General features: G+C 60.3%; 210 protein-coding genes, 1 tRNA gene, 1 other RNA gene, 6 pseudogenes and 1 riboswitch (1 of these 219 running past the window's edge). Of the genes and pseudogenes, 100 read left to right on the forward strand and 118 right to left on the reverse strand.

What is annotated here, in order from left to right; genetic code table 11:
• From PO860_RS12070 to PO860_RS12125, 12 genes are all read left to right on the forward strand, one after another.
• On the forward strand, positions 1-704 hold the 3' portion of the coding sequence (locus PO860_RS12070) for an LLM class flavin-dependent oxidoreductase (protein WP_272782215.1). It extends 388 nt beyond the left edge of the window; only the last 704 of its 1,092 coding nucleotides appear in the window; its start codon lies beyond the left edge, outside the window; it ends in the stop codon at positions 702-704.
• Between the two features lie 138 nt (positions 705-842).
• Positions 843-1,946, forward strand: coding sequence for an LLM class flavin-dependent oxidoreductase (locus tag PO860_RS12075; protein ID WP_272782214.1), 1,104 nt, complete (start codon positions 843-845; stop codon positions 1,944-1,946).
• Positions 1,947-2,060: 114 nt separating this feature from the next.
• Positions 2,061-3,242 (forward strand): acyl-CoA dehydrogenase family protein, encoded by a 1,182-nt coding sequence (locus PO860_RS12080; RefSeq protein ID WP_272782213.1) that lies wholly within the window; start codon positions 2,061-2,063, stop codon positions 3,240-3,242.
• A 39-nt stretch (positions 3,243-3,281) separates the two neighbouring features.
• Positions 3,282-4,259 (forward strand): ketopantoate reductase family protein, encoded by a 978-nt coding sequence (locus PO860_RS12085; RefSeq protein WP_183606833.1) that lies wholly within the window; start codon positions 3,282-3,284, stop codon positions 4,257-4,259.
• 37 nt (positions 4,260-4,296) lie between these two features.
• Positions 4,297-5,301 (forward strand): C-terminal binding protein, encoded by a 1,005-nt coding sequence (locus PO860_RS12090; RefSeq protein WP_272782212.1) that lies wholly within the window; start codon positions 4,297-4,299, stop codon positions 5,299-5,301.
• A gap of 205 nt (positions 5,302-5,506) precedes the next feature.
• Positions 5,507-7,159, forward strand: coding sequence for a putative bifunctional diguanylate cyclase/phosphodiesterase (locus tag PO860_RS12095; protein ID WP_183606831.1), 1,653 nt, complete (start codon positions 5,507-5,509; stop codon positions 7,157-7,159).
• Positions 7,160-7,239: 80 nt separating this feature from the next.
• Entirely contained in the window at positions 7,240-7,713 is a 474-nt protein-coding gene (locus tag PO860_RS12100) for a hypothetical protein (RefSeq protein ID WP_183606830.1), read from the forward strand.
• Positions 7,710-8,882, forward strand: a complete 1,173-nt coding sequence (locus tag PO860_RS12105) for a class I SAM-dependent methyltransferase (protein ID WP_097621990.1) — start codon at positions 7,710-7,712, stop codon at positions 8,880-8,882. The genes PO860_RS12100 and PO860_RS12105 overlap by 4 nt, the downstream gene beginning before the upstream one ends.
• On the forward strand, positions 8,882-11,248 hold the full coding sequence (locus PO860_RS12110; protein ID WP_183606829.1) for a SpoIIE family protein phosphatase: 2,367 nt from the start codon (positions 8,882-8,884) through the stop codon (positions 11,246-11,248). Before PO860_RS12105 ends, PO860_RS12110 begins: the two co-directional genes overlap by 1 nt.
• 4 nt (positions 11,249-11,252) lie before the next feature.
• Positions 11,253-11,813, forward strand: a complete 561-nt coding sequence (locus PO860_RS12115; RefSeq protein WP_275031410.1) for a slr1658 superfamily regulator — start codon at positions 11,253-11,255, stop codon at positions 11,811-11,813.
• Positions 11,814-11,820: 7 nt separating this feature from the next.
• Positions 11,821-12,159, forward strand: a complete 339-nt coding sequence (locus tag PO860_RS12120) for a slr1659 superfamily regulator (protein ID WP_183606827.1) — start codon at positions 11,821-11,823, stop codon at positions 12,157-12,159.
• A 247-nt stretch (positions 12,160-12,406) separates the two neighbouring features.
• A complete protein-coding gene (locus PO860_RS12125) occupies positions 12,407-13,075 on the forward strand; it encodes a hypothetical protein (protein WP_273883990.1) in 669 nt (222 codons plus the stop codon).
• Between the two features lie 268 nt (positions 13,076-13,343).
• On the opposite strand, the gene PO860_RS12130 is transcribed toward PO860_RS12125, so the two are convergent.
• Complete coding sequence (locus PO860_RS12130; protein WP_275031412.1) at positions 13,344-16,127, reverse strand: bifunctional diguanylate cyclase/phosphodiesterase; 2,784 nt, start codon at positions 16,125-16,127, stop codon at positions 13,344-13,346.
• A 253-nt stretch (positions 16,128-16,380) separates the two neighbouring features.
• Between PO860_RS12130 and PO860_RS12135 the strand changes: the two genes are divergently transcribed.
• From PO860_RS12135 to PO860_RS12145, 3 genes are all read left to right on the forward strand, one after another.
• Complete coding sequence (locus tag PO860_RS12135) at positions 16,381-16,983, forward strand: hypothetical protein (RefSeq protein WP_275031414.1); 603 nt, start codon at positions 16,381-16,383, stop codon at positions 16,981-16,983.
• 305 nt (positions 16,984-17,288) lie between these two features.
• Positions 17,289-21,191 carry an AAA family ATPase gene (locus PO860_RS12140; RefSeq protein WP_275031417.1) on the forward strand — a complete coding sequence of 1,301 codons (3,903 nt, stop codon included), beginning with the start codon at positions 17,289-17,291 and terminating at the stop codon, positions 21,189-21,191.
• A gap of 156 nt (positions 21,192-21,347) precedes the next feature.
• Positions 21,348-21,707, forward strand: coding sequence for an SIR2 family protein (locus PO860_RS12145; protein ID WP_275037834.1), 360 nt, complete (start codon positions 21,348-21,350; stop codon positions 21,705-21,707).
• 250 nt (positions 21,708-21,957) lie between these two features.
• Here the strand turns inward: PO860_RS12145 and PO860_RS12150 are convergent.
• Positions 21,958-22,254: pseudogene (locus PO860_RS12150) on the reverse strand (Beta-galactosidase C-terminal domain); the annotation flags it as partial.
• Positions 22,255-22,504: 250 nt separating this feature from the next.
• Between PO860_RS12150 and PO860_RS12155 the strand changes: the two are divergent.
• Positions 22,505-22,771, forward strand: coding sequence for a DUF2277 domain-containing protein (locus tag PO860_RS12155; RefSeq protein ID WP_183607669.1), 267 nt, complete (start codon positions 22,505-22,507; stop codon positions 22,769-22,771).
• 150 nt (positions 22,772-22,921) lie between these two features.
• Positions 22,922-23,308 carry a cupin domain-containing protein gene (locus PO860_RS12160; RefSeq protein ID WP_183606820.1) on the forward strand — a complete coding sequence of 129 codons (387 nt, stop codon included), beginning with the start codon at positions 22,922-22,924 and terminating at the stop codon, positions 23,306-23,308.
• Positions 23,309-23,436: 128 nt separating this feature from the next.
• On the opposite strand, the gene PO860_RS12165 is transcribed toward PO860_RS12160, so the two are convergent.
• Positions 23,437-23,598, reverse strand: a complete 162-nt coding sequence (locus PO860_RS12165) for a hypothetical protein (protein WP_275031421.1) — start codon at positions 23,596-23,598, stop codon at positions 23,437-23,439.
• Here PO860_RS12165 and PO860_RS12170 point away from each other — a divergent pair.
• On the forward strand, positions 23,597-24,211 hold the full coding sequence (locus PO860_RS12170) for a 3'-5' exonuclease (RefSeq protein WP_183606819.1): 615 nt from the start codon (positions 23,597-23,599) through the stop codon (positions 24,209-24,211). The genes PO860_RS12165 and PO860_RS12170 overlap by 2 nt on opposite strands.
• A gap of 72 nt (positions 24,212-24,283) precedes the next feature.
• Here the strand turns inward: PO860_RS12170 and PO860_RS12175 are convergent, their stop codons facing one another.
• Entirely contained in the window at positions 24,284-24,739 is a 456-nt protein-coding gene (locus PO860_RS12175; protein ID WP_183606818.1) for a DUF4168 domain-containing protein, read from the reverse strand.
• Between the two features lie 227 nt (positions 24,740-24,966).
• A complete protein-coding gene (locus tag PO860_RS12180) occupies positions 24,967-25,830 on the reverse strand; it encodes a DMT family transporter (RefSeq protein ID WP_273883966.1) in 864 nt (287 codons plus the stop codon).
• Between the two features lie 90 nt (positions 25,831-25,920).
• Between PO860_RS12180 and PO860_RS12185 the strand changes: the two genes are divergently transcribed.
• The gene (locus tag PO860_RS12185; RefSeq protein WP_273883967.1) at positions 25,921-27,333 is read left to right on the forward strand and encodes an aminotransferase-like domain-containing protein; all 1,413 of its coding nucleotides are present in this window, start codon (positions 25,921-25,923) and stop codon (positions 27,331-27,333) included.
• 276 nt (positions 27,334-27,609) lie between these two features.
• On the opposite strand, the gene PO860_RS12190 is transcribed toward PO860_RS12185, so the two are convergent.
• Positions 27,610-28,011 carry a response regulator gene (locus PO860_RS12190; RefSeq protein WP_183606815.1) on the reverse strand — a complete coding sequence of 134 codons (402 nt, stop codon included), beginning with the start codon at positions 28,009-28,011 and terminating at the stop codon, positions 27,610-27,612.
• Between the two features lie 10 nt (positions 28,012-28,021).
• Positions 28,022-29,767, reverse strand: a complete 1,746-nt coding sequence (locus tag PO860_RS12195; protein WP_273883968.1) for a sensor histidine kinase — start codon at positions 29,765-29,767, stop codon at positions 28,022-28,024.
• Between the two features lie 91 nt (positions 29,768-29,858).
• Between PO860_RS12195 and PO860_RS12200 the strand changes: the two genes are divergently transcribed.
• Entirely contained in the window at positions 29,859-30,401 is a 543-nt protein-coding gene (locus PO860_RS12200) for a GNAT family N-acetyltransferase (RefSeq protein WP_273883969.1), read from the forward strand.
• A 68-nt stretch (positions 30,402-30,469) separates the two neighbouring features.
• Here the strand turns inward: PO860_RS12200 and PO860_RS12205 are convergent, their stop codons facing one another.
• Both PO860_RS12205 and PO860_RS12210 read right to left on the reverse strand, forming a co-directional pair.
• Positions 30,470-31,102: a Vgb family protein gene (locus PO860_RS12205; RefSeq protein WP_183606812.1), complete on the reverse strand. Its 633-nt coding sequence runs from the start codon at positions 31,100-31,102 to the stop codon at positions 30,470-30,472.
• 63 nt (positions 31,103-31,165) lie between these two features.
• Positions 31,166-32,386 (reverse strand): helix-turn-helix domain-containing protein, encoded by a 1,221-nt coding sequence (locus PO860_RS12210; RefSeq protein WP_273883970.1) that lies wholly within the window; start codon positions 32,384-32,386, stop codon positions 31,166-31,168.
• Between the two features lie 117 nt (positions 32,387-32,503).
• Between PO860_RS12210 and PO860_RS12215 the strand changes: the two genes are divergently transcribed.
• Positions 32,504-33,301 (forward strand): DUF899 domain-containing protein, encoded by a 798-nt coding sequence (locus PO860_RS12215; protein ID WP_272782200.1) that lies wholly within the window; start codon positions 32,504-32,506, stop codon positions 33,299-33,301.
• A gap of 5 nt (positions 33,302-33,306) precedes the next feature.
• On the forward strand, positions 33,307-33,669 hold the full coding sequence (locus PO860_RS12220; RefSeq protein ID WP_273883971.1) for a hypothetical protein: 363 nt from the start codon (positions 33,307-33,309) through the stop codon (positions 33,667-33,669).
• An 82-nt stretch (positions 33,670-33,751) separates the two neighbouring features.
• Here the strand turns inward: PO860_RS12220 and PO860_RS12225 are convergent, their stop codons facing one another.
• The 4 genes from PO860_RS12225 to PO860_RS12240 form a co-directional block, all read right to left on the reverse strand.
• A complete protein-coding gene (locus tag PO860_RS12225; RefSeq protein ID WP_273883972.1) occupies positions 33,752-34,393 on the reverse strand; it encodes a metallophosphoesterase family protein in 642 nt (213 codons plus the stop codon).
• Between the two features lie 133 nt (positions 34,394-34,526).
• Positions 34,527-37,307, reverse strand: coding sequence for an EAL domain-containing protein (locus PO860_RS12230; RefSeq protein WP_273883973.1), 2,781 nt, complete (start codon positions 37,305-37,307; stop codon positions 34,527-34,529).
• A gap of 46 nt (positions 37,308-37,353) precedes the next feature.
• Positions 37,354-38,175 carry a FecR domain-containing protein gene (locus PO860_RS12235; RefSeq protein WP_273883974.1) on the reverse strand — a complete coding sequence of 274 codons (822 nt, stop codon included), beginning with the start codon at positions 38,173-38,175 and terminating at the stop codon, positions 37,354-37,356.
• 402 nt (positions 38,176-38,577) lie between these two features.
• On the reverse strand, positions 38,578-39,405 hold the full coding sequence (locus tag PO860_RS12240) for a class I SAM-dependent methyltransferase (RefSeq protein WP_342456473.1): 828 nt from the start codon (positions 39,403-39,405) through the stop codon (positions 38,578-38,580).
• A 231-nt stretch (positions 39,406-39,636) separates the two neighbouring features.
• Here PO860_RS12240 and PO860_RS12245 point away from each other — a divergent pair, with 231 nt between their 5' ends.
• Complete coding sequence (locus PO860_RS12245; RefSeq protein WP_272782195.1) at positions 39,637-40,659, forward strand: LLM class flavin-dependent oxidoreductase; 1,023 nt, start codon at positions 39,637-39,639, stop codon at positions 40,657-40,659.
• Between the two features lie 3 nt (positions 40,660-40,662).
• On the opposite strand, the gene PO860_RS12250 is transcribed toward PO860_RS12245, so the two are convergent.
• Positions 40,663-41,487, reverse strand: coding sequence for a helix-turn-helix transcriptional regulator (locus tag PO860_RS12250; protein ID WP_273883976.1), 825 nt, complete (start codon positions 41,485-41,487; stop codon positions 40,663-40,665).
• Positions 41,488-41,584: 97 nt separating this feature from the next.
• Between PO860_RS12250 and PO860_RS12255 the strand changes: the two genes are divergently transcribed.
• A complete protein-coding gene (locus PO860_RS12255; RefSeq protein ID WP_273883977.1) occupies positions 41,585-42,508 on the forward strand; it encodes a phytanoyl-CoA dioxygenase family protein in 924 nt (307 codons plus the stop codon).
• A gap of 217 nt (positions 42,509-42,725) precedes the next feature.
• A complete protein-coding gene (locus tag PO860_RS12260) occupies positions 42,726-43,652 on the forward strand; it encodes a LysR family transcriptional regulator (protein ID WP_183607668.1) in 927 nt (308 codons plus the stop codon).
• On the opposite strand, the gene PO860_RS12265 is transcribed toward PO860_RS12260, so the two are convergent.
• The 3 genes from PO860_RS12265 to PO860_RS12275 form a co-directional block, all read right to left on the reverse strand.
• A complete protein-coding gene (locus PO860_RS12265; RefSeq protein ID WP_273883978.1) occupies positions 43,649-44,893 on the reverse strand; it encodes an MFS transporter in 1,245 nt (414 codons plus the stop codon). The two genes, PO860_RS12260 and PO860_RS12265, sit on opposite strands and share 4 nt — an antisense overlap.
• Entirely contained in the window at positions 44,890-45,528 is a 639-nt protein-coding gene (locus tag PO860_RS12270; RefSeq protein WP_272782191.1) for a winged helix-turn-helix domain-containing protein, read from the reverse strand. Before PO860_RS12270 ends, PO860_RS12265 begins: the two co-directional genes overlap by 4 nt.
• 72 nt (positions 45,529-45,600) lie before the next feature.
• Positions 45,601-46,713 carry an adenylate/guanylate cyclase domain-containing protein gene (locus tag PO860_RS12275; protein ID WP_273881049.1) on the reverse strand — a complete coding sequence of 371 codons (1,113 nt, stop codon included), beginning with the start codon at positions 46,711-46,713 and terminating at the stop codon, positions 45,601-45,603.
• Between the two features lie 239 nt (positions 46,714-46,952).
• Between PO860_RS12275 and PO860_RS12280 the strand changes: the two genes are divergently transcribed.
• On the forward strand, positions 46,953-47,159 hold the full coding sequence (locus tag PO860_RS12280; protein WP_183606798.1) for a hypothetical protein: 207 nt from the start codon (positions 46,953-46,955) through the stop codon (positions 47,157-47,159).
• An 87-nt stretch (positions 47,160-47,246) separates the two neighbouring features.
• On the opposite strand, the gene PO860_RS12285 is transcribed toward PO860_RS12280, so the two are convergent.
• Both PO860_RS12285 and PO860_RS12290 read right to left on the reverse strand, forming a co-directional pair.
• Positions 47,247-47,555, reverse strand: coding sequence for a GCG_CRPN prefix-to-repeats domain-containing protein (locus PO860_RS12285; RefSeq protein ID WP_183606797.1), 309 nt, complete (start codon positions 47,553-47,555; stop codon positions 47,247-47,249).
• A gap of 183 nt (positions 47,556-47,738) precedes the next feature.
• Entirely contained in the window at positions 47,739-48,185 is a 447-nt protein-coding gene (locus tag PO860_RS12290) for an SRPBCC family protein (protein WP_183606796.1), read from the reverse strand.
• A gap of 305 nt (positions 48,186-48,490) precedes the next feature.
• Positions 48,491-48,633: riboswitch (FMN riboswitch) on the forward strand.
• Between the two features lie 79 nt (positions 48,634-48,712).
• Between PO860_RS12290 and PO860_RS12295 the strand changes: the two genes are divergently transcribed.
• Both PO860_RS12295 and PO860_RS12300 read left to right on the forward strand, forming a co-directional pair.
• Entirely contained in the window at positions 48,713-49,147 is a 435-nt protein-coding gene (locus tag PO860_RS12295; protein ID WP_183606795.1) for a 6,7-dimethyl-8-ribityllumazine synthase, read from the forward strand.
• A 238-nt stretch (positions 49,148-49,385) separates the two neighbouring features.
• Positions 49,386-50,075 carry a VOC family protein gene (locus tag PO860_RS12300; RefSeq protein ID WP_183606794.1) on the forward strand — a complete coding sequence of 230 codons (690 nt, stop codon included), beginning with the start codon at positions 49,386-49,388 and terminating at the stop codon, positions 50,073-50,075.
• 141 nt (positions 50,076-50,216) lie between these two features.
• Here the strand turns inward: PO860_RS12300 and PO860_RS12305 are convergent, their stop codons facing one another.
• Both PO860_RS12305 and PO860_RS12310 read right to left on the reverse strand, forming a co-directional pair.
• A complete protein-coding gene (locus PO860_RS12305; RefSeq protein WP_183606793.1) occupies positions 50,217-50,993 on the reverse strand; it encodes a DUF1194 domain-containing protein in 777 nt (258 codons plus the stop codon).
• A 152-nt stretch (positions 50,994-51,145) separates the two neighbouring features.
• Entirely contained in the window at positions 51,146-52,048 is a 903-nt protein-coding gene (locus PO860_RS12310) for a LysR family transcriptional regulator (protein ID WP_183606792.1), read from the reverse strand.
• A gap of 188 nt (positions 52,049-52,236) precedes the next feature.
• Here PO860_RS12310 and PO860_RS12315 point away from each other — a divergent pair, with 188 nt between their 5' ends.
• On the forward strand, positions 52,237-52,962 hold the full coding sequence (locus tag PO860_RS12315) for an SDR family NAD(P)-dependent oxidoreductase (protein WP_183606791.1): 726 nt from the start codon (positions 52,237-52,239) through the stop codon (positions 52,960-52,962).
• Entirely contained in the window at positions 52,956-53,444 is a 489-nt protein-coding gene (locus PO860_RS12320) for a RidA family protein (protein WP_183606790.1), read from the forward strand. The genes PO860_RS12315 and PO860_RS12320 overlap by 7 nt, the downstream gene beginning before the upstream one ends.
• Positions 53,445-53,582: 138 nt before the next feature.
• Here PO860_RS12320 and PO860_RS12325 read toward each other — a convergent pair whose 3' ends face one another.
• Positions 53,583-54,122: a Pycsar system effector family protein gene (locus PO860_RS12325; RefSeq protein ID WP_183606789.1), complete on the reverse strand. Its 540-nt coding sequence runs from the start codon at positions 54,120-54,122 to the stop codon at positions 53,583-53,585.
• Between the two features lie 127 nt (positions 54,123-54,249).
• Between PO860_RS12325 and PO860_RS12330 the strand changes: the two genes are divergently transcribed.
• Together PO860_RS12330 and PO860_RS12335 are read left to right on the forward strand one after the other, a co-directional pair.
• Positions 54,250-58,008: a FecR domain-containing protein gene (locus tag PO860_RS12330; RefSeq protein ID WP_272782186.1), complete on the forward strand. Its 3,759-nt coding sequence runs from the start codon at positions 54,250-54,252 to the stop codon at positions 58,006-58,008.
• Positions 58,008-59,972 carry a CHASE2 domain-containing protein gene (locus PO860_RS12335; RefSeq protein ID WP_275037835.1) on the forward strand — a complete coding sequence of 655 codons (1,965 nt, stop codon included), beginning with the start codon at positions 58,008-58,010 and terminating at the stop codon, positions 59,970-59,972. The genes PO860_RS12330 and PO860_RS12335 overlap by 1 nt, the downstream gene beginning before the upstream one ends.
• Positions 59,973-60,102: 130 nt before the next feature.
• On the opposite strand, the gene PO860_RS12340 is transcribed toward PO860_RS12335, so the two are convergent.
• Entirely contained in the window at positions 60,103-60,690 is a 588-nt protein-coding gene (locus PO860_RS12340) for a TetR/AcrR family transcriptional regulator (RefSeq protein WP_273883981.1), read from the reverse strand.
• A 140-nt stretch (positions 60,691-60,830) separates the two neighbouring features.
• Here PO860_RS12340 and PO860_RS12345 point away from each other — a divergent pair, with 140 nt between their 5' ends.
• Both PO860_RS12345 and PO860_RS12350 read left to right on the forward strand, forming a co-directional pair.
• Complete coding sequence (locus PO860_RS12345; RefSeq protein WP_273883982.1) at positions 60,831-61,388, forward strand: DUF308 domain-containing protein; 558 nt, start codon at positions 60,831-60,833, stop codon at positions 61,386-61,388.
• A gap of 155 nt (positions 61,389-61,543) precedes the next feature.
• Positions 61,544-62,524 carry an SDR family oxidoreductase gene (locus tag PO860_RS12350; protein ID WP_273883983.1) on the forward strand — a complete coding sequence of 327 codons (981 nt, stop codon included), beginning with the start codon at positions 61,544-61,546 and terminating at the stop codon, positions 62,522-62,524.
• 114 nt (positions 62,525-62,638) lie between these two features.
• Here PO860_RS12350 and PO860_RS12355 read toward each other — a convergent pair whose 3' ends face one another.
• Together PO860_RS12355 and PO860_RS12360 are read right to left on the reverse strand one after the other, a co-directional pair.
• On the reverse strand, positions 62,639-63,178 hold the full coding sequence (locus PO860_RS12355; protein ID WP_273883984.1) for a GNAT family N-acetyltransferase: 540 nt from the start codon (positions 63,176-63,178) through the stop codon (positions 62,639-62,641).
• A 41-nt stretch (positions 63,179-63,219) separates the two neighbouring features.
• Positions 63,220-63,974: pseudogene (locus PO860_RS12360) on the reverse strand (nucleotidyltransferase domain-containing protein).
• Positions 63,975-64,257: 283 nt separating this feature from the next.
• On the opposite strand from PO860_RS12360, the gene PO860_RS12365 reads away from it, so the two are divergent.
• The gene (locus PO860_RS12365; RefSeq protein ID WP_183606781.1) at positions 64,258-64,953 is read left to right on the forward strand and encodes a fumarylacetoacetate hydrolase family protein; all 696 of its coding nucleotides are present in this window, start codon (positions 64,258-64,260) and stop codon (positions 64,951-64,953) included.
• Positions 64,954-64,963: 10 nt separating this feature from the next.
• Positions 64,964-65,494, forward strand: coding sequence for a gamma carbonic anhydrase family protein (locus PO860_RS12370; RefSeq protein WP_273883985.1), 531 nt, complete (start codon positions 64,964-64,966; stop codon positions 65,492-65,494).
• Positions 65,495-65,732: 238 nt separating this feature from the next.
• Here PO860_RS12370 and PO860_RS12375 read toward each other — a convergent pair whose 3' ends face one another.
• The 4 genes from PO860_RS12375 to PO860_RS12390 form a co-directional block, all read right to left on the reverse strand.
• A complete protein-coding gene (locus PO860_RS12375) occupies positions 65,733-66,440 on the reverse strand; it encodes a methyltransferase family protein (protein WP_273883986.1) in 708 nt (235 codons plus the stop codon).
• Positions 66,441-66,523: 83 nt separating this feature from the next.
• Positions 66,524-66,925: a hypothetical protein gene (locus tag PO860_RS12380; protein ID WP_183606778.1), complete on the reverse strand. Its 402-nt coding sequence runs from the start codon at positions 66,923-66,925 to the stop codon at positions 66,524-66,526.
• 169 nt (positions 66,926-67,094) lie between these two features.
• Positions 67,095-67,493, reverse strand: coding sequence for an ester cyclase (locus tag PO860_RS12385; RefSeq protein ID WP_273883987.1), 399 nt, complete (start codon positions 67,491-67,493; stop codon positions 67,095-67,097).
• Between the two features lie 87 nt (positions 67,494-67,580).
• Positions 67,581-68,156, reverse strand: coding sequence for a transglutaminase-like cysteine peptidase (locus tag PO860_RS12390; RefSeq protein WP_183606776.1), 576 nt, complete (start codon positions 68,154-68,156; stop codon positions 67,581-67,583).
• 191 nt (positions 68,157-68,347) lie between these two features.
• Between PO860_RS12390 and PO860_RS12395 the strand changes: the two genes are divergently transcribed.
• Complete coding sequence (locus PO860_RS12395) at positions 68,348-69,460, forward strand: putative sodium/potassium/calcium exchanger (RefSeq protein ID WP_275037836.1); 1,113 nt, start codon at positions 68,348-68,350, stop codon at positions 69,458-69,460.
• 228 nt (positions 69,461-69,688) lie between these two features.
• On the opposite strand, the gene PO860_RS12400 is transcribed toward PO860_RS12395, so the two are convergent.
• Genes PO860_RS12400 through PO860_RS12410 form a run of 3 tightly spaced genes read right to left on the reverse strand, consistent with a single transcriptional unit; the run spans position 69,689 to position 71,851 of the window.
• Positions 69,689-70,087: a Fur family transcriptional regulator gene (locus tag PO860_RS12400; RefSeq protein WP_003564680.1), complete on the reverse strand. Its 399-nt coding sequence runs from the start codon at positions 70,085-70,087 to the stop codon at positions 69,689-69,691.
• Complete coding sequence (gene znuB / locus PO860_RS12405) at positions 70,084-70,899, reverse strand: zinc ABC transporter permease subunit ZnuB (RefSeq protein ID WP_273884189.1); 816 nt, start codon at positions 70,897-70,899, stop codon at positions 70,084-70,086. The genes PO860_RS12400 and znuB overlap by 4 nt, the downstream gene beginning before the upstream one ends.
• Positions 70,892-71,851, reverse strand: a complete 960-nt coding sequence (locus tag PO860_RS12410; RefSeq protein WP_272782181.1) for an ATP-binding cassette domain-containing protein — start codon at positions 71,849-71,851, stop codon at positions 70,892-70,894. Before PO860_RS12410 ends, znuB begins: the two co-directional genes overlap by 8 nt.
• Before the next feature lie 150 nt (positions 71,852-72,001).
• On the opposite strand from PO860_RS12410, the gene PO860_RS12415 reads away from it, so the two are divergent.
• The 3 genes from PO860_RS12415 to PO860_RS12425 all read left to right on the forward strand — a co-directional run bounded on the left by PO860_RS12415 (position 72,002) and on the right by PO860_RS12425 (position 74,510).
• On the forward strand, positions 72,002-72,973 hold the full coding sequence (locus tag PO860_RS12415; protein WP_411196323.1) for a zinc ABC transporter substrate-binding protein: 972 nt from the start codon (positions 72,002-72,004) through the stop codon (positions 72,971-72,973).
• A gap of 146 nt (positions 72,974-73,119) precedes the next feature.
• Positions 73,120-74,325, forward strand: coding sequence for a zinc metallochaperone GTPase ZigA (gene zigA / locus PO860_RS12420; RefSeq protein WP_275037837.1), 1,206 nt, complete (start codon positions 73,120-73,122; stop codon positions 74,323-74,325).
• The gene (locus PO860_RS12425; protein WP_273884192.1) at positions 74,322-74,510 is read left to right on the forward strand and encodes a hypothetical protein; all 189 of its coding nucleotides are present in this window, start codon (positions 74,322-74,324) and stop codon (positions 74,508-74,510) included. The genes zigA and PO860_RS12425 overlap by 4 nt, the downstream gene beginning before the upstream one ends.
• A gap of 217 nt (positions 74,511-74,727) precedes the next feature.
• On the opposite strand, the gene PO860_RS12430 is transcribed toward PO860_RS12425, so the two are convergent.
• Positions 74,728-75,051: an RcnB family protein gene (locus PO860_RS12430; protein WP_273884193.1), complete on the reverse strand. Its 324-nt coding sequence runs from the start codon at positions 75,049-75,051 to the stop codon at positions 74,728-74,730.
• Positions 75,052-75,357: 306 nt separating this feature from the next.
• Here PO860_RS12430 and PO860_RS12435 point away from each other — a divergent pair, with 306 nt between their 5' ends.
• Together PO860_RS12435 and PO860_RS12440 are read left to right on the forward strand one after the other, a co-directional pair.
• The gene (locus tag PO860_RS12435; RefSeq protein ID WP_272782177.1) at positions 75,358-75,741 is read left to right on the forward strand and encodes a VOC family protein; all 384 of its coding nucleotides are present in this window, start codon (positions 75,358-75,360) and stop codon (positions 75,739-75,741) included.
• Positions 75,742-75,907: 166 nt separating this feature from the next.
• Positions 75,908-77,239, forward strand: a complete 1,332-nt coding sequence (locus tag PO860_RS12440; protein ID WP_273884194.1) for a hemolysin family protein — start codon at positions 75,908-75,910, stop codon at positions 77,237-77,239.
• A gap of 11 nt (positions 77,240-77,250) precedes the next feature.
• On the opposite strand, the gene chrA is transcribed toward PO860_RS12440, so the two are convergent.
• Positions 77,251-78,684: a chromate efflux transporter gene (chrA, locus tag PO860_RS12445; RefSeq protein ID WP_273884195.1), complete on the reverse strand. Its 1,434-nt coding sequence runs from the start codon at positions 78,682-78,684 to the stop codon at positions 77,251-77,253.
• Position 78,685: 1 nt separating this feature from the next.
• Positions 78,686-79,501 (reverse strand): chromate resistance protein ChrB domain-containing protein, encoded by an 816-nt coding sequence (locus tag PO860_RS12450; RefSeq protein ID WP_273884196.1) that lies wholly within the window; start codon positions 79,499-79,501, stop codon positions 78,686-78,688.
• A 335-nt stretch (positions 79,502-79,836) separates the two neighbouring features.
• Here PO860_RS12450 and PO860_RS12455 point away from each other — a divergent pair, with 335 nt between their 5' ends.
• Positions 79,837-80,154 carry a hypothetical protein gene (locus PO860_RS12455; protein ID WP_273881065.1) on the forward strand — a complete coding sequence of 106 codons (318 nt, stop codon included), beginning with the start codon at positions 79,837-79,839 and terminating at the stop codon, positions 80,152-80,154.
• 352 nt (positions 80,155-80,506) lie between these two features.
• Here PO860_RS12455 and PO860_RS12460 read toward each other — a convergent pair whose 3' ends face one another.
• On the reverse strand, positions 80,507-80,809 hold the full coding sequence (locus tag PO860_RS12460; RefSeq protein ID WP_183606764.1) for a hypothetical protein: 303 nt from the start codon (positions 80,807-80,809) through the stop codon (positions 80,507-80,509).
• Between the two features lie 116 nt (positions 80,810-80,925).
• On the opposite strand from PO860_RS12460, the gene PO860_RS12465 reads away from it, so the two are divergent.
• Complete coding sequence (locus PO860_RS12465) at positions 80,926-81,270, forward strand: hypothetical protein (RefSeq protein ID WP_246718253.1); 345 nt, start codon at positions 80,926-80,928, stop codon at positions 81,268-81,270.
• A gap of 28 nt (positions 81,271-81,298) precedes the next feature.
• Here PO860_RS12465 and PO860_RS12470 read toward each other — a convergent pair whose 3' ends face one another.
• From PO860_RS12470 to PO860_RS12490, 5 genes are all read right to left on the reverse strand, one after another.
• Positions 81,299-81,595: a hypothetical protein gene (locus PO860_RS12470; RefSeq protein ID WP_183606763.1), complete on the reverse strand. Its 297-nt coding sequence runs from the start codon at positions 81,593-81,595 to the stop codon at positions 81,299-81,301.
• Positions 81,596-81,737: 142 nt separating this feature from the next.
• Positions 81,738-81,813, reverse strand: a tRNA-Lys gene (locus PO860_RS12475).
• A gap of 227 nt (positions 81,814-82,040) precedes the next feature.
• Positions 82,041-82,952 (reverse strand): PhzF family phenazine biosynthesis protein, encoded by a 912-nt coding sequence (locus tag PO860_RS12480; RefSeq protein ID WP_183606762.1) that lies wholly within the window; start codon positions 82,950-82,952, stop codon positions 82,041-82,043.
• 382 nt (positions 82,953-83,334) lie between these two features.
• The gene (locus tag PO860_RS12485; protein ID WP_183606761.1) at positions 83,335-84,105 is read right to left on the reverse strand and encodes an NUDIX hydrolase; all 771 of its coding nucleotides are present in this window, start codon (positions 84,103-84,105) and stop codon (positions 83,335-83,337) included.
• 8 nt (positions 84,106-84,113) lie between these two features.
• On the reverse strand, positions 84,114-85,223 hold the full coding sequence (locus PO860_RS12490; protein ID WP_183606760.1) for an endonuclease/exonuclease/phosphatase family protein: 1,110 nt from the start codon (positions 85,221-85,223) through the stop codon (positions 84,114-84,116).
• Between the two features lie 194 nt (positions 85,224-85,417).
• Between PO860_RS12490 and PO860_RS12495 the strand changes: the two genes are divergently transcribed.
• The gene (locus PO860_RS12495; protein ID WP_273884197.1) at positions 85,418-85,624 is read left to right on the forward strand and encodes a hypothetical protein; all 207 of its coding nucleotides are present in this window, start codon (positions 85,418-85,420) and stop codon (positions 85,622-85,624) included.
• Positions 85,625-85,671: 47 nt separating this feature from the next.
• On the opposite strand, the gene PO860_RS12500 is transcribed toward PO860_RS12495, so the two are convergent.
• Genes PO860_RS12500 through PO860_RS12510 form a run of 3 tightly spaced genes read right to left on the reverse strand, consistent with a single transcriptional unit; the run spans position 85,672 to position 89,358 of the window.
• Positions 85,672-86,691 carry an ABC transporter ATP-binding protein gene (locus tag PO860_RS12500; protein WP_273884198.1) on the reverse strand — a complete coding sequence of 340 codons (1,020 nt, stop codon included), beginning with the start codon at positions 86,689-86,691 and terminating at the stop codon, positions 85,672-85,674.
• On the reverse strand, positions 86,679-88,373 hold the full coding sequence (locus PO860_RS12505) for an ABC transporter permease (protein WP_273884199.1): 1,695 nt from the start codon (positions 88,371-88,373) through the stop codon (positions 86,679-86,681). The genes PO860_RS12500 and PO860_RS12505 overlap by 13 nt, the downstream gene beginning before the upstream one ends.
• Positions 88,374-88,380: 7 nt before the next feature.
• Positions 88,381-89,358, reverse strand: coding sequence for an ABC transporter substrate-binding protein (locus tag PO860_RS12510; RefSeq protein ID WP_273884200.1), 978 nt, complete (start codon positions 89,356-89,358; stop codon positions 88,381-88,383).
• 298 nt (positions 89,359-89,656) lie between these two features.
• Between PO860_RS12510 and PO860_RS12515 the strand changes: the two genes are divergently transcribed.
• Positions 89,657-90,709 (forward strand): aldo/keto reductase, encoded by a 1,053-nt coding sequence (locus tag PO860_RS12515; RefSeq protein ID WP_183606755.1) that lies wholly within the window; start codon positions 89,657-89,659, stop codon positions 90,707-90,709.
• A gap of 100 nt (positions 90,710-90,809) precedes the next feature.
• A complete protein-coding gene (locus PO860_RS12520) occupies positions 90,810-91,853 on the forward strand; it encodes a DUF2278 family protein (protein ID WP_275037838.1) in 1,044 nt (347 codons plus the stop codon).
• Between the two features lie 333 nt (positions 91,854-92,186).
• Here PO860_RS12520 and PO860_RS12525 read toward each other — a convergent pair whose 3' ends face one another.
• Positions 92,187-92,462: a DUF4242 domain-containing protein gene (locus PO860_RS12525; protein ID WP_183606753.1), complete on the reverse strand. Its 276-nt coding sequence runs from the start codon at positions 92,460-92,462 to the stop codon at positions 92,187-92,189.
• A gap of 85 nt (positions 92,463-92,547) precedes the next feature.
• On the opposite strand from PO860_RS12525, the gene PO860_RS12530 reads away from it, so the two are divergent.
• Positions 92,548-93,936 (forward strand): tetratricopeptide repeat protein, encoded by a 1,389-nt coding sequence (locus PO860_RS12530; RefSeq protein ID WP_273884201.1) that lies wholly within the window; start codon positions 92,548-92,550, stop codon positions 93,934-93,936.
• Between the two features lie 124 nt (positions 93,937-94,060).
• On the opposite strand, the gene PO860_RS12535 is transcribed toward PO860_RS12530, so the two are convergent.
• Positions 94,061-95,281: an aminotransferase-like domain-containing protein gene (locus PO860_RS12535; RefSeq protein ID WP_183606751.1), complete on the reverse strand. Its 1,221-nt coding sequence runs from the start codon at positions 95,279-95,281 to the stop codon at positions 94,061-94,063.
• Between the two features lie 240 nt (positions 95,282-95,521).
• On the opposite strand from PO860_RS12535, the gene PO860_RS12540 reads away from it, so the two are divergent.
• From PO860_RS12540 to PO860_RS12560, 5 genes and pseudogenes are all read left to right on the forward strand, one after another.
• The gene (locus tag PO860_RS12540; RefSeq protein ID WP_183606750.1) at positions 95,522-96,622 is read left to right on the forward strand and encodes a branched-chain amino acid aminotransferase; all 1,101 of its coding nucleotides are present in this window, start codon (positions 95,522-95,524) and stop codon (positions 96,620-96,622) included.
• Between the two features lie 53 nt (positions 96,623-96,675).
• Positions 96,676-96,843: pseudogene (locus PO860_RS12545) on the forward strand (PIN domain-containing protein); the annotation flags it as partial.
• A 121-nt stretch (positions 96,844-96,964) separates the two neighbouring features.
• Entirely contained in the window at positions 96,965-97,216 is a 252-nt protein-coding gene (locus PO860_RS12550; RefSeq protein WP_183606749.1) for a ribbon-helix-helix domain-containing protein, read from the forward strand.
• Entirely contained in the window at positions 97,200-97,535 is a 336-nt protein-coding gene (locus PO860_RS12555; RefSeq protein ID WP_097621719.1) for a type II toxin-antitoxin system RelE/ParE family toxin, read from the forward strand. The genes PO860_RS12550 and PO860_RS12555 overlap by 17 nt, the downstream gene beginning before the upstream one ends.
• Complete coding sequence (locus PO860_RS12560) at positions 97,525-98,112, forward strand: class I SAM-dependent methyltransferase (protein WP_183606748.1); 588 nt, start codon at positions 97,525-97,527, stop codon at positions 98,110-98,112. The genes PO860_RS12555 and PO860_RS12560 overlap by 11 nt, the downstream gene beginning before the upstream one ends.
• Positions 98,113-98,161: 49 nt before the next feature.
• Here the strand turns inward: PO860_RS12560 and ilvC are convergent, their stop codons facing one another.
• Together ilvC and PO860_RS12570 are read right to left on the reverse strand one after the other, a co-directional pair.
• Entirely contained in the window at positions 98,162-99,181 is a 1,020-nt protein-coding gene (ilvC, locus tag PO860_RS12565) for a ketol-acid reductoisomerase (RefSeq protein ID WP_183606747.1), read from the reverse strand.
• A gap of 50 nt (positions 99,182-99,231) precedes the next feature.
• Entirely contained in the window at positions 99,232-99,897 is a 666-nt protein-coding gene (locus PO860_RS12570; protein WP_012558289.1) for a TetR/AcrR family transcriptional regulator, read from the reverse strand.
• A 170-nt stretch (positions 99,898-100,067) separates the two neighbouring features.
• Between PO860_RS12570 and PO860_RS12575 the strand changes: the two genes are divergently transcribed.
• Both PO860_RS12575 and PO860_RS12580 read left to right on the forward strand, forming a co-directional pair.
• Positions 100,068-100,508: a hypothetical protein gene (locus PO860_RS12575; RefSeq protein ID WP_273884203.1), complete on the forward strand. Its 441-nt coding sequence runs from the start codon at positions 100,068-100,070 to the stop codon at positions 100,506-100,508.
• A gap of 22 nt (positions 100,509-100,530) precedes the next feature.
• A complete protein-coding gene (locus tag PO860_RS12580) occupies positions 100,531-100,896 on the forward strand; it encodes a DUF4087 domain-containing protein (protein WP_183606745.1) in 366 nt (121 codons plus the stop codon).
• A gap of 28 nt (positions 100,897-100,924) precedes the next feature.
• On the opposite strand, the gene PO860_RS12585 is transcribed toward PO860_RS12580, so the two are convergent.
• Positions 100,925-101,833, reverse strand: coding sequence for an AraC family transcriptional regulator (locus PO860_RS12585; protein ID WP_273884204.1), 909 nt, complete (start codon positions 101,831-101,833; stop codon positions 100,925-100,927).
• Positions 101,834-102,038: 205 nt separating this feature from the next.
• On the opposite strand from PO860_RS12585, the gene PO860_RS12590 reads away from it, so the two are divergent.
• Positions 102,039-103,085: an NAD(P)-dependent alcohol dehydrogenase gene (locus PO860_RS12590; RefSeq protein ID WP_183606743.1), complete on the forward strand. Its 1,047-nt coding sequence runs from the start codon at positions 102,039-102,041 to the stop codon at positions 103,083-103,085.
• 237 nt (positions 103,086-103,322) lie between these two features.
• On the opposite strand, the gene PO860_RS12595 is transcribed toward PO860_RS12590, so the two are convergent.
• The 5 genes from PO860_RS12595 to PO860_RS12615 all read right to left on the reverse strand — a co-directional run bounded on the left by PO860_RS12595 (position 103,323) and on the right by PO860_RS12615 (position 108,854).
• The gene (locus PO860_RS12595; RefSeq protein ID WP_273884205.1) at positions 103,323-105,263 is read right to left on the reverse strand and encodes an elongation factor G; all 1,941 of its coding nucleotides are present in this window, start codon (positions 105,261-105,263) and stop codon (positions 103,323-103,325) included.
• A gap of 363 nt (positions 105,264-105,626) precedes the next feature.
• Positions 105,627-106,892 (reverse strand): NAD(P)/FAD-dependent oxidoreductase, encoded by a 1,266-nt coding sequence (locus PO860_RS12600; protein ID WP_275031612.1) that lies wholly within the window; start codon positions 106,890-106,892, stop codon positions 105,627-105,629.
• A gap of 288 nt (positions 106,893-107,180) precedes the next feature.
• Positions 107,181-107,726 carry a BA14K family protein gene (locus PO860_RS12605; RefSeq protein WP_183606740.1) on the reverse strand — a complete coding sequence of 182 codons (546 nt, stop codon included), beginning with the start codon at positions 107,724-107,726 and terminating at the stop codon, positions 107,181-107,183.
• A 121-nt stretch (positions 107,727-107,847) separates the two neighbouring features.
• Positions 107,848-108,363 (reverse strand): PH domain-containing protein, encoded by a 516-nt coding sequence (locus tag PO860_RS12610; RefSeq protein ID WP_273884207.1) that lies wholly within the window; start codon positions 108,361-108,363, stop codon positions 107,848-107,850.
• Positions 108,364-108,389: 26 nt separating this feature from the next.
• Positions 108,390-108,854, reverse strand: coding sequence for an Lrp/AsnC family transcriptional regulator (locus tag PO860_RS12615; protein ID WP_183606738.1), 465 nt, complete (start codon positions 108,852-108,854; stop codon positions 108,390-108,392).
• A 156-nt stretch (positions 108,855-109,010) separates the two neighbouring features.
• Between PO860_RS12615 and PO860_RS12620 the strand changes: the two genes are divergently transcribed.
• The 4 genes from PO860_RS12620 to PO860_RS12635 all read left to right on the forward strand — a co-directional run bounded on the left by PO860_RS12620 (position 109,011) and on the right by PO860_RS12635 (position 112,897).
• Positions 109,011-109,730, forward strand: a complete 720-nt coding sequence (locus PO860_RS12620; RefSeq protein ID WP_183606737.1) for an aspartate/glutamate racemase family protein — start codon at positions 109,011-109,013, stop codon at positions 109,728-109,730.
• A 231-nt stretch (positions 109,731-109,961) separates the two neighbouring features.
• On the forward strand, positions 109,962-110,879 hold the full coding sequence (locus PO860_RS12625; RefSeq protein ID WP_273884208.1) for a bifunctional helix-turn-helix transcriptional regulator/GNAT family N-acetyltransferase: 918 nt from the start codon (positions 109,962-109,964) through the stop codon (positions 110,877-110,879).
• A gap of 72 nt (positions 110,880-110,951) precedes the next feature.
• Positions 110,952-111,575: a TetR/AcrR family transcriptional regulator gene (locus PO860_RS12630; protein ID WP_183606735.1), complete on the forward strand. Its 624-nt coding sequence runs from the start codon at positions 110,952-110,954 to the stop codon at positions 111,573-111,575.
• Between the two features lie 98 nt (positions 111,576-111,673).
• Positions 111,674-112,897, forward strand: coding sequence for an MFS transporter (locus PO860_RS12635; RefSeq protein ID WP_272782157.1), 1,224 nt, complete (start codon positions 111,674-111,676; stop codon positions 112,895-112,897).
• Between the two features lie 153 nt (positions 112,898-113,050).
• Here the strand turns inward: PO860_RS12635 and PO860_RS12640 are convergent, their stop codons facing one another.
• Positions 113,051-113,467, reverse strand: a complete 417-nt coding sequence (locus tag PO860_RS12640) for a winged helix-turn-helix transcriptional regulator (RefSeq protein WP_183606733.1) — start codon at positions 113,465-113,467, stop codon at positions 113,051-113,053.
• A 123-nt stretch (positions 113,468-113,590) separates the two neighbouring features.
• On the opposite strand from PO860_RS12640, the gene PO860_RS12645 reads away from it, so the two are divergent.
• Positions 113,591-114,499 carry an SDR family oxidoreductase gene (locus tag PO860_RS12645; RefSeq protein WP_183606732.1) on the forward strand — a complete coding sequence of 303 codons (909 nt, stop codon included), beginning with the start codon at positions 113,591-113,593 and terminating at the stop codon, positions 114,497-114,499.
• Between the two features lie 236 nt (positions 114,500-114,735).
• Here PO860_RS12645 and PO860_RS12650 read toward each other — a convergent pair whose 3' ends face one another.
• Both PO860_RS12650 and PO860_RS12655 read right to left on the reverse strand, forming a co-directional pair.
• Positions 114,736-116,466 carry a WG repeat-containing protein gene (locus tag PO860_RS12650; protein WP_273884209.1) on the reverse strand — a complete coding sequence of 577 codons (1,731 nt, stop codon included), beginning with the start codon at positions 116,464-116,466 and terminating at the stop codon, positions 114,736-114,738.
• Between the two features lie 280 nt (positions 116,467-116,746).
• On the reverse strand, positions 116,747-117,493 hold the full coding sequence (locus PO860_RS12655) for a pyridoxine 5'-phosphate synthase (protein ID WP_273884210.1): 747 nt from the start codon (positions 117,491-117,493) through the stop codon (positions 116,747-116,749).
• A 440-nt stretch (positions 117,494-117,933) separates the two neighbouring features.
• On the opposite strand from PO860_RS12655, the gene PO860_RS12660 reads away from it, so the two are divergent.
• Entirely contained in the window at positions 117,934-118,626 is a 693-nt protein-coding gene (locus PO860_RS12660; protein WP_273884211.1) for a MerR family transcriptional regulator, read from the forward strand.
• Between the two features lie 42 nt (positions 118,627-118,668).
• Here the strand turns inward: PO860_RS12660 and PO860_RS12665 are convergent, their stop codons facing one another.
• Together PO860_RS12665 and PO860_RS12670 are read right to left on the reverse strand one after the other, a co-directional pair.
• Positions 118,669-119,796, reverse strand: coding sequence for an ATP-dependent DNA helicase (locus PO860_RS12665; protein WP_183606729.1), 1,128 nt, complete (start codon positions 119,794-119,796; stop codon positions 118,669-118,671).
• A gap of 104 nt (positions 119,797-119,900) precedes the next feature.
• Positions 119,901-120,827 (reverse strand): LysR family transcriptional regulator, encoded by a 927-nt coding sequence (locus PO860_RS12670; protein ID WP_183606728.1) that lies wholly within the window; start codon positions 120,825-120,827, stop codon positions 119,901-119,903.
• Between the two features lie 131 nt (positions 120,828-120,958).
• Here PO860_RS12670 and PO860_RS12675 point away from each other — a divergent pair, with 131 nt between their 5' ends.
• The 4 genes from PO860_RS12675 to PO860_RS12690 all read left to right on the forward strand — a co-directional run bounded on the left by PO860_RS12675 (position 120,959) and on the right by PO860_RS12690 (position 124,324).
• Positions 120,959-121,438 carry a carboxymuconolactone decarboxylase family protein gene (locus PO860_RS12675; RefSeq protein ID WP_183606727.1) on the forward strand — a complete coding sequence of 160 codons (480 nt, stop codon included), beginning with the start codon at positions 120,959-120,961 and terminating at the stop codon, positions 121,436-121,438.
• A 68-nt stretch (positions 121,439-121,506) separates the two neighbouring features.
• A complete protein-coding gene (locus tag PO860_RS12680; protein ID WP_273884212.1) occupies positions 121,507-122,262 on the forward strand; it encodes an SDR family oxidoreductase in 756 nt (251 codons plus the stop codon).
• A gap of 66 nt (positions 122,263-122,328) precedes the next feature.
• Positions 122,329-122,745, forward strand: coding sequence for a cupin domain-containing protein (locus tag PO860_RS12685; protein WP_183606725.1), 417 nt, complete (start codon positions 122,329-122,331; stop codon positions 122,743-122,745).
• Positions 122,746-122,842: 97 nt separating this feature from the next.
• Entirely contained in the window at positions 122,843-124,324 is a 1,482-nt protein-coding gene (locus PO860_RS12690; protein ID WP_273881083.1) for a mechanosensitive ion channel family protein, read from the forward strand.
• Positions 124,325-124,386: 62 nt separating this feature from the next.
• Here PO860_RS12690 and PO860_RS12695 read toward each other — a convergent pair whose 3' ends face one another.
• Positions 124,387-124,875: an RrF2 family transcriptional regulator gene (locus tag PO860_RS12695; protein ID WP_183606723.1), complete on the reverse strand. Its 489-nt coding sequence runs from the start codon at positions 124,873-124,875 to the stop codon at positions 124,387-124,389.
• A 376-nt stretch (positions 124,876-125,251) separates the two neighbouring features.
• Here PO860_RS12695 and PO860_RS12700 point away from each other — a divergent pair, with 376 nt between their 5' ends.
• Genes PO860_RS12700 through PO860_RS12710 form a run of 3 tightly spaced genes read left to right on the forward strand, consistent with a single transcriptional unit; the run spans position 125,252 to position 126,961 of the window.
• A complete protein-coding gene (locus tag PO860_RS12700) occupies positions 125,252-125,632 on the forward strand; it encodes a COG4315 family predicted lipoprotein (RefSeq protein WP_183606722.1) in 381 nt (126 codons plus the stop codon).
• Positions 125,633-125,666: 34 nt separating this feature from the next.
• On the forward strand, positions 125,667-126,182 hold the full coding sequence (locus tag PO860_RS12705) for an RNA polymerase sigma factor (protein ID WP_273881084.1): 516 nt from the start codon (positions 125,667-125,669) through the stop codon (positions 126,180-126,182).
• Complete coding sequence (locus tag PO860_RS12710; protein WP_272782147.1) at positions 126,179-126,961, forward strand: anti-sigma factor family protein; 783 nt, start codon at positions 126,179-126,181, stop codon at positions 126,959-126,961. The genes PO860_RS12705 and PO860_RS12710 overlap by 4 nt, the downstream gene beginning before the upstream one ends.
• Positions 126,962-126,965: 4 nt before the next feature.
• On the opposite strand, the gene PO860_RS12715 is transcribed toward PO860_RS12710, so the two are convergent.
• From PO860_RS12715 to nthA, 3 genes are read right to left on the reverse strand one after another with little or no spacing between them, the layout of a single operon-like run.
• The gene (locus PO860_RS12715) at positions 126,966-127,337 is read right to left on the reverse strand and encodes a nitrile hydratase accessory protein (protein ID WP_183606719.1); all 372 of its coding nucleotides are present in this window, start codon (positions 127,335-127,337) and stop codon (positions 126,966-126,968) included.
• On the reverse strand, positions 127,324-127,983 hold the full coding sequence (nthB, locus tag PO860_RS12720) for a nitrile hydratase subunit beta (RefSeq protein ID WP_273881085.1): 660 nt from the start codon (positions 127,981-127,983) through the stop codon (positions 127,324-127,326). Before nthB ends, PO860_RS12715 begins: the two co-directional genes overlap by 14 nt.
• Positions 127,980-128,642, reverse strand: a complete 663-nt coding sequence (gene nthA / locus PO860_RS12725) for a nitrile hydratase subunit alpha (RefSeq protein WP_272782145.1) — start codon at positions 128,640-128,642, stop codon at positions 127,980-127,982. The genes nthB and nthA overlap by 4 nt, the downstream gene beginning before the upstream one ends.
• A gap of 326 nt (positions 128,643-128,968) precedes the next feature.
• On the opposite strand from nthA, the gene PO860_RS12730 reads away from it, so the two are divergent.
• Positions 128,969-130,243, forward strand: coding sequence for an SDR family oxidoreductase (locus PO860_RS12730; protein ID WP_273884216.1), 1,275 nt, complete (start codon positions 128,969-128,971; stop codon positions 130,241-130,243).
• Entirely contained in the window at positions 130,243-130,719 is a 477-nt protein-coding gene (locus tag PO860_RS12735) for a DUF2269 family protein (protein ID WP_275037839.1), read from the forward strand. The genes PO860_RS12730 and PO860_RS12735 overlap by 1 nt, the downstream gene beginning before the upstream one ends.
• Here PO860_RS12735 and PO860_RS12740 read toward each other — a convergent pair.
• Entirely contained in the window at positions 130,711-131,304 is a 594-nt protein-coding gene (locus tag PO860_RS12740) for a LysE family translocator (protein ID WP_183606714.1), read from the reverse strand. The two genes, PO860_RS12735 and PO860_RS12740, sit on opposite strands and share 9 nt — an antisense overlap.
• Positions 131,305-131,454: 150 nt before the next feature.
• On the opposite strand from PO860_RS12740, the gene PO860_RS12745 reads away from it, so the two are divergent.
• Positions 131,455-132,303, forward strand: a complete 849-nt coding sequence (locus tag PO860_RS12745; RefSeq protein ID WP_272782143.1) for an aldo/keto reductase — start codon at positions 131,455-131,457, stop codon at positions 132,301-132,303.
• Between the two features lie 222 nt (positions 132,304-132,525).
• Here the strand turns inward: PO860_RS12745 and ilvN are convergent, their stop codons facing one another.
• Entirely contained in the window at positions 132,526-133,098 is a 573-nt protein-coding gene (ilvN, locus tag PO860_RS12750; RefSeq protein WP_183606712.1) for an acetolactate synthase small subunit, read from the reverse strand.
• An 83-nt stretch (positions 133,099-133,181) separates the two neighbouring features.
• Entirely contained in the window at positions 133,182-134,972 is a 1,791-nt protein-coding gene (locus tag PO860_RS12755; RefSeq protein ID WP_183606711.1) for an acetolactate synthase 3 large subunit, read from the reverse strand.
• Between the two features lie 323 nt (positions 134,973-135,295).
• Here PO860_RS12755 and PO860_RS12760 point away from each other — a divergent pair, with 323 nt between their 5' ends.
• A complete protein-coding gene (locus PO860_RS12760) occupies positions 135,296-137,320 on the forward strand; it encodes an ATP-binding protein (RefSeq protein ID WP_183606710.1) in 2,025 nt (674 codons plus the stop codon).
• On the opposite strand, the gene PO860_RS12765 is transcribed toward PO860_RS12760, so the two are convergent.
• On the reverse strand, positions 137,305-138,231 hold the full coding sequence (locus PO860_RS12765; RefSeq protein WP_183606709.1) for a dihydrodipicolinate synthase family protein: 927 nt from the start codon (positions 138,229-138,231) through the stop codon (positions 137,305-137,307). The genes PO860_RS12760 and PO860_RS12765 overlap by 16 nt on opposite strands.
• Positions 138,232-138,252: 21 nt before the next feature.
• The gene (locus PO860_RS12770) at positions 138,253-138,867 is read right to left on the reverse strand and encodes a LysE family translocator (RefSeq protein ID WP_183606708.1); all 615 of its coding nucleotides are present in this window, start codon (positions 138,865-138,867) and stop codon (positions 138,253-138,255) included.
• Positions 138,868-139,029: 162 nt separating this feature from the next.
• Between PO860_RS12770 and pdxR the strand changes: the two genes are divergently transcribed.
• Entirely contained in the window at positions 139,030-140,538 is a 1,509-nt protein-coding gene (gene pdxR, locus PO860_RS12775) for a MocR-like pyridoxine biosynthesis transcription factor PdxR (protein WP_275037840.1), read from the forward strand.
• On the opposite strand, the gene miaA is transcribed toward pdxR, so the two are convergent.
• Positions 140,535-141,431 (reverse strand): tRNA (adenosine(37)-N6)-dimethylallyltransferase MiaA, encoded by an 897-nt coding sequence (gene miaA / locus PO860_RS12780; protein WP_183606705.1) that lies wholly within the window; start codon positions 141,429-141,431, stop codon positions 140,535-140,537. The genes pdxR and miaA overlap by 4 nt on opposite strands.
• On the opposite strand from miaA, the gene serB reads away from it, so the two are divergent.
• A complete protein-coding gene (serB, locus tag PO860_RS12785) occupies positions 141,430-142,320 on the forward strand; it encodes a phosphoserine phosphatase SerB (RefSeq protein WP_183606704.1) in 891 nt (296 codons plus the stop codon). The two genes, miaA and serB, sit on opposite strands and share 2 nt — an antisense overlap.
• Before the next feature lie 350 nt (positions 142,321-142,670).
• Here serB and PO860_RS12790 read toward each other — a convergent pair whose 3' ends face one another.
• The 9 genes and pseudogenes from PO860_RS12790 to PO860_RS12830 all read right to left on the reverse strand — a co-directional run bounded on the left by PO860_RS12790 (position 142,671) and on the right by PO860_RS12830 (position 155,362).
• Positions 142,671-144,374: a DegQ family serine endoprotease gene (locus tag PO860_RS12790; protein ID WP_183606703.1), complete on the reverse strand. Its 1,704-nt coding sequence runs from the start codon at positions 144,372-144,374 to the stop codon at positions 142,671-142,673.
• Positions 144,375-144,598: 224 nt separating this feature from the next.
• Positions 144,599-145,555 carry a protease modulator HflC gene (gene hflC / locus PO860_RS12795; RefSeq protein ID WP_183606702.1) on the reverse strand — a complete coding sequence of 319 codons (957 nt, stop codon included), beginning with the start codon at positions 145,553-145,555 and terminating at the stop codon, positions 144,599-144,601.
• A gap of 3 nt (positions 145,556-145,558) precedes the next feature.
• Positions 145,559-146,635, reverse strand: coding sequence for an FtsH protease activity modulator HflK (gene hflK / locus PO860_RS12800; RefSeq protein WP_183606701.1), 1,077 nt, complete (start codon positions 146,633-146,635; stop codon positions 145,559-145,561).
• A gap of 149 nt (positions 146,636-146,784) precedes the next feature.
• Positions 146,785-147,303 (reverse strand): dihydrofolate reductase, encoded by a 519-nt coding sequence (locus PO860_RS12805; RefSeq protein ID WP_183606700.1) that lies wholly within the window; start codon positions 147,301-147,303, stop codon positions 146,785-146,787.
• 13 nt (positions 147,304-147,316) lie between these two features.
• A pseudogene (gene thyA, locus PO860_RS12810) lies at positions 147,317-147,595 on the reverse strand (thymidylate synthase); the annotation flags it as partial.
• Positions 147,596-148,394: 799 nt separating this feature from the next.
• On the reverse strand, positions 148,395-150,086 hold the full coding sequence (locus tag PO860_RS12815; protein WP_275037841.1) for a site-specific integrase: 1,692 nt from the start codon (positions 150,084-150,086) through the stop codon (positions 148,395-148,397).
• Positions 150,087-150,089: 3 nt separating this feature from the next.
• Positions 150,090-150,602 (reverse strand): hypothetical protein, encoded by a 513-nt coding sequence (locus PO860_RS12820; RefSeq protein WP_275037842.1) that lies wholly within the window; start codon positions 150,600-150,602, stop codon positions 150,090-150,092.
• A complete protein-coding gene (locus PO860_RS12825; RefSeq protein WP_275037843.1) occupies positions 150,599-152,602 on the reverse strand; it encodes a site-specific integrase in 2,004 nt (667 codons plus the stop codon). Before PO860_RS12825 ends, PO860_RS12820 begins: the two co-directional genes overlap by 4 nt.
• Before the next feature lie 123 nt (positions 152,603-152,725).
• Positions 152,726-155,362 carry a hypothetical protein gene (locus tag PO860_RS12830; RefSeq protein WP_275037844.1) on the reverse strand — a complete coding sequence of 879 codons (2,637 nt, stop codon included), beginning with the start codon at positions 155,360-155,362 and terminating at the stop codon, positions 152,726-152,728.
• Between the two features lie 37 nt (positions 155,363-155,399).
• Here PO860_RS12830 and PO860_RS12835 point away from each other — a divergent pair, with 37 nt between their 5' ends.
• Complete coding sequence (locus tag PO860_RS12835; protein ID WP_126908128.1) at positions 155,400-155,591, forward strand: hypothetical protein; 192 nt, start codon at positions 155,400-155,402, stop codon at positions 155,589-155,591.
• A gap of 437 nt (positions 155,592-156,028) precedes the next feature.
• Here PO860_RS12835 and PO860_RS12840 read toward each other — a convergent pair whose 3' ends face one another.
• From PO860_RS12840 to PO860_RS12890, 11 genes are all read right to left on the reverse strand, one after another.
• Positions 156,029-156,589: a hypothetical protein gene (locus PO860_RS12840; protein WP_275037845.1), complete on the reverse strand. Its 561-nt coding sequence runs from the start codon at positions 156,587-156,589 to the stop codon at positions 156,029-156,031.
• Positions 156,590-157,086: 497 nt separating this feature from the next.
• Positions 157,087-157,605, reverse strand: coding sequence for a hypothetical protein (locus PO860_RS12845; RefSeq protein ID WP_275037846.1), 519 nt, complete (start codon positions 157,603-157,605; stop codon positions 157,087-157,089).
• A 572-nt stretch (positions 157,606-158,177) separates the two neighbouring features.
• The gene (locus PO860_RS12850) at positions 158,178-159,095 is read right to left on the reverse strand and encodes a LysR substrate-binding domain-containing protein (protein ID WP_275037847.1); all 918 of its coding nucleotides are present in this window, start codon (positions 159,093-159,095) and stop codon (positions 158,178-158,180) included.
• 43 nt (positions 159,096-159,138) lie between these two features.
• The gene (locus PO860_RS12855) at positions 159,139-160,755 is read right to left on the reverse strand and encodes a ribulokinase (protein ID WP_126908124.1); all 1,617 of its coding nucleotides are present in this window, start codon (positions 160,753-160,755) and stop codon (positions 159,139-159,141) included.
• 8 nt (positions 160,756-160,763) lie between these two features.
• Complete coding sequence (araD, locus tag PO860_RS12860) at positions 160,764-161,468, reverse strand: L-ribulose-5-phosphate 4-epimerase AraD (RefSeq protein WP_275037848.1); 705 nt, start codon at positions 161,466-161,468, stop codon at positions 160,764-160,766.
• 10 nt (positions 161,469-161,478) lie between these two features.
• Positions 161,479-162,453 (reverse strand): ABC transporter permease, encoded by a 975-nt coding sequence (locus PO860_RS12865; RefSeq protein ID WP_126908122.1) that lies wholly within the window; start codon positions 162,451-162,453, stop codon positions 161,479-161,481.
• Positions 162,446-163,981 carry a sugar ABC transporter ATP-binding protein gene (locus PO860_RS12870; protein WP_275037849.1) on the reverse strand — a complete coding sequence of 512 codons (1,536 nt, stop codon included), beginning with the start codon at positions 163,979-163,981 and terminating at the stop codon, positions 162,446-162,448. The genes PO860_RS12865 and PO860_RS12870 overlap by 8 nt, the downstream gene beginning before the upstream one ends.
• A 53-nt stretch (positions 163,982-164,034) precedes the next feature.
• Positions 164,035-165,111: a sugar ABC transporter substrate-binding protein gene (locus PO860_RS12875; protein WP_164740454.1), complete on the reverse strand. Its 1,077-nt coding sequence runs from the start codon at positions 165,109-165,111 to the stop codon at positions 164,035-164,037.
• A gap of 93 nt (positions 165,112-165,204) precedes the next feature.
• Positions 165,205-165,609, reverse strand: coding sequence for a cupin domain-containing protein (locus tag PO860_RS12880; protein WP_126908120.1), 405 nt, complete (start codon positions 165,607-165,609; stop codon positions 165,205-165,207).
• Positions 165,609-166,076 (reverse strand): cupin domain-containing protein, encoded by a 468-nt coding sequence (locus PO860_RS12885; protein WP_126908119.1) that lies wholly within the window; start codon positions 166,074-166,076, stop codon positions 165,609-165,611. Before PO860_RS12885 ends, PO860_RS12880 begins: the two co-directional genes overlap by 1 nt.
• Before the next feature lie 9 nt (positions 166,077-166,085).
• A complete protein-coding gene (locus PO860_RS12890) occupies positions 166,086-167,588 on the reverse strand; it encodes an aminoacyl-histidine dipeptidase (RefSeq protein ID WP_275037850.1) in 1,503 nt (500 codons plus the stop codon).
• Positions 167,589-168,006: 418 nt separating this feature from the next.
• On the opposite strand from PO860_RS12890, the gene PO860_RS12895 reads away from it, so the two are divergent.
• The 13 genes from PO860_RS12895 to PO860_RS12955 all read left to right on the forward strand — a co-directional run bounded on the left by PO860_RS12895 (position 168,007) and on the right by PO860_RS12955 (position 181,249).
• The gene (locus PO860_RS12895; RefSeq protein WP_126908117.1) at positions 168,007-169,137 is read left to right on the forward strand and encodes a substrate-binding domain-containing protein; all 1,131 of its coding nucleotides are present in this window, start codon (positions 168,007-168,009) and stop codon (positions 169,135-169,137) included.
• Between the two features lie 57 nt (positions 169,138-169,194).
• Positions 169,195-170,778, forward strand: a complete 1,584-nt coding sequence (locus PO860_RS12900; RefSeq protein WP_275037851.1) for a sugar ABC transporter ATP-binding protein — start codon at positions 169,195-169,197, stop codon at positions 170,776-170,778.
• Positions 170,768-171,748, forward strand: a complete 981-nt coding sequence (locus PO860_RS12905) for an ABC transporter permease (protein WP_126908116.1) — start codon at positions 170,768-170,770, stop codon at positions 171,746-171,748. Before PO860_RS12900 ends, PO860_RS12905 begins: the two co-directional genes overlap by 11 nt.
• A gap of 30 nt (positions 171,749-171,778) precedes the next feature.
• Entirely contained in the window at positions 171,779-172,639 is an 861-nt protein-coding gene (locus tag PO860_RS12910; protein ID WP_126908115.1) for an NAD-dependent epimerase/dehydratase family protein, read from the forward strand.
• 30 nt (positions 172,640-172,669) lie between these two features.
• Positions 172,670-173,380, forward strand: coding sequence for a GntR family transcriptional regulator (locus PO860_RS12915; RefSeq protein ID WP_126908114.1), 711 nt, complete (start codon positions 172,670-172,672; stop codon positions 173,378-173,380).
• A 15-nt stretch (positions 173,381-173,395) separates the two neighbouring features.
• Positions 173,396-174,511, forward strand: coding sequence for an isocitrate/isopropylmalate dehydrogenase family protein (locus PO860_RS12920; RefSeq protein ID WP_275037852.1), 1,116 nt, complete (start codon positions 173,396-173,398; stop codon positions 174,509-174,511).
• Complete coding sequence (locus PO860_RS12925; RefSeq protein ID WP_126908112.1) at positions 174,508-174,825, forward strand: putative quinol monooxygenase; 318 nt, start codon at positions 174,508-174,510, stop codon at positions 174,823-174,825. Before PO860_RS12920 ends, PO860_RS12925 begins: the two co-directional genes overlap by 4 nt.
• 11 nt (positions 174,826-174,836) lie before the next feature.
• Positions 174,837-175,547 carry a haloacid dehalogenase type II gene (locus tag PO860_RS12930; RefSeq protein WP_126908111.1) on the forward strand — a complete coding sequence of 237 codons (711 nt, stop codon included), beginning with the start codon at positions 174,837-174,839 and terminating at the stop codon, positions 175,545-175,547.
• 14 nt (positions 175,548-175,561) lie between these two features.
• Entirely contained in the window at positions 175,562-177,040 is a 1,479-nt protein-coding gene (locus PO860_RS12935) for an aldehyde dehydrogenase (protein ID WP_275037853.1), read from the forward strand.
• Positions 177,041-177,045: 5 nt separating this feature from the next.
• Positions 177,046-178,305, forward strand: coding sequence for a 3-oxo-tetronate kinase (otnK, locus tag PO860_RS12940; RefSeq protein ID WP_126908109.1), 1,260 nt, complete (start codon positions 177,046-177,048; stop codon positions 178,303-178,305).
• The gene (gene otnC, locus PO860_RS12945; RefSeq protein ID WP_126908108.1) at positions 178,305-178,946 is read left to right on the forward strand and encodes a 3-oxo-tetronate 4-phosphate decarboxylase; all 642 of its coding nucleotides are present in this window, start codon (positions 178,305-178,307) and stop codon (positions 178,944-178,946) included. Before otnK ends, otnC begins: the two co-directional genes overlap by 1 nt.
• Before the next feature lie 191 nt (positions 178,947-179,137).
• Positions 179,138-180,334, forward strand: coding sequence for a DUF3422 domain-containing protein (locus PO860_RS12950; RefSeq protein WP_245442164.1), 1,197 nt, complete (start codon positions 179,138-179,140; stop codon positions 180,332-180,334).
• Between the two features lie 195 nt (positions 180,335-180,529).
• Positions 180,530-181,249, forward strand: coding sequence for a GntR family transcriptional regulator (locus PO860_RS12955; RefSeq protein ID WP_126908106.1), 720 nt, complete (start codon positions 180,530-180,532; stop codon positions 181,247-181,249).
• A gap of 87 nt (positions 181,250-181,336) precedes the next feature.
• Here PO860_RS12955 and PO860_RS12960 read toward each other — a convergent pair whose 3' ends face one another.
• Both PO860_RS12960 and PO860_RS12965 read right to left on the reverse strand, forming a co-directional pair.
• Positions 181,337-183,241 carry a HAMP domain-containing methyl-accepting chemotaxis protein gene (locus PO860_RS12960; RefSeq protein ID WP_275037854.1) on the reverse strand — a complete coding sequence of 635 codons (1,905 nt, stop codon included), beginning with the start codon at positions 183,239-183,241 and terminating at the stop codon, positions 181,337-181,339.
• 349 nt (positions 183,242-183,590) lie between these two features.
• Positions 183,591-184,364 (reverse strand): DeoR/GlpR family DNA-binding transcription regulator, encoded by a 774-nt coding sequence (locus PO860_RS12965; RefSeq protein ID WP_126908104.1) that lies wholly within the window; start codon positions 184,362-184,364, stop codon positions 183,591-183,593.
• A gap of 227 nt (positions 184,365-184,591) precedes the next feature.
• On the opposite strand from PO860_RS12965, the gene PO860_RS12970 reads away from it, so the two are divergent.
• The gene (locus tag PO860_RS12970) at positions 184,592-186,166 is read left to right on the forward strand and encodes a Re/Si-specific NAD(P)(+) transhydrogenase subunit alpha (RefSeq protein ID WP_275037855.1); all 1,575 of its coding nucleotides are present in this window, start codon (positions 184,592-184,594) and stop codon (positions 186,164-186,166) included.
• A 13-nt stretch (positions 186,167-186,179) separates the two neighbouring features.
• Positions 186,180-187,553 carry an NAD(P)(+) transhydrogenase (Re/Si-specific) subunit beta gene (locus PO860_RS12975; RefSeq protein ID WP_126908102.1) on the forward strand — a complete coding sequence of 458 codons (1,374 nt, stop codon included), beginning with the start codon at positions 186,180-186,182 and terminating at the stop codon, positions 187,551-187,553.
• Between the two features lie 121 nt (positions 187,554-187,674).
• On the opposite strand, the gene PO860_RS12980 is transcribed toward PO860_RS12975, so the two are convergent.
• From PO860_RS12980 to PO860_RS13035, 12 genes are all read right to left on the reverse strand, one after another.
• Complete coding sequence (locus PO860_RS12980) at positions 187,675-188,541, reverse strand: N-acyl homoserine lactonase family protein (protein ID WP_126908101.1); 867 nt, start codon at positions 188,539-188,541, stop codon at positions 187,675-187,677.
• The gene (locus PO860_RS12985; RefSeq protein ID WP_126908100.1) at positions 188,513-189,016 is read right to left on the reverse strand and encodes a hypothetical protein; all 504 of its coding nucleotides are present in this window, start codon (positions 189,014-189,016) and stop codon (positions 188,513-188,515) included. The genes PO860_RS12980 and PO860_RS12985 overlap by 29 nt, the downstream gene beginning before the upstream one ends.
• A complete protein-coding gene (locus tag PO860_RS12990) occupies positions 189,013-190,056 on the reverse strand; it encodes an aldo/keto reductase (RefSeq protein ID WP_126908099.1) in 1,044 nt (347 codons plus the stop codon). The genes PO860_RS12985 and PO860_RS12990 overlap by 4 nt, the downstream gene beginning before the upstream one ends.
• Before the next feature lie 244 nt (positions 190,057-190,300).
• Positions 190,301-191,257 carry an L-threonylcarbamoyladenylate synthase gene (locus tag PO860_RS12995; RefSeq protein ID WP_126908098.1) on the reverse strand — a complete coding sequence of 319 codons (957 nt, stop codon included), beginning with the start codon at positions 191,255-191,257 and terminating at the stop codon, positions 190,301-190,303.
• 184 nt (positions 191,258-191,441) lie between these two features.
• Positions 191,442-192,422, reverse strand: coding sequence for an aldo/keto reductase (locus tag PO860_RS13000; protein ID WP_275037856.1), 981 nt, complete (start codon positions 192,420-192,422; stop codon positions 191,442-191,444).
• A gap of 25 nt (positions 192,423-192,447) precedes the next feature.
• Complete coding sequence (gene oiaX / locus PO860_RS13005; RefSeq protein ID WP_275037857.1) at positions 192,448-193,716, reverse strand: 3-oxo-isoapionate-4-phosphate decarboxylase OiaX; 1,269 nt, start codon at positions 193,714-193,716, stop codon at positions 192,448-192,450.
• Between the two features lie 5 nt (positions 193,717-193,721).
• Positions 193,722-194,756: an aldo/keto reductase gene (locus PO860_RS13010; RefSeq protein WP_126908096.1), complete on the reverse strand. Its 1,035-nt coding sequence runs from the start codon at positions 194,754-194,756 to the stop codon at positions 193,722-193,724.
• 67 nt (positions 194,757-194,823) lie between these two features.
• Positions 194,824-195,822 carry a substrate-binding domain-containing protein gene (locus PO860_RS13015; RefSeq protein WP_097630349.1) on the reverse strand — a complete coding sequence of 333 codons (999 nt, stop codon included), beginning with the start codon at positions 195,820-195,822 and terminating at the stop codon, positions 194,824-194,826.
• A gap of 93 nt (positions 195,823-195,915) precedes the next feature.
• Positions 195,916-196,878 carry an ABC transporter permease gene (locus PO860_RS13020; protein WP_126908095.1) on the reverse strand — a complete coding sequence of 321 codons (963 nt, stop codon included), beginning with the start codon at positions 196,876-196,878 and terminating at the stop codon, positions 195,916-195,918.
• A 36-nt stretch (positions 196,879-196,914) separates the two neighbouring features.
• Positions 196,915-198,444, reverse strand: coding sequence for a sugar ABC transporter ATP-binding protein (locus PO860_RS13025; protein WP_275037858.1), 1,530 nt, complete (start codon positions 198,442-198,444; stop codon positions 196,915-196,917).
• A 67-nt stretch (positions 198,445-198,511) separates the two neighbouring features.
• Positions 198,512-199,399: a beta-keto acid cleavage family enzyme gene (locus PO860_RS13030; RefSeq protein WP_275037859.1), complete on the reverse strand. Its 888-nt coding sequence runs from the start codon at positions 199,397-199,399 to the stop codon at positions 198,512-198,514.
• Positions 199,400-199,409: 10 nt separating this feature from the next.
• Entirely contained in the window at positions 199,410-200,762 is a 1,353-nt protein-coding gene (locus PO860_RS13035) for a four-carbon acid sugar kinase family protein (RefSeq protein ID WP_097630342.1), read from the reverse strand.
• 147 nt (positions 200,763-200,909) lie between these two features.
• Between PO860_RS13035 and PO860_RS13040 the strand changes: the two genes are divergently transcribed.
• From PO860_RS13040 to PO860_RS13050, 3 genes are all read left to right on the forward strand, one after another.
• Entirely contained in the window at positions 200,910-201,704 is a 795-nt protein-coding gene (locus PO860_RS13040; protein WP_275037860.1) for an SDR family NAD(P)-dependent oxidoreductase, read from the forward strand.
• Between the two features lie 101 nt (positions 201,705-201,805).
• Positions 201,806-202,507: a FadR/GntR family transcriptional regulator gene (locus PO860_RS13045; protein WP_126908090.1), complete on the forward strand. Its 702-nt coding sequence runs from the start codon at positions 201,806-201,808 to the stop codon at positions 202,505-202,507.
• Positions 202,508-202,531: 24 nt separating this feature from the next.
• Positions 202,532-203,365, forward strand: coding sequence for an SDR family NAD(P)-dependent oxidoreductase (locus PO860_RS13050; RefSeq protein WP_275037861.1), 834 nt, complete (start codon positions 202,532-202,534; stop codon positions 203,363-203,365).
• A 239-nt stretch (positions 203,366-203,604) separates the two neighbouring features.
• On the opposite strand, the gene derI is transcribed toward PO860_RS13050, so the two are convergent.
• From derI to PO860_RS13085, 7 genes and pseudogenes are all read right to left on the reverse strand, one after another.
• Positions 203,605-204,075, reverse strand: coding sequence for a D-erythrulose-4-phosphate isomerase (gene derI, locus PO860_RS13055; RefSeq protein ID WP_126908088.1), 471 nt, complete (start codon positions 204,073-204,075; stop codon positions 203,605-203,607).
• A 10-nt stretch (positions 204,076-204,085) separates the two neighbouring features.
• Positions 204,086-204,856, reverse strand: coding sequence for a triose-phosphate isomerase (locus tag PO860_RS13060; RefSeq protein ID WP_126908087.1), 771 nt, complete (start codon positions 204,854-204,856; stop codon positions 204,086-204,088).
• Between the two features lie 84 nt (positions 204,857-204,940).
• Entirely contained in the window at positions 204,941-205,990 is a 1,050-nt protein-coding gene (gene fba / locus PO860_RS13065; protein ID WP_126908086.1) for a class II fructose-bisphosphate aldolase, read from the reverse strand.
• A gap of 6 nt (positions 205,991-205,996) precedes the next feature.
• Positions 205,997-207,019 (reverse strand): class 1 fructose-bisphosphatase, encoded by a 1,023-nt coding sequence (locus PO860_RS13070; RefSeq protein WP_126908085.1) that lies wholly within the window; start codon positions 207,017-207,019, stop codon positions 205,997-205,999.
• Positions 207,016-209,007, reverse strand: coding sequence for a transketolase (tkt, locus tag PO860_RS13075; protein ID WP_275037862.1), 1,992 nt, complete (start codon positions 209,005-209,007; stop codon positions 207,016-207,018). Before tkt ends, PO860_RS13070 begins: the two co-directional genes overlap by 4 nt.
• A 783-nt stretch (positions 209,008-209,790) precedes the next feature.
• Positions 209,791-211,173 (reverse strand): annotated as a pseudogene (locus PO860_RS13080) (helix-hairpin-helix domain-containing protein); the annotation flags it as partial.
• Between the two features lie 192 nt (positions 211,174-211,365).
• Positions 211,366-213,033 (reverse strand): DUF262 domain-containing protein, encoded by a 1,668-nt coding sequence (locus PO860_RS13085; protein ID WP_275037863.1) that lies wholly within the window; start codon positions 213,031-213,033, stop codon positions 211,366-211,368.
• 165 nt (positions 213,034-213,198) lie between these two features.
• Here PO860_RS13085 and PO860_RS13090 point away from each other — a divergent pair, with 165 nt between their 5' ends.
• Both PO860_RS13090 and PO860_RS13095 read left to right on the forward strand, forming a co-directional pair.
• Positions 213,199-214,470, forward strand: a complete 1,272-nt coding sequence (locus tag PO860_RS13090) for a ComEC/Rec2 family competence protein (protein ID WP_275037864.1) — start codon at positions 213,199-213,201, stop codon at positions 214,468-214,470.
• 152 nt (positions 214,471-214,622) lie between these two features.
• The gene (locus PO860_RS13095; protein WP_275037865.1) at positions 214,623-217,625 is read left to right on the forward strand and encodes a TrlF family AAA-like ATPase; all 3,003 of its coding nucleotides are present in this window, start codon (positions 214,623-214,625) and stop codon (positions 217,623-217,625) included.
• 102 nt (positions 217,626-217,727) lie between these two features.
• On the opposite strand, the gene PO860_RS22335 is transcribed toward PO860_RS13095, so the two are convergent.
• Entirely contained in the window at positions 217,728-218,099 is a 372-nt protein-coding gene (locus PO860_RS22335) for an inositol monophosphatase family protein (protein ID WP_430523279.1), read from the reverse strand.
• On the opposite strand from PO860_RS22335, the gene PO860_RS13100 reads away from it, so the two are divergent.
• Both PO860_RS13100 and PO860_RS13105 read left to right on the forward strand, forming a co-directional pair.
• Positions 218,091-219,446 carry a type 1 periplasmic-binding domain-containing protein gene (locus tag PO860_RS13100; RefSeq protein WP_275037866.1) on the forward strand — a complete coding sequence of 452 codons (1,356 nt, stop codon included), beginning with the start codon at positions 218,091-218,093 and terminating at the stop codon, positions 219,444-219,446. The two genes, PO860_RS22335 and PO860_RS13100, sit on opposite strands and share 9 nt — an antisense overlap.
• Before the next feature lie 110 nt (positions 219,447-219,556).
• Positions 219,557-220,576 carry a DNA-methyltransferase gene (locus tag PO860_RS13105; RefSeq protein WP_275037867.1) on the forward strand — a complete coding sequence of 340 codons (1,020 nt, stop codon included), beginning with the start codon at positions 219,557-219,559 and terminating at the stop codon, positions 220,574-220,576.
• Here PO860_RS13105 and PO860_RS13110 read toward each other — a convergent pair.
• The 5 genes from PO860_RS13110 to PO860_RS13130 form a co-directional block, all read right to left on the reverse strand.
• Positions 220,483-221,247: a metallophosphoesterase gene (locus PO860_RS13110; protein ID WP_275037868.1), complete on the reverse strand. Its 765-nt coding sequence runs from the start codon at positions 221,245-221,247 to the stop codon at positions 220,483-220,485. The genes PO860_RS13105 and PO860_RS13110 overlap by 94 nt on opposite strands.
• Before the next feature lie 90 nt (positions 221,248-221,337).
• Positions 221,338-222,324 carry a hypothetical protein gene (locus PO860_RS13115; RefSeq protein ID WP_275037869.1) on the reverse strand — a complete coding sequence of 329 codons (987 nt, stop codon included), beginning with the start codon at positions 222,322-222,324 and terminating at the stop codon, positions 221,338-221,340.
• Between the two features lie 50 nt (positions 222,325-222,374).
• Entirely contained in the window at positions 222,375-223,145 is a 771-nt protein-coding gene (locus PO860_RS13120; RefSeq protein WP_275037870.1) for a metallophosphoesterase, read from the reverse strand.
• Positions 223,145-225,079, reverse strand: a complete 1,935-nt coding sequence (locus PO860_RS13125; RefSeq protein WP_275037871.1) for an AAA family ATPase — start codon at positions 225,077-225,079, stop codon at positions 223,145-223,147. Before PO860_RS13125 ends, PO860_RS13120 begins: the two co-directional genes overlap by 1 nt.
• Before the next feature lie 120 nt (positions 225,080-225,199).
• Entirely contained in the window at positions 225,200-225,514 is a 315-nt protein-coding gene (locus PO860_RS13130) for a hypothetical protein (RefSeq protein WP_275037872.1), read from the reverse strand.
• Positions 225,515-225,736: 222 nt separating this feature from the next.
• Between PO860_RS13130 and PO860_RS13135 the strand changes: the two genes are divergently transcribed.
• Entirely contained in the window at positions 225,737-225,955 is a 219-nt protein-coding gene (locus PO860_RS13135; protein ID WP_164740451.1) for a helix-turn-helix domain-containing protein, read from the forward strand.
• A 134-nt stretch (positions 225,956-226,089) separates the two neighbouring features.
• Here the strand turns inward: PO860_RS13135 and thyA (PO860_RS13140) are convergent, their stop codons facing one another.
• Together thyA (PO860_RS13140) and PO860_RS13145 are read right to left on the reverse strand one after the other, a co-directional pair.
• Positions 226,090-227,004, reverse strand: coding sequence for a thymidylate synthase (thyA, locus tag PO860_RS13140; RefSeq protein WP_126908060.1), 915 nt, complete (start codon positions 227,002-227,004; stop codon positions 226,090-226,092).
• 127 nt (positions 227,005-227,131) lie between these two features.
• Positions 227,132-227,665, reverse strand: a pseudogene (locus PO860_RS13145) (thymidylate synthase); the annotation flags it as partial.
• A gap of 109 nt (positions 227,666-227,774) precedes the next feature.
• Between PO860_RS13145 and ssrA the strand changes: the two are divergent.
• Positions 227,775-228,137: a transfer-messenger RNA gene (ssrA, locus tag PO860_RS13150) on the forward strand.
• The last annotated feature ends 103 nt before the right edge of the window (positions 228,138-228,240 follow it).

A 228,240-nucleotide genomic window follows, 5' to 3' on the forward strand; every position in this document is an offset into this window, starting at 1 on the left:
CTGTCTTCGGTGCGGTTGACACCGATGCCCGGACGGAAGCCAAGCGCCGCCAGGCGCGCTTCCTTGCCGCGATCTCGGGCGAAGTCCTCCACACCGTAGCCGGGCAAGCCCAAGGCGCTCCGGAAGGCACCGAACTGCGGGTGACGCCGCACAGTCCGACCCTGCGGTCCCGGATCAGGCAGGGCTCGGCGAGCCTGGATTCCGCAGTGCAGGCTGCCAAGCTCGGGATCGGGCTGATCTCAGGGACCGTACAGCACGACCATGACGAGGGCGAAACCTTCGGGGAGTATCAGGCCCGCTGCATCGCGGCTTACCGTGCGACCTGGCGCGAGACCTGGGCTACCCAGCCGCCGCCGGTCGCCGTTGCCGCCTCGATCCTGGTCGGCACCACGGCCGAGCTTCGGGAAAAATACGCCGCCTACGACCTCGAGCGCCGCACCCAGGGAATTGCCGCGTCCCGTCCCAAGGGCGCGCTGACGCCGGCCGCGCCAGTCAATCAGCCGCCCGGCATCCAGATTTCCCCTGTCTTCCAAGGCACGCCCGACCAGGTGCTTCAGGCTGTGCTTGACGACCCGGGCCTTGCCGCCGCTGACGAGGTTGTGCTCTTCCTTCCCCCCGCCTTCGACCTTGCCGAAAACGTACGGCTGCTGACGGACCTGGCAGACACGGTGGCCCCCAACCTCGGCTGGTCGCCTAACGTTTGAACCACACTCTTCTCCGCCCGGCAGCGGCGCGCGAATATTTTCTACAGTTTTAGTAGAAAAAGAAAGACCTGTCTTCCTATTGGATTTCTCGCGCCATAACGTGAAAGCATGTTCGGCAACCCCGGGAGAAACGCTCACATGGCCGCGGAATTCATCAGCGCAAGCTTTGCCAATGCCTCCAATGACCTCAACCCCATTCCCGACGCGCCGGTGGATGCGCGTTTTCTGGAGCGGTACGCACGCGCGCTCGACGATTATGGCTTCAACTACACGCTGATCCCCTATTCCTCGTCCTCCTTTGATCCGTTCACGCTCGGAGCGACGATCCTCGCCCATACGAAAAAGCTCAGCATCATCGTCGCGCTACGTCCGAACACTGTCTATCCGACGGTCGCGGCGAAGTCGCTGGCGACGCTCGATCAGTTGAGTGGCGGGCGTGTCGTCGTTCACTTCATTGCCGGCGGCAGCGACGAGGAGCAGGCGCGTGAAGGCGACTTCCTCAACAAGGAAGAGCGTTACGAGCGGCAGGAGGAATATATTCGCATCCTGCGTCTGGCCTGGACGTCGACCGAGCCCTTCGATTTCGATGGGAAATACTACCAGTTCAAGCAGTTTCGCAGCGCCGTGCGTCCCACCAAGGGCCTCATCCCCATCTCGCTCGGCGGCTCGTCGGATGCGGCTTACCGGATCGGCGGTTCGCTGTGCGACATTTTCGGCCTATGGGGTGAGCCGCTTGCCGAGACCAAGCAGCAGATCGACCGGATTTACGACGAAGCCGCCAAGGCCGGCCGCGCAGACCGTCCGCGCATCTGGGTCACCTTCCGACCGATCGTGGCCGAGACCGACGAATTGGCCTGGGCGAAGGCGCAGAAGGTTCTGGAGCGGCTGAACGAGAACCGCGAGAAGGGTTTGAGCCGCGCGCCGCTTTCGGCTCCACGTCCGGCAAATGTCGGCTCGCAGCGGCTGCTGGACATTGCGGCGCGCGGCCATGTGCAGGACCGCGCCCTGTGGTATCCGACTGTGACCGCCACCAATGCCAGCGGCGCCACCACCGCGCTGGTGGGTTCGCCGCGCACCATCGCCGATTCCATCCTCGATTATATCGATCTTGGCGCCGATCTGATCTCGATCCGCGGCTACGACAATTACAACGATGCCGTCGATTATGGCCGCTATATCCTGCCGCTCGTGCGCGAAGGTATCCGCGAGCGGGAAGAGGCCAAGAAGAAGGCGGCCGCCTGATGATCGCGGTCCGGTACGGTAGGACCGTGCATTCAATCCCCGAACGGGCAGGCGACGCTACCTTCATCGCGTCGGAGGATATCGCTCGGGCGTCCATCAGAAGGCTTCAACGACATGCCCCATGACACAAGCGTCCTGAACGCAACCGCGCGGGTTCTAGCCGAGGCTGCTCCGGAAGCGGATCGTACTGGTCAGTTTCCATGGACGGGTATTCGTGCCGTTCATGAAAGCGGCCTTCTGGAAAGCACCGTCGCCGTCCGCTACGGCGGAGGTGGTGCCACCCTTGCCGACACGGCTCACATCTTAGCCGCTCTCGGGCGGGGCGATCCGTCCGTCGCGCTGATCAGCGCCATGACGATCTTCACCCATCTCGGCCAGGCGGGAAAAAACCATTGGCCGGAAGATCTCTACACCAGCCTGCTCGCGGAGGGGAAGCAGCGCCCGCTGCTGCTCAACGCCGCCCGCGTCGAGCCGGAACTGGGGTCGCCGGCGCGTGGCGGTCTGCCGGCAACGCGCGCCCGTCGTACGGCGAACGGCTGGTCGATCACCGGTCGCAAGCGCTTCGTAACAGGCGCGCATGGCCTCACGCATTTCCTCGTCTGGGCGCATACCGATGAAACCCCAACGCGGGTTGGAACCTTCGTCGTGCCGAATGGACTGCCTGGCATTCGCGTGATCGAAAACTGGAACAGCCTCGGCATGCGCGCCACAGGTTCGCATGACGTCGAATATATCGACGTCGAAATCCCGGCAGAAGACGTGCTTGATCTCACCGACGCCACAGTGGCGCAACAGGACAATCGCGCCCATGCGGCGCTCACGCTGGCGCTGACCGCGCTCTATCTTGGCGTGGCCGAAGCCGCGCAGGCCGCCTTCATCCGCTTCGCGCATGAGCGGGTGCCGACCAATCTCGGCCATCCCATTGCCCGCACGGAGCGTTTCGTGACGCTTTCGGGCGAAATCGACCTGCTTGTCTCCGGCGCCCGCCAGATCATTTTTGGCCCGCTCGAAGCCGGCCAAAGTGACGCGGAAAAATTCATAAGAGCCCGGCTTATTGCCGGCCGGCAGTTGCGTGAGGCCGTCCAGATCGCGGTGCGCGGCATCGGCAATCCGGGCCTTAACGCCGAGCTGGGGCTTGAACGGCATTTCCGGGACATCCAGTCCGTGCTCGTCCACGCTCCGCAGGAAGACGTATCGATTTCCATTTTGGGGCGCGCCGCCTTCGACCGTTGGAACCGGGATGAGGCCGCTCTATCGACCTATTCGACAGGCGTCCCCGTCCTTAAAACTGCCTGACGCGACAGGACCTCTCAACTCAATTTGCAGCGGACCTACATGACACGTTACATCATCATCGGCGCCGGCGCGGTCGGTGCCAGCCTTGCCGCCGAGTTCGAAACCCGCGACATTCCTTACGTTCTGGTGGGACGCGGCGCGCAGATCGCTCATATCGCAGCCCATGGGCTTTCTTATCGCCGCCCGAGGGAAACCCGGCTGGTTCAACTCAACGTGGTCGACACCGCAACGCCGCCCGCTCTGAAGCCGGACGATATCCTGATCCTCACAGTCAAGGCGCAGGATGTCGAGGCGGCAACCGATTTCTGGGCCTGGCGCGATGTGGACGGCGCGGGCCTCGCATCCGATCTGCCGCTGGTCACGTTCCAAAACGGGCTGGCCGCCGAGGATATCGCGCTGCGGCGCTTCCATCATGTCTATGCGGCCAGCATTCTCATTCCCGCGCGCTACACCGTGACCGGTGAGGTCGTCGTCGGCGGTGAACCGAATCTCGGCGTTGTCACGCTCGGACGCTATCCGCACGGGCTGGACGATACCGCATCGGCAATTGTCTCCGACCTGACGAAGGCGGGATATCTGGCCGAAGCCCGTGCGGACATTCGCCGCTGGAAGGCCGCGAAGCTGCAGCACAATGCCACCAACGCGGTCGAGCTTTTCGCCGGCACGCCGGAGGCTCGCGCAAAAGCAGCCGCCGAATTGGCAGAGGAAGCGCGCACCGTCCTGAAGGCGGCGGGATACGATCTGGCGGCTCCTTCGGAACGGAGGGTCGACATATCGGGCTGGCGCGTCGCCGAAGACAGCGGCATCGAACGCGGCCAGCAATCGACATGGCAGAGCTTCGTGCGCGGCACGTCAAGTGAGGTTGATTACCTGAACGGTGAGATCGTGCGGCTCGGACGTCTTCACGGCGTGGCCGCCCCCCTCAACGCGGCCTTCCAACGAGCGGCGGCAAGGCTCGCACGCGATGGGGGCAAGCCGGGTTCGCTGGGCATTGAAGAGGTAGGACGGTTCGCATGACCAAGGGATCGATAAACGAGGGCGGCTCTTCTTCCGAATGACAGAACAGAGAAAATATGTGGTCGGAATTACCGACCACATGATCGGCACGCCGGACCTCGAGGCCGAGGTGCTCGGCAAGGATGTCGAGATCGACTTCTTCGCCACCACGGATGAAACGCTTTTCGCTGCCGATCGCCTCGCCCGGCTCGACGCCCTGATGGTCTGGGGCGCACGGCTCGGGCGGCGAAGCATCGCTCATCTCACCCGCTGCAGGGGCGTCGTGCGTTACGGTGTCGGTTACGAGAAGATCGATATCGCGGCCTTGGCGGACGCCGGCATCCCCTTCGCCAACAACCCGGACTATGGCACCGAGGAGGTTGCCGACCACGCGGTCGCGATGATCCTGTCTCTGCAAAGACGGCTGTGGGAACATGACGCGCGCGCCCGTGGCTATACGTCCGGCTGGCAGGTCCACAGCCTCAAGCCGCTTTCCCGCGCAAACCGGGCCACTGTGGGCGTCGTCGGTGTCGGACGGATCGGAACGGCGGTCGTCAACCGCCTGAAGCCGTTCGGCTTTCGCATCCTCGGCTATGATCCCGGCCAACCGCCTGGTCACGAAAAGGCGGTGGGGTACGAGCGCACCGACAATCCGAGCGATCTTTTCGCACGGTCTCACATCGTCACGCTCCATTGTCCGGCCACGGACGAGACACGCGGCATGCTGGACGGCGACGGGCTGGCCCGGATGAAACCCGGAGCCATTTTGGTCAATACGGCCCGCGGCGAACTTATCGATGATCTCGATGCGCTTGAAGCGTCCCTGAGGAGCGGTCACCTGGCAGCGGCCGCGATTGACACGCTGGTGCAGGAGCCGCCAGGCGACCATCCGCTGCTTTCGGCCTGGCGCAACCGCGAAGACTGGCTCGCAGGACGGTTGGTGATAACCCCGCACAATGCCTTTTACTCCGATCACGCCGCGGTCGAGATGCGCCAAAACGCAGCGCGGACGGTGAGAATATTGCTCGATGAAGGCAGGCTTCGAAATCGGATCACCGCGTGACGGCCTCCCGTGGTCCTGTCCTTCAGAGACCGGCGTGAGGGCGATCGATTGCTTCTTCTTATCCGTGACATAAGTGTATCTCAATGCTGCGGTTGGGGATTGTTAATCAGAAATGCCTAATGTAAATCTTAACGTGCACAAGTTGTGTGGGAGTCGAACTGCTACGATAACTGATTAGGACCTGCGGCGAGGGAGAGCCTTGGACATGCGGAAAATTCGTGCGGCCCGCTCGGCCGGCGGAAAAACGGAGGCAAAAGTTTTGAGCTCGATCGACCGGCTTTTGTTCTTTGACCGCGATTTCAATCCCGTCGAGAATTTGCTGGGCAATGAGCTGCCTGCTTCGGTCAAACCAGCAGCGTCGTTTTGGGAGCATTTTACAGAATTAGACAAATCGGAAATTACCCTCGCTTTCGCTTCCATGGGCGATGGTACCCAGCCTTTGCGGATATTTGGCGATCCCAGCAGGTCTGGGTGGCGCGGACTGACGATTTACAAGATCGGAGATCTGTTTGCCGTGGTTCGGTCCGAGGAACCTATCGACGAGGAGCGGGCAACCCTTTTGCATCTCGCCACCCACGATCCACTGACTGGACTGCCGAACCGACGCCAGTTCAGCGACGACCTCACCGAGTTGTTACAGGAGACAGCAGCCTCGAACGAGACCCTGTCCCTGATGCAGCTCGACCTTGACGATTTCAAGCCCGTGAACGACACGCTCGGGCATCCGGCCGGAGACAAGCTTCTTCAATTCGCAGCAAGGCGTATTCAAGGCTGCCTGACCGCTGATGACAGAGCCTATCGACTGGCGGGTGACGAATTCACCGTCATATCGACGGGCTCGGGGCATCCGGCCAAAGCACACCACCTGGCAGAAGCTTTGGTTGCCGCATTCAAAAAGCCCTTCACCATAGATGGCATCACGGTATTTGTTGGTTCCAGCATTGGCATATCGACCGCTCCACCTGATGGAACAACTCCGGAGCAGCTGATGAAAGCCTCCGACCTCGCACTCTACGCTGCGAAGAAAGAGGGGCGCGGCCGCGCCAGCGCGTTTGATCCCTCAATGCTTGAATTGCTGGAGCAACGCGAACTGCTGCGCCGCAGCCTTCGCATGGCCTTGGTCCAACAGGAATTCTCCGTCGAATACCAACCCATCGCAGAGGGCGGCTGCATTGTCGGCTTCGAAGCATTGCTGAGGTGGCACCACCCTCTCCTTGGAAATATTCCCCCCGTGACATTTATTCCGATGGCCGAGGCCGATGGACTGATGCCCGAAATAGGTGCATGGGTTTTGGAGCAGGCATGCCGCGAGGCAATGAAGTGGCCGCAGAACTACCTCGTCGCCGTCAATGTGTCGGCGGCTGAATTTTTGACGAGCGGCCTCACCGATCGGATATCCCAGACGCTCGACCTGGTCGGGTTGCCGCCCGATCGTCTGGAACTCGAGATAACCGAAAGCGTGCTGCTTGAGCGGACCGTCAATAACATCGATACCTTGAATACGCTCAACGTGCTGGGGCTACGAATCTCGCTGGATGATTTCGGGACCGAATATTCTTCGCTGAGCTATCTGAAGACATTCCCTTTCGACACGATCAAAATCGACAAATACTTTATCACCGATCTCGAAAGCGATCCGAAAAGTCAGACAATCGTCCGCTGTATTGTGGACCTGGCACATGGTCTCGACATGCAGGTGACAGCCGAAGGTGTTGAAACGCCGGCTCAAGCGGAATGGCTGCGCAACGTGGGCTGCGACAGACTTCAAGGCTATTTGGTGAGCAGGCCGCTACCGGTCGAGGCAATCGACGAGTTCATCGCCCGGGCGGAAACATCTGTGCGGCACGCTCTGCCATAACGAACAACCGATTTTTTGCCGTGCCTTCAACTGTCGCAAGCATTAGCCTGACGCCCCGGGCAAAACTGATGGAGGGTGGATTGGAAGAGGAAGCATCTGGCTTCGACGACCACGCATTCGTGCCGATGGTATCGCTGGAAATGAACCTTGCGATGTTCAAATCCCGGTGGCAGCTTTGCGACGGGATTACCGAATATCTCTCGGAAATTCTGGGGCAAAGCCACAGCGATCCCGCTCGATATTCCAATTTTCTTTCCGTCGCGGCAAACGAACTCGTGGAACTTGCTTTCCGTTCGACCAGAGCGCCTGGAAGGATCAGGTTCGGTCTCTATCGCAGCGCGACATTCAATCGGCTGAGAATTGCGTTTCCTCGCGAGGACGCATTTGACCGTCAGCCTGTCGCCGGCTCCGCAGACCTGGTCACGAAGTCCGAAGAAACAGTCTTGCTCCGAGATTTGGCGACAATATTCCGCGCCGCTATCCGTATTGAAGAAGACGACGTGCACGGGATGCAAATCATCGCGGATTTCCCCTCCAGGGAGGACTTCCAATGAACCTGCTTCCCCTGCCCTTCACCGCGCATTTCGATCCGACAAATCAGGAACTTTTGCTGGCTGGCAAGATGCGGCCCGAAAGCGCCGGTGAGATTGCCGATGTCCTGAAGCTCGTGCGGCAAAGTTTGGAAAAATACAGCGGGGTCGTTTACCTCAATGTCAAACGGCTGACGCACATCAACATGACGGCCTTCGCCGCCCTGTCCGATGTCCTGACGGCAAGCTGCCGGGCCAGGCCGGAACGCAGGATCGTCATCATTACGTCGAGCGTGGTGGCATGGTCGACCTCGTTGTTCGAGACCTTGGTCGCCTCACAACCAAACTTGTCGGTCGAAGTCTACGATTCGGCATTTTATCCGGGCCAGACCTTCGTCGAGGATGAGAGTTTCATTCCCATTCTGCGCACCCAGACGAAAATGACATGGAGGCACGAACGCGAACTGCTGCCTCGCCATGGCCTGCGCAACGGCCTTGTCATCGCCGATATCTGCTGCGGAATTGGTGATTTTGCCGCCCTGGTTCAGCGGGAGTTCAAACCGGCACGCCTTGTCGCGCTGGATCATTCCGTGCGCAGCCTCGACTATGCCCGCAAGGTCGCTGCCGATTTCGATCTGCAGGGAATCGAGTACACCTATGGTGACGCCTCGCAAATGCTGCTTCGAGACAACCAATTTGACTTTGTCACCTGCCGACATTCGCTGCAGATTTTCGACCGTCCCGAGATGCTGCTGCGGGAGCTTTACCGAATCTGCAAACCAGGCGGCCGCGTCTACATCACCAACGAGAAAAATTCGCATTGCCTGGGCGAGCCACATGCTGAAACAATAAAATGGACTTACGAGGAGGTCGCCAAACTGTTCAGGCATTTCCACATGGATGTCGAAATGGGGCCGAAAAGCCGCCATCTCCTCGCCGATGCGGGGTTCGATGACATCAAGGTCGACTGCTTCATGGTGACCAACCTTGATGGGGATCCCCAGGACTTCGCAGACATCATCGAAGCTTGGGAAAATGTCTACGCCGGTGAGATGGCCGTCCGACGGGGCGACTCCGTGGATTTCATTCGCAGGTTCCGGCAGGGATTCAAGGATCACATCTTTGCCGCTCTTCACCCCAAGGGTTACGCAGGCTGGCCGATCTGGGCTGCATCCGGAAGAAAGCCGCTGTAATGGACGCGCAATTATCGAAAAGACCGGCAGGATTGGCCTCGTTTCGGGCAAAGTTCATCCTGGTCGTCGGCGGAGCCGTCCTCTTTGACCTGCTGGTCAGCGGTGGACTGGCACTTTGGAACGTTCAGAGGCTATCGCGTGACGCAACGCTCGAGGTCGGCCAGGGTCTTGAAGCTGCAAGCCAGGAATACATCCGCACCTATGCCGATTCCACAGCAGCCCAGGTGAGCCTGCTCCTGCGGCAGGTTCATAGCGACGTCGGTACCCTGGCAGGTGTGCTCCAGGCGCAGATCGACGATCCCGAGCGGAATTCGGACGTCGGCGCGGCAATCGCTCGCACTTCTCCCGGCAGCGTCAGCCTGTCCTACGATCAGAAGGGGAAGTGGTCCCAGAACGCTCCGGGTTCTGTCTCTGTCGTGAGCGTCTGGGGGTACTTGCTCGGACAAGATCATAGACCGAGGCCCGCTGTGGAGAGCGATATCCAGGCGAGCGCTGTTCTGGATCTTATTGCGCCGAGCCTGATGCAGCACGGTGCTTCAAAGCTGCAGATGTATTATATCGGGTCGAAAGCACGACCGATCTTCAGGACCGCGCCCTACACCGACCAGGCTCAGACCTTCGACCGGCTTTATCCCGGTCACAACGAGGCCGATTTCTGGGACTTCTTTTTTCCCGGACTTTATGAGTCCTGGCAGGGCTGGGCCAAGGATATGAAAACGCGTCCGGTCGCCGACGATATAACCCAGACAGCGCCCTATACCGATGCTATTACCGGCAAGCTGATCGTCAGTTTCTTCCATCCATTGTGGACAGCCGACAGGAAGGACGTTGCCGGGACGGCCGGCGCCGACATCACACTCGACCAGCTCGCACAGATTGTCGAGAATGTGAAAGTGGCCCAGTCCGGCTTTGGATTTCTGGCAATGTCCGACGGAAACGTCGTGGCGATCAACGGCACAGGAGAAAAAACCCTCGGTCTGCGTTCTGCGAGCGATGCGGGCGGCGCCGGCGCCGGCGCCTTGACCGGCCTGCAGCGCTCGCTGAAGGGAAGCTCCCAGCCTGCCATCGCCAAACTGGCTCTTGACCGAGAACAGGGCATTCAGCACCTGCTGTTGCAGCAGGACGGCAACGAGGTCCCCTATATCGTTATCGTCAAGAAACTGCCGGCGACCAATCTCTGGGTCAGTGGCCCGGTTCGGCAAGAGGCGATGTTGCTGGGGGTGGTTGTGCCCGAGCGAGAAATCGAGGCCTCGCTCTATGCTGCCCAGGCCAAGATTTCCGAGGCGACGAACCGGATCGTGCTCTACCAAATCCTAGCGATTTTGATGTCATTGCTGATCGTGACCATCGCGGTATTTGCCGCCTCGAAACGAATAACCGGCGGCATCAGTGCACTGGCAGGTGCCGCCAAACGTATTCAGGCGAAGGATTATTCGGTCAGGGTGGCCATAACAAGCAAGGATGAAGTCGGCGCGGCTGGCGAAGCATTCAATCGGATGGCCCAAGAGATCAGCTATCACACGGAAAATCTCGAACAGCTCGTCGAGGAGCGAACCGCTCAGATCGCAGATGCAAAGGAAGAGATTTCGATGCTGAATTCACAACTTCAGCGAGAAAACAGGCGTCTCGGAACAGAGCTGGCCGTCGCCGAGAGAATCCAGTTGATGGTTCTTCCGCTGCATCAGGAGCTTGAGGACTTTCAGGCGCTCGAGATCGCCGCCTATATGAGACCGGCGGAAGAAGTCGGCGGCGATTATTACGACGTTTTGAAGAGCGGAAGCCGGTTGAAGATCGGCATCGGCGACGTCACCGGACACGGGCTGGAAAGCGGCGTGTTGATGCTGATGGTTCAGTCCGTCGCCCGCGCCCTGCAGGAAGCCGGAAATACCGATGCGGTGAAATTTCTCACCAATCTGAACAGCGCCCTGTTTAAGAATATCGTCAGGACGAAAATCGATAAGCACCTCACTCTGGCGTTTCTTGACTACGACGGGAAAGAGATGATCCTGTCGGGACAACACGAGGAAGTTGTCGTCGTGCGGGCGAACGGCGAGGTCGAGCGCATAGACACCATGGATCTGGGCATTCCGATCGGGCTGGAAGCCGATATTTCCGCTTTCATCAAAACCCGTGAAATCGCGTTCGAGACGGGAGACCTCATACTTTTGCATACCGACGGCGTAACAGAAGCCGCAAACGACGCGGGAGAACTCTTCGGCATCGAACGTCTCTGCCGCGAAGCACTTCGATTGAAGGGTCAGGATGCCGAGAAAGTCGTTTCAGGAATTGTAGCGGCATTGATGCGCTTTGTCGGATCGCAGAAGATTTACGACGACATCACCCTTCTCGCCGTGCGGCATAGGTGAACCAATGACGCCAACGGTATATGGCATGGAATCTCTGGCTGATATAAGCTTAGGCTCGGGCACCCGCCTCACGTTAAGCGACGGACCGCTTCAGCTGAGATGGAAGCACTCGGGAATGACGGCGGACTTCATAGCGGAAGTCATGGCTCTGCCGTATTCACGTTCAAAGAAAGACTACGTGCAGGCGCATCATGACATCGAATATCTCAGCAACGAATTGATTGAAAATGCCGTCAAGTTTCGACAGCCTGGCGAGATCCTCATTGAAGCCGGCATATTCGACGGAGCTTTTCTGATAAGGGTGAAGAACACGATCGATGGCGTGACATCGTCCCGCTTCCAGCAACTGCTGCATCGCCTCCAATCGAAAGACCCGGGGGAACTTCTTCTTGAGCAAATCGAAACCAATGCCATATCGACAACGAGCGGTTCGGGCTTGGGATTGCTCACCCTTCTGAGCGACTACGAGGCAAAAATGGCTTGGGCGTTCGAAGAGAACAATGACCAGCGGATCATACTGACGACGACTGCAGCCGTGGCGATGCCGCCCTCCTCCAATCCGTGAGCGAAGAATGGAAATCAGCGACGAAAATTTCCGCGTATGGGCGGAAAGAAACCAGGTATATTTCGACGGCGTATTCCGGCTGGCAGGACCGGACGCCTATGCACCCATTTATTCATTGATTTCAGGCCTGCTTCATGAGGGGCACGAACAGGTGACGTTCAACCTGACCGGTCTCGAGTTTCTCAATTCCTCGGGCATAAATCTCCTGGCCAAATTGACGATCGAAGCTAGAAAGATCGGCGACCTGCTGCTCGTCATCAAAGGCACCAATCAATATCCCTGGCAGGCCAAGTCGCTGCCGAACCTCAAGAAGCTACACCCGCTTCTCGATTTGCGCCTGGCGTGATTCTCCTTCGGTCCAATCGGGACGCTTGCGTGAGGGCATCGGTCTCCGCTGACCCGCGCGGATATCGCCTGACGCCGGCCCGGGTGATGATATGGATTTGTTAAGTACTTCCATTTGTTTAGGACCATAGTCCGACCGACATCCGGACCTCGGGCCGATGTGCAAGACGCAATCAAGGTCTAACCTCTGACATCTCCAGACGCGGTGCACTCACACCGCGCTTGATGAGCCGATCCGGAGGAAAATGATGCGGATAGCAACTTTGGCGTCCTTGGCCGCACTCTCGCTGGCCCTTGCAGCAAGCCCGGCAACCATTGCAGGCTTCGACATATCAGCGCTCGCAAAGGACGGCGGCAACGGCGGCGGAAATGGTGGTGGCAACGGCGGCGGCAATGGCGGCGGTAACGGCGGCGGCAATGGAAACAGCGGCAGCCACGGCAGCAGCAACCAGGGCAACGGCTCAAGCCATCACAGCGGTGCAACCCATGGCAGCGCCAAATCCTCAGGCCTGAAAGGCAAATCCGCTGACGCAGGCAGCAAGTCCAAGGCGGATGAGACCAAAACCGTCAAGAAAGAGAAGAACCTGTCGGCGCAACTTGCGGGCCTGAACTCTCTGAAGCGGAATTACAGGGCGTTGATGCATACGTCGGACCCACGCATGACCGCCATCGCGGCCTATGCCGTGGCTTATGCCCAATACGAACTCGACAATGGAACCGAGCCCGCAGCCGATGACCCTCTGTTGGGGGACGAGGCGCTGGAGGAGGCATTGGCGTCCGCAACGAAAACCGGTCAGGTCAGCCCGGCCGTTCTTGACCAAGCCAAGACCATCCTTGGCGTTGGCGACGCGAACGGAAAGATCGATCAAATCCGCACCTCGCTGGAAAAACGTCCCCCGGCAACGTCAGACGAATAGCCGCGAGTGAGGTGCAGGCGGTGCGAAGCGCCCCAGAATGGCTCCGCACTAAATTAAGAGAGCATTTCCGTTTGTTTGAGTAACGGAAATGCTCTTTTTTTGCGATTTCCGGCTCAAACCTGCTGTAGGAGATGGATGAGGACGTCCCTCATCCGGCTGCCGCCACCGACCGGGGTCGAGCCACGGGTCTCGACCCGTCCTTCGGACCCCCGTAAACGGGGCGAAGGAACTAAGCCGCAACCTCTCCGCTCCCGTCCGCCTTTACTGTTCAAGCCGCCTTTTCGATCGACGGCGCGCGCATCGCCTGCGGCCTTCCGAGCAGATAACCTTGTGCCTCGTCGCACTGCTCTTCTAAAAGCGTATCCAACTGCGCCTGCGTTTCCACGCCTTCCGCCAGCACCGGCACCTCCAGGCTGCGGCCGAGCGCCAGAATGGCCCGGACGATCGCCTTGGATTGGGCGTTGCTTTCGACCTCGGCCATGAAACTCTTGTCGAGCTTGATCTTGTCGAAGGGGAAGGAGCGCAGCGTCTCCAGCGAGGAGTAGCCGGTGCCGAAATCGTCGATGGCGATCGAGACGCCGAGCGCCTTCATCTCCCGCATGGTGCGCAGCGCCTTGTCCTTGTCGATGATGATGGAGCTTTCGGTGATCTCGATTTCGAGACGCCGCGGGTCGAGGCCGGTTTCGGCGAGGATGCCTGATATCACGGCCGCCATGTCGGCATGGCCGAGCTGGACCGGCGAGAGGTTGACGGCGATCTTGTGGCCGTTGCTCCAGCTCGCCGCCTCCCGGCAGGCTTCCCGCAGCACCCATTCGCCGATCGGCAGGATCGCGCCGCATTCCTCGGCAAGGCCGATGAAATCCATCGGCGGGATATTGCCGCGCTCGGGATGGCGCCAGCGCAAGAGAACCTCGTAGCCGGTGATCTCTCCCGTCCGCACCGATTTCTGCACCTGATAGTGCAGATGAAGCTCGTTGCGATCGATTGAGGCCCAGAGGTCGTTGGCGAGCGCGCGGCGGTGGCGCGCGGTCTCGTCCATATCGGCCTCATAGAAGCAGACCCTCTGCAGCAGGGTGTGCTTGGCGCGGTACATGGCCAGGTCGGCATTGGCGAGAAGCCCATCGACGCTCTCGGCATCGTTCGGATAGATCGCAACGCCGAGGCTGGCGCCGGTCTTGATCTCGAAGCCGTCGACGGTGACCGTGCCGCCGAGCGCGCTTTCGAGCCGGCTGATGAAATCGTGCAGCGCGCTCAAATCGTCGAAGCGCTTGGTTGCGGCGAACTCGTCGCCGCCGAAGCGGGCGATGAACTCGCCCTCCTGCCGCGCCGCGCCGAGACGCCGGGTGAGCTCGACGAGAACGATGTCGCCGGTGGCGTGCCCGTGCTGGTCGTTGACCTCCTTGAACTTGTCGAGATCGATGCCGATGACGGCGACATGGCCGCTCACCCGGTCCGCGACCATCAGTTCCTCGGAAACGCGCTCGCCGAACTGCAGCCGGTTCGGCAGGCCCGTCAGCCCATCGTGCTTGGCGAGGAAGGCGACCTGCTCCTCGGATTTCAGCCGGTCGGTGATGTCTTCGAAGGTGACGACCCAGCCGCCATTGGCCAGCATGTTGACATTCTGCTGGATCGACTTACCGCTCGCATATGTGTGCACCGCGCTGCCGGCGCCGGCCCGGATCAGCGCCATGTTCCTGATGTAATGCGCCTCGGCTTGGGCAGCCGCTTCCGCCGCATCCTCGGTGTTGGCGGCATAGCCGATTTCGACAATCTGCCGGTAGGGCATGCCCGGCCGAACCGAACCCTCGGGGAAGCGGAAGATATCGAGATAACGCTTGTTGCAGAGCACCAGGCGCTCGTCTCCGTCGAACATGCAGATACCCTGCCCCATATTCTGGAGCGCCACGTCGAGATTGCGGGTCACCTCCTCGATCCGGTCGGCATCGGCCTTCTGCTTGCTGTTGTCCTTGGTGATCTTGGCAAAGCCGATCAGCGCGCCGGCTTCGTCACGGATCGCGTCGATCACGACATCGGCCCAGAAGGAGGAGCCGTCCTTGCGATAGCGCCAGCCCTGCGCTTCGAACTTGCCCTCGGTGCGGGCGGTCGCGAGCGCCCGCTGCGGCAGGCCTTTCCGGCAGTCTTCCGCCGAATAGAACAGCGAGAAATCCTTGCCGACGATCTCCTCGGCGCGATAGCCCTTGGCGCGCTCGGCGCCGGCATTCCAGTTGCTGACCTTGCCGTCGGGATCGAGCATACAGATGGCGTAGTCGGTGACGCCCTGCACGAGCAGCTTGAAATTGCGCTCCGCCTTGGCGGTCTTGGCCTCCGAGCGCACGGCGAAAATGGCCGCCGCAAAACCCGCTGCCAGCAGTGAAAAGGTGACGGCGGCGATCGTCACCACCATGACCGCGGGCGAAAGCAGCGTCGCGGGATCGAGCGCCACAATGCCGGGCGTGACGGTGACACCGGCCATCGCGGTGAAATGCAGGGCGACCACACCTGATGTCAACAGAAGCGTCGGCGCGAGCCTGCCGAGAAGCGACCGCTCGCCCCTGCCCGCAAACCGAAAGGCCGCGACCGAAAAGGCGATGCCGAGTGCGACCGACACCGCCACGAACCCGCCATCCCACGAAATATCGCCCGGGAATTCGATGGCGAGCATTCCGGAAAAATGCATCGACCCGATGCCGGCGCCGAAGAGCACGCCCGCCAGAATATTCGCCACCCACCTGCTATAGCCGATCTTGGCTGCGATCGCGCCTGTGGTCGCGACGATCGCCACCAGCAGCGAAACCAGCGTCAAGCCGGCATGATAACCCACGACGACACCGGGGTCGTAAGCCAGCATGGCGACGAAATGCGTCGCCCAGATCCCAAAGCCGCCAGCCGCCCCCGCCGTCCCGATCCACACCCACCGGGCAGCGCCATCGGATGACATCGCCCGATCGAGCAGAACCATGGCGCAAAGGCTGGCGAGAAAGCAGATCAAACCCGCGAGACCGACCAGCGTGAGATTATGCTGCTCGGTAACGCATGTCAGAACGGTGAACATGGAAGTGGCCCTCGATTTGCGGGGTCACGCTAATCAGCGGGCGCTTAAGGAAGGTTGAAGTGGGCGGGGCGGATGGCGGGGAAATGCGGGTGTTTGGGCGGGTTGGCGGCCGGTTGTGGGATTAGGGTTTATGGGGGGTGTCTTGGTATGGTGAATGGATTTTCGACTGTGGGCCAGCTCCGGGCCGGCGACTTCGATCTCCCTAATTTCACCCAAGCACTGAGGTAGCGGACTTGGATGAAGGGAATCCGGGATGTCGATCTTGCTAAGAAATCTGTCGTTACTGGTCGGAATAACATTGGCGGTGCCGGCCTTTGGCAATTGCTTAACCGCCAATGAGACCAAACAGGGCGTGCTGCTGACCAGAGAAGCGCCTTTCTATTCCGTCTTCTACAAGCCGGACGGCCCGAGTCTCACCGAACAACGGCTGATGGAGCGAGACGGTTCACTGCAGCCGGTGTCGGCTGTCTATCTGCACCCGTTGCTCGTCGAAAAGAGAGTGAGTGCCAGCGGTACGCATGAGCTGAAATACGCGAATGCGATTGCGTTGGACGATCTACCAGAGAAGAAGAACTGGCAATCCGACACCACGCTTTTCATCAATGGCAAAAAATCCGATTCGGGCACGACTTTTATTCGGTTCGACGGCTTGGGAGAGGAAACGATTGCATCTTGTTCCTACAAAGTTTGGGCCATCAACAGCCGTCTGAAACTGACGGAATTGCCGCCGATTATTTTCGAACAATACTATTCCCCCGAGCTTCATCTCGTTCTTCGTTCGGTAAGGTTAGGCCCCTCCAACCAGCCGTTGAGCGAGGTTCGATTTGATCGGTTCGAAGTTGGCTGGGGCAACTGATTGATCGTGAGATCCCGTTGCCGGCACACTCGACGCACTTTCACATATCCCCCTTAGGCCCGCCCAGCTCACCCTCCAGCTCCACAATCGCACACCCATACCACTCCAGCTCCAGCCTCCCCCTCACCGGCTTCTGTGGCTCTGCCCCAGGGGTTGTGGCGATGTAACTAGCCTGTATTTCGTGCAACCCTCCTAGTCTAAACCGAGTTCCCGGAAGTCCCTTCCGAAACTTCGTGCCAATCGAACTAGCGCACTGGACAACTAAGAGTCGTTGCTCAATTGTCTCCAACGTGGGGGAGCAATTGATGACAGAGAAGCAAAGCACGACCAGGGAGCTTCATCTCCTTACGACGGACGTACTGCTCGCAGATCTTGTGAGCGGCCGATCCATTGCATTGACCGATGGTAAGACCCTCGAGATCGAGTCCGACGACGCTCGAGCGATCTTAGATTGGTATCGCCGAAATCCGAACAAGTGGGTCGCGAACCAGAACACACCCGACACCGATGCGGTCATTAATCTGATCGGTTCAAAACCTCCAATCGTTGCGCTGCATGCAGGTGGACCGGCCTCTAAGTCGAAGCTGCTTCTTCACCTCGTGCAGGTGAAGGCGCACCGCTTCGCCGGTCTGCACGTCTATGGCCTCACCAATGAACCGCCCGAGGATTTCGACTTCTGTCCTAGAAAAAACGTAACCCTGCTTGAAGGCGCTAACGGGTCCGGCAAGACCTCCATCGCCAATGCGATCGTCTGGTGCCTGACAGGCCATCTGATTCGGTCCCAACGCCAGCCGGAGGCCGGTCCGACCGAGTTCTACTGCGAGGTGAAGCGCAGCGATACGGAAACATCGACACATGCGATGTCAGCGATCACTCCAATGCCCCTCGCCGACAGCGATCTGCCCGCGGACGGTTCACCGATCCCGGCGGACACATGGGTGGAGCTCACATTCAGCGATGGCGATGGCAACTTGCTGCCCCCGCTTCGACGTTCGCAGGTTCGCACGCCGAGAGGCAAGATCACCGAGACGCCACCTGATCTTGAAGCAATTGGTCTGGACCCAGTTGCATGGCGGATAGCAACTACAATGCCCGCGCTCCTGCCGTTCCTGTCTGTCGGCTCCGTCTCCCAATTGGGTGAAGCCGTTGCTCGCCTCACCGGATTGTCTGATCTCGTCGATCTGGCCAAGCATTCCGAGAGACTTTCCGAGCGCATCGAGAAACGCAGCGTCCCGGATCTCGAAGCACTCTCTGCGAAGGTCCAAACTCGATATCGCGAACCTGCCGACGACCTCGCTCGAGAACTTTTGGAGTACGAGGCGATGGCATTGGATGAACCGGTGCCAAGCATTCACCAAGCTGATTGCAAAACCCGTCTTGAGACCATCTCTAAGCATTTTACCGATCTAAAGGCGGCAGGGCTGGCTTCCGCCACCAAGGTTCTCGGCAGCGACTTCGACCCGGAGAACAAGCAATCTCGAGACGATCTCGAGAAGAGCATCCACCCGGCTATCGAACAACTGAACCACGTCAAGACTTTGCCGGCCATCGCAAAGCTGTCAGCACTGAAGATGGAGGATGACGACAGAGAGACAATCCGAGGTCTCGTCGCAGAAGTCCAAGCCCAGGCTGCAATGCTGAGCCAGTTGGCACTCGACCCCAATCGGGCACGCCGTGCCCAGCTTTATGCCAGGGTTTCCGCATGGATGCACCAGCATTCCCTTGAGAACGAAACCGAGTGTCCGATCTGCACCAGGTCTCTGGATGGGATTCAGGATCCGGTAACCGGCAATTTGATTCGCAAGGACCTTGAGGAGGCTGCCAAGGACAGGGAGACGACAGCACGGACGATTAGAGAGTGGTCGTCTTACTGGGTTGGCCGGCTCCTGCAGGAGCTACCGGATGGCATCAAACGCGAGGTGGAGGCCGACCTGCCGGCCGCGCCGATCGATCTCCTGCGAACCGGCTTCATCGACGAATTGTTCGCGACAGATGTGTTCGCAGAGGCCCTGCACGCGCTCAAGGCGGACACCGCCCAGCTGTTCGACAAGCGAGCAGCTGTAATGCCGGCATTCAAAGAGCCAGAAACACCGATCTTCCCCGATGGCCTGTCGGATGCAAGGCCACTCCAGCAGATGCTTGGCAGGATCGTGCGGGCGTCGGCCTTCGCCGAGTGGCGCGCCTCGAGCGCGGCGGATATTCGCATGATCTGGACGATCGTATTGAAGGGCGACCCCCAAGACGTCGATGTTGAGCGAGCGGTCGGAAGGAGGCTGGCGAAGCTCCTTTCGATCGTCGAGGGCGTGGCTCCTCTCAGCAAGGCCATGGGACATGTTGAGCGGATGGAGCGAGCACGCGCCGAATACATGAACGGATTGGACCGCATAGAAGCGTGCCGGAAAGCTGTAAAGGCGCTCGCGTTCATCAAACCACTCGGAGCACTTGCCCACTCCCAGGTGGATGGCCTGCGATCCAGGCTCCACAATCGCTCGGAGTTCTGGCGCAAGGAAATGTTCAGAAATGCAACAGATTTCGCCCCGGACCTAACTGGAACCGCCATGGATGCCAGGGGTATTCTCGATCTTCGGGTGGGCCGGCAAGGTGTAGAAGCGCCGGCGCAGCACATCTCCAATGCATCCTCGCTTCGAGCCGCCCTGCTTGGATTCTTCCTAGCATTCAGAGAGCACGTCCTGAGGACCCGAGGCGGTCTGCGAACACTGGTCCTCGATGATCCCCAAGAACTGCTCGATAACGACAACCGCGAGCGGCTGGCACGAGGCTTGTCGAAGTTGGCGGCCACCCAAGCTCAGTTGCTGGTGACAACGCACGACCGAAAGTTCGCACGCTCCCTTGTGGCCGAGAACCGCCCAAGGGATTCCGTAGAACACCTATCGGTCCATCCGGTTAATCGCGTCCGTCCAAAGCTCGGCATATCGCTGGCGATAGAGGAGGTCGATCGAAAAAGAGATGAATTCGTCAACAGCCCGGACGATGCGGTGAAGGCGCAGGACTATGCCTCCGCGCTGCGGGTCTTCCTCGAGGTCCGGCTGGGCGACCTATTCGACGAGACAACGCATCCAGCCTTCACAACTGCAACCCACGCACTCACCCTTTCGCCACTCGTCGATCGATTGAGGGGATTGATCGCCTCCAACCAGGGAGAACTGTTTCGCAATCCCATCCTTAAGCGATTCGTCGACCATCCCGGCCTAGCCTCCGACGCGGAGGCGAAGCGTATCCTCAATGCCTCACATCATCAGAAGCCATCCATCAGCTATGGCGACGTGAAAGCCGTTGCTGCCCATTTTGCCCAGTTGCGCACCGCCATCGAGGACGTCCACCAACAGTTTCGCCTCTACCGCTGGCGCGAGCCGCTCACTGACGCAGCAGCTGCAAGCAACATCGTACCGTTGAAGACAATGTCGGTGCCGGATTTCGTGGTACCGCTCTTCCCTGACATCGCCGCATTCGTCGGCAACGCGCCGGAGGGCGGATCGCAGGACGTTCCCGACGAGCAGGTGATCGGCAACTGGTTTCAGAACAAGGCGCTCTATTACGTTCGGGGCGAAACATTGGGATTTGCCATTCCTTCTGGGTCGGTGGCGATCGTCGACGTGGAGCCATATCCCGGGAGTGATCGAAATCTCGTTATCGCACGCCCGAAGGGCCAGGTACTGGCGCGGCGTCTTGTAAAGTCGACCGGCTCGATCGGAGTTTCGCTCGCGGCCCAGATGCCCGATCCACGCGTTCCCCGACCAACTTTGACCTTCGATGAGAGCCAGATCCGGTTGCACAGAATCGTCGGCGCGATCTTCAGCGACATGCCCCCACCGCCTGGTGGCAACGAAGCGATCCAGATTGAAGAGGTGCCCGAACTGGAAGAGGTCGCAGTCGCTTATCGCGTGAAAGAGGAGAGCGCCATTCCACTAGCACTGCCAGGTCAGATCATCCTCGGCGGCGCGGAACTTTCGGCGCAGGATCTGGATGCCTGGGAAGGGCGTCTCGTTGCGGTAGCTCTGGATGACGGCGCTAACGTGTTCAAGAGGGTCGGTGCTCGTCTGCCCGGCAAGTTGAACCACTTGCGGCAGTTGGAAACGATTGGCGGGCTAGGATCTTCGTTGGTCGTTGCGACTGTATCCTCGGAGGCCGCGCATGACGTCCCCACCATGGTAACCGCGCGCAAGGTCATCGGTGTGCTGTACTCCTAGTCTCGCACTGGAGCACGCACTCATTTATTTACTTTCCCAGCCGTGGTTAAGATTTGAGCTCAGGGACCAAAATGACGAAATATCTGCAGTACTTTCCAAGACCCATTGCTTGATGATTTAGTGAAAGGTCGATGGCTACCTGTCGTTGGAGTAGGTATGTCGCTGAATGCAGTCTTGCCCGCTGGCAAAAAGATGCCTTTATGGGACGATCTTGGCAAAGCGTTTGAGGACGACCTTACGGATTTCGCAGCAAAGAATCCTGTCGACGCGATGTCCGCTTATGAACATGAGCTTGGCCGAGCACGTCTAATTGAGAGGCTCTCCGAAATTCTACATCAGCGGGATGCTCTGCCTGGCGAAGCGCACCGCGCTTTTTGCACGATTAAGTTCGACCTGGTTTGCACCACGAATTTCGATTTCCTCCTAGAAAAGCAGTATGATCTCATCCCTAGGTATGTGAACCCCGTGGTCGATGCGAGGCTGCAAGATCGATTGTCGAAGGCGTTCTCGCTTTGATTGAGCAGGCAATATAGACTAGGCGTCCGCCTGAACGACCGAGATGGGGTGCAAAGCAGCCTTGTCCTTCAATAACTACAAAAAATCCGCTTAGGGTCGACGGTGGCGACCGGCCGAAGTCGACAAGACCCATCGAACCAAAATGCTATTTTGATTTGAAGCGCGGTTAGTGCAGCAAAGCCATCGTAATGTCCGCGCGTCAAGAACATGCGCGGACACCTTTCTTCATCGCCCCCGTATGCCCATCCCCTCACCCCTCCAACTTCACAATCGCACACCCATACCCCTCCAGCTCCAGCCTGCCCCTCACAGGCTTCTCCCCATCCAGCAAATCCCGCCCAGCCGGCACCCCACCCACCGTCACCGCCTGATCCATATAATTCTGCACAAACAGCCGCCACCGCTCCTCCTTCATCCGCATCGTCACCTCCACGCCCTCCGGCAGCCCGCCGACCAGCGGCTCGATGCCGGCAGGCGCAAACAGGCGTTCGGTGAGCGCCTCGGTCAGATCAGGCTTGAGATAGGTGCCGAGATAGACCACCTTGCAGAAGCCCGGCTGGCTGCCGAAGCCCGATTGCTGCTCGGGCACGATGTAGTTGCCGGAAAAGGCGCGGCAGATATCGAGATGCAGCGCCTGCACCTTGGCGTGATTTCCGAGCCGCTGGAACTCGTCATAGAGCAAGGGATAGATGTCGTAGGCCACTTCCGCGGGCCGTTGCATTTCGCGCTCACGCGACTACCTTTCATACGAGGCCGCTCTCCCCTCAGTGGCAAAGATAAACGACCGTGAGCAAGCCATGTGCCGAAACATAAAACCTCTGTTCAATTTCGATCCGCCAGCGACGGACGAAGAGATTCACGATGCCGCGCTCCAGTTCGTGCGCAAGCTGAGCGGAGCGACCAAGCCATCGAAGCGCAATGAGGCCGCGTTCGAACGTGCGGTCAGTTCGATCGCTGCCTGCGCCCGCGAACTGCTCGATTCACTGGAGACGTCTCAACCGCCTCGCGACCGCGAGGAAGCAGCGGCGAAGGCGCGCGCGAAAAGCGCGATCCGGTTCGCGTAAGCAAAGCCGGTCCTCGCAGGAGAGTCAGGTCCGCAGATACACTCGCTTACAAAAATGGGGGGTTCCGGACACATCCCTGGTTCAATCATCGACTGAAATACCGGTGCGGCCAATGCGCCGACAAATGGTCAATTCAGGAAGGATGACAAGATGAAAATGATCCAGGCTATGGCGCTCGCTTTTGTTCTCGGTGGGGCGGCAGCAGCGCATGCGGAACAGCCGATAGAGCGCACCGATCTCATCAAGAACGATATCGACGTCCCCGGCCACGAGGTCGTCCAGGTCCGCGTCGATATCGCCCCAGGCGTTCTCGCACCGAACCATTCGCATCCCGGCGAGGAAGTTGCCTTCGTCATCGAGGGCACGCTGGAATACCAACTCGAAGGCAGGCAACCGGTGATCCTCAAGGCCGGCCAATCCCTGTTCATTCCCTCCGGCACCGTTCACTCGGCGAAGAACGTCGGCAGCGGCAAGGCGTCGGAATTGGCGACCTACATCGTCCGCAAGGGCGAGGCGCTCGTCGTGCCTGCCAAGTGAGCCATTGGTAGAAACGCTCACTCGGATCGGGGGCAGCCGCGGCAGGAGCGACCTCCGGCGGCCAGCCACGCGATTGCGCTGGGAGCCGAGGTGGAGGCCTGCGGAGATGCCCGGCCGCTTGCGTGAGTTCAGGCAATATGGGGATCGACCACCGGGATGAAACGGCCTCGGCCAGCCTTGCCCTTGTCGACGGCGGCGTTGCTTGGCTCATAGTCTTCATTTGGAGTGCTCGATGTGTTGGATACTTCCTCGAACTTATCGACCAAATTGGTGAGGGCAACGTCGACCATGAAGACCGCCATCATATTCGACTGTGAATTTCTTTGCCTCGAAGGCTCGCAGCGCAGGTTTTGGTGCGCGGCCCATGATCCCGATCCCGTGATCGCGCAGATCGGAGCCGTCAAGCTCGGCCTCGAAGGCGAGTTTCCGATCCTTGGTACGTACAAATCCTATATCAGACCCATCGATCGCTTCGGCAAGCGGTATCCGCTCGATCCTTACTTCACCCATCTGACCGGCATCACTGACGAGGATATCGACGCTCATGGCGTGGCGCTGGAGGATGCCCTTTCCGATGTCGACAGCTTCTCGGGCGGCGCCCGGTTCTGGTCCTGGGGCAAGGATGAGATGAACATGGTGGCCGTCAGCTGCTATGTCGCAGGCGTCCAGCCTTCCATCCCGGCCCGCCGGTTCGATAATGCCGTCAAGCTTCTCATTGCTGCGGGCATGCCGATCGAGGATTTGGCAAAGACGCCCAGCAACAAGCTGGCCGACTACTACAACGTCGACCATCCTCCCTTGCAGGCGCATGATGGGCTGGACGACGCTCTGTCGCTATCATACACGCTGCAGCATCTGATGAAGATCGGGCAATTGCAGCCCGAGGTTTTCGATCGGCTCTGAAGGCACGACACAAGCAAGGCTTGAAGCAGCGCCCGGCCAAACGGCGGGCACTGCTTCCTTGGGGCGGGCGGCTTATTGCTGCTGTTGCGCTGGCGCCGCCGGCGGCGGAGTGCCGATCTTTTCCAGAACCTTCTTGGCCAGGGCCGGGTCGCTCTGCGCGGCGGTCAGGATCGAGGAATATTCCTCGACGGAGATGCCGTTAGAGGCTTCGACGGTGTCGACCATCTGCTTCTTGGCTTCTTGCTGCAGCTTTTGCTTGGCAGCCTCGTCCTTCGTCGCGCCGATCTTGGCAGAATATTCCTGCCTGACCTTGTCGACCTGCAGATAGGCAACGGCAAAGGCCTCGATTTTCTGATCGCTGACGGGAGCGGCCGCACCGTTGCCACCGCTCTGTCCCTGCATCGGCGCCTGGCCTTGTGCCGGCGGTTGCGCTTGTGCCGGCTGCTGCTGAGCGGATGCCGGGCTGAAAGCAAGCAGGCTGAAGACCGCAGCGGTCATCGTTGCGACGGGTGTGTAACGAGTGATCATATTCGTTCCTTTTCACGTGCATGATTTGAGCGGCAGCAGGACCGCCTCGGTCGATCGCTCAGCCGCTGGGGCTGGCGAGGTCGCGACGATGAACCTTGAAGAGGGCACGGTGCGGCGGTAACGGGGCGATTTGCTGACGATTGAGCGGCGGCTTTGTGACCGTCGACATGTCGGCTGGTGGTCAGCGCGCCTCCACCCCAACGCCTGGCGCGACCGGGTCAACCACCCTATTTCGCGAACCGCCGGGCGCCGGCCACGCATAGGATGACGGCGACGGTGACGGCGAGCATGGCCCAGGTGACAGGCTCGTGCAGCAGGGTGGCGGCAAGCGCCAGGCCGAAGAACGGCTGGAGCAGCTGCAGCTGGCCGACGGCGGCGATGCCGCCCTGCGACAGGCCGCGATACCAGAAGATGAAGCCGATCAGCATCGAAAACAGCGAGACATAGGCAAGGCCGAGCAGCGCCGGCATTTCAATGCCGGAGAAGGTTGCCGGCCGATGCAAAAGCGCAACCGCGACCATCACCGGCAGCGACAGCACCAGCGCCCAGGAAATCACCTGCCAGCCGCCGAGTGTGCGCGAAAGCCGGCCGCCTTCGGCATAACCGAGGCCGCAGACGATGATCGCCGCCAGCATCAACAGGTCACCGACCGGTGACGCCGTCAGCCCTTGTGTCAGTGCGAAGCCCGCCACCAGCGCGCTGCCCAGGATGGAAAACAGCCAGAATGCCGGCTTCGGCCGTTCTCCGCCGCGGACCACGCCGAAGATCGCCGTTGCCAGCGGCAAGAGACCGACGAAGACAATCGAATGGGCTGACGTGACGTGCTGCAGCGCCAGCGCCGTCAGCAGGGGGAAGCCGACGACGACGCCGAGCGCGACGACGGCAAGGGAGAGCAGATCGCGCCCGCTCGGCCGCTTCTCCCTGAAGATGATCAGCAGGCCAAGCGCCAGAATGCCGGCAATTGCCGCGCGCGCCACGGTCAGGAAGACCGGATCGAACTGCATCACCGCCACCCGCGTCGCCGGCAGTGATCCGCTGAAGATCACCACCCCGATAAAACCATTGATCCATCCCGATGCCATGCGGTCCATGATGCGCTGCGCTCCTTCAATATCTAGCCCTTATCGGCCAACAGCGATGGCCATGACAGTGACAGTCTGATACGATTTTGCCAAACTGTAATGGTTCAGAAAGCAATACAGATGAACGAAGGACGCACCCGCGTGGAGATGGTCGTCGCGACGATCAGACAACGCATCGCCGGGCGCAGCCTGACGCCGGGCGCCAAGCTGCCTTCGGTCCGGGGACTGGCAGCAACGTTGAAGCTGTCGACATCGACCGTCGTCGACGCCTATGAGCGGTTGGTCGCCGAAGGCGCCATCCTGGCAAGACCGGGTTCGGGGTTCTACGTCGCCAATCAGGCAGCCCCCTTTGCGCTTGCCGCGGCCGGGCCGAGGCTCGACCGCGCCGTCGATCCGTTCTGGATATCGCGGCAATCGCTGGAGGCTGATGAAACCGACCTGAAGCCCGGCTGCGGCTGGCTGCCGCCCTCCTGGCTGCCGGGCGATGGCATGCGCCGCGGGCTGAGGACGCTTGCCCGCGCCGACGGGGCAGCACTTGCCGATTACAGCTCGCCGCTCGGCCTGCCGCAGCTGCGCCAGCTGATTTCGCGGCGCATGGGCGAACGGGGGATCGAAGCCTCCCCTGAACAAATCATGCTGGCCGATTCCGGCACGCAGGCAATCGATCTGCTCTGCCGTTTCCTGCTGGAACCCGGCGACACGGTACTGGTCGACGACCCCTGCTATTTCAACTTCCATGCGCTGCTGCGCGCCCATCGGGCAAAGATCGTCGGTGTCCCCTACACGCCGTCCGGTCCCGATATCGAGCGGTTCGCGCAAGTGGTCGCCGATGAGCGGCCGCGGCTCTACATCACCAACTCCGCCATCCACAATCCCACAGGCGCAACGTTGTCTCCTGTTGCGGCCCACCGCGTTCTAAAACTCGCCGACCAGTTCGATCTGACCATCATCGAGGACGATATCTTCGCCGATTTCGAATATACGCCGGCGCCCCGCCTTGCCGCCTTCGACGGGCTGGAGCGGGTCATCCATATCGGCAGTTTTTCAAAAACTCTGTCGGCCTCGGCCCGCTGCGGCTTCGTCGCGGCGAAACCCGAATGGATCGACGGCCTGACCGACCTCAAGATCGCCACCTCCTTCGGCGGCGGCCGGCTGACGGCCGAACTGGTGCTGACCGTCTTGAGCGACGGCAGCTATCGCAAACACATGGAGACGCTGAGACACCGCCTCTCCCAGGCGATGAGCGACGTCTCGGTCCGGCTGAAGGGCTTGGGGATAACGCCCTGGCTGGAGCCGCAGGCCGGAATGTTTCTTTGGTGCCGGCTGCCCGACGGCATCGATGCCACTGACGTGGCGCGGGCCGGACTGGAAAAGAGGATCGTGTTGGCGCCGGGAAACGCCTTCAGCCTATCGCAATCGGCAACGAATTTCATGCGGTTCAATGTGGCTCAGACGCTGGATGCGCGGGTGTTCGAGGTGTTGGGGGATGCGTTGGCGAGGTACAGGAAATAAGAAACGAGCCGTGGCTGCGGCCAGCATTATTGGCGCTGCGGCGGTTCTCCGACGCGCGGCATCCTCCGACGCTCCTCATCCTTGTAGGTGCGTAGCCGGAGAGGGCGAAGCCTCGAAGGACACGCTCAACGCCGTTTCTTGCATTCGTCGAACGTGGGAACACCCGCCTGGTCCTTCGAGGCCCCTGCGGGGCACCTCGGGGATGAGGCTCTCTTGGAGGCTGCGCATGCCAGCCGAGAGCCACCTCTGGGCACTCACCGTGGCGAAATGCACACCTCAAAACGATCGATTGACAGCCTTGTCATTGGCAAGACGCGTCACGCAGCCTTCGAGCTTGGCGAGCAGCAGATCGAAGTCGAGCGGCTTGGTCAGATAGTCGGCCGCTCCGCCGCGCAGGCCGGCGAGCGTGTTTTCCCGGTCGGTCAGCGCCGTCAGCAGGATGAAGGGGATATTGGAGAGCTCGGGGTGGTTGATCTGAATTTCCGCCAGAAGCTGGTGCCCGTCCATGACAGGCATCGAAATATCGCTGATGACGATGTCGGGCCATTTCGACAGGATCATTTCCAGTCCCTCGGCGCCGTTCGAGGCCTCGATCGTTTTATAGCCGGCTTCGTTCAACTCCTCGACAAGGAGGTTGCGAATCTCGACTTCGTCTTCCACGCACAGAACTGTAACCATGAGCTCTTCCTTAAGCTGCAACATGTTGATCCGACAACAGAAATTCTATTGGCAGAAGAATGGTGAAGGTTGTGCCCTGGCCGAGCGCGCTCGTCACCTCGACGGTGCCGCCGTGCAGTTCGACGACCTGCTTGACGACGTTCAAGCCGATGCCGGTTCCAGCAATGCCCGTGGCGCTGCGGGCGCGGTAATAGGGCTGGAACAGTTTCGGCAGATCGTCCGCATCCATGCCGATGCCGCTGTCGGAGATGGCGATCTCCACCGTCTTCTCGTCGGCCCGGGCGCGAACATGAATGTCGGGCGCTTTGGGCGAATATTTGACGGCGTTCGAAATCAGATTGGTGAAGACCTGTTCCATCGCGCTGCGGTCGAACGTCAATATATCGGGTATGGGCTCGAGAGCGAGATGAAACTGATGCGAGCGGCTGAGGTGGCGCTGCCTGTCGCAGCAGCTGACGAGCACGGCTTTCAGATCGCCTTCGCTCCGCTTCAGTGTGATCTGCCCGGTTTCAAGCCGGCCGCTGGCGAGAATGCTCTCCATCAGATCGACCATGCGCACCACCGCACTACGGATCACGCCGGCTTTTTCGTGAACATAATCGCCGCTGACGTTGGTGATCGAGCGGCAGAGCCGCTGGGCAGCGGCGTCGATGATGGCGAGCGGCGTGCGAAACTCGTGCGAGGCCATGGCGACGAACTGCCGCTGGAGCGCATTCACCTGGCGTTCGTGCACCAGCAGCCGGTCCAGTTCCTCTCTCTGCCTTTCGATTTCGGCCGTTCGATCGGCGACCATGTCTTCCAGATGGTTGCGGTGGTGGGTGAGCTCAGCCTGGCTGTCCAGCAGGGTCAGCGAGGTGCGATGCAGACCGCGTCCGAGCCAGAATACGACGGTGATCAGCAGCGCCAGGCAACCGAGCCCTGCCGGCGCAATCTGTTTAAGCAGCATGAAACCGGGCAGGATGGGCGGCCACACGAAATAGCCGATAGTGCCGCCGTCATGCGACGACACCGGCACTTGCGCCCGCTCGTCCTCACCTGTCGAAGGCGCGAAATGCAATCCTTCGAGCCGCGCATGATGGGCGATACTTTCAGCAACCTTTCCATCGATGAACTTGACCGAGATGGCGATGAATTCCTGGCCCGCCTCGACCTGCATCCTGGCCGAACTCGGCAGAATCGGGCGTGCGCTGGCAATTGCCGGCCTGTTGCCGATCATGATCGTGCGAACCGTAGCCAGTTGACCAAGCGCTTCGGCGCCGGGCTTTGCAGCCCGCTCGGTGAGAACGACGCGCATCTCTCCGGCGAGAGCGGTCATTTCCAGGCCGTCGTCGTTCGCGAGCCGGGGCGGCATGGCGTCCGAGCCGTCGCGAAACGCGAACATGAGGCGATTGGCATCGTCGAAAATGTAGGTCCTGTCGTGCCCAAAATACTGGCTCGTCCACCGACCGACATTATCGAGTAGCCATTCATGGTTCCGCTGCTTAGCATAAAGGAAGGCATCGTCCCACTTCGTGACGCTTTCCTGTTCCCGGGGAAGCGCTGCGATCTGCTCTTCCAATCCTTGGCCGACGAAATCGGCCTGCCGGCGCAGCGAGAGGTCATCGACCTTCATCGCGGCGAGCCACGCAAATCCACACAGCAACACAGCCGCCGCGCAGGTGAGCGTCACCAGGACGAATGTAATGTGGGATGTGAGCCCGACCTTCAATACCTGCAACCTTTTGATGGCGCCCGCTGCCGAGAAATTGACACGCAAAGGTTGACGGATTGTGAATTGCGCTTGCGCTTGCTTACCTCCATGCTCAGTCACAAATTGATATTCTCAGCCGCCATGGAAGGAGGAGAGCATGAAGGCTTCAGCATCGCCGGATAGGTCAGGCATCAGGATCGAACCGATCGCTGCCGCCCATATCGACAGCTTTCACTATGCGCTCGACGTGGTCGCGCGGGAGAAAAAATACCTGTCGATGCTTGAGGCAACACCCCTGCCGCAGACGCGTGATTTCATCATGGGCATGATCGAAAAAGGCAATCCTCAATTCGTCGCCGCCGCTGGAGACGAGGTCGTCGGCTGGTGCGACATCAGCCGGCACTTCTTCCCCTCGCATGCCCACCGCGGAAAGCTCGGAATGGGGATCATTCCCGCCTATCGGGGCAAGGGCCTGGGACGAATTCTGATCGAGACGACATTGAAAGCGGCGCAGAACGCCGGCTTCATGCGGGTCGAACTCGATGTTTACGAAGACAACGCCCGTGCGATCGCTCTCTACGAAAAAGTCGGATTTACCCGCGAGGGAATAGTCCGACGTGCGGCGCGTATCGACGGCCGGTTCATCGATGCGGTCAGCATGGCGATTTTGTTCGATGAGAATGGGGCGCGCAGCCTCTAAGAAAGCCTCATCCTGAGGCGCCCCGCAGGGGCCCCGAAGGGCGAGGCGGGTGCGCCGACGTTCACAATTCACCCCGGCCGGCGCACCGCGCGGATCTTGCCACTGCCGCCGCCTCCGCAGAAGAAGCGGTCTGCACCGTCGGATTCGAGGCCGGAGACGCCGGTGCCTTCGGGCATATCGAGCCGTTCCAGCACCTCTCCCGTATTCGGGTCGATGCGCCTGACATCGCTATCGTCGCCCTCCCAGGTCCCGTGCCAGAGCTGGCCGTCGACCCAGGTGACGCCCGTCACGACGCGGTTGGATTCGATGGTGCGGAGAATTTTGCCGGTCTCCGGATCGATCTGATGGATTTTGCGGCCGCGGTGCTGGCCGACCCAGAGCGTGCCTTCGGCCCAGGCAAGGCCGGAATCGCCGCCATTGCCGGGCGCCGGGATGGTGGCAAGGATGCGGCCGGTCTTCGGGTCGATCTTGTGAATGACATCCTCGGCGATCTGGTAGAGAAACTCGCCGTCGAAGGCCGTTCCGGCATGGGATGCGACCTCGATCACGCGCACCACCTCGCCACTTGCGGGATCGAGCGCATTCAGCCTGTCGCCCGAGGCGAACCAGACGTGCTCACCGTCGAAGGTGACGCCGTTGACACGCTCGGCACCGGGAAAGGGTCCATATTCGCGGATGATAGTTGCAGCCGATTTCTTCATCTCTTCCATCCCTGTCGTTCGGGCCATCACAATCAGTCAGCCATACTAATCGCTCGGCGCACCCTAATCACTTGGCAAAGGTCCAGGGAGTAACAAGATCGTCGGGAAAGCCGATAGCGGCGGGCTCATCCAGCGCCGCGCCCGCCCACGCCCCAGCGATTGCACCTTGCCGTCACCGGCAAGCGAATCCAGCGCCCGCTGCACGGTGCGCGGGCTGGTTGCGAGCGCAATCGCCAAAGCCGAACTCGACCACGCCTCGCCATCGGCCAGCAGCGCGAGCACCGCCCCATGCTGGCCTTCGAGAAGCGGCGCCAGCACGGCGATATCGCCGGCGGCGCGCGGCGAAAGCGCAAAGCCGCGCTTCGTTGCCGAAACCTCCGCCACCCCCCGCAGTTCGGCACGCAGCCGGCCGATCTCGACCCGCAGCCGGGCACGATGCGATTCATCGGCGTGTTTGCCGCGGAAGGCGCGCCCAATCAGCGTGCCCCTTGCCACATCCCCCGGCCAGGCTTCGGCAAGCGAGCGGGCAAGCGCAAACAGCACCGGCCGCGTCGCCAGCGAGACGGCCGTGCCCGCGTTCCAAACCACATGGCGGCAGGCATCGATGACGAGCGCGTCCGAACCGAGCAGTGCTTCCACCTCGCCGAGCAGCAGCGGGCGCTCCCACCCTCGCGACATCAGCCGCGCCGCCGGCGTGTCGAGCACGAGGGCGGCGGCTTCGACCTCCGCCGTCAAAGCCGGGATATTGGCCGCGCGCGCCGCAAGCCTTGCCCGGTCAAGCGCCGCACGCGCCGCCTGCGTTTGCAGGCGCCGGACGGCGATACCTGATGCCACCAGCTCGTGGGCGGTCCGCAGAGCCGGCGGCAGCGGCGTCGGGTCGAGGGCCGCGAGCGCGCGCTCGGCCTCGTCGAGGCGGCCGATCAGCACCAGCCTGCGAATGGCGACATTGCCCGCATGGGCGGCATTGACCCTGTCGCCATGCGCTTCCAGCACCATGCGCGCCGCTTCCAGCGCCTTCGGCGGCCAGATGAGATCGCGCGAGGCGAGCGCGATCTCGGCCTCAGCGACCACGCAACGCGCCCGCGCCACCGCTTCCCGCGGGCCGAAGGCGCGCGCCGCACTCTTCAGCAGCGCCTTGGCGCGAACGAGATCGCCGAGCTGCGCCATGGCGATGCCGCGCAGCGCCAGCGCCGGCGCATCGTCGCGCAGCGCCACCCGCTTCAGCGCGCCGAGTGCGTCCCCCGTTGCCAGCGCCCGCGCCGCGGCTGTGATCAGCGAGTCCATTCAAATCCCGTCACACTTGTCACTCCCGCCATTCCCCTGCCCGGCCGTAATCTGCTCAGGACCGGCAGCCATCCCGCGCCGGATGCTACGACGATAGACAGGCAAAGGAGAAGTCCCATGACGGCACAGCTGAACGCAACACGACAACATTGGCTGGCAGCAAGGCTCGATCTGCTCGAGGAGGAGAAGGAACTGACGCGGCGGAGCGATGCGCTGGCGCTCAAGCGCCAGCAGTTGCCCCGTGTCAGGATCGACAAGGAATACCGCTTCGACACCGAAGGCGGCAACGTCTCGCTCAAAGATCTCTTCGGCGGCCGTTCACAGCTTCTCGTCTATCACTTCATGTTCGGGCCGGATTATAGCGCGGGATGCCCCTCCTGCTCGTCGATCGCCGACGGTTTCAACGGCGTCTTCGTCCATCTCGAAAACCACGACGTCGCCTTTTGGGCGGTCTCGCGCGCGCCGCTTGCAAAGCTTGAGGCCTTCAAACAGCGCATGGATTGGAGCTTTCCCTGGGCCTCGTCCTTCGGCAGCGAGTTCAACGGCGATTTCAGCGTCTGGTTCTCCGCTGAGGAGCAGCGCCGGGGCGGCATCGAATACAACTACCGCCGCGAGCCCGCCGCTCCCGAACCGCTTGCCGGCAAGACCGTGCAGGAATGGCAGTCGCCGGGCAGCGAGGGGCCGGTCGCCGAGATCGCCGCCATGACCGGCACCGATGTCGCCACCTACACCCGCGACCGTCCGGGCGTCAGCGCCTTCGAACTCGTCGACGGCACGGTCTATCATAGCTATTCCAGCTATGCCCGCGGGCTGGATGGGTTATGGGGCATGTACCAATGGCTCGACCGCGCCCCGAAGGGCCGCAACGAAACCGGCATCTGGTGGCGCCACCACGACCGCTACGGCAAGGAGTGACGCCGATGCTGCTTTCCGCTCCCACCCCGGAGAGAGGCGACGGCAACGCCGCCCTTAACGCCGCAGAATGGCTCTCGCTGGCCGCCGCCGCAGACGGATCAGCTGACAAGCCGAGCAACCGTGTGGCGCGCGCCGCCGGCCGCCTCGCCGCTCACGCCGCCGACTGGCTGGCGTACGCCGCCGCCCCGACATTCGCGCTCATGGCATTGCTGACGGCAGCAACCGGCAGCACCGAGGTGATGTGCATGACGACGACTGATGCCTTCCCGAGCGGGGGAATGGTGCCGATGTACCTGCTGATGGGCGGCTTCCATCTCACCCCCTGGCTGCGGCTCGCCGCCGCCTGGCAGGACCGGAGGCGGAGGTGATGGTGGCAAGCACCGCCGCATCGCCGCCCAGTAGTCTCGCACCGCCGTCTCCGGCTTTACACCTTTACCGGCGCGGCCAAGTTCATGCTTTCACCTCGATAAAATCGATCGGCCCGCCGGCGACTTCGTCGTCGAAAACCGCGCAGGAAAGCTTGCCGCCGAAGACGCAGGCGCTGTCGATGTTGGTGCGGTTTCCTGTCGTCACCGGGTTGGACAGCGACGGCGTATGGCCGTGGACCAGGTGCTTGCCCCAATAGTCGCTGGACTCACCGGGAGGGAACCGTAGCCAGAGAAGATCGCGCTTGGTCTGCCGTTCCAGCGGAAATTCCGGAACAACACCGGCATGGACAAAGATGCGATGCCGGTCGACGTGCATGAGAGGACGATCGGTAGCCCATTGCAAATGCTGAGACGGAACCCTGCCGTCATAGGACATTTCGGTCTCCAGCCCGCCGTTGCTGATCCACACGTCTCTGCTGTCGCTGTCGGCATAGGCAGCGACCATCATGTCCTCATGATTGCCTTTGAGGCAGATCCACGACCACTGGCCCGATGGACCGGCAATGATCCGATCGAGGACACTTTTACTGTCAGGCCCGCGATCGACATAGTCGCCAAGGAAGACGACCGTGCCTTCAGGCGCATAAGCCTCGACCTGATCGATCATCCTGTTCAACGGATCGATGCAGCCATGAATATCGCCTATCGCGAATGTGTAGCGCATGTCGCATTTTTAACGCCTGTCGAGGGCCAGGTGAAGTCCGCACCACCGATGCCGCCAGAAAATCCGACTCAGTCTCAGCCGCTTACGGCAATTCCTTCTGCTTCCGCTTGAAGAAATCAGTCGGCGGGATCGGTCATGCAGCAAGGGTCCAGTTCGGCTCGCGCGAAAGCGTAATCAGCGCGGCGGACGATTGCGGCTTACCGAAGAAGTAGCCCTGCCCCTCCTCGCAGCCCATCTGCGCCAGCATCTGCCATTCCGTCTCTGTCTCTATCCCCTCTGCCACGACCTTGAGTCCCAGCCCGTGGGCAAGTGAGCCGACCGTCGCGACGATCGCGAGGATCTTGGGATCATCAGCGATCTTCCTGACGAAGGATTGGTCGATCTTGAGCTTGTCGAGGGGAAAGCCGGCCATATAGCTCAGCGACGAATAGCCGGTTCCGAAATCGTCGAGCGCGACGGCGATGCCAAGCGCTCTAAGCTCTGAGATGACCGACATGACCTGCTCGCTGCCGTCGACAAAGGCGGATTCGGTAATTTCGAGATGCAGTCGCGAGGCCGGCAGGCCGCTTGTCGCCAACGCAGCCTTGACCTCTGCAACCAGCTCCGGCCGGGAAAACTGGATCGGCGATACGTTGACGGCGAGATTGAGTCCATCAGGCCACTCGGACGCCGCCCGGCATGCTTCGGCAAGCGCCCAGCAGCCGAGATCACAGATGAAGCCGCTGGCTTCGGCAACGGGAATGAAGTCTGCCGGCGAAACCAGCCCGAACTCAGGATGCTTCCATCGCAAAAGGGCTTCGGCGCCGACCAGTTTGCCTGTCTTGAGATCCACCTGCGGCTGATACAACAGGAAAAATTCGCGATGATCGAGAGCAGCGCGCATCTGCCGCTCGAGCAGCCGCGATTGATGCTGCCGCAAAGCGGTTACTGGATCATGTGCGCGCCACCCGCTGCCAGCCACCCGCTTGGCGTCGTCGAGCGCAATTTCGGCGTTCTGAATCCAAATGTCGGCGTCGCCGTTGCGCGCCGGGCTGGTGCAGATCCCGAGCCGGGCGGCGACGTGGATCATCGAACCGCCAAGCTCAAACGGCTCTCTGAAAAGGTCAAGGATGAACTGCGCGCACCGCTCTTGACCGCATTCCTCGGACGCCGGAATGACGGCCGTGAAGACATCGCCCCCCAGCCGTCCGACGAAGCTGATTGCGCCCATTTCCTCCATGCGCGTAGCGACGGCCCTCAAAAGCTCATCCCCGACATCCCGTCCCATCGCCGTATTCAGTACGGAGAAACGATGCAGCCCCAGCGCGATCACATGGCATTCGCCCTCGAGCCGATCGAGGCGACGGCGGAATTCGCGCCTGTTCATCAGACCGGTCAACTCGTCGAACTCGGACAGACGCTGAAGCTTGTCTTCGTAACGCCGGCGGGCGGTCATATCCCTGACGATCAGGCTGCCGATGAAGGATTTCGTGGCGACGATGCCGGATTCGCCGGGTCGTTCGACAGGCGAAATGGTGATCGCTGCCTCAAGGTGCTTTGTCCCTCGCTCGGTTTGAAGCGAAAAACGCGCGGTACAGGCGTGGATCGTGCCCGGCTGCGCCATATAATCCGAAACAAGCTTGACGATGCGATGAACGAGAGAGGACGGGATCAGCGCGTCAAGCGTTCTGCACCTGTCTGCCTGTGGCTCCAAAGCCAGCATCGCCGCACCCGAGGCGCTTTCGTTGAGAATGCGGAACTGGTCGTCGAAGGCGATGACGGCGTCGGCGCTGTCAGCCACGATCCTCTCGAGCAGGCGGCGCGTGTTGCGCTGCTCGGCATTGGCGAGCTCGACCAGAAACCGGCCAAAATCGACCCTCTCGTTCAACAACATCACGAGACCGACAAGAAGAATGATCCACGGCCGGACCGTGTGGATGATGAGAGCATGATCCTTCTGCAGAAAGAAGGCCGTCACTTCGCCGGCGACGACGATGGCAAGCGCAAACGCCACGGCATGGGCTGCGGGCCGGCTGCGCATTCCAAGGGCGAGCGCGATAATAGCTGCGGCAAAGAGAAGCTCCAGCGGCATCTGGTCGACTTCTTCGAGCAGCCGCTTCTGCAGGATCGTTTCGGAAGCGAGGATATGAAGCATCGCGCCGGGCAGCGCGCCATAGACCGGAACGGGGAAAATATCCTTCAGCTCGGTCGCATAGGCGCCGACAACCACCGAGCGCCCTTCCAGATCGGGCCTGCCGACCGTCCCCGCAAGAACGTCCGACAGCGAGAATGTCGGGACGCTCGCCGGGGCGATCGAATAATCGATCGGATAGGAGCCGGCCGCCCTGTCGAATTTCGCCAGCACCGCGGCAACGCTCTGCGTCGGCTGATTGTCGAGACTATCGCCGAGCGCAAACCGCCTGACCGTGCCATCGCCGTCGAGGCTGACATTGGCGAGGGAAAGCCAGGCATTGTCGGCGAGATCGGGAATCGGCCGCGTCACCACCGTCTGCGATCCGGTCTCGGCGCCGAGATATTGCTTGAAGACCGGCAGGATCACGCCGCCTCCGGCCTCACGCAGCGCCTTGGCCAGCCGGCCATCCTCGGCAGAGATCGAGGGCGTGCTGAAATCGACGTCGATAAAGATGTCACCGGCGCCTGCCGCAGTCAGCTTGTCGATGAGCTCGGCATAGAGGCTGCGGGGCCACGGCCAGGTGCCGACGGCATCGAGGCTGCGCTTATCGATCGCGACATAGACGATATTTCCGGACGCCACGCGTGGCGCTGCGCTGAAGCGCCAGCTCACCAGGGCATTGTCGAGATAGTTCACGAAGGGCAGGACTTGCCCCGAGAGCGGCAGGCCGATCATCATCAGGATGAAGAACAGCCTGACGGGGCGCAAGTCCGACAGCCGAAAACCACGACCGCCCTTCATCAAGGATGGAAACCTCTCACCTCGGCCGGCCGGGAAACCTCAGTGGTCATCGTTTCCCCTTGCCTTTGTCCTTATCCTTTTTGTCCTTTTTATCTTTCTTATCTTGCTTGTCCTTATCCTTCCCGACAGCCTCTCCCTGCGCGTCGCCGTTGCTGGCGGCATTCATGCTGCCATTGCTGGAGCCATTATCGATGCCGTAGTGATTGCCGTTGCGGCCCTCGCTGCCGAAGGAGCCGGAAGCACTGTCTCGGCCGCCCGAGCCGGCGCTATTGGAAACTGATGAAGACGTGCCGAATGCCTTCGAGCTCTCTGTCTCGGTCTGCCCGTTGAGCGTCGTCGCGCCGACGGCAGGTACTCTTGCCACTGACGGGGCGACCGCGGTCACCTCAGGCGTCGAAACGTCTCCGGAAACCGTCATCCCTTTCACGCCGTCGACGGATGCGCCCTGCCCCGGCCCGACATTCGCCCTTTGACCGCTCGCAAACGAGGTCACCTGCACCAGGCCGCGGTTGACAGTAACCTCAGCCGCAGATTTCGAGACGGAGACGCGGAAATTCGTGCCCTTCACCACGGCCGCCAGGAAAGGCGTCTGGACTGTTGTATGCGGCTTGCTGCGCTTCTCGATCTCCAGATCGAGCACGCCCGTCTGCTCGACGACCTCCGTCTTCCTTTCGCCAAAGCCCGAAGTGTAGATGCCCGCGACGGTGTTGGGCTGAAACGAAAGGCTTTCGACGCCGCGCACCAGCTGGACGCGTCCCCTCGGCCCCGTCGAGATCCAGGCGGTGTTGGGGATGATGTCTCCCGCTCGAACCGCCACCCAGTTGCGCTTGTCGACGGTGAAATTCACCTGCTGGCTGGCCTTGGCCACTTGCCAGTCACCCTCAGCTGCATTCGCAGATCCTATCGCAAAAAAGAAAAGCACCAGAAAAAAAGAAAAAACGCGAAACATATAATCTCCTAAATACCAGCTGATAAAACCACTCTCTCCTTAATTTCATTTGAATGATTCCAGAAAAACTCTCGCGAACCCGGCAATTCCCGACCTTCACCGGCAGCAAAATGCGGGTGGCAGCGTATTTTTTGCCCAGAGACAATGCGGGTGATTTTCGGCGGATCGGTCCCCGCGCTATGATTTGATCCAGGCGCAGCCCCTGCCTCGCCCTCCATCGGGAAAAGCAGACGTCATGCAGGGCTACCTGGCACCGAACCAACTGTTCGAGCACCTGGCCTAAGGAGGGATGCGGAACCGCTTCCCAAATAACAGCTCTTGTCAGATCAGCTTGATTTCACCCCAGGCAATCCTGGTACCCACAACGAAACTTAACTGATTATCATCCGCATAGAAGCGCAGCAGCTCCGCGAGTTCCGCGTCAAAGCTTGCGATGCGGTCGCCAAGTTTAGACGGCGCGAAAGTGTCCCGCGAATGCTGGCAGGAGACGAAATCTTCGACGCTCTGCTGAAAGGGATGCTCCGATACGAAGTGTTCGCTGCCATAGAGGTTCAGATACTTCTGGTAGCTTCGCATGCCCTCGGACCTTTTGTCGTGATCGAAAGGCTGCCCCGTCACCGCTGGCACCCACTTCACCAGGAAACAATGCCAATCGGATTGCCATGGAGGCTCGAACGGGTCGTCTCCGGAAATCACCGCCATGACATGGCCTGGCGCGGCATTTGCCAAAAGATGCGGAAACAGCCTGCTGTGATCCATCCAGTGGATGCTTGCCGCTGCGACCGTCAGATCGAAAGGTCCGCCGGTGATCGGGAAATCCTCGGCAAAGCTGTCTATCCACCGGATATTCTGCGCGTTACCGCCCGGCAGCGACCGGCCGAGAGCGATCATATGCTCGGAAGGATCGACCGCCGTGACGCTTGCAAACCAACCTGCCAGTGGGCGGGAGATTTTCCCCGGCCCGCAGCCGATATCCAGGAGATGTCCTGTCCGCGGGGCGATTGCCAGAAGCTTTCGAAAGACGGCATCGGGGTAAGGTGGACGATACCGGTAATTTGCGACAACGTCGGTTTCCGAAAAGGCAGAGCCTCTGCGCTGATCCATCGAAACTCCATGCTCACACCGCGGTGAGCGGAGGCTGTAACACATGTTTATGTCGAGGATTTAGCGCCATCTAGTGATCCACCCTCGTGGTCAACCGGGTGAGTTTCTTCTTGGCGCGGACACAACTGATCAAGGCGCGAACATCACGGCTTAGCGCAAGATAGCGCGCCAAATGCCGGATAAGTGATACGCTGCAACCACCCGCTTCCGATTGTCTTCCGGCCCGAAACTATGCCATGACCCATCCACCATGAGATGCAACGGAAAAGGCGCGGTATGAAGAAGATCGGTTTCCTCTCGTTCGGGCACTGGACGCCCTCGCCCCAATCGCAGACGCGCTCGGCGGCCGATGCGCTGCTGCAGTCGATCGACCTTGCCGTCGCGGCCGAAGAGCTCGGAGCCGACGGGGCGTATTTTCGTGTGCATCACTTCGCCCGCCAACTGGCGGCCCCCTTCCCGCTGCTGTCAGCTGTCGGCGCGAGAACCAGCCGGATCGAGATCGGCACCGCCGTCATCGATATGCGCTACGAGAACCCGCTCTATATGGCCGAGGATGCCGGTGCAGCCGACCTCATTGCCGGCGGCCGACTGCAGCTCGGCATCAGTCGCGGTTCGCCCGAGCAGGTAATCGATGGCTGGCGTCATTTCGGCTATGCCCCGCCCGAGGGCCAGAGCGAGGCCGACATGGCGCGCCATCACGCCGAAGTCTTCCTCGAAGTGCTGCGCGGCGAAGGTTTTGCCAAGCCGAACCCGCGGCCGATGTTTCCGAACCCGCCCGGCCTGCTTCGCCTCGAGCCGCATTCGGAGGGCCTGCGCGAGAGGATCTGGTGGGGCGCCAGCTCCAACGCCACCGCCGTCTGGGCAGCCAAGCTTGGCATGAACCTGCAGAGCTCGACGCTGAAGGACGACGAAACAGGAGAGCCATTCCACGTCCAGCAGGCCGATCAGATCCGCGCCTATCGCGCGGCCTGGAAAGAAGCCGGTCACACGCGCCAGCCGCGCGTCTCGGTCAGCCGCAGCATCTTCGCGCTGGTCGATGACCGCGACCGCGCCTATTTCGGCTACGGCAACGACGAGGGTGACAAGATCGGTTTCATCGACGAGAAGACCCGGGCGATCTTCGGACGCAGCTACGCCGCCGAACCCGATGCGCTGATCAAGCAGCTCGCCGAAGACGAGGCGATCGCCGAGGCCGACACGCTACTGCTCACCGTCCCCAACCAGCTCGGCGTCGAATACAACGCCCATGTCATCGAGGCGATCCTGACCCATGTCGCCCCGGCGCTCGGCTGGCGCTGACGCTCAAACCCGCCTGTATCTCGCGCGGAATTCGCGAGGACTGCAGCCTTCACGCTCGTGAAAGACCCGCGAAAAATAAAACGCGTCATCCAGGCCGATCATGGCAGCAACCGTTTCGATCTTCTCGTCGGTGGTTGCCAATAGCTGTTTGGCATGGTCCATGCGCGCCCGAAGCTGAAATGCCTTGGGAGGCAATCCGGTTTCGAGCGTGAACCGCCGGCGCAGCGTGGCCGGCGACATGCCGTGCTCGTTGGCGAAGGCGGCGAGATTCAGTGGCTGCATCGCCCGCCGCCGCAGCCTTTCCACGATGTCGGCCATATCGGGCCTTTCCCGGCGTCGATCGGCCACGCCGCTTGCCTGTCCGGCGGCTGAGATGACGATGCGATGCAGCATCAAAGCCGCCGCCGCTTGTCCGAGGTTGCTATCGTCAAGCAGATCGGCATGAAGCTTGGCGAAGAGCCGCGCGACGTCATCGAGACTATGCAGGGCGACGACCGGGTGCCGCTCGGCCATGAGCCTCAGCCTGACGAAGTCCCGCGTGAAGGATCCTTCGAAAAGTGCCCAGCGCTCGTCCCAGCCGCCTTCGTCGGGGCCATAGGAATGCACGCGGTTGGGAAACAGCCAGAAGAGGGCCGGCCCCGCCAAGCTCAAGCGGCCGCTGGCAGCGGTTTCCAGCCAGCCCTGCCCGCGCTCCACCAGAACGACGGCGAAACTCGGAAGTTTTCGCTCCGTCACCGCATGGCGGGCATGCTGCCTGCCGCTGCCGGTGACCGCAAGTCCGCCGGCAGCGCCAAGCGGTGATCGATAGATGGCCTCGACGTCTTTCATGATGAGCGAAAAGTCCAGCTATGGCTTTCCTCTATGTCGGCTGCCCCTGCAGATCAGCTAAATAGCGGCAAATCAAGTCAAACTAGGGAGGGCCGAAATGTCAATTGCTGCCCGGACCATGCAAGCCCGAAAGCCGGAATTTCCCCTTGCCGCCCATGGCAAGACCTTGCCTGCGGAGCGGACGGGCTGGCTCACGCCGACCGATCCCGCCATCGGCGTCGACGCCATCCGCCGCCGCTACCAGGACGATGGCTATGTCTGGCTGAAAGGCCTTCTGCCGCGGGCCGATGTCATCGATTTCCGCCACTGGGTTTTCGAACATCTCGCCGAAACCGGACTGGTCGAGCCCGGCAATGATTTTTCTCTGGGCATCGCGTCTGCCGCCGGCTTCGACAGGAACTTGGCCGACCGGCGCCTGATGTCTCTCGTCCGCTCTGCCGCCTATGAAGGTTTTTGCGCGCAACCGCCGCTCGCCCGCTTCATGGACGATTTCCTGCAGGGCATCTCCTATCTGCACAAGCGCAAGATCATGCGTTTCGTCCAGCCCGGATCTCCGACGGCCACGCCGGCCCATTATGATCTCGTCTATCTTCGCGGCGGCACCAGCCGCCTGGTGACCGCCTGGATTCCGATCGGCGACATCTCCGCCGAGATGGGCGGCCTTGTCTACCTCGAGGGCTCGCACACGCTGGGCGTCAGGATGGAGGCCGAGTTCCAGGCCGCAAGCGGCGATCTTTCTCCGGAAGAGCGGATCAGCGCCTATAACCGCCACATGGCCGAAGGCGGCTGGGTTTCGAAGGATCTCCCCGATATGGCGGAGCGCTTCGACACCCGCTGGCTCGCCGCCGATTATCAGGCCGGTGACGTGGTGCTTCACTCGCCCTATATGATCCACGCCTCGACTACCAACCAGGACCGCGGCGGGCGGCTGCGCCTCTCCACCGACATCAGATATCAGAATGTCGACGACGAGATCGATATCCGATGGAACAACCACTGGAGTCTCGGCGACATGCTGTAGCCGGCTTTTTCATGCCCCTTCGGCAAAGCCCGGGCCATCGTCGGCCGGTGCCGGCGACGGCGCGGATCTCGATGAGCTGATGCGCGAGGGCCGGGCCCCAACTCGATAAAGCGACGCGCACGGACCTTTCGCCTTGGGTGAGCGTTGATGGTCCGAGCCTTGAATCGATCCCATGACTGATCGACTTATTCATGTCGCCGAACGCTCGAGTTGCCTGATGCCGCGCACGAACCTGAACGATATCCTGATTTTCATGGCCGTCGTCGATGCCGGAAGCTTTATCGCCGGCGGCCAAGCCATGGGCCTCTCCCGTTCGGCAGCGGGAAAGGCCGTCATCCGCCTGGAAGAACGGCTCGGCGCGCGCCTGCTCAACCGTACGACGAGGACGCTGAACCTGACCGACGAAGGGCGCGTGTTCTACGAGCGCGGCTTGCAGATCCTCGCATCCGTCGACGAGGCGGAGGCGAGCGTGGCCGGCCGAAGCGGTACGCCACGGGGCATTCTCAGGCTCAGCGTTCCCGATGCCATCGGACGCCTCGTCGTGCTGCCGCTGCTTGAAGAATATCTTCGGGCCTGGCCCGACATCCAGGTGGAGATGAGCTCCACCGATCGCTTCGCCGACATCGTCGTGGAAGGCTTCGATCTGGCGATCCGGGTCGGCCCGACGGCGTCGGACACCCGGCTGATCTCGCGCGTGATCGCCACCTATAGGACACGGCTCTGCGCCTCGCCGTCCTACCTCACTGAGCGCGGCGAGCCGCGTGATATCGACGATCTCGCAGCCCACGACTGCCTGATTTTCGCCAGCCGCAATCAAAGGCAGGGCTGGCGCTTTCGCGGCAAAGGCAGTTCCTGGATCGCAGCGCAAGGCCGCAGCCGGCTAAGGCTCGACAGCGCAGAAGCGATCCGCGACGCCACCCTGGCGGGGCTGGGCATCGCGCTGCTGCCCGATTTTCTCGTCGCCGACGACCTCGCCGCCGGCCGCCTGCGGCAGATCCTGCCCGACCTCGAAACTGATGACGCCAAGATCGTCACGCTCTATCCCGACAAGCGCCCGTTGGAATCGCGCGTCCGTCGCTTCATCGACCTGATGGTCGAGGAGCTTGGGCGCCGGGACGACACACGCCACCGCGACGCTGGCTAGCTCTCGGTGATAGCTTTGTCGAAGCCGCGGAAACTTTTCAGCGCAAGAGGAAAGAGCGTTGCAGCGAGATAGGCGAGCCCGGTGAACAGCAGCGCTGAGGCAAGGCCGATCGTGGTGATCAGCGCGCCGCCGACGAGGCCTCCGAAGGGGATGAGGGCAAAGCACAGGGCGGCGTTCATCGCGGTGACGCGGCCGGTCAGCGGCTTGGGGATGCGCTCGAAGATCACCGCCGACAGGATCGGATTGAGGAAGCCCGAGGCGAATCCTGCGATTGCCAGGGTGACGAAGATGAGGATGAGCGGCGCATCCAGCGCAAGGATGAAAAAGCGCGGAAATCCGGTCAGCAGGAAGGCCACGGTAAAGACCATCAGGCGCGGCATCCGTTCGCCGATCGCAGCGGCAATCGCCGCGCCGACGATCGATGCGCCGGTGAAAGCCGCAAACATCGCCCCCAGCAGTTCCGGGCTATGGCCCGAGCTCTGCGTCCAGACGGGCAGCAGCACCGCCCCATAGGCCTGGTCCAGCAGGTTGGTGGTCGCCACCATGACGATGATGCTGACGAGCACCGCATCACCGCGCAGAAAGCCCCAGCCTTCCCTGAGATCGCCGAGATAGGAGGATATCCAGTCCGGCTGGGCCTCGGGAGTGCTGCGCGGCTCCGGTATGCTTCGCAGCCTGGGGATGCCTACGCCCACGATCAGCGCGGCGGCGGCGAAGGTGACGGCATTGACAACGAGCGCCTGGCCTGGGCCGATCAGGCCGATCAGCGCACCGGCGCCGGCCGCACCCGCCGTCGAGGCCAGCCGCTCGATGGCGCCAATGAGCCCGGTCACCCGCTCGAGCGGCACAGCCGCCAATTCGGCGACATCGGGCACCATCGCCTGTTTGGCGGCATCGGATGGACCGCGCAGCACACCCATGACAAAGACGATCGGCAGCAGCACCGGCATGCCAAGCAAGCCGAGCCGGTCGAGCAGCGGCACCAGCATCACCACGGCCACCGAGGCGGTGTCGCAAACAACGGCGATGCGCTTCGGGCCGACGCGGTCGATCAGCGGCCCGCCGAGCGCTTTGGCGACAACATAGGGCAGCATTTCCATCATCGCCGTCAGCCCTGTTAAAACCGGGCTGCCCGTGGCGACCAGCACCAGCCAGGGAATGGCGATGGTCGACAGGCGCGTGCCGGAAAGCGAAAGCGTTTCGGCTGCGGCAAGCGCCAGGAAAGGCCCACCCCTCCTCATGACCCACCATCCTCCTTGTGATGCGGGAGCCGGCCCGGATAGGGAAAGGCGTGCAGCATGATCGAGAAAGGCACCATGCCCGGAGCGGCCGCCTCGCCCAAAGGCGGAGCCACCCGCATGGCTTCGAGGATGATGTCGGTCAACTGCCTGGTCAGGGCCTCCGCCTGCTTCGCCGTCATCGGGATGATGATGTCGTTGGCAGCGCTCGCCTTGCGCCATTCCGCCGGCAGTTCTGCATATTCCTCCAGCGCCTGCTGCATCTGGCCGACCTGCAGGGAGAGCACCGCCTGGTTGAAGGCGAGATCGAGTCCTTCGCCCTCGGTCTCGCTTGCCGGCACCGAGGTGAGCTCGTGACTGGCGCGCCACCAGCGATCACGCCGCGAAGCATGCGGCGCCTCCTCGATGAAGCCGTATTGGGCGAGCTGGCGCAGGTGATAGCTGGTGGCGCCGCTGTTCAGCCCGAGCCGCGCGGCCAGCTGCGTCGCCGTGGCGGGTCCATCGACCCGCAGCATGCCGAGCATGCGCAACCGGACCGGATGCGCCAGCGCTTTCAGCGCAGTTGGATCCGGCACGACGCGGCTGACGGTGCGGGGTGCGGTGACGGATTGAGCAGGCTGCGGGCGCCGTGTTTTCATGCTCGAAGCTTAGTATTGCAAAGACATCTTTGCAAATCTTTCTTTGCAATAGTGAGTGCCTTTGCTCGTGGCTCAATCCGCCGGCAGCGTGAACACCGCGCAAGGGACGGCGATGCCGCGCAGGCTGTGCTCCCCCAGCGCCGTGAGCTTCGTCGTCGTATTCGCTGCAACCGCACCCGAGATCAGCACGCTTCGGCCGAGCGGCTTGCACAGCCCTTCCAGCCGGCTGACGAGATTGACCGCGGGGCCGATGGCGGTAAAGTCCAGCCGGTCGGCAGCGCCGATATTGCCCCACAGGATCTCGCCGAAATGAAGTGCTGCGCCGAAGGGCAGCGGGGCCAGCCCCTGCGCCTGGCGCACCTGGTCGAGGTGGACCATGCCGGCACGGCTGGCGGCGACCGCGCGAAGGGCGGCCTCGCAGGCCTCGCGATCCCCTCGGGCTGCTTCGCCCTCGCCCGACGCCGCCGTGACCGGAAAGATCGCCAGCACGCCGTCGCCGATGAATTTCAGCACCTCGCCGCCGAAGGCGTGCACGGCGCCGGCGACACGGTCGAACCAGGCGTCCAGTGCTGAGATCATCACGTGAGGCTCGGTCACCTCGGAGAGCGCGGTGAAGTCGCGCAGATCGGCGCAGAGAAGGGCCGCTCGGATGATCTCGCCGGTGCCGCGGGCAAGCGCGCCGGCCTGCACCCGGGCAGCGCTGCGCCGACCGAGATAGGCTTCGAGCAACGCGGCCCGCGCCTCCCGCGCCGCCAAAGCGGCGAGCGGCGCTGCCGCAAAACGCGTGACGTCGCAGAGCAGGCTGGCCTCGGACGAGCTGAATGCGCCGGTCCCCGCCGCGTTGGCAACTCCCGCCCAGCCGAGCTGCGGGCTATCCGATGCCTGATTGTCCCACCCGATCCTGGCCTTCCACACCGGCCCGAGCCCGGCCAGCCACTCGCCCCCGGCCTCGCTCTGCGGATCAGCAGCAAAGGCCAACGCCTCGATGACGGCCCCGGTCTCGGCTCGCCACAGCCAGGTGCGCCGCGCGATGATCGGATGCGGCACCGAAAGCGTCAGCGCACCGCCCGAAAGCGGCAGGCCGTCAGCCAGCAGCCGGCGCCCGAGCTCGGCCAGAAACCGTTCGGGACCAGGCGAAGCACCGGCCTCGTCAACCAGCCAGGCAAGGGGAGATGGCAGATCCATATCGCGATCATGGCATGCCCCTCGGGACATCCGCAAGCCGACCTCCCCAGGGGTACTGCCTGGAATCCCCGCATGTCCGTGATGACATCCCTCTCGACGGAAGGGACTCTCCGCAGAGGATGCCCACATCCCATGTCAAAAACGCTCACCGCGGTGGGAAACAAAAAATAAACACTTTAAAATTGCGCAGTTTTAATTCCATTATGCAGCCCTTCGTCATCGTGTGATTGAGGGGTACGATGGGCACGATATTCTGGCCGAAAGATCCGCTGGATGGGAATGACATGGCACTGCTGACGTCGGTCCTTCGGCGGTGGTGCGAAAGGTATCAAGTCGAGCTGACAGCGGAAGAGAGCAGCCGCAAGGCGAAGGAACTTGTCGAATGGTATGAATTCGGCGTCAAGGATCCAATCGAGCTCGAAGAACTCATCGACGGGAAGATCTGACCGAAGTGCACAATTGCCAGCTTTCATGCGAAAAGGCCGGGCGAAACATCGCACCGGCCTCTCCATGCTTGCCTCTGAATGAGGCCCTTAGTAGTCATCCCGCCAGCGGCGCTCGCGATCCCAGCGCCGCTCATCGCGCCAGCGCGGGCCATCCCAATCCCGGTGACGCCGCTCCCAGCCCCAACGGGGCGGACCACCGTAGAAAGCGACCGGCGGCGGACGGCGCCAGTTTCGCCGGCATTCGCCCCAGCGCGTCAGGTGCCAGCCGCGACCGCAGGCGTAGTCAACCTTTGTGACAGTGCTCTCAACCTTGATTGTCCCAACCGGCATCGCCTCAGCTGTGCCGATCGAGAGGCTGCCAGCGAGCAAGGCAGCCGCGATAGAAAGTGCCTTCATCGAAAACTCCATTTCATCCAGCCGCAATCACTTTAGGAGCGCCAAATTGAACTGGAGATGAACTACGCGTTCATGTTTGCGGGAGAAAAAGAAACGCTTTCGGTCGACCGATCGGAGCGCCGGCCGGCAGTTTTCCCCCTCCGGCAAGCGCTTCCGGGTACCCTTCTTACGGCGGAAAACCGTTCATGTCCTACCGTAAAAAGGGTCGGGACCTGGATCACGCCCGGCGGCGACCTCGGTCAGCCGCCCGAGATAATGGGCCCAGCCTTCCGCATGGCCGGCGCATTGATCGGCGCTCGGCAGGCCGCTATGCGTGAGCCGCAGCAGCGTTCCGCCCCCCTGCTCGATCAGGTCGATCTCGACCAGGCTGGATCCCGGTGGCACGACCTCGCTGCCGTCCCAGCCGAAGCTGTAGGCAAGGCGATGAACCGGCACCACCTCGCGAAACGAACCGCGCGCAAAGCGGGCGCCGGTGACGTTAACGAGATAGAGCCCGCCCGGCTGCGGCTCGACCTGCGCCTCCGTTCCCATCCAGCGCAGGATCTTCTCCGGGTCGGTCATCAGCGCAAACACGGCAGCCGGCGGTGCTGCGATATGCGCTTCGCGGTGAACGACGAAAGCTTCTGGCATCACTCCCTCCCATGGTGACTGTCGTCTGCCCGCCTCGGGCGAAGACGCCGTATCCTGTTCCGTCCTGTTGTCCTGACGTGGATGTCCTCACCCGAGCATGTAGGCGCGCGCCCATCCTCAGCAAGAGGGAACGGCTGTCGCGATCGACGGGCGCTCGCCAGCGCCCGGAGCACAAATGCCGAAGAGAGCCTCAGGATGAGGAACCATGGAGGATGCCGTGCCGCTAATGAAATGCATGGAAAACAACTGGTCGCTGCTAAAGCATTTCCCCTATTGCCAGCCCCTCGCCTTCCCCCTATTGTCCCCGCCGTTCTCAGGGCGGGGTGAAAGTCCCTACCGGCGGTATGCAATTCCAGTTGCGAGCCCGCGAGCGCCTTCTTCGGAAGGGTCAGCAGATCAGGTGAGATGCCTGAGCCGACGGTCATAGTCCGGATGAAAGAGAACGTGCGTTCCTGCCGCCCTTGCGGGCTGTCGGGGACGCTCGTGATCGCCTTGGGTGATGTGTCTGTTCGCCAAAGGAGATTACCGTGACACCCACCCGTTATGCCTTTATCAAAGCCAGCTGGCACGCCGACATCGTCGACCGTGCCCTTGACGGCTTCTACCAGCTCATTCCGGCCGAGCAGGTCGATGTGTTCGATGTTCCCGGCGCATTCGAAATGCCGCTGCTATCGCGCGACCTTGCCGCAACCGGGCGCTACGGTGCCGTCGTTGCTGCCGCTTTCGTCGTCGACGGCGGAATTTACCGCCATGAATTCGTCGCCCAGGCCGTCGTCGATGGGCTGATGCGCGCCGGCATGGATACCGGCGTACCAGTGCTGTCGGTTTCGCTGACGCCGCATCAATATCAGGAAACCGAACACCACAAACAGATCTACCGCGCGCATTTCGTCGAGAAAGGGCGCGAGGCTGCAAAGGCGGCTTTGACGATCGGCAAAACCCGCGCTGCTCTCGCCGCGTAAGGGTATTCATTTCCCTGCGCCGGCTCGACGGGCCGCAGAATGACAGACGAAGACGGCGGGAGCGGATCCCGCCGCCTCGTCGGATCGGCAGACGAGCGACGCCTAGTGTTGCAGCGGAATGCGCCAAACCACTCAATACCGACAGAATAATTGATTCGACGCCCTTGCCACGCTGTGGTCCACTGACCGCCGACATGTATCGCCATTCTTAATGCGTCCAAACCTCAAGGAGCTGAAGATGAGCAATGCAATGCGCAGTGAAGCCCCCATCCAGACCCCGAATACACGGTCCGTCGACACCAAGCTCGAAGTGGTCGTCATCCCCGTTGCCGACGTCGACCGCGCCAAACGTTTTTATGACGGCCTGGGCTGGCGGCTCGACGCCGACTTTGCCAATGACGCCGATTTCCGCGTGATCCAGTTTACCCCGCCGGGCTCCGGCTGCGCGATCATCTTCGGCAAGAATGTCACCGCGGCGGCACCGGGCTCCGCCCAAGGGCTCTACCTGGTCGTCTCCGACATCGAGGCAGCCCGCCGCGATCTCATCGCTCGCGGCATCGAAGTGAGCGAAGTGTTCCATGACGCTGCCGGCGTCTATGCCGGCAAAGACGAACCCTATCTCTTCGGACGGCTGCGCGTCGCCGGCCGCGATCCCGAGCACCGCAGCTATCGCTCCTTCGCCTCGTTCAAGGATCCGGATGGCAACGGCTGGCTGTTCCAGGAAGTCACCACACGACTACCCGGACGCATCGACGCCGACGAGACGAAATTCACGACGTCAAACGAGCTTGCGTCAGCACTGCGCCGCGCGGCAATCGCCCACGGCGAACACGAGAAGCGAAACGGCGGCAAGCATGACGAAGGCTGGCCGGACTGGTATGCCGAATACATGGTCAGCGAGCAGGCCGGCAGAGCGTTGCCGTTGTAGGCAAAGGCTGCGGCGTCATCGCAGACCGCAACACCAGCTGAAAAGCATCTCGGCCAATAAAAACTATCCCAACGAGGATCGCGTCTCTGCGGCTTACCAAATACTGACTGATATAATTTCGGCGCGGTAACCCGCCGGGCATCAGCGGTCGAACATGTCCCGCCACTGCTTTTCCCCGATCAGACAGTCGGTCGCCGGCGGCGCGCCGGCTGTCTTCTGCACCGTTGCCGGCGTGGAAAGGCCGCTGATCTCCAGCACCAGCTTGCGGCGCACGGCAACGGCGAAATCCTCGATCTTGCGGACCGGCAGCACGAAGGCGCCGGGACCGCCGATGACGCAATCCTCGTAATATTTGTCGAGCCCATTGGGCGCATCGGAAGGCCGCAGCATGATAGCAAGGCCATTGATGATCATACCGGCCTCTACCGCCTTGTCGCGGGTCGGTGTGACGGGATTGCCTGAGTTGTTCGGGCCGTCGCCGGAAACGTCGATCACCTGTCGCCTGGACAGAAAGGGACTGGAAACAATCATGCTGGCGCCCTGGGCGATCGCGGTGGAGATCGATGTGCGCCGCTGCGTGGCGATCGGCCGGGCTTCGAGCTTGCCGGCAAAAGCAATCGCGTCCTCTTCCGTCTCGATCACCTGCCAGTCGATCACCGAATCCTGGACGACATAGCCTGCCCACTCGAAATAGCTGATGGCGATGCGGCCGGTGAGCCCGCCCTTCACCGCATCGATGAATTCCTTGTGCTTGAGTGCTTCGACATACCCCTCGCGCTGGATGCCGATCTCCTCGAAATCCATCGACCGCGAGGTGTCGACGGCAAGCACGAGGGTCACGTCGACCTCATCTCCCCCCGCCCGCGCTGCCGGGACGAGGCCGGAAAGACCGATAAGCACCGCAAGCGTCGTCAGCATTGGCAATCCAATCCCCGCGCCATCCAAGCCGGCAAACTCTAACACAGCTTGGCCGACGCAGGCCCCCCCCCCGCACATACGGCTTCAATTTTCGGTGATGTCCGGAACGTTTCCGTGGCGGCTGGAGCACCCGCCCCGCCCTTCGAAGGAACTCAATGCAAGGGAAGCCACAACGGGTTCTTCCAAGCCTTCAGCGCCTCAAGAAAGACCTGCAATCTCGCGGGCAGGAAACGCCGTGTGGGATAGACGGCATGTACAAAGATTTCCTCGGACGACCAGTCCGGCAGCAGGCGGATGAGTTCGCCTCGTTTGATCTGCTCGTCGCAATAGGTCGAAGGCAACAATCCGATCCCGTGTCCGCGATAGGTGAAGGCGCTCACCGTATCGAAATCCCGGCTCGATACCGGCCCCGACACGTGCAGGCGAACCGTTTTGCGCCCGCTCACCAGATGCCATTCCGCCTCACCGTTGCGGCCGTTCAGCAGAACGCACCGATGGTCCTTCAGGTCTTCGGGCTTTAACGGGAGCACCCGACCTTTCAGATAGTCCGGTGTGGCGACCAGGTAGCGCACGCTCTTGCCGAACCGCTGCGCAACGATGCTCGAATCTTTGAGTTCGCCGAAACGGATGCCGAGATCGACATTCTCCGCGATGAGATCGAGGAACAGGTTGGTGACGAAGAGATCGATCTGGATATCGGGATATGTCTTCAGGAAGGCAGAGACAAATTCGTAAAACACCTCCTGCCCGAAAATGACCGGCACGGAAATCTTCAGCAGGCCTTCGGGTTTTCTCTGCGTTTGCGTGAGCACCTGCTCGGCATCGAGGATATGGGCGAGCGGCTCGCGGCATTGATCGTAATAGGCGCGGCCCTGCGCGGTCAGGCTGAGCTTGCGGGTCGTCCGCTGCAGCAGCGTCACCCCAAGCTGCTCCTCCAGCGACGTCACCTTCCGGCTGACCGTCGATACCGGCATACCAAGCGAATGGGCGGCGCGGCTGAAGCTGCCGTACTGCGCCACCTTCACGAACACGGCAATATCGTTGAGATCGGCCATGGCTGATTTTTGCACAGGCGCAAAAGAGAATCCAGATATTTCCATCTAATCGAGGAATGGCGCTTTCGCCATATTCACCTTGCGAACACAGACAACCCGATGGAGGCGCATTCGCAGCAGCCCCATCTCGAGCGACCCGTCCTTCACAAGCAAGGCCCGTTGCCCGAACCAATCTTTTGGAGATCAACATGAGTACGGCAAAAACAGTGATCGTCACGGGCGCCTCCCAGGGTATCGGAGCAGGCCTCGTCAACGCCTTCGTCGAGCGCGGCTATAATGTCGTCGCCACCTCACGCCAGGTCAGCGCTTCGGATGCCTTCAAGGCCTCGGACAAGCTGGCGCTCGTTGATGGCGACATCGGCGATGCCGAAACCGCAGCGCGGGTGACAAGGGCAGCAATCGGCCGGTTCGGTTCGATTGACGGCCTCGTCAACAATGCCGGCATTTTCTTGGCCAAGCCGTTCGTCGATTTCACGATGGCAGACTTCCGGAAATTGTCCTCGACCAATCTCGAAGGCTTCATCCATCTGACCCAACTGGTCGTCAGGCAGATGCTCACGCAGAAGTCAGGCGGCAGCGTCGTCAGCATCACCACGCCATTGACCGATCATCCGATCGCCGGCTTCTCCGCTTCGGTATCGATGATGACGAAGGGCGGCATCAACGCAATCTCCAAGAACCTGGCGATGGAATATGCGAACGAGAAAATTCGCTTCAATATTGTGGCTCCAGGTGTGGTGGACACGCCGCTGCACAAGGACAATCCGAAGGACTTCCTGACGACGCTGTCGCCGATGGTGGGCATATCAAATGTCGAGGAGATCGTCGACGCAGTCGTCTTTCTCACCGAAGCGCCGCGCGTAACCGGGGAGGTGCTGCACGTCGACGGCGGCGCACATCTGGGCAGATGGTAGACCATGCGAAAGCGCAGGCAGCCGGCGCGGAACGGCGGCTGCAGGAACTTGGCATTGCGCTTCCCCCGCCGCCGACACCCTTTGGGGCCTATGTCGAAGCGATAAGGACCGGCAATCTGGTCTTCTTCAGCGGGATGCTGCCGGTCGTCGGCCATGAGCCGCGCTATATCGGCCGCGTCGGCGGTGTTCTGACGGCCGAAGACGGCAGGAAGGCGGCCGAAACGGCAACGCTGAGCGCGCTCGCAGCCGCCAGGGACCATCTCGGTTCACTGGACAGGGTCGTCAGGGTCGTCAAGCTCGGCGTCTATATCGCGACCGAAGGCGATTTCCGCGACCATCCGAAGGTTGCGGACGGAGCATCTGAAATGCTGCTTGCGGTCTTCGGCGAGGAAAAGCTCTCAGGCCGCGTCGTGCTCGGCGTCGCCAGCCTGCCCCTCGGCCTGCCGATCGAACTTGAACTGGTCCTCGAAGTCGAGGATTGACAATAGCCGGGCGCGCTCCGGCCCGCCCTGCTCACCGCCCCTGCATTCTTGGCTTCGCTTGCGCTCAGCGCATTCGCGCCAGCGACGAACGCCTTGAGCGGCAAGCGAAAAGCAAATGAGGGTGTTAACAACCCACTCTCACATCGCCACCAACAGCAGCACATAGGCAATCACGCTCACCATCAGCCCACGAAACGCAAAGGTGACGCAGCGATATTTGTTGCGGGCGATGGTGGAGAGGATGTTGGCGTTTTCGAGATATTGGTCGAAGAGGTAACGCTCGTCGCGCCTGAGTGCCGCCTCGAAGAACATGTCGCGATGGCCGGGCCAGGCGCCCCAGAACAGCGAGGTCGAGCTGTCCAAACGGCGCGGCAGCACGACGAGAATGGCCGACAGGATTGAAAAGACCGAAGCTGCGGCAAGCAGGCCCGAGAACAACATGCCGCCCGGCGTCCCGCCGATATAACGTGCCGGGTTGAAGACCGCCCTCACCTCGCTTGAGCTCACCAGGAAGGCGAGCATAAAAGTAAAGATATAGGCAGCCTTCTGATCAGAAATCTTGATCTGATCATAGAATATGTCATTGATTTTCTTGATATGGTCGAAATACTCGACACCAATATCCATGCTCGACGGCTTACTCAGCATGATCTCAGTTGCACTTTCGAAGTCGCTCACGTGATTACTCCACCCTCAAGTGTTTCCCTGATATTACACTTGGATAGGAAAGCAAGAACACGTGTGCAGCGCGCTTGACTTTTCTTTTCTACACGGACAAAGGGGAGTGGGGTATGGGGTTGAGGTCATGCGGGGGCATTCCAAACACATCTTTCACGCAGGGGTAGCGTTGGCGCTTGCTCTGCCTGCTTTCGGGTCGCCGGCAATGGCCGATCCCGTGCAGCGCGCAACCCCGGTCGCCGGATCCGTCATCGCCCGCAAGACCGGCGAGGAGGTCCGCTTCATCGACGTGTCGAACTGGCGCATCGTCGACATCAATCAGGATCTCCTGACCGGCGATGTGCTGCGCACCAATGCCAACGGCCAGCTCGCCATCGTCTTTTCCGACCACACGCAGGTCCGCCTCGGCCGCAATTCCTCGCTGCAGGTCAAGAAGATGGCCGCGAGCGGTGACACTGTGCTCAACCTCCAGTCCGGCACCATCTGGGCACGCGCCGAGCGCGGCGGCCAGGGCCTGACGGTGGAAACACCGGCCGCCGCCGCCGCTATCCGCGGCACGGACTGGACCATGACCGTCGAAGGCGCCAAGACCTCGATGATCGTGCTCGAAGGCCGCGTGGCGCTTAGCAACCCGCAGGGCAGCGTCGATGTGAACGAGGGCGAAGGGGCGGTCGCCACGATCGGCCAGGCACCGCACAAGATCATCAGCGTCAATCCTGACGACCGCGAGCAGATGCTCTTCTATCTGGATCTGCGCGACGGCTTCGATCTGATGCCGACTTCGCCGCTGCGTGCCGACCGCATGGCGACGGAGCGCCGCCGCCTGCTGGCGCTGCCGCCGGAGCGCCGCACCACCGAAGACTGGCTGGAACTGGCCGAAGTGCAGAGCGCCTTCGATGGACGCCAGGCCGCTGCCGCAACGCTTGAGAACATCCGCGGCCGCAAGCTGACGGCAGCCCAGCAGGCGCGCGTCGATCTGATCGACGCCACCATCGCCGGCTCCGAAAAGCGCTATGGCGATGCCGCCAAGCTTTTCCAGAAGGCCCTGCCGCATCTCGACCCGACACGCCGCAACATGGCCCAATATGGCGGCTATTTTGCCCGTTCGCTTGCCGACCCCACCCATGCCGAACCACCGCCGGCCAGCACCACCGGCCCCTATGGCGCAATCATGCAGGCCTATACGGCGGGCTTCCTGGAGAACCCGCGCGTGGCGCTCGAGATCATAAAGAAAGCGGAACAGCGCTATCCTGATGATCCGACCCTGCCGGCCGTGCGCGCCCAACTGGCGGAGCTCGTCGATGACCGTGAGCAGATGAAGGAAGCAATCGAACGCTCACTGGCGCTCGACCCTGATCATCCGATGGCGCTCGCCGCCCGCGCAGGCTACAAGGCAAACTATGAGAGCGACATCAACGGCGCGCTCGCCGACCTCAATCGTGCGATCGAACTCGCGCCCGGCGGGTCGAGCACGCTGAATTCGCTCGGCCTGCTGCAGAGTTCTCGCGATGCCAACGGCGAAGCGGAAAAGGCCTTCAAGAGGGCGATCGAGCTCGATCCGCAGGACCCGCTGCTGCACGCGAACCTCGCAATCCTCTATCTCGATCAGGCGCGCATGAAGGAGGCCAAGCGCGAGATCGACACCGCGATCGCCCTCGATCCCTCCTTCGATCTCGCCCTGCTTGCCCGCGGCCGCTACTACCTGCAATCCGGAGAGCGCGACAAGGCGCTGCAAGACCTGCTCGCCGCCAGCACCGCCAATCCCGCGCATTCGCAGTCGCAGTTCATGCTGGCCGCCGCCCATTACGAAAAGGGCGACCGGCTGCCATCCGAGCAGGCGCTCGACAACGCCAACCGTCTCGACGACGACGATCCGGTCATCTCGGCCTTCCGTACGGCGATCGATATCGACGATTACGATTCAGATGGCGCGATCCGCGATGCGCAGGAATTCCTGCGCCGCTCGCGCGCCCGTGGCGGTGATTATAGTGGGCTCGGCGCCAATGCGAGCGCCGGCTCGACACTGAACAACGCGTTCCGGCTGCAAGGTCTGGATGCCTGGGGCCGATATTATGGCGATGCGGTTTTCGATCCTTTCAAAGGCAGCGGTTATGTCGATCAGTCGATCAAGGGCAGCATCCTTCCTTTCGTCAACGCAACGAACTTCAGCGACGACAATATCATTCAGAACCGCGGCAACGCGTCGAGCTACTCATCCTTCATCCAGGGCTTGCTGATTTCTCCGCACATGCTCTCCGGCCGTTCCCGCTCGGCATCGCTCTTCGATGTCCCCTTCATCGAAGGCTCGCTCGGTGGCGGCATCAATAGCGTCGACGGCCATACAAGGCGGATCGGCGAGGCCGATATCCAAGGCTATTCCAACGAAACCATCCCGATCAGCTTTTATGGCAATCTGGGCTGGGAAGAGCTGGCGCTTGATCGCGACTACCGGGATTTCGGCGGGGTTCAGACAGACAACAAGCTGCTGAGCGCCAACGGCTATCTCACGGCAACCGTCACGCCTGACGATCGCGTGGTAGCCTTCGTCAACCATGCCAAGAACGATGGAACACTGAGTGCGCAGACGCAGGGCACGACACTGACGGACCTGTTCAATCTGGCAGGCTTTCCGATCAGGACGACGGTATTGCCGGAATTTGTCGGCCGCGATGTTGAAAACGAGATAACCAACGCCGGCATTGGCTGGAGCCACACCTTTGCCTATGAAAACATATTGAACGGCGCATTCTTCTATTCGGATATCAAGTCGCGAACGGCAATCTCTCTTCAGGTCGACGATGCTCCGGTTTTACCCCTGCCCGACCCGGACATCATTCCTGTTCTGGATACGGGCGAGAACACGACCTCCAAAACCTACATCGGTGCTCTCAACCATTCCATCGGCAGCGGCCCGCTGACATGGCGATACGGTATCGAAGGCGGCTGGATCGATACCAGCACGACGACCTCCTCCCGCCTTTATGAACTCGTTCCTCTCGTCCCACTCATCCCGGAAATAAACGAAGGTCCGACCACTACGAGCAACACCGTCAATATCGGTCGCGCCTATGTCGATGTGCTGCATGAGATCACGCCGGACCTCAAGGGCGAATACGCCTTGTTTGCCACACGCCTGGAAGGCGACGGCATCGATATCAGCCGGCTGGAGCCGCGCTTCGGCCTCGCCTGGACGCCGGTTCAAGGCCACTGGCTACGGGCCGCCTTTATGCGGCAAAGCTTTGATACCACCGTGCCGACCCTTGCGCCGATCGGCATACTCGGGCTGCAGGCCAACCAGTTTTCCGCCAATCCGCAGGGCTATACGGATACGGTCGCCCTGCAGTGGGATGCCGAATGGACCGACCGCTTCTTCACATCGGTCGAGTACCAGCATCAGGAACTGCACGATTTCTCGATCGATCTACCGCTGATCTCGCTTCCATCGGATACCAGCCTGCCGATCTCGCGCGGCAGCATCGATCGCGCTGCCGTCACTGCCAACGTCGCGCTTGGCAACGGTTTCGGCCTTTCGGCCACCTATGCCTATATGGATTCGGAAAACAGGGATCCGCTTGAGCCGATCTATGGCGGCCCTCTTCCCTTCATACCGCAAAATTCGGGGCAGATTGCGCTGACCTGGGTCAACGAAGCCAAGGTAAAGGCAACGGTTGCCGCCAACTATATCGGCGAGCGTGACGGCGATCGGGTTGGCACCAAGCTCGACGACTATTGGAGCCTCGACGCCCACCTGGTCTGGGAACCGTTCGACAAGCGCATCGAGCTGGAAGCGGCCGCCTATAACCTGCTCGACGAGGACTTCGAGATCACGCCCGGCGTGCCCGGCTGGGGCCGCGCCTTCAAGGGCACGCTCAAAGTCCGCTTCTGATGCGGGTGCGGGACAAGCAGGCCAGGCAGATCACGAGCCGCCATCTCAGGCTGCTGGTGCTATCCCTGACCACACTGATCGCCATCTCGCTCCTGTCGCGCCTGCCCGCCTGGTCGCTGCTGGAGCTCAGAAGTTTCGACTACCTCTCGACCCTCGACGATCCCCGTCCGCCGGCGGGAGGGCCTGTCATCGTCGCGATCGACGAGCCCTCGCTTGCCGATATCAACGCGCAATGGCCCTGGCCGCGCAGCCTGCACGCCGAACTCGTCACCCGGCTGCGCGCCGCCGGCGCCCGCGTCATCGGCCTCGACATCATCATGGCCGAGCCCTCGAACCCCGGCAACGACGCGGCGATCACGCAAGCCGTCGGTCCCGATATCGTGCTCGCCGGCGACGAAACGCTGATCGAGACGCCGCAGGCCTCGCAACTGATCCGCGCGACACCGCTGCCGCAGTTGACCGAAGCGGGTGCCGTGACAGGCATCGCCTCGATCGATCTCAGCGGCGACGGCATCTTCCGGCGCATTCCGGGCTATGAGGACGGCTTTGCCGCCATGCTGGCGAAGGCGTCGGGAGCAGCACACGCATCCTTGCCGGCCGGCCAGCTCATTCAATCCTTCGGCCCGGCCCGCAGCTATCCCACGGTTTCCTATTACCAGGCGCTCGACCCGGAGAATTTGCTGCCGCCGGATTATTTTAAGGACCGCGTCGTGCTGGTCGGCCTCAGCCTGCAGAATGCGCCAGCCATCGACAAGGGCGGCGTCGACGCCTTCGCCACCCCCTATACGGTTCACACCGGCAAGCTCGTTTCCGGCGTCGAGGTCCAGGCGACGATCTACGACAATATCCGCCGCGGCCTGTCGATTGCCGAAGCCCGCCTGCCCACGGTTGCCGCCTGCATCCTGATCACGGTGCTGCTGGCCGCCGCCACCGTCTGGCGTTCGACGGGCTGGCTGACGATCGTCACCAGCGCATCCGCTCTCCTCGCTTTTGCGGCCGTCAGCTTTGCCGGCATCCGGCTTGCCCATGTCTTCGTCTCGCCGCTCGGCCCGACGGTTGCCTATATCTCTGTCGTCTTCGGCCAGGCCGCCTTCGACTATGCCGAGGAGCGCCGCAACAAGCGGCAGATCATCCGCGCCTTCGCCCAATATATCTCGCCCGATCTCGTCCGCCGCCTGTCGAACGATCCCTCGCAGCTGAAGCTCGGCGGCGAGCGGCGCACGCTCTCGGTGTTGTTTTCCGATGTTCGCGGCTTCACCACCATCGCCGAAACCCTGAAGGACGATCCGGAGCAGCTGACCGGCCTGATCAACCGGCTGCTGACGCCGCTGTCCGACGTGGTGATGGATCACGGCGGCACGATCGACAAATATATGGGCGACTGCATCATGGCCTTCTGGAACGCGCCGCTCGACGATCCCGACCATGCGCTCCATGCGGTGCGCGCCTCGCTCGCCATGCAGGCGGCGATATCGAGGCTGAACAGCCAGCTGGAGCGCGAGGCAGCGACACGCGGCGCCAAGCCGCACGTCTTGAAGATGGGCGTCGGCATCAACACCGGCGAATGCATCGTCGGCAACATGGGCTCGACCCGTCGTTTCGACTATTCCTGCCTCGGCGACAGCGTCAACCTCGCCTCCCGCCTCGAAGGCGCCTCGAAGAATTACGGCGTGGCGCTGCTGCTCGGCGAAGAGACGGCCAAACTGGTCACTGAGACCTACATCGTCGTCGAACTCGACCGCATCATCGTCAAGGGCCGCACTGTCCCCTCGCCCGTCTTCACCGTCGTGCACAAGGCCGACGCCGCAGCGCTGGCCGCCCACCAAGCCTTCATCGACGCCAAATATGCCGGTTCGCTTGCGCCAACCGACCCCGACTTCGACACTCTGGCCGCCGATATTCCCGAACTTTCCGGCTATTACGCGATCGTCCGGGATGCGCTGGCCGCCGATGGCACGGAGTGACGTTGTCCACAGGAGACAAGCCGCCATCTCCATCCATTTCCGGATACCGGGTGTGTGACGATGCGGACGTCACGCCTCAACGAGCGTTAGCTTATGATTGCGCAACGCTCCTATCGGCCAGAGAATTCCCCTATCGATCCACTGCCCGCAGCCTCTCGATCTCAGGCTTAACGACTGCGATGAACAGCCCGGGATCGCCGAAAGCCCTCGCCGAGAGCATCGCCCCATGAACCGAGGCCATCAGCATTTGCGCCCGCTCCTCCGGCCGCTTGTCCAACCGAAACAACCCCTGCTCGACTCCAGCCTGCAGCACCGAGGTTAGCCATGCAGCAAGACTCTGGAAATGGGCGCGGACGCGTGAAGCGACCTCTTCCGGCAGCATCTGCATTTCGCTGGCGAGCATCGCGCAGACGCAGAAGGGCTGCGAGGCATCCCGAATGCATGTGTGCCAATAGTTGACGTAGAACTGCAGCTGATCGGCAGGGCTTGCGGCCTGCTCGCGCAGAGACTGCAAACCTGCCTCCGCCTGCTTCCGATAGCGATCCACGAGGACCGAGACCAGCTCGGCCTTTGTCGGAAAATGATGGTGGATGCTCGCCTTCCTGATGCCGATCGCGGCCGAGATGTCAGCATAGCTGAAGCCGTTATAACCTCCCGCCACGATGAGCGACTGCGCGATGTCGAGGATTTTGTCGGAAGTTGAAGCCATTGATTTCATGCCATCGCCTACCTTCTGGTAGGCAGACTGTCAAGCCTGTCGCGGTATCGCTGCCTTCACAAGAAGGTGTGCGCGCGATGCGTTGACTCCGATGTTTGGTCTACCTACTAGTAGGCAGGCAACATTGAAGGAATCTTCCGATGCAAACTCATTCTTCCCTCCAGTCCAATTGGCTGCGATCCTATTATTTCACCCGCGCCGCCTTCTCGATGATCTGGATTGCCGCCGCCATTCTTCTTGCCGGGCAGCCATGCGCCGTAGCCTTTCTGCTGGTGCTCTATCCCTTGTGGGACGCGCTGGCCAATCTGATCGACGCCAGGGTCAATGGCGGCCTGCAGGCCAACCCGTCGCAAACGTTGAATGTCGCCGTCAGCACGGCCACGGCGCTCGCCGTCGTTATCGCGATCAGCAATAGCACCTACGCCGTCCTCGCCGTGTTCGGAGCTTGGGCGATCCTATCGGGCCTGTTGCAGCTCTATACCGGCGTAAGGCGCTGGCGGACCAACGGCGCACAATGGGTCATGATCCTGAGCGGCGCGCAATCGGCCCTTGCCGGCGGCTTCATGATCAGCCAATCGTTTGGCGCCGACGCGCCGACGATCCTGGATATCGTGCCCTATGCCGGGTTCGGCGCATTCTACTTCCTGCTGTCCTCGATCTGGCTTGTCGTCGCAGCCTTTCGCAAGGCACATGCATAGGCGTTGCCCGGTCGCATGGCGGCAATCTGAAACGATTGCCGCCCGAGGCCAGGCACCGCTACTCTCGGCAGCACGAGATTTGCGGGAGACGACCACCTCCTTTCACGCTATGAAGAGCGATCACAGTTCCGCCCATAGACCCCGAGGTCACTCCCATGGCTTTGAAAGTTCTTTTCATTGGCGGCACCGGCCAAATCTCCCATCCATGCGTCGAACGCGCCATTGCCGAGGGTCACCATGTCAGCGTCTTCAATCGCGGCTTGAAAAGCGCCGCCTTGCCTGACGGAGTGACCTCGATCGTCGGGGAGCTCGGATCGAGCGCCTATGCCGATCTCGCCAGGGTCAATTATGATGTCGTCTGCCAGTTCATCGCCTTCACGCCGGATCAGGTGGCGCACGACATCGAGGTTTTCTCCGGCGATTGCGGCCAATACATCTTCATCTCCTCGGCCTCGGTCTACGAAAAACCGCCGCGTCATTACGTGATCACCGAGGAGACGCCGGCGATCAATCCCCACTGGCCCTACAGCCAGGCCAAGATCGCCTGCGAGGAACTGCTCAAGACGTCCGATAATCTCGCCTGGACGATCGTCCGCCCCAGCCACACCGTTCGCACCGGCCTGCCGATCATGATGGGCGACAGCGACATCATGGCGAGGCGCATGCTGGATGGCGACCCCATCATCGTGGCGGGCGACGGCCACACGCCCTGGACACTGACCCGCTCGGTCGATTTCGCCGTGCCCTTCGTCGGCCTTTTCGGCAAGCAGGCGGCGCTGAAAGAGATTTTCCACATCACCTCCGACCGCGCCCATATCTGGGACGATATCCACAAGGCGATCGCCAGATTGCTGGGTGTGGAGGCGAAAATCGTCCACGTGCCGACGGACACGCTGATCAAATACAATCCGGAATGGGTCGGCCCGCTCCTCGGCGACAAGGCCTGGACTGCCATTTTCGACAATTCGAAGGTCAAGCGCGTGGCGGGCGACTTCACCTGCGCCGAGAGCCTGGATGAAATCCTGGCCGACTCGATCACGCACCTCAAACAGCGTCTGGCTAAAAGCCGGCCGCCGAGGGGTGAACTCGATGCGCTGATCGACAGGATTTGTGCGGAGCAAAGCGCTCTCGGTTAGGCGTGGCTTTTCGGCTTGGCGTCGGACCACGGTATCGAGAGCCCGCACCTGCCCTCGGTCTATAAGCCCGCTGACGACTTCTCGTCTTGCACGACAACTGCCGGCGATGTTCGTTTATACGTCGCTCGTTTTGCCAAGGACGTACATATTGGTCGGCGCGCCGTGCAGCATCACCTCGCGCTCGAAGACGAAGCCGCATTTTTCGAGAATGCGCCTCGAAGCGGCGTTGGCGGTGCGAACCAATCCGATCACACGATCCGCCTGCAGATCATCGAAGGCAAATGTCAGGCATTCTCTGACCAATTCCGTGGCATAGCCCTGCCCCCAGCTTTTAGGTTGCAGATGATAGGAAAGATTGAGGCCATCGAATTCCTTGGAAAAAGTCACGCCGCCAAATCCTATCAACGCATCGTCTGACTCGACCGCCCAACGCCCAAAGCCATGATCTTTCCAATGGGCAATGTCGCGCGCAAGCCGCGCTGCGCTTTCCTCCGGCGTATCAGGCCGGGGCACCGGTCGGTGTGCGACCAATTCCGGCCGCGAAAAAAGTCGCGTCAGGAAATCGATATCCCCCTCCGCTGGAGGTCTGAGGCGCAATCGGGCGGTGCGCCTCACTGCAGACTGCAGGACATCCTTGAATTTGTTCTCAAGCATCTTCCATCCAATTTTCACTCGGCAACGTGATCGATACCAGATTATTCCAGGCGGCGCGCTTCCAGCCGAGCATCCTGCCTGTATCCTCCAAAATAGCGACCGCCGTGCGAAGCAACCTCCCGATCGGCCAAAGCCAGAAATCGGGCGCCGTCACCCGCCGCCGCCAGCCTGAACGCTACGTCGAATTCGGCTGCCAGTTGCACGTCGAGCTCCCTCATCAGACGGGGGGCCCACTTGCCTCGGCCGGTCCATGCGCCGCGCGCCCGAGCAGGATCAGATCGGCGAGCTTTTGATAGAGCAGCGCGGCGATCGCGGCGATCTCTTCGGGCGGGCGCGTTCCACGCAGATCGTCGGCAAGGTCGGTGACCTGATAGCGCAACGCGTCATAGGCCGGGCCGGCAAGCGGTTTCGGGCCCGCTGCCAGCGTGGCGGCCACATTCGCCTGGATGAGGCGCGCTCGTTCGAGATCCGGCCCCAATATGCTGCCCGTCGCGACCATATTGCCCATGATTGGATAACCGCTATCGGCGTCCTGATGGAGATAATGCGCCAGCGTCTGCGGATCATGGACGAAGGCCTCGACGGGAAACCCCTTCTCCGTGAACGATTCCCGCCAGGCTCTTTCCAGCGCCGGGAATACGACGACCAGATCGATATCCGAAAAGGCGGTTCCTTCACCGCGTATGAGGGAACCGGTCACAAAAGCGAAAGCGGCGCCGGCAAAGCGGCTGGCGACACAGCGACGGGCAGCGGCAAGCGCCCGCTCGGCGAGAATATGTTTTGGGATATCGTCCACGATCTTGTCCTCGAATGCGGGACACGGGCGGCAACAAAAAACCCGCTCGTCTCCGGCGGGTTGGTCTTAACAGCGATGAACGGAATTCAGTTCACGCGTCTACCACCCACCGCCGCGCGGTGGTCGTAGACCTTGTCGAAACTGCAAAAATCCTGCTCATATCAAACGCTAACCTGCGAGCGTGACACCGTCAAGACACCGAAGCCGAACGCCGGGATGCTTCCCCGGCGTGCCGTTTTCCGTCTAAGATGAACGCCAGACTCGAAAACAGGAAGAGCCGCCCATGCCCCATCCCGCCACCGTCATTCCGCGTCCCGCACCGGTACTGCTGCCGGTCGAAGGCAGCGCCGAGCGTTTTCCGGTGCGCCGCGTCTATTGCGTCGGGCGCAACTATGCCGACCACGCGATCGAGATGGGTCATGATCCCACCCGCGAGCCGCCATTCTTCTTCCAGAAGAATGCCGATAACCTGCTGCCGGCAGGCAACGCCTTTCCCTATCCGCCGCTGTCATCAGACGTGCATTACGAAGTCGAATGTGTGCTGGCGTTGAAATCCGGCGGCGCAGACATTCAGGCTGCAGACGCGCTCAACTGCATTTACGGCTATGCCGTCGGCATCGATTTCACCCGTCGTGACTTGCAGGGCGAGGCCAAGAAGCTCGGCCGCCCCTGGGAAATCGGCAAGGCCTTCGAACATTCGGCCCCTGTGTCGCCAATCGTTCCGGCAAGCAGCCTCGGCCACCCCACCCAGGCAAGGATCTGGCTGGAACAGAACGGCAAACGCGTTCAGGACGGGGATCTCAACCAGATGATCTGGAAGGTGCCGGAGATCATCGCCGAGCTGTCGAAGCTTTTCACCCTGACGCCCGGCGATATCATCATGACCGGCACGCCCGCCGGCGTCGGGGCGGTCGCCCGGGGCGATCGCATCAATTGCGGCATCGACGGTATCGCCACCCTATCAGTCGAGGTCGTGTGAGGAGAGAGCCATGCCCGTCTATGCGCTCGGCGGATCAACGCCGAAACTGCCCGCCGCCGGCCTCTATTGGATCGCATCGGATGCCAACATCATCGGCCAGATCGAACTCGGCGAGAATGTCGGCATCTGGTTCGGCGCCGTGCTGCGCGGCGACAATGAAAAGATCACGATCGGCGAAGGCACCAACGTCCAGGAAGGCGTGATGGCCCATACCGACATGGGCTTCCCGCTGACAACAGGCAAAAGCTGCACCATCGGCCACCACGCCATCCTTCACGGCTGTACGCTGGGCGACAACGTGCTGATCGGCATGGGCGCCACCATCCTGAACGGTGCGAAAATCGGCAACAACTGCCTCGTTGGAGCCAATGCGCTGGTGACCGAAGGCAAGGAATTCCCTGATAATTCCCTGATCGTCGGAGCGCCTGCCCGCCTCGTGCGGGTGCTGGATGAGAAGGCGGTCGAGGGCATTCGCCGCTCAGCGGAAAACTACGTCGCCAACTGGCAACGTTTCGCGCGCGATCTCAGGCAGATCGGGTAACACAGGTAACGCGGAGGCGGGTGGCCAGCCCCGTCCTTCGAGGCCCCTGCGGGGCGCCTCAGGATGAGGCTGCAGAGAGGGCCGCGGATGACAGTCGCGAACGCCTCAGCTTGCCAGATACACAGCGCATCCATCAGCCCCCAGCCGTACGGCACTCCGATTGGCCCTCATCCTGAGGCGCATAGGCCAAAGGCCGGAGCCTCGAAGCACGGGGCGGGTGGCGAAGCCCCCTCTCCACTCACCAGACTCCCGGAATCCAGCGCCAGCGCACACGCGCCATATAGTCCGCATAGCCTTCGAGGCCCTTGCGCAGTTCGGCTTCCTCGCCGAGTGTGCGGCCGAACAGGACGACGACAAGCAGGCCGGCGGGGATCAGCGCGTAGAGCGATCCAAGCGACAGCGCCATGCCGGCGCTGAGCACGATGGCGGTTGCGTATCCGGGATGGCGGATTACGGCGTAGGGTCCGGTGTCGATCACCTTGTGGTCGCGCTCGGTCTGAATGCGCACCGTCGGCTCGAAATGCCGGTTGACCGATTGCGCCCAGGTCAGGCCGAGATAACCTGATGTCATCAGGAGATAACCGATGAAGACGACCCAATCGGGCTGCGGCGCCCAGTGGAAACGCCCGTCGTCGAATGCGCCGACCGGAAGAATGGCGGCAAAGAGAATGATCGTCAGCGTCGCCACCACGGCGTCCCAGGGTTTGGTACCCTTCTGGTATCGGCTGCGCGCCGCAAAAAGCTCCGGATTCGTCCGCCAGATCCAGATGACTGCGACAACAGTCAGCACAAGGAACAGGCCGAGAAAGATCCAGCCGCGCGGCCAGTCGAGCGTGCCGGCTGGCCAGAACAACGCGACAAACATCACCGCAATGGTGATGGCGAGCGATCCGAGCGATGGTGCCGCGGCGAATGCGTGACCGGGCCGGGTGTCTCGCTGCGTCATGATCGCGCTCCGTTCCATTACTTCCGCGTCTTTAGACGCACAGAAGGACGCTGCACCTGGCGGATTTCATTGAAGAAACCACCCTACTCGGCGGCTTCGAGAAACTGGCTGTTTCGTGAGGAAGCGGCAAGCGCCTGAACCCTGGCTTCGGCCTTGGCGATCAGCTGATAGAATTCGTCCTGTGCTTCGACATCCAGCTGGATGACGGCATTGACGTCGTCGGGCGTATCGCAAACGCAGGCGACCGCCGAAATCGGACAAATGCCGCCGGGATAACGTTTGCCGGTTCCCGTATAAGCGCGGCGGCCCCAACGCTCGGAATGGACCGTCTCTTCCCGCTCGAGATGCAGGATCGTTCCCTTGCAAGCGGTCACGATAGCTGCCTTGCCGTAAGCGAACCAATGATAGTTCAGCTTCCGGAGAATATATTTGCCGGTGATATCTTCGCCAGCCAGCTCGGCAGGGTTTTCAATCATTCTGATCATGACGGCTTCCTCAACGTCTAAACAATATCCGTCATGTCGTCGCGCGCAGCAAGTCGAAAAACGCAGCTTTTGGAGACACTTAGTCACAAAGTGTTTCCGATTCTTACACCAAACACTCGCCGAGCCACCCGTCGAGCACACAATTCTTCGTCGAATTTACCGCAACCTGCTACCGATCGCCACGAAGCTGGACTTCGATCGCCGCCTTGTCGATGACCGACCATACCTCGACGATCTTGCCGCCGCGAAATTCGTAGATGACGTTCTCAGTGAAGGAAATCTGCCTGCCGTTCAACTCGAGGCCGAGGAACTTTCCCTTCGGCGTGCAATCGAAGCCCAACCGGCAAGCCACGTAAGGCGGGTCGGCGATCAGCATCAGCACCTTGAAATAAAGGTCTGGAATATCATCGAAGTCCCGCTCGAGCATGGCGACGTAACCCCACAGCCCGAGCCGCCGGCTGTTATGAACAGCATCGTCGCCGACGAACTGCCCGAGATTGGACCAGTCCTGCCTGTTCAGGCAGGCGATGTAGCCGCGATATATCTCCGCGAGTTCGGTTTTCGTCACACGATCGTCCTGGCTAGGCTCTCAGGCAAAAATAGCGCCGGGATCTGCACTTGCCAGCAGCGAGCGCGCCGCCTCGATAGTTTTACTTCAGGAGAACTCACCTGCACGGGGACCAGCAAGCGTCACGCGCCAACCCGTTCGCGATTGGAAATCCTGGGTGGCCAGAAACGTATAGCCAGTCATGCGCCAGGGCTTCACGGCGCCGGTCAGATTATCGAGCACATAATCGCCGCGGTCCGTCCGAGCAACGAGAACGACGTGGTTTTGATCATGCGGTCCGATGACCACGGAGAGCGCCAACCTGTTCGATGGATAACCAGCCTCGATCAGGTCCTTCATCTTCTGGAGGGCGTAGTCCTCGCAGTCGCCACGGCCGGCAACCGGCAGAGACCAGACATCCCCGTTTCCGGAAGACGAGCGATCTTCTGCCGAAACGATACGTCCGTTTACGGCACGATTGACCTTCTGAAGCAGCGCAATCGCAGCCTGCTCGTCCAACTGTTGCACCGCCACCCTGCCGCAAAGCCACTTGTACTTGGCGCAGGCCCCGGCAAATCCCACCGGCGCTCCGATGCTTCGCGTCACAGGCAGAGACGATCCGGCAACTGCTTGAAAATGCGGAATAATCACCAAAAAGGCAGCAAGAGAAAGGAGACGCTTCATAGCCGATTCCCTCTGTTCGTAACGAGAGAATAACACAGTCAGTATAAAAATTTATTAAAATTTTATACTTGTAAACTTAACTGTATTAGATGATTTGAACAGATTAACCATTCTTTGTTCTTCGTATTAATTCATCGTTAGTATAAATGATCTCCCAATTAACATTCGGTTAACCTTGGGAGATGAGTGAAATGATCAGCAGAGCATCGAAATTCGGCCTTGCCGTTGCTTCCCTTCTGGCAAGCAGCAGTCTGGCAACGGCCGCGCCGGCAGTCGTTAATTGCGACAGCGCGGTTCGCGGCACACTCGAATACAGGCTGTGCATGCCGACCAGAGCAATTCAGGCCGATAGCAAGTTCAGCCCGAACGATAGCGATCACGGCAGCCAAAACGTTGGTGGCGGCAAGAAGACATCCAACACCGGCTCGGTCGCCAGCAATGGGAATGATGGCAATAGCGGTGGCAACGGCGAAGGCGTTGATCAAGGCGACGACACCGGTGGAGATCAAGGCGACGACACCGGTGGAAAAGATCAAGACCCCGGCAAGGATGGCCACCACGGAAAAGATGACCACGGCGGCAAGGATCGCGATGATCACGGCGGCGGCAAGGGCGGAAAAGACCGCGACCACGGCAAGGATGGCAAGGGCCACCACGGAAAGGACGATCACGGCGGCAAGGACCGCGATGATCACGGCGGCGGCAAGGGCGGAAAAGACCACGACCACGGCAAGGATGGCAAGGGCCACCACGGAAAGGACGATCACGGCGGCAAGGACCGCGATGATCACGGCGGCGGCAAGGGTGGCAAGGGCAAGGGTGACAACGACGGCCACGGCAAAGGCGACAACGGCGGCCAGGGCAAAAGCGACAACGGCGGCCAGGACAAGAGCGACAATGGCGGCCAGGGCAAAAGTGACAACGGCGGCCAGGGCAAGAGCGACAACGGCGGCCAGGGCAAGAGCGACAATGGTGGCCAGGACAAGAGCGACAACGGCGGCCAGGGCAAGAGCGACAATGGCGGCCAGGGCAAGAGCGACAACGGCGGCCAGGGCAAGAGCGACAACGGCGGCCAGGGCAAGAGCGACAACGGCGGCCAAGGCAAGAGCGACAACGGCGGCCAAGGCAAGAGCGACAACGGCGGCCAGGGCAAGAGCGACAACGGCGGCCAGGGCAAGAGCGACAACGGCGGCCAGGGCAAGAGCGACAACGGCGGCCAGGGCAAGAGCGACAACGGCGGCCAGGGCAAGAGCGACAACGGTGGCCAGGACAAGAGCGACAACGGCGGCCAGGGCAAGGGCTGACCTAACGCTGGCCGGGATTAAACTCGACCGGCGAAAGAATGCAAAGATGAGGTCGGTTTTCCAGCCTCATCTTTTTGTCACGTTGCGTTTCCCTCGGCTCCACCGCTTTCAGGAAGATAATCTTTGCATTCATGGAATCCATTCACCGCGCGGACGCGCGGTGAATGGATTCCTGCGACAAGCGCAGCAACGAGGGAGTTGAAGCGACCTCATTCCGGCCCGCGCGCTTTACGCCGCACACGCCTCACACAGACCGCGGATCTCGATTGTTGTCTTCTCCGGCTTGAACTTCTGCCCCCGCACCCAGCCCATCAGCCGGTGGTCGACCTCGTGGTCGTGAAACTCCATCACCTGACCGCAACTTTCGCAGATGGCGAAGGCGACGATGCCGTGGCTGTGGCAGTCGTCGCCCGGATGGGCGCAGGCGACGAAGGAATTGATGCTTTCGAGCCGGTGCACGACGCCGTATTCGAGCAGCTTTTCCAGCGCCCGGTAGACCTGCAGCGGCGCGCGGAAACCATGGTCGCGCAGCTTGTCGAGGATGGTGTAGGCGCTGAGCGGCCCTTCGGCCTTTTCGAGCACGTCGAAGACCAACGACTGGTTCTTGGTGAGTTGCGGTGTCGTCATGAGCCTAGTCCTTGCATGACCGCACGATGGCGCCTGAGGGGAAGCAGGCTGAGCATGAAGAGGATCAGCGCCGCGACCACAATCGAGGGACCGGAGGGCGTGTCGTAGGTGAGCGAGCCGAACAGCCCGCCGACGACGGCAGCCGCCCCGATCAGCGAGGCGAGCACCGCCATGATCTCCGGCGTCGACGAAAAGCGGCGTGCCGCGGCAGCCGGAATGATCAGCAGCGAGGTGATGAGCATGATGCCGACGATCTTCATGGCGATGGCGATGACGACGGCCATCAAAAGCATGAAGAACAGCCGCGCCCGCTCAGGTCTAAGCCCCTCGGCTTCGGCAAGCTCGGCATTGACGGTGGCCGCCAGGAGCGGCCGCCACAGCCAGGCCATCGCGGCGAGCACGAAGAGCCCTCCGCCCCAGATCAGCGCAATGTCAGTCGTCGAGACGGCAAGGATATCGCCGAACAGGAAGGCGATGAGATCGATCCGCACCCAGCTCATGAAGGCGACCATGACGAGGCCGATCGCCAGTGTCGCGTGCGAGAGGATGCCGAGCAGCGCATCGGCCGACAGTGCCTGGCGCTTCTGCAGGAAAAGCAGCAGCACCGATACCAGGGCGGCGACGGCGAAGACGGCCAGCGTCAGGTTCAGTTCGAAGAGCAGCGACAGTGCGACCCCCAGCAGCGCCGAATGGGCGATCGTATCGCCGAAATAGGCCATGCGCCGCCAGATGATGAAGCAGCCGAGCGGCCCCGTCGTCAGCGCCAGCCCGACACCGGCAAGGATGGCGCGCACGAAGAAATCGTCAAGCATGGCGATCTCCCGCTGTATGCTCATGGGCGTGCGGATGAGCGTGGTCATGTCCGGCATGCCCGTGGTCATGTCCGGCGTGATCGTGATCATGCTCATGATTATGGTCGTGAGCGTGCGCTATGCTGCCGTCATGGGCGTGATGCCCATCATCGGCGTGACAATGATCGGTGACCGTGCCGTCCGCATGCTGCACGCGCCCATCCGGCAGGTGCGTATGATCGTGATGATGGCTGTAGACGGCCAGCGTCTGCGCCGCTCGGCTGCCGAACAGGCGCACATATTCCGGGCTGCGGCTGACGGATTCCGGCGTGCCGCGGCAGCACACATGACCATTGAGGCAGATGACGGTGTCGGTCTCGGCCATGACGACGTGGAGATCGTGCGAGATCAACAGGATGCCGCAGCCGCTAGCGTTGCGGATCGACTTGATGAGATCGTAGAGGGCGATCTCGCCGGAGAAATCCACCCCCTGCACCGGCTCGTCGAGCACCAGCAGATCCGGTTTGCGGGCAATGGCGCGCGCCATCAGCGCCCGCTGGAATTCGCCGCCGGAGAGGTGCTGCACCTCGGCATCGAGCATATGATCGATGCCGGCGGCTTCGAGTGCGGCGCGCATGTCGCGCTCGGGCAGCGGGCCGGTCAGCGTCATCAGCCGGCGCACCGAAAGCGGCAGCGTCCAGTCGATCGTGAGCTTCTGCGGGACATAGCCGACCTTGAGGCCGGCCTTGCGCTCCACCCTGCCCTCGTCGGGCTTCAGCACGCCGATCGCCGCCTTGGCGCTCGTCGACTTGCCGGAGCCGTTCGGCCCGATCAGCGTGACGATCTCACCTCGCGACACGGAAAAATCGACGCCCCGCACCAGCCAGCGGCCGTTCCTGAGAACGCCGACATTTTCAAGCAAAACCAGCGGTTCGGCCTTGATACCACCGGGGATCTTTGCGGGAGAGAGCATCAAATTTTCCGAAAGTGCTGTTGCGTCCTGCTATTGCACACGTTATAGCATAACGCAATTGATGTAATAACATAACAATTGTAATTCAAGGGAAGCATACCGATGCAACGTGCCTTGAGGTCAGCCCTCAAAATGCCGGCTCTCGCAATCATGGGCGTCGCAATCCCCGCCTTGTTCTTTCCTGGAACGATACGAGCAGCCGATGCGCCTGTCGTCGTCACCTCGATCAAGCCGATCCATTCGCTGGTTTCGGCGATCATGCAAGGTGTCGGCGAACCGGAGTTGATTGTCGATGGCGCCGCCTCGCCGCACACCTACAATCTCAAGCCCTCGAACGCCCGCGCTTTGCAAAACGCCAAGGTGATCTTCTGGGTCGGCCCCGGCCTCGAGGCCTTTCTCGAAAAGCCGCTGCAGGCACTGGGCCGGGATGCCAGCATCGCCGCACTCGATGAAGCGCCCGGCCTCGTCAAGCTGCCCTTCCGCGAGGGCGGCGCCTTTGAAGCGCACGATGATGGCGATGAGCACGACACTGCCTCCAGTCATGAACATCATGATCATGATGCCGAAGCCGCGCATGATGCCGATGATGCCCATGACCACGGCGCCTTCGACACCCATCTCTGGCTCGACCCGATGAATGCCAAGGCGATGGCCGCCATGATCACCACGACGCTGGTCGCCGCCGATCCCGCCAATGCACTGACCTATCAGGGCAACGCCAAGGCGCTCGACGATAGGCTGGATGCGCTCGATGCCGAGATCAGGGGCATCGTCGCTCCCGTCAAGGACAAGCCCTTCATCGTCTTCCACGATGCCTACCAGTATTTCGAGCATCGCTACGGCATCCGGGTCGCCGGCTCGATCACCGTCAGCCCGGAAACTATTCCCGGCGCCGAGCGTGTTTCGGAAATCCACAGCAAGGTCGGGCAACTCGGCGCAACTTGCGTCTTTGCCGAACCGCAGTTCGAGCCGCGCCTCGTCGATGTGGTCATCGAAGGCACGCGAGCCAGGTCAGGCGTGCTCGACCCTGAAGCCGCGACGCTGAAGGCTGGTCCCGATCTCTACTTCACCCTCATGCGCGGCATCGCCAACAGCATGAAGGGCTGCCTCTCCGGCGCATGATTGTCATGCGCCGTACTGCGCGTCCTGCCGGACACGCAGCGTTGTGGAGAAAGCCGAAGCGGAAAAAGGCGGACACCCCCGTTCCGCCTTTTTTCGGCGCAACCTATGTAATGATATAACATTAATAAAAATCCGATGAGGTTCCCATGGACAACAGACTTCCGGTCACAGTGCTTTCAGGCTTTCTCGGCGCCGGCAAGACGACACTGCTCAACCATGTGCTCGCCAATCGCGAGGGTCTGCGCGTCGCCGTCATCGTCAACGACATGAGCGAGGTGAATATCGATGCCAGCCTGGTGCGCGACGGCGGCGCCAATCTCTCGCGCACCGAGGAGCAGCTGGTCGAGATGACCAATGGCTGCATCTGCTGCACGCTGCGCGACGACCTTTTGAAGGAGGTGCGCGATCTCGCCACCCAGGGCCGCTTCGATTACCTCCTGATCGAATCCACCGGCATCGCCGAGCCCCTGCCCGTCGCCACCACCTTCGAATTCCGCGACGAGAACGGCCAGAGCCTTTCCGACCTCGCAAGGCTCGATACGATGGTGACGGTCGTCGATGCCGCCAATCTGCTTGCCGATTATGCGTCGGCCGATTTCCTCGCCGACCGTGGCGAAACGGCGGGTGACGGCGACAACAGAACCATCGTCGACCTGCTGGTCGAGCAGATCGAATTCGCCGATGTCGTGGTGCTGAACAAGATCGGCACGGCAAGCGACGAACAGCGCGATGCCGCACGGAAAATCATCATCGGACTCAACCCGGATGCGAGGCTGATCGAAGCGGATTTCGGCAAGGTGGCGCTCGAGGAGGTGCTCGGCACCGGCCGCTTCGATATCGATAAAGCCGAGACCCATCCGCTCTGGTACAAGGAATTGCACGGCTTCCGCGATCATGTACCGGAGACCGAGGAATACGGCATCCGCTCCTTCGTCTATCGCGAAAAGCGGCCCTTCCATCCGGCAAAGCTGCAGGCTTTCCTCGACAGGACTTGGCCGGGCGTGGTGCGCGCCAAAGGCTTCTTCTGGCTGGCGACGCGCCCGCATCACGTCGGCGAGATCAGCCAGGCCGGCGCGATCGTGCGCACCGGCAAGATGGGCCTGTGGCGGGCGGCGGTGCCGCGAGAACAATGGCCTGAGGAACCGGGCTTCATGCGCGCCATCAGCCCCTATCTCGACCCCATCTGGGGCGACCGCCGCCAGGAAATCGTCTTCATCGGCGCCGATCCGATGGACGAGATCTGGATCAGAAGGGAACTCGACGCCTGTCTCATCAGCACGGATGTCTTCGCACCGGAGCGCTGGCGCGACCTGCCCGACCCCTTCGCCAACTGGAGCCGGCACGCGGCATGAAGGCGACGGCAATCAAACCCTACCGCTTCTGCCAGGAATGCGATCCTCTGCAGCCGATCGAGGGGCTGCATCCGCTGACGCATGACCCCTCGGACGAGGCGCCGCGCAAGACCAGCGGATTGCTAGGCATCATCGCCGAACGGGTAATGCCTTTGCGCCGGCAGGACCAAGGCGGGGATGACTGACGCGGTATCCTCCAAGCCGACGACGAATTTGGCGCGAACGACACCACACCCTCTGTAGGCCAGGTCGAGTTTGGCGCGAACGCCAACCCCACTCTCCGTCATCCCAGGCCTTGAGCCCGGGATCCATGCCACTACTGCTGATGGATGCGGTGTGGATGCTCGGCTCACAGTCGCAAAAAGGGCGGCCGAAGCCGCCCCTTTCTTATCCATCCACCGATCAACGACCGGCAATGACGCTGGAGATGATGCCGCTGGTGACGCCGATCAGCAGGTAGTCGTTGTCGGCCCGGACCCAGCGATAGCCGCGCGGCGGCGGCGCCAGCCGGTAGCGGCGGTAGTCGTTGACATCGGAGAACCGCCGGCGTTCGCTGGCGTTGACGCGGTATCCCCTTTTCCAATGCGGCCGGATGACCGTCTTCTCAACGATCACCCGCTTGTGCACGACAGGCGGGCGACGATAATCATCGGCGCTGGCCTGGGAGACAACCATCGGCGAGAGGAGGAAGGAGGCGGAAAGAAGAGCTGCAAAAATCTTTTTCATGTGGGGTTCCTCAGTGGCGGGCACGAGAACAAACTAGGGCTGAAAAGATGAACCGAAACTGAAACTTAAGTTAAACTTTCGTAATGGAATCCGGTGGTTTGGGGCCAGATTCTTGTATTTTAGATGAGGCGCATACATTTTGACAAACCACCGTTTTGCCGAAGTCGGCACGTCGTCCATAGATCGGATTCGATTTCCGGAAGGATTGAGCGCAGATTCAAAATCATCGAACGTTTTGCGATCACGCCCTTGGCGCCGTCGGACGCCGCAAGGGCGAGACAACGCAAAAGATAATGGAGGAAAACCATGCCCGGTATCAGCATGCGCTATATCGTTGACGACGTTGACGCCGCGCTGGAGTTCTACACGAGACATCTCGGCTTCACGGTCGCGCTTCACCCCGCGCCCAGCTTCGCCATCCTGACCAGGGACGGCTTTCGTCTGCTCGTCAGCGGCATGGCGGGACCGGGCGGCGCGTCCCAGGCAATGCCCGACGGGCGAACACCGGAACCGGGCGGATGGAATCGCATGCAGATCGAGGTCGCGGACCTGGCGGCGGAAGTCGCCGCGCTGCGCCAGGCGGGCGCGCGGTTTCGCAACGAAATCGTCCAGGGCATAGGCGGCAAGCAGATCCTGCTCGAAGACCCGGCCGGAAACCCGATCGAGCTCTTTGAAGCGCCGAAGAGATGAGTGCCGCGGCAGCGGTCATGCTCTCCCCGTCGGTTGAATCGCAGGCAAGATCCTGATGACGGCAGGCCGACATCGACGTTGCTAACGGCAAGAATGGCGGCTGCGCCTTGCTACCTCTGCCCGAGCGTGTAGTTTCGGACTCGCGTCAATTCAGAGGTAGGGAAACATGTCCGAATCCGCGGGCGGGCTCTTCGACTATGTCGGGATACTAGCCGTGTTGCTTCTCGTGGCCGCCAATGGCTTCTTCGTCGCCGCCGAATTCGCGCTGGTGTCGGTCAGGCGCAGCCGTGTCACCGAACTTGCCGCGGCAGGCCGCATGAATGCCTCCGCTCTCCAGCGCGCCGTCGACAATCTCGACGCCAACCTCGCAGCCACCCAGCTCGGCATCACCATCTCCTCGCTCGCCCTCGGCTGGGTCGGCGAACCAGCGCTTGCCCACCTGATCGAGCCTCTGCTGTCCTGGCTGCCCGGACAATGGGCGACTACAGGTGCACATACCGTCGCCATCGTCATTGCCTTCGTCATCATCACGGCACTGCACATCGTGCTCGGCGAGCTCGCGCCAAAAAGCCTGGCGCTTCAGCGCAGCGAAGCCACCTCGCTTGCCGTCGTGCGACCGCTCGGCTTCTTCCTGGTGCTGTTCAAGCCGGCGATCTTTGCTCTGAACGGCATGGGTAACCTCGTGCTCAGGGGTGTGGGTCTTCGCGCCGGCACCGGCGAGTCGTCATTCCATTCGCCGCAGGAGCTCAAGCTGCTGGTCGCCGAGAGCCAGGAGGCCGGCCTTCTTAACCAGGTGCAGCAGCAGCTCGTCGAGCGGGTCTTCAACATCGGCGACAGGCCGATCTCCGATATCATGACCCCGCGTCTCGATATCGAATGGTTCGACGCTGACGACAGCGAGGCCGAGATCCTGAAGACCATTCGCGAATGCAGCCACGAACAATTGCTGGTCGCCCGCGGCTCTATCGACGAACCGATCGGCATGGTGCTGAAGAAGGACCTTCTCGACCAGGTTCTCGACGGCGGCAAGGTCAGGCCTATGGCGGTCATCAAGCAGCCGCTGGTGCTGCATGAGGGCGCCTCGGTCGTGCGCGTGCTCGACAGTTTCAAGGCCTCGCCTGTCCGCCTCGCCATCGTCATCGATGAGTATGGCAGCCTGGAAGGCATCGTCACCCAGACTGATCTGCTCGAAGCCATCGCCGGCGACTTGCCGGGATCCAACGAAGAACCCGACATCGTTGTGCGCGAAGACGGCTCGCTCTTGATCGATGCGATGATGCCGGCCTTCGACGCCTTCGAACGGCTCGGGCTGCGCGACCGTCCGGATGCCGATTTCCATACGCTTGCGGGCTTTGCGCTGCACCAGCTCCAGCATATCCCAGAAGCCGGCGAAACCTTCGTCTTCGATAACTGGCGCTTCGAAGTGCTCGATATGGACGGCATGCGCATCGACAAGATGCTCGCAACGCGCATCCCTGCAGACGGGGCGGAAGCCTAACCTGAAAGGCTCTATCTCACGGCCAGCGTCCAGAGCATTCCTGACATCGCACAAGCAAGCAGCGTCGTGATAACAGACGTCCTGAACCGGAAGATCGCGATGGCGGCGGCGGCCGACAGCGCCATTGCCGCCGGCACGGCCGATTGCAGCACGGGGATATCGAGCCGCAAGGTTCCAAGGTGCACGGTCGCGACCTCGGCAAAGAGCGTGTGCAGGCCAAACCAGATGGCGAGGTTGAGAATAACCCCGACCACCGCAGCCGTGATGGCCGACATCGCGCCGGCGAGCGCGACATTGCCGCGCAATTTTTCGATGAATGGCGCGCCGAGAAAGATCCACAGGAAACAGGGAACGAACGTCACCCAAGTTGTCAGGATCGCCGCGAGCGTGGCGGCGAGCATCGGATCCAGCGATCCGGGATTGCGGTAGGCGCCCATGAAGCCGACGAACTGAAGGACCATGATCAGCGGCCCTGGCGTCGTCTCGGCCATGCCGAGGCCATCGAGCATCTCGCCGGGTTTCAGCCAGCCGAAACGCTGCACGGCCTCCTGCGCGACATAGGCGAGCGCGGCATAGGCACCACCGAAGGTGACGACCGCCATCTTGCTGAAGAACAGACCGATCTCGGTGAAAACGTCGTGAGCCCCCAAAGCCGCATAGAGGCCCGCGACGGGCACGAGCCAGAGGGCGAGCAACGCGGCCGACATACGCAGCGACCAAATAAGGTTGGGGCGCGCATGCGCCGGTATGCCCTCTCCGAGCGCGGACTCGGCATCCGAAAGGACCGAACCGCTCCCGGCCTTGTGCCCGCCGCCTGGCCTGAAGGCGGCAAAGCCGAACCTGCCGCCGAGGAAGCCGGCGATGCCGGCGGCAAGCACGATCAGCGGGAACGGCACGTGCAAGAAGAAGATGGCAACGAAGGCCCCCGCCGCAATTGCGAGCATGACGTTATTTCTGAGGGCACGGCTGCCGATGCGGATGACGGCCTGCACAACGACGGCAAGCACCGCGGCCTTCAACCCGAAAAACAGGCCGGCGACGATGCCGACGCTGCCATAGGCCGCGTAGATATAGCTGAGGCAAAGGATCGACAGAAATCCCGGCAGCACGAACAGCAGGCCGGCAACGAGACCACCCAGCGTGCGGTGCATCAGCCAGCCGATGTAGATGGCGAGCTGCTGCGCCTCGGGTCCGGGGAGCAGCATGCAATAGTTCAGCGCATGCAGAAAACGGTGCTCACCGATCCATCGTTTCTCGTCGACGACGATCCGGTGCATGACGGCGATCTGGCCGGCCGGGCCACCGAAGCTCAGGGCGGCAACGCGCAGCCACACCTTGACGGCCTCGCCGAAGGAGACGCCGTGGTGATGCCTCTCGCCTGCGTCTTTCCCCTCCATTTGGCCTCCCGCTTGTCCCATGAGCGGACTGTCCGTCATCTCCGTCATCTCACACCCTCTTCTTCGGCGCGGGCCAGTTGTGGGTTTCCTCGGTCGCGTCCCGGCACCAGCGGAAGAAGGCGTCGTAGAGAAGCATTCCGGCCTCGAGTTGCTCCAGATCGTCGGAATACATCCTGGAAAGGCCGAGCGATGCAGCCAGCAGGCCGGGCGCCTCCGGCGCGAGATCGAGCCTTGCGGTATCCGCCGCCCTGACGATCCGCGCCAGGCGCAGCAGCGGTTCCGATGCCAGTCCGAATTCTTCGATCATCACATCGAACGTGCAGAACTCACCGCGATGGCTCCAGAACACGTCTTCGATATCGAAGGGCACGGCCCCGAAACGCTCGGCGACGGCCAGAACCTCCGGCGCCGGCACGAACAGGAAGACGGCGTCCGGATCGACGAAGCGCCGGATCAGCCAGGGACAGGCGATGCGGTCGATCTTCGGCCGCGCCCGCGTTACCCAGACGGTGCGTCCCTGCGCGTCGCGGCGCGGCAGCTTTTCCTCAGGCACTGCCGGTCCTGTTGCAATCCAGGCTTCGAAGCCGCCTTCGAGGCTTTCCGCGTCGATACCGGCATGTCTGAGATGAGCAGCGACGCCATGGCTGAGCTTGGCGCCCCTCTGGCAGACCACCACGACGGCATCCGCATCGATGCTGCCCGCCCAGGACGCAACCTCGGCATGGTCGCGCCGGATCGAGCCCGGAACCAGGCGCGGATCGAGCGCGAAGTCCTCCTCCGTACGCACGTCGATGACGGCAGGCGCACCGGGCGTTCCGATGAGGCGATTGAGCTTGTCGGGAGAAATTTCGAGAAATGACGGCATGACGCGTCCTCCGTTGATCGGGTTTAATGGACGCGATTCTTCAGCATGACGCCTCGTGGGATGATCGCAACCCCATGACAAAACCATGCGCAAACACACCGCCTCGTGTCAAGCGGGCGCTTGCATGGAAAAGGGTCGCGCAACATTCTTGTCGAAGCGGAAGCGACTTCGGCGGGTGAACTAAGCCCACGGCCCATCGGCAAGCCAGGCGGTATTGGCTGCCGATTCAGGTCGGCTGCGCCCGAAAACCCCTGCTGGCAACGGCTTCCCGGCACCCGCGTGGAACAAAATGACCACTTCGGCATTCTTCTCTCACCGAAAGAGGAGAAAGTACCATGACGTACGACCCCAATAATGCCAACGACCCGAACCGCCCGCTGAACCCAAATCTGGACCTGCGCACCACGCCTGCCGCACGCACCAATAATACGTGGGTTGTCTGGGTCGCTGCATTGGCCGTGATCGCTGTCGCTGCATTCGCCTATTCGCAGTGGAGCACCCCCGGCACATCCCCGGACACGACAGCCTCCACGACCCAATCCGAGCCGGTGCCGGTCAAGCCGATCGCTCCGACTGACAACAGCGCAACGCCCGCACCGGCACCAGCAGCGCCGGCTCCAGCCACGCCGCCGGCTGCCCCTGCCCAGCAGTAACCCTGCTCGGCACACGGAATGGATACGTCCCTGGTGTGTCGGACACGACACCCAGGGAAAGTCCATTGTTCGGGCACATGAGTGGAAAAACGATCTCCATTTGCAGGGTCATGCGCCCATCCGGGCATCTTTTTACCGCGTGGCCCTTGAACCTCCTCAAGCTAATCTTACATAGCATTCATGTAATTTGTCTCCGACGGCTGACCACGGATGTACTGGCAGCCGCCGTTGAGACAGATCGAGGAAGGTCGGTGCGAATTTCGCCCGGCCTTTTTTCTTGTCCTCGCCGTCCGCCAACCTGGCTCGGCCTCTCGCGGGTTCGACGCGTTCGCTAAGATTTTGGCTCGGGGACCTACTTGGGAATCCTGTTGTAGAAGGATTGCGGATCGTACACGCACTCATAGTCCAGCAGGCAGAGCTTGCCATCGCGGTCCTTGATCCTCGCGGTGTCGTATTTATCGCCCAGACTGCATCTGGCCGGCGGATAGCGGAAACTGCGGCCGCCGAAGCCCATGCGCACGAAGACCTTCTTGTCCTGACGGATGATCTGCGCAAGCTCGCCGCAGCTGTGATCCCTGGCATTGACCTCCACCGCCTCGGCGGCAAGGGCTGCGGAAGGAAGCAACAGCGCAACGGCCAGAACAAGGCTTTTCATGGAAACTCCTGAATACGAGAGGATGGAGGTAGGGCATATGCACCCGTGCCGCCAGCCTTCAACACCTCGAATGATAGCCTGTAAACCGCTCGAGCGAATTTTCCGTGCAATCGGTCATGCCGGAGCACATCCCATCCGTTAAGATGTTTCGCCTATCCTGCCGGTTCATGAAACCGACCTTTGGACGCAGGCGCCCCGCATTACCCGAGCGAAAGCGGATCGAGGCCGCGCCAGCCCCTGGGAATGATGCGTTATATGACTGGCGCAAGATCGGGCAATACGCCAGAAACGGTGCGCTTGCCCTTCTGATCGCCGCAAAGCTTGCCATCGCGGCCACACACGTCGCCGCCCTCGACACCTCCTACTCTTTCTCGGAATACGGACCACCCATGGCGGCACTGGTGATATTCATCCTCGGAGGCCTCTGGCTCCTCGGCGTAAAGCCGACCGACCGCGACTGAGACGCTTATCAATCCTACCGTTCGAGTATCACGGGAAATTATAGGATGACGCGGGGTCGTAGACGCAGGCATAATCGAGAACGCATTGCTTTCCCCCGCCGTCGCGGAAACTGGCCGTGCTTCGCATGTCGCCCAGGCTGCATTGAGCCGGCGGATAACGAAAGCTGCGCCCGCCGAAACCGACGCGGACAAAGACCTTCTTGTTCTGACGGATGATCTGCGCAATCTCACCGCAACTGTGATCCACCGCCTTGACCTGCATCACCCCGGCGGCAAAAGCCGGCAGCGGTAGAGACAAGACGACAGCGAAGATGACGCTTCTCATGGCCCCCTCCAGTGTATGAGAAGAAGATAGGGCAAGCGCATGCATGCGGCCAGTGCGAACCGAATCGCCCGTTTCCGGAACGATTTCCAGCGGGCCGGAAAATCCGGCCCGAATACAAATACATCAATCTTATCAAGAGATTTGGTGGGTGATGTAGGGCTCGAACCTACGACCCGCTGATTAAGAGTCAGCTGCTCTACCAACTGAGCTAATCACCCGTTCGCGCTTGGCTGCGCGGTGTGACGGGGCGTATAAACAGGATCGGCAGGCTTGTCCAGCATATCGGCGAAATTTCTTTGGTTAATTGCAAAGATTTTTCGGCATGGCTGAAATGCAGCACGTAGCCCCGAAAATCAGAGCCGGTTTTCGGAAAGGATTATCCGCAGATTCAAAGTCATAGAGCGTCTTTGGCGCGGCCTATCGGACGCGCGGCGCTCCGATGAAATCAAAGGTCCAGCGTGCCGCTCGCCAGTCGCACCGCCTGGCCGCCGATCCGGGCGTTGGAGATCGCCCCGCCATCGACATCGATATGCAGGTGGATGAAGGAGGGCCGGCCCATCTCGACACCCTGCTCGATCATGATCGGGTGATGCCCGTCCGTCAGCCGGTCGAAATGGTGGATCGCGCCGGAGAGTGCGGCCGCCGCCGAACCGGTGGCCGGGTCTTCGACGATGCCCATGCCGCTTGCGAACATGCGCGCGTGGAACTTCGCCACGTGGTTTACGCCGCCGCGGCAATAGACATAGGCCGAGGCAAGTGCACCATCGACGAAGGGCACGATCTTTTCCCAGAGCTGCGGATCGAATTCCACCCGCTGCGCGGCACCGACATCGTGCACCGGAATGAGCAGAAAGGGAACGCCGGCGCTCCAGATCGAGGGCACGTGATTTTCGAAGCCAATCTCGGTGACCTTCAGCGACAGCGCATCGGCCATGCCGAGCTTGTCGAGCGGCATGACGGCCTGCTGCGATTTGCGCGGCAGGTCGAATTCGGCAAAGCTCGCCTCGCCCTCCCTCAACCGCACGGCGCAACGCACGGGCCCGACATTTTCCTCGAGCACGGTGACGAGATCGCGGTTCGTGTCGCCATGGATGCGTTCGGCGAGCGCAATCGCCGTGCCGACCGTCGGATGACCGGCAAAGGGCAGTTCGCGGCCGGGCGTGAAGATCCTGAGCTTCGCCGCATAAGCGGGATTGGCCGAAGGCTGGACGAAAACTGTCTCGGAGAGATTGATCTCCCGGGTGATCGCCTGCATCGCCTCGTCGCTGAGATCGTCTCCGTCGAAGATCACCGCCAGCGGGTTGCCCGCAAGCTTTCGATCGGTGAAAACGTCATAGACGCTGTAGCTTCGCGCCACATCGGCCTCCTTGAATCGGTCATCGCGCCGCCAACCTGCCCGACCAAACGGCCGAGTGCAAGGCGGTAAGTCCGCTAAGAACAACGCACCCCTGGCAGGAGACGCCGGCACCCTTGGATTTATGCGTGATTGTTAATGAAAACTGCATTCGATTTTTGGAGACGGCGGTGGATGGATGCAGGAAGCAGTGCTGGAGCGTGTCCTTCGAGGCTCCAGCCATTGGCCTGCGCACCAACCTCAGGATGGGGGCATTGGTGGACGCCGCGCTGATAACCAACGCAGGTGGACGATGCCGCGACCTCTCCCCGACCTCATCCTGAGGTGTCCCGCAGGGGCCCCGAAGGACGAGGTCGGCCACCGGCAGTAAGGATGTGGCCTCCCGTCACCCGCCAGCCTTGCCGAAATACCAGTCGATCACCGGCAGCATGGCAACGTTGTAAGGATAGGCCGCGTGATCGGCCGAGCGGATCGCCACCGCGCCGGCAATCTCCTTGTCCTCGGCAACCAGCATGTGGGCCTCGATCCGCTCCACCATCTCGTCCGCCGTCATGTCGAAGCGGAAGAGCCGCATGAGCGTTACCGTGCGCCTGGAATAACTGGCGTAGAGCCCCTGCCCAGCCACCGCGTGAGCCAGATCCAATCCGGTTTCCTCATGGACCTCGCGGCGCATATTGGCCTCAATGTCGCAGCTGTTATCGACGATATCCTCGGGCTCCAGCGAGCCGGCGGCGAAATAGACCTGGCCGGGATTGGCGGTATGGGCGCCCATACGGATCGCTACCAGCGCGCCATCGGAACTTTCGAGCACCGGATAGGCGAAGATATGAATGCCGCCCTGGCGCTCAGGCTGGCGGCGCCACCACATGAAGGCGGAAAAGGGAATGACGTAACCCTCGCCCGAAATCCCGTCTTCACCGAGCGATAGCTGCTGCTGGAACACCAGGCGCCCGTCGAAGAGCGCTGGGTTGGCGGCCGTTTCCTTGGCCCAGTTCTCGCGGATCGCCGCTTCCTCGGCAAGGACAAAGGGATGGGTGCCGGGCAGGACACGTAGATCGACGCCGGCGATCGGGAAGACGGTGGCCTCAGGCGGCCAGCCGGCAAAATCATCGGAAAAATCGCTATTCGGAAAATTCATGTTCAAATTGGTTTTCATGTTCGCTCTCAGGGGAGATCCAGTGTCATGACGACGGGGCAGTGATCGGACGCCTTCGGCCGGTCCCAGCCGGTGCGCGGATAACGCTCCACTTCCTGCCCCGGCGGGAAGATGGTGCGATAGGGTTGGCCGCTGCGGATGATGTCAGGCAGGCGGCCGGCATTGTGGGCGGCGAGCGCTGGCGAAAGCCAGAGATAATCAAGCTGGCAGAGCCACTGCTCCTGCGGCCCGCGCGCGTGATAGAGCGTCCAGCGGTCGAGGGCATCGCGGCGGCGCACGACGTTTTCGGCAAAGCCGTCGCGACTGAAGACGTCGAGCGCGCTTTCGGCCTCGTCCTGATGCTCGAAACGATAGCCGGTGCCGCGGCGGCCGATGACGTCGACGCGCTCCTGATAATCATTCATGTCGCCACAGATGGCGAAGCTCTTCTTATCCGTCTGGTCGGCACCGAAGCGATCCTCGATGATGCGGCGCACGGCGCGCGCCTCGGCGCGGCGGATCGGCATCGTCGACTGGCGCCCGTCGAGCCCGTCGCGCGGATTGCCCATCGATTTGAAATGCACGACATAGAGCGAAAACGGTCGGCCGCCGATCAGAAGGTCGAGCTCCAGGCAATCGCGCTTGAAGATTTTGTCGTCGATGCGGTTGGTGAGCGCCAGCTCCTCGTCGAAGAGATCGAGATCGCGATAGGTCGTCATTGCATGGCTTCTGATATCCCTGAGTTCGATCTTCTGGCCGTCGCGCGTTTCCTCGCGCATCAGCACGGCGACATCGATGCCGCGGCTGTCATTGCCCTCCACCAGATATTTCTGCCGGTAGCCGTTTCCGACCATGCGGAAGAGATAGCCGTATTCGAAGGCCTGAAGCGCGGCCATATTGTCGATTTCCTGCAAGCAGAGAATATCGGCATCCGCATCGGCAATCGCCAGCGCCGTCATCTGCCTGGTATCGTCGGTCGCGGCGATCACGCGGGCCTGCTCGAGCTGCTGGTAGACGCCCTCGCTGTTGACCTCGAAAAGCTTGATGACGCGGTCCTGGCGCAACTGGTTGCGGAAGCCGGTGAAATCGAAACGGGTCAGGAGATTTTCGACATTGAAGGTGGCGAGGCGAAGCGACATGGCAGGAGTCCGGTTGCGTCCCGTACATTATCCGGCAATTGCCGCAGGAAAAGGTGGCGGAGCCAAGAAATATGCGGACAACTGCCGTGCTGTATTATCAGGCGTCGGCTCCAAAGGGGGTGTGGCGGAGATTAATGAGGTTATATAACGTCTAATATTATTTAGGTATTCTGCGTATTCGGAGCCGCAAGGTCATGACATCCAAAGAGAGAGAAATCCTCGGCGCGCTGGCGTGGATGTGTGAACAATACATAAGTGACGACAACGGCTATCTGAATCACAAGGCGATGCACGCCGGTGAACTGGCGATCGAAGTTCTAGCTGTTACGGGGCTCGTTGAGCCAACTCCTCTAGGTGATCGCTGGACTGACAAAGGCATGCGCCTACTTGACGAGTCGTAAGGCTTCAACACTGCTATCTCTCCGATGAAGAGCTCGCGCCAGTTCCTTTAAAGCCGCCAGCCGGCGCGGATGACGACGCGCACCGTCTCTCCGGGCACGACAGCCACGCGGCTGAAAGCGCGCAGCGTCTGACCGTTGCCGAGCGTGAGTTTTACGGCATAACGCTCCCCCTCGAAGAGTACGGATTCGACGGTCGCCCGCGCCCCCTCGCCGCCGATGATCACATCCTCCGGCCGCACCAGAATATCGGCGCCATCCGTGTTGGCGGCCTGCAGCGCATCCTGCAGCTCATCCCACTCCAGATGCCGTTCGCCGCCCATGACAGGCAGCGTCAGGATCGCGCCGCGTCCGATCAGCCCGCCGACGATACGCCCTTCCGGCCGGGCATAGATCTCGGCCGGCGGCGCCACCTGCAACAGCCGGCCCTCCGACATGACAGCGACGTCGGTTGCCAGCGCCATCGCCTCGCTCTGGTCGTGGGTGACGTAGATCATGGTCGCGCCCGAGCGCTGATGGAACTCGCGGAAGGTCTCTTCCATCTCCTGTTTCAGGTGCCGGTCGAGATTGGCGAGCGGCTCGTCGAGCAGCACGACGTCGGGTGATGTCACCAGGCAGCGGGCGAGCGCCACGCGCTGGCGCTGGCCGCCTGAGAGATCGGCCGGCCGCCGCCCGGCGTAATCCGCAAGCCGGACGGTGGAAAGCGCTTCGCGTACCTTCGCCTGGTAGGTCTCGCCCGAGGTGCCGCGCACCTTGAGGGGATAGCCGACATTGTCGGCAACGCTCAGATGCGGCCACAGCGCATAGGACTGGAAGACCATCGCCATGTTGCGCTTCTCTGGCGGCAACGACCGGTCGGCATCTGCCAGCAGCCGCTCGCCGAGATGGATCGAGCCATCGGTTGGCGTCTCGAAACCGGCGATCATCCGCAGCACCGTCGTCTTGCCGCAGCCGGAAGGGCCGAGCAGCGCCAGGAAGCCGCCCTCGTGCACATCGAGCGAAAAATCCCTGACGGCGGCCCGCCCGGTGCCGAAGTCCTTGGCCACCCGGTTGAGGATCAGTTGCGCCATGGGACCACCCCTTTCGGCAGGCGTTTGGCCAAAAGCTCGAGCAGCAGCATCATGACGACGACCATAAGGACGACGAGGACCGAGAGCGCCGAAGCAAGATCCGAGCTGCCGCTGTCATCGAGATTGTAGATGGCGACACCGAGCGTCTGGGTGCCGGCCGACCAGAGCAGTGCCGAGATCGTCAGCTCGTTGCAGGCGATCAGGAAGACGAGGATGACGGAAGCGCCGGCGGCCGGCGCAATCAGCGGCACGATGATATCGAAAAGCCGGCGGAAGAAGCCGGCGCCGGAAAGCCGTGCAGCCTCTTCCAGCGCCGGATCGAGCTGATGGAAGGCGCTGACCACGGGCTTCAGGCTGACGGCGAAGAAGGAGGAGAAATAGGCGATCAGGATGATCCAGATCGTGCCGTAGAGCGAGACGTTGAGGAGCGGGATCGGCGCGGCAAAGACGAGGATGAAGGACACCGCCATGACGATGCCGGGCAGCGAATAAGGTATTTCGATCAGGCTGGAGACGATGCGCGACAGCGCGTCCCTGCGCCGCGTCAGGGCATAGGCCGCAAGCACCGTCATCATGAGGAGACCAACGGCGGCGGCGGCGGCGAGCGACAGCGAATTGACGAAGGCCGTGCGCGTCACCGCCTGCCGGAACAGGATCTCCTGAAAGGCATGCAGCGACATGGTCTTGAAGGTGAGCGGCATACCATAGGCCGGCACCAACGCGCCGGCAACCAGCGCCAAGAAGGGTGCTGCCAGCATGAAGAACAGGATAGCCCAGAGCAGCGGCGTGAATAGCAGGCGCCAGGCACCGAGATCGAAGGCGGCACTCGCGCCCGACAGGCCGATGACGCGGTAGTCGCGGCCGCGCAACGCCCGGTCCTGGATCATCAGCCCGACGACAGAAATGATGGCGATGATCATCGAGAGCACGGCGACATCGCCGAAGGTGCGGCTGGTGAAGGCTGAGAATTTGGTGAAGATCAACGTCGGCAGCGTGAAGATCGAAGCCGGAATACCGAGAATGGCCGGAATGCCGAAATTGCCGGTGCAGGAAACGAAGGAGATCGCCGCGCCGGCGATGATGCCGGGCAGCGACAAAGGCAGGATGATGTCGCGGAAGACCCTGAGACCGGAAGCGCCGGAAAGCCGCGCGGCCTCGACGCCGTCGCGGGGCAGCGTCATCAATCCGGCCCGGAGCGCCAGATAAACCAGCGGCGCATGCTGGACGCCATAGAGCAGCGCGATGCCGCCCACGGAATAGAGCGGCTGCGGCGAGCCGAGCGGCGGGGCAATATCAAGCGCCTTCAACAGCGGACTTGACGGACCGGACATCTGAACCCAGGCAAGTGCCGTCACCTGCGGCGGGATCATCATCGGCAGCACGAAGAAGAAACTGAGCGGCCCCTTGCCGCGGATATCGGTCAGCGTCAGCAGGAAGGCGAAGAGGCAGCCGATGACGAGCGAGATGATCGTGCCGAGAACCGATGTGACGACAGTGTAATAGGTCGCCGCCCATAGCGACGGCGCGCTCAGCACATCGATCACGCCGCCATTGGCGAAGGCTGATATCCCGACCATGGCAAGGCGGGCGAGCGGCAGCACGCTGAGGATCAGGACGGTGATGACGACAAAAGGAAACAGCCAGGCAGGCTGGCTGTTTCCGGTTCTGACATATCCGTGCATGAAAGGATCAGTTCGAACCGTAGATGCCCGAGAAGGTCTTGAGGTCCTGATCGGTATTCTTCAATGCTTCGGCCGCCTTGATCGGCAGGACCTTGATGGTATCGCGCGCCGGAAAACCTTCCGGAACCTTCATGCCGTTGCGGGCCGGGATATAGCCGAGCTTCAGGAAGCCTTCCTGCCCCTTTTCGGAGAGCACGTAATCGACGAATTTCTTGGCGGCATCGGCATTCCTAGTGCTGGCAAGGATACCGACCGGCTCGGTGACGGCGGAGACGCCTTCGCTCGGGAAGACGAACTCGACGGGAGCGCCCTTGGCCTTCTCGCGGATCGGCAGGTAATCGACGACCACGCCATAGGCCTTTTCGCCCGAGGCGACCGACTTCAGTACGGCGCCGTTGCCGCCGGCGGCGATCGCGCCGTTCTCAGCAAGCGACTTGTAGAAATCCCAGCCGAGGCCGGGAACGGCGGCGAGCGTCTGGGCGTGAATGAGGGCCGCACCCGAAGCGAGCGGGCTCGGCATGGTGACGAGCCCCTTGGCCTCAGGCTTCGTCAGATCCTTCCAGCTGGCAGGCTTCATTGCGGCCGCGGTGTTGTACACGATGCCTGTCGTGATCAGCTTGGTGGAGTAGTAATAACCGTCGGCGTCATAGAGGGCGGCGTCGTACTGAGCAGCCTCGGGCGACTTATAGGCGAGCAGCTTGCCGTCTTCCTTGAGACGCTCCAGCGTCACCACGTCGGCGATCAGGAGGATGTCGGCGACCGGGTTGCCGGCCTGGATCTCGGCCTGCAGCTTGGCGATGATCTTCGGCGTGCCGTCGCGCACCCAGTCGACCTTGATATCGGGATTGGCGGCCATGAAACCGTCGACGGTCGCCTGCGCGTCTTCATTCGGCTGGCTGGTGTAGAGAACGAGGTTTGCTGCAGAAGCCGGAACGGCGAAAAGGCTCGCAGCGACAAGTGCTGCGGCGGAAACGATCGTTTTCATGGAAAGGATCCTCGATTTCGATACCCCTCCCTTATTAGGGGTCGTTGACAGACATGTGACAGCAGGCCGCAGCCCACCAGGTCTCGGTTTCACAACCTTCCCTGATGTCCACCGGCTTTGCCGACGTCGGGCCAGTCGCCTTTTGCCGCAATCTCGCCGTCGTCTTCAGCCCTGTGAAAGAGCCGATCATCTGGTATCCTCGCGCGTAAGCGATCTCACACAGGCGTGAACACCCGGCGATTTGCCATGGACGGGCTTTGCGCTACGTCACTCACGTTTCAATGAAGGAGGAGTTTCAATGGAATATCGTTCGCTTGGCCGTTCCGGCCTGAAGATTTCGACTTTGACCATGGGCACGATGACCTTCGGCGGCGTCGGCTGGGCGAAGACCGTCGGCGACCTCGGCGTTTCCGAGGCGCGCAAGATGATCGATATGTGCATCGATGCCGGCATCAACCTGCTCGACACCGCCAATGCCTATTCATCAGGCGAATGCGAAAACATCATCGGCGAGGTGCTTTCCGGCAAGCGGCCGCAGGGTGTGCTTCTCGCCACCAAAGCCCGCTTCAGCATGGGCGACGGCCCGAACGACCAGGGCCTGTCGCGCTACCACCTGATCCGCGAATGCGAGGCGAGCCTCAAGCGCCTGAAGACTGACGTCATCGACCTCTACCAGGTGCATGAATGGGACGGCCAGACGCCGCTCGAAGAGACGATGGAAGCCCTCGACACCCTGATCAAACAGGGCAAGGTGCGGTATGTCGGCTGCTCGAACTATTCCGGCTGGCACATCATGAAGGCGCTTGGCATCGCCAACGAGCACAGGTACCAGCGCTTCGTCAGCCAGCAAATCCACTATACGTTGGAAGCCCGCGACGCCGAATACGAGCTGCTGCCGATCGCAATCGACCAGGGCCTCGGCGTGCTGGTCTGGAGCCCGCTTGCCGGCGGTCTGCTCTCCGGCAAACACCGCCGCAACCAGGCGGCCCCCGAAGGCACGCGCCAGTTCGCCGGCTGGACAGAACCGCCGATCCGCGACGAGAACCGCCTGTGGAACATCGTCGAGACACTGGTGGCGATCGGCGAGGAGCGCGGCGTCTCCGCCGCACAGGTGGCGCTGGCCTGGCTGATCGGCCGCAAGGCGGTGACCTCGGTCATCATCGGCGGGCGCACCGAAGCCCAGTTCCGCGACAACATCGCCGCCGCCGAGCTGAAGCTCACGGACGAGGAGCGCAAGCGCCTCGACGCCGTCAGCCTGCCGCCGGTGATCTATCCCTACTGGCACCAGCTGAACACGGTTAGCGACAGACTTGGCGAAGCCGATCTCGAGCTTTTCGGCCCGCACATCTAGCAATAACGCACCGCGACATTGCACGGCGAAAGACAGACGTCACAAAAGATGCACTTTCGCCGTGTTACTCTGCGACCCCGCTCAACCCGCGAGGCTCGTCATGCTGAAGAATTACAAGGTCCTGAAGGGTACGGCGAGCGCACTCGCCCTCGACGACGACAGCGATCCCCACATCGAAATCCGCATCGAAGCGAACGGTGTCAGCTACCGCATCGCGCTCAACGTCCGCTCCAAGGAATCGCCGCACGACCTGCTCTACGCAAATATCGTCGACTTCAAGCACGGGGCGCTGACCGAGGCGCTGGAAGCCCTGCCGATGGGCCTGACCGACATCCGCAAGGACCAGCCGGAGCTGGCGATCGATTATGTTCGCGGCGGGCTGATCGAGCGCGAGGACATGAATGTCGCGCCCTTCCAGCTGTCCGGCCCGAAGAATGATCTCCGCGATTTCATCGAGCCGATCGTCCAGGAAGGCATTGCCGATACCGACGTGCATTTTTACGCCTTCGGGGAGGCTTGGGGGCCCGAGCACGAGAAGCCGGACCAGTATTTCCGTTTTGAGCCGGGCAACGGCATCCACGACATCCACATGAACCAGGGCGACGGCGGCAGCTTCAAAGCCACCAACGGACCGAACCAGGACGGCGCACTGCTCGTTCATTTCAACGATACCGACGAATGGGCGGCGATCTTCCTCTGCTTCCAGTCGCAGAACTGGAACACCGATGCGGCGACCGGCCATCCCGTCTCCGAGAATCGCGGCGGCCAGGGCCGCGGCGAAGGCACACGCCGGCCGCAGCCAGTCGTCGCCTCGTCGCTGCGCATCATCGCCGCGCTGATCAACCCGGTGAACGGCGCAGGCGACGTGGAAGCCGAAACGGTAACGCTCATCAACCGCTCCGACATGGAGACATCGCTCGACGGCTGGAAGCTGGAGGATGAAAACGGCCGAACCCAGACGCTGTCGGGAATGCTTGCCGCCGGCGAGCTGCGCACCATCGCGCTTGATGCCGCAGCCGGCGGTCCGCAACTCGCCAACAGAGGCGGCGACATCATCCTGCGCAACGGCGACGGGGCGGTGGCCGACCGCGTCGGTTACGGCAAAAGCGAGACGGCGAACGAAGGCTGGACGACGATCTTTTGATTGGGGTTCCGGCTGGCTGGCGAGAAGGAGCGTCAGGCAACCTCCTCAATAGCGTCTATTCGGAATTATGTAGCAAATGCCACCAACGACCGCTTTCGGCTCCGAAGCGGCCGTCGGACCGCGGTCAGATGCGAATTTCGACCCAGCGACGTACTCCGTCCGGATGCAGATGAAATTCAGCCCAAAGCCGTTCCGTAGTGTCATTGGAAAAGACGTGAGAGATCGTTGTTCATGTTGCGGAAAGGAAGGACCGCAATAACCGGAACCCGTCCGCGGTGCAGCGGCTTCGGTTCGTTCTTGCTCTTCGAACACCTGGCGAACGGCGGACTTTGCTCAGGGTAGGTCGTCCGCAGCGATGTGAGCGACCTCGGTGATCCGGAGCAAGGGTATTTCCGCGAGCACATTCGCCTCTCGGACGCGTTCGGCAGAAGGCGCTTCGAAGAGACAGAAAGACTTCTCCTCCGAGGGAACGAACGTTGAGCGCAGATAGCGCACGGGCTTACCTTCGTTCGTCAACTTGGCGGTGACCGCCTTCGCACGAGACGCGGCGGCGGTGAGTTGTTCCGGAGTGATGCCGGGCAAGTGTCTTTCAACCATATACTGTGGCATAATAGTCTCCATCGGCATGAGACATGCGGCGGCGAAATATCCACGCCCGCCGTCAAAAATATAGCTTTTCCCGGTGGAAAACGGAATGAATATCTATTTCGCCGCCGTGTTTACCGATCTGGTCCGCCACTCAGCAGCCTGGGCCAGAATGCCTCGCGACAACATCACCCACGTCATCGCGGAGCACCGCTACTTGTCGCAGTCCCTCGCAAGCAAATATGGCCGAAGACACGAGAACTTCACCGGCGACGGACACCTCTATTTGTTCGAATCCGCTGACGTGGCAGTGCACTTCGGGCTGAAGCTCATTGCCTATTGGAAGCAGCGCCGTCGTTCGCTGGTGGCCGCGCCGAACGCACAGGACATGCCGATGCGTGTGGGGTGCCATTTCGGCGAATGCTTTAGGATGGCGGACGAGGACGCGTGGATTGGACGTGCGATCAACATCGCAAAAAGGGTGGAATCGAACGCTGAGGCGGATTCGCTGTTCGTCACGCAAACGATCCTCGAACTGATCGACCTCCCTGTTTATCAATTTGCCGAAGCTGGCTTTTTTGAACTCCGAGGTGATTTCCTTCCGCAGAGGCAGCTTTACAGGGTGTCATCGATAGACAGCTTGGCACTTTCGGCGCGATCGGAAGAGGCGATGACGGCGGAGGACTGGTTCCTCAAGGGCGTAAGCGTTGCCAACCAATCGACTGCAGGCGTCGATGAGGAACTGCGGTGCTATGATCGAGCTGTCCAACTTCGAGCGTCATATCCGGAGGCCCACAACAACCTGGGGGTTCTGCACAAAGCGATCGGCAATCCGGTTTTGGCTGATGAGCACTACAAGGAAGCGCTCCGCCACTGGCCTCAGTATCCCGAGGCACATTACAACTACGCGATCCTTTTGGAGGCTCGTGGCGAACACGCCGAAGCGGCTGTGCACTATCGCGAGGCTATTCGGTCGCGGCCGGATTACGTCGACGCCTGGCTGCGGTATGCGGGCTTTTTGGAAGCGACAGGCAATCGGTTTGAAGCGGAGCGGCATTTTCAGGAAACCCTGCGCTTACGACCGGGCTTCGCTGAGGCCCACAACAATTATGGCGTCTTCCTTGAGCGGAAGGGTAATACGGCGTCGGCGCAGTCACATTATGCAGAGGCCTTGCGATTACAGCCCGACTACGCCGAAGCCCACTACAATCTCGCGTCGTCCCTCGAGTTGAGCGATCCAAGCCTGGCCGAGGATCACTATCGCGCGGCGATCTTCGCCGATCCAGATTACGCTGAGGCCCACAACAATCTGGCCGTTTTGCTTCACGAAGCCGGTGATCTGGATGCAGCCGAGGAGCACTATGCCAATGCCCTGAGGCTTCGACCTGACGACCAACAGACGAACCACAATCTCGGCCTGCTTTCGCGAGCTAAGGGGGACAATGACCGGGCGGAAATGTTCTTCAAGCGCGCAAGAGAGGCCAACGCTCGACAATGAGCTCCTTGCCGCCATCCCGAAAAATCATTCCGGAAGTGTCAGGCATGTCTCCGAACATCTGGCAGGTATGTATCGGGGCCCTGCAACAGGTGGGGAGATCACATGGCTTGGCTTTCCCGCCTCTCTACCCATCAATCTCCGCCGCAATCAGCTTGCCGAGCCGGCTGATGCCATCCTCGATCATCTCGTCGTTGGCGCAGGAGAAGCTGACGCGGAAGGTGTTGGCGCCGGAGCCGTCGGCGAAGAAGGCCTTGCCGGGCACGAAGGCCACCTTGGCGGTTTCGAGCGATCTGGCGAGCAGCTTGGCGCCGTCCATGCCCTCCGGCAGCGTGATCCAGATGAACATGCCGCCTTCCGGCTTCGTCCAGCTCGTGCCTTTGGGCATGTATTTCCGAAGCGCTGCCAGCATGCAGTCACGCCGGCGGCTATAGACGGCCTTGATCTTGGCGACCTGCGTATCAAAGCCGCGCTCGGCGACATCTGATATCGCCATCTGGTTGATCGTCGAGGAATGCAGGTCGGCCGCCTGTTTCATCAGCACCAGCTTGCGGATAACGGGCGCATTGGCGACGATGAAGCCGACGCGAAGGCCCGGCGCCAGCGTCTTGGAAAAGCTGCCGCAATAGATCGTGCGCGTATCGTTGATATGGCCCTTTTCGGCAATCTCGAGCGCCAGAATCGGCGGGATCGGATCGCCGTCGTAACGCAGCGCCTGGTAGGCCGCATCTTCGATGACGGCGATGTCGAGCTCTTCGGCGAGCGACAGCACCTTCCTGCGACCGGCAAGATCAACCGTTTCGCCGGTCGGATTGGAGAAATCGGCGGAGAGATAGGCGAATTTCACCTTGCCGCCGGCAGCGGCCGCGGCGACACGGTAGGACTCGGGCGTCCGGTTGCCGTTCGGCGTCAGCTGATCATAGGCCGGTTCATAGGCGTTGAAGGCCTGCAGTGCGCCGAGATAGGTCGGCCATGTCACCAGCGCGGTGTCATCGGGCGACAGGAACAGCTTGCCGAGATAATCGAGCCCCTGCTGCGAGCCGGAAACGATGAAGACATTGTCGATTTCGCAAGGAATGCCGAGATCGGCCATCTGCCCGACCAGCCATTCGCGCAGCGGCTTGTGGCCTTCGCTGACGGAATATTGCAGCGCCGAATTGACGGCAGCGCCGGAGAAGATATCGGCATAGGCCCGCTGGAATTCCTCAGCCGGAAACAACGCCGGATCCGGAATCCCGCCGGCAAAGGAAATGATATCGGGCCGGTCGAGAAGCTTCAGCAGCTCGCGGATTTCGGATGCGCGCATACGCGACGAGCGCGACGCAAACATGGCGTCCCAGTTCAGCATGGGGTTTCCTCATATTTTTCTATTCCCCAGCAGACCATGCCAGGTAATTTATGTCAATAATACTGACCTATTTTCGTGTCATGGTGACACGCTCAACCCGAATATGCTGCTCGACGTCGGCCGCCTCAAACGATTATTCCTCTGATCAAAGCCGAAACCGGCTGATTCAGACCTTTCCAAAACCAGCCCGGCGGCAGTAGTGTCGCCGCCACTATTCAATGTACTATCAAGGTGCCAGCAATGACCGTGACGTCGGCCTCTCCTGAAATCAAAATCGAACTCCATAAGTCTCCCGTCTCCGACGCCGACCGCATCCACGCTCTGGAGACGCCCGGCTTCGGCAAGGTCTTCACGGATCATATGGTCCTGGCACGATGGACTGCCGACAAGGGCTGGCACGATGCGAAGGTTACGCCGAGGCGCCCTCTGGAGCTCGATCCTGCGAGCGCCGTGCTGCACTATGCTCAGGAAATCTTCGAAGGCATGAAAGCCTACAAGGCGGACGATGGCCGGATTCTGCTCTTTCGGCCTGAAGAAAACGCCCGCCGCTTCGCGCAGTCGGCGACCCGCATGGCAATGCCTCCCGTGCCCGAAGAACTCTTCCTGAAGGCGGTCGAAGAACTGGTCCGCGTTGACAAGGCCTGGATTCCATCAGGCGACGCGAGCCTCTACCTTCGCCCCTTCATGTTCGCCAATGAAGCATTCCTCGGCGTTCGTCCGGCGCAGGAATATGTCTTCTGCATCATCGCCTCTCCGGTCGGCGCCTACTTCAAAGGCGGCGCGAAGGCGGTCTCTCTATGGGTCGAGACCGAATACACCCGTGCAGCCGCCGGCGGCACCGGTGCTGCAAAATGCGGCGGAAACTACGCAGCCAGCCTCGTGGCGCAAGCGGAAGCGGCGAAGAAGGATTGCGATCAGGTCGTCTTCCTTGATGCAGCAGAGCATCGCTGGGTCGAGGAACTCGGCGGCATGAACGTCTTCTTCGTCATGAATGACGGATCGGTGGTGACCCCGCCTCTTGGCGGCACGATCCTGCCGGGCATCACCCGGGCCTCGGTGATCACGCTCGCTGGAGAAAAGGGCTTGCGCGTCGAGCAGCGTCCCTACTCCTTCGCGGAATGGCAGGCCGACGCCGCCAGCGGCAAGCTCGTCGAAGCCTTCGCTTGCGGCACTGCCGCGGTCCTGGCGGGCATCGGCCTGGTGCGACATGCCGGTGGCGAGTTTCTGGTCGGAGACGGACAGACCGGCAAATTGACCAGCGAACTGCGCCAGCAGCTCGTCAGTCTGCAGAAAGGCGTAACGAACGACGAGCGTGGCTGGACGCGCCTTATCCCGGCCTGACCTCCGGACCTTCCACGTAACCGGCGGCGTCCACACCGACATGGTGGGCGCCCCTCGACACGGTTCTCGCCCGCCGCGCCGCCGAAATATCCGCAGCCTTGAAGCTCGCCACCGCCGACGCGATCATCTATGCGACGGCCGAGCGCCACAAAGCCGATATCCTGACATGCGATGCCCATTTCATGGGCCTCGAGCGCGTCATCCATATCGATAAAAAAGACTCACCTTCATGTGACCCAAGTGCTCGACGGTGGCGGTTAACGCTTCTATCACAGTCGAGGGAATGGTAATCTGGCATCAGGAACAGCTGAAAGCCGGCATGGACACTCGGCAGCAAATTCAATGGCGAAAATGACGATCTCGCTTCCGGATAATCTGGCGGATTACGTCGCGCGTCGTGTCGCAAGCGGCAGATACGAGAGTGCCAGCACATATCTGACGGAACTCATCCTGAAGGACCAGGACCATCGCAAGCTTGATGACGACGAAATACGTGAGATTCTGAGGCTGGCTGAGGAGAGCGGCATCAGCGACCGACGAATTGCCGACATCCTGTTGGAAACGAAGGCGAAACTGCGTGACCACCACCTATAGGCTGACCCGAACCGCGGACGCCGTGCTGTCAGGCATTGACGAATATGCCAGCCTCCATTTCGGTGAGGCGCAGGCGGATGCCTATCTTCTCGATTGGGACAGGATTTTCGTGCTTCTTTCGCGCGTGCCCTCCATGGGAGACGAGTGCGACGAACTCGGCGCCGGTCTTCGCCGCCTCCTCCACATGCGCCATGTTGCGTTCTACCGCGAAATACCCGACGGCATCCTCGTCATCGACATCATCGGCGCCGACCGGCTTCCCGAAAGACATCTCCAATCCAACCGACGCCCCCGAACGGCCGACCCGCATGCCTCGTGACACGACCTCAGCCTTTTACGCGGAAAACGCCGAGACATACGCCAACCGGGCGCGCAGCCTGCCAAAGCAACAGCTCGAAGCCTTCCTCGCCGGTCTTACGCCGGGTGCCGCAATCCTCGAACTTGGCTGCGGCGGCGGGCAGGACAGCGCCTACATGCTGTCGCAGGGTTTCGACGTGACGCCGACCGATGGCTCGGCCGAGCTGGCAAGACAGGCGGAACGGCTGATCGGCAGGCCGGTCAGGGTCATGTTGTTCCAAGAGCTCGACGCCGACAGCGCCTTCGACGGCATCTGGGCGCATGCGAGCCTTCTCCACGTCCCGAGGCCTGAGCTGCCCGACGTCTTCGCCCGCATCCGCCGCGCCCTGCGCCCCGGCGGCCTCCTTCACGCGAGCTTCAAGGCCGGGGAAGCAGAGGGCCATGACGGCTTCGGGCGTTACTACAACTATCCCTCCGCCGAATGGCTGTCTGAGCTTTTGACGAAAGGCGGCTGGCGGAATATCGCCATACGCCAATATGACGGCGGCGGATATGACCGCAAACCGACCCGCTGGCTCACCATCGGCGCGCAACGATAAAGGCCGGAGCTTTCACCCCGGCCTTCAATACGAACTGCCTGGAAACCGCTTAGTTGACGGACTTGTCGACCAGCTTGTTCTTGCCGATCCAAGGCATCATGGCGCGGAGCTTCGTGCCGACTTCCTCGATCTGGTGGCTGTCGTTCAAGCGACGGATGCCCTTGAAGCGTGCACCGCCGGCGCGGTATTCCTGCATCCAGTCGGAAGTGAACTTGCCGGTCTGGATGTCCTTGAGGACACGCTTCATCTCGGCCTTGGTCTCGGCAGTGATGATGCGCGGACCGGAGACATATTCGCCCCACTCGGCCGTGTTCGAGATCGAGTAGTTCATGTTGGCGATGCCGCCTTCATAGATCAGGTCGACGATCAGCTTCACTTCGTGCAGGCACTCGAAATAGGCCATCTCAGGCGCATAACCGGCTTCGGTAAGCGTTTCGAAACCGGCGCGGATGAGTTCGACGAGACCGCCGCAGAGAACGACCTGTTCGCCGAAGAGGTCGGTTTCGCACTCTTCGCGGAAGTTGGTTTCGATGATGCCCGAACGGCCGCCGCCGACGCCGCAGGCGTAGGAGAGAGCGAGTTCAAGCGCATTGCCGGAAGCGTTCTGGTGAACGGCAACGAGGCAGGGAACGCCGCCGCCCTTCTGGTATTCGCCGCGAACCGTGTGGCCCGGGCCCTTCGGGGCGATCATGACGACATCGACGGTCGCCTTCGGCTCGATCAGGCCGAAGTGAACGTTGAGGCCGTGTGCGAAGGCGATCGCAGCGCCGTCACGAATGTTCGGAGCGATGTCGGCCTTATAGATGTCGGCCTGCAGTTCGTCCGGGGTCGCCATCATCATCAGGTCGGCCCAGCCGGCAGCTTCGGCAACCGTCTTGACCTGGAAGCCGTCGGCTTCAGCCTTCTTGATCGTGGGCGAGCCGGCCTTCAGCGCGATGACGACGTTGCCGGCGCCGCTATCCTTGAGGTTCAGCGCATGGGCACGGCCCTGCGAACCGTAACCGATGATGGCGACCTTCTTGGCCTTGATGAGATTGAGATCGGCATCACGATCGTAATAGACGCGCATTTGAAGTTCCTTCCCTTGTGCTTGTCGTGTTGACTGTCATTAAGGCGAAATCAGCCGAGAACCGGCATCTCCGCCAGAACCTTGTCCGTGCCGTAGAGCCGGAGGAAGGCGGTGACCGCCCTCTCCGCCTGGCGTGCGGTATCCTTGAGGCCGGGTTCGCCGAGCAGCATGCGCACATGCAGATCGGAAACAACAAGGCCGTAAAGCGTGTGATAGGCCTCGTCGGCGTCGGAAAAACGCAGCAGTCCTGCCCTCTTTCCGGCATCGATCAACGCCATGGCGCGCCGGTCGATCTGGCGGCGGCCGCGCTCGAGCAGCAGCTTGCCGAGCTTCGAGCCGTCGCGGTTCGATTGGCCGATCGCCAGCCGGTTCAGCGCCAGCGAGACGTCGCCGGCCAGAACCTCCAGCAGGTCGCGCGCGAAAATGACGACATGGTCGTGCAGGCTCGCCGCCGTCAGGCGCTCGCCGTTGCGTTCGAAGGTCCGCACCTTGCTCGCCTGATAGGCAATCATCGCCGACAGCAGTCCGTCGCGATCGCCGAACCACTTGTAAAGGCTTTCCTTCGAGCAATTGGCGGCGCGCGCCACACCCGAGGTCGTCAGCGCCTTCTCCCCTCCATCGACGAGCAACCGCAGCGCCTGCTCCAGAACGGCGTTCTGGCGCGGCGAAAATTCGCTCGGCTCTGCGGTATCGACGGACACGGTCACGGCTCCCAGATAAGTACCGTACGGTACGGTTCGTGAGGTTTATGCGATAAACCGGTCAGGCCGTCAAGAAGGTCCCGACATATTTTTATACGGGAAAGCGCAGTGAGACACCAGAATTGGATAGGCGCGCTCCGGGCGATTACATAATGTCGCGCCACGCCATTTGCCGGGAGCCTTCCATGTCGCGCCTGCCTACCCTTCTCCTGCTCGGGGCAACACTCCTCGCCGCCTCCGGCTCCTTCGCGCGGGATAGCGACGTCTACAGCAGGATCGAGGAGCTGCACGGCGACGCCGCGGGTTTCGACCGGCCCCTGCGCCAGCTCGTTCAAGCGATGCGCTCCGGCGATGCCGGGGCCATCGCCGACCTTGCCGAGTATCCGCTGACCGTCAAGGCCAACGGCGAGACCTATGATGTGGAGAATGCGGAAGATTTCGTCGACAATTTCGACGATCTGGTGACGCCGGAAACGCGCCGCGCCGTCGGCCGCCAGCAATACCAGGATCTCTTCGTCAACAGCGACGGTATCATGCTCGCGAACGGCGCCCTCTGGATGGGCGCAATCTGCGAGGATAGCGCCTGCGAAGCGAGCCATTGGGCGATCACCGCGATCAACAACTGAATTTGGCGACGAGGAAAAACCAATGAAATATCAGATAGCCGTGGCGGTCGTGACCGCGGCCCTTGCCATCGTGGCAAATGCGCAGGCCGCCGAGACCCGTTGCGGCTGGATCGAGAATCCGACGCCCGCCAACTGGTGGCTGGAGGATGCGGAGAACACCTGGACGATCATGACCCAGGGCGACGATGCCGACGCGGTCGAAGGCATGGAACTGATCCCCGACATCTCCGAGCACGATTACGTCAAAACCAACGGCAATTACGGCTATGCCTGTGCCTGCATGAGCGTGGAGACGGATGGGAACGAGCGCATCACCAAAATCCTCTCCTTCCGCCAGCTAAAACTCGCCCAATGCCGTGCCGACAAGGCGCTGAAATTCCCCGGCTGAGTGTCCCGTCAAACGCGCGGCGCCCGGCTTATTCCGCCGCCATGACCTCACGCGCCCCGTCGACATCGCGCGCCGGCGAGGCGCCGTAGAGGCGGCTGTATTCGCGGCTGAACTGCGACGGGCTTTGATAACCGACACGGTGGCCGGCGGTGCCGGCATCGAGGCGCTCGACGAGCATCAGACGGCGTGCCTCGTGCAGGCGAAGCTGCTTCTGATATTGCACGGGCGTCATCGCCGTAACCGACTTGAAGTGATGATGGAAGGACGACACGCTCATGCTGACGCGGTCGGCAAGATCCTCGATCCGCAGCGGCCGCGCGAAGTTCTCCTTCAGCCATGCCACCGCGCGGGCGACCCTGTTGCTGTGGCTGTCTGCCGTGGCAATGTTGATCAGCCGCGCGCCATCCGGCCCGGTCAGCACCCGGTAGAGGATTTCCTGCTCGATTAGCGGCGCCATGGCAGGAATGTCGCCCGGACGATCGAGCAAGCGCAACAGACGGACGGCCGCATCCAGCAGCTCCGGCGGCGCGACGTTCACCACCATCCCGCGCTGCCCATCGGTATGGGCGGCCGGGCGCGGAATATCGATGCGACTCAAAAGCTCCAGCAGCTTTTCGGAATCGATTGCCAGTCCCAGGCAAATGTGCGGCACTTCAGGGCTTGCCTCGGTGACTTGCCAGGCGACCGGCAAGTCGAGCGAGGTCAGCAGATAGTCCCCGGTGCCGTAGCTGATAAGTTCGGTGCCGAGGCGCAGGCTCTTGGCCCCCTGCAGCACAAAGGCAAAACAGGGCCGGTAGCTGCTGTGCAGCGGATCGCTCGGCTTGGACCGACGGCTGACGTGAAGATTGCCGATAGCAGTCGAGAACTCGCCGTCCCCAGGCGCAAAGCGCAGCGCGATGTCGACGATTTCCTGATAGGGGCTGAAAGGCAAGGTCATGCGGCAACTCTTTCTGTCAACTGGCTGACGCCGGTGATACCGCCTCTATCTAGAGTGCCTTCGCCATTTCGCAAACAGGCCGGCGCCTCACTTTTGCAGGATCGTGCAAAAAGCTGAGAGGATCGCTCTAACCCACTCACGCAGTTCCGGGCAATAGTCCGCCATCCCGTTCAACCCCCTCCCGAAAACGAAAAGGAAGGTTCCTATGCCTATTGCAAGAGGCTACGCCGCAACCGACGCTTCCAAGCCGCTGACCCCTTTCACCTTCGAACGCCGCAACCCGAACCCCGATGATGTCGTCATCGACATCAAGTTCGCCGGCATCTGCCATTCCGACATCCACACCGTCCGCAACGAATGGAAGAACGCCGTCTATCCGATCGTGCCGGGCCATGAGATCGCCGGCATCGTCTCGGCCGTCGGTTCCGCCGTGACCAAGTTCAAGGTCGGCGACCGCGTCGGCGTCGGCTGCTTTGTCGATTCCTGCATCGGCTGCGCCGAGCGCGACCTCGATCGCGAACAGTACATGCCGGGGCTCAGCGGCACCTACAATGACTTCGAAGCCGACGGCAAGACACGCACTCAGGGCGGCTATTCCGACTCGATCGTCGTCAGGGAAGGCTATGTCATGTCCATCCCGGACAATCTTCCGCTCGACGCCTCCGCGCCGCTGCTCTGCGCCGGCATCACGCTCTATTCGCCGCTGCGCCACTGGAATGCCGGCCCCGGCAAGAAAGTTGCGATCGTCGGCATGGGCGGCCTCGGCCACATGGGCGTCAAGCTTGGTTCCGCCATGGGCGCCGACATCACCGTTCTCTCCCAGAGCCTTTCCAAGAAGGAAGACGGGCTGAAGCTCGGCGCCAAGGAATATTACGCCACCAACGATCCGGAAACCTTCAAGAAGCTCGCCGGCACCTTCGACCTGATCATCTGCACCGTCAGCGCCGAGATCGACTGGAACGCCTATCTCGGCCTGCTGAAGGTGGATGGCTCCTTCGTGGTCGTCGGCGCGCCGGAGAACCCGATCCCGGTTCATGCCTTCTCGATTATCCCCGGCCGCAAGAGCATCTCCGGCTCGATGATCGGCTCGATCAAGGAAACGCAGGAAATGCTGGATTTCTGCGGCAAGCACAACATTGTCTCCGAGATTGAGAAGATCAACATCCAGCAGGTCAACGAAGCCTATGAACGCGTCCTGAAAAGCGACGTCCGCTACCGTTTCGTCATCGACATCGCCTCACTAGCAGCCTGAGCAACGACGGGCGGCTCCCTCGGGGGCCGCTTTTTTGATACCGGCATTTTCCATACGTCCTCATGCTGAGGTGCGCCGCCCGATAGAGCGGAGCCTCGAAGCATCCCCCGCGAACGCCGCTCCCGCCCGCCACGTCGGAGCGTCCGCCCCGTGCTTCGAGGCTCCGGCCTCCGGCCTGGATACGCCAACATGAGGCTCTCTTGAGCCTCAGGAGGCGCAGCCGTTTCGCAAGACACCTCAACCACTCCCCCGCAGGCGCAGCAGATATTCCGCATTGAACGGATCGGGGCTGGAGCGCCCACGCAAGCGCGGCGGGCCGGCGATCGGGGCGTAGTGATCGAAGGAGGTTTCCATCGTCCCCGCCCCGCTCGTCAGGCCCGGCAATTGCTGCTGGGCGCCGCGGACCATCTGAGACGCCATGGTTCCTTCGAGCCGGGCGACTCCATCGGCAATCACCGAATCCGTCATCGTAGCTGCGGATTTTGCAAGCAAGGTGACCACGCCACTCAAACCTTCCGCCGGCGTTTCGAGATGAAAGCGGTCGATCGGCTCACAGAGGACGGTCCCCGCAGCCGATAGCGCCGTTGCCAGCACCCATGGCGTCAGCTGCCGAAAATCGGCGGCGGTGCTTGCGGGTGAACTGTGGCGGGCCGCCGTCATCGCCACGTGGCAATCGATGACCTGCCAGCCGAAAATCCCCTGCTTCAGCGTTTCGAACACGGTTTCCTCGACCGCTCGATAGAAGGCGACGGGCATCTGGCCGACATCCACTTCGAGCGCGAAGCTGTTGCCCGCTCCGTGAGGACGCGGTTCGACGCGCAGGCCGATGGTCGCGAGAAAGGGATTGGGCTCCTTGAAGAGAACCTGCAAGCCGGTTCCAGCTGCCACAAGCCTCTCTACCAGGATGACCGTGCTTTCCTCGAAGCCTGCCTCAAGGCCGAAATCGGTCAGCAGGGTCGATTGGATAACCTCCTTCTGCACCTCGCCATAGAGCGACACGAAGACCTCGTCCGCATTCTCGTTGCGGCGCAGATTGATCAGGGGATCCTGTTCGGCCATCTGGTTCAGCGCCAGCCAGAGCGCCGACTTGTCGGAAGGCCGCCGGGCAAGGACGCGGGTTTCGAGCGTCGGCGGCGCGAAGTGAGGCCGCTCGCCTGCGGGATCTCCGCCCACCGCGTCGCCGATACGGGCGCCGGCGAGGCCGCTGACGCACGCGATCTGCCCGGCGCGCAGGCTCTCGGCCCCATGACGGCGGCCGGCCTCGAAGATCTGGATCGCGGTTATTCTTTCCGGGCCCTTCGGCAGATCCAGATACTGCCGGAGCCGCACCGTGCCCGATGTCAGGGAAAGATAGCATAGCTTTTCCCCGCCCCAGCCGCGCTCGATCTTGAAGATTTTTCCGGCAATCGGCCCGTCCGGGTCGAGCCGCCGTTCAGGCAATAGCGTCGCGATGGCCGCGGTCAGCTCAGGCACGCCGGCACCGGTCATGGCCGCTCCTGCGAAGACGGGATGTACCACGCCGCTTGCCATTTGATCGGCGAGGCAGCGTCGGAGCCTTCCCGCGGTGAGCCGATCAGGCGCGAGCACGTAGTCGTCGAGCAACGCCTCGTCGTTTTCCCCGAGCGCCTCACAGAGCGCCGAAAAAAGCGGCTCGCATTCCGGACGGAGCGCCTCCACCCGGACAAGCTTGCTGCCGGCATCGATGACGGACGACATGGCTATGGGACGAACCGGCAATTGGGCGGCAAGCGCCGCCAGCACCTCCGGATACCGCGCCCCGGGACGATCGACCTTGTTGACGAAGAAGACGAAGGGAACGCCGAGCCGCCGCAGCGCCCGTACCAACACGCGCGTCTGGGCCTGCACGCCTTCGACCGCCGACACGACGACGACGGCGGCGTCCAGCAATCCCAGCACCCGCTCGACTTCGGCGATGAAATCCGGATGACCGGGCGTGTCGATGAGATTGACGATCCTGTCGCCGATGGCAAAGGACACCACCGCGGCCCTGATCGTGATGCCGCGTTGCCGTTCGAGTTCGAGCGTGTCCGTCTGTGTATTGCCGCTATCGACGCTGCCGAGCTTGTCGATGACGCCGGCGTTAAAAAGCAGTCTTTCGGTAAGGCTAGTCTTGCCTGCATCCACATGGGCGAGGATGCCCAGATTCAAAGTGCGCATGAACCACCAACTTCTCAGAATTTCGGATGTGATTTTCGTGAGAAGTGAATCGGCGCATTGGAACCCCTATCCGTTGATACGGCTGGATGCGTAACCCGCGGTGGTGGTTGGGAGACGCGGGCGGGATGCTAAGGCGATGTGGGAAGAGGTGTCAAGCGTAGGCGTCCCTACTCCGAGCTCCGGTCGTCAGCGTGTGCGCCCCAGGGCACAACGATCAGCCCTCATGGTGAGGAGGCCCGCAGGGCCGCCTCGAACCACGAGGGCGGGTGGTTGCGTGCGTGCTGCATACCGGAGCCCCGGAGATACATCGCATTCCCGGCACGCGCTTACAAGGCGGCAGGATCGCCGTGCGCACCGTAGCATCTACCCCTCGTCCCGCATCGTCTCCCGCTGGGTGATCAGCCGGGCGCTATGCTGGCCGCTCAGATAGATCCACAGCCAGCTCCAGGCGACGGAGAAACGGGAGCGAGTGCCGATGAGGAAGTAAATATGGGCAAGGCCCCAGATCCACCAGGCGATCCACCCCTTCAGCTTGATCCGGCCGAAATCGATGATCGCGGCACTCTGGCCGATCGTCGCGAGGCTCCCTTGGTGCCGGTAGCGGAAGGGTGCGGGCGCTGGCTTGCCGGACAGGCGGGCGTGGATGACCTTGGCGACGTGGCCGCCCTGTTGCTTGGCTGCCGGTGCGATGCCCGGCACCGGCTTGCCGTCCTCGCGCATGACCGATGCGGTGTCGCCGATGACGAAGACATCGGGCAGGCCGGGCGCGCTCAAATCCTTTTCGACGACGACGCGCCCTGCGCGGTCGGCCGGCACGCCAAGCCAGCGCGCCGCGGGCGAGGCAGTGACGCCGGCGGCCCAGACGATCGTCCGGCTGGCAACGAAGGTTTCGCCGATCTTCACGCCGTCCGCATTGCAGTCCGTCACCGGTTTGCCGAGATGGATTTCGACCCCGAGTTTCTCCAGCGCCTTCTGCGCATAAGCCGAAAGTTCCTCGGCGAAGGTCGGCAGCACGCGCGGGCCGGCCTCGGCCAGTACGACGCGGGTCTTGCGCGTGTCGATGTTGCGGAATTCCTTGGGCAGCGTGAAATGCGCAAGCTCGGCGATGATGCCGGCAAGCTCAACGCCGGTCGGCCCGGCGCCGACGATGGTGAAGGTCAGGAGCGCATCGCGAACGGCGGGATCGCTCTCCATCTCCGCCCTTTCGAAGGCGAGCAGCACGCGCCGGCGGATCGTCGTCGCGTCCTCCAGCGTCTTCAGGCCCGGCGCCACCGGCTCCCATTCGTCATGTCCGAAATAGGCGTGCGTCGCCCCGGTCGCTAGCACCAGCGTATCGTAACCAAGAGTCATGCCGTTGCGTAAGGAAACCGTCTTCGCGCCGCTGTCGACGCCCGTGACCTCGCCGAGCAGCACCGTCACATCAGGCCGATCGGCATAGAGGCGGCGGATCGGCCAGGCGATCTCCGAGGTGGAAAGAATGGTCGTCGCCACCTGATAGAGCAGCGGCTGGAAGAGATGATGATTGCGCCGGTCGACGAGCGTGATCTTCGCGCCTGCGCCCTTCAACCCGTTGACGAGCTGCAGCCCGCCGAAACCGCCGCCGACAACGACGACATGATGGTCGGTCATGACATACCCCTTTGCGCCATTTTGCTCAAAGCCAATGTGGCCTTCGGCGCAATGGTTGCAACCGCCGTTTCGGCATGTCTCCCCTGCGCCGATCGCAGTCGAGGGCGCCGAGATCATCAGCTATTGCTGCAATCCAGCGCAGCGAAGGGTGGGGAGCGGAAGTCAGGCAGAGTTATACCTCCCCCGACCGAGCCTCGGTCGGGATGTGACAGGCATGCCATTCGAACGGTCGCAAGACGGTCGCCGGCCGGCGATCAGTTCACAGCGACATATGCGTAACGTGCCAAATCAATAGGGACCGACGCACTGGCGACGGGGTCCGTAATAGGGCTGGAACGTATTGTCGAACGCCCTGTACGACCGATAACGCGCATAGCACCACCTCTCGTGGCTGCTCCCCCCTCCATAATAGGCAGACGACGCATAGGCGCGATAGGGCCGGCCATAATAGCGGTAGGGCGAGCCATAATAGCGATACGGCGAACCATAATAGCCGTAGGGCGAGCCGTAGCCGTAGGGTGAACCGTAATACGAGCCGTAATAGGGTTGTGCCAATGCGCCGCCAATGATGGTGCCGACGGCCAGACCGCCCAAGGCCCAGCCCCAACCAGATCCTCCGTGATGATGGCCGTAATGCCCGCCTCGGTAATGGCCGCCACCCCAGTGGCCGCCATGGCCGCCACCCCAGTGGCCGCCATGGCCACGCCATTGCACTTGCTCTATTGGCTGCGGTGCTTCGATCCTGGGTGGGTTGATGGCCGGAAACGCTTGAGCCGGCGTGATGCCGGGGGCACCTATGATCAAGCACAACGCGGCGACGGTTAGCTTTCTCATGACTGTTCTCCTCCTCCAAGTGGGGGAAATATCTTACCCCCTCCTGAACCAAAGGTGAACGTAATATGTCAAAAAACGTTCCGTATAGAGACAAATTAATCCCTATCAATGGCGCTGAAAATTATCGGCTCCTAGTGCAATCCGACCGTGCTGTTTCCAGGAGGCCGTAAACGTGTCGCGCATCCTCGATCCCCAGAAGCTGAGGTTCGTTGGCCAGACTTGGCGTCCAGCCGCTCATCCTCCTATTGGACGGCTCGCCGAACTTGATCGTACCCCTGCCGCGGCTGCCTTCTTCAAGACTGATCGACGGCAGGAGTTCGAGCTGGTTGGTGGACAAATGTCGAAAGAGTCCGCTTCTGCGAGTGATCACGCGTCTGTTGGTCAGCACATATTCCGTCCGCGCCCGCGCAGCGGCATCGACGAAAAAACGTCCGGCCATTATGTAAAGGCCTATGAGCACGAATGGAATACCCCATAATTTTGTGAAAACCGGCGTTTCCGTGCTGATGGCGGTAATTTCCCAGAAGATCGCAAAGCCGCCCCAGAGAAGCGAGAACGGAACGAGGAGGAAATCCCGCGATGTCAAAAGAAATCCTTGTCCGGGACGCCCTGACCAACGAATATCGCTATCGCTCATACTATCATGCCCCTTCAAATGACATTTTACCGGGCGTAACCCACGGGTATCGCCATTCCATGTTTCAATTCTTCCATCGAGATCGACGCCGAGACGTCGAAGAGCTCGAGCTTGCGCACGATCCCTTTATAGATCACGTCGTAATGCTCGACGCGCGGCAGCACGATCTTCAGGATGTAATCGTGGTTGCCAGTCAACCGGTGCGCCTCGACGATCTCGGGAATATCGCTGATGATCCTGCGGAAGCTTTCCGTCCATTCGTCGGAATGGTGCGCGGTCTTGACGAGAGCGAAGACCGTCGTCGGCACGCCCATTTTCTCCCGGTCGAGCACGAAGATGCGCCGGGCGATATGGCCGCTTTCTTCGAGCCGCTGAATGCGCCGTGAGCAGGCCGACACCGAAAGCGCCACGCGTTCCGCAAGGTCGGTCACGGATATGCCTGCATCCTTCTGCAGCATGTCGAGAATGCGTCTGTCGCGATCATCAAGCATGTGTGAGAAATGAACCTTCCGCCCCTGATTTGCGCGATTACTCCAAATCGCGCAAAATAATAGCACACGTTCGACGAACAGGACAAACAATGCAAACACGCCGCGCCGCCCTTGCGGCATGATTTTCGAAACTCGAAGCATGAGGAGCATGAAGAGATGGAAACGATCGGTCTGATCGGCGGCATGAGTTTCGAAAGTTCGGCGGTCTATTACCGCCTCGTCAACGAGATGGTGCGCGTCCGCAAGGGCGGCCTCGCCTCAGCGGAGCTCATTCTGCATTCGGTCAATTTCGAGGAGATCGTCGCTCTTCAGAGGGCGGGTGATTGGGATGGGGCCGGGCGCCGCCTCCGCGACGTGGCCAAGCGCCTCGAGGCTGGTGGCGCCAGCTGCGTCCTGATCTGCACCAACACCATGCACCTGATCGCCGATGAGGTCGCAGCTGGGATTTCCGTGCCGCTGATCCATATCATCGACGAGACGGCGAAATCGCTGCATGCCGCCGGCAGCAAGCGCCCGCTGCTGCTTGCCACCCGCTACACCATGGAGCACGGCTTCTACGCCGAACGCATGAAGAGCCTCGGTCTCGACATCATGGTGCCTGATGCAGCCGACCGCACCACCGTGCACGACATCATCTTCAACGAGCTCTGCGCCGGCAGAGTGCACAACAGCTCGCGCGAAAAGCTGATCGATATCATCGACCGCGCAGTGGATCGCGGCGCCGACAGCATCATCCTCGGCTGCACCGAGATCTGCATGATCCTCGATCCCGACCGCCTGCCGCTGCCGGGCTTCGATACGACTGCGATCCATGCGCGCGCGGCGGTCGATTTCGCGCTCGGCGCCGAAGAAGTGGCGAAAGAGGAAGCGGCCTGATACGCACCGACAATTTATTTGACTCAGTCCACTAAATACACGACATAGTCTCTATCTGAAGATCCTTGTCGGCCTACTGACAAAGCGGCCAACTTCTCTTTCGTCATGCTCGGGCTTGTTCCGAGCATCTGCATCAGGCGCAGCAGATCCTCGGCACAAGGCCGAGGATGACGCGGAGCAAAGGGCGGGGTTTGTCAACAAACCGACAGGGATCTCCCCTTGGAGATCATCATGTCCGACATCGCCCTCATCGAAACCGCCCGCGATTTCAACCGCTTCTATACGAACTTCCTCGGCCTTCTGAACAAGGCCTATCTCGACTCGCCCTTCACGCTGACCGATGCCCGCGTCCTCTTCGAGATCGGCTCGCATCATGGCATCAGCGCCGTGAGCCTTTTCCGCGACCTTCATCTCGACCCGGCCTATCTCAGTCGCATCCTCAAGCGCTTTCGCGCCGAGGGACTGATCGAGACCAGTCCCGATCCGGCCGATCTGCGCAGCAAGGTCATCATTGTCACCGACCAGGGACGAGAGAAATTCGAGGAACTCGGCCGGCGCGCCAACGCGCAGATCGCCGCCCGTTTCGATGATCTGGCGGCCGGCGAGCCGGAGGCGGCGGTCCGCGCTATGGGCACGATCCGCGCCCTGCTCGACCCGGCGGCAAAGCCGGCGCCCGCCATCATCCGTGCCCACCGCGCCGGTGATATCGGCTGGATCGTTCAGAGCCAGGGCCGCTTCTATGCCGAGGAATATGGCTGGGATCTGCGCTTCGAGGCACTGGTCGCCGAGGTCGCCGGAAAATTCCTCGCCAACTTCGATCCTGCCCTGGAATATTGCTGGATCGCCGAACGCCGCGGGGTCAATATCGGCTCGGTCCTCATCACCAATGGCGGCGACGGCATCGCCAAGCTGCGGCTGCTTTATGTCGACAGATCAGCCCGCGGTCTCGGGCTCGGCAAGCTGCTGGTCGGCGAATGCATCCGCTTTTGCCGTCAGAAGGGCTATAGTGAGATCCAGCTCTGGACGAACGACATGCTGGAGACCGCCCGCGCCATCTACGTCAAAACAGGATTCCGCCTTGTCTCCGAGGGGAGACATCGAATGTTCGGTCCGGAGGCCAACGGTCAAAACTGGGCTCTTACCTTGTGAGCTCACTCTCTGGTTTGCTGCGTCGCAAAATTTCGCTTGATTTGGAAACGATCATTTCCTAATTAGGCGGACATGAATGCAACAACCCTCGACCGTCAAGAGAAGACCCGGGGCCGTGGCCGTCCGAGGGAATTCGATGCGGACGCCGCCCTCGACGCGGCCCTCCGCGTCTTTTCCGAGCGCGGCTACAACGCCGCCTCGATCAGCGAACTCACTGAAGCTATGGGGCTTGCTGCCGGCAGCGTCTACAAGGCCTTCGGTGACAAGCGCGGCATTTTTCTTGCCGTCTTCGATCGCTACCGCGCGGTACGCCGCGGCTTGCTCGACGCCAGGCTCGCCGGCGTCGAGACCGGCCGAGACAAGCTCAATGCGCTGATCACCTTCTTTGCCTCCTCCTCGCACGGGCAGATCGGCCGGCAGGGCTGCCTCGTTGTCGGCAGCGCCGGCGATCTCGCGCTCTTCGACGAAGAGGCGGCCGCGCGCGTCGCTGCCGCCTTTACGGCCGACGAGACGCTTCTCGCCGACCTCATCCGCCTCGGCCAGTCCGACGGCTCGATTTCGGCGGATCTCGATGTGTCGGCGGTAGCGCTTGCCCTTCTCTGCCTGACCAAGGGCATGCGCGTCATCGGCAAGACGGGACGCAGCGGCGAGCAGATGGCGACGGCTGCCGAAGCCGCGATGAAGCTGGTGACATGATATTCCCGCGGGGAAATGCCGTGCATTTCCCCGCGGGAAACGGGTGGTCGGCGGCAGAACGATTTGTGACTAATTTTTCAATCATACCGGAGTTTCTGATGAGCATTTCAGCCACCACGCCGGACAAGGCCATTCCACGGGCGCTATCTCCCTGGCTCACCTTCCTTTTCGCCGCCGCCTGCGGGCTGGTGGCCGCCAATCTCTATTACGGCCAGCCTCTCGCCGGCTTGATCAGCGCCGATCTCGGCTTCACGCCCGCCGCAACCGGCCTGATCGTCACGCTGACGCAGATCGGCTACGGCCTCGGCCTGCTGCTGATCGTGCCGCTCGGCGACCTCACGGAGAGCCGCCGTCTGGTATTGCTGCTGATATCAGTCTCCGCCCTTGCCCTGATCGGCGCAGCGCTCTCTTCGACACCCACGGCCTTCCTCGTCGCCTCGCTCTGCATTGGCCTCTCCTCGGTCGCAGTTCAGGTATTGGTTCCCTTCGCCGCCAACATGGCGCCCGATGCAACACGCGGCCAAGTCGTCGGCAATGTCATGAGCGGCCTGCTCTGCGGCATCATGCTCGCCCGCCCCTTCGCAAGCTTCGTCGCCGAGGCGTCCTCCTGGCATACGGTCTATTACATCACCGCAGCGCTGATGATCGTGCTCGCCGTCGTCCTGCGCGCCAACCTGCCGGTCCGCCGGCCGAAGACAAAGCTGCGCTACGGCGAGCTGCTCGCTTCCATGGGCCACCTGGCGCTGACCTCACGCGTGCTGCAGCGCCGGGCACTTTATCAGGCCGGCATGTTCGGTGCCTTCAGCCTGTTTTGGACGACGACGCCGCTGCTGCTCGCAAGCCCGGCTTTCGGCCTGACGCAGAACGGCATCGCCCTCTTCGCGCTTGCCGGTGCCGCCGGCGCCGTCGCTTCGCCGATCGCCGGCCGGCTCGCCGACCGCGGCATGACGAAGATCGCCTCGACGATTGCCATGCTGCTCGGCATGGCCTCCTTCCTGATCGGTCATTTCGCCGGCGACGGCTCGCTCATCGCCCTGATCCTTCTGACGGTAGCGGCAATCATGCTCGATTTCGGGGTCACGACCAATCTCGTCTGCGGCCAGCGCGCCATCTATGGCCTGAACCCGGAACACCGCAGCCGGCTGAACGGCCTTTTCATGGCCACCTTCTTTGCCGGCGGCGCGCTCGGCTCGGCGCTCGGCGGCTGGGCCTATGCGACCGGCGGCTGGACGATGGCGGCCTGGATCGGCTTCTGCTTCCCCGCGCTGGCCTTCCTCTTATTCCTGACGGAAGGACGCGGCAGACAGGAAGGTAAAATCTGAGACCCGATACAAAAACCCCAATGCCGGTTTACAAATTCGCACATACGGTGAGCACGCGCGCACCCGCTCACCGCCGTCGTCCACAGCGACAAAGGTTTACGGGGATCGGAAGAATTGTTCCGCGCGCTGTTTACGCGACCGACGGAATGACGGCTAGCTGTCGGCGGAATCGAAACGCGAACGGGCGGCGCGAACCGCCTCATGGTTCGCTTCCGCCCAGTTCAGAAGCTGCGACAGCGGCTGGTAGAGCGAGCGGCCGAGATCGGTCATCGAATATTCGACGCTCGGCGGCTTGGTCGGGAAGACTTCGCGATTGACATAACCGTCCCTCTGGAGGTCGCGCAGCGTCTGCGTCAGCATGCGCTGCGAAATATCGGGAAGCATGCGCCGCAGCTCGCCAAAGCGGCGGGGCTCGGCCGCCAGCACTTCGAGCAGCAGTGTCGACCATTTGCCGCCGATCTGCTGCATCATGTCCCGGACCGGGCAATTGGAAAAATCGAGATCGGCGAGATCGATCTCACGCCGCATCCCCGGCGTCCTGTTCTTCAGACTGACGACTGCGCCGCTCATCTGCTGGTTCCCTTTTGGTAACGTACAGCCAAAAAACTGCCTCCTTTACACCGTGAAGTCAATTCCTATTCTAGTGTTACTCTCTTTTTGAGACCACCATCAGAACGCAGAAGGAAACGACGTATGAGCGAAACCATCCTGGTGACCGGCGCGGCCGGACAGCTCGGCCAGCGTGTCATCCATCACCTGATCGAGACCTATAATGTTGCCCCCGGCAACATCGTCGCGGCAACGCGCAGCCCGGAAAAGCTCGCCGAGCTCGCGAATAAGGGTGTCGTCACCCGCAAGGCCGATTTCGATGACGCGGCCGGGCTGGAGAAGGCTTTCGCCGGCGTCGACCGGCTGCTGATCATCAGCACCGATGCGCTCGATACTCCCGGCAAACGCCTCACCCAGCACAAGGCCGCCGTCGCTGCCGCCGCCAAGGCGGGCGTCAAGCACATCGCCTATACCTCGATGCCGGCGCCCGACGATTCGCTCGTCACCTTCGCACCCGACCACCTCGGCAGCGAAGACGCCATCAAGGCGAGCGGCATCGCCTATACGATCATCCGTGACGCCTGGTACCACGACAATTACCTGCACGGCATGCCGCACAATCTCCAGGGCGGCAAATGGTACAGCGCCACGGGCGACGGCAAGATCTCGACCATTTCGCGCGACGACTGCGCGCTGGCGATCGCAGCCGCCCTTGCCTCCGGCATCTCCGACAGCGCCACCTATACGCTGACCGGCGCCGAGCTGCTGACCAACCGGCAGATCGCCGCCATCGTCTCGGATGTCGCCGGCAGGCCGCTCGACGTGGTCGACGTCAATGACGAGCAGCTCGGCCAGGGCATCCGCGGCGCCGGCCTCCCCGGCTTCGTCGCCGACATGCTGGTTTCGGCCGACGCCAACACCCGCGCCGGCAAATTCGACATCGTCACCGAAGACTTCACCAAGCTGACCGGCAAACAGCCGCAGCCGCTGAAGGATTTCTTCGTGCAGCACAAGGCTGCTTTGACGGCTTCAGGCAATGCCGGAGGCCATTGAGCCTTTATGCCGCATCCCTGCGTTTGCCGCGGGGATGCAGCAAACTCCGATTCTGGATCCCTCATCACGTCAGATGAGTCACTCACGGCGCCGACGCGCTGTGACTGGATTCCTGTGACAGGCACAGGAATCCCGTGCGCCCAAGTCCTTGGGCGCACGGGACTCTTCCTTCCAGCGCTGCTGATCGAGACGCGATCGCCTCGCGGCTCCATAGCGCAAGAGGCAGGAGGCGCCCTTCAGAATTGCGAAACGAAGCCAGGCGGTTTTTCCCTAAGGTCAAGCCCGTATTCAAGCTCGGCACGCATCCAGAGCACACCGCTTTCATAGGGATCGTCGGACATTGTCTCCGTTCGTGCGTCGGCGACATTGCCATCAGGCCAGTTCTTGACGCACGCGACGTTCTCGCGTTTCCGCTCATTCCGATCGATCGCACACCATTCTCGTCTATCGTCGAACGGAACCCAAGCGAGACCGTCCCGGAAGCAGCTGATGGCCCGATATTTCGGCTCAATGACGATGTTTCCGGCGGCGTCCGCAATCCCCCAGAGCAGGGTTCCGTTCGAATTCCTGGAGACGCGCTGTCCGCCGTCCGGTCCGCAACGCAGCTTTGATAGTCGATCCTCCAGGCGGCGCGGCTCGGAGACTTCACGTCCTGATGCGTCGATCCAAAATTTCCGTCCATCCTTCGATACCGCATAAGCGCCGGAATCGGACTGCATCTCATCGAATTGGGGAGCGAGGGCCATCACACCGTTGCTGTCCAGTATTCCCCATTTGCCCTCAACCTTGACGCCGGCATAGCCATCGATGAAACCAGATTGGGTCTGAAATGACGGTGGATCGACAAGCAGTTTGCCGTCCTGCTTCAGAAATCCCCATTTTCCATTGTACCGAACCGATATGGGGAATTCGCAAGTCAAGTATGTGTCGTCAAAGAGATACGGAACCGTCGGCCTTTCGTCCGCTCCGACGACCTGAATGCGGCCGCCGTTGTGCATGAGTTTGATACCCGAAGGACATACCGCCAGCGTCTTCCCGTCCTCCGGGTTCGGCACCAGATCCCCGGCGCGGTTGAGCCCGATCCACTGACCGTCGAGCAATATCTTGGCTACCTCACCGGAATAATCCGGCAGTATCGCATCGTCAAACAGACGCCCGCCTAGCAACCGTCCCGCCTCGTCAAGGACGCCCATTTTCTGGTTTTTGGCCACACGGTAAAACCCGTTTCGATAGCCCTGTATCCAAAATTGCTGTGGGGAGAGAATAGTTTGACCGTCCCGGCCGATCACGCCGCATTGGGTGGCGTCGGCCCGGTCACGTTGGCTGGACCGGCCTTGGTGTCCGTCCGACCCGCCATAACAGACAATTGCTCTTCCTCCACTGAGTTCACCGACCGATTCGAAGCGAGGTTCGATCTTCCAGGTCCCGTCGGGAGCAAGCAATCCGTATCGTTTATCTCCCGGTTGAGCCGCCCAGACGAAAGTGCCAAATTCGAATTCTTTAATGGCCAGCTCGTCCTTCAGGATCTTCCCCGAAGGCAGATCTATGAGCAGATAGTGCGGGTTGTCTCTTTGGAGAAAAAGTTCCCGGGCCGTAAAGCGTAAAAGGCCATAGGATTCCGACGCGATCGCCTTGCCGGGACGAACGAGCGCCGCCCCGGCACTGAATGGAATGGCACGCGCATAGTTCGGCGACAGCAGAAACTTTCCCGTTCTATCGATAATTCCTGCCTTGTCACCGACCACCACTTCGGCGTGGCCCTTGCGAAATGGGCGGGCAAGGTCGAACGCAGGCGCGATCACCATCTCGCCACTCGAATTGATATAGCCGAATTTCCCCTCGGAACGCACGGCGGCCAGCCCCTCCGAGAAAGGAAGCGCAACTTCGAACTTGCGATCGATCCGCGGCTCTAACGTCGCTCTGTCGATATAGCCGCAAAGAGCGTAGACGCCGCCGCACCTTTCCACCCATCTTTCCGGCCGGGGATCGGCGACGCCAATTCCAACGGAGCAGAGCAAACACGCCCACGCTGCCGCGACAAACATAAATTGACGAGTAATAACTCTCACCCTAGCGCCCCTCGGTTGAAAGAACTAGGAGATGCTCGTGTGTTGGAAATATGGCCGGTCCGCAGGTCGGATGTCACGGGCACAGGAATCCTGCGCCCTCGCTCCTGGGCACGGGAAAGCCTTGCAGGGCATCAAGTTAGCCGCCGCCAACGCTAGAAGGAGACGACCTTCCTCAAACCTACTGCCCGCAAGCCCTGCAGAACCGCCGCACCGTTTCCGCCATACCATATTCCAGCGCATCGGCGGTGAGCCCATGGCCGATCGAGACTTCGGCCAGATGAGGAATGCGCTTTACCAGCGCGGGCAGGTTTGCCACCGTCAGGTCGTGGCCGGCGTTGACGGCAAGGCCGATCGCCAGCGCCGCATCCGCCGTCTGCCCCAGCGCTTCGAGGATCGGGGCAGCCCGCTCCGGCGCGTCGTAACAGCCGCCATAGGGGCCGGTGTAGAGTTCGATCCGGTCGGCGCCGACAGCCTTGGCGATCTCGACGGCTTCCGCGTCGCCATCGCCATCGGCAAACAGTGAGACCCGGCATCCCATCCTCTTCAGCCGCGCGACGGCATCGGTCAGGAACGCGCGGTGCTTGCGGAAATCCCAGCCGTGATCGGAGGTCGCCTGGGCGGGATCGTCGGGCACCAACGTCACCTGCTCAGGGGCCGCGCCGGCGCAGAGCTCGAAGAATTCTTCTGTGGGATAACCCTCGATGTTGAATTCGGCTGCGGGGAATTCGTCATCGATCAGGTTGCGGATCACAGGCAGGTCGGAGAAGCGGATGTGCCGCTGGTCGGGGCGTGGATGCACCGTCAATCCGCTGGCGCCGGAAGCAAGAGCTACTCGTCCAAGCGCTTCGACGCTCGGCCAGGGCAGATCGCGCCGGTTGCGCAGCATGGCGATGGCATTGAGGTTCACGGAGAGCTTGGCGGGCATGGCTGGCATCCATCGGTCACGGAAATGAGAGGCCCTGCTTTTAAGCCAAGTGCCGTGCGATGGCCAACGAGATTCGCAGATGGATGCGATGCAGATCGCTGATGGACCAGGGCATTCACCCCGCGCGTACCGCAAATAGTAATTCCCGTCACCTTTGAAGACGACCGGCAGATACCGCAACGCAGCAGATGTTTTGCTGCAACACACCCAACAACCGGCGTAAAATATGCCGTCACGTTGCTATCCCATTTAAAAGAGATTATTTTTAGCACTTATAAAAAAGATCGTTCACGCATAACGTGGACATTGTATCGCGTAAACGTAGGCCGCGTACTGCTTCTTTCCCACGATAAGAATGCCTAGAGGAAAACCCCACTCGCCGCGCCGGGAAGCAATTGGCAAATCCGCATGAGGTGCAACACGATGCCCTAGGAGGGTTCATGCCAGACGTTTCCAAACGCCTGTTTGCTACCGCCGGTATTGCGTCGGAGGCCCGGTCGAAATACCGGTTTCTGCCTTCGGCCGCGCTGCCGCCGGATCTGCCAGACGGTCCCGTGCCCATTGCCGATATGGCCAACGCATTTGGCGTTACGCACAGGACACTGCATTTTTACGAAGAAAAACGGTTGATTTCGGCCAATCGCATCGGCCTGATGCGGGTCTACGGACAAGACGATGTGATGCGCATGGCGGTCATCACCGTCTGCCGCGAGACAGGCATGCCGATCGCCGTCATCCAGGAACTGATGGACGAGCTTCGCAAGGCCGATTCGCAGGAAAGAGCCGAGGGGATGTTCCGCGAGGCCCTGCAGGTGCGCAAACGCGAGCTGACCGCCGAAATGTCGACGCTGCACCGCCAGCTCCAGCAGGTCGGCGACCTCCTGGATTTCGACGGGAGCATCGAAGAGCCGCCGTTGAACGACAATCAGGACAGCGCCAGCCTGACCCCGCAGGAACGGCGGTGCCTGGAACTGATGGCGGAAGGCTATTCCACCCAGCGCATCGCCCGGGCCCTCGACCTGAAGCATGACGAGACCAAGGATCTCGAAGCCGGAATCATCTTGAAATTCCGCGCCAACAACCGCTTCCAGGCCATCGCCAAGGCGGTTCTGCTCGGCATCGTGCAGGCCTGAACAGACCTCCGACGGCCGCCACCGTCGCCTCCGCGCCAATCGTTAACGGACGATCGTCAGCGTCTCCGCCGCGCGTGTGATCGCGGTATAGAGCCAGCGCTCCCGCGTGTCACGAAACGCCCAGCTCTCGTCAAACAGCACGACGTCGTTCCATTGCGAGCCCTGCGCCTTGTGAACGGTGAGCGCATAGCCGTAGTCGAATTCGTCGTAGCGTTTGCGGGTGTTCCAGGGGATCTCGCCTTCGACATCCTCGAAGGCCTGTTTCAGGAGCTTGATCTTGGCCGCGCCGCGGTCCATGTCGTCGTCCTCGGGACGGACCAGCAGATTGATGCCGGGCTTCGTCGTTTCCTTCGACGAGGTCATCACCTGCCAGAGCGAGCCGTTGAGCAGGCCCTTGGCCGGGTCGTTACGCAGGCAGACGAGCTTGTCGCCGGTCTGCGGATAATCGGCATTGAAGCCTTTCAGCTCGCGCAGACGCTGATTGTAGCGGCGGCGCGTCCGGTTGGTGCCGACGAGCACTTGGTCGGCCTTCATCACCAGATCCTGCGTCACCTCGTTCTTCGAGATCACCTTGGCCGTGCCGTAATCGCCATACATCACCTCATTGCCTTCGCGCACCTGCATGGCAAGCTTGATGATCGGATTGTCGCGCGCCTGGCGGTGAATGTCGGTGAGCAGGTAATCCGGATCCTGATTGGTGAAGTAACCGCCGCCGCTGACCGGGGGCAGCTGGCCGGGATCGCCGAGCACCAGGATCGGCGTGCCGAAGCTCATCAGATCCTTGCCGAGCGCCTCGTCGACCATCGAGCATTCGTCGACGATGATCAGCGCCGCCTTTGCGACTGGGCTCTGCCGGTTGATCGAAAACATCGGCGCGATCGACGTCTTGCCGGTTTCCTCGTCCTCCACCGCCTCCTCGCCGCGCGGCCGGTAGATCAGCGAGTGGATCGTCTTGGCATTGGAGGCGCCGCGTGAGCGCAGCACCTGCGCGGCCTTACCGGTGAAGGCGGCAAACAGCACGTCGCCGTCGACATTCTCGGCAAAATGCTTGGCAAGCGTCGTCTTTCCCGTTCCGGCATAGCCGAACAGGCGAAAGAGCGGCGAGCGCCCTTCATTCAGCCATTTCGAAACAGCCTTGAGGGCTTCGTCTTGTTGCGGCGCAAATTGCATGATTGCACGACTTGGCAGGATTCGCGGGCGTTAGGCAAGGCGGAAACTGATGCGGCATCGCCGACGACGGCAAGATCCCGGGTGCGAACCGCTCGGCGGGGCAATCATAGCTCCCACCGCCGGTCCATGCCGCTTGTGCCCATCGATGGGTCTTGTCCGATGGCATCGCTCAAGAAGTCCAGAACCGTTTTGACGCGCAACGGCATGTTGCGCCTCGAGGGATAGACGACGGTGATCGGCAGGCGGCTCGGCTGGAAATCCTCCATCACAGGGATCAGCCGGCCGGCGACGATATCAGGCACGGCAATGATGTGGGAGAGCACCGCCAGACCCGCACCGGCAAGCGCTGCCCTGTGAATGGCGACGGCGTTGCAGGCGGTCAGCCGCGGCGAGATCCTGACGGATATATCCTCCGAGCCGTTCGAGAAAGACCATGCATTGGCCTCGCCCGCCCTGTTGTAACAGAGGCATTCATGGTCCCTGATGTCCTTCGGCGTCCGCGGCGGTGCCTTGCGCGCAAGGTAGGCGGGCGATGCGACGAGGAAGGCGGTCGTCCAGCCGATCCGCCGGCAGACAAGGCTGCTGTCGGCGACCGGGCCGAGGCGCACTTCGAGGTCCAGGCGCTCCTCGATCATATCCGAGCTCTGCTCCCTGAACAGCAGTTCCACCGAGAGTTTCGGATGCAAGGCGAGAAGATCACCGAGCCTTTCGCTGAGATAGAGGCCGAGCGGCGCCGGAACGCTGAGCCTGACTTTTCCGGAAGCCGTGGCTCCGTTCGATCCGGCGGCATCGCCGAGTTCCTCCACCGCTTCGAGTATCCGGAGCGCCATCGGCAGCATCCGTTCCCCCTCCGCCGTCAGCGACAGGCCGCTCGTGGTGCGATGCAGGAGGCGCGTGTTGAAATGGCCTTCGAGGGCGGCGACCTGCCGCGAGACCGCCGGCTGCGTCACCTCGAGATCGTGCGCCGCTGCCGAAAACGAACCCGTCTCCACGACGCGCAGGAAAGTCCGCAATGCCGAAACGATATCCATCCCCACCCCTCATACTTTTGCGCATAGGCTTTATGCAGCCAGACTAAGCTGGAAGGGCTTTACAGTCCAGCAATTAAGGATATTTTTTATCCATAAGGATATCAAATATCCTTAATTAGAGGAGAGATGACATGAGCCAGAGATTGAACTACGCCCAGCAGTCCCCCGAGCTTTTCAAGAAGTTCATGGAATTCAGCATGGCGTTAAAGAGCAGCGTAATCGACGACAAGCTTCAGGCCCTCATCGAGATCCGCGCTTCGCAGATCAACGGATGCGGCTTTTGCCTCGACATGCACGTGAAGCAGGCGAAGATCTTCGGCGAGAGCGAATTGCGGCTCCATCACGTCGCCATCTGGCGGGAATCGAACCTGTTCATCCCCCGCGAGCGTGCCGCCCTTGCCTGGACGGAAGCCCTGACAAAGCTGGCCGAAGGCGGCATTCCCGATGAGATCTACGAACGGGTTCGCGGCCAGCTTTCCGAAAAGGAAATCTCCGACCTGACCTTCGTCGTCATGGCGATCAACGCCTGGAACCGCGTCAATGTCGGCTTCAAGACCGTCCCCGGCTCAGCCGATAAGGCTTACGGCCTCGACAAAGCCGGCCTGAACTGATCCTCGCAATTCATTGAGAAGATTCAACTTTGACGCCGCCGTACCCCGGCAGCGAACGGAGATCTGTTATGAAAATCGTTGTCATCGGCGGAACCGGCCTCATCGGTTCGAAGACTGTCGAACGCCTGCGCAAGCGCGGCCATGAAGTGATTGCCGCCTCGCCCAACTCCGGCGTCAACACGATCACCGGAGAAGGGCTGGCAGAGGCGCTCGCAGGCGCCGAAGTCGTGCTCGACCTTGCCAATTCGCCGTCCTTCGAGGACAAGGCGGTGCTCGAATTCTTCGAGACTTCGGGCCGCAATCTTCTCGCCGCCGAAAAAGTTGCCGGCGTGAAGCACCATATCGCGCTCTCCGTCGTCGGCACCGAGCGCCTGCAGGAGAGCGGCTATTTCCGCGGCAAGCTCGCCCAGGAAAAGCTGATCAAGGCGTCGGGCATTCCCTATACGATCGTGCATTCGACGCAGTTCATGGAATTCCTGAACGGTATCGCCCAATCCGGCACCATCGGCCAGACGGTCATTCTGTCGCCGGCCTATGTGCAGCCGGTCGCCTCCGACGACGTCGCCGACGCCATGGCTGAGGTGGCGCTCGCACCGCCTGCCAACGCGACGGTCGAGATATCAGGCCCGGAACGGGCTCGTCTCAGCGAACTCGTGGCCCGGTATCTGAAGGCCATGAAAGACCCGAGGACCGTCGAGGCCGATGTCGAGGCGAGATATTTCGGCGCAAGGCTGAACGACCGGTCGCTCGTCTCCGACGGCAACCCACGGCTCGGATCGATCACCTTCGAAGAGTGGTTCGCAAAGTCCGCCCAGCCGAAGTGACTGGCTTGCTCTCAGGACGCGGCGGCTTGAGCGCGTCCTCTCCACCCCAGCAACATGGAGATTCCCATGATCAGAAAATCAGTCGTCGCCGCCGCTCTCGCCTTTCTGGCCGTCACCGGCGCCAGCGCCCACGACAGCAGCAAGTCCGCCAAGGTAACGCTCGTCTATCAGCACGAGCTACCGAACGTGCCGGGCAAGAGCATCAAGGGCGTGCTGGTCGAATACGGACCCGGCGGCTTCTCCGAAGGCCACACCCATCCGGACTCCGCCTTCATCTACGCCACGGTGCTCGAAGGGTCGATCCGCAGCCAGGTCAATGACGGCCCGGTCAAGGTCTATAAGGCCGGGGAGAACTTCTCCGAAATGCCGGGCGACCGCCATGGCGTCAGCGCCAATGGCAGCGAGACTGAGCCCGCCCGCCTGCTCGCCGTCTTCGTCGTCGACACCGACCAGAAAGAGCTGACCTATCCGCTCCAGAACTGACAGTTCACTGCTGCCGTTCGCGCGAAGCTCCGATGCTTGCGCGGGCGGCCGAGATGCTGAATCATGTGCCGCCCGCCCCTTCCGGAGACAAAGAGAGATGATCTACGACGTGTTCTTCGGCAAGCCTCTGATATCGCTCATAACAGTCGGCTTCGCCGGCATCATCGTCTGGCATCTGCTTTCCCGCCAGCGGCCGACGACGCGACTGGTGGTGCAGATCCTGTTCTTTGGTGTGATGACGCTGATCCTCGTCGGCAGCGGCATCGAACCCCACCGGTTTCAGGGATATCAATCGGAAAATCCGCAGGCCTTACTCGTCGTTCTCGCAAAATCGCTCTGGTGGGTTCACCTGGCATGGGCCGTCATCGGTTTCATCAGGCTGTATCTGGTGCTGGAGGGCAGCCCGCGGGAGGCCCGCCTCCTCCAGGATCTCGTCATCGGCGTCGTCTATATCGGCATGGCGCTCTCGATCCTTGCCTTCGTCTTCGGCGTGCCGATCGGCACCCTCGTTGCGACCTCGGGCGTGGTCGCCATCATTCTCGGTCTCGCGCTCCAGAACACGCTCGCCGACGTCTTCTCCGGCATCGCGCTGACCCTCGGCCGGCCCTATGTCATCGGCGACTGGATCCTTCTCAGCGACGGTACGGAGGGACGGGTCGTCGAAAGCAACTGGCGCGCGGCGCACATCCTGACCAGCGCCAACAATATCGTCGTCCTGCCGAACAGTTTTCTGGCAAAGCTCGGCCTGACCAATATCAGCCGGCCGGACGAGAGCCATCTTTTGACCCTCACCATCCGCATCGCCCCGACGCGGATGCCGGCATCGGTCCGGCGCATCATGGTAACGGCGCTTGCAAGCTGCAATTCGATCGTGCGCGAGCCGCCGCCGGTCGTGGCGCTGAAGGGGCTCGATGCCACCGCGCTTGAGGTCGAGCTGCAGTTCCAGGTGAAGAGCCCCAGCCAGCGTGTGCCGGCGCGAAACGAGGTGCTGGATCTCGTCTATCGCCACTGCAAATCGGCCGGCCTGCTTATCGCCGTTCCGGCGTCCGCGACAATCCTGACGGCTGATCTGCCGTCCGAAGAGACCGCGCAACCGCCCAGCGTGACGCCGATTGCGCTGATCGAGGCCATTCCGATCTTTGCGACGCTGACATCAGATGAAAAGCGCAAGCTCGCCGAGACCACCGCTGTGCGAGAATTCCGCAAGGGCGATGTCATCGTGCGGGAGGGCGAAATGCTTCCCTCACTGATGATGGTGCGGGCCGGCATCATCGCGGCGCGGCACGGCGAGGAAGAGCGCGGACGGCTGGCGCCGGGTGATTTTTTCGGAGAGACCGGCCTGCTGGCGGGCATGCAGGAAGTCTGCACCCTGGAGGCTCTGACCCCTGTGATCACCTATGAAATCAATCAGGAGGCCTTCGCGCCGCTGCTGAATGAGCGTCCGGCGCTGGCTGAAGAAATCGCCGAAGACCTCGCCGGTCGCGCCGAGCGCTTCCGCGACGGCGGCGCCCTGCCCCCGGAACACGGCCACAACGCGCGCGCCATTCTGAAAACCATCAGGACCATCTTCAGGGCCTAGACCTTCCTAGCAAAAAGTGTGCAGCGGTTTGCGTCCGGAATTGCGCAAACCAAAAGGCGAAATCAGCCGGCGCGCTTGAGGACCCATTGGAACGTACTTTGCCAAATGTCGGCCGGGACCTCCTCCGACAAGGTGCCGACGAGATCCGCAAGCTGGACGCGCCGCAGCGTATTCCGCCAAGCCTCGTCGGCTTCCCACATGACGCGCGCGACCGCGCAAGGCTTGCTGTCGCAATATCCGGCTGGCCGGCATGGATTGTTCTCACGAATATTCGTGCAGGTGAAGCTGCGCGCCTTTCCCTCGACCGCCTCGACGATGTCGAGAAAATTGATCTCCGAAGCCCCCCTCGCAAGCCTGTAGCCGCCGCTCGGGCCAAGCGTGGTCTCGACGAGCGACGCTTGCGAAAGGCTCTGCAGCGCCTTGGAAAGATATTCCTTCGGCAGGCCATGAAGCTCTGCGAGCGCCTTGGTGGAGAGATACCTGCCCTCGGGCAGGCCCGCGAGAATGGCACAGCAGTGCAGCGCCCACTCGACCTGGCTTTTCAGGATCATTCAGCAACTCACATGATGGCTGGTTCTGGGAATGAAATTAAGGATATATGATATCCACAAATCGAGGGGATGTAAATGATTTGCAAAATCAGCGCTCGTCCTCTCTCCGGCCTCATCCTGAGGCGCCCCGAAGGGCGGGGCTAGCCACTGGCGCTGGACCCGGCAAATCTGCATGCAGCAGGCACGCGCCCCGCCACCCGCTCTCGTGGTTCGAGACGGCCCTGCGGGCCTCCTCGCCATGAGGGCTGATCGGTGTACTTGCCGCAACGCACCGTTGCCGCGACAAAACTTTCTCTGTGACGGGAATAAAATCGCCTCCGCCCGTGTCTCATCTCAGGTATCGCAGCATTGCGTGCCCAACCTGAGGAGAGACATCATGACATCCGTGAAATTCCTGTCCGTCGTAGCGGCAGCCGCCCTCGCCGCGACCGCTGCTTTCGCCGCCCCTCCCGTCAAGGAAGTCGAATCCGCCAAGGGCAAGGTGCTTGCCGGCGAAAACGGCATGACCCTCTACACCTTCAAAAAGGATGCCAAGGGCGTTTCCAACTGCAACGACGATTGCGCCAAGAACTGGCCGCCGCTGATGGCGGCTTCCGATGCCAAGGCCGATGGTGCATATTCGATCATCGACCGTAAGGATGGCACGAAGCAATGGGCCAAGAACGGCATGCCGCTCTACTACTGGGTCAAGGACAAGAAGTCCGGCGACATCACCGGCGACGGCGTCGGCGGCAACTGGGATCTCGCCAAACCTTGATCGCAGGAGCCTTGATCACAAGAGAGCGGCTGGCGTGAAAACACCCGCACCCGAAAGTTTCGAGGGCCAGATCCTGGCCCTCCTGCCCGCGCTCAGGCGCTATTCGCGCAGCCTGACGCGTTCGGATGCCGATGGCGAGGACCTGCTCCAGGATTGCGTCGAAAAGGTGCTGGCGCGCCGCGGCCAATGGCGCGGCCTCAACCTCCGCGGCTGGGTCCTGACCATCATGACCAATCTCTACCGCAACGGCCGGCGCGCCAAGGCGCGCGACGGCCTCGTTGAACTCGTCGCCGCGGAGGATATCGCCGCACCCGAACCGCCGGCCGATCCGCTGGAGCGCGCGCGGCTCGACGACGCGCTGAACAGCCTCTCGGAGGAGCACCGCGCCGTGCTGATGCTCGTGGTCATTGAGGGATACACTTACGGCGAAGTTGCCGCAGCCCTCGATATCCCGATCGGCACCGTCATGTCCCGCCTGTCGCGCGCCCGCCAGCGCGTCACGGAGCGGCTGAAGGCCGACAACGTCATTACGCTTCGGAGACCGAAATGAACGAAGCCAACCCGATCGTCACCGAAGCCGATCTCCACGCCTATGCCGACGGCCAGCTGCCGGAATCGGCGCGTGCCCGCATCGAGGCTTATCTTGCCGACAATCCCGACGAGGCGGAGATGGTCGCCGAATGGCAGGCGCAGAACACAGGCATCCGCTCCCTTTTTGCCGGTTACGAGAAGGCCAAGGAAACCGATGCCTTGCTCGTCGCGCCCCCGCGCGCGGTCTCGCCAACCGCAAAAGGCTGGGCGGTTGCCGCCGCGGCTCTCCTCGTCTTCGCGCTCGGCGCCGTCAGCGGCCATTATGGCACCGCACTTCTGGAAGAGCCGGAGCTGCAGCTTGCCAGCTCCGAAACCCTGCCGAAGCAGGCCGAGACCGCCTTCACCGTCTATGCCGCCGAGGTCCGCCACCCCGTCGAGGTCTTCGCCGATGAGGAGGCGCATCTTGCCACCTGGCTCGGCAAGCGACTGGCGATCGAAAACCTCAAGATCCCGAACCTGCAGCCGCTCGGCTTCAAGCTGGTCGGAGGCCGCCTGCTGCCGGTCGACGGCAGGCCGGGGGCGATGTTCATGTACGAAAACCAGTCCGGCGAGCGCCTGACCGTCATGGTCGGCCGCAATAGGGAAAACCGCACCACGAGCTTCCGCTTCGCCTCGTCGGGCAATCTCGAAACCTTTTACTGGATCGACGGCGAACTCGGCTACGCCGTCACCGGCGAAATCTCGCGCGAGACGCTGCGAGGGGTGGCCGAGGAGTGCTATCGGCAATTCCCGTCGTGAGCGATCAGCGCAGCGGATCGTTGCCAAGCTCGATCGGCTTGCCATGCGGCGTCGCCTCGGCGGCCCGCTGCCAGCTTTTCTGCAGGGCGAGGATGGCGGAGGCATCCGCCACGCCGCGACTGACGAGCAGATCCGAAAGCGCCTCCACCCAGCAGTCGAAATAGTCGCTGCCGTCTTCGGCCCGGCCAGGCCTGTGCAACGCCGTCGAAAGCGCCGCAGCCCATTCGCTCCAGGTGAAGACACCCTTTTCGTGCAGATGCACTGTCATGGCGAAGGCTTCGGCAGCCCAGGGTTCCGGGAAGACGGGATCACCCGCCGGCGACTTCGGCAGGCCCGGTGATTGCGAGAGCTGCGAGGGGGTTTCACACAGGCTCAAGATAGCTCTCCCACGCATCGATGGAGACCGTCAGCGACGGGTCCGCGCCCTCGCCCCAGATCTCGCCGCCGTCGAAGACAACGGTATAGAGCCATTGCGGGTTCTCGCCCTTGCCATGCGCATTATCGTCGGGAAAGACAAACGAACCCTGCACCGCCTCGACCTTGCCGGTCTTGGCGCGGGCATAACGCGGCAGCCGCGTATGGGTCACCGGATTGAAATTCTTGGTCTTCACGCGTTCGCCGACCGCGAAGAGCGCCGCGGTGTCAACAGGACGATCGCAAGGCCCACCCTTTGCCAGAGCGGCAGGCACCATGTCCGCCTTCAGCACCCGCTTCGGCACGGCGCCACCTTGCAGCTTCCGCCCGGACGAGAGTTCCTCGCGCGTCGCAAAACCATGCCGCTCGAGCAGCTTGTCGATGCCGCGGATCCAGATCTCGTAATAGCTGGCGGCGAGGTAATCGGCCGGCGGGATATTCTCACGCGCGTGGCGACTTTCATCGATCGTCCAGGCGCCGAAAGCGCCACAGGAAAGCGTGATGCCGAGCGCCCGCTTTTCCCATTCGGCATGGAAACAGGGCTCGTCCTTTTCGGGCGCGACAGGCCCGAAGCCCATCTGGCCGCCGAGATCATGCGGTCCGTTCATGACAGGGCCTCCGGGCTGCCGGCAGCTGAAATCTTCGAGCTGCCTGCGATCGCCGCGCCGATCATCGCATCGCGGCTGACGAGCCCGGCAAGTGCGGCTTCGTCCATCCCTTCTGTCCCCGCCGGCCGCTCGGGGATCACGAGATAACGCAGCTCCGCCGTCGAATCCCAGACGCGGATCTTCTTCTCCTCGGGCAGCGTCAGCCCGAATTCGGCAAGCACGCCGCGCGGATCGATGACGGCGCGCGAACGATAGGCCGGCGCCTTGTACCAGACCGGCGGCAGCCCGAGCACCGACCAGGGATAACAGGAGCAGAGCGTGCAGACGATGAGATTGTGGGTCTCAGATGTATTGAAGACGGCGCGCATATGTTCGCCCTGCCGGCCGGTGTAACCGAGACTTGATATCGCCGCCGTCGCGTCGCGCTTCAGCCACTCGGCGAAATCGGCATCGCTCCAGGCCCTGGCAACGACATGCGCGCCGTTTCTCGGCCCCACCTTGGTCTCATAGGTCTCGACGATCACATCGATCGCCGCCGGATCAATCAAGCCCTTCTCCGTCAGCAACGTCTCCAGCGCCTTCACGCGCGCCTGCATGTCGGAATAGTGGTTGTCGTGATGGTGATGATGTTCGTCGTCGTGGTGGTCATGATCGTGCAAGGCAATGTCCTCCCGGTACGGCAGATAAGCGGCTCTCAACACTCTCTGACGGAAAAGTAAGCGAGATCCGCGGCTCGCCGCACGGCACGCCCGTCATCGTTGCCCCTTCGCTTACGCTTCGTGCACTCACGGCTTCGCCGCTCGCCCCCTCATCTACCTTCCGGCATCTTCTCCCCGCTGGGGAGAAGCAGAATCGTGGCAAGGCCTCGCCCTTCTCAAAGCATCGCCCGTGGAAAGCAGCGCAAACTTCTCCCCTCTTTCTATCACACACAACGCGCCCGCCAAGCCCTCCTATCCCCTTCAAACTTTTCCGCTAATCTCCTGCCATGAACATCCTGATTCTCGGCGCTACCGGCTTCATAGGCTCCATCGTCGCGGCCCGGCTGGTGGCCGACGGCCACGCCGTGACCGGCCTCGGGCGCAATCCGGCGCGTGCACGGCTGAAGCAGCCTGCGATCGGCTGGCGCCAGGCCGATCTCTCCCGTATGACGAAACCTGAGGATTGGGACGATATCCTCAAGGACCAGCATGTCGTCGTCAATTGTGCCGGCGCCCTGCAGGACGGTCTATCGGACGATCTGGCGGCCACCCAGGCCCAGGCGATGCTGGCGCTTTACACCGCCGCCAAACGCTCATCGCAGCCTCTGATCGTGCAGATATCGGCAAGGACGGCGGGCCCGGCAGGTGACCTGCCCTTTCTCGCCACCAAGCGGCGGGCCGACGAAGCGCTGGCGGCAAGCGGCCTGCCTCATCTCATCCTGCGCCCCGCCCTCGTTCTCGGCCGCAATGCCCATGGCGGCTCGTCGCTCTTGCGCGCACTTGCCGCCTTCCCGCTGGCGCTGCCGCTCGTCCATGCCGAAAGCCCGGTCGAAACACTTTCCGTGGACGACGTGGCGGAAGCCGTGTCGCGGGCGGTCGCAGGCGATCTCCGCGGGGATATCGTTCTTGCCGCCGACGAGGTGCTTACGCTCGCCGATCTCGTCCGTCTTCACCGGCAATGGCTGGGCCTGCCGACCGTCCGCGTCCTTTCTCTTGCCCCGTGGCTTGCAAAGCCCGTGACGCGGCTGGCCGATATGGCGGGCCTGCTCGGCTGGCGTTCGCCGCTACGCTCAACGGCGATGACCGTCATGCAGGAGGGCATACGAAGCGTCAGACGAGAAAGCGGGCTTGCCGCCACATCGGCGGCGGAAACGCTCGCAGCCAACCCCTCGGGCGTGCAGGATCTCTGGTTTGGCCGGCTCTATCTCCTGAAGCCGCTCGTCATATCGGGCCTCTCCGCCTTCTGGCTGCTCTCCGGCCTGATCCCGCTGCTGTCGCTGGAGAAGACATCCGCCCACTTCCTGCCGTTCATGCCGGAGGCGGCGGCAACGACGACGACGCTTGCGACCTGCCTCATCGACATCGCGCTCGGCGCCGCCGTGCTTGTCCGTCCCCTGGCGAAACGCGCCCTTCTCGGCATGCTTGGCGTGTCGCTCGCCTATCTCGCCGGCGCCAGCCTGCTCGAACCCGTGCTCTGGCTCGATCCGCTCGGGCCCCTCGTCAAGGTGCTGCCGTCCATCCTGTTGACGCTCACCGCACTTGCCACCCAGGACGAACGCTGATGCTTGAGGAATGGCCGCTGCTTGCCCATGTCATCGGCGCGACCGTGCTCTTCGGCACCGGCGCCGGCATTGCCTTCTTCATGGTGATGGCGCACCGCACGCGCGATCCCAGACTGATTGCCCATGTCGCCGGCACCGTCGTCATTGCCGATACGATCTTCACCGCGACGGCAGCCATTTTCCAGCCGGTGACTGGCACACTGCTCGCCCGCTCGATCGGATGGGATCTTTGGGAAGGCTGGATTGCGCTGTCGCTGCTGCTTTATGTCGTCACCGGCCTGTTCTGGCTGCCGGTCGTTTGGATCCAGATCCGGCTGCGTAATCTCGCTCGCGTCGCAACAATGGCGGGAAGCGCTCTGCCGCCCGTCTATTTCAGCCTCTACCGCATCTGGTTCGCCTGCGGCTTTCCAGCCTTTTTCGCTGTCGTCGGCATTCTCTGGCTGATGCTGACGAAACCGGCGATCGCTCTATTTTAGCATCGGCCAGAGACTCGCCACCAAAAGCACAGCCATGCTGATGTTGAACCTTTTCAGCCGCACCGGATCGGAAAGCCATTCCCGAAGCGCCGAGCCGAAGCCCGCCCAGGTCGAAACGCTCGGCACGTTGACGATCGCGAAAGCCAGCCCGACGATCAGCACGCTGATGAGATAGAGTTCAGGATTAGTATAGGTCGCCATCGCCGTGACCGCCATCACCCAGGCTTTCGGATTGACCCACTGGAAAGCCGCCGCCGCGAGAAAGGACATCGGCGCTGCGCCGCTCTTGCCTTCGCTGAGAGAACGCGAGGAGGCAATCTTCCAGGCGATCCACACGAGATAGGCGCCGCCGGCGAATTTCAGCGCCGTGTAGACCACGGGCACGGTGTGCAGCAGCGCGCCGAGCCCGAGGCCGACGGCGATGAGCAGCGTGAAGAAGCCGGCGCCGATGCCGAGCATATGCGGGATCGTCCTGCGGAAGCCGAAATTCACGCCCGAGGCGAAGAGCATCATATTGTTCGGCCCCGGCGTGATCGACGTCGTGAAGGCGAAGAGAAAGAGAGCTAAAAACGTATCCGGCGGCATGCGACCTCCAAAGTCAGCATTTCCTTGGCCTGCTTTATTTACGTCAGCATAACTGCCCTAAAATCTTGATGCCATTACATTATTGTCATGGTGACAGGACCACTTGAAAGATAAGAACGCCGCGCAATCTCCTGCAAAATGGAAAAAATCATGCAAGATGATCCGATCCCTACAGTCAAATTCCCGAACGGCGCGGAAGTGCCGGCACTCGGCCAGGGAACCTGGGCCATGGGCGAGGATGCCGGCTATGCAAAGGCCGAGATCGAAAGCCTGAAGGCCGGCATCGATCTCGGCATGACGCTAATCGACAGCGCCGAAATGTATGGCGACGGCGGCGCCGAGGAGATCGTCGGTCAGGCGATCAAAGGGCGGCGCGACGAGGTCTTCATCGTCAGCAAGGTCTATCCCTGGAACGCCAGCCTAAAAGGCACGATCGAAGCTTGCGAAAACAGTCTCGAACGACTCGGTACCGACCGCATCGATCTCTACCTATTGCACTGGCGCGGCAACTATCCGCTCGCCGAGACGGTCGAAGCTTTCGAGACGCTGAAGGCAGCGGGCAAAATCGGCGCCTGGGGCGTCTCCAACTTCGATACCGACGACATGCAGGAACTGCTCCGCGTGCCTGACGGCGCCAATGTCGCCGCCAACCAGGTGCTCTACAATCTTTCCCGCCGCGGCGTCGAATTCGATCTGTTGCCCTGGTGCCAGAGCCGCAACATTCCGATCATGGCCTATTCGCCGATCGAACAGGGCCGCATCCTGCACCATCCCGAGCTGATTCGCATCGCCAAGGCCAATCAGGCGACACCCGCACAAGTGGCGCTCGCCTTCCTGCTGGAACGCGACAGCGTCTTCGTCATACCGAAGACATCAAATGTCGAGCGCGTTCGCGAAAACCGCGACTGCGTGTCGCTCGACATTACCGACGAGGACTGGAGGGCGCTCGACGCGGCCTTCCCACCGCCGACAGGCAAAAGGTCGCTGGAGATGCTGTGATCAGACGCCATGCCCCTTCATCCGCCTGCCGGCACCTTCTCCCGGCAAGCGGGGCGAAGGGGACACGTGGCAACCCTCCTGATCCCTGTCGAACTCTTGTATGGCACGTCCCCTCGCCCGGTTTACGGGTGTCCGAAGGACGGGGGCGAGACGAGTGGCTCGACCCCGGTTGGGTTAGGGTGAGGGGCAGCTATCGGCACCAACCAGACAGCAGCGGCAGACTCACATCCCCTGCGCGCCACGGTTCATCGCCGCAATACCAGTGCGGCAGACCTCGATGAGGCCGAGCGGCTTCATGATCGCCACGAACTGGTCGATCTTCGAAGACTTGCCGGTGATCTCCAGGATGAAGTGGCCGACCGTCGCGTCCACCACCTTGGCATGAAAGGCGTCGGCAAGGCGCAGCGTCTCGGCGCGCATTTCGCCCTCGCCGATCACCTTGACCAGCGCCACTTCGCGCTCGATCGGACGGTCCTGGCCGAGTTCGCGGGCCCGCACCGTGAGATCGACGACGCGGTGCACAGGCACGATGCGCTCGAGCTGGGCCTTGATCTGCTCCAGCACGTGTGGCGTGCCGCGGGTGACGATGGTGATGCGGGAAAGATGCGCCTGGTGCTCGGTCTCGGAAACCGTCAGGCTCTCGATATTGTAGCCGCGCCCGGAAAACAGGCCGATGACCCGGGCAAGAACGCCCGGCTCGTTGTCGACGAGAACCGAAAGCGTGTGGCTTTCGACCGCCGTCGTTTCCGGCGAGATGAAATAGGCGGAGCCCGTGGGCTGTAGATGTGCGTTCATGGTCTTGAGTTTCCTCTTCCCTGCTGCATACCCCCCGAAAATCGGAAGCGATCTTCAGAAAGGATTATGCGCAAATTAAAATGTCAAACGAGCGCGCGGCCCTTGGCGTCAATCGCATTGGCGACAGCTTCATCAGTGGCCTCGTCAGGCAGCAGCATTTCGTTGTGAGCCTTGCCCGAGGGAATCATCGGGAAGCAGTTGGCGAGATTGGCGACGCGGCAATCGAAAATGACCGGCTTCTTGACCTCGATCATCTCGACGATGGCATCGTCGAGCTCGTCCGGCTTGTCGCAACGCAGCCCGACCGCGCCATAGGCTTCCGCCAGCTTGACGAAATCCGGCATCGCCTCAGTATAGGAGTGCGACAGGCGGTTGCCGTGCAGCAACTGCTGCCACTGGCGCACCATGCCCATGTACTGGTTGTTCATGATGAAGATCTTGATCGGCGCATCGTACTGGATCGCCGTCGACATTTCCTGGATGCACATCTGGATCGAGGCGTCGCCGGCAATATCGATGACGAGACTATCGGGATGGGCAATCTGGACGCCGAGTGCTGCCGGCAGGCCGTAGCCCATCGTGCCGAGGCCGCCCGAGGTCATCCAGCGGTTCGGCTGTTCGAAGCCGAAGAACTGCGCCGCCCACATCTGGTGCTGCCCGACCTCGGTCGTGATGTAGGTGTCGCGGTCCTTGGTATGCGCAAACAGCCGTTCCAGCGCATATTGCGGCATGATGACGTCGCTGTTCTTCGTATAGGCGAAGGAGTTGCGCGCCCGCCAGCGGGCGATGTCGCTCCACCAATCCTCGAGGCGGTTTTTCTCCGGCTTCCTCGGCAGCGCCCGCCACAGGCGAACCATGTCTTCGAGGACATGGCCGACGTCGCCGCGGATGCCGATATCGACACGGACGTTCTTGTTGATCGAAGACGGATCGATATCGATGTGGATCTTTTTCGAGTTCGGCGAAAAGGCGTTGAGACGGCCGGTGATGCGGTCGTCGAAGCGGGCGCCGATGCAGACCATGACGTCGCAGTCATGCATCGCCATGTTGGCCTCGTAGGAGCCGTGCATGCCGAGCATCTTCAGCCAGTTCTTGCCCGACGCCGGATAGGCGCCGAGGCCCATCAGCGTCGAAGTGATCGGGAAATCGGTGAGCTCGACCAGCTCGCGCAGCAGCTTGGAGGCCTCGGGGCCGGAATTGACGACGCCGCCGCCGGAATAGATGACGGGACGGCGCGCGCTCGCCATCAGCTCGATCGCCGCATGGATCTGGTTGAGGTCGCCCTGGATCTTCGGCTGGTAGCTCTTCTGGACCGGATAGTCGGCGGGCGGCGTATAGGTGCCGGTCGCAAACTGCACGTCCTTCGGAATATCGACGACGACGGGACCCGGACGGCCGGACTGGGCGATGCGGAAGGCTTCGTGAATGACGGCGGCGAGTTCGTTGACATCCTTGACCAGCCAGTTGTGCTTGGTGCAGGGCCGGGTGATGCCGACCGTATCGCATTCCTGGAAGGCGTCGGAGCCGATCAGCGAGGTCGGAACCTGGCCGGTCAGGCAGACGAGCGGGATCGAATCCATCAGCGCGTCCTGCAGCGGCGTGACCGCATTGGTGGCGCCCGGACCCGAGGTGACCAGCATGACGCCGACCTTGCCGGTGGAGCGGGCGTAGCCTTCGGCCGCATGGCCTGCCCCCTGCTCGTGACGGACGAGGATGTGCTTGATGTCGTCCTGCTGGAAGATCTCGTCATAGATCGGCAGGACCGCGCCGCCGGGATAGCCGAAGATATGTTCGACGCCATTGTCCTTCAGCGCCTTGAGAACGATCTCCGCTCCTGTCATCCGATTGCCTGCCGCCTGATTGTCCGTGCTCATCTGTCTGTTCCGTTTGATGCTGGGATTGCGTTTGTGGCCGGAAGCCCTGTTTTCGGGCATAAAAAAAGGCCCCGGAGGAGCCTGTCATCTAGCGCATGGGTGGCTATCGCCGGATGGTTACACCATCCTGCCCATGCGCTTTCCCACCACGATAAGAGCCGTTGCGATTTTCATGGTCGGAAGTGATAGACAGAAAATTTCGCAGCGTCAACGCATGCCGCAATAAAAAACTGCCCCAGCCTCGCGCACCCGAAAATCCATAGGATGAAGGATTTGTTAAAGGATCGACTTTATTCTTATACGCTACCGCATGGAGTAGCCCTTTGCTCAACAACGACTCGCGCACGTCTGGCAAGGCAGGCGAGCATGATCGCCGCGATGGCCATGCGCCGGGGAATCGCTTTCTCGGCCGCGTCGTTGCATGCAGCGGCTCCAGGGCGACGATTGCCGCCGTCGCCGAACAGGGCGGCACCGATCTCACCGAACTCTGGTCCGTCGGCCGGCTGATTTCGATCAGCGTCGGCCGCAATCGCGTCGTCGCCCTCGTCTATCAGATGAACACCGGCAGCCATGCCTGGGGCGAAGGCGAGGATAATACGTTCAGGATCGAGACCGAGCTTCTCGGCGAAGTCCGCGTCGATGAGGACGGCACCGAGGAATTCTCGACCGGCATCTCACGCTATCCCTATCTCGGCGCCATCGCCCACCGCATTCGCGCCGCCGACCTGATCCGCATCTACGATGCCGGAGAGGGCACGACAGCCGTAATCGGCAAGCTGACGCAGGACGAAAGCATCGATGCGGCGATCCATATCCCCTCGATGCTCTCCAAGCATTTCGCCGTCGTCGGTTCGACCGGCGTCGGCAAGTCGACGGCCGTGTCGCTGCTGCTGCACAAGGCGATCGCGGCGAACCCGAAGCTGCGCGTGCTGATCCTCGATCCGCACAACGAATTCGCCGCTGCCTTTCCCAAGCATGCCGTCACCATCGACACGGATACGCTCGACCTGCCCTTCTGGTTGATGCGGCTGGAGGAATTTGCCGAGGTCGTCTTCCGCGGCCGCCCACCGGTGCCCGAAGAACTCGACATGCTGCGTGATATCCTGCCGGAGGCCAAGCGCGCCTTCCGCGGCAGCGACAATTCGCTGGTGCGCCGCACGACGGAAAAGAGCTCGATCACTGCCGATACGCCGGTTCCCTACCGCATGGCCGATCTGCTGGCGCTGATCGACGAGCGCATCGGCCGCCTGGAAGGCCGCTCGGAAAAGCCCTTCCTGCGATCGCTGAAGATGCGCCTCATCGCCGCGATCAATGATCCGCGCTATCACTTCATGTTCTCCAACAACACGATCAGCGACACGATCACCGAAACCATCGCGCAGATCTTCCGCATCCCCGGCGACGGCAGGCCGATCTGCACCTTCCAGCTTGCCGGCATTCCCTCCGAGGTCGTCAATTCGGTCGCCTCAGTGCTCTGCCGCATGGCCTTCGAAGTGGCGCTGTGGAGCGACGGCGCCATCCACATGCTGGTCGTCTGCGAGGAAGCTCACCGCTACATCCCCTCCGATCCGAGCCTCGGCTTCGTGCCGACACGCCAGGCAATCGCCCGCATCGCCAAGGAGGGCCGCAAATACGGCGTCTCGCTCGGCATCATCACGCAACGGCCGGGTGAGCTCGACCAGACGATCCTGTCGCAGTGTTCGACGCTGTTTGCCATGCGCCTTGCCAATGACCGCGACCAGGAAATCATCCGCTCGGCCATCCCGAATTCGTCGATCTCGACGACGAGCTTCATCTCCTCGATCGGCAACGGCGAGGCGATCGCTTTCGGCGAGGCGATCAGCGTGCCGATGCGCATGCGCTTTTCCCGCGTCGACGAAAACCTGCTGCCGAAGGCGAGCAGCGCCAATAACAAACACAGCGAGGAAGATCCGGATACGGTCGACCTGCGCAAGATCGTCACCCGCATGCGGGCGGTAACCGTCGGACCAGACATCTCGAATTTCCAGCAGAGCTACGCGTCGTCCGTCACAAGCTCCGACGAGGCTGATGCCGCCGACGAGGATCTGGACGCCAAGCCCTACGCGCCGCCTGCACCGTCGTCCGCGTCGCTCGAATCCTACCGGCGCGAACTGCTGCCGCAGACACCGCGGCTGGATCCCGGCGTCTCCCCCTCGATCGATCCCCGGTTGGATGCGCTGCGCCGCGAGATGCGCCGCGAGGAACCGGTCTTTCCCCGACCGGCATCGCCGACGGACCAGCCTGCGATCACCCGCCGCGAGCCCGGCACGTCGCTGCGCGAAAGCATCCTGAAAAAACCGCTGAGCAGCCTCTATAACAAGGATTGAACTTTCCACTCGCTCTCCAGCGCGATCAGAGGCTCGACGGCGTTGAGCACACGCCGCCGGTCCATCGGCCCGAGCGGCAACAACGGCCGCGGGAGTTCTGCCTGGGCAAGCGAAAGACGACCGACCAGGGCATAGACCACGCGAAGGCTTCCGAACTCCTTGAACGTTTTCCACAGCGGCTGCAGGAGAGTATCGAGCCGTTGCGCCTCACCGCTGTCGCCGGCAATCGCAGCCTTAGTCAGAGCAAGGGTAACACGCGGAAACAAGCCGCCGATGACGCTGTACCAGGCGTCGGCGCCTGCAAGCAGCGCTTCGGCCGCACCCCAATCGCCGCTGTAACCGATCGCAAGGTCGGTCTTCTCACGCAATGCCGCAAGCTCACCCGCGAGATCGCCGTCAACAGGCAGAGGCATCTTCACCGCCTTGATCGTCTCGATGTCGGACAGGCGCTGCAGAAGCTCCCGGCTGAAGGTGAAGTGGGTCGTGCCGGGATTGTTATAGATGCAAAGTGGCAGCTTCGCCGCCTCGGTGACCGCGAGGAAATGTTCGTAGGCTTCCTCCTGGGTCAGCGGCGTATAGGAGACCGGTGCGAGCAGAAACGCATCGGCGCCAGCGGCCTCGGCGTCTCTCGCAAGGTTCTGGGCCTGGTCTGTCCTCAGAGCTCCGACGCCGACGACGAGGGGAATACGACCGTGAACGCATTCGACCGCAGCCTCGATGGCTCGCCGCCGTTCCTCACGTGTGAGAAAGGCATAGATGCCGGTGCTGCCGAGAAGGCCTATCGACGCGACACCTGCATCGCACAGGCGTTCCAGCAGGCGGCCGAGAGCTTCCGTGTCGACCCGGCCATCGCTATCGGCGGGCGTGGGCGGAAAGGCCGAAAGACCATGAAACGGAGAAGCGACAGACATGATGCGATCCTGAAAAATCGGTCAATGTGAGAACAGCAAGCGCGATCCGGCGCCAGCGAAGAAGACGGCGAGGCTTCCCTCGATCCACCGCCGCGCACGGGCGTAGCCGCGCACCATCGGGGCCGTCGAGAAGAGCACGGCATAGCCGGCAAATATCGAGATCCCGAGAAGCACGCAGCCGCCGAACGCCGTGACCGCCATTTCGGGCGAAGCGCCGGGCTTGAGGCCGAGCGACATGATCGCGACCCAGGCCAGAACCGCCTTCGGGTTGCCGAGATGCATCAGAATACCGCGACGATAGAGCGCGCCGAGTTGCGCGGCAGGCCGGACGACCTCACCTGCCGGCCCGTCCGGGGCGGTTGCCGAGCGGGCCGCCCTCCAGGCGAGCCAGAGGAGGTAAAGCCCGCCTGCGACTTTGAGGAACAGCAGCGCATGGGCATAGCGGACCAGGAGTGTGGAAATGCCGGTGACAGCGACCAGCCCCCAGCATGTCGACATCGTTATGACCCCGGCAGCAAGGACGAGCGCCGGTCGACGCCCTTGTCGCATCGCCACGTTCATGATCGCCATATTGCTTGGTCCGGGACTGCCTGCAGCGATTGCGTAGGCGATATAGACGACAAGAAGATCCTGCATTTGCGTGTTTCCAAAAGTTTGCGCCCGCGCACGGCACGATCCCGAAGACGAAGACGAAGACGAAGAATGCGCCATCTGGAAGCCGCCGATCCACTTCCTTTTCCTCGAAAATTGGCCCATCATGAAGCGCCATTTTGAAGAATTTCAATAGACCATTTTGCGATGTCCAAACGGCGCAGCATCATCGAGATACCATCGCTGAACGCGATCGACCGAACGGCCAATGTCGGCCGCCAGCTTGCGCAGGCCCTGCGGAACGCAATCGCCTGCAGTGAGCTGAGGCCAGGCGAACGCCTTCCTTCGACGCGCAGCCTTGCGGCTTCGCTTAAGATCGCGCGCGGCACCGTTGTCGAGGTATTCGATCAGTTGACCGCTGAAGGCTATCTCGAAGCGCGGGTCGGAGCCGGAACCCGTGTTGCCGCCGATCTGATCGACGCAATGCCTGCGCCCCCGCCGGCGGCGGCAGTGCCGCCAAGCGCGGATGCTGTCGATCTGCCTTCCCAGGCCGCCCGGCTGATCGCCATCGCCCGTGCGCTCACCCCGCACCCGCCCATTCCCTTCGCCATCGCTGTCCCGGCTTGTGGCATTGCGCCCGACGACAACTGGCGCCGTCTCGGCAACCGCGTGCGCGCGTCGCGACAGGCCGCACCTTCGGGTTACCACGACCCGATGGGTCTGCTCGAGCTCAGGCTTGCCATTGCCGATCACATCAGGCGCGCGCGGGCCGTTCATTGCGAGCCGGAACAGGTCATCGTCACATCAGGCACCCAGCAAGGCCTCTATATGGCGGGCCGGGTCCTTCTCTCGCGTGACGATCCGGTATGGGCCGAGGACCCGGCCTATCCCGGCCTGACCGCCGTGCTTGACGATCTCGGCGTCCGGACGCACCGCCTGCCGGTCGATGCACAGGGAATGAACGTGGAACGCGGCCGCGAGCTATGTCCGCAGGCGCGCGCCGCATTCGTCACCCCTTCGCATCAATATCCGATCGGCATGCCGCTCAGCATGGCCAGGCGCAATGCCTTGATCGCCTGGGCAGACCAGAATCGCGCCTGGATCGTCGAGGACGATTACGACAGCGAACTGCGTTATGCCGGACACCCGTTTCCCTCGATGCAAGGGTTGTGTCCGTCACGCGTCGTCTATCTCGGCACCTTCAGCAAAGTGCTCTTTCCCTCCCTGCGCCTCGGCTACATCATCGCCCCTCCGCCGCTCGCAGAAGCCTTTGCCGGCGCCCGCGCCATTCTCGACCGGCATTCGCCAATCACAGAACAGCACGTTCTGGCGGCCTATATGCGGGAAGGTTATTTCGAAGCGCATATCCGGCGCATCCGCGGTCTCTACGCCGAACGCCGCGCTGTCCTGCTCTCAGCGCTCGAACGAGCCTTGCCGGAGAGCTGCCACGTTCAGCCGAGCGACCAGGGCATGCATATTCTTCTGTGGCTGCCCGAGGAGGTCGACGACCTGCAACTCGCAGCACGCGCCCTGTCGGCCGGCCTCGCCGTGCGGGCGATCTCCCCGATGTATGCCGCGCAGCCGGCGCGCCCGGGCCTGATGCTGGGTTTCGGCGGATTTCTGCCGGACCAGCTGCAGGCGGCGGTCGGCGAACTCGTCAAACTGCTGAGCTTGCAGATGTCTGGAGCGAAAGCCCGCGCCGGGCCTGATGCCTAAACCACCAGCCGTTCCCAGCTATCGTCCATCTGGTTGCGGAACCAGGTCATTTGCCGTTTGGCATATTGCCGCGTCGCCGCAGCGCCCTTCTCCAGCACCTCGTCGCGCTCCATCTCGCCCTTCAGCATGGCCGCGATCTGCGCCACGCCGATTGCCTTCATCACAGGCGCCTCGGCCGGCAGGTCGCGCGCCAGCAGCGCCCTCACCTCATCTTCCGCGCCTTGCTGCAGCATCTTTTCGAAACGCCCGTTGATGCGCTGATGGAGCACCGCCCGGTCCGGCAGCACGACGATCTTGCGAGCCTCGGCAGCATCGATCGCCACCGCTCCCGCCCGGCCCTGGAAGTCGGCGATCGACCGCCCCGTCGCCTTCACCACTTCAAGCGCCCGAACGATGCGCTGTCCGTCCTGGCGGTTGAGGCTTGCCGCCGTGGCGGGATCGGCTTCAGTCAGCTCCGCATAGAGCCCGTCCGCCCCCTCCTTGAGCAGCCGCGCCCTGAGTTCCTCCCGCAGCGCCTCCGGTATCTCGGGCATATCGGAGAGGCCGCCGATCAGCGCTTTGAAATAGAGCCCCGTGCCGCCGACGACGACCGGCAGCCGCCCTTCAGCCTTGAGCATCGGCAACAGCACCGAGACATCGCGCAGCCAGGCGCCGGTGGAATAGGCCGTACCCGCCGGCACGTGGCCGTAGAGGTGATGCGGCACGCCCTGCATCTCCTCTTCCGACGGACGCGCTGTCAGTATCCGCAGCGTGTCGTAGACCTGCATGCTGTCGGCGTTGACGACCGCACCGCCATGGCGCTTGGCCAATTCGACGGCGAGCGCGGACTTGCCGCTGGCGGTCGGCCCGGTTATCAGGATCGCGTTCACTGTGCTCAGAAGGTTTTCCATCATGGCCCTCGTTGCCACGCTTGTTGCCAATCCGTCAAATCCCGTGCTGTCACCCAAGATCGCCGAACAGGCGGCCGGGGCGGTCAAGGCTTCCGGCCTCTATTGGCTGGCCGACGGCATCGCCTGCGACATCGCGCTGCGCGACGGCACGGATGCGCAGGCGGCCGAGGCCAATATCCTTGCTGTCATAGCAAGCGCGCCGATCGACCTCGTCATCCAGGAGCAGGAGACCCGCCGCAAGAAGCTGCTGATCGCCGACATGGATTCGACGATGATCGGCCAGGAATGCATCGACGAATTGGCTGCCGAAGTCGGCCTGAAGGAGAAGGTCGCGACCATCACCGCCCGCGCCATGAATGGCGAGATCGCCTTCGAGCCTGCCCTGCGTGAGCGTGTCGCCCTGCTGAAGGGGCTGCCGCTATCGGTCGTCGACGAAGTGATCGCCAAGCGCATCACACTGACTGCGGGCGGCCCGGAGCTGATCGCCACCATGAAGTCGAGAGGCCATTACACCGCCCTCGTCTCCGGCGGCTTCACCATCTTCACCAGCCGCATCGCCGCCACCCTCGGCTTTGATGAGAACCGCGCCAACACCCTGCTCGAAGACGGCGGCATTCTCTCTGGCTTCGTCGCCGAACCGATCCTCGGCAAGCAGGCGAAGGTCGATGCGCTGAACGAAATTTCGGCTCGCCTCGGCATTTCGCCGGAAGAAGCGATCGCCGTCGGCGACGGCGCCAACGACCTCGGCATGCTGCACCTCGCCGGCTCCGGCGTCGCCCTCCACGCCAAGCCCGCCGTCGCCGCCGAGGCTGAGATGCGCATCAACCACAGCGACTTGACCGCCCTGCTCTATATCCAGGGCTACCGGAAGACGGATTTCGTGACGCCTTGACGGCGATACCGGCGACATTCCTGAAATCGGGGATGATCGCTGGTGGCTCGCGCGGAAGGGCAACCTCCGTAAACCCGGCAAATGGCCTGTCACCTCCGGACCGCTACGCCAAAGGCCTCGTTTCGAAAGGCCGCCCGGCACACTCTCTCCGCCCTCATTCCTGTGCTCGTCACAGGAATCCACTCACCGCGCGTCCGCGCGGTGAGTGACTTATGTCAGGAGAGAAGAGTCTTCTGGGCCCAAGGACTTGGGCGCACTGGATTCCTGTGACATCCCTCGGGCAAAGCCCGAGGAAGGGAATGAGGAGAGTTGGAGACTACGGCGGCTAATTCACTACCGCCGTAGCTCCCCTATTCCATCGGCACAGCCACAAATCGCAGATCGCCATTCGCCGATGCGATCATCAGTTGGGCGTTGCGGCGGCCTTCCTGTTTCAGCGCCTGCACCTTGGCGGCGACCGCATCCGGCGACTTCATGAACTCCTGCGCCACCTCGACGATCACGTCGCCGGGCTTCAGCCCCTTTTCGGCCGAGGCCGAGCCGGGCGTCACCTCTGTCACGACGACGCCGTCGACGCTCTCGGCGATGCCGAAAGCCTTGCGCGTCTCGGCGCTCAACAGCGACAGCGACAGCCCGAGCACGTTCTTCGGCGTGGCCGCATCCGGCGCCACCTGGCCCTTGTGCTGGTCGGGTGCATCAGGTGCGGGCTGGGCCTGATCGCCGCTGTCGGGCTGATCCATGTCGTTGTCCTCGCCGGGATCCGGCGTGATCACACCGTCATCCTGCGAACCATCGCCGGATGCAGCCGCCTGATCGCTGTCCTCCAGCCGGCCAAGCTTCACCTTGACGGTCTGCTCCTTGCCGTCGCGCAGCACCACCACGTCGACTTCCTTACCGACCGTGCTTTCCGCCACGACGCGCGGCAGGTCGCGCATTTCGCTGACGGTCTTGCCATCGAATTTGAGGATGACGTCGCCCGCCTTGATCGAGCCGTCGTCGACCGGTCCGCCCTTGATGACGCCGGCCACCAGCGCGCCCTTGGCGCTGTCGAGCCCGAGGCTGTCGGCGATATCGTCAGTCACCGGCTGGATACGCACGCCGAGCCAGCCGCGCCGCGTCTCGCCATATTCACGCAACTGGTCGACGACGCCGGAGGCAAGCTCCGAAGGCACCGAGAAACCAATGCCGATCGAGCCGCCGCTCGGCGAAATGATCGCCGTGTTGATGCCGATCACCTCACCCTTCATGTTGAAGAGCGGGCCGCCGGAATTGCCCTTGTTGATCGCCGCATCCGTCTGGATGAAGTTGTCGTAGGGGCCGGCATTGATGTTGCGGCCGCGCCCGGAAATGATGCCGACCGTCACCGAACCGCCGAAGCCGAACGGATTGCCGATCGCCATCACCCAGTCGCCAATGCGCATCGTGCTGGAATCGCCGAATTTCACGAATTTCAGCGGCGCCTTCGGCTCGACCTTCAGGACCGAAAGATCGGTTTTCGTATCCGTGCCGATCAGCTTCGCCTTGAGCTTCGAACCATTGGCGAAATTGATCTCGATGTCGTCGGCGCCTTCGATCACGTGGTTGTTGGTGACGATATAACCGGTGGGATCAATGACAAAGCCGGAGCCGAGCGAGCTGACATTGTGGTTGCCGCCCTTGTTGCCCTGCTGCTTGTTGAAGAAATCGTTGAAGAATTCCTGGAACGGCGAGCCGTCGGGCGCGCGGGGCGCCGGGCCTGCGCCCTCGTCGTCCTTCACATTCTGCGAGGTCGAGATGTTGACCACGGCGTCGAGCAGTCCCTCGGCGAGATCGGCAACCGAAGCCGGACCGTTGTTGGGCGCGACAGCCTGGATCGGCGCGGTCTGCTGTGGTGCGGCGGGTGTGGGCTGCGTGGGTGCGGGAGTAGCCGGAACAGGTGCAACAACCCCGGGAGCGGTCGTCTGAGGCGCGATTTGAGCAAAGGCTACCCCGTTCATGCCGGCATGCGCAAGAATTGCAGCGCTGGCCATAAGCGCGAGCGTTCGTCTGAAGGGCGAGCGATTCGTGGGGGCCATCAAGCTTCCTCATAAGGGGTAAATGCGCACATTGAGCACCAGCATAAGGCGGAATGATGGAGGGCGAAATCACCTTTTCGCGAAATCCCCGTGCAATGTGACTTGGCCTCGCAAAAGCCGGATCATCTCAATCATCCCACGAAAAAAAGGGCATCCCGCGAAAAAAGGGCCGGCACTCGGGCCGGCCCTTCCATGATTGGGCATGCGATTGATATCCGTTACGGTCAGTTCGCCGGCTGGGCGGGGGCTGCGGGAACAGCCGCAGCCGGTGCGGCCGGATTTGCGGGCGACGGCTGCAGGGTGCCGGCAGCATTGTCGAAATAGCGGAAGAATTCCGAATTCGGCGAAAGCACCAGTGTCGTGTCCTGCGACGAGAGAGCGGAGGAATAGGCCGCCATCGAGCGATAGAACTCGAAGAAGGCCGGATCCTTGCTGAAGACTTCGGCGAAGACGCGGTTGCGTTCCGCGTCGCCCTGGCCTCGAAGGATCTCCGCATCGCGTTGCGCCCCTGCGGTCAGCTCCACAACCTGACGGTCGGCGACGGCTCGACGCCGCTGGCCTTCCTCATTGCCCTCGGCACGGATGCGCTCGGCCTCGGCAAGGCGTTCCGAACGCATGGCATTATAGGTGTTTGGCGCAACCTCGGGCGAAAGGTCGGTGCGGCGGATGCGAACGTCATCGATATGCAGACCGAGATTTTCGGCATCTGTGCGCAGATCGTCGCGAATCTCCAGCATCATCGCGACACGCTCTTCCGAAAGCGCCGCATTGTAGTCACGCAGGCCGTAGACGCGGCGAAGCGATGAATCAAGCTGCGCTCTCAACCGCGCTTCCGCGGCCTCGCGGTCGCCCGATACCGTTTCGCGGAAGCGGCGAACATCCGAGATGTTGTAGATCACGAAAGCATCGACGTCGAAGGTCTGGCCGTCCTGGACCTGAACGCGGATATTGTCGAGATCGAGCCTCAGCGCCTGCTTTTCGACCAGTTGAACGCGGTCGGCATCCATGAAGCCGAAAGGCAGCTTGAAATAAATGCCGGGTTCGGTCTTGACCGTCTGGATCTGCCCGAAGCGGACGACGATGGCCTGCTCGCGTGCATTCACCACGAAGATGGACGAATAGAGCCCGACCAGCACGATGGCGAGGATGAGGAGAATGATGGGAAGTCTGTTCGACGTCATGGATCAGCCTCCCTGCTGCGCGGGCTTGCCGAGCTCGTTGAGCGGCAGATAGGGCAACACGCCCTGCTTCTCGTCGATGATGACCTTCTTCGAGTTCTTCAGCACCTGCTCCATCGTTTCGAGGTACAACCGCTTGCGGGTCACCTCCGGCGCCTTGAAATATTCGTCATTGATCGCAGTGAAGCGCTGCGCTTCGCCTTCCGCTTCCTTCACGACACGGTCCTTGTAGGCGGCTGCATCTTCACGGATTCGCGCCGCATCGCCGCGCGCCTGACCGAGTTTCTGGTTGGTGTAGCGATTGGCCTCTTCAATCGTGCTGTCGCGGTCCCGGCCGGCACGCTGCACTTCTTCGAAGGCATCGGCGACTTCCCGCGGCGGCGCCACGTTCTGGATCGTCACGCCGGTGACGGTCACACCTGCTCCATAGCGGTTCATCGTGTCCTGTAGGATGTTGAGCACATCAACTTCGATCGGCTGGCGATTGCTGCGGAAGGCGTCCTGCGCCGGACGCCGCCCGACGATCTCGCGCATCGCGCTGTCGGAAACCTGCTGCAGGGTCTCTGCCGGATTTTCGACGTTGAAGAGATAGGCCTTCGGGTCACTGACCGTGTAGAAGACGGCGAACTGCACATTGATGACGCTCTTGTCGCTTGAAAGCATCAGGCCGTTCGAAGACGATGCCGAGGTCGCTCCGATATTCAGCTGTTGCACGGTCACCTTGACCGTCTCGACGCTTTCCATCGGCCAGAAATGGAAATGCAGGCCGGGCATCGAGATCTCTTCCTTCGGTTTGCCGAACCGCAGTTCGACGCCCCGCTCATCCGGCTGCACCACGTAGACGCACTGGATCAGCCAGAAGACGGCGACAATCGCCGCGACGATCACCGCCACGCCGCCGTTAAAACCGCCGGGAACGATATTGCGCAGTTGGTCCTGTCCGCGCCGGATAATGTCTTCCAGGTCGGGCGGTCCGCCCTTGCCGCCGCGCGGGCGGTTCGGCCCCTGGCCCCATGGTCCCTGATTATTACCGCCGCCGCCGCCCCAAGGGCCGCCGCCGCCATTCTGATTGCTCCAGGGCATCAAAACCTCGTTGTTCGTTAAGTCTTCCACACATCCGGAACCGTGGGGGCTGACCGGTGGATGCGTTGGTGACCGTTATAGGTATCGCCGCATCGGCTTTCAACGCAACGTGAGAAACTTGGTCAATTTAATTGGAAAATAGTTCATTTTCAGGCGTGTCGGCGTTCATAGACGACGAAGCGCGTGGGATAGGTGTCCTTCTCGCCGGCCGGAACCGCGATAGACTCCCCTGCCCGCCAGATGTCTGGATCGATCGCCGGGAACGAAGCGTCCCCATCGAGATCGGCCTCGACATGCGTGATGCACATCCGGTCGGCAAGGCCGATCGCCTGCGTATAGACCTGCCCGCCGCCGATAATGCAGATCTCGTCGACGCCGGTTTCGCGCGCTAGCCTTTCGGCCGCCGTCATCGCCTCGGGCAGCGAATGCGCCATCTGCACATCCGGGTGGTCTATCGTCGCTTGCCTGGAGATGACGACGTTCGGCCGCCCCGGCAGCGGCTTGCCAATCGAGTCGTAGGTCTTGCGGCCCATCACGACAGGCTTGCCCAATGTCAGCGCCTTGAAGCGCTTGAGATCGCTCGAAAGCCGCCAGGGCATGTCGCCGTCGCGGCCGATGATGCCGTTGCGGGCAACGGCGGCGATGATGGTCCTGCGGATGTTGGCCATGAAATGTCCCGGATCAGACGGCGATCGGCGCTTTGATACTGGCATCGGCCTCGTAGCCGATCAGCTCGAAATCGTCGAAGGTGAAGCCGAAAATGTCCTTCACATCCGGGTTGATGCGCATGAAGGGCAGCGGCTTCGGCCGGCGTGCCAGCTGCAGCTTCGCCTGGTCGAAATGGTTGTGATAGAGGTGGGCATCGCCCAGCGTGTGGACGAAATCGCCAGGCTTCAGCCCGGTCACCTCCGCCACCATCATCGTCAGTAGCGCATAGGAAGCGATGTTGAACGGTTTTCCGCTATGACACTTGAATCGCAATTTCGGTACCCTCGTACATCTGTCCTGGTGAAAGGCTTCGTGGCCAAGGCTATTCATAGGCTCACTCCACAGCAATATGAGAATAGCCTTGGCATGTTTCTGACCTCACCCCGGCCGTAGGCCGGCTAGGACCCGACCAGAGGTCGGGCTTGCTCACAGGTCAATCAACATCACAAGGCATCCCACAACATCTTCCGTATCGGAGACGCCACTCTTCTCCAACTGGATTATGGAAAGATCCCCATGATTTCAAAGCGCCTTAGTCAAGCCGTCCTCTTCAGCGTGCCGCCGTTATTCAAAGCCGCGTACGAGCCCAGAGAATTGCGTTCAAAGCACCACGTTTCGCTGCCTCAACAGTCGGATAGAACATTCGCCCTACTTGCCTTTGCTTGGTCTGAGTGTTGCGAATCATCAGACCGAACCTCCGTCCCTTCTCGAAGATCGTCACATTGTAGCCCGACACGTTAATGAACGCGTTCCCTCTTGAAGACCTTTTCCATTTTCGGCGGGACCAAGTTGCCGTTATACGCCACAGATATTGAGCCTCCCGGATGTCTCGATCAACCCAATCCGGTTCACCAGTGAGCCGCTCCGCGCACGTCCGATCCACATTCACGACGTTGGCTACGGCGTCGTGGCAGAGATAAACCTGATAGCGTCCAAGTTCTTCCTGACAGTAACCACAGGCACGAACATGGCCGGCCTTTACTCTCGACGCTCCGGCTGTCCTCCAACCATAGTGTGGTAATTGGAACTGTTCGCTCATCCAGAAACACGTCTAAGCTTCTGCAGCGGCGAGCTGGTTGGCCAAGCCAAGAAGGCAGTCTCTGGCATCAAGCCTGTTGTTCTCGGCGATAAGTCTAGCCGCCTCTTCCAGCGAAGGCATTAGGCGGAATACCTCCATCTGCCTCTGGATGCGCCGTTCTTGATCCGCGAGGAGCCGTTCGATCTCAATAGCACGCTGCTCCTGTTCTCGAAGCTGGGCTGCCTGCGTCGTCGCCAATTTTCGTCCGAACACCAATGGCAGATAGGGCCTCAAAGACAGAATAGACGCCTGCCCCATTTCCTCCGACACGATCTGGAGGAATTGTTCGACCCAATTGGAATTCGGACCGACGTCAACGCCTTTTTCCAGAGCACCGGAAATCAAGGTTTCGAGTCGATCGACGGCAAATTTACTGCGCAGTCTATGTATTCCCGCTTCTGCAAGAATGCCAAAGAACAACTCCAGAACGATATGTGTAGCGGAATCAGCTAGAAGGTCGTTACCCCTATCACCTAGAAAAAGGTAATCGCTTTTTCCTGCAGTTTTGGGGAACCGCTTGACGATTTCCTTCCGCTCCTTCTCAACGTAACTCACAATTCTGATGAGGACGTATTTTGACAAAACGAGCGGCATTTCCTTTTTTCCGCGCCGCTTTCTCTTGACAAACACCTGATACGGCTGACCTGTTTGGATTATCTCCGCCAAACGAGCTGGGTCGGGAAGTTGCGATAGCTTGATTTGCAGCAGCTCACTGATCCGCCCTCCCGTGGTTTCAGCCAAGGACAGCAGTATGCTGTTGCGCACGCCATGCTTCTGCGTCCTTGTCCGAGCATGCACTTTTTTTGTATGCTCGTTGGTAGGCGTCGACCGCGAGGCAGTGGTGCCCGGAACTCCGTAGGGCGTCGTCCAGCTACGCGTCTCAATGCCGAGCTCGGATTTTCGGATCACCCGTTTGCTTGTGATTGGGAACACGTATGGAGGTTTGAACTCCGTCGGCAGGTCGTCGGCTTCATAGATTTGGACTCGAAACCGGACAATTCTAGTCTCTTCAAGGTACCTGTAGTAGGAATGGATCGTCGAGAGGCAGGTATTCACCCTGTTCGGTTCGACCTTGCTCAACAGAGAATGCTTCCAAAGAAGGAACACCTCGTCAGTCACTCCGAGCTCATCAAAGCCATGTTTGCGAATGAATTCTTTGAATGGTCGGTAGACATTCAGGGCGACCTCGACGGACGAGGCGTCGTACCCTTTAACGATTGTGAGATACCTGAACCAATTCGACGGATGTTCGTCGATTTTTGTCCCATCGATAAGGATTGGGACTTTATGTTCATTCCCAGCCGCGTCTCGGATCACATTCCATCGAATTTTTCCGTGGAGAGGTTTCGACGGTTTAGGCTTCCGCGAGATGGCGATAACGTTTGAGTCATCCACTCCGGGCCTGACATCTGCAATTTCACCGGCAATTGTGACGGCAATTCGTCGCCTCTCCGCAACCACGTTGTCCCAGTCGAGTACAGCCCGACGGATTTTATGGTTCGAACTAATAAGCTCGTCAGAGCAACCAAGTGAAGTGACGAGCCACGACCTTCTTACCCGCGACCCGTTCTCCACGGTTGTGCCTGCCGCTTCGGACGCTTCACGGAGTTCAATCAATCGCTTGAGATAGGATGCGCCCTTTGCTTGGTTGGACAATGACCGCATTTATCAAACCTCTCGTATGTTAAAAACACGACGCTTTAGCTCGCGAATTTCTGACTTGGCGCTGTCAAGTTGACTCTTGAGAAACGTACGCTCAGCCGTAGCCGCCGTTAGTTCCAGCTCTTTTGAGGCCAATTTCTGGGAGAGTTCTTGCCACTGGGTCGTGGCGTCTTCCCGCGCTGCCTCAGTGGCCTGCAGTAGGTCCTCCAAATCACCGATCCTGATCTTGTCGGAACGGCGTTTCGAAGCTTTTTTGGCGGCCCGCACCGAGAGCGGACCAATCAACTTGGCTATTGCCACGATCGAGCTTCGATGAGGCGAGTTCACCGTGTTCCAATCGCGTTTGGAGCCAATCGAAAAAATTCCGTTCTCCGGGTCGTCCCAGGTTCGTGCCTTGGCGAGACTGGAAGGGCACGAAAAACCATCAGGCACTTTTCCTTCCGCTGTCCACTTGCGCAACAGCGCGAGCTTCATTGCAACGCGCTCAGCAACGGTCGGGTAGTTATCATAGTCGCTCATTCACCCCCTCCAATTCTCTTTGCATTTCCCGCATTAGCTAGTCGCTCCACGGTTGCGAAATTTAACCTCTTGAAAACCTCAAAAAGGTTCTTCGGCTCTCCCGCACCTGGATCGCCCTCTGCTTCCGCTCGCTTCTGCAAATAGTTTTGATTGGCTGCGTTCATAAGCGCATAGGAACAGCCTTTGCCGCCGCACGTGTTCGGCCCGCCGTTCTCGAGTGCAGGCCCGACTTTTGTTTTGGTGGGCTGCTCGTGACATTTTGCGGTCTTTGTCGCCTCGATTGTGTCCGCGCAGGTACACGTAACCCATGGCTTCGGCCGGATCGCCATTAGCTGGCGGTCGGCATATTTGATCATGAGATCGACTTCGTCGGGCGTCATGATTGTAATTCGTTTGGCGAGGACACGCCGCACATGCTCGCAATATCGCTTTAGTCGCTTGGCGACCGGACCAAAGTAGCCGCCGTTGTCATTTGCGATGTCTGACATGACCTTCCGCTTAAACCGGTATACCTCGGCGCGGTAGATGCTTGCCAAATTGCCATCAAGGGAAAGGTAACCTCTCGTGATATCGAGGTTGTCATGCCGAAGAGCGTGGCTGAGGGCTTCCAGGCTTCCTCCGAACCTGTACAAAAATATAACGGCGAAGAAGCGTCGGAACTGGCGGGTTTGCCAGTGCCAAACCCCATCCTCTCCTGTCTCGGTCTTGTAGTTTGCCAGCCCCTCATCTGCGGCGAACTTGTTCAGGAAGAGGTGCGGACGAAGCTTCACCTGTCGCCCCAGGTAAAAATCGTGACAACTGAACAACAGGTCTGTTTCAGTCGCCGCAGTCAGATGCGTTCCAACCCGATGGAGTAGCTGGATAGAACGGGCAACCAGTCGTGGCACGGGTATCCAGGCGTAATGGGGTGACCCCTTCTTGAGGATGACGCTCTGCAGCCACCACCCCCGCCCGTCATTGCCTGCAAGACAGTTTCGGAGCAACAGAAGGATTTCCGACAGACGTCTCCCTGTGAAGCTTGCGATTATGATGAAACATGCGAGCGAAAGGCGTTGAATACTGGTCTGACTGGAGCGCAACGACTCCTGCCCGCGGACGCTTGTGGTAGAGTTCGACATCGCGCAATGGCGGGAGACGATATCACCTCCCTCCTCGACCAAGAGCTTAGTTGCTCGTTCCAGCAAGCCGAACGTCAGATGCTCGGGAGGGATGGGAGTCGTCTCAACTGCCTTGCCCGTCCGGATGAGCGCGTTAGCCTCCTCCCCAACCAGGGGATCGAAAAGAAGCGCTTCGCATCGCATCTGACCCCGGTACTGGTACATCGCGCGGAGCAGCACTGCAAATTTGTTGGCCGTTGGCTGCGTGACAACGACACTCGACTCGCTTGAATATACCTTGTGTCGCGTCATTCCAAAGGTTTTTTCGACGCGCCTAAAAGCACGAGCAACCAGCGGAGATGTCAGAACTGTCAGTGGGAGGTGGCATGCGTTTAAAACTGCCACACGGTCAATCTTCAGCCCCCCATTCTTGTCGTACGGAATGGTCGGCAGTTGCTCCTTGCTATGGAACTGTGCCAGGTGCGCATCAATGCGCTGTCCGCTTTGTAAAAGGCCATCTGTCCCGGCACGCATCCGACCGATCAATTGCATGACCTCGTGATACTGAAGCTCCGCGAGGGATCTGATCCGGAAGGTACTAATGGCGTGGAGCAAAACGAGGATGTTTCCGTGATGCTCCTTGTGCTGTCTAACCGACATTTTGCGAGTGGAGCGTCTACGTATGAGCCTGGTCAGCTCCTTCGCCGCTGCTAAGAGCCGTGGAGTCTCCGTCAGGCATCTACCATTGGCCATTGGAAAATGGAAATCGAGCTCGGCGGTGACTTCGCTGTCATCCTCGCTGACCCACCAACGGTTTTCTTCGTAGTCCGAGAGTAGCCAATACTCGCCTTTCTCGTCGAAAACATACTCTGGCAGTTGTGGCTTCCGAAAAATAGCGATCATGCGGTCAGCGCCTCAGGGTGACTAGGAGTATCGATCGACCGATCTCCCGGGCAGCAGGCACCTATTGCCCGGTATGGCGGTAGAAAAGGTTGCGGCCTGGAGACATTTCGGGGAAAGTTCATGTTAGCTCCACGGGTGATATGCTCTGTAAATGGGATCGGCCATATTCCGGGCGGCAAGCTCACGGGCGGCGTCCCAAATATCAACCAGATGAGGCTGCTGCATCGTTTCCTCGACGAAGACGATGAATTCTCGCCATCCTGCAAAGTAGGTCTGCCAGCGCTCGGGATGGTCTGCCATCCAATCGCCTTCGGCGGCAGCAAGTGCCTCCCCCCACTGAATCAGAGGCGCAATTTCCTCAGGCTCGGCTATAAGTATTGCGTTATCGCAGTCCCAACAATCGAAGCTTTCACAGGTTTTTCCGGGTGATCTGGGATGGTCGAGGCAGTCACGGCACCGAGTCCCGAATCCAGTTGGCTCGAATTCTTCCAACCGTTCCGCATACTCTGCTTCGTTGACACCGATGAACGCGCGGCCATCGGGAAGCCGGTGAAGAGAAATCGTCTCCAAAATCCTGCAATAGTGTCGATGTTCCTCCTCGTGGAGAAACAGAATTGGAAGACGGACATAGTATGACGGCGAAACACTCTCGGTATGTTGTGCGAGCGTTATCGCGTAACGTGTCTTCCCGTTGTGATCCAACACCGCTTTCATCATCGTGGTTGGGCGAAGGCTGCTGGGGACCGCCACCACGTTGCGGGATTGAAAAAATTCAAGGTTTCCGGTTTGATCCTTGAACCAGTCCAAATACCAATTCTCGCTGACTGGTTGAATCGCCTCTCCCTTTTCCCGAAGAAAGAAGAAGTCGCGACTTACACCCTTGTCATCATCCAGGAATTGCGAGCGCTTGTCCCGGAGCCACGACATGGCGGTCACGGCACCGCCGTCGTCCTCTAAGTATATGACGATCGGCTTGTGCCTCGCCTTACTCTTGTTCCCGATAACGATTTTATAACCAACCTGATCGCTTTCATGGATGCACATCGGCTTTAAGGTCCGACCGACGGCGATGTTCGCACCGGATTCAATGAGGTACAACGAGATCGCTGAGCCGATGAGGTTCTTGTGAGGGAACAAATGCGCCATCAAGAAGCCCCTGCCACCTAGAAATCTGCATCGCTTAACAAAGAAACTGCAAATCCTGCGGTCTGGATGAGTTGAGGTAGGAACAATGCCACCGAACTTTTCCTTCACAAGCCGAAGGACGTTAGCCAGTGTGTAATCCCATCTCGACTTGTCGTTCGGAAAAATCCTGCTTACAAGTTTCCGTCCTTCGGGGCCCCAAAGGTCGTCGTTCCAATAGGAGTCTGGATCGACGCCGTCTCGCCACAGATCCTGGCCGCGTTCGAAAATCGCGCTCCACTTCTCGAATTCCGCAACGAAGTGTTCTACGAGTGCAGCCTCTCGGATGTTTACGACATAAAGTATGGACTGTACGGGGTCATCTGCGATCTCTGCGGGTATCCGCGGAAACTCAACCCTGAGCGTTTCAAAAAACGCTGCGGCACCCTCTTTGTCGAAATGCGCTGCAACGTCAGCGTCACTAAGGTTGAATCTGTCGGCTGCAAAAGCCATCAGGCCGTCAAGCCTGGCCTGCTGCTCTTCAGCATTTACCCTCGTGAGTGCAGAGCTGGAAGAAAGTTCAACGATGGTGGGTCGCGATCTCGACCTCCGCTCCTTACTCCGCTTTAGCCGCTGACTAACCGGTAGAATGCTAACGCGATCCCACAGAGCTAGAACGGCGTTGGATGCATCTATCCAGTGGTTACGATTGGATTCAGACCAATCCGAACGATAAAGATGGGTTTCGAGTAAAGACACGAAGGGTTCGACAGAACCACCGATCCTCGCGTTCGGGGTTCGATCAACAATAAAGCGCATCAAATCTCTGCAGAAAGCGGATTGGTTCGATGCGATTAGGGTCAGAACAAGAATGAGCGCGTTAAAATTCTGACTGAATTTTCTCTTTTGATTGTCCTCGAATGCTGCCACAAAGCTATCAAGAAGCAATTCGAGCGTTTCTTCAGGCCAACCATATTCAACGAGTGGGCGGATTGAATAAGGCTTTCCATGCCGCACCCTTACTAGGGGATCGCTCTCAATACGAGTACGAAGGCTTGCCTCGTGTTGTTTGATCAACGGACGCAGGGCGTAAGGAAATGCCAAGTTATGCCCGGAGCTTCCCAGATGAGCGTGGAGGGCTCGATAGTGCAGTTTGCCTGTTTCGAGGTTGTCATAGACACCGGAGCTCAACGCCGTCTGGAGCTTGGCAAGTAGCGCACGCGAGGCATCCTGCACATATCCGATTGAGCGGACATGGGCGTCCAATTGCTCAAATGTCTTTTTAAGCCGAGGACGCCTACGTTGTAGCGACGTTGCGTAGACTGGGAGCGATCCCAGCAACTGGGTCCGGGAGACATTCCCGTTGACAAGTTCAAGCTCGCCGTTTGCGATCAATTCCCTGGAACGTTCCTGCACATGCGCGATAATCTTTTCTTCCGGGTCCAAGCGTCCTGCGAGTTGATCATATTGGTCGAAAACCTCCGAGTAGAACGACATCGCGCTCTTCGTTATGCCAAGCCGATCTGCGTAATGTTTACGAGCAATCCGCCCCCCCGGCCCCCTCGGCAGACATCCCGCCGCCAGGTCCTCGCGCAACATCGCCTCCAACATAGATCTCCGCGCGATTTCAATCGACATAGTCGCGGCCGGTTTTCGCTATGTCGGCGAACAACGCTTGGTACCGCTCGATAACCTCCGCTATCTCGCGGTTCCTAAGGGCGTGAAATGGGTGGCACGGCAAGCACTGCAGGTAGTGTTGTCGCAGGATTTTACCGTGTCGGTGGACTACGCAACCAGCTCGCAGGTCCGCCCTGAGCGCCTGATCGAGTGCCGCGACATCATTCAGAACCTTGCTGCGCATTCTTAACCTCATCAGTCAGTATGAAGACCGAGGCCGATGTGAGCCCGTACAAGCATCCGGTTTCACGTTGCAGCCTCCCGATAAAGGCTGAGTACAATTGCTTAAAAATTTGTTAAAAATTTAAATTATCGAAAAATCTACCGCGACCATTAGAGTAAAGAATCCTGGAGTCTTCAATTTAATCGCCTTGTCCGTAGAATTAAATTAAAGACTTCGAAGTACAAAGAAGACGTCTAAATGAAGACACCATCAGTTGCGCGAAGGTTTTGAATTATAGACATCAATTATTGGAAGGATGCGCCTATGGTGCCGGTATTAATGAGCGGCTCTAGGCCTGTTGAACGATCTCTTCTAGCCAACATCTGTGGACCGGCGCAGCCCCAAGCACCATGAGAAGTTTTCGAAGTTGACGTGGCCCTTGCCCGCTGGCCGAATGGCTTGTCTCACACGGTGGCCGATTTTCGCTTAGCACTTCCAAACTGCACAACGCAGTCTATAAGCCCCGTTAGGAAGTTGTCGAACTCAAAAATGAAACTCCAGAATTGGATGGGCTCCCTGTATTCTTCAGTGCCCTCGAAACTCTGACAGACATGCGTAGTCACAAGGTTTTCGGCCAGCTCGAACCTGTGAAGGTCTTCCAGATCGCCAATCAGATAGGCGAAGGCTTCACCAGCGTTCCACCCTACCTCATTGTCGGTCCTACGACCTTGTATCGCCAATTTCAGAAGCAAGTTTTCGTCTGAGATGATCGAAAGGTCGTCGTCGACATGGACCGTGGGATGCGTGGCCGCGATTGCTCTCAACAACGCAGGAAACGCGCTTCCGAGAGCGTCGATAAAGGCATGGAAGTCACATGTCTCAGCCGCTTGGTTCCAAGTATCAACGATCATTTGAAAACTCGATCCAAGCCCAAATTCGCTCATGCGTCTTTGGGTCCGTTGGAAAACAGCTTGCATGTGATCAACGACCTTTAGTTCTGCCTCGATGGCAGTCAGGCCCTGCAAATCGACATCCGCCTCCGCCGCCTCCTCGGGTTTTCACGGCGTTGATTTGGAAGAACTTCACCATCGTAGTAATCTAAACGGTTCCAAAAGTAGTAAACCTGGCCGCTAACATGGAACCGCAGATTAACGATGTCAGTCGCAGTTAAGTCAGCACGAAGGTCGTAGTCACCCAACAGGGTGTCCTCGATGTGCGAATATAGTCGCAGGACCGCGTCGACGTCCCGATGCTTCAGCGTTGTCAGGATGACTTTCAGCCCGTCGATCCCCCAGCCCTCCTGTGGCGGTCCGTTGTCTTGGGTTATGTGAAGGGTCTCTCCTCCACTTGCCCTCGAGTAGATCTCCAATACCCCTCCTAGCGGGCCGGTAAGCCGCTTGTCGTTCCCGCATCCTTCCAGAGTATCGATTTCAGAACTCTCCCGGTTACGCTCATCGCGTTCCTTCGCCACCCATTGGCAAGATGACCGAAACCCGGTTTGTCACCGGCCGCACGCGCTACATCAGTGCCGACGAAACGATGGTTCGTGTTGTTGCAACATCAAGCGTTCCAGCATTGACTGCTTGGCCACCACCCAAGCGATAGTCTCGAGCTCGATCGGGATCGGCAGGCCCAGTTTCTTGCTGAGCCGAGAGAAAGCCGCGTTGACTTTGTCCAAAGTGAACGGCCGTGCGTTGCGATCCAGGTACACCTGTGATGGCTCCTCACCCGGCGGTATGTTCCTTCGATTGAGGAGTGCGGCTCGCCGCCCCCTGATGTAGACAGGCAGCAACAGCTCCCAGTCCCGATGGAGAGGAACATTTGAGAGGGACTGAATCGCAGGAAAATTGCCCAGTTTTGCAATCCGACTATTCACGGTCGCAACGTCGAGGTTGATCGCAGTCTCCGGCGCGGCCGCGGTGGCAAATACGAAGATCGCCAGAAACTTATATTCGTTTGCTAGCTCATCTATAAACGCACCTACTCCATCGACCGTGAAGTGGTCAGCTGCGTACGCTAGCGTTCGCCTCTCATCAGCCACGAGCTTCTCCTTCTCCACCTCGTGAACAAACGGTAGCACAGATCAATTTGTCGTCAAGATAAATTAAATAAAGACTTCAATGGCTTAGATAGCTCACCTGGTGTCTTTTATTAAACAAGTGCGGACGACTTCCAAAACCAAAGACCCTACGTCAATATCCGCTCGCCTGGCATGCCGCAGACACGTAACAGCCACCCCAACACATGCGACTGAGTTCGCGTTTTCGTACACCGATGGACTGGATTACTGGCGCGCCTATGCCTTCGGCGTCTTTTCAACTTGCAAGGGATTTGCCGAAGACACAGCGAGGGAAGCCGCTGAGAGTAAGAAATTCTTGACGACGAACATGACCTTTATACGCGTCCATTCGATACTGGCTCATGCGACACTTATGGGCGCTGGATTCGATATTCCGATTTCAACAAGGAGCCTCCCGAGCTGGTCGAGATTCACTTCTGACAGACGCAACGGCTTCGGAGATGGGAGCAGATCAGCCGCGAGCTGTGATGGCCTCGATCGAACAATGGAGGTCCGCATTCGTCGAAACAGGACGGATCCGACAGGCTCACCCATCAGGCCCGAGCGCGCATTTCAGCCAACGCGCTGTCCTCGATCCATATGGTTTCGAGCCAACGCTTGAACGCGCTGACCTTCTCCGACCGGAGCCGCGATCGAACATAGGTTAAGGTATGGCAACGCAGGTTTGGCCCCGTCATCCCAAAAGGAAGAACGAGGTTGCCTCTCTCGACGTCACGTTGGAGCAGACGATAGCTTTCGAGGCAGACGCCCCGCCCCTCCACTGCCGTCGCGACAGACATGAAGGCGTCTCGGAACCGCGAGCCGCGGTTCAGGTCAATCACCAGCCCATGGTCTTTCGCCCATTGCTGCCAGCTGTAGAGCGTCTGTTCGGACTTGATCAGGGTGTGGCCGACGAGGTCGGATGGCCTGCGAATTGGTTTTTCCCCGTTGGCGACCTCGGGCGAGCACGCCACGACAATCGTCTCGAGCGGGAACTCTTCGGCGGCGATCGAGCCAAGACGCGGTACACTGCCGTAGCAGATGTCCACGTCCACCGAGCCATCCGTCAATTTTGCGGGGTCCGATGACGACAGAAGACGGATTTCGATCGAGGGATGCAGCTCTTCGAACTGCTGGAGTCGAGGCATCAGCCAAAGTGATGCAAGGCTTGGAGCGCAGCCGACGCTGAGGACGTCAACGCTGTTGCGTCGCGACACCTCGTCGGTGGCCTGTTCGATCATCGAAAGCGCTTCCGATAGATCGCGGTGATATCGCTCACCGATTTCGGTGAGCGATACGTTTCTTCCGATGCGATGGAACAGCTTTTCACCAAGGTCCTCTTCCATCAATCTGATTTGGTGGCTGATCGCAGAGGGCGTCAGTTGCAGCTGGGCGGCCGCTTCAAGAAACGAACCACGCCTGCCAGCGGCGACGAATGACTGGATTGCACGTATTGATGGAAGCGTCGTCATAGCCGCCCCGATCCGTCATCATGTACTCTGACCGCGCACCCGGTCATAGCGAGGCTACCTTCCGTGGGGTGCGCTGGCCGAAATCCGACCGGATGCTTTCTCCGGCGGCGATACGCTTGATGTCGCCGAGAACCTGCGAGAAGTCGCCAAGGCTGGGAGTGCCGAAACCCATGTAGACCTGTTTGAACAGCTGGTAGAGGGTTTCGTACCGCTCCCGCGTCGTTGGATCGGGCTCGTACCTCTTGAACCCAACGCACATGGCGGCCTGGGCGCTTTCAACCGACGCGTGATCTTTCGAGGCGAGAGAGGCGAAAATTCCCGAACCGAGACCAGTGGGAACGCCGTCCGGAACCAGGATCGGCTTGCCTATGACATTCGCGTAGATTTGATTGAGGATATGGTTTCTCTGCGGAATTCCTCCCCCGTTGATCACCCGATTGACCGGAACGCCGTGCTGTTCCATTCGCTCGAGGATGATGCGGGTATGGAAGGCGGTCCCTTCGATTGCCGCGTAGAGTTCGTCCTGCGCAGTATGGCCAAGATGCCAACCAAGGGTCACTCCGCCGAGGTCCGAGCGCACGAGAACGGTCCGATCGCCGTTGTCCCATGGAAAACGCATGAGGCCCGTCTTCCCGCCCTCGATGCTTTCCAGTCCCTCGGCGAGCCTTGCCACCGTGGTGCCCGCGCGTCGCGCGACGGCGTCGAAGAGATCGCCAACCGCGGAAAGACCGGCCTCGACACCCACCAGGTCCGGATGGGCACTTCCGGGCACGACCCCACAAACGCCCGGGATCAGCTTTACCCGCTCACTGACTGCAATGATGCACGTCGACGTACCGATAACGTTGACGACATCTCCAAGTTTGCACCCCGCTCCGATCGCGTCCCAATGGGCATCGAAGGCTCCCGTCGGAACAGGAATGCCGGATGTCAGGCCAAGGCGTACCGCCCAGTGGGTGCTGAGGCCGCCAGCAACCGAAGCGGACGTCTGATAGGTGCCGCCAATTTTCTCTCTTACCCCGTCAAACAATGGATCGACACGTGAAAGGAATGCCTGTGACGGCAAGCCGCCCCACTTCGTGTTCCACATCCACTTGTGACCCATGGCGCAGACGCTGCGGACGATCCGGGATGAATCGGTGACGCCCGTCAGGACTGCCGCGGCCATATCGCAGTGCTCGACCGCGGTTCCGAAGCGCTCCCGTTGGTCAGGGTTGCGCCGCAACCAGTGGAGCAGCTTTGCGAAACCCCATTCGTGCGAATAAGTCCCGCCGCACCATTCGATCGCTTCCAGGTGCATTTCGTGCGCCATCGCCGTGATTTCTTCGGCTTCTGCTTTCGCACGGTGGTCACACCAAAGGTAATAATCACCGAGTGGCTGCATGTTCTTGTCGACGGGCAGCACGGATGACCCGGTGGTGTCGACAGCAATCGATCGGACGAGCTTGGGGTCAATACCACATTCGTCGGTGACCCGGTTCATCGCGAGCACCAGCGCTTCCATATGGTCGGCGTGGGACTGCGTCGCGAGATCGGGATCGGAGCGACGCCGTTCAAGCGGGTACTCCGCGATAGCCGTCCCAAGGGAACCCTTTTCGGAATCCGCGAGCGTCACGCGCACGCTAAGCGTTCCGAAGTCAACACCTGCTACAATCGACATGGTAATCCCTACTTAGAACCATCAGGCTGGCCGTAAGTCGCCGCGTGGCCGTGTTTGCGTTGATAGTGGCGATCGAGCAGTGCTGCAGATATTTCCGGATCGTTTTGGTTCAGCTGGCGCGAGTGGAAAGCGATCTTGGCGACAGCCTCGAGCATTTCCGCGTTATGAACAGCGTCCGCCGCGTCCTTGCCCCAGCAAAAGGGACCGTGATCGTTCACCAGAGCGGCTGGGATCGAGAGCGGCGTGTTGTTGCCCAGAGCCTCGACGATGACCTTCCCGGTGTTCCGGACGTAGTCATCCTTGATCTCGTCGTCCCGAAGTTTACGCGTGACCGGGATCGTGCCGTTGAAATAGTCGGCGTGCGTCGTTCCCATCGCGGGTATCCCCTTTCCGGACTGAGCCCAAGCCGTCGCGAAGAACGAGTGCGTGTGAACGACAGCGCCGATGGACTTGAAGCTTTTGTAGAGCTCCAGGTGGGTGTCGAGATCGGACGACGGGCGCATCGTGCCGTCGACGATGTTTCCGTCGAGGTCGGTCACCACGATGTCGGCGGCGGTCATAGCCTTGTAGGAAACGCCGCTCGGCTTGATGGCGACGACACCTTGCTCACGATCGATGGCACTGACATTGCCGAACGTCGAGATGACAAGCCCGCTGTCATAGAGTTCGAAATTGGCGTCGAGAACGGACTTGCGGAGTTCTGGGTATCTCATGGCGCTCTCCTCAAGCCTTCTGACGACGGTTGAAGCGGTCGGCTGCGACGGCGATCAGGATGATCGTGCCGATAACGACCTGATGCCAGAACGTATTGACGTTGAGCAGGTTGAGGGCGTTGCGGACGACGGCCATGAGAACCGCACCGACAACCGTTCCGAAAAGCGTAGCCCGACCACCGGAAAGACCCGTCCCACCGATGACAACAGCAGCGATGACATCGAGTTCGTAGCCCTGCCCCGCTTCTGGCATGGCAGCCTCGAGGCGCGAGGTCAGGAGTACCCCTGCGAATGCCGATAGCACGCCAACGAGAACGTATACCGCGATCTTCACTTTGTCCGTCGGAATGCCGACGAGACGAGCAGCGTCCGGATTGCTGCCGATCGAAAGAACGAAGCGGCCAAAGCGGGTGTAGTAGAGAAAGTAGAACGCGATGGCGAAGACGGTAGCGGTCAGGATTACCGGAACCGGGATGCCGCCGACATAGCTCTGGCCGATTACACGGAACGCTGGATCGGACGCGCCGACAATCGGAATACCCTGCGTGTAGACCATCACGATGCCGCGGCTCATGACCATGATCGCCATAGTCGCGATGAAGTCGGTGATGCCGACCTTCGTGATAAGGATGCCATTCACGAAGCCGATGGCCGCGCCGACCGCAATGCCGCCGGCACAGGCCAGAGCGACCGGATACCCGAGAACGATCAGGTTCGCCGTCACGAGGCCGCTAAGCGCTAGCGTCGAGCCGACGGACAGATCGATACCGCGCATGCCGATAACGAAGGTCGCGCCGAATGCGATGACCGCGATCGGAACGGCCTGGCGAAGCACGTCGGTGAGATTGCCGAAGGTGAAGAAGCGCGGAGCGGCGAAAGCGAGCGCGATCAGCAATACGACGAATGCAAGGTAGACACCCGCATTGCCGTTGTTGCGTGCGAACTTGAAAGCCGAGCGCGGGCGCGTAGCTGAGATATCAGCCATGGATTCCTCCCTGAATAGGCTGGCCTTGAGGCGGCCGGACCGAATGAAGTGCGAGTGTTTCTTCTTTTGACGTCGCCGCATCCACGACGGTGGTGATCCGCCCCTCGAACATGACCGCAACGCGGTGGCAGAGACCGAGCAGCTCGGCGTTGTCGGCCGAGACCACGACGACGGCGCAACCCTCTTTGGCTGCCGCCTGGATGAGGGCGTAAACTTCGGCCTTCGCACGCACATCGACGCCACGAGTGGGCTCCTCGAGCATGAGCACCTTCGGCTGGGTGAGAAGCCAACGGGCGAGCATGACCTTCTGCTGGTTGCCGCCGGAGAGCGACGTGATGTCGGCCGAAGGGCCGTCACATTTGACGCCCAGCTTTGAGATGTAGCCCTTGGTGATGTCGCGCTCGCGGCTCGGCTTGAGCGTGATCTTGCCCAACGTCCCGAGATTGGCGATCGAGAGATTCCATCCCACGGAGTGCTCGGGGAAGATTCCCTCGGTTTTGCGTTCCGCAGGCAGGAATGCGACATTCTGACGGATCGCGTCTGTCGCGTCCGAAATCCGCGCCTGTTTGCCCTCGATGTGTATCGAGCCAGTGTCAAAGGCGCGCTGTCCGAAGATGGCGCGCAACACGGCGCTCTTCCCGGAGCCTTCAAGGCCCGCAATGCCGAGGATTTCACCCTTGGCCACCGAGAAGGTGACGTCTTCGAATACGCCCTTTTTCGTCAAACCGCGAACGTCTAACGAGGGTTCGGACCTTGCCGGGACGCGGGGAGGAAACTGCTTTGCCAGGGACCCGCCGATCATCGCGCTGACGACCTTGTCGACGTCGAGCTCGGACACAGGCAGATCGGCAACCGTGTTGCCGTCGCGCAGGACCATCACGCGACTGACGATGCCGAGGAGTTCCTGGATGCGGTGGGAGACGTAGATAATGCCTTTGCCGGCCTGCTGGAGCTTCTTGATGATGGCGAACAGCTGCTTGCGTTCGACCTCCTCGAGGGCCTCGGTTGGCTCGTCCATGATGATGATGTCGGCATTGCTGCTGATCGCCTTTGCGATCTCGATCATCTGTCGATGGGAGAGGCTAAGCTCGCGGACGGGCCGATCGAGCGGTACATCGACACCGAGTTCGCCTTTGAGAATACGGGACGCGGCGGCCCGCATTGCCGGATGGTCCAGCGGCGACGCGCCCGAATTCCCGCGCCGGAGCTCCCTTCCCGCAAAGATGTTTTCCGCGGCGTCAAAATCGGGGAACAGGCTCAGTTCCTGATAGATAATCGCGATCCCGGCCTTGGAACCGTCCCTGGGATTGTCAAGATCGACGACCCTGCCGCATACCGAAATGGTGCCCTCATCGCGTGCATACGCACCGGACAGGATTTTCATCAACGTTGATTTGCCTGCGCCGTTTTCACCGACAAGGCCGAGGACGTCGCCTGGATTGAGTTCAAGGTCGATCCCACTAAGCGCCTTCATGTTCCCGAAGCGTTTAGCGATGCCCTTCATTTGCAGCAGCGGAGCGTTCGTCATCCAAGTCACCCTTTTCGATGGGCGGCCCCTCGATAAGAGGGGCCGCGTACGTGTCACATCTTCTGCTGCGGAACGTAGACGTAGTCGTTCTGATCGAACGTCTTGATGTTCTTGGCGTCGTAGGTCTTTGGTGCGACGAAGATTTTCTTGGGAAGGGGATTGCCCTTCATGACGAACTCGTCGACAGCACGGATGATGTTGCGGCCCTCTTCCTTGGCTCCGGTGTCGACCGTCGCCGAGAAGTCACCCGTCAGGATCGCGTCGTTGGCTTCCTTCATGTTCTCGTAGCCGACAATCGCGACCTGCCCGTCCAGCCCTTTGGCCTTGAGAGCCTGGAGACCGCCGAGGGCCATTTCGTCATAGAGAGCGACCAGGACCTCGATGTCCGGGTGAGCCGTGAACATGTTTTCGGTAACCGTCAGACCCTGAGCGCGAACCCAGCCGGCGGGCTGCTGGGCAACGATCTTGAAGTTCGGATGCTTCGAGATGATCTCGTTAAAACCCTTCATGCGCTGGTTCGTGTGCGGGCCCGGCAGACCCTCGAGAATACCGAGCTTGACTTCTTTGTCGCCGTAGGTGTCGACAAGCCATTGAGCCTGTGCACGACCACCGTCGCTCTGGTCGTAACCGATGTCGCTGACGTAGTACGGGTTGTCGGCGACCGGAGAGTTGAAGAGGAAGATCGGGATGCCTGCCTCGGTGGCGCGGCGGATCGAGGGAAGCAACGCACCTTCGTTGTAGAGGGCAACGGCGATTGCATCGACGCCGTCGTTGATCCATGCTTCCATGGTTCTGATCTGGTCGTCCGTGGCAGACTGGCTGCTCGGAGCCTGGACGAGGAGCTGGATCGCCGAATTGCCCCCGCGCTTGTCAATTTCTTCCTTCACGCCAGCGAGAACGCGCTGGTAATAGGTGTCCATCGCCGTGGGAAGAAAGCCGACCTTGAGCGGACGATTGTCCTTCTTGACGGGCTTTGCTTCTTGACCTGTCGGCTTGATGTCCTTGTCCATCAAGATGCCTGGAAAGACCTTCGAGTAATCGACCTGCTGCGCAAACGCCGAGCTGAAGGAAAGCGAGGCGGTGACGGCGATTGCCGCACCGAGCATTAGCGTACGTCTGGAGATTGTCACATGATCCTCCCTGGTTGTGACAAGACAAGGGTCTCCCGTCCGCGGAAACGGCTCCGCGGAGGAACTTTGCAAACTGGCATTCAAAGGTTCGGCTTAGAGCCCGGGAGCGATGGTAAAGACCGCCCGGATCGGGTTCGCACCGTAGTTCAGGCACTGGTACTTTGTGCCGCCGGGCAGGAAGAAAGACTCCCCGTCGCGGATGTGGAATGTCTCGTCGGTGTCGGCGAGATAGAAAGTCGCAGGTCCCTGCAGGACGTAGAACACCGCGTCCCCTTCGTGGCTGTCGGGTTCGCTCGCGCGCGGGCCGACACCACCGACCGGGATCACCAGTTCGCCGAGATGCATCCAGTCATTGCTGACAGCGAATTGGATCAGGACAGGATGGTCGGCACCGGAAACGATGTTCAGGCGATCGCTCTTGGAGACTTTGATAAGGTCACCCTTTTTGCGGGCCTTAGCGCCGTCGACAGGGTAGGCTCCGAGTTTATCGAGGCTCATCACGCTCTCCCTTCGTGCTTGTAGAGGCGGGTCGGGCCGTCATAGGCAGTCGGCGGACCGCTCTCGTCCCAGATGCGAGGCGCGATACAGAACAAAATGACCGCAGGCTTGTCGCTGAAGTTATAACCGCGGTGCCATGCGCCCTTGGGGATAAGCACGGCATCACCTTCGACAAGTTCCTCGGTCTGTCCCGTTGCCGGGTTGAGGAGGTGAACGGTACCCTCGAGCACGTAGTAGACTTCGTCGCCGGCGTGAATGTCGGCGGGATCGAAGTTGCTACCCGGAGCGAGCTGGTAGATGCCCGTGGTCTGCTGGTCCGTGCTGGCGAGCAGATAGTTCAGGTCGCTCGAGTACGGCTTCGCGCCCGTGTAGATGAACATCTTGTACGCGTCACGCGTCAGATGGACTGGCTTTTTGTCGGTCGGCGGATGCGGGAAATTGCCGAAGTAGCTTGGCAGTTTTGGCATTTCGGTACCTTAGGTCCGGAGTTCGGAAAGCAGCGACTTGAGAAGCCGCCAGGTTGAATCCACGGTCGTGTGGTTGAGGCGCTCGCGGGTCGTGTGGACGTCGAACGCTTCCGGTCCGATCGACAGCATGTCGATGTCCGGAACCTTCTTGCGGAAGAGGCCGAGTTCGAGGCTCGAGTGCGAAACCTCGACGTGCGGCTGTTCACCGAACTCGCGCTCGTATGCGGCCTTGCCGGCGTTAAGCATCCGGGAGTCCGGGTTGTACGGCCACTCCGGGCAATCCGCGAAAGTCTCGACGGTCGCGCCGTTGCCAATGAGCTCCGACAGCTGCCGGATTTTGTCGACGATGTTATAGCGACGCGAACTGACGGCGCTCGGGATCGTGTTGACGATCTCGACCTCATTACGGTCGTTCGACAGCAAGGCGACGGTGTTCGAGCTTTCGACAAGACCTTCGACCTGAAGGCTTTTGCTCTGGACACCGTTCGGGAGCAGGTTCATGGCGTCGACCATGGCGCGAGCCGCCTGGGCTGAGAACACTTCGGTGAACTGGTTCTGGGACTCGGTCAGAGCAATCTTTAGACTCGGGTCGCTGGTCTTGTATTCGAAGGCGATTGCCGCAGCTTCCGCCTCGATCTTCTGCTTGAGATCGGCGACCTTGGACGCATGGACCGAAATGATTGCTTCCGCTTCGCCCGGAATGACGTATCGGTTTACGCCACCGTTGACTTCGGCGACGCTCGCGCCGGTTTCCCGGATCGCGATCCGGAGAAGGCGACCGAGCTGCACGATGGCATTCGCGCGCTCGAGGTGGATGTCGAATTCGGAGTGACCGCTGCTGAGACCGGAGATGCGGAGCGAAAGAGCGGTCTGCCCCGAGGCGAGCGGTTCCCACTTGAGTGGAATTTTGAAGCGAGCCGAAATGTCACCGGCGCAACCTGCGAACAGGGACTTGGGATCATGCCAGTTCATGTCGAGCAGGCGCTTACCGCTGAGCCTGGCTCCATCGAAGTACTGCGCGCCGCCCTTGCCCACTTCTTCCTGCACCGTCAACACGATTTCCAAGGGCGGATGCGCGATGTCGTCCGATGCCAGCAGCGACATCGCGAATGCTACGCCGACTGTGTTATCGGCACCGAGCGTCGTGCCGGTACCGTGGATGAAGTCGCCAATGACCTGGAGCTTGATGCCTTCATTGTTGAAATCATGATCGACGCCTTCGTCGCTTTCGCAGACGATATCAGTATGTCCGTGCAGGATGAGCGTTGGCGCGTTTTCGTAGCCAGGCGTGCCCGGTTTCCTGATGAGCAAGTTGTAGATATCGTCCTGGTAGACTTCAAAACCACGAGAGCGAGCGAAATTGGCGATGTGATCGCTTACCTGCTTCTCGTTGTACGAGCCGCGCGGGATCGCGCTCAGTTCTTCAAAAAATCCAAAGAAAATTGCGGGCTCCAGGCCAGCAAGTACAGAATTGGCGCGTCTGTCGATAGTCTTTCCGGCATGGACACTCATTCAGTCCTCCTCCTACTCCAAATCAGCGCAATACTTTCCTGTCCGCCGAAACATAGTCTCGGAGATTGCGTAAAACCGTATTGCTCACATCTTACGCTCTAAGGCGATCCAAGGCTCAGATGCCCTCCACGGCATGAAACATCTTCGTTTCGAGCAAGTATTTCAAACGCATTATTCAGCGAAATAGGTGAGAGAATTTCACCTGAACGTCTGGCTTGATCCTTTAACGTATACGTTAACGCATTCGTCATTGTCAAGTCTGGCCGTGGCTTATGGAGCTTTGCGACTGGCGTCGCCGATATCCACGATCTGCGCGACAAAGGACTGACACCTCATTTGTAGATTGACTCTAACCACAGATGCGCTAACGTATACGTTATTGCATTCGTATTAGTCGGCAACATTGGGAGGAACCACAATGCCGTTGAATATGCGTAAGCCACTCCATAGCCTTGCTTTCGTCGCAGCGTTGGCGATGAGTGCGTCCTCTGCGCCAAGCGCGTTCGCTATCGACGTCGATCAGCAGATCAAGGACATCGAAAGCCATCCAGCGGACGGTCCGAACGGCGAGAAAGCCGTGCTCGCGAGCGACCTCAAGCTGTCGCCGGAAGAGATCGAGAAGGTGAAGGCGAAGAAGGCCAAGGCCGCGATAGTGATGCACTACACGGCTTCCGATTGGGCCAAGGCCCAAATGGCAGGCCAGAAGAAGGCTCTCGAAGAACTCGGCATCCAGATCGTCGCGACGACCGACGCCGGTTACCGCGCCGAACAGCAGGTGTCCGACATCGAAAGCGTCATGGCACTCAAGCCTGACGTCATGATCACGGTTCCCGCTGAGCAGTCGGCGACCGCGGCTGCCTACAAGAAGGCAGCAGCAGCCGGCATCAAGATCATCTTCCTCGATCAGACGGGCGCAGGAATGAAAGCTGGCGAGGACTATGTCAGTCTCGTGTCGTCGGACAACCGCGGCATGGGTAAGGTCGCCGCCCTCCTGATGGCGAAGGCGCTGAACGGCAAAGGGGAAATCGGCCTGATCCCGCACGCGTCCGACCTCTTCGCGACGAAGGAACGCGTTGTCGGCTTCAAGGAAGCCATCAAGGACTACCCGGAAATCAAGGTCGTCCAGGAAACGGGCGTCGGCGGTCCTGACTTCTCGAGCGAATCCGAACGCGTCGCCTCTGCAATGCTGACAGCCCATCCGAACCTCAACGGCATCTGGGCTGTTTGGGACGTTCCGACTGAAGGCGTTCTCTCTGCCGCACGCGCGGCTGGCGCTTCCAAGGACCTGGTCATCACGACCTGCGACCTCGGCGTGAACATCTCGCTCGACATGGCCAAGAACGGCTACGTCAAGGGAACGGGTTCCCAGCGTCCGTACGGTGCAGGCTACGCGGAAGGCGTCCTCGCTGGTTACGCACTGCTCGGCAAGGACGCACCTCCATACGTCGTTCTCCCTGCCCTCGCCGTCAATCGCGACAATCTTCTCGAGGCATGGCCCCAGTCGAACGGCGATCCGGCTCCCAAGCTCCTGACTGACGCGATGAACTAAAGACGCCCCCGGGGAGTGGCGCTGTCACTCCCCACTTCACAAGCGGCGGATAAGATCATGAATACACATGTAGATGCGGATAAAGTCGCCGCCGTAAGGATGAGCGACGTCAAGAAGTCGTTTGGCGGTGTGCACGCTCTCCGCGGCGTTAGCCTGACGATCCAGCCTGGTACTATTCACGCGCTAGTCGGAGAGAACGGGGCTGGAAAATCCACTCTCCTGAAAATCCTCCAGGGCGTGTTGAGCCCTACCGAAGGTACGATCGAAGTTTTCGGCGAATGGATGACGGAGAACTCTCCGGAGAATTCCCGTCGCCTCGGGATCGAGATGATCTTTCAAGACCTCAGTCTGATCCCGTCTCTGTCAGTCGCCCAGAACATATTCCTGAACCGCGAACCGCGTCGGATGTCGTTGCTGGTGGACGAACGGAGGGAAATCATTCAGGCCGCCGACATTATCGGCCAGCTGAACCTCCGGGTCGATCCTCGGACACCTGTTTCGGAGCTCAGCCCCGGTCAGGCCCAGCTGACGGAAATCGCCAAGGCCATTCATCAGAAGGCCCGCGTCCTGATCCTCGATGAGCCGACGTCGTCGCTCAGCGCGCAGGAAGCGGACACCCTTTTCGGCATGCTGCGCAAGCTGACCGCCGCGGGCACAGCGGTTGTGTATGTATCCCATCGCATGACCGAAATCATGACGATCGCCGACGAGATCACGATCCTGCGTGACGGTCAGAACGTGACCTCCGGGAAGACCTCCGATTTCACGCTCGATTCCATCGTACAGAACATGGTCGGCAAACGCGTCACCGGATTTCAGTACCAGGCTCGTCCCATTAATCGTTCGGGCGCACCTGCCCTCAAGGTACGCGATCTGTCGGGACCGTCCGGCAAGCCTAAGCATGTGAGCTTCGAAGTCCATAAGGGCGAGATCGTCGGTATCGCGGGTTTGATGGGGGCAGGACGTAGCGAACTTGCCCGCCTGCTTTTCGGCGTTGACCGGCGGAAGGCCGGATCGGTCGAGCTCGATGGCAAGGCACTCGAGTTCCGCTCCCCTGCCGATGCCATCAAGGCAGGCATCGTGCTCGTACCGGAGAGCCGGCATGACGAAGGTCTAATCGTCGAGCACAGCGTCGGTCACAACCTGGGACTCCCCCAGGTCGACCAGATGGTGCGTGGGCCGTTCGTCGATCGCAACCGCGAGAACTCGCTTCACGCCGAACTCATTTCCCGCCTTCGCATCAAGACGCCGAATGCGGAAAACAAGGTTCGCAACCTATCGGGCGGGAACCAGCAGAAGATCGTCATCGCGAAGTGGCTCGCCACCGATCCATCTGTTGTCATCCTCGACGAGCCGACAGCTGGTGTCGACATCGGATCGAAAGCTGAAATCGTAGAACTGATCCGTAACGTCGCGTCATCCGGCAAGTCCGTGATCGTGATTTCGTCCGAACCCGCCGAACTCCTGGCTACCAGCGACCGCATTCTCGTCATGTGCAACGGAAAGCTCGCCCGTGAAATCGAGCGCGACGAAATCGAAGCCTGGGCGGAGAACGCCGGCGACGGAACCCAATCTCCGCTGATCCGCAGGGAACTCGGCCTGCAGGTGGCGATACAGAAGGCAAGCCAAAATGTCCACTGACGTCAAGGCGTTGAACGCAAAACCTGAACCAGAAATCCAACGCAGGCCATGGCACAGCAACTGGCGTGACTACGTTGTCTACATCGGTTTCGTTGTCATCTTCATCGTTTTCGCCATTCTTCTCCAGGACCGCGGCTTTTTGTCGTCGAACAACCTGCTGAACATCCTTAGACAGACGGCAATCGTCGCCATCGTCGCGATGGCCATGTCGTTCGTCCTCTCGGCGGGCGAGATCGACCTCTCAGTCGGCGCGATCGCAGGCCTCTCTTCGGTGATCGCGGGCCTGGCTCTTATGCAATACGGCCTGGCCGCCGGCATCATGGCAGGCTTGGCGCTCGGCCTTCTAGTTGGCGCGATCAACGGCACCCTAACCGCCTATCTCAACATCCCCTCGTTCCTCGTGACGCTTGGGATGATGGGAATTGCTCGCGGCGTCGGCATGTGGGTCAGCGGCACCTCCCCGGTTCCGATCGTCAATGACACCTTCGTCTATGTCTTCGGCTCCGGCAACATCGGTCCCGCCCCCGTCCTCGTCGTCTGGGTTGCTGTCCTCGGCACCCTCGCCCACGTGGCGCTCCGCAAGACTCCGTTCGGCCGCAAGGTCATGTCTGCGGGCGGCAATCCGGTGGCAGCCCGTTACAGCGGCATCAACGTCCGCAAGATCAAGTTCCAGGTCCTCCTGTTGACAGGCGTCGCGGCGTCGATCGCCGGAATGCTCTACGCAGGCCGATTGCAGTCCGGCCGCTTCCAGCTCGGCGAAGGCGACGAGCTCTCGGTGATCGCGGCAGTCGTTCTCGGCGGCACGAGCCTCTTCGGCGGCCGTGGAACGGTAATCGGATCGATCGTCGGGGCGCTTTTGATCGGCGTCATCAACAACGGCTTGATCCTCGCGGGTCTCGACTACAGCCAGCAATTGATCGCCCGCGGTCTGCTCATCATCCTCGCGGTCGCACTCGGTCGCAGCCGCTAACAAGAAGCGTTTTACAGGAGGTATTACACAATGAGAGTTCTAGTAACTGGCGGTAGCGGCAAGCTCGGTCGAGCCACGATTAAGCACTTGATCGAAACGGGGCACGACGTCATCAACGCAGACACCGCTGCCCCGCAGGAAAGACTCTGCCCTTTCATCAAGGTGGACTTCGAAGACATGCGCGCGACCGTCGAAGCCATCAGCGGTTTCGACTGGGACCACAACCGCAAGACCGAGGCCGTCGTACATCTCGCCGCTGTCCCGATGCCGGGCCGTGTCGCACCTGCGGAAGTCTTCCGAGTGAACACGATCTCGGCGTTCAACGTCTTCGAGTCCTGCCGGCTTCTCGGCATCAAGAACATCGTCTGGGCCTCGAGCGAGACCCTCCTCGGCATCCCGTACGAGATCAAGCCCGACTACTTCCCCGCCGACGAGGAATACGAGTCCCGCCCGGAAACGTCGTACTCGCTGTCGAAGCACCTCGGCGAGGAAATGGCAAAGCAGTATTGCCGTTGGGACGGCGAACTCAAGCTGGTGTGCCTGCGCTTCTCGAACGTCATGGACGAGAGCGAATACGCAGACTTCCCCGATTTCGAAAACAACCCGGGCAGCCGTCGCTTCAACCTCTGGACCTACATCGATGCCCGCGACGGCGCGCAGGCGATCCGCCGGTCGCTTGAATGGAATGGCAAGGGCGCGGAAGTCTTCATCATCGCGAACGACGACGGCGTCATGACCACCGCAAACGAAGAGCTCGTTGCGAAGTGGTATCCGGGCGTCCCGTTCAAAAAGCAGATGGGGAAGAACGAAACACTCCTTTCGATCGACAAAGCCAAGCGGGTTCTCGGTTACCAGCCGGAGCATAGCTGGCGAAAATACGCGCGCAGCTGAGGGGGATCGGCTTAGCCGGGGGATAATTGAATGGCCACTACGAAACAGACTGAACGCGCCGCAGAGATCAAGGAAGAAGCCTTCGCAAAGACCATGACCGCGACGGCACACCTGCGTCTTCGGCAGCTCATCCTGGATAACAAGTGGCCCCCCGGCTATCAGGCAACGGAACAGGATGTCGCTTCACAACTCGGCATGAGCCGGACGCCTGTCAGGGAGGCGCTGATGCGTCTTCAGCAAGACGGGCTGGTCTCGGTCATACCGCGGCATGGCATGAGAGTGCTGCCGGTTTCGGCTTCGGACATGCGGGAAATCTACGACATCCTGACGTCGCTCGAGAGCACCGCTGCCGAGCTGGCCGCGTCCCGCCATCTGCCCGATGAGCAAATCCGTGGGCTGGAGAAAGCCACCGGCGATATGGACAAGGCGCTAGCGGAAGACGACCTCGAACGGTGGGCCCAAGCGGACGCGAGGTTCCACGAACAGCTGCTCGAGCTGGGCGGCAACCAGATGCTCAAGTCGGTGGTCCTGAACTTTATCGACCGGGCCCATCGCGTCCGGATCCTGACCCTCAAGATGCGCCCCAAGCCCGTCAACTCTACCCGCGAGCATGCCGAGCTGGTTCAGGCAATCCGGGAAGGCCACCGCGAAAAAGCACGCAACATTCATCGGGCGCACAGAGAACGGGCGGGCACAGAATTGCTCGCTCTCCTCGAACGCCTGGGCCTCAATCACCTCTAGCAACAGGTACACAACATGTCATCGCCCAAGAATAGCATCAAGGTCGCGGTCTTGCCGGGAGACGGTATCGGTCGCGAGGTCATGCCCGCTTGCCTCGAACTCATCGACGCTGCCGTCAAGCTCGCAGGAGCCCCTCCCGTGACGTTCGATACGCACCAAGCGGGTGCGCAGCATTACGCTGAAACTGGCGAAGCACTCCCCGCCTCCGCGCTCGAAGCCTGCCGAACCGCTGACGCTATCCTGTTCGGTGCTATGGGCTGGCCCGACATCCGTTTTCCCGATGGCACAGAAATCATTCCCCAGTTAGACCTGCGCATGGAATTCGGCCTCTTCGCCGGCGTGCGCCCGATCCGCTGGTTCCCAGGTCTTCCCAAGGTCCTGTCGGACCCCCGTGCCGAAGGCATTGATTTCGTCCTGATCCGTGAACAGACAGAAGGTCTCTTCTATGCCCGCGGCCGTGGCGAAATCCGCGATGACCAGGAGGCATACGACACCATGCAGATCACGCGCGCGGGCACCGAGCGCGTGACGGAGTTCGCCTTCCGCCTCGCCGCAGAGCGCAAGCGCCGTGGCAAGCCAGGCACCGTAACCTGTGTCGACAAGGCGAACGTCTTCGCTTCCATGGCGTTCTTCCGTAAGATCTACGATGAGATCGCCGATCGCCATCCGGAGATAAACCGCGATTACGCCTACGTCGACGCCCTCGCCCTCAACATGGTCAAGAAGCCATGGACGCTGGACGTTCTGGTCACCGAAAACATGTTCGGCGACATTCTATCGGACCTGGCCGCAGGTCTGATCGGCGGCATGGGCATGGCTCCTTCTGCCGACATCGGCGAAAATCACGGCCTCTTCCAGCCAGCACACGGCACGGCTCCGGATATCGCGGGCAAGGGCATCGCCAACCCGAGCGCCATGTTCCTGTCTGGCGCTATGATGCTCGACTGGCTAGCGGTTCGTCACGCCGAACAGAACCTTGCGGAAGCTGCTCGCCTTATCGAGGCAGCGGTTGAGCACACCCTCTCCACGGGTCGGGCTATTCCGATGGAATACGGCGGCAAGGCAAACTGCGCCGAGATGACGCGCAGTGTCATCAGTTCGCTTGGCGCAGTCCAGAAGGAGGTCGCATGAGCGCCGCCGAAGGAACAAAACGCTTCGTGGTCGTCGTCGATTTCATGATCCACGACGAGTACGTCGAGAAGTTTCGGCCCGCGGTGATCGCCAACGCAGCCGCCTCGGTGAACGACGAGCCGGGTTGCACCGTTTTCGACGTGTGCGTTGATCCGACGAACCCCAAGCACATCCACCTTTACGAGGTGTACAACAGCAGGGCTGACTTCGATTATCACCTCAAGACGGAGCACTTCCTGAGCTTCAACGAGCTCACCGCTCCTTGGGTTGGCGATAAGCACGTCCAGACCTTTGATCTTGTAATGCAGGCTTGAAGGAGTGACCGATGACAAACGATATCAAAGCAATCGTCTTCGACACCTTCGGGACAGTCGTTGATTGGCGTGGATCGATCATCAGCGACCTGACGGCCTGGGGCAAAACCGAAGGTGTTGAGCTCGATTGGGCCGACGTCGTCGACAAATGGCGCGATCACTACAATCCGCAGAAGGCCCGCGTCCGCACTGGCGAGTTGCCTTGGACCAACCTCGACGAGCTTCATTTCGACTCTCTGAAATCGGTCTTCGCCGAAATCGGCGCGCCTGAACTCGAGCACGAGAAGATGATGCACATCAACAAGGTCTGGCACCGCCTGCAGGGCTGGCCGGACGCTTCGCGCGGCCTTCGTCGCCTCAAGAATAAGTTCATCATCGGACCGCTGTCGAATGCCAACGTCGCCATTCTGGTGAACATGGCGAAGAACGCGGACCTGCCGTGGGACAACGTGTTTTCCTGCGAGCTATTCCAGCACTACAAGCCCGATCCCGAAACCTATCTCGGCGTCTGCAAGCTCCTTTATCTGGAACCGAGCGTCGTCATGATGTGCGCCGCGCATAACTATGACCTCGCGGCCGCCCGCAATCTCGGCCTCAGGACTGCCTTTATCGCACGCCCCACCGAATATGGCCCCGGCCAGACAACGGACATCCACGCCGAACAGGACTGGGACTTCATCGCCGACGACCTTGAAGACCTAGCAGGCAAACTCGGTTGCTGAAAGAGAGAGACACAATGCAGATCTATAAGATGTTCATCGACGGCAAATGGGAAGACGCCGTCAACGGAGAGACCTTCGAGACCCGCAACCCATTTTCCGGCGAAGTTTGGGCTGAGATTCCCAAGGGCGGCAGGGACGACGCGGAGCGCGCCATTCTCTCGGCGCACAAGGCGTTCACGAGCGGCCCCTGGCCTAAGCTGACTGCAAGCGACCGCGGCCACTTGCTGCGCCGCCTCGGCGACCTGATCGCAGAAAACGCCGAGCATCTCGCGAACACGGAGGTGAGGGACAACGGCAAGCTCATCAACGAGATGCTGTTCCAGCTCAAGTACATCCCGCAATGGTACTATTACTTCGGCGGCCTGGCCGACAAGATCGAAGGCGCGGTCATCCCAATCGACAAGCCAGACACCTTCAACTTCACCCGGAACGAGCCGCTCGGTGTTTGCGTCGGCATCACCCCGTGGAACTCGCCTCTGCTGCTCCTCGCCTACAAGCTGGCACCGGCGCTCGCCGCCGGCAACACGTTCGTCGCCAAGCCATCCGAGTTCACCTCGGCCTCTACGCTGGAATTCGCCAAGCTCGTGGAAAAGGCCGGTTTCCCGACGGGCGTCTTCAACGTCGTCACGGGCTTCGGCGCAGACGTTGGCGAAACTCTCACATCGCACAAGTACGTCAGCAAGATCGCTTTCACGGGCAGCGAAGGAACGGGGCGCAAGATCGGCGAACTCGCCGCCCGCAACTTCAAGAAGGTAACGCTGGAGCTCGGTGGCAAGAGCCCGCATATCGTCTTCGCTGACGCGGAGATCGACAACGCCGTAAACGGCGTCATCTCCGGCATCTTCGCGGCAACCGGTCAGACCTGCATCGCGGGATCGCGTCTGCTCGTAGAGCGCAAAATCCATGACCAGTTTCTGGAAAAGGTCGTAGCCTTAGCCAAGACCGCACGAATGGGCGACCCGATGTCGACCGCGACGCAGGTTGGCCCGGTGACCACCCCTCCCCAACTCGAGAAGATTCTCGGATACATCGACATCGCGAAGAACGAAGGGGCTGAATGCCTTCTCGGCGGTGGCCGGCCGAGCAATCCCGAGCTGTCCAACGGCTGGTTCGTCGAGCCGACAATCTTCTCGGGCGTCCGCAGCGAAATGCGCATTGCCCAGGAAGAGGTCTTTGGTCCTGTTCTCGCGGTCATTCCTTTCGACAGCGACGAGGAAGCAATCCACATCGCTAACGACACCAACTACGGTCTCGCCGCAGGTTTCTGGACACAGGACATGCGCCGTATCCTCGAGGTCTCCTCGGCAATCCAGGCTGGAACGGTTTGGGTGAACACCTACCGAACGATCAGCTACATGTCGCCGCTCGGTGGTTACAAGCACTCGGGCATCGGTCGCGAGAACGGCATGGCATCGATCCAGAACTACATGCAGACCAAGAGCGTGATGATCTCCACTGCCGAGAGCGTTGCCAACCCCTTCATCATGAGGTGACAACAATGGCCTCTCTTCTGATTGGCTGCGTCGCCGATGATTTCACCGGCGCTACGGACGTCGCGAGCATTTTCGCGCGAGGCGGGCTCAGGACCACGGTGCTGATCGGCGTGCCTGCCGACGACGCACAGGTGGATGCCGAGGCGATCGTGATCGCCCTCAAGACGCGGACGATCCATCCGTCGCTCGCAGTCGAAGAGTCCCTCAACGCGTTGCGCTGGCTCCGCCAGCGCGACGCGCTGAAATACTACTTCAAATACTGCTCGACCTTCGACAGTACGCGTCAGGGCAACATCGGTCCGGTGACCGAGGCATTCCTGACCGAACTGGGTAGCGATTTCACTATTGCATGCCCGGCTTTCCCGGCGAACGGCCGCACGATCTACAAGGGAAACCTGTTTGTCGGCGACGTGCCCCTCAACGAGTCCGGAATGCGGAACCATCCGTTGACGCCCATGAAGGATTCCAACCTCATTCGAGTGCTTGGCGAGCAGACGAAACTTAGCGTCTCGGGTTGCTACCATGAAACGGTCCAACGCGGCGCGTCCGCCATCAGGGAATGGGCGAACGCAGCCAGGGCCGACGGTGCGGGCATCGCAGTCACCGACTCATTGGGAAACGATGACCTCGTGGAGATCGCGAGGGCACTCTTGGACCTTCCTCTGTTCACCGGCGCATCTGGGCTGGCCTACGGGCTGGTCACGGCTCTCGGCAGGGATGCGGCGAAAGACCGGGACGTGTGCGAGACGAGACGGCCGGGATCGAGAGCGGTCATCTCCGGCAGTTGCTCCGTTGCGACGAACGGACAGGTGGAGACCATGCTTCGGGACCACGAGGGCTATCGGGTCGACGTCGACGATCTGGCGTCCGGCAAGGACGTCGTCGGAGACGCGGTGCGCTGGGCCACGGCAAGGCTTGGGCGCAAGCCGATCCTCATCTACGCGACGGCAAATCCGGAACAGGTCAAGGCCAACCAGGAAAAGTTGGGCGTCGAAGCCGCAGGAACCCTAGTGGAAAACGCGCTTTCAGCCATCTCCTTGGCCTTGGTGGAGAACGGTGTTTCCGAGCTGATCGTCGCTGGCGGTGAGACTTCGGGCGCGGTGGTGAAGGCTCTGGACGTGAAAGGCCTCAAGATCGGGCGCGAAATCGCACCCGGCGTGCCTTGGGTTCACACCGCTCACAAGACCGGGTCGCTTGCCTTGGCACTCAAGTCCGGGAACTTCGGCAATTCGCGATTCTTCCTGGATGCATGGGAGAAGCTGTGATGTCGTCTGTGATCTCCGAGGAAACGAGGGCGCGGGATGAAATCCTAAGCGTTGGGAAGTCCCTGTTCGACCGCGGCCTCACGCCCGGGTCGTCCGGCAACATCAGCGTCCGCATGACGGATGGTCGACTCCTCATGACGCCTACGAATGCTTGCCTGGGCGAACTTGATCCTGAGCGCATTTCGGTGTTCTCGGCAGAAGGCGTACATGTCGGCGGCGACAAACCGACGAAAGAGGCCTTCCTCCACAAGTGCATGTACTGCGGCGGTTCGGGTAGGAACGCCGTTGTTCATCTGCATTCCACATATTCGGTTGCGACGAGCATCCTCGAGAACGTCGACGAGAAAGATGTCCTGCCCCCGCTGACGGCGTACTACGTCATGCGCGTGGGCACGCTGCCTTTGGTCCCGTACTTCCCCCCGGGAGACGAGAACTTGGCTAGCGCCGTGGGAGCGGCGGCATCTAGTCATCATGCCGTCTTGATGGCCAATCATGGCCCGGTCGTGGCGGGCAAATCTCTGCGAGACGCCCAGTACGCGACCGAGGAACTCGAAGAAACAGCAAAACTGTTCCTGCTGCTTCAGAACCACCGAATTCGCCCCTTGACCAGCGAACAAAAGGCCGACTTAGCTAACCGATAACGCGCGCTCGTGTCCTGCGACCTTACGCGTCGCTCGACAAACCAGGTCACTCTGGGAGGAGAGCATAAACCGTTGAGTACCACCATCTAACGTCGATGCCTCAGAGAAGGGCGTGCATGGAGAATAGCAAACTCACGGGCAGCAGGCCGATCCTAAATTTCGACGTCTCGCCCGATAGCTCAAACTCAAAGATGGATTTCAACGCGGAGATGCATGCGAGACCCTCGATCTATTTCGAGGGTCCGGCGTTTGTGGAGCACGCCGCGTTTATGCCGCTCCAGGGGCATGGCCGAACTATCAATGGCTTCCACGACAGTGTCTGGGCGGATGGAGACATTTCCGTCAGGGTAGAACGCCACACCGAGTTCGTCACGGTAACAAGGCTCCGGAAGCTCGAGAACGAACCTTCTGCTTGGCCCAGTTCCGATCTGGGCGAGCACGATCTTGCTCGCCTTGCTGGCTTAGACACGGCCCAACTCGTCTGCCGGATTGGCCTGGTGGTGGCCTCCGAGGCTCCGGTAGAACTCGGCCCGCGTCTGACGGCGTACGAGTTCGGCGACACAGCCGCTTCGTCGATCGGTGGCGGTTCGGCGCAGGTTTGTTCGGATTTTCGCGTTAGGTCCGATCGATCGAGCCGCATCCTGCTTTTCAATAAAGACCTCAATGCGCATCGCCTGGGTCGCATGGTCCGCCGGCTGCTTGAAATCGAAACTTACAGGGCGATGGCTCTTCTGGGCCTGCCTGAGGCACGTCGGCTAGCGCCTCTGCTCGCCGGGTTCGACGACAAGCTCGTCCGTCTGACGAACAGGAACCTAGCTACTCCCGTATCCGAGCATAAGCAGCTCTTGGACGAGATCACGGCTCTCTCCTCGGAAATCATCTCGGCGACCGCGGAAACAAGAAACCGCTTCGGGGCAACGTCGGCATACTCGAAAATTGTCGAGGAGCGTATCGCCCTTCTGCGGGAAACCCATGTTCCCGGATTTCAGCGGTTTGGCACCTTCGTTGTCAGGCGCTTTCGCCCAGCGGTCCGAACCTGCGAAGCGACAGGGTTACGTCTGGAGCGGTTATCCAGTGCAACAGTGCATTTGATCGATCTTCTGCAGACCCGCATCCAAGTCGAGATCGAATATCAGAATGCCATCCAGATACAGGCGATGGCGGACCGGGCTGCGACGCAGGTCAAGATCCAGCGAGCTGTGGAGGGCTTCTCGATCATCGCAATCAGCTACTACCTGCTCGGAATGCTCAAGGTTACATTCGAAACTCTTGACCACGCGGGCGTACACGTGAGCCCGCTGGTCATGCTTATATCGATCCCGATCGTGATCGGGACCGTCTGCATGACCGTATTGCGGGTTAAACACGCGCTAAAGAGCGACGCCTGACGATGATCGTTTTGACGTAACGAGTTGCCTCTGCAAAGCGCGACTTCGAGCGCTCGAAGGTCGGCTCCAGTACCGACCTATCAAGAGTAGAGGACCGGAAGGCGTGCCGGGTCCTTCGCATCGGAGTTGACGGGCGGGATTTTGAAGGGCAACTCTCTATCGGAGGATTCATAACACTCTTGAGGAACCTGCCTGATGGCGTCCCAGTCCCGAGCCGCTCGCTCTCTCCAGAAGGATGCAGACGAAGTTACCGTGTCGACGCCGGAGAAGGTCAGCCAGGCGGAGCGCGCTTACATCGAGCTCAAGCGGCTTATCCTCGACAACGAGCTACCAGCTGGGTCACAGCTCCTCGAAGCAGAAGCGAGCGATCTACTGGGCATGAGTCGCACACCCACCCGCGAGGCCATGCTGCGTCTGCAGACCGAGGGGCTGGTGGAGATACGATCTCGCCACGGAATGAGGGTCCTGCCGCTTTCGTCGAAAGACGTGCGCGAGATGTACGAAATACTTACGGGGTTGGAGTCGATCGCCGCATACGCTGTCGCCAAGCGAGGCGTGTCCGAGGTCGAGTTGAAGAGACTTCGTGCCGCCATAGACGCCATGGACGCTGCCCTGGCAATTGACGATCTAACCGCTTGGGCAAAGGCGGACGAACAGTTTCATGCGCAACTGGTTTCTCTAAGCGACAACCATAGGCTGATTGCGGTTGTGAACCAGTTCGTCGAACAGGCACACCGGGCTCGGATGCTTACACTCAAACTTAGGCCGAAGCCTCTGCAGTCGAACCGCGATCACGAAGCACTGATTGACGCCCTGGTTCAAAAGGACGCCGAGAGGGCTAGGCAAATCCATCACGACCACCGAGAGCGTGCCAAGCAGACGATCGTGGAACTGCTTGAGCGCCTCGGTTTTTGATGCTGCAATCGCGCTCTACCACTTTCGGGCATCAGGCACATCCGAAGCCTGTGATCGGTTGAAATTTGAAATCACGCCGCGCCTGCATCACGCAGACAACCTGGAAATCCTGTTCTGCAAAGTCGACGCCAGCGGAGCAACGCAGAGCGCAGGCTCTTCTGTGCGCTCGTTGCTTGCTTGTCCGTCGTTCATCTGGAACCTCGATAACATTTCGAAAAGCGAGGCTGCCTCTTTCGCGAGATTGTTTACGGCAGCGGTCGACTCTTCCACCATCGCGGCGTTTTGTTGTGTTGTCGATTCAATTTTCCCAACCGAGAAATTGATGTCCTTGAGGCCGTCGGCTTGGACGCGGGAAACTTCGGCGATGGCGTCAACGTTTCGATTAACACTCTGCACTTGAATAACGATCTGGCTCAAGGCATTGCCGGCGTCAGTAACCCGCTGGACTCCGCCATTTATGTGCAGGTTGGACGCCTGAACTAGTGATTTTATTTCTTTTGCAGCCGCCGCAGAGCGTTGGGCCAAGTCTCTAACCTCTTGTGCCACCACAGCAAAGCCACGGCCAGTCTCACCAGCGCGAGCCGCCTCGATGCCCGCGTTCAGGGCCAGGAGGTTTGTCTGAGACGCGATTTCGTCGATAACACCAATGATATCGCCAATTTCCACCGAAGAGGCTCGAATTTTCGTCATAGCGTCGACAGCCTCGCGCATTATCGTGCCGGACTTCTCGACGGTCTCTTTGGTTTCACCGACCAGGATGCCTGCTTCATGCGCTCTATGGCTAGCATCCACTACCTGCCTCGTCATATCTGCAAGGACCGACGCCGTCTGCTCGACAACAACAGCTTGCTGCTCCGTTCTTGTAGCGAGATCGTTGGAGGAACTGCGGATTTCTTCGGCACCTGCAGCAATCGCTTGCGCATTGTAGTTCACCTCGGACATCGCATCACGAAGCTGGCTAATCGCTGAATTAAAGTCCAATCTGAGAGGCTCGAGAGCTCCCGCGAAAGGCCGGGTGAGTCGAATGTTAAGGTTGCCTTTCGACAATTGTTTCAACGCATCGGCAACTTGTTCGACCGCAGAGCTTGTCTGTTCGGCAACCCGCTGGCGTTCCTCCCCTTCCCTTTCCAGACGCTGCCGCTCGGCATCCTGCCGATGTTGTTCGGCAATCGCTTCGCGCCCGGCTTGGTCTGAAAGATGGAGCTTCAGGCCGGATATCTGCCTAGCTAGCCCGCCGATTTCGTCTCTCCGTCGCTCAAGTACTCGGTCAATCTGCATGTCGCCGGTTATCATTTGACCAACGGACTGCTTCAGCTTTGCAAGAGGCGCAATGATTGAGCGGGTCGTCAGTGCTGCCGCAACTGCTCCGAATAAGGCGGCAACACCGAGCGCACTGAGGGTAATGGATTTAAACTGGTCAGAAGCCTCTCTAACTTTCCCGCCTACGCCCTGGTTCAAGGCTTGCTCGTAATCGATCAACTTGTTCAAAGCACCAGTCCACGCCGTCAATTTGGGTCGAAGTTCATTTAAGAGCAGTGGCTTTGCCTGGTCCTTTTGCCCGTTAAGAGTCAGTTTGGTCACTTCGGCAATCAGTGGCTCCGCGTCATTCCGGAACGCGCTCAACCCTTCGACGAGACGGCGCTCGGCGGCAGTGCTGAAGGCATCAGAATTCACGGCTTTCTGCAACTCCGCGGAGTTGGAGGCGTAGGACGCCTGCAGCTTGTTCATCATCACGATCGTGGTCGCTCGATCCGTGCCAGACTCAGTCAAGACGATGTCACGCAATGCGATTGCTCTGTCACGAACCGTTCCGAGCATATCAATACCGTTCCGGTATTTTTGGCTGTTGCTGCCATTTATGAGGCTGAGCTTCGCGTTTATGTCATTCACCTGTCTTATCGACGAAAGAGACAGAACTGCCATTGCTGACAACAGAAGTCCGAAAGCGATCGACAAGCGCAGCGCCACGCCAAATTTCCGAATATCTCGCATTGTTCCTCCGCCGCAAAACCACTTGATCTATAGGTATGACCTTATACCTAATACCTTTAGTCAAGGTTAAAGGCTCCCTTGTTAGGCCAATCCATTAGGATCTTGGCGAGCTCGGGCAGCGGGGCTGAAGAAAAGGTCTGATGGGCAGGTGATAATTTCAGACATGACAAAGTGCCTCGGATCACCCAAAGCATATCCGCTTGGCAGCGTTCAGCAGCGGCTTGGGGTGCTTTTTGGAATTTCTCACGACGTTCGCTGAGGCGAGCGGCGCTGAGGAGCTGCAGAATGTCCCGGCCGTCTGGCGGAATTAGGGGTACCCTCTCGTCTGAACGTCCAGAAGTATCTCCTGTCAATCGCTCTCTGCTGATGCGACGCGAACTGTTACCTTGGCTCGTTCCAAAGCCAGTCGGGCGTCTTCCGGCGGCTCCTGGTCTGTAATGATCACCTCGAACTCGTCGACAGTTCCAAGAACATGAAGGGCAGTGTGATTGAAACGCTTGTGGTTTACGAGAAGGCACCGACGCGCAGCGTTCGCGATCATTGCACGTTTCGAGCGGATGACATTGTCATCCATATGATAGACGCGTGCTCCTGAAATGGCCGGCGTCGAGATGAAGGCGATGTCGGCGCTGAGACGCGACAGCGTTTCTTCGGCGACAACACCGAAAAACCCATTGAACTTCACGGAATAGCTTCCGCCGACTGCAATCAGGTTGACGCCCGACTCCGTCTTGAGCCGATCAATAATCGCCGCGTTGTTGGTAATTACTGCAAGGGGTCTCTTCTGTGGCAGCATTTCACCGAGGACAGACGCCATCGAGCCGTCGTTGACCATGACGGTCATTCCGGGCTCGATTAGTTCAAGGGCGGCTTCGGCCATACGGCGCTTGGCGTCGCCCTCCTGCTGCTGGCGGAAGCGAAAATCGCTTTCGAACTGACCTCCTGCCTCGATGGTTGCTCCACCGCGAACCTTCCGAAGCATGCCCGCCTGCTCAAGGTCGTCTAGATCGCGGTGAATGGTCATTTTCGATACCGCAAAGCGATCGGATAGGTCGTCCAGATCCACCATCCTCTGCTCCACCAACAGATCCATGATGGCCTGCCTGCGATCATCTCTCTTCATGTTCCAACCTCCGACGCTCTGAATCTGATCTTCTAACATCAAGCCCAGACCAACACAAAATAACATAATAAAGTTATTAAGTGTGATTTTGTGATTTTTATTGTGACATTTTGCGTTTGATGGTACTGAACGTCCGCGCAACGGGGATTGCCGAGAAATGGATGGGCTGAGGCTCGGCAGAAACGAGGGACCGAAACATTGGGATATTGGGAAACAGGGGGATTGTGATGAGAATAGGCACGTTACGCGAGCGACTGGATGACGAGGCCCGGGTTGCGTTGACGCCGGACTCGGCGTCGCAGCTCCGGAAGCTTGGACACGATGCGGTGGTCGAGACAGGAGCCGGGATCAGGGCGGGCATCTCAGACGACGCCTATCGTGCGGCCGGCGTTTCGGTCGTCGAGAGCGCCGAGGCGCTGGTCGCGGCCGCCGATGTCATCGTCAAGGTCCGCCCGCCGTCGGAATATGAAGTTAGTTTGCTTTCAGCCAGAAAGACCCTGATATCCTTCTTCTATCCAGCGGCGAACAAGGAATTGCTCGAAGGTGCCAGAGCTTCCGGCGCGAACGTCATCGCGATGGACATGGTTCCGCGCATCAGCCGCGCACAGAAGATGGACGCGTTGTCATCCATGGCGAATATCGCCGGTTACCGGGCTGTCATCGAAGCGGGCGCAAATTTCGGCCGCTTCTTCACCGGCCAGATTACAGCAGCTGGCAAAGTGCCACCTGCAAGAGTGCTGATCATAGGTGCCGGCGTTGCTGGCTTGGCGGCGATCGGCACCAGCGTAAGCCTGGGTGCGATCACCTATGCCTTCGACGTCCGACCTGAGGTGGCCGAACAGATCGAGTCTATGGGAGCTCAATTCGTCTATCTGGACTTCGACGAACAACAAGCCGACGGAGCAGTAGCCGGGGGGTATGCGGCCCCCTCGTCACCGGAGTTCCGCCAGAAGCAGCTGGCCAAATTCCGCGAGCTTGCTCCGGACATTGACATCGTCATCACTACGGCTCTGATACCAGGCCACGATGCGCCAAAACTCTGGTCGGCTGACATGGTCGCTGCGATGAAACCAGGATCCGTCATTGTCGATCTCGCCGCGGAGCGAGGCGGAAACTGCGAACTCACGGTCCCCCATCAGAGGGTGGTATCGGATAATGGCGTGGCAATCATCGGGTACACAGATTTTCCGAGCCGCATGGCGGCGCAATCCGCATCGCTTTATTCAACAAACATTCGGCACATGATCGCCGACCTTACGCCGCGCAAGGATGGCGTGATCGTCCACGACATGGAAGACGATATCATCCGCGGCGCAACTGTGACGTTCCGTGGTAACATCACTTTCCCTCCACCACCTCCCAAGGTGCAGGCGATTGCCGTGCAGAAGCCGAAGGAGAAGGCAAAGGAGCTTACGCGCGAGGAAAAGCGGGCGGCTGAGATGGCCTCCTTCCGCTCAGCTACACGCACGCAGATTGGCCTGCTCCTGGTGGGAGGCTTCCTTATGGCATTGGTCGGTGCTTACGCGCCGCCTGCCTTCATGGCGCACTTCATCGTGTTCGTCCTTGCCTGCTTTGTCGGCTTCCAGGTGATCTGGGGAGTGAGCCATGCCCTTCACACGCCATTGATGGCCATCACTAACGCAATCTCGGGCATCATCGTGCTCGGCGCTCTTTTGCAGATAGGCTCGCCTGGCTGGCTGGTGCCGTTGCTGGGGAGTGTCTCAGTCTTGATCGCGACCATCAACATCGTCGGTGGATTCATGGTCACCCGACGCATGCTGATGATGTTTCAAAAGTCCTGAGCGGGAGGCCCCTATGACTGCCGGAATCCAGACCGCCGCCTACATCGCGGCATCCGTCCTCTTCATTCTTGCGCTCGGCGGACTGTCCGGGCAGGAAAGCGCAAAGCGCGCCGTGTGGTACGGGATCACAGGCATGGCTATCGCGATCGTCGCCACCGTTTTCGGCCCCAGTGCCGAGCTGTCCACTGCACTCGGGGTTGCTCTAGTCGCGGGTGCCGTTCTCGGGTCGCTCTTGGCAAAGCGCGTCGAGATGACGGGAATGCCACAGTTAGTGGCGGCACTGCACAGTTTTGTAGGCCTCGCAGCGGTGCTGATAGGCATCAATTCCGATCTCACCGGGCACACATACGCAACTGCCGGCGAACAAGTCATTCACGAAGCCGAGATTTTTATCGGCGTCTTCATAGGAGCGGTCACATTCACGGGATCGATTGTCGCCTATGGAAAGCTGTCTGGACGAATCGGCGGCAAGGCGCTCATCCTGGCTGGCCGCCACCTCTGCAACGCCGCCATGATCGTCATCTCAGTCGCATTGATGGTCTTCTACATGAACGAGGCCGGATCATGGACGCTGTTCCTGATGACGCTGATCGCGTTTCTTCTCGGAGCACATCTGGTCATGGCAATCGGCGGGGCCGACATGCCAGTCGTGGTATCGATGCTGAACTCCTATTCCGGCTGGGCGGCCGCAGCCACTGGCTTCCTCCTCGGCAATGACTTGCTCATCGTCACCGGAGCTCTTGTCGGATCATCGGGTGCGATCCTGTCCTACATCATGTGTAAGGCCATGAACCGCAGCTTCGTCTCCGTCGTACTCGGGGGCTTCGGCAACGCCGCCGGGCCGCATATTGAAATCACAGGCGAGCAGATCGCAATCGACGGCGACGGAGTGGCTGCCGCGCTCAACGACGCGGAGAGCGTGATCATCGTTCCGGGTTACGGAATGGCTGTGGCTCAGGCGCAGGCTGCGGTATCGGAACTGACGCGCAAGCTGCGCGCCGCCGGCAAGACCGTGCGTTTCGCCATTCATCCTGTGGCGGGTCGATTGCCTGGCCATATGAATGTGCTCCTTGCCGAGGCGAAGGTGCCTTACGACATCGTCGTCGAAATGGACGAAATAAACGAGGACTTCCCGGAGACGGACGTCGTCATCGTCATCGGGTCGAATGACATCGTGAACCCGGCGGCGCAGGACGACCCGAACTCGCCGATCGCCGGCATGCCTGTTCTGGAGGTATGGAAAGCGAGGCAGGTGTTCGTTTCCAAGCGTGGACAGGGTACAGGATATTCGGGGATCGAAAATCCCCTGTTCTTCAGGGAGAACACTCGGATGTTCTATGGCGACGCGAAGCACTCCGTCAGCCAGCTGATCCCTCTGCTCAGGTAGATGTGAAGAAGGCAAATTGGAAAAAGGCCGGGGTCATTGACACCCGGCCTTTCTCTCTGCGCATCGTCTGGGAGGACGATTGTGAACTGAGCGACTTCGCGTTCGTGGACCTTCTGATCCGTCACACCCTGGAACGCTCTCCGTCGGCCAAACATATCTCGACGAGCCTGAGCTCGCGATCGGTCACGCGCGACGGAAAGATTTCTGGCAGCTTTTCCTCATGCATGGGAACGATGCGGCGTTCGTCCATGCCGACGATTTTCAGCATCTCCTCAGCGGACTCAATCAGGCGTGTCTGGCTGCCATTGGCGAGCCCGGGCGGTATGAAGCAGGGGTCATTTGCGTCCCCGCCCGTGAGATTGTTGTAGGTATAGATGACGTCGCCAGACAGGATATACTTGTCGGCTCCATCACCGGTCTCGACCACCACATATTGCGATCCTGCCGTATGAGTGTCGAAGGCGGGATAGACATGAATGCCGGGCAGCAAATTCTCACGTTCCCCCTCCACCAGTTCAAGGCGGCCTTCGATGTTTGCCTGGGTCAAATAGAGGATGTCCGCCGGGTTCAATCCCGCCTGCAATGAACGGAAGCGGCGACCCTTTGCCAGAATCCACATCCAGGATTCCAATTCCTTTTTCTGAATGAAAATTTTCGCATTCGGAAAGAACTTTAGGCCGCCGATGTGATCGAAGTGGGCGTGCGTGAGGATGACATGGGTGACGTCTTGGGGCCTTATTCCGCATTCCCCGAGAACGACGTCCGGAGACGTCCAACCTGTGACGCCAATTGAATTGGCGATCTTTCCTCCAAAATCGGCGGCATCGTGCCCGACATCCACCAGGACCACGGCGTCTGCTGTCTTGACGAGAATGTAGGCGAACGGCAGGTTCATTGTGCCCTGATTGTGTGCGCCATAAAACACTCCGCTGACCGGATGCACCGGGCTGCGCGAGTATTCAAGCACCCAGATCGAATGTGCTCCCATGGTTTCCCTCCCCATTTCCAAATAGAGACCCTCCACAGCATGTGCTCGTATCGAAGGTCGTCGTGCCCAGAATGGCGGCCGAACGCTTCAGTTCGGTCGCCGCGTTTGCAAGCAAACGCAACAGCGTGGCGTCTGAACCGAAGACGCCGCGCTGAAGCTGCCCATCCGCCTCGACAAGCAGGCGGCCGGTGTTTTCGAGATGACCCAGTGTATGGGTGTCGCGCGTGAAACCAAGCGAGACGGACCACACGTCACGAATCGAACGTTTTATATCGGCGGCGCGGTCGGCGAGTTCGCCAGCCAGAAGGCGCATGCTCTTCTCCCTCGACGCCAAATGCATGAACGAGTAAACGGCGAGGAGCTCGCCATAGGTTCGGACGAGCGCTTCGAGGTTTGCGCGCATCTCGCTCAACGCGACAGGATCGACGATCGCGTCACATTTGAAGCCGCGGCGACCCGGATCGCTGGTCATCATCGGCCAGCCGTCGGCAGAGGAGCGTTCGGCGGAAGAAGGCTCGCCTCCTTCAGGGCATCCCAAAATGCAGCGGGTATCACCTCGTTAATCGCTTTGACGTTTTGGTCGACTTCGAATTGGCTCTTCGCGCCCATGACAAGAGTGGCCACCGCGGGGTGTGCATAGACGAATTGCATCGCCGCGGCAGGTAGGCTCACCGAATATCTTGAGCAAATGTTCTCGATAGCCTTCACCTTCTCGACGACGGCGGTGGGAACTTTGCCGTAATCGTACGTGGCCGTGGAGCCGCCAACTCCGGTCGCCAGAATTCCAGAATTGAAGATACCGCCCGCGATTACGGAGACGTTCCGCTGCAGCAACTCGTGGAACGCAGCCTCAAGAGGAGCATGGTTCAAGAGCGTGTAGCGGCCCGCGATCAGAGAGCAGTCGATCGGGAATTCACGTGCTACGCCGACGACCGAGTCGGTTTCGTTGACGCCCAGGCCGATAGCTGAGACGGCACCAGTGGACCGAAGCTCGTCGAGTGCTTTGTAACCGGAGGCACGCAGCTGGTCCCAGTAGAATTCGCTCTGGTCGCCGTGCCAGGCGCGCCCGACGTCGTGCACCAGAAGAACGTCGATATAGTCAAGCCCAAGGCGCTGTTGGCTGTCTTCGAATGCACGCATTACGCCGTCATAGGTGTAGTCGTAGGTGTCGAGGAACGGAAGCGGGTCGATCCAGTCAATGCCGTAGACGGTCTCAAGCTTCTTCGTCCTGCTCGCAGGCTTCAACACGCGCCCGACCTTGGTGCTCACTACTACGTTTTCGCGAAGCTTGTTCGCCCTAAGGGCGTGACCGAGATAATGCTCGGATTTGCCAAAGCCGTACATGGGGGCGCAATCGAAGTAGCGTATTCCCGCCGCGTACCCGGCGAGGATAGTGGCCTCGAATTCGTCGTAGGAGACATCGGCGTTGAAGCCAGAGAGTGGCACTGTGCCCAGCCCCAGCGAAGTCACCTGCACTTTGCTTTTTCCGAGCGGCCTAATTTCGAGTTCAGTCATGTAGGCATCCTTGAGATGGCGATGATGTCGAGACGACCTCGTGTCAACGTTGCCGTCTTTGTTTCGGGTAAGGCCTCGCGCCGATATGCGTGTTGGAGGGCGCGTCAGACCACGACGGCCAGCCCTAAATCTCGGTGGACAACCTCCTGGTCTGACTCCTCAATTATTAAGGTGTAAGGTATAAGGTCATACCTCTATATGCAAGACTTTTTTGGCGCGCGGTGCTTCGATACGAATTGGTCCCCTACGCGAACCGCGGCGCGGCAGCCCGCCTCAACCGATCGTTGATTGCCCTGCCAATGCCCACCAGAGGCACCGGGGCAAATGCGATTACGTCGCCCGGCTTGGATAGTGCGTCAGCTTCAACCATGACGGTGTAGAGGTTGCGAGCAGCTTCCTCGAGGTCGCCAGAGCTGGACAGCGTCAACCGGCAACCCTCGCTGTCTGGCCCAAAGCCGACCCAAACCATGCCGCCGGTCGGAGAGTTGACATTCATCTGAACTGCGGCTTCAGGAGCGTAGTGGCTCTTCAGTTGGCCGGGGACTGAGACTTTGTCGGGCGTGCTGTCCTCGTCCATCCGACCTATTAGCGTTTCCAGCGCCTCTTGCGGAACAGACCCGTGGCGTAGAATGATGGGGGAGCCGACCAAAGACAGGATCGTGGATTCGAGGCCGTGATCGCATGTGTCTTCTTCCACGATGCCCGATATACGTCCGTTCAACTGACGGGCGACCTCCGCGAACCGCGTTGAGGTGATCTTCCCCGAACGATTGGCCGAAGGCGCTGCCACCGGAAACCCGACCGCCCGAATCAGTCGCTGTGCGACGGACGACGACGGAAATCGGATTGCGACGTTTGTCATGCCTGCCGTGACGGCGGATGCGAGCCCCGCGTCCGCCCGCTTGGGCAGAAGCAATGTCAGAGGTCCCGGCCAAAAGCTGGCGGCAACCAACTCTGCTTTCGGACTGAAATGAGCCATCCTCCGCGCCGTTTCCAAGTCCGAGACGTGGATGATCAGCGGGTTATGCCGCGGACGTCCTTTGGCTTCATAGATTCGTTCAATCCCAGCTGGGTTGCTGGCGTCCGCGCCGAGCCCGTATACGGTCTCAGTCGGAAAGGCCACAACTTCGCCAACTCGCATTAGGCTGGCGGCAGCTTCAATGGCGCTATCACTTACGTCAAACCGGCGGGTGACCGTCATCTATTTCCTCGCGTTGGTTCTGGAGCGATCACCTGCAATTGTGTGGTCCACTCGAAGACGGAAGATCTCCATAGGCTACCGACGCATTCCCCACCCGCTATCGGAGCAGCTTCTCGACGCAGCTAAGGAAGCACGATTTTGCGTTCTTCCTAACAATCCCAAACTCGTACCGGTTGGGCCAAACTCAGTTCAAGCCGACCACGCTGTGCGGCACATATGGCTCCTCGAGTTCACGGATCTCGTTATCGCTCAACTTGACGTCCAACGAAGCGACGGCGTCTTTCAGATGCTGAAGCTTGGTAGCGCCAACGATTGGAGCCGTTACGCCCGCCTTGAGGTTAAGCCACGACATCGCAACGAGAGAGCGCGAGACGTTCTTTTCGTGTGCTATCTTTGAGACGACGTCCACCACACGCCGATCCGCCGCGTCCGCGTGGCCGTAGAACCGGGCCGTCACATTGTCGGTCTGAGACCTCAGGCTGCTTTCATCCCAGGGCCGGCTGAGGCGGCCACGAGCCAGCGGGCTGAACGCGATGATACCGACACCTTCTGATTTGCAGAGAGGCAACATCTCCCGCTCCTCCTCGCGATAAAGGAGGTTCATCTGAGCTTGCATTGAAACGAAGCGAGACCATCCGGCGGCGTCGGACTTGTAGAGCGCGCCCGCGAACTGCCACGCGTAGCAATTGCTTGCTCCGATGTAGCGGACCTTGCCGCTTCGAACCAGATCGGTCAACGCCTCCAACGTCTCTTCGATGGGCGTAGAGTTGTCCCAGAAATGAATCTGGTAGAGATCAATATAGTCGGTGCCCAGGCGTTTCAGGCTGGCCTCGGCCTCTGCGATTATCGCTTTCCGAGAAAGTCCGATCGCGTTCGCTCCACTGCGCATCTTAGCATAAACTTTGGTGGCAATGACGACTTCGTCACGAGGCACCATCTCTCTCAGCAGCCTGCCCACGATCTCCTCGCTGGTGCCGTCCGAGTAGGCGTTGGCCGTGTCGAAACAATTGATGCCCTGCTCGAGCGCCTCCTTGATGAAGGGTCTGCTGTCCTCTTCGGATAGTGTCCATGCATGGTTGCCACGATCGGCTACGCCGAAACTCATGCATCCAAGAACCAGTTGCGAGATTTTCAGACCTGACCGGCCAAGTTGACGGTATTCCATCCTGTCATCTTCCTTCTGATACGGTTTACGTGCCGAACTTGGCGAGCGCCTGCGCCAGCTCCGAGTGGGATTTGGCATATTCGTGGAGATCAACTCCGGCGACTGCGGCGTCCCACGCCGCACGGACCGCTCTCACGCCCGCGGACGGCCCGCCGGGATGGCTGACGACGCCACCACCGCAAAGATACAGGTGGTCGACCGTTTGACCGGTTCTTCGATAGGTCTCCGGTGCCTGTCCGCCCCACTGCCCCGAACAAACAACCGGCAGAGGACGATCGGTCTCTCTAAAGATCGGTTTCTGGAGATCGTGGAACGACTGGATGAACGAGTCGTCCGGTTCCCAGTATTTGGCAGCGATGCCGTTTATTTGGAATTGGTCGACGCCGAGCAGTCGCCAAAGCTGCTGATAGACCGAGAAGTCGAACCCAAGACCCGGATGGCGAGTGAGAAGATCCCAGCCGTTCCGATGGGCATGCAACACCAGCGATGAGCGTCGACGCAGAAACAGGAAAGCGCCCATCCCAATCGAATTAATGTTGATCACCGCGGCGTTGCCGCCCTCGCGCACCACCATGTCGTGCTTGCGGACCATCTCGTCGGGATCGACATCGGAAATACCGAAGGCATACATCACCTTTTTTCCCGTGCGCTGCTCTTCGTCACGGATGATCGGCATGATGGCTTTCACCCGCGCCTCCAACGAGGAGTACGGCGGCGACATCAGCTTCTCGTCATCCTTGATGAAGTCGACGCCGGATGCGACTAAATCGGCGACCACATCCGCTGTCTCATGAGGGGTTAGGCCAAGCGCGGGCTTGATAATGGTGCCGATGATCGGCCGGTTATAGACACTTGCAAGTCGGCGGGAGCCGTCAATGCCGAATTGGGGACCGGGGTAGACGCCGTCGAACTCCCGCGGCAACTCCAGCCCGACGATCCGCAGCCCGGTAAATCCCTTGATTGACCAAACGCCTCCGAGGGCAATCGTCATAAGGGCCGATAGATCGGTGCCGACCGCTTCAAGCGGATAGGCGATCGTCGCCTGGGCGCGATTGAACGCTCTCCCCTCAGAGGGAAGAGACGGCGCGTCGATCGGATCCAGGTTTTCGAACGCCACGATCCTTGCGGCCGCGCGGGCTTTGAGCTCCGGTGTCTCGCCCGGCAAGTCAACGAACGTCCCAGTCGATTGGTCGCTCGCTATCTTTGCGGCCAATGCCTCGGGGCTACCCGCCGTTTCGATCCGGTAAGTGACCAGGATGTCAGAGGACCTCGGTTGAGCCAGCTCTATCGTCATGAGAGTCACGCCGTCGGTACTGGCGCGGCCGCGGGGATGAGGCCGGACGATTTCAAATCGTCCCAAAACGCGGCCGGGATCGGCGTCGAGATCGCGGCAACATTCCCCACGACGTGCTCGCGCGTCAGCGCTCCCTGGACGACAGCGGTCACCGCTGGATGCGCATAGACGAACTGGGTGGCGGCGGTTGGAAGCGATACGCCATGCCGTTCGCAGACAGCCTCTAGAGCTTCGACCTTACGGACGATCGCTTCAGGCGCGGGCTGGCAATCATAGGTCCGCGTCGTTGTCATCGACTTGCTGCCCTCGGCGAGAATGCCCGAGTTGTAGATTCCGGCGGCGATGATGCCGATGCCGCGACGCTGCATTTCGGGATAGAAATGGTCAAGCGCCCCATGGTTCAGAAGGGTGTAGCGTCCGGCCACCATGGAGCAGTCGAGATCGAACTCCTCCGCCACCTGCAGGACCGAAGCGGTCTCGTTGACACCGAGGCCGACTGCCTTGACGGAACCCGTCCGGCGTAACTCGTCGCAGGCTTTGTAGCCACTGGCCCTTAGCGCGGACAGATGCGTGTCGTACGCCTCACGATGCCATTCGCCGCTCACGTCATGGAGATAGAGGATATCGATGTGGTCCATTCCCATGCGCTGTTGGCTGTCCTCGAACGCACGCATGATGCCGTCGTAAGAATAGTCGTACTCGTCGACGAACGGCAGCGCCTTGACCCAGTCGATGCCATAGAGGCTTTCGGCACGTTTAGCGCGGCTTTCAGGCTTGAGGATGCGTCCCGCCTTGGTGCTGACGACGACCTTGCCCACGAGATCGTTGTTCCGCAGGACATGGCCGAGGGAGTGTTCCGACTTTCCGAGCCCGTACAAAGGTGCCGTGTCAAAATAGCGGACACCTAGCTCGTAGGCCTTGAGTACCACCGCCTCGAATGTCGGGAAGCTGACGTCGACATTGCAGCCACCGAGCGGCGACGTTCCGAGCCCAAGCGAGGTCAGCCTCACATCCGTCTTTCCAAGTTTTCTTTCCAACATGGGTGGTCGATCCTGTTTCAATGAATTGTAGGGCGGACGGCCGCGCGGGCCGTCCGCTGTTGTCCGATTACATGTACTTTTCGACGTTGGTGGAATCGAGGATCAGCCACGGCACGGTGTAGTCCTTCTGCGTGCCGTCTTTCCATTCCATCAGCGAGCCCCAGATTTCGGACTGCGGCTTGTAGCTTTCGCCCTTGATCGCACGAAGGGCGAGGTCAACCGCGCCCTGGCCTTCGGCGCGGGCGTACTTGTAAAGGCTGACCGCCATTTCGCCCTTCTTCACGGCGCGCTTGGCGTCCGGAATACCGTCGATCGCCAGGACAGGAACCGTCTTGAGGTCGATGCCGGAGCTCTTCATCGCTTCGATCGCACCCAGTGCCATTTCGTCGTTCTCGGCGAGGACGCCGTTGATCTGGCCCGGATGGGCGAGCAGCCAGTTCTCCATCAGAGCCTGACCTTCGGCGCGGCTCCAGTTGCCGGTCTTGTTCTCGATGAGCTTGAGGTTGGGGAACTTGGCCAGGCCTGCGTCGATGCCGGCGCGGCGCTCGATCTGGGCCGACTGGCCGATCGGTCCTTCCATGAGGACGACGTTGCCCCCGTTCGGAAGGCGCTTGCCGAGCTCTTCAGCAATAATGCGGCCGCCTTCGGTGTCGTTGACGATGATCGACGCGGTGTAGTTCGTCGACTTCGTCTTGAGCGCCGACACGATCAGCGGGATTTTCGCTTCGGCGGCCTTGTCGATCGGCGGTGCCGAGGCTTCAAGGTCGAACGGAGCCATGATGATCGCATTGAACTGCTGGGTGATCGCGGTGTCGATCTGGTTGGCCTGGGTCAGCGGGTCGTATTTGCCGTCGAAGACGGTGATTTCGACCTCGCCGGACTTCACGGCGGGGTGGTTCTTGATTTCCGTCGACCAGGCCTTCATGTATTCGCCTGACTCACCGAATGATAGGGCTGCGATGCGGATCTTGTCTTGCGCGACCGCCAATGTCGGTCCGGCCAGTGTTGCCGCGGCGAGTGCCAGTCCCGCGCCTGCCTTGAGCAGGCTCCTCCTAAACATCTGCATTTTATTGATCTCCTCTGGTTTAAAAGCTGCCCGAACACGCCTCTCATGCCCGGGCATTGTCGCCGACCACGTCGGCGGCAATTCCGAAATTGGCTATTTGCGGATTTGGTCGGCCACGACCGCGACCACGATGATGGTGCCTTTGAGCACCTGCTGGTAGTAGGACGACACCCCCATCAGATCCATGCCGTTATTGATGGTGCCAATGATCAGCGCGCCGATCAGAGTGCCAAGCAATGACCCACGGCCGCCTGCGAGGCTGGTGCCGCCGATGACGACGGCGGCGATGGCGTCGAGCTCGTAGCCGATACCCGCCTGCGGCAGCGCCGCGGTTGTGCGCGCGGTCAACACAAGCCCAGCCAGGCCGGCCAAGAGGCCTGAGATGACGTAGGTCGCGCCGACGATAATTTTCGTCGAGATGCCGCTCGTACGCGCTGCTTTCTCATTGCCGCCGACAGCGTAGACGTAGCGACCGAAGGTCGTGTAATTCAGAACGACCCATCCGATGATGAATACGAGAAACAGGATGACAATCGGAACCGGGATGTACATGACCTGGCCCGAGCCGATCCACTTGTAGGCGTCGGAAAGGTTGGGGATCGGGCTTCCTTGGGAGAAGATCAAGGTCAGACCGCGGGCTACGCTCAACATTCCAAGCGTCACCACGAACGGCGGAACCTTGATTGCCGCCACGAGGACGCCGTTCACTAGGCCGAGGCCCGCGCCCACAGCAAGTCCGGCCAAGATGCCGATAAGAACGAAATGTTCGTTGGTTTCGGTTACCAGGCTGGCCGCGATCATGCCGGCAATTGCCATGACCGAGCCTACGGACAAGTCAATGCCTTTGGTCAGGATCACGAAGGTGACACCGATCGCCAGAATGCCGTTGATGGACGACTGGCGAACCAGATTCAGCCAGTTCGGCCAACTCATGAAATACGGACTGGCGAACGAAAAGAACGCCACGATCAGGAAAAAAACCAAGACAATGCTGAATTGCCTTATGATCTCTCCGGCACGGAAGCTTGCCGGTTTTCCCACAGCGATTGTATTCATTTCTCGAATCCTCCCCTTGACGGATTGGGGCTGTCGTCAGCTCGCCAAATCCATGAGCGTCTGTTGTGATGCCTCGGCACCGTCGACGATGTTGACGAGCTGGCCCTGTTTGAAAATCGCGATCCGGTCGCTGAGCTGCATGATCTCCGGTGCCTCGGAAGAAACCACGAGAACGCCGTTACCCTTTGCCGCGAAGTCGCGCAGGAACGCGTAGATCTCCTGTTTCGAACCTTCATCGATGCCGCGCGTCGGCTCGTCGCAAATCAGGAGCTTCGGATTCGTCAGGAGGCATCTGGCCAGCACGACTTTCTGCTGGTTTCCGCCCGACAATGTTTCGACGGCGACGTCCGGCGAGGCCGATTTGATCCGCTGGGAGACGATCATGTCTCGGACCGCGCTGCGCTCTTTGTCACCTCGGATAAAACCGCTGACAGCCATCAAGGCGAGCGAGGAGAGCGTGATGTTGTGAGCAATCGACGCCGACAGTACGAGCCCGCTATCCTTGCGATCCTCGGTCACCATCGCCATTCCACGTTGGATCGCTTCCTTGGGGCTGCCCGGTCTCACCCTGCCGCCGTTGAAGACAACCTCACCTCCAGTCGGCGAATGCAACCCGAATATCGTTTCGAGGAATTCGGTTCGTCCGGACCCGAGTAGGCCGTAGATGCCGACCACTTCGCCCGATGCGACGTCCAACGAGATGTCCCGAAAGTGGGTACCTCTGGCCAGATTCGAGACTGAAAGGAGGATCGGCGCGTCTTCGAGAGGCTTGCCCTTCTCGACGAGCTTGACTTCTCGCCCAACGATCTGTGTCACGAGATGACGACGGTCGATGTCCTTAATATTTCCAGTCTCAATAAAACGGCCGTCACGGAATACCGTGTATTCATCCGCAATCTCGAAGATTTCGGTGAGTTTGTGAGACACATAGATAATCGCGGAACCACGCGCGGTGATCTTGCGGAGCGCGTTGAACAAGACGTGGACTTCGTGTTCGCCGATCGCCGAAGTCGGCTCGTCCATAATGACGACATGTGCACGGTAGCTGAGCGCCTTGGCGATTTCGACGAGCTGAACTTGGGCGAGGCTCAGTTCCCCCATCTTCTTACGGGCGTCGACCTCGAAACCTAGTTCATCAAGGAAGGCTTGAGCGTCCTTTCGCATCTGAGCGAAATCGACAAAAATGCCAAGCCGCTTCGGTTCACGGCCAAGGTAAAGGTTCTCGGCGACGGTCATCTCGGGAACGGGAGAAAGCTCCTGGGTGATAATGGCGATCCCGTGGCGCAGAGCGTCTGCTGCGCCTTTGAAGTCGACTTGTTCACCATCGATCTCAACCGTTCCTCCATCGCGGCGGAGCAATCCCATCGTGATATTGAGAAAGGTCGACTTTCCCGCTCCGTTACCACCGCACAAAGCATGGACCGTGCCGGCCTTTAGGGTCAGTCGCCCGTCGACCAGCGCCGGAACGCCGTTGAACGACTTTTGCACGCCCTCTGCCCGGAGAAGCACGCGTTCCGGGGGAGATAGCGCGGTTGATACTTCAATCTTCTCAGTTGCGTTGACCATGATATGACGTCATACCTCATAGAATCGAAAACTACGCCGCTCTAAGCGCGCGGCATTCGCGCTGGCTCTAGGCGCTCTCCAATCCCAGGATCGCGCGCGCCTCGTCCGGTGTGGCAGGATCGCGTCCAACTTTCTGGGCGACCTCCACAGCACGGGATATGATCTCTGCGTTCGTGGGTGTCCCGAACTCACGATAGGGGTAATCGCCAATGCCAATCGCCATATGGCCGCCCAGTCGGCAAATCGCAGGAGCGATGTTCAGTAGATTGCCACCCAGGCAATTCACCGTCCACTCGATGGGCCGGTCGTCTGGCAGGAATGCAAGATGCGCCATGAGACCAGCCTCGGTCGGCGGATGCCCCGTTATGTATCGCCCTCCGGTGAGGTGGAGGAGAAAATAAGCAGGGCCCGTCACGAGACCCGCATCCATCAGGGCGATGGCGCGACGCGTGAATCCAACGGACCATGAAACCAGTTTCGGCTTCACGCCTCTTTCGGCTAAGGTACGCGCATAATGCGCGAGGCTTTCGGTCGTGTTCAGATACAGCCGCTCGGGGTTTTCGAAGGTGCGCTTCTCGGCGTCCCAAATTTCGAGATTGGCCGATCCTGTATCGATCGGAGCGATGTCAGGCCGCGTGGCCGGGTCCGATGCCAGGGTTGCAACCGTGTCGATGCGCTTCTTGGCGTCGGAGTCATTTGAGATGAAGCCAAGAGTCGGGAGGATCAGCAGATCGGTTGCGTCCCTGACTTTGCGGATGATTTCGGCATTCGCTTCGACGGTGTTCGTCGCGCCTCCGTCAGGCGTTCTCGCGTGGTAATGGAGGATCGCCGCTCCCGCCCTCCGAGCAGCAACGGCGGCCTCAACGATCTCGTCGGCGGTATATGGAATATTTGGGTTGGAGGTACGCGGAGCGTACTCGTTGACCCTAGCTTCGAGGATGATCTTCTTTTGCATCGCCCGATCCTTATGCCGCCACTGAACCAACAGTGCCCGCCTTGGCGCGGAGGAAGAAGTCATCGGCACCAACCTGTCCGCCCTTCAGCATGACTTCGAGGCCATCGATCTCGGCGTCCCCCGGCGCTTCCAGACGGCAGACATGGCAATTCTGAACTTCATCGAAAACTGCGATCTCAAGAGCTTCCGCTCCGACTGTCCGTACCGCGTAGCTCGAACTGTCCCCGCCGGAAAAAACGATGCGCGGCAAGGAAACGACGCGACGCACGGCCCGGGCAACATCGCAGTAGATGGCTCCCAAACGTTCCGCCGGGACCTCGCCGCCGGCCACCCGGCCGGACTGACCGCGGGCCGTGTAGATGATTGTGGGACGACCACGATCAAGCCCTTCGACAGCCCTTAGAGCGGCCTCCCGAGCAACTCCCGCAGCCTGGTCGTCGGACTCTATCTTGGAAACATCCAAATGGACCATCTTCCAGCCTGCAGCTTCCGCCGCCGCGATCTGGCGTCCAGTCTGGAGGGCGCAGCTGCCGGATAACACCAGGAGATTTTCGACCCCGGTGATTTCGGTCTTCACCGGCATGGACGAAGTTAGCAGCCCCAAACGTGCCCAAAGCGCTCCAAGTTGTTGCGCAAGGCCTTGAGCTGCAAGCGCAAACATAGGCAGCTTGGGATACCGCGCCCAAAGCAAATCGGCGACAGCAGCGAGATCAGTGTTTTCGAGGCCATCGAAAATGACCCCCGCCCCCTCTTGGAAAGCCTTAAACACGCGCTCGTCCATGGCTGAACGGTTGCGGATCATGGGCAGCGTGACATTGGTGAATTCCCTGTCCGTCTGCCCGGCCAGATGCATGCGCAAATCGGCCTCGTGCATCGGCGTCCTGGGATGGCACGACATGCTTGGGTGACGGTCAAGCCGCTCGATCCTGTCCGCGAAGCGCGCGAAATGGTTTCCGAAACATGTGTAGCGCCCAAAGTCCGGAGTCGCGGCGAGGACCGAAACGTCCCTTTTTCCGAAGTGGGCCGCGGCGCGCTCCAGCACGGCACCGTAGCTTCCAACGGTCGGCGACGAGTCGAACGTCGAGCAGATCTTGTATTGAATGAACGGACTGTCGAGGGTGCGAATGATCGAAAAGGCGCTGTCGAGTTCCTCATCGAGTTCGACTCCCGACAATGCCCGCGCGGTGCCGGCGAAACCAAGAACGTCATAGGATTGAGAATCCGCGGCCGCTTTCTCCACGGAAGGACGCGCCAGATACAGCTTGCCCTTCACACCGCTCCGATGGAACTGCGCCAGATTTTCGGACGAGCCCGTGAAGTCGTCGCCGTAAAACACGGCCTTGAGCCTGCCAGCTGATGTCATCGGATTCTCCCAATCTCGCGGCCGAGGATATCTGCCTCCGTACTTCGGCCGTGCTCCACTCTTGACAATACTAATAGAAGCGGCTCATAACTCTGTCAAGATCATACCTTATACCTCATACCTTATATCTCAAAAATGGAGGACAAAATGAGACTGTCTGGACGCACCGCCGTGGTGACCGGCGCAGGCCGAGGCATTGGACTAGCGATCGCTGAAGCCTACATTCGCGAAGGCGCGAACGTAGTCATCGTCGACCGGGATCGGGAGGTTGCCAACGAGGCGGCGGCGCGGCTGGGTGACCGGGCGCTCGCCGTTCAGGCCGATATTTCGGTCAACGAAGACGTCGAGTCGATCGTTAAGGAAACGCTCGGCCGATTCGGCACTGTCCAGATCCTCGTTAACAACGCCGGCGTGGGGGCGACCACGCTGTTCCTTGAAAGCTCGAGGGAGGAATTCGAGCGCGTCGTCCGGATCAACTTGACGGGGACATTTCTCGTGGCGCAGGCGTTCGCAAGGATTATGGCGGCCAAAGGCTATGGGAGGATCATCAACATTGCTTCACTCTCCGGTCAGAAGGGCGGCGTCGGCCGTTCGGCTTATGGTGCCTCAAAGGCAGGCGTCGAGCTCCTCACCAAGGTGATGGCGGTCGAACTCGCGGAATCAGGCATCAATGTGAACAACATCGCGCCCGGTCCGATATTGACCGAGGTGTCGAAGGTCATGCATACCGTCGAAACGCGCGAAGCCTATCATCGACTTGTTCCGCAACGCCGTTACGGCGAGCCCTCGGAGATCGCCGACGCCGCGGTGTTCCTGGCGAGCGACGATGCTGCCTATATCACCGGGCACACCTTAAACGTCGATGGCGGGTTCTTGGCGGCTGGCCTGATGTTCCCATTCGACCCGAAAGCCTCGAAGCGACTGGGGCAAATCAGAGAATAGGCTCAATAAGGGGCCAGCTCGACCGTTGGGCATTTGTCGCAGAACGTAAAACGCGGTATGACCTCGTACCTTCCTCAATTCTGAACGGAGCGTGACCAGGAATGCTGTCTGTTGATCCCAAAAAAATCCCGAGCAGGTTGGACATAGCGCTCGACTATATTACGGGCGAGATTGCCAATGGAAACCTTGGGCCCGGCGACAAACTGCCCAATGAAAAGGAGCTGGCCCAGCTTCTCGGCATCAGCCGTACACCAATCAGAGAGGCGATCAAGACACTTGCGGTGTCGGGGCTCGTCGAGACGCGCCATGGGTTCGGCAATTACATCCGCAAGGACGAAGGCCTTCCGGCTATGCCGTTAGCCATGTTCCAGCTTTATCTTCAGAGCTCCACACCCGAAATGCTGATGGAGTTGCGATACATTTTCGATCGCAACTGTTCTGAGCTCGCTTCTTTGCGGCGCACGGACGGAGATCTCGCGATCATGAGGGAGTGCATCGACCGACTGAAAAGACTGTCGGAGGATCCGGACTCCCCAATCGAAGAGCTTCTCAAGGCTGATCTGGATTTCCATCGAGCGATTTATAAAGCCGCTGGAAACCCGTTAATCGTGGTCATTGCGGAATTCGTGCTGAATATGGTTGCTCCGTGGGTCCAGAAATCGCTTGAAGTCAGCGGCAAATGGCGCGCCGTCGGTCTTCACGAACACATGTATGAAATGATCCGCGACAGGAAGACTGGAGACCTCAGCCGCGAGAGCGTCGAGGAGAACATGGAACACTTCCGTACATCCTTGCTGAAATAACAGCCCAAACTCGAAGGAGAAAGCATGGCGCACCCCGCATTCCGATCAGGTCGCACCGCCGTCATCACGGGGGCTGCCTCAGGTATCGGCTTGGCGGCGGCGAAGCGCGCTGCCTCGCTCGAAATGGCGGTGGTGCTGGTCGACCTTCCGGGCGAGCGTCTTGTGCACGCCGCAAATCAAATCAAGGCTTTGGGCGCGCGTGTGATGTCGATGGCAATCGATGTCTCCGAGATGGATGCCACGAACCAAGCGGCAGCTCAGGCCGCAGCCGAGATGCCGCCGATCACTGTAGTGATGAACAATGCCGGGATGGGTCGGCCGTCGACAGCTGTCGGCGAGCGGGAGGCGTGGCAACACACGCTGGCAGTTAACTTTTGGGGCGTCCTGAATGGAACACAGGCGTTCTTCCCTTTCATCGAAGCTCATGGCGAGAGGGCCGTCATCATCAACACTGGCTCAAAACAGGGAATTACGACGCCTCCGGGAAACCCTGCCTACAACGTTTCCAAGGCCGCAGTAAAATCCTACACCGAAGCGCTTGCACACGAATTGCGGAACCGGGAGAATTGCGCTGTGTCAGCGCATCTGCTCATTCCCGGCTGGGTTCATACGGCGATGACCGCGCCCTCCGGCGAAAAGGATGCGGCGACCTGGACGCCTGAACAGACCATCGACTTTATGCTCCATAGCCTGGAGCGGGATGACTTCTACATTCTCTGCCCAGACAACGAAACTCCGCGGACGCTCGACGAGAGGCGCATCGCGTGGGCGGCCGCCGACATGATCGAGAATCGCCCTGCCCTGTCGCGTTGGCATCCAGATTGGGCAGAGGCGTTCAAGATCTTCGCTCAGCAATGACCCCGGACACGGCCGACTGCGTAGAACCAGTCAACGCTGGCTAGGAAAGGCTGCGGCGCTGGTTCGATGCTCAGAGCCCGAGCGGTGGCGGTGAATTACAAAAACCGTGCTTCCGATTGGCGATTTTCAGGGCGGCCGGTGCGGCCTATCGTCTGAGGCGGCGATCAAGCTCTAGTTCGTGCAGCGGCGCTGAGGCCGCGGCACTTGCCCTCCATTCGACCGCAGGTCCAGTGGGTGGACTAGCTGCGCGAAATCGCGCCAGAATGATATTTGCTGTCCAGGTCGTTGATCGCCCTGACGTTGCCGGCAGACTGGCCACCTTCGTCGAACGTCTTGTCCAGGAACATGTCGGCGATTGCCTTGGCATGCTCCGTTCCTATGACACGGGCACCCATGGTGATGATCTGCGCGTTATTCGAAAGGGCAGCACGCTCGGCGGAGTAGGTGTCGTGTGTCAGGGCGGCGCGAACGCCGGGGACTTTGTTTGCTGCGATGCAGACGCCGATTCCGGTTCCACAAACGAGGATGGCCTTGTCATACGTGCCATCGAGAACGCCCGCGGCCACGCGTTCGGACAGATTGGCATAGAAAGCATCCGGGCCTGCCTCCGTTCGGGACACTTCATACACGTCGAAGCGTCCTTTCAGGTGTTCGGCCAAAACCTTGGCGAGGCCTTCACCAGCGCTGTCTCCTGCAACGGCAACCTTCATTTCTTTCTCCTCAGAGTTTGGCGGCGCATTTCGCGAGGATGTCGAGGTATCCCTCGACATTCCAAGCGGAACGGCCGATGAAAAGCCCGTCAACGTGGGGGCTCGAAATCAGTTCTTCGCAATTCTCGGGATTGACGGAGCCGCCATAGAGGCAGGGGACCTTCCGACCCATCACCGCCCCGGCGACAGCAATAATTTCGGCCTGCCGCGCATCAGCATAGTCAGCGGTCGCCGGGACACCCTTCTCGCCGATCGCCCAGACGGGTTCATAGGCAAAGAGGATCTCTGCCTGCTTCTGCGCAGCGGTCAATTTCGAAAGCGCGCCACGCACCTGCGTAGCCAGGATTTTTGACGCGTTTCCGCTGTCGCGATCTCTTAACGTCTCACCTATGCAGATGAGTGGAATGAGACCGTGCCGGACGGCCGCCTCTGTCTTCAGGGCCACGGTTTCATCAGTTTCACCGAAATGTTCACGGCGCTCGGAATGCCCAAGTTCCACCAGATCGAGCTTGCAGTCCTTCAGCATCAGCGCCGAGACTTCGCCCGTCCACGCGCCACGTTCCGCCCAATGCATATTCTGGGCTCCTACCTTCACGGACGATCCTGCAAGCATCGCCTTGACCTCACGAACAACCGTGAAAGCCGGAATGACGAAGCGCTGGATGCGCGGGTAATCCGGCGTCTCCAAGGCCTTGAGGCCGCTCGCGAAACGCTCCGCCTCGGCAAGCGTTTTGTTCATCTTCCAGCTGGTGCCAATCCAGATGCGTTTCTTCTCAGTCATGTGTGTTTCCTGCATCGATGCGATGTTAAGCCGCCACGGACGCGCCCTGAGGCCAAGGCAGCTCAGGTTTACTATTTGCTCGAGCTATAGAGAGCCCGCCCGGTACCGCTTTCCCATCTCGGCGAGTGGAATGACGTTGATTGAGCTTGCACGGCCGGCTGTTCCAAAGGCCTCGAACCTTTCTCGGCAAAGCTTTGACAGCGCCGTCATTGCAGGCTTTAAATACTTGCGAGGATCGAATTCCGTAGGATCTTCCGCCAATACCCTGCGTACCTGCCCGGTCATGGCCATGCGGCAGTCCGTGTCGATGTTGACTTTGCGTACCCCATGGCGGATGCCCCGCAGGATTTCCTCAAGCGGTACACCCCAGGTCGGTTTCATTTGGCCGCCGAAACGATTGAAGATTTCCTGTAGTTCCTCCGGCACGCTTGAAGAACCGTGCATGACGAGATGCGTGGTCGGGAGTTTCCGGTGAATCGCCTCGATCACATCCATTGCGAGGACGTCTCCGTCCGGACGACGTGAGAACTTGTAGGCACCATGGCTGGTGCCCATTGCGACCGCGAGCGCGTCCACCTTCGTCTCGTTGACGAATTTCGCGGCCTCCTCCGGATCGGTCAGAAGCTGATGTGGATCGAGCTTGCCTTCTACGCCGTGACCGTCTTCGGCTTCACCCATACCGGTCTCAAGCGAGCCTAGAACACCAAGCTCGCCTTCTACTGAGACGCCTGCCCAATGAGCGATCTCGCTGACGTCTTTCGTGACCTTAACGTTGTAGTCCCAGTCCGCCGGAGTCTTGCCATCCGCCCGGATCGACCCGTCCATCATCACCGACGTGAAGCCATGTTGGATTGCAGTGACGCAGGTGCTCGGTTCATTCCCGTGGTCAAGATGGACGCAAACCGGAATATGCGGGTAGATCTCTGTCACCGCATCCATCATGTGTTTCAGCATGATGTCGTTGACATATGCCCGCGCCCCACGGCTCGCCTGCAGAATGACAGGCGAATCCGTGTTATCGGCCGCTTCCATGATGGCAAGTGCCTGTTCCATATTGTTGATGTTGAACGCCGGGACGCCATAACCTTGTTCGGCAGCATCGTCCAACAGTTGACGGAGAGTGATTCTCGCCATGACATCTCACTCGCTGGTTGGGTTGGGATTGAGATAGCTAGCAATCATTTCGACCTCGGTCGCTGACCCGAAGACGAGCGGTGTTCGGCAATGATGGGAGGTCGGGACCTTGTCCAGGATCGCAGATGTGCCGTCCGTCGCCAGCCCTCCGGCTTGCTCCATCAGGAAAGCGATGGGGTTTGCCTCGTAAACCAGGCGAAGCCGTCCGTTTTGGTACCCAGCTCTCTTGTCGGCGGCGTAAAAGAAGACACCGCCCTTGAGCAGGATGCGGTGGAGTTCGCCGACGGCCGACCCTAACCAGCGCATATTGAAATCGCGGCCGCGCGCTCCGTCTTGGCCGGCCAGACAATCCTGAAGATAGAGGTGTAGATCGGCTTGAAGGTGCCGGTGGTTGCAGGCGTTATATGCAAGCTCCGATGTGTCTAGAGGAATTTGGACCTGCCTTCTCACGATCAAGAATTCGCCGGTTTGAGGATGCATCGTCGCCAACAGCACACCTTCGCCTACCGAGAAACCGAGATCCACCGTGTTGCCGAATGACACGTAACCAGCGGCCGCTTGTCGCCGTCCGGGGACGAGAAAGGGGTCTTCAGCTTCACTGAATGGAATGATGGAGAAGATCGTCCCGACGGGCGCGCCTAGTCCAACATTGCCCGACCCGTCGATCGGGTCGATCGCGACGGCAAAATCCTGGCCGTTGAATACTAGCGGCTCGTCGGCCTCCTCGGACAACACGCGAGCAGCCCCTGCCCGCTCCAGAATCTCGACGAACAATTCGTGCGATGAGACGTCGATCGCCTTTTGCGAGTCTCCGTCGGAATTTGATCCGACCAGTCGGGCGGGATCGCCCTCCAGAGAACCCGCCGCAATGCGCTCGGACAAAATACAGGCGGCATCCAAGACGCCATTGATCAGTGCCGCGACACACCGCCGGGCCGGGTCCTCACCGACCCACGTCGAGAGGTACGCATCAACCGACTCATACTGGATTTGGGTCTGGTCGTTCGCGAGAGTTACCGGCGTGCTCATTTGTCACCCCTCACCCTTGCAATGGCGCGCGCGACGATCGCGTCGCGCGTGATCCCGAACTTCTCGTACAATGTCTCGGCCGGAGCGGACGCGCCGAAGCCGGACATCCCGATCACGTCGTCGTCGCTGTCGACATACCTGGTCCAGCCGAACTTCGAGAGCGCTTCCACCGCAATGCGTGGTGCGTCCCCCAGGACCTCGTTCCGGTAATCCCTGGCCTGTCGCTCGAAGAGGTCCCAGCTCGGCATCGACACGACCGCGGCTGGAATGTTTCTGGAATTCAGCTCTTCGGCGGCCTCGATGGCAAGTGCGACCTCCGTTCCGGTGGCGATGAGTGTGACCGCACGCTCGCGACTGGCTTCCCGCAGCACATAGGCTCCCCGCGCGCAGCGATTGGTGCCATCGCGCTCCGACCGCAGCTGGGGGACATTCTGCCGCGAGAGCGCCAGAACAGATGGGGTGTTGTGGCTGCTTATCGCGAGGTCCCAGCACTCCAGCGTTTCGATAGTGTCCGCTGGCCGGAATACGTGCAAGTTCGGCATCGCCCTGAGGCTTGCGAGATGCTCGACGGGCTGGTGTGTAGGGCCGTCTTCGCCGAGACCGATGGAGTCATGCGTCATCACGAAAATGGAGCGGACGCCCATCAGGGCCGCCACGCGAATGGCATTGCGGCAGTAGTCCGAGAAAACGAGAAACGTGCCGCCATACGGTATGAAGCCGCCGTGAACCGCCATGCCGTTCATCGCGGCGGCCATGGCGAACTCCCTCACGCCATAGCTCACATAACGCCCGCTTCCCAGGGCGGTGAAATCGCTGTCGACGGCGGGAACACGGGTCAAGTTCGAGTGGGTGAGGTCCGCCGAGCCGCCGATCATTTCGGGAAGCAACTCCGTCAGCGTCTCCAGCGCAATCTGGCTCGCCTTGCGCGTGGCCACCGATTGCGGTCTGTCGAGCAGCTTCGCCTTAGTGGCGTTCACAGCTTCCTCGTACTGCGGAGGCAATGTGCCAGCGGTGCGCCGCTGAAATTCGCTTTTGAGGTCCGCCTCCGCTGTTTCGAGCCGCGCTTGCCAGTCCTTGCGAGCCGAAGCACCCTTCGCACCGATATCGCGCCATGTGTCCAGGATTTGAGGGGGAATCTCGAAAGGATCTGCCGCCCAACCATAGACCGCTTTTGTCGCGGCGGCTTCGGCTGCGCCCAGCGGTGCGCCGTGCACGGAGCTTGTTCCTGCCTTAGACGGTGAACCGTAACCGATGATGGTTTTTAGAGCGATGAGGGACGGTTTCGATACTTCCGCTTTCGCGTTCGAGATCGCGCGATCGATCGCCTCAGCATCATGACCATCGACGCGTTGTGTGTGCCATCCGTACGCATCGAATCTCGCCAGCACATTTTCCGAAAACGCAATCGCGGTGGAACCATCGATGGTGATGGAGTTATCGTCATAGAGGACGATCAACTTGCCTAGTTGGAGGTGGCCCGCCAGTGAGGCAGCTTCCTGACCGACACCTTCCATGAGGCACCCGTCTCCGCAGAAGACGTAGGTTCGGTGATCGACAAGTCCAGCGCCGAATTCAGCTGCTAGTCGCCGCTCCGCGATTGCCATCCCGACTGCGGAGGCGATCCCCTGGCCCAAGGGCCCGGTCGTCGTCTCGACGCCGGCTGTATGGCCGTATTCCGGATGGCCGGGTGTTTTGGAGCCCCATTGGCGGAAATTGCGAATTTCCTCAATGGTCAGGTCTCTGTATCCGGTGAGGTGGAGAAGGCTGTACAGCAGCATAGAGCCGTGACCATTCGACAGTACAAACCGATCGCGGTCAGGCCACGCAGGATCACTTGAGTCGAATTTGAGGTGCCTGCCGAACAGCACAGCCGCTGCATCAGCCATGCCCATTGGCATGCCGGGGTGACCGGATTTTGCCGCCTCAACGCCGTCGATCGACAGCACCCTAATGGCATTCGCGAGATCCCGGATTGAAACTGCTGACAAGTCCTTCCTCCCCTTTTGGCAACCTAAATGTGGCGCATTTTCGCAAATATCACAAGAAAAAATAACAATCTCACATGAATTTTGTTAGTTTGTGAATGTTCGCAACAACTTAGGGGGTCATACGTCACACCTTCCAAGATCGTGTTGGGATAGTAGGCGTGATCGCGGTCAGCCATCCGTTTACTAGGTTAGGAGGTTCGGGCCCTGCGGAGGTCGGCACATTAGGGCCGCGAGGAGGATGCCACCTTCTGAATATCGCGGTTGTCCGAAATTAGAGGTCGCTGACGTCGTGCGATGCCGCTAGTTGTCTCGGCTTTCCAAATTTTGCGGACGAAGCGTCGAACACAGGACTTCCCGCGGTACTAATCCAGTCGGCTGGGAACTGACGTTACATATATCGGTGGGTTGAACCGGTAGATTCGAAGTGGAGACGTCGGATGCTCCCGCCCTCCTTGAGGACGCGTCATGGGAAAGGCAACTTTGGACATACAGATCGGAAACCTCGGCGTTTATAACTCATCGCCGAGTCGGTACTCCAGCGGTAGGTGGTTCTTCCATATCGCTGGTTTGAACACATCAATACATGAACTATGGGTGCAGCAACGAATTTTCCTGCCCCGGCGGAAGCACCGGCTCTCCTCTTTTCTCCTTAAACCCGGGTTTTGCATGATAAGTAGCCCGACTTTTTGCAGCGTTTGGAGACATTTGTTTTCCTGGCTTTTACGACGTCGCAGGATCGACGGTTTTGCGAGGCCGGCAGTGTCTGCTGTTGACGCAATTCGGCTAGTGAAAGTTTCGACTTTTCACCTTGAGCGTATCGATGTGGAGGTCCGGGATATAAATGTCCCTGGTCTGCACCGCAGGTTTCGGATTATCCCGCGTTTCCCGCCCGCCGCCATGCTTGGCCTGGTCGCCCCGCCCGTGTGGCAACGGGGATTCTCCATCCCTCGCCCCGATATTCGCAAGGTCTGACGACAGATCGAATAGCTGCTGGGCGACTAGGTGAACGACATCGCCCTCCCTCTGAATACGCCCGTTGATCGCCAGCATCGAGGCTCCCAGCGCCACCCGCCTCGATCGCTCGAACAGCTTCGGCCAGATGACCACATTCGCAACGCCGGTCTCGTCTTCAACAGTCATGAAAATCACACCCTTCGCGGAGCCAGGCCGCTGGCGAACGAGAACCAACCCGGCAGCCATCAGCCACCGGCCGTCGCGGGCCGACATGGCTTCCGAACAGGTGACGATCCGGCGTTCGGCGAGTTCTCGACGAAGGAAGGTGACAGGGTGCTCGCGCAAGGTGAGCCCCGTATGCCCATAGTCCAAGACCACGTTGTGCCCTTCCGTCATCTGCCGAAGTTCGACTGCCGGTTCCTGTTGCTCGGCAATCGTTCTTGCCTCCCGCTCCGCAGCCGCGGCGAAGAGCGGCAAAGGCTCGTCTCGCAATGCCTTGATCGCCCAGAGCGCATCGCGCCGTTCGAGTCCGAGCGACGGTAGGAAAGCGTCGGCCTCGGCCAGTTCCACCAGTGACGCGGCCGGAACGCCAGACCGCCGCCACATGTCGTCAACGCTGTCGAAAGGCTGATCGGCGCGGGCCGCGACAATCCTGGCAACGTCGGCAGTGGCCAGGCCGCGTACCATCCGCATTCCAAGTCGGACGGCATGTCGGTCGGAACCGTCTATGGGCTCAAGGGTGCAATCCCATCGTGACCGGTTGATGCAAACGGGACGGACTTCCACGCCATGCTCCCGGCCATCTCGCACGATCTGGGCTGGCGCGTAGAATCCCATTGGCTGCGAGTTCAGCAAAGCCGCACAAAAGACATCGGGGAAATGGCATTTGATATAACTCGATGCATAGGCGATCAGAGCGAAACTCGCCGCGTGACTTTCCGGGAAACCATAGGAACCGAAGCCTTCCAGCTGTCCGAAAGTACGCTTCGCGAATTCTGGTGAGTAGCCGTTGCGGATCATGCCGGTCACCAGCTTTTCCTCGAAGCGCGAGACGCCGCCGCTGAATTTGAAGGTCGCCATAGATTTCCGGAGCTGATCGGCCTCCCCGCCCGTGAACCCGGCACAGACCATTGCGACGCGCATGGCGCTTTCCTGGAACAGTGGCACGCCGAGCGTCTTGTGAAGGACGGCCTCCAGTTCGGGCGTCGGGTATCTGGAGGCGGCGAACTGGTTGATCGCCGCCTTGAACTGCGATCTCGTGCGGACGTATTGGTAGATGGGTCGTTCGCCGTGAAGCTTCAGGACGTGTGAGATACTGCTACCCTCGAACCGGCCGTTCCCTTCGTCGTCCGGGTCGAGAGTTTCGATGATGAATACATCGGGCACCGTGCTCATGGAATCACGTCACCCCAGCCGCCACCGTTTGGACAGGATATCCACATGTCGAGCGTGCCGTGCATCGTACGCTGTAAGGTCCCATTCGAGTATGTGGGCCAACTCTTGAGCGCTAGCATAGGTAGCCCTTTTCGAGGACGCGGTACCCTGTCCTAGACCAAAGTAAACCTTCACCTTCTCGGCATAGGAAAGATTGGAAGCACTGGAATTTTTTCGTGACGTTAGAAGGACGAGATTTCCCAAAGTGTCAGTTATACGGACTCTATCGGCATCCGCAAAAGAAACCCAACCGTTGCCTGGGTTTTGGGGCAAGATATGTTCTACGGTCTTTTGTCCGCTCCATTCGACCGGCTGCTCGCTGATTAAACGATCGAGCCTCTCGAGTATAGCTCGCACGACACGCGTTGGAAACTTGTTGTAGAGCGCGCCGCCGAGCGCTTCTCGGCCTTCCTGAGCTTCATCTGGCGTAAGCCGCAGTGACGCTCGAAGCTTCTCAGGGTCGTTCATGGCTTTCAGGATTTCGACATATCGGTTCATGCGCTGGGTATCGTATTTGCGCGACAGCTGCATCATCCACGCGACGCCCTCAAGGCCCTCTAGCGTTTCCAGCAGAGAGCCCGGTTCAAGGGTCAATGACGCTGCTAGTGCCACGGGCACCCAATCTTTGTTAGGCACCAGCGATAGGCCCGCGAAAGCTTCTTCTGCCGCAGGCCTTATCCCTTCTGGAAACCCAGATGCGTCTACCTGAATTATACGCTCGTATTGTATTTTCGCCGGAGCCAATTCCTCGTCGAGAAACCGTCGCACGTCGGCTGCATCGGCGTCCTTAAAGCGTTCTGTATAGGCATCGCTTAGCGTCCTGCGGTTCTTGCTTTCCTCCTTGATGAACCGAAGCGTTTCGAGAAGCCCTTCGAATTCCTGACGTCCAAGTTCATTCTCGTAATTGCGCCACCGTTGTGCTTGATGCCGCATCTCTTCTTCGTTGCCGAATTTAGCGAGCAGGTCTGCTTTGATCACGTCGGCGTTAGTCAGATCCAGGCCGCGATCGTTGAGTACTTTGAAAATTCGAAGTGCCGCCGCTCGCGACTCCGTGCTCACGACAACCAGGACGCACTTGTTAATTAGGAACGTCACGAGCGACTGTCGGGTCTTCTCGGTCAGCTCGAGGACCATTGATCTGAGAGCCTGTGCATTGGCCCACATGTTTTTCTGAGCTTCCGTCTTGGGCTGTTCTGAAGGCTGCACTTTAGCGGTTGCCCCCGGTCGCTGAACCGACTCCTTGAAGAAGATCCTGTCGTCCTCATGTGCTTTGAGCCTGATGGCTTCCTGCTGATTTAGAAACGCGTTCGGCTCGATGTAAACAATGGAGTCCAGCGCCGACTTTTCTTGCGCAGCGGTAGCGAGATCACGAAGGACGGCACCGAGAATGGTAAGGGTGGTCAGCCTTTGCTGCCCATCGAGAACCTGGCCGACCAACTCGCCGGTCGGCTTTATCAGTACGATGCTTCCCAGAAAGTATGGCTCGTCGGTGGCTTGTTCCAGAGCTTCGAGCAGGTCGACAAGTAGCTGACCTGCTTCCTCAGTACGCCACGCGTATGGTCTTTGATAGCCTGGTATCTCGTGCAGAAACCTGTCGCCCAATACTTCGAAGACGGTGTGCTGATGAGCTGTAATCACGCTGTTCCCCAAATATTTTGTTAGCTGAAGTTAGTTTATGCAATCTTGACGTGATTCTCATCTGGAAACTTGACTGACGGCGGCCTGTTCTGGAACCGTCGTCGGATACTCTTACAACATGACCGCAGGCTCAGTGCCTCTCCCCGTTAGCATGGACAAATTACCATGGTTGCAATTCCCCGCCCCGTTTTTCTTGAAGAATTTGTCAGGCGCTCGCTCTATGCGCGTCTTGTCCGCGTGGATTTCCTGAGTGATCAGCCATATCGCCGGGCAGCTTTCGAATTTGACGGCATCGATGCCGACGACGTGGACGACGCGAAAGGAGAGGTCAAACCTCTTCTCAAGGAAAGTCGGCCATTCGCGCTCGCCAAAATCGTCACGACCCCCGCGCGATTTGAGGAGGTATTGGGCGCAGCCCCGATCGTCGGGACTTGGTTTCGGCTCAAGCTCGATCAGATACCATCGTCTGGATTAATGACTTGGCACTCACAACTCGACGACAATGGATATTATATGCAGTCCCGCACCACGACCGTGGGCGGCTTTCCCCTCGCCGATCCGCTTGCGCCGCCAGCGGGACCTGCTCCGGCCAGCCTGGGAGCGGCGGCGGCGCGCCCTAAGCTTCCCAAAAGCATCGCCGAACTTTCGAGAATTGCGACGGTGCATAGCGATTGGTCCCGGCTGTCGAGCCTTCTCGGCGCGTTGCCGCTACCCGAAAGGATTGTCGTCAGAGACGTTGGACAGGCGAGCTTCTGCTCGTTTCTTAATGCGAATGGCGAATCTTTCGCTCACTTTGATACAGGCCTTCCGGTTTCATGGAACGGCAAGACCGCTCCAAGCGTGATCAATGTCGCTCCTGCCAGTCAGCAAACTGTAATACTCTCTCACTTCGACTGGGACCATTTGCATGCTCCCTACAGCGTCCCCACTTTGCTCGATGCCACCTGGATTGTTCCGAGCCAGAGACTTGGTCCCGGAGCTGCCCGCTTGGCGCTTATCATAGCGCGCAAAGGGAACCTTCATGTCTGGCCTACCGGAAGTGTGAGTGCAAATCCTCTCGCCTATTCCGTAGGTTCATGCTTGGGACCCGTCGAAAGCATCAACGATACAGGCCTTGCGATCCGGACTGTGCTCGCCAGCGGCAAGGTGGCATTGCTTACTGGCGACGTTGATTATTCGCTGCTTCCTAAAGCCCTGAGCGGCCCTTGTGACTACCTACTCGTCAGCCACCACGGCGCTAGGATGAAGCATGGTTCGGCCGCGATCCCTAAACCGACCACAGGCGGAGCCGCAACCGTGTCCTATGGAAGTGGCAACACCTACCGTCATCCTAACCACGTCACGAAGGCGGATCACTCTGCCGCGGGCTGGGGGACATGGAATGAGACAGCCGGCATTCAGTACGTCAAACCGAGAGGGGATCGGTACTTCATCTAGGCTGGCACGAGTACAACCGGACTCAGCTATACCCGTCGAAAGCCCGAAAGATTTCAAGGATTTCTGTCACCTACCCTTGATTGAACTATCCGTCCGAAGGCAAGCTGCACATAAGCTCAGACCTGTATGCGTCTGGCAAAAGGGGACACTTCATGTCGGTTGCTCAACACTCATCAAATCAGAACGCTGTGACGCAGCGTGGTTCTGTTTGGCGCAAATGGGACCTGCATATCCATGCACCCGGGACCAAACTGGCGAACGCGTTCGGACCAGCGGACGACATCGTGTGGGCGGAGTTCATCAACCAACTTGAAGCAAGTGAGGTCCAAGCATTCGGGATCACCGACTACTTCTCTTTCGACACATATCTTCAGGCAAGGTCATCGTATGAACGGCTTGTGCCTGGCGGCGGGAAGCTTTTAATCCCGAACATCGAGTTTCGACTAACTGAAACCGTCAGCGCTGATGGTAAGAACGTAAACACGCACGTTTTGATTGACCCAGACGCGGCAACAGAGGATGCATTGGGGAAGTTCTTAAACGATCTGCAAACGCACATTTCTGTTCGTGGACATGAGACACGACTACGCTGTAGCGAGCTCAAACCGGAACACTATGCCGCCGCGACGGTAAGCATCTATGATATCAAGAAGGCTTTACGGGAAAGCTTCACGCCAGAACAATTTCTGATCGTTACCGCCGCTGGAAACGACGGTCTCCGGGGGGCGGCAAAGAACTCGCAACGTAGCAAGTCCATTTCGGATGAACTCGACCGCTCTAGCCATGCTTTCTTCGGCAAATCGGGAAGCACGGCGTACTTCCTGGGCACCGATCGCTATGAAGACGACCAGGATTCTGATCCGAAGCCGCTGTTCGACGGGAGCGATGCACACTCCTTTGCCGACCTCGCGCGCCTGACCGGGGATGAACCGAACTTCCAATCGACATGGGTCAAAGCCGACCTGTCTTTCCGTGGACTTCGACAAACGGTGTTCGAGCCGGCGCATCGCGTGTACATAGGCGACAAACCGCCTGTCCTCATCCGATCAGAGCGAGAGGCGACGCGGTTCATCGAGCGTCTGGAGATCACCCACGCAAATTCGTATGACGGGCGGAACGGCACTTGGTTCCGCGACGTCAACATCCCGTTTAATCCGGAACTGACTGCGATCATCGGAAACAAGGGAAGTGGTAAGAGCGCGCTAGCGGACATCGTTGCGCTCCTCGGCAACACAAGGCAGGCAAAGCATTTCTCGTTCCTGACGGACAGCCCTTCTAACAAGAAATTCAAGCGGCCCGGTTACGCAGAGCATTTCACTGCTCGCATGACATGGAAGAACGGCTCGTCTACCGAAAAGTTGCTGAGCGGGGACCCCGATGTCCTCAAGCCGGAGGCAGTCAAGTATCTGCCGCAGAACTACTTCGAGAGCTTGACCAACGAGATTGAGGTCCAGGAGTTGCGGCGAGAAATCGAAGACGTCGTATTCTCCCACGTTGACCCTGCAGACAGGATCGACGCTGCCACGTTTCGGGAGCTCGAGGACCGAAAGACTTCCGCGAGCCGGCAAGAAGCTAGTCAGCTGAAGGCACGCCTCCGTGAGTTGAACATGAAAATCATCGATCTGGAGGAGCAGTCCACGCCCGCCCACCGGGCATCTCTCGTGGCGCAATTAGAGAATTTGCAGAGCCGACTGTCGGTCCTCGAGGCATCGAAACCGCCCGAGGAGAGTGAGCCGCTCGCCGAAACTCCCGAGCAGATCGCGATTTCAGGCAGGATCGCGAAGCTCACCACCTTGGTCGCCGAGTTGGAGACGCGGGAAAAAGACGCCCATACCCGGCAAGCTGCTTTAAAAAAAGAACTGCAGGACTTGGCGGAGCTGACCGAACAGGTGAGTTCAATCAAGTCTCGTGTCGATGCCGACAAACTCGCCATCGTCGAAAAGTACGCTTTCCTTGGTCTGGACATCGACGCCACGATCGACGTGAGCATTGACCTGACGGCTGTCGAGGCACGTACGCAAGAAATCGCCACAGCCATTTCCGCCCTGGAAATTGACAGTACGGTCGCCTTTGGTGACGACACAGACATGTCGGTTCTCACGAGCATTCCTGACCTACGATCCGCGATTGAGTTCATTTCGGCAGAGATCACCTCGCGCAGAACCGCTCTGTCCGCTCCCTTGCAACGGTACCAGAAATATACCCAGGCGTTGAAGGAGATCGAAGGGCAAATCTCCGAAATTGTCGGCGATCGCCTAGCTCCGGTTCCCGGAACGTTTGCCGATCTCGAAGCACGCATCAAAAGGATCGACGAGCAATTGCTCGACGAACTTTCGCGCGCTTACAAGGAGCGGCACGAACTATCCGCCGCGATCTTCGAGTGTAAGAAAAAGATCAAGACCTTCTACGAAGATCTGAAGTCCAAGGTGGAGGCGCGGTTGGCTTCGGTCAGCACGGGAGACTTCAAGGTGTCCATCGATGCCTCGTTTGTGCAGTCACCCAAATTCGCCGACGAGTTTTTCGGTCATCTCAACCAGAACGTCCAAGGTCCATTCCGTGGCGTCGCGGAAGGAGATTCCGAACTTAGACGCCGTTTAGCGGGCGTTGATTGGAATTCTTTGGATAGTATCCTGACATTCGTCGATGGCATCATTTCCGCAATGAAGGGTCACGACGCCAAGCGCCAAGCCAAAGACCTCAAGAAGCTTTATGACTTCATCTATTCTTTCGAATATTTCGAGGCTCGTTATGAGTTGAGGCTCGGTGGTAAAGACCTGAACCAACTCTCACCGGGTGAGAAAGGCCTTCTTCTTCTGGTGTTCTACCTGCATCTCGACATGGACAACACGCCGCTGATCATCGATCAGCCGGAAGACAATCTGGACAACGACAGCATTTTTGCCGTTCTGGCTAAATGCATAAGGGAGGCGAAGAAGTCTCGGCAGGTCATCCTGGTCACGCACAATCCGAACCTTGCGGTTGGTGCTGACGCGGAACAGATCGTTTACGTCCGGCTCGACAAGGTGAACGGGTACAAGTTTAGCTACGAGAGCGGCTCTATAGAAAACCCGAATACGAACGGGCACGTGGTCAAGGTTCTTGAGGGTTCTCGGCCAGCCTTCGTCCAGCGTCGCTTAAAGTATCATATAGTGTGAGCGGGCGTGATGCTCACCCTCAGACCATCGTATTTCGGACCGCAACAGATTAAGCCGGCTGAAAAGGTGAAACTCCGCTGGGATCGACCGGACGTCTGCACTTCAACGCCGTCCGCGTGCTACGAAGCGAGCACTGGCGAAATCACCGTTCTGCTTTTCACCGGGGCCGTACGTCAGAGTGCTTCCCTGTAACGTCGCCACTGATCCGCCAGCAACTCGAAGAACGGCGTCACCCGCAGCAGTGTCCCACTGCATCAATGGAAAGAAGCACGGGTAATAATCGGCGGCTCCCTCAGCAAGCTTGCAAAACTCGACCGAGGACCCCGCCCTTGCGACGCCATGGTGCCCAAGGTCAGCTAAAAAATCCTGAGTAAACTGCGAAGTTCGAGATTTGCTCAGGACGCATACTGGAACATCCGTTGAGGACCGGGCTTTGATGACAGACCTCGAAACGATGTTGAACGAGTGATCCAACTCGATATTCTCCGCACCGTCACTCCCGCCAATATAGGCATCGCGGTGAGCGGGCGCGTATCCGTAGCCACCCTAAAGGTTGCCCAGCGACTGTGTTCCGCAAATCGCCCCGTAGCGATTTTCACCCCTTGCAGCCAACGGAAATCCCCGGAACACTTTATCCACAAGCCGCTCGCGGCAATAACCCGATCAATCAAGATCCAACTGGCCGGAAGCTCTGGCCGGAACGGTATCGCATTTGCAGCTGGATTGAATTTAATGGCCGCTTACGACCTTTGCCGCCTCTCGCGCTACAGCAAACCGGACTTCAAGACAGAGAAGTACGAAAAGCCTGGTCCCAATCACTTCGTTCGCCCCAACCTTTTCGCTCGCCCGGTCTTCGTCGGACCGGATGCGGCGATCGAAATCGACGGCGATGCTGTCCAGGCATATATCAACGGTGTTCCATCCGCGCCCGGAGGCCAGTTGGCCCAGCTGATTGACCGTTACAGAGAGCGGATCGTTGGCGCGGCGTCGACCTTCATCGATAACTGCGCGCAGAAGATCGTGATCGCCGGCACATGGCATCACATCGACTTCAGTTCGGCCCCAAGATTCGAAGGCTGCTTGACCCACATCGTTGCAAAAGACGGCTCGGTGACAACGAAGCTGTATGAAGAGCGCGTGTTCGAATGGGACGAAACGCCTTATCGAGCCGGTTATGGCTTTACAACGTTGATGTATGGCGAACTGGCCGAATTTGCTGATGACCTGAACAGAATGGCCGACTATGAGGTCTGCAAGACGCGAGGACGTTACATGGGCGCAAGCGGCCTTGGCGCGGTCGGGGGAATGATTTGGTCCACCGATGACACGGTGCGGACTCCCGTGCTCTACTCCGCAGCCACGTGCACCTCGGAGGTAGAATTCGAGCTTGACGAGGAAGAGGAAGAATATCTCGCAGTCCAGCCGATCATCGGCGACGGCACCCTGGCGACAGCGATCGCCTCTAAGCTGGATGACCTGAACGAGCCAGGCTGGTTTCGCGGAAAGGATGTAGACAGGTCGTCACACCGACCGCGAAAGCTCAAGCTTTCGGAGGCTCAGGATGCGATCGACGCCATCGGTTATTGGGTCCAGGTCCGCTCCGGCGAAGCCGAAACGAAATCCGAGTTTCGCCTGTTTGGCGGCGTGTCGGAGTGGAAGCACGAGGTGCTGGAAAAGACAGCCGAAGCGGATGCCGACGAATATCTCGGCAACCTTTATGCGAGCGACTGGATATACGACCCCAGACACCGAGAACCGGATCGTGAAATACGTCTTCTGGCTCTGGGGCCGCTTCCCACCCTCTCCTCCCAGCCTCTTTGAGGCCGACGGTTTCCGCGGTGGCGGGAAGATCGCATTTCGCTGTCCTACGTCACCGCCCCGAACTATTTTGAGATTCCCTTTCGAGGGGCTTGAGAGTCGCGAAAATTCAGATGACCATGGATATATCAACCCGTTGGGACAGCGTCCCAACCCAAGGAAACCAGATATCCATGCATTACCAACCTGTTCGCCGGAACGCGGAGGCTATCGGTCTCTGCGAATTCTATACGGCCGACTGCGTCGAAGTACTGCCCGAAATCCCGAATGGCTCGATCGACCTCATCGTTACAAGTCCACCTTACAACGTTGGCAAGCCGTATGAAACGCGCTCGGCGCTGGACACTTACGTCGACTTTCAGACGACGGTCATCAACGAATGCTTTCGCGTCCTAAGAGCAAACGGTTCGATCTGCTGGCAAGTCGGAAACTGGGTCGATGCCTCTGAAATCATACCGCTCGACAGCATCTTCATTCCCATCTTCCGCCGCCTCGGCATGAAAATCAGAAGCAGGGTGGTCTGGACCTTCGGTCACGGGCTGCACTGCACGAAGCGGTTCTCCGGGCGACATGAAACCATTGTCTGGGCAACGAAGTCCGACCGCTACCATTTCGATTTGGATAGCGTTCGCGTCCCTCAGAAATACCCCAACAAGCGCCACTATAAAGGCCCGAACATAGGTCAACTCAGCGGGCACCCGCTTGGGAAGAACCCGAGTGACGTGTGGGAAATATCCAATGTGAAGAACCGCCATCCCGAAAAGACCAGTCATCCGTGTCAGTTCCCAGAAGAGCTCGTCGAGCGCCTTGTCCTGGGTCTGTCCAAACCAGATCAGACGGTTCTCGATCCATTCGCGGGATCGGGCACCGTCGGCGCGGTGTGTAATCGGCTTGACCGGAGATCGGTCCTCATCGAGCGTTCGCCGGAATATGTCGACATCATACGCGATCGTCTCGGCGAATCGAAACCGCAAGCTCGCACGCAGGTCAGCGGCGAAATAGCTCTGGATCCGACCATCGGCGATCTGTTCTTGGTCGATCAAACATCAACGGCAAATCCGGGATCGAACCCTGTCCCCTCGCCCGGATATCCTCTGGCGTTCGAGACTATCCTCGTCGAGCCGACCATGTAGTCGTTTCGATGGTGAATGTGCCCATGCACCCACAATGCCGGTGCCGTCTCGCAAATGAGATATTCCAAATCCGACGCGTAGCAGGCCGAAAGCGGATCGTGGCGAAACCAGCTGGCGACGGAACGCGGCGAAGGCGCGTGGTGGGTCACGACAACCGTCGTTTGACCGACGCGTTTCCGTAGTTCCGTTGCGATGAACTCCTTCGTCTCGACGTGCTTGCGATAGGCGTCTATCGGCTTGAACCTCTGAAAAGGCAACTTCGACAGTTTGATCTTCTTGTAGTCGTTCATCCCGCTTCGCGCATACGACATAGCGACCTCAGGATTACGGCCAAACAACCGAAAATCGGACCACAAAGTACCACCGACGAAAGCAACGCCGTCTATTTCCACCGCAGCGTTTTCGAGGAAATGAAGGTTATGAAAGCCAGACACCTGCTCGACCTCGCGCAAACTTTCGGTGATAGCTGAACTGTAGAACTCGTGATTGCCCGCGACGAACACGACCGGGATTCTCCGAGCGACGTTCTCGGTGAGCCACCTTATGCTAGGGGTAATGCCTCGCGTCAGAACGTCGCCCGCGCACACCGCCACGTCAACGTCCTTCGGCGGATCGGTTTTGAACGGAACACCGAATTCGAGATGCAGGTCGGAAAACGCCCAAATTTTCATTCTGTCACCATGGGATTACGCCTGCGCAGCCAGGCGGCGCACGGGCCGCCTGGCTGTGCTCTGGCCACCACCGCAAGGAATGGACATCCTTCAGTCCTTGAACTCACATCCGAGCTCCCTAGAGACGAAAATCCTGCCAAACTCCATGCTCATCTGGATGGAAAGAGGGTCCAACTCCAGAAACAGGGCGCGTCTGCCTTCCTCCGCGGAGAGCCATCCGTCGCCCAGCCGCCATCGTTTTGCGAAGAGTTCAGACAACAAGAGCCGACTTCGGCCTTGCAGGAAAACCAAGGCGTCATGTCTCGTCGCATCGTGGTGTGCGTACCGCTTTGCAAAGTCCACCAACCCAGCCGCCTCTTTGGCGGGCATCTCCGCAATGTCTTTGATTTTCGCCGCGATATCCTCGGGCACGCTCGATATCGCAGCATCAAGCGCTTCGATGAAGCGCTTGTCCCCCGTGAAATTCATTCCGGCCTCGTAAGGGCTGTCGCGCCAGAGGATTGTTTCCGCAGCCGCTGTCCAGCTACGATCCGAAATCAATCCCAAGCTCTGAAATGCTGGGAATGCCTCCGTCCCCAAGTAGGCCGGAGGGCATCCATACCCGGCCCGGATGTTCGCTCGCGGAAGCCCCGACGATCGTTTTCCGAGGCCCGTTCGACCACGCCCCCGATATCTCAGTAGCCCCGACTGGCCAGCCGCCCAAACCACAGCTGTGGCTATGTCGTCCCATCGCGGAAGTATCGCTGGCAATACGGGATCGGAGACGGGCCGCGCACCGCCGTCGACAATCGTGGCCTGGCCCAGCATCGCCATAGCTCGGCAAGCTACCCCGTACGCAGCGATAGAGCGATGTTCCCAGTCACCGTTCGTAGCGCGCAGAAGCGTGAACCGGAAGAACTCGATTGCCGGGACTGTCCAGTCGGTCGAAGTCCGGGGATGCCTTTCGGTCCGCTTGCCAACAATGATCCGGCGGCCCAGCGGCTGAAACCCGATCTCGTCGAGCGTCTCCCCCAGCGAACCCGGCAAAGCAGTCTGTACTTTCTCGCCTTCCGCTGACGACCGCGATCGTTTTGCCATGATATCCGCCCTTCCCTAGAACAATGCGGTGGAGCCAGGCTTCCCGCGGGTCAGACTTCGATCACGAAACCTCGGTCGAATTGCCGATAGCATTCTTCTCGGGGATACCCTCTCGGGTTGGCGATCACTCGCGTGTCGTTGACCGTGTAATCGACGAAGTGATGGACGTGCCCGTGTATCCAAAGAATTGGACCGCCAGGTGCCATCAGGTCATAGAGGTTCGATGCGAACGCTGTCGTCAGCAGGTCGGTCCGATATTTTTCTTCGACCGAGAGCATGCTGGGAGCATGATGTGTCACGAAGACAACTCTCCGATCTCGATATTTCGCAAGCACACTCTCCAGAAAACGGCGGCTTTCGTGGTGGATTTTCAACGAGTGTATCGGTTTGAAGCGCTGCGACGGTTCATCACCGAAGGCAATGAGCCGGAAATCGTTCATCGCGTCGGTGGCGTTTTGCATTCCCTTTTGCGACCAGTCCGGTCCAAACAGATCGAAATCCGTCCAGAGCGTTGCGCCGGCGAAAACAACCCCGTTGATTTCCACGCAGCCGTTCTCGAGATAGTAGAGGTCTCCCCTTGCATCGTAGCGGGTTGCGGCGATGTGGCCCTGCACGATCCCGCTGTGATAGAACTCGTGGTTGCCGGCTACGAAAACGACTGGCATGTGGGTGGCGATGCGGTCGTCGAGCCAACGAAGGCTCGGCACGACACCCCGAGTGAAAATATCGCCAGCGACGACGCAGACGTCGGCTTCCGGAATATCGAGTTTGCCAAGCTCGCTCATGTCCAGGTGGAGATCGGACAAAATCCATAGCTTCATCAGTTTACCCTCTCCAGTCGCGGTTGCCGCGCGCCTACGTCGTCGTGTTTCTCCTGCGCGATTTCCGTCGCGGCGACGACCACATAGTCTGCCGACTTCAAGAACTCCGAGACCTCCGTTCCGGTCATCGTTTTACGAACGGTGAGCTCTGCCGCGAGTGCCTCGATCGCCGGCCGATTTTCAGCGATCATCTTTCGCGTCTCGCGCATCCGGGATGCCAACAATCGGTCCACGCGCGCCCACAAGTGCGGGCTTTTCAACCGTAACCTCGAAAGCTCGTTGTAATCGTACGGGCTGTGCTCGACGACTAGCGTCTCACCGAAACCGAGGACGCCCTCGACAAGGGTGGCCAGATACGTCGCCTTATTGATATCCGCATCCGGATGGCCGGACGCGCCATCGCCATGCTCGCCCACGAGCTCGATCTCTGCGGCCACTCCCGCCAAAGCGACACATATGTCCCTGTGATAGGTTCGAGCGGTGCGGCGGAGGCCGTCGTTTTCGAGGCGGACGGTTCCCAAGTCGAAGCCTTGACCAGCGTCCACGCGATAGCGGTCGGCGATCCTGATCGTTTCGATGGTTCGGCCGAAAGCTAGGGCGACAATCGCATGTCCGACCTCGTGGATCGACAGGATTGCCAGTCGGTCAGGAGGAACGATCTGCGTCTCCGGCAGGCATGCTAGTAAATCGTCGACAACAACCGCCCGGTTCAAGCCTCTTGCTCGACGCCGGCTTGCTCTCGCCAGCTGCTCCAGCTCCGCGCCTGACATCCCTTCCGTCTCGTCAATCAATCGCGTCTCTTGCGAACTCGGGATGACCGCCGGGATGTACTGCCGCAAGATGGCAAGCCGGGCCGCTGCGTCCGGAAGCGTAAGTGCGATGTGCCGATCAAACCTCCCTGGTCGAAGGACCGCGGGGTCTATCATTTCGGGATGATTCGTGGTGCCGATAACGATAACACCCGATCTCTGGGCCGCTCCGTCCAGGCACTCGAGAAAACCGTTTACGACCTGGCGGGTATAAGTCCGCGAGTGGCTATCCTCGATCGCCCGCGACTCGAAGCTGTCGAGCTCATCGACGAGCAATATGGCCGGTGCTGCGGCTTTCGCCATTTCGAAGGCTTCGCGCATCGCGGCAAGCATCTCCCCTTGATGCCCTGCGCTTTGCCATCGCGCGTAGGAGCCGTGGATCAGGGGCACGCCGCAAGTGGTCGCGAGGGTCTCGGCGAACCGAGTCTTCCCGACACCGGATGGACCGGACAGTAACAGTCCTGGCTCGACGTCCGTCCACGCGATCTCGCCACGTCGATAGCGAGAAAGGTCGCGGGCTAATTCAAGACCCCAAAGCTTGGCCTGCCCGTAACCATGGAGTTCCTCCAGGAGGATCGACTTCGTTCTCTTTGCCGCGGCTTGTCGCTTCTCATCCATTTCCCTCAACAGTCGCAGGGACCGCTCGACCGGCCTCCCGCTCCGAAACGCCACCAAGACATCGTCAAGCGGTTGTTTGGTGATGAATTGTGCGTCTGTAAACGAGACCTTGGTTGCGAACGCTTGGTGAATCGCGGCCTTCACAATGCGTGGGTCAAGCTCGTCGACGACATGGTACACGTCCGCGAATTCTCGGATTTGAAAGGGGACCTGCTTCTCGTCCCTGAATATCAATACGAGCGCTCTGGGCTCCTGAGCCCTTGCCAACAGGGCTCGTTGCTTTTTCGGTTCCGTGATCTGTTCCACGACCGCATTGCGGCCGCCCGGGAAACTCCCGGTTTTCGCTTTACTGTGCAGGAAGGCTTCGCAAGCCGCCTCGATAGCGTCCGCAAATCCTTCGATCGCGACAACGATGGTTGCCAGGAATTTGGTATCCGCCTGATCGCTCCACGGCCTGAGAAGTCGATTGACGATACAGAGCGCCAAGGCGTGCTTTAATGTCGGCAAGCGTTCAACTCCTTTGACGCACGGCAATGCGCTCCGAAACGCATCGGTTGCTAAGAGGTAATCCAGCGATCGAAATTATGGACCCCACACCGCGTAATGCGGCGGCCGGGCGGCCGATCGCTATATTTGCGGATTGGCAGGTGTGCCGAGGCGATACCATCGCGACATTGTTCGAGCGATCCTGTGGTCGGGATCGAAGTAGAAAAGCTCAGACGAAATGGACGCGTGGCCGTCGATGATTTTGGGATGGCCAAACGCGCTTCCTAGAAGACACGGGACCTCTCGCCTACTGACTTTCCATCCGTCGATCATCACCGGAATGCTCGACGGGTGCGGAAAGTCTTTTGCCGACAAATCCGCGACGAGAGACTGAAGCTTCGCGACCAATGCCTGGCGATCGTCGCCGAGGAAGATACCGTTCTGGGTCGCTCTCATGTTTATCTCCGTAATCCAGATTGCGAACTTACGAGAATCGCCTCTCGATCCCGCCCGGTCGACGTCTTTGATTACATCTTTATTAACGTATTTCAAGTCATTTAAAACGTATTTTACGTCTTTTTTGACTTACCTCGCGATAACCCGTTTCTGCAGGTAATGACGACTTTGTTGACAGGCGATCTGATACGAGCCGCGCGAGCGCTCATTGGGATGAATCAAGTGGATCTCGCCAAGAAGGCGGGTATCACCCAGAAGGCGTTGAGCGATTTCGAATTAGGAAAACAGCAGATCACGGCAAGAGCAAACGAGAAGCTCCGCCGTGTTTTCGATGAACAGAAAATCCAGTTTATCGCGGCGAACGTCGAATCCAGCCAACTCGAAGGGGCCGGCGTGCGGTGGAAACCGTCGAAGCCCAACTCCGGCATAAAGACGATTTAGCCCTCTTGACCACAATCAGGCCGACTGACCGCAAATAGAGGCGATAACACATGGGGCAACGGTAGCCCAATGCGCGCTCTTGATTCACTCCAAGCAATTCGCTGTACGCTAGTCGCTTGGCGAGGTCTGCCGAGTTAAACCGCTACCGGCGCTTCGATCGCAGGATGCGGGTCGTATCCGACTACTTCGAAATCTTCTATCTTGTAATCGTCGATGCTAGCGGGCTTGCGGGTCAGCTTCAGCGTTGGGAACGGTCTGGGCTCCCGTGATAGCAGCGTCTCGGCCATCTCCATATGATCGAGGTAAAGATGCACATCGCCGCCGACCCAAATGAGTTCCGATGGCGTCATGTCCACTTGCTGGGCAACCATGGCCAACAGCGCCGCCTGCTGGCAGATGTTGAACGGATTTCCCAGTCCAATATCGCAGGACCGCTGATTGACCATCAGCGAAAGCTTCGGGGGTTCTTCCCGCCTCAAGCCGGACGCATAAAACTGATACGTCATGTGGCACGGCGGCAAAGCCATCTTACCGAGCTCAGGCACATTCCAGGCGTGGAACAGCATTCGTCGACTACTGGGGTTTGTCTTCAGGGTGGCGATGACTTCGGCCACCTGATCGTATTCCTTGCCGTCAGCACCGAGCCAACGTCGCCATTGCTTCCCGTAAACGGGACCGAGGTCTCCCCACTTCGAGGCGAACTCATCGTCTGCGACGATGCTCGCCTCAAAATCCTCTTGTGAAATTTCCTCGCCGGTTGCTTTCCGATATGCCGCCAGCGGCCAGTCTGTCCAAATCCGGACGTTCTCCCGCAGAAGCGACTGGATATTCGTCTGCCCGGTCAGGAACCACAGCATCTCCTTCACCGCGGTTTTCCAGAAAACGCGCTTCGTGGTGTAAACTGGGAACGCGCCGCCTGACATATCAAACCGCATCATGGCTCCGACCGTCGAAAGGGTGCCCGTCCCCGTGCGGTCCATGCGGCGATCACCGTATTTGACGAGGTGCCTGATCAAATCGAGATATTGGGTCTCGGGATGTTGGCTCATACGCGATATCCAATAAGGTTTATAGTGGGGCTTAATTGACTGCGGCTAATGGTACCGGTACCATTCCAACAAACAATTTAACTGTTTTATTCCAAGAGGTTCGTACCACGGTACTGATTAACATCGCGGAAAATGGTAGCACGCCGAGGAAGATGTCGGCCGAGCGCTGATAGAGTTGGCAGGAGAGCTTGCCGTCGGCCACGTAGAACTGGAACAGGCAATGACAGGGCGGCAGCGCCATCTCGTCCACTTCGGCCGGATTCCAGGCCGAGACGATATGGCGGCGCGAATTCGGATTGTTGACGATGCCTTTGACGAGATTGGCGATCTGGTCGATATGGCCCCCGTCCGGTGCCGGCCAGGAACGCCACTGGGCGCCGTAGACCGGCCCGAGATCGCCGTTTTCATCGGCCCATTCGTCCCAGATCGAAACGCCGTTTTCCTTGAGATAGCGGATATTCGTCTCGCCCTTCAGGAACCACAAAAGCTCGTGAATGATCGAGCGCAGATGCAGCTTTTTCGTGGTCAGCACGGGAAAGCCTTCTTGGAGGTCGAAGCGCATCTGATAGCCGAAGACCGAGCGCGTGCCGGTGCCGGTGCGGTCGCCCCGGTCGGAGCCCTTTTCCATCACATGGGCGAGGAGATCGAGATATTGCTTCATGTCGCTGATTCCGTTTCGGCTAATTTAAGCCTCCAGCCACAGGAAACCAATCACCGGCAGGCATTTTCCCAATGTTTCTGATGGTGCGCATAACGCTTTTATGACGTTTGCCCTTTCCTTGGGCTGAGGAAACCACTATATCAGCCTTGCCGGCTTTCGGGCCGGCTATGGCGATAAATGAGCGGTGTAATAAACCTATTGGACCCGGGGGCGGTACCCGGCGCCTCCACCAAAAACCGGCGGCCTTAAAGGCCGGCTTTTGATGGGGGCGAAACAGGATCGACAAGGGTGTAAAGATCGTCTTTTTGCTCGGCATTGTACCGCCGTTATCGGGCTAAAATTGTAGTTGCAAACGACAACTATGCGGAAGCTCGTCTCGCTGCTTAATCGCGGTGTGACACTTCAATCAAAGTCCTAGTGGTTCGCACCTCTAGGCGGGGTCCGAAGGCACCTGGCAACAGAAGCCTTCACCTTCTCCCTGCCGCCGAAATCATGTATGCTGCTGAAAAACGTGACTCGGCTCCGGTCTTTCCCAAGGCGCCCGGACGTGGCATATAACCGTGTGAAAAGACTTC

Origin of the sequence: Rhizobium binxianense (assembly GCF_028994275.1) — a bacterium.
GTDB classification, from domain to species: Bacteria; Pseudomonadota; Alphaproteobacteria; order Rhizobiales; family Rhizobiaceae; genus Rhizobium; species Rhizobium binxianense.

Bases quoted from the DNA above. Each gene is read 5' to 3' on its own strand.
- PO860_RS12075 (WP_272782214.1), top strand. From the start codon at position 843: ATGGCCGCGGAATTCATCAGCGCAAGCTTTGCCAATGCCTCCAATGAC.
- PO860_RS12080 (WP_272782213.1), top strand. From the start codon at position 2,061: ATGCCCCATGACACAAGCGTCCTGAACGCAACCGCGCGGGTTCTAGCC.
- PO860_RS12085 (WP_183606833.1), top strand. From the start codon at position 3,282: ATGACACGTTACATCATCATCGGCGCCGGCGCGGTCGGTGCCAGCCTT.
- PO860_RS12090 (WP_272782212.1), top strand. From the start codon at position 4,297: ATGACAGAACAGAGAAAATATGTGGTCGGAATTACCGACCACATGATC.
- PO860_RS12095 (WP_183606831.1), top strand. From the start codon at position 5,507: ATGCGGAAAATTCGTGCGGCCCGCTCGGCCGGCGGAAAAACGGAGGCA.
- PO860_RS12105 (WP_097621990.1), top strand. From the start codon at position 7,710: ATGAACCTGCTTCCCCTGCCCTTCACCGCGCATTTCGATCCGACAAAT.
- PO860_RS12110 (WP_183606829.1), top strand. From the start codon at position 8,882: ATGGACGCGCAATTATCGAAAAGACCGGCAGGATTGGCCTCGTTTCGG.
- PO860_RS12115 (WP_275031410.1), top strand. From the start codon at position 11,253: ATGACGCCAACGGTATATGGCATGGAATCTCTGGCTGATATAAGCTTA.
- PO860_RS12120 (WP_183606827.1), top strand. From the start codon at position 11,821: ATGGAAATCAGCGACGAAAATTTCCGCGTATGGGCGGAAAGAAACCAG.
- PO860_RS12125 (WP_273883990.1), top strand. From the start codon at position 12,407: ATGCGGATAGCAACTTTGGCGTCCTTGGCCGCACTCTCGCTGGCCCTT.
- PO860_RS12130 (WP_275031412.1), bottom strand. From the start codon at position 16,127: ATGTTCACCGTTCTGACATGCGTTACCGAGCAGCATAATCTCACGCTG.
- PO860_RS12135 (WP_275031414.1), top strand. From the start codon at position 16,381: ATGTCGATCTTGCTAAGAAATCTGTCGTTACTGGTCGGAATAACATTG.
- PO860_RS12140 (WP_275031417.1), top strand. From the start codon at position 17,289: ATGACAGAGAAGCAAAGCACGACCAGGGAGCTTCATCTCCTTACGACG.
- PO860_RS12145 (WP_275037834.1), top strand. From the start codon at position 21,348: ATGTCGCTGAATGCAGTCTTGCCCGCTGGCAAAAAGATGCCTTTATGG.
- PO860_RS12155 (WP_183607669.1), top strand. From the start codon at position 22,505: ATGTGCCGAAACATAAAACCTCTGTTCAATTTCGATCCGCCAGCGACG.
- PO860_RS12160 (WP_183606820.1), top strand. From the start codon at position 22,922: ATGAAAATGATCCAGGCTATGGCGCTCGCTTTTGTTCTCGGTGGGGCG.
- PO860_RS12170 (WP_183606819.1), top strand. From the start codon at position 23,597: ATGAAGACCGCCATCATATTCGACTGTGAATTTCTTTGCCTCGAAGGC.
- PO860_RS12165 (WP_275031421.1), bottom strand. From the start codon at position 23,598: ATGGTCGACGTTGCCCTCACCAATTTGGTCGATAAGTTCGAGGAAGTA.
- PO860_RS12175 (WP_183606818.1), bottom strand. From the start codon at position 24,739: ATGATCACTCGTTACACACCCGTCGCAACGATGACCGCTGCGGTCTTC.
- PO860_RS12180 (WP_273883966.1), bottom strand. From the start codon at position 25,830: ATGGACCGCATGGCATCGGGATGGATCAATGGTTTTATCGGGGTGGTG.
- PO860_RS12185 (WP_273883967.1), top strand. From the start codon at position 25,921: ATGGTTCAGAAAGCAATACAGATGAACGAAGGACGCACCCGCGTGGAG.
- PO860_RS12190 (WP_183606815.1), bottom strand. From the start codon at position 28,011: ATGGTTACAGTTCTGTGCGTGGAAGACGAAGTCGAGATTCGCAACCTC.
- PO860_RS12200 (WP_273883969.1), top strand. From the start codon at position 29,859: ATGAAGGCTTCAGCATCGCCGGATAGGTCAGGCATCAGGATCGAACCG.
- PO860_RS12205 (WP_183606812.1), bottom strand. From the start codon at position 31,102: ATGAAGAAATCGGCTGCAACTATCATCCGCGAATATGGACCCTTTCCC.
- PO860_RS12210 (WP_273883970.1), bottom strand. From the start codon at position 32,386: ATGGACTCGCTGATCACAGCCGCGGCGCGGGCGCTGGCAACGGGGGAC.
- PO860_RS12215 (WP_272782200.1), top strand. From the start codon at position 32,504: ATGACGGCACAGCTGAACGCAACACGACAACATTGGCTGGCAGCAAGG.
- PO860_RS12220 (WP_273883971.1), top strand. From the start codon at position 33,307: ATGCTGCTTTCCGCTCCCACCCCGGAGAGAGGCGACGGCAACGCCGCC.
- PO860_RS12225 (WP_273883972.1), bottom strand. From the start codon at position 34,393: ATGCGCTACACATTCGCGATAGGCGATATTCATGGCTGCATCGATCCG.
- PO860_RS12230 (WP_273883973.1), bottom strand. From the start codon at position 37,307: ATGAAGGGCGGTCGTGGTTTTCGGCTGTCGGACTTGCGCCCCGTCAGG.
- PO860_RS12240 (WP_342456473.1), bottom strand. From the start codon at position 39,405: ATGTGTTACAGCCTCCGCTCACCGCGGTGTGAGCATGGAGTTTCGATG.
- PO860_RS12245 (WP_272782195.1), top strand. From the start codon at position 39,637: ATGAAGAAGATCGGTTTCCTCTCGTTCGGGCACTGGACGCCCTCGCCC.
- PO860_RS12250 (WP_273883976.1), bottom strand. From the start codon at position 41,487: ATGAAAGACGTCGAGGCCATCTATCGATCACCGCTTGGCGCTGCCGGC.
- PO860_RS12255 (WP_273883977.1), top strand. From the start codon at position 41,585: ATGTCAATTGCTGCCCGGACCATGCAAGCCCGAAAGCCGGAATTTCCC.
- PO860_RS12260 (WP_183607668.1), top strand. From the start codon at position 42,726: ATGCCGCGCACGAACCTGAACGATATCCTGATTTTCATGGCCGTCGTC.
- PO860_RS12265 (WP_273883978.1), bottom strand. From the start codon at position 44,893: ATGAGGAGGGGTGGGCCTTTCCTGGCGCTTGCCGCAGCCGAAACGCTT.
- PO860_RS12270 (WP_272782191.1), bottom strand. From the start codon at position 45,528: ATGAAAACACGGCGCCCGCAGCCTGCTCAATCCGTCACCGCACCCCGC.
- PO860_RS12275 (WP_273881049.1), bottom strand. From the start codon at position 46,713: ATGGATCTGCCATCTCCCCTTGCCTGGCTGGTTGACGAGGCCGGTGCT.
- PO860_RS12280 (WP_183606798.1), top strand. From the start codon at position 46,953: ATGGGCACGATATTCTGGCCGAAAGATCCGCTGGATGGGAATGACATG.
- PO860_RS12285 (WP_183606797.1), bottom strand. From the start codon at position 47,555: ATGAAGGCACTTTCTATCGCGGCTGCCTTGCTCGCTGGCAGCCTCTCG.
- PO860_RS12290 (WP_183606796.1), bottom strand. From the start codon at position 48,185: ATGCCAGAAGCTTTCGTCGTTCACCGCGAAGCGCATATCGCAGCACCG.
- PO860_RS12300 (WP_183606794.1), top strand. From the start codon at position 49,386: ATGAGCAATGCAATGCGCAGTGAAGCCCCCATCCAGACCCCGAATACA.
- PO860_RS12305 (WP_183606793.1), bottom strand. From the start codon at position 50,993: ATGCTGACGACGCTTGCGGTGCTTATCGGTCTTTCCGGCCTCGTCCCG.
- PO860_RS12310 (WP_183606792.1), bottom strand. From the start codon at position 52,048: ATGGCCGATCTCAACGATATTGCCGTGTTCGTGAAGGTGGCGCAGTAC.
- PO860_RS12315 (WP_183606791.1), top strand. From the start codon at position 52,237: ATGAGTACGGCAAAAACAGTGATCGTCACGGGCGCCTCCCAGGGTATC.
- PO860_RS12320 (WP_183606790.1), top strand. From the start codon at position 52,956: ATGGTAGACCATGCGAAAGCGCAGGCAGCCGGCGCGGAACGGCGGCTG.
- PO860_RS12330 (WP_272782186.1), top strand. From the start codon at position 54,250: ATGCGGGGGCATTCCAAACACATCTTTCACGCAGGGGTAGCGTTGGCG.
- PO860_RS12335 (WP_275037835.1), top strand. From the start codon at position 58,008: ATGCGGGTGCGGGACAAGCAGGCCAGGCAGATCACGAGCCGCCATCTC.
- PO860_RS12340 (WP_273883981.1), bottom strand. From the start codon at position 60,690: ATGAAATCAATGGCTTCAACTTCCGACAAAATCCTCGACATCGCGCAG.
- PO860_RS12345 (WP_273883982.1), top strand. From the start codon at position 60,831: ATGCAAACTCATTCTTCCCTCCAGTCCAATTGGCTGCGATCCTATTAT.
- PO860_RS12350 (WP_273883983.1), top strand. From the start codon at position 61,544: ATGGCTTTGAAAGTTCTTTTCATTGGCGGCACCGGCCAAATCTCCCAT.
- PO860_RS12355 (WP_273883984.1), bottom strand. From the start codon at position 63,178: ATGCTTGAGAACAAATTCAAGGATGTCCTGCAGTCTGCAGTGAGGCGC.
- PO860_RS12365 (WP_183606781.1), top strand. From the start codon at position 64,258: ATGCCCCATCCCGCCACCGTCATTCCGCGTCCCGCACCGGTACTGCTG.
- PO860_RS12370 (WP_273883985.1), top strand. From the start codon at position 64,964: ATGCCCGTCTATGCGCTCGGCGGATCAACGCCGAAACTGCCCGCCGCC.
- PO860_RS12375 (WP_273883986.1), bottom strand. From the start codon at position 66,440: ATGACGCAGCGAGACACCCGGCCCGGTCACGCATTCGCCGCGGCACCA.
- PO860_RS12380 (WP_183606778.1), bottom strand. From the start codon at position 66,925: ATGATCAGAATGATTGAAAACCCTGCCGAGCTGGCTGGCGAAGATATC.
- PO860_RS12390 (WP_183606776.1), bottom strand. From the start codon at position 68,156: ATGAAGCGTCTCCTTTCTCTTGCTGCCTTTTTGGTGATTATTCCGCAT.
- PO860_RS12395 (WP_275037836.1), top strand. From the start codon at position 68,348: ATGATCAGCAGAGCATCGAAATTCGGCCTTGCCGTTGCTTCCCTTCTG.
- PO860_RS12400 (WP_003564680.1), bottom strand. From the start codon at position 70,087: ATGACGACACCGCAACTCACCAAGAACCAGTCGTTGGTCTTCGACGTG.
- znuB (WP_273884189.1), bottom strand. From the start codon at position 70,899: ATGCTTGACGATTTCTTCGTGCGCGCCATCCTTGCCGGTGTCGGGCTG.
- PO860_RS12410 (WP_272782181.1), bottom strand. From the start codon at position 71,851: ATGCTCTCTCCCGCAAAGATCCCCGGTGGTATCAAGGCCGAACCGCTG.
- PO860_RS12415 (WP_411196323.1), top strand. From the start codon at position 72,002: ATGGGCGTCGCAATCCCCGCCTTGTTCTTTCCTGGAACGATACGAGCA.
- zigA (WP_275037837.1), top strand. From the start codon at position 73,120: ATGGACAACAGACTTCCGGTCACAGTGCTTTCAGGCTTTCTCGGCGCC.
- PO860_RS12425 (WP_273884192.1), top strand. From the start codon at position 74,322: ATGAAGGCGACGGCAATCAAACCCTACCGCTTCTGCCAGGAATGCGAT.
- PO860_RS12430 (WP_273884193.1), bottom strand. From the start codon at position 75,051: ATGAAAAAGATTTTTGCAGCTCTTCTTTCCGCCTCCTTCCTCCTCTCG.
- PO860_RS12435 (WP_272782177.1), top strand. From the start codon at position 75,358: ATGCCCGGTATCAGCATGCGCTATATCGTTGACGACGTTGACGCCGCG.
- PO860_RS12440 (WP_273884194.1), top strand. From the start codon at position 75,908: ATGTCCGAATCCGCGGGCGGGCTCTTCGACTATGTCGGGATACTAGCC.
- chrA (WP_273884195.1), bottom strand. From the start codon at position 78,684: ATGACGGAGATGACGGACAGTCCGCTCATGGGACAAGCGGGAGGCCAA.
- PO860_RS12450 (WP_273884196.1), bottom strand. From the start codon at position 79,501: ATGCCGTCATTTCTCGAAATTTCTCCCGACAAGCTCAATCGCCTCATC.
- PO860_RS12455 (WP_273881065.1), top strand. From the start codon at position 79,837: ATGACGTACGACCCCAATAATGCCAACGACCCGAACCGCCCGCTGAAC.
- PO860_RS12460 (WP_183606764.1), bottom strand. From the start codon at position 80,809: ATGAAAAGCCTTGTTCTGGCCGTTGCGCTGTTGCTTCCTTCCGCAGCC.
- PO860_RS12465 (WP_246718253.1), top strand. From the start codon at position 80,926: ATGCCGGAGCACATCCCATCCGTTAAGATGTTTCGCCTATCCTGCCGG.
- PO860_RS12470 (WP_183606763.1), bottom strand. From the start codon at position 81,595: ATGAGAAGCGTCATCTTCGCTGTCGTCTTGTCTCTACCGCTGCCGGCT.
- PO860_RS12485 (WP_183606761.1), bottom strand. From the start codon at position 84,105: ATGAAAACCAATTTGAACATGAATTTTCCGAATAGCGATTTTTCCGAT.
- PO860_RS12490 (WP_183606760.1), bottom strand. From the start codon at position 85,223: ATGTCGCTTCGCCTCGCCACCTTCAATGTCGAAAATCTCCTGACCCGT.
- PO860_RS12495 (WP_273884197.1), top strand. From the start codon at position 85,418: ATGACATCCAAAGAGAGAGAAATCCTCGGCGCGCTGGCGTGGATGTGT.
- PO860_RS12500 (WP_273884198.1), bottom strand. From the start codon at position 86,691: ATGGCGCAACTGATCCTCAACCGGGTGGCCAAGGACTTCGGCACCGGG.
- PO860_RS12505 (WP_273884199.1), bottom strand. From the start codon at position 88,373: ATGCACGGATATGTCAGAACCGGAAACAGCCAGCCTGCCTGGCTGTTT.
- PO860_RS12510 (WP_273884200.1), bottom strand. From the start codon at position 89,358: ATGAAAACGATCGTTTCCGCCGCAGCACTTGTCGCTGCGAGCCTTTTC.
- PO860_RS12515 (WP_183606755.1), top strand. From the start codon at position 89,657: ATGGAATATCGTTCGCTTGGCCGTTCCGGCCTGAAGATTTCGACTTTG.
- PO860_RS12520 (WP_275037838.1), top strand. From the start codon at position 90,810: ATGCTGAAGAATTACAAGGTCCTGAAGGGTACGGCGAGCGCACTCGCC.
- PO860_RS12525 (WP_183606753.1), bottom strand. From the start codon at position 92,462: ATGCCACAGTATATGGTTGAAAGACACTTGCCCGGCATCACTCCGGAA.
- PO860_RS12530 (WP_273884201.1), top strand. From the start codon at position 92,548: ATGAATATCTATTTCGCCGCCGTGTTTACCGATCTGGTCCGCCACTCA.
- PO860_RS12535 (WP_183606751.1), bottom strand. From the start codon at position 95,281: ATGCTGAACTGGGACGCCATGTTTGCGTCGCGCTCGTCGCGTATGCGC.
- PO860_RS12540 (WP_183606750.1), top strand. From the start codon at position 95,522: ATGACCGTGACGTCGGCCTCTCCTGAAATCAAAATCGAACTCCATAAG.
- PO860_RS12550 (WP_183606749.1), top strand. From the start codon at position 96,965: ATGGCGAAAATGACGATCTCGCTTCCGGATAATCTGGCGGATTACGTC.
- PO860_RS12560 (WP_183606748.1), top strand. From the start codon at position 97,525: ATGCCTCGTGACACGACCTCAGCCTTTTACGCGGAAAACGCCGAGACA.
- ilvC (WP_183606747.1), bottom strand. From the start codon at position 99,181: ATGCGCGTCTATTACGATCGTGATGCCGATCTCAATCTCATCAAGGCC.
- PO860_RS12575 (WP_273884203.1), top strand. From the start codon at position 100,068: ATGTCGCGCCTGCCTACCCTTCTCCTGCTCGGGGCAACACTCCTCGCC.
- PO860_RS12580 (WP_183606745.1), top strand. From the start codon at position 100,531: ATGAAATATCAGATAGCCGTGGCGGTCGTGACCGCGGCCCTTGCCATC.
- PO860_RS12585 (WP_273884204.1), bottom strand. From the start codon at position 101,833: ATGACCTTGCCTTTCAGCCCCTATCAGGAAATCGTCGACATCGCGCTG.
- PO860_RS12590 (WP_183606743.1), top strand. From the start codon at position 102,039: ATGCCTATTGCAAGAGGCTACGCCGCAACCGACGCTTCCAAGCCGCTG.
- PO860_RS12595 (WP_273884205.1), bottom strand. From the start codon at position 105,263: ATGCGCACTTTGAATCTGGGCATCCTCGCCCATGTGGATGCAGGCAAG.
- PO860_RS12600 (WP_275031612.1), bottom strand. From the start codon at position 106,892: ATGACCGACCATCATGTCGTCGTTGTCGGCGGCGGTTTCGGCGGGCTG.
- PO860_RS12605 (WP_183606740.1), bottom strand. From the start codon at position 107,726: ATGAGAAAGCTAACCGTCGCCGCGTTGTGCTTGATCATAGGTGCCCCC.
- PO860_RS12610 (WP_273884207.1), bottom strand. From the start codon at position 108,363: ATGAGCGATAGCGATATTCGTTGGTCAGGGCGTCCCGGACAAGGATTT.
- PO860_RS12615 (WP_183606738.1), bottom strand. From the start codon at position 108,854: ATGCTTGATGATCGCGACAGACGCATTCTCGACATGCTGCAGAAGGAT.
- PO860_RS12620 (WP_183606737.1), top strand. From the start codon at position 109,011: ATGGAAACGATCGGTCTGATCGGCGGCATGAGTTTCGAAAGTTCGGCG.
- PO860_RS12625 (WP_273884208.1), top strand. From the start codon at position 109,962: ATGTCCGACATCGCCCTCATCGAAACCGCCCGCGATTTCAACCGCTTC.
- PO860_RS12630 (WP_183606735.1), top strand. From the start codon at position 110,952: ATGAATGCAACAACCCTCGACCGTCAAGAGAAGACCCGGGGCCGTGGC.
- PO860_RS12635 (WP_272782157.1), top strand. From the start codon at position 111,674: ATGAGCATTTCAGCCACCACGCCGGACAAGGCCATTCCACGGGCGCTA.
- PO860_RS12640 (WP_183606733.1), bottom strand. From the start codon at position 113,467: ATGAGCGGCGCAGTCGTCAGTCTGAAGAACAGGACGCCGGGGATGCGG.
- PO860_RS12645 (WP_183606732.1), top strand. From the start codon at position 113,591: ATGAGCGAAACCATCCTGGTGACCGGCGCGGCCGGACAGCTCGGCCAG.
- PO860_RS12655 (WP_273884210.1), bottom strand. From the start codon at position 117,493: ATGCCCGCCAAGCTCTCCGTGAACCTCAATGCCATCGCCATGCTGCGC.
- PO860_RS12660 (WP_273884211.1), top strand. From the start codon at position 117,934: ATGCCAGACGTTTCCAAACGCCTGTTTGCTACCGCCGGTATTGCGTCG.
- PO860_RS12665 (WP_183606729.1), bottom strand. From the start codon at position 119,796: ATGCAATTTGCGCCGCAACAAGACGAAGCCCTCAAGGCTGTTTCGAAA.
- PO860_RS12670 (WP_183606728.1), bottom strand. From the start codon at position 120,827: ATGGATATCGTTTCGGCATTGCGGACTTTCCTGCGCGTCGTGGAGACG.
- PO860_RS12675 (WP_183606727.1), top strand. From the start codon at position 120,959: ATGAGCCAGAGATTGAACTACGCCCAGCAGTCCCCCGAGCTTTTCAAG.
- PO860_RS12680 (WP_273884212.1), top strand. From the start codon at position 121,507: ATGAAAATCGTTGTCATCGGCGGAACCGGCCTCATCGGTTCGAAGACT.
- PO860_RS12685 (WP_183606725.1), top strand. From the start codon at position 122,329: ATGATCAGAAAATCAGTCGTCGCCGCCGCTCTCGCCTTTCTGGCCGTC.
- PO860_RS12690 (WP_273881083.1), top strand. From the start codon at position 122,843: ATGATCTACGACGTGTTCTTCGGCAAGCCTCTGATATCGCTCATAACA.
- PO860_RS12695 (WP_183606723.1), bottom strand. From the start codon at position 124,875: ATGATCCTGAAAAGCCAGGTCGAGTGGGCGCTGCACTGCTGTGCCATT.
- PO860_RS12700 (WP_183606722.1), top strand. From the start codon at position 125,252: ATGACATCCGTGAAATTCCTGTCCGTCGTAGCGGCAGCCGCCCTCGCC.
- PO860_RS12710 (WP_272782147.1), top strand. From the start codon at position 126,179: ATGAACGAAGCCAACCCGATCGTCACCGAAGCCGATCTCCACGCCTAT.
- nthB (WP_273881085.1), bottom strand. From the start codon at position 127,983: ATGAACGGACCGCATGATCTCGGCGGCCAGATGGGCTTCGGGCCTGTC.
- PO860_RS12730 (WP_273884216.1), top strand. From the start codon at position 128,969: ATGAACATCCTGATTCTCGGCGCTACCGGCTTCATAGGCTCCATCGTC.
- PO860_RS12735 (WP_275037839.1), top strand. From the start codon at position 130,243: ATGCTTGAGGAATGGCCGCTGCTTGCCCATGTCATCGGCGCGACCGTG.
- PO860_RS12740 (WP_183606714.1), bottom strand. From the start codon at position 131,304: ATGCCGCCGGATACGTTTTTAGCTCTCTTTCTCTTCGCCTTCACGACG.
- PO860_RS12745 (WP_272782143.1), top strand. From the start codon at position 131,455: ATGCAAGATGATCCGATCCCTACAGTCAAATTCCCGAACGGCGCGGAA.
- ilvN (WP_183606712.1), bottom strand. From the start codon at position 133,098: ATGAACGCACATCTACAGCCCACGGGCTCCGCCTATTTCATCTCGCCG.
- PO860_RS12755 (WP_183606711.1), bottom strand. From the start codon at position 134,972: ATGAGCACGGACAATCAGGCGGCAGGCAATCGGATGACAGGAGCGGAG.
- PO860_RS12765 (WP_183606709.1), bottom strand. From the start codon at position 138,231: ATGTCTGTCGCTTCTCCGTTTCATGGTCTTTCGGCCTTTCCGCCCACG.
- PO860_RS12770 (WP_183606708.1), bottom strand. From the start codon at position 138,867: ATGCAGGATCTTCTTGTCGTCTATATCGCCTACGCAATCGCTGCAGGC.
- pdxR (WP_275037840.1), top strand. From the start codon at position 139,030: ATGTCCAAACGGCGCAGCATCATCGAGATACCATCGCTGAACGCGATC.
- serB (WP_183606704.1), top strand. From the start codon at position 141,430: ATGGCCCTCGTTGCCACGCTTGTTGCCAATCCGTCAAATCCCGTGCTG.
- miaA (WP_183606705.1), bottom strand. From the start codon at position 141,431: ATGATGGAAAACCTTCTGAGCACAGTGAACGCGATCCTGATAACCGGG.
- PO860_RS12790 (WP_183606703.1), bottom strand. From the start codon at position 144,374: ATGGCCCCCACGAATCGCTCGCCCTTCAGACGAACGCTCGCGCTTATG.
- hflC (WP_183606702.1), bottom strand. From the start codon at position 145,555: ATGACGTCGAACAGACTTCCCATCATTCTCCTCATCCTCGCCATCGTG.
- hflK (WP_183606701.1), bottom strand. From the start codon at position 146,635: ATGCCCTGGAGCAATCAGAATGGCGGCGGCGGCCCTTGGGGCGGCGGC.
- PO860_RS12805 (WP_183606700.1), bottom strand. From the start codon at position 147,303: ATGGCCAACATCCGCAGGACCATCATCGCCGCCGTTGCCCGCAACGGC.
- PO860_RS12815 (WP_275037841.1), bottom strand. From the start codon at position 150,086: ATGCGGTCATTGTCCAACCAAGCAAAGGGCGCATCCTATCTCAAGCGA.
- PO860_RS12820 (WP_275037842.1), bottom strand. From the start codon at position 150,602: ATGAGCGACTATGATAACTACCCGACCGTTGCTGAGCGCGTTGCAATG.
- PO860_RS12825 (WP_275037843.1), bottom strand. From the start codon at position 152,602: ATGATCGCTATTTTTCGGAAGCCACAACTGCCAGAGTATGTTTTCGAC.
- PO860_RS12830 (WP_275037844.1), bottom strand. From the start codon at position 155,362: ATGTCGATTGAAATCGCGCGGAGATCTATGTTGGAGGCGATGTTGCGC.
- PO860_RS12850 (WP_275037847.1), bottom strand. From the start codon at position 159,095: ATGACGACGCTTCCATCAATACGTGCAATCCAGTCATTCGTCGCCGCT.
- PO860_RS12855 (WP_126908124.1), bottom strand. From the start codon at position 160,755: ATGTCGATTGTAGCAGGTGTTGACTTCGGAACGCTTAGCGTGCGCGTG.
- araD (WP_275037848.1), bottom strand. From the start codon at position 161,468: ATGAGATACCCAGAACTCCGCAAGTCCGTTCTCGACGCCAATTTCGAA.
- PO860_RS12865 (WP_126908122.1), bottom strand. From the start codon at position 162,453: ATGGCTGATATCTCAGCTACGCGCCCGCGCTCGGCTTTCAAGTTCGCA.
- PO860_RS12870 (WP_275037849.1), bottom strand. From the start codon at position 163,981: ATGACGAACGCTCCGCTGCTGCAAATGAAGGGCATCGCTAAACGCTTC.
- PO860_RS12880 (WP_126908120.1), bottom strand. From the start codon at position 165,609: ATGAGCCTCGATAAACTCGGAGCCTACCCTGTCGACGGCGCTAAGGCC.
- PO860_RS12885 (WP_126908119.1), bottom strand. From the start codon at position 166,076: ATGCCAAAACTGCCAAGCTACTTCGGCAATTTCCCGCATCCGCCGACC.
- PO860_RS12890 (WP_275037850.1), bottom strand. From the start codon at position 167,588: ATGAGTGTCCATGCCGGAAAGACTATCGACAGACGCGCCAATTCTGTA.
- PO860_RS12895 (WP_126908117.1), top strand. From the start codon at position 168,007: ATGCCGTTGAATATGCGTAAGCCACTCCATAGCCTTGCTTTCGTCGCA.
- PO860_RS12900 (WP_275037851.1), top strand. From the start codon at position 169,195: ATGAATACACATGTAGATGCGGATAAAGTCGCCGCCGTAAGGATGAGC.
- PO860_RS12905 (WP_126908116.1), top strand. From the start codon at position 170,768: ATGTCCACTGACGTCAAGGCGTTGAACGCAAAACCTGAACCAGAAATC.
- PO860_RS12910 (WP_126908115.1), top strand. From the start codon at position 171,779: ATGAGAGTTCTAGTAACTGGCGGTAGCGGCAAGCTCGGTCGAGCCACG.
- PO860_RS12915 (WP_126908114.1), top strand. From the start codon at position 172,670: ATGGCCACTACGAAACAGACTGAACGCGCCGCAGAGATCAAGGAAGAA.
- PO860_RS12920 (WP_275037852.1), top strand. From the start codon at position 173,396: ATGTCATCGCCCAAGAATAGCATCAAGGTCGCGGTCTTGCCGGGAGAC.
- PO860_RS12925 (WP_126908112.1), top strand. From the start codon at position 174,508: ATGAGCGCCGCCGAAGGAACAAAACGCTTCGTGGTCGTCGTCGATTTC.
- PO860_RS12930 (WP_126908111.1), top strand. From the start codon at position 174,837: ATGACAAACGATATCAAAGCAATCGTCTTCGACACCTTCGGGACAGTC.
- PO860_RS12935 (WP_275037853.1), top strand. From the start codon at position 175,562: ATGCAGATCTATAAGATGTTCATCGACGGCAAATGGGAAGACGCCGTC.
- otnK (WP_126908109.1), top strand. From the start codon at position 177,046: ATGGCCTCTCTTCTGATTGGCTGCGTCGCCGATGATTTCACCGGCGCT.
- otnC (WP_126908108.1), top strand. From the start codon at position 178,305: ATGTCGTCTGTGATCTCCGAGGAAACGAGGGCGCGGGATGAAATCCTA.
- PO860_RS12950 (WP_245442164.1), top strand. From the start codon at position 179,138: ATGGATTTCAACGCGGAGATGCATGCGAGACCCTCGATCTATTTCGAG.
- PO860_RS12955 (WP_126908106.1), top strand. From the start codon at position 180,530: ATGGCGTCCCAGTCCCGAGCCGCTCGCTCTCTCCAGAAGGATGCAGAC.
- PO860_RS12960 (WP_275037854.1), bottom strand. From the start codon at position 183,241: ATGCGAGATATTCGGAAATTTGGCGTGGCGCTGCGCTTGTCGATCGCT.
- PO860_RS12965 (WP_126908104.1), bottom strand. From the start codon at position 184,364: ATGAAGAGAGATGATCGCAGGCAGGCCATCATGGATCTGTTGGTGGAG.
- PO860_RS12970 (WP_275037855.1), top strand. From the start codon at position 184,592: ATGAGAATAGGCACGTTACGCGAGCGACTGGATGACGAGGCCCGGGTT.
- PO860_RS12975 (WP_126908102.1), top strand. From the start codon at position 186,180: ATGACTGCCGGAATCCAGACCGCCGCCTACATCGCGGCATCCGTCCTC.
- PO860_RS12980 (WP_126908101.1), bottom strand. From the start codon at position 188,541: ATGGGAGCACATTCGATCTGGGTGCTTGAATACTCGCGCAGCCCGGTG.
- PO860_RS12985 (WP_126908100.1), bottom strand. From the start codon at position 189,016: ATGATGACCAGCGATCCGGGTCGCCGCGGCTTCAAATGTGACGCGATC.
- PO860_RS12990 (WP_126908099.1), bottom strand. From the start codon at position 190,056: ATGACTGAACTCGAAATTAGGCCGCTCGGAAAAAGCAAAGTGCAGGTG.
- PO860_RS12995 (WP_126908098.1), bottom strand. From the start codon at position 191,257: ATGACGGTCACCCGCCGGTTTGACGTAAGTGATAGCGCCATTGAAGCT.
- PO860_RS13000 (WP_275037856.1), bottom strand. From the start codon at position 192,422: ATGGAATACCGTCAACTTGGCCGGTCAGGTCTGAAAATCTCGCAACTG.
- oiaX (WP_275037857.1), bottom strand. From the start codon at position 193,716: ATGACGATAGAGCTGGCTCAACCGAGGTCCTCTGACATCCTGGTCACT.
- PO860_RS13010 (WP_126908096.1), bottom strand. From the start codon at position 194,756: ATGTTGGAAAGAAAACTTGGAAAGACGGATGTGAGGCTGACCTCGCTT.
- PO860_RS13015 (WP_097630349.1), bottom strand. From the start codon at position 195,822: ATGCAGATGTTTAGGAGGAGCCTGCTCAAGGCAGGCGCGGGACTGGCA.
- PO860_RS13020 (WP_126908095.1), bottom strand. From the start codon at position 196,878: ATGAATACAATCGCTGTGGGAAAACCGGCAAGCTTCCGTGCCGGAGAG.
- PO860_RS13025 (WP_275037858.1), bottom strand. From the start codon at position 198,444: ATGGTCAACGCAACTGAGAAGATTGAAGTATCAACCGCGCTATCTCCC.
- PO860_RS13030 (WP_275037859.1), bottom strand. From the start codon at position 199,399: ATGCAAAAGAAGATCATCCTCGAAGCTAGGGTCAACGAGTACGCTCCG.
- PO860_RS13035 (WP_097630342.1), bottom strand. From the start codon at position 200,762: ATGACATCAGCTGGCAGGCTCAAGGCCGTGTTTTACGGCGACGACTTC.
- PO860_RS13040 (WP_275037860.1), top strand. From the start codon at position 200,910: ATGAGACTGTCTGGACGCACCGCCGTGGTGACCGGCGCAGGCCGAGGC.
- PO860_RS13045 (WP_126908090.1), top strand. From the start codon at position 201,806: ATGCTGTCTGTTGATCCCAAAAAAATCCCGAGCAGGTTGGACATAGCG.
- PO860_RS13050 (WP_275037861.1), top strand. From the start codon at position 202,532: ATGGCGCACCCCGCATTCCGATCAGGTCGCACCGCCGTCATCACGGGG.
- derI (WP_126908088.1), bottom strand. From the start codon at position 204,075: ATGAAGGTTGCCGTTGCAGGAGACAGCGCTGGTGAAGGCCTCGCCAAG.
- PO860_RS13060 (WP_126908087.1), bottom strand. From the start codon at position 204,856: ATGACTGAGAAGAAACGCATCTGGATTGGCACCAGCTGGAAGATGAAC.
- fba (WP_126908086.1), bottom strand. From the start codon at position 205,990: ATGGCGAGAATCACTCTCCGTCAACTGTTGGACGATGCTGCCGAACAA.
- PO860_RS13070 (WP_126908085.1), bottom strand. From the start codon at position 207,019: ATGAGCACGCCGGTAACTCTCGCGAACGACCAGACCCAAATCCAGTAT.
- PO860_RS13090 (WP_275037864.1), top strand. From the start codon at position 213,199: ATGGTTGCAATTCCCCGCCCCGTTTTTCTTGAAGAATTTGTCAGGCGC.
- PO860_RS13095 (WP_275037865.1), top strand. From the start codon at position 214,623: ATGTCGGTTGCTCAACACTCATCAAATCAGAACGCTGTGACGCAGCGT.
- PO860_RS13105 (WP_275037867.1), top strand. From the start codon at position 219,557: ATGACCATGGATATATCAACCCGTTGGGACAGCGTCCCAACCCAAGGA.
- PO860_RS13110 (WP_275037868.1), bottom strand. From the start codon at position 221,247: ATGAAAATTTGGGCGTTTTCCGACCTGCATCTCGAATTCGGTGTTCCG.
- PO860_RS13115 (WP_275037869.1), bottom strand. From the start codon at position 222,324: ATGGCAAAACGATCGCGGTCGTCAGCGGAAGGCGAGAAAGTACAGACT.
- PO860_RS13120 (WP_275037870.1), bottom strand. From the start codon at position 223,145: ATGAAGCTATGGATTTTGTCCGATCTCCACCTGGACATGAGCGAGCTT.
- PO860_RS13130 (WP_275037872.1), bottom strand. From the start codon at position 225,514: ATGAGAGCGACCCAGAACGGTATCTTCCTCGGCGACGATCGCCAGGCA.
- thyA (WP_126908060.1), bottom strand. From the start codon at position 227,004: ATGAGCCAACATCCCGAGACCCAATATCTCGATTTGATCAGGCACCTC.